The sequence below is a fragment of the Paenirhizobium selenitireducens ATCC BAA-1503 genome, from assembly GCF_000518785.1.
Taxonomy (GTDB): Bacteria; Pseudomonadota; Alphaproteobacteria; order Rhizobiales; family Rhizobiaceae; genus Allorhizobium; species Allorhizobium selenitireducens.
Window position 1 is genome coordinate 735,467 of the sequence record NZ_JAEG01000001.1, and the last position, 165,750, is coordinate 901,216.

The following is a 165,750-nucleotide window of genomic DNA, read 5'->3' on the forward strand; positions in this document are numbered from 1 at the left end:
CCGCGTCACGCCCTCTTGCGACACCGTGACCCGCATCGGACCGCGCGTCACCATGCCGGCATCGACCAGTTGCGGCTTCTCCCGGAGCGCATAGGCAAAGCCGGCGACGATCGCTCCGATCGCGACGGCTCCTATGATACGCTTGATCCACTTTCCCTGCATGGGGCTACTCCCTCGATTTCAGAACCGCGATGAGGTCGAGTTCATCGATACGCCGGCGCACGATCAGCGCCGAGGCAAGCGACGCCCCGAGAACCACAAGGCTCGCAATGGCAAATGTCGATGCGTTGATGAAGAACGGTATGCGGAAGAGATCGCTCTCGATCCCCTCCACCACCAGCCTGGCAAAGCCGTAGCCGAGCAGCCAGCCGAGCGGCTGGGCGGCGAGGATGACCACCGCAAGTTCGGTCATCAACACGCTGGAGACTTCCGCCGGCGTAAAGCCGAGCACCCGCAGGCTCGCAAGCTCGCGCGCGCGCTCCGAGAGCTGGATACGCGCCGAATTGTAGATCAGGCCGAAGGCGACAATGACGGCCAGCGTCGTATAGACGATCTGGATCATCACGATGTTCTCCTCGATGGTCGCCCGGAAGCGCTCGCGCGACAGCCCGATCAGCATGACGAAGGCCAGCGCGGGTGTATTCTTGATTTCGGCAAAGAGGGCACCCTTCTCCAGAGCGTCGAGCGAGACGCGCGCACCGGAGATGCGCCGGCCGTCGCCGACCAGCCGGTGCAGCGCCTCGATATGCATGTAGGCGTCGATGCCGACCAGGCTCTGGCTAATGCCGGTTACCGGAACCCTGATCCTGCGGTGGTCGCGTTCGACCAGCTCGACCTCGACGCTGTCGCCGACCCTGACGCCGAGCGCCTCGGCGACGCGCCCGATCAGCAGGATGCCGCTCGGCGGCGGCGGAATGGGCCGCATGTCGGCATCCATGATGCGTCCGAGATCGGTGTCGCTGCCGACACCGAAGATCGTCAGGTCCTTCTCGTTGTGGCGGTTGCGCAGCGTCACCGAAATGGCGCGAAACGGCTCTGCCCGCATCACGCCCGGCAATTGCCGCACGGAATCGACGGCCGCCATCGGCCTGTCCTGATCGAAATAGAGGCTCGCATCCTGCCGCTCCATGCGGAAGAAAATCTCGTCGACCATGTAGCCGATGGCATCCGCCGAAAACATCGAGACCACCAGCAGCGCGACGGAAAATGACACGCCGAGCGAGGTGAGGAACGAGCGGACCGGGGCTCTGATGATCTGCCTGAAGGCCATGATGGTCAGTTGCGACAGGAAGGACGGCCCGCGCCCGTGCCCTTTGAACAACGCGCGGAAGCGCAGCGGCGCCGGCGGCTGCATGGCAACGGCAGCCGGCAGCACCACGACAGCCCAGATCGCCCGGATCGCGCCGGCAAAGGCGGCCGCGACGCAGATCCCCGCCGAGATCGCATAAAGATCGAAACTCTCGCGGAAGATCAGGAACGGGAATGAGAAGAAGCGCGCATAGAGCCTGGTCATTTCGCGCCCGGTCCAGTTTCCCGCCAGAAAGCCGATCGCCACGCCGATCAGCGCAATGACGATCGTCAGTTTGAGATAGTGCCAGGCCACCTCGGTCTCGCGATAGCCGAGCGCCTTCAACAGGCCGATCTGCTCGCGCTCCAGCGTGATCAGTCGTGTGAGGATCATGTTGACCAGGAAGGCCGCGACGAACAGGAAGATCGGCGGAATGACCGCCGCCATTGCCCTGAGCTCATCGAGTTCGTTGGCGAGGAAGGTGTCGGAGATCTGGTCTTCGCGCCCATAGGCGCCGCGTCCACCATATTGTTCGAGCAGGTCGTCGATGGCGGCCGTGGTGACGTCGAGGTTCGTGCCGCGCAGTGTCGAGAGCACGACATTGTTGAAGGCGTCGCCCATGTCGAAAATGCCTTCGAGGGCCTTGCGCGACATGTAGAAGACGCCGAAGCGCCGCGGATCCGGGACCATGTCGCCAGGGCCGATCGTATAGATGTATTCCGGCGACAGCACGATGCCGGTGACGGTCAGCACCTGCTTGCGACCGTTCATCACGGCGGCAAACCGGCTGCCCTCGCGAAGCCGATGCGCCTTGGCGAAGCTGTCGAGCACCGCCGCTTCGTTGACGCGGCCGGGTTCAGGCAGCCGGCCGCTGCGGATATAGAGGCGATTGACGCCCGGCTGGCCGGCGTCAGGCAGGGACACGGCCACGCCGGTGGCCGGCTCGACCATGCCCTCGATGTCGAGCAGCACATATTTGACGATGCGAAGCTCCAACCCGCCAATCCCCTCGATCGACGCGATCCGGTCGCGCAGGTGCAACGGGGCCCGGTTGGCCTCGGCGAAGAGATTGGCAAAGCGATAACGTTCGTAGAAGACGTCGCGCGTCTCCTCGAGCGACCGGTAGGAGCCGATGGCGATGATGATCGTCGCAACGCCGCAGGCCATGACCAGCGCTACGGCGAGCACCTGGGCCCAGAGCCTCAGCAGGTCGCGGTAGAGCTTGCGGTCGAGCATCGACATGGCGCTACCAGCTCACGGCGGAGGGCGGCAACCGCACCGCATTGGTCGAGGATTCCTCGATCCGGCCGTCGCGGAAGGAGAAGACGCGGTGGGAAATCTGACGGATGGCGGCATTGTGGGTGATGATCGCCATGGTCGTGTTGAACTCGGCATTGACGCGGCACAGCACGTCGAGCACGAGAACGCCGGTCTTGGAATCGAGCGCCCCGGTCGGCTCGTCGCAAAGCAGCACGTCCGGCCGCTTGACGATGGCGCGGGCAATCGCCACGCGCTGCTGCTCGCCGCCGGAAAGTTGCGCCGGGAAATGATCCATACGGTCCTTCAGCCCGACCATTTCCAACGCCTCGCCGGGGTCCATGGGATTACTGGCGATTTCCGTGACGAGTGCGACATTCTCATAGGCCGTGAGGCTCGGGATGAGATTGTAGAACTGGAAGACGAAGCCGATATGGTCGCGGCGGAACTGCGTGAGCTGTCGCTCGCTGAAGGCGGTCAGCTCATGGTCGGCGCAGCGAACGCTTCCCGCCGTCGCCCGGTCGAGCCCGCCCATGATGTTGAGCAGGGTCGACTTGCCGCTGCCCGAGGGGCCGAGCAGCACGGCCATCTCGCCGCGCTCGAGGCTCAGATCGACGCCACGCAGCGCCCAGACCTCGACATCGCCGGTGCGATAGGTCTTTGTCACGCCCTGAACCTGGAAAAGAGGCTCTGCCATCCTGCACCCTTGTTGAACTCGGTCGACGATAGAGTATGGCGCAGGGTCGGGCTTTGACCATTGTCAAAGGGCGCAAGCCCGCAAGCCCTGCTATCCGGGAACGTCGCGGGATATGTCGATGCGGCCGGCGAGGCGGAACGTGAGCCCGCTCGGCTCGAAGCCCATGCGCCCCTCGCCGGAGAAGATCGCCGAGATGATCCGCTCGGTCAGGCGTGAGCCGAAGCCGCGGCGCTCGGGCGCCGTCACCGGCGGACCGCCGCGCTCGACCCAGTCGAAGGAAAACGCTCCGTCTTCGCCCAACGACCAGCTGATCTCGATCTGCCCTTCCGGCTGCGACAGGGCACCGTATTTGGTCGCGTTGGTCGCCAGTTCGTGAATGGCGAGCGAAAGCCCCAGCGCCTGCTGCGCCGTCAGGTAGATCGGCACGCCGGAAATCACGAAACGGTCGTCGCGGTCGCGATGCGGAACGAGCGCCGCCCTGACGATTTCCTCGAAGCCCGCAGCCGTGCGCAGCGAGCCGGTGAGAATATCCTGCGCCTTGGACAGGGCGCCGATGCGCGCGGTCACTGTGGCGATCGCATCAGCGATCGATTCCGCCCCGCGCAAGCTCTGTGTCACGATCGATTGCGTCATCGCCAGGGTGTTCTTCATGCGATGGGCAAGCTCCTGGTTCAGGAGCTTCAGTTCGCTCTCATGGCGCGCGCGCTCACGAATATGCTCCTGCGCCCGCTCGTAGGCCACCTGCAAAGCCTCACGGTCGGCCACCGCCCGGGTGGTTTCGGTCACGATGTTCAGCAGGCCTTCGATGGCGCCGTCATCGCCGTAAAGCGGGCTGTAGGAAAAGGTCCAGTAGGTCTCTTCCGGATAGCCGTTGCGCAGCATGGTGAGCGGCATGTCCTCCATCCAGGTCGCTTCGCCGGACAGCGCGCTGCGGACGAAGGGCAGCATGTCGTCCCACACATCCGCCCAGACCTCCTTGAACGGCCGGCCGAGCGCCTTGCCGGCACGCTGGCCGAGCATCGGCACATAGGCGTCGTTGTAGAACTTCAGCAGCTCGGGGCCCCACCAGAAGCACATCGGCTGTTTGGAGGAAAGCACGAGGCTGACCGTGGTCTTCAGCGAGATGGGCCACCCCTCGATAGGACCGAGGCTGGTCGCGCCCCAGTCGAAGCGGCGGATCTCCTCGCCGCTCGCGCCGCAGCCTTTGAGGAAATCGCCGGACGGAAGCATCCGGGGTGATGTCGGCCAGGCCTCGCTCGCATCCGAATACGCCATACAGCCGAGCTCCAATCCTATTGATGCAATTATTTCAGAACGGGACAGGCGTTGCAATTGGCGCTAGACTGAACCTGCAAGGGAACAATGTTCCTTGCCGAAGCCTTTGGTGGATCTCAGCCTGTTGCCCTCGGAGGGATTATGAAGCCCATTTTGTTTGCCGCCGTCCTGCTTGCCGCCCCGACCCTCGCCCATGCTCAATCGCCCGGTCTCGAAGACACCTGCGCCCTTGTTGCGCGCAACTTCGAGATGGTCAAGTCGGTCAAGGTGGGCATCGTGCAGTCCTTTCCGGAACTGAAGCCGCCGGGCGTTCGCATGACCTATTCGACGAAGATGGACGCCGCGGAGATGGACATCCGCGATACGATCGAATGCCAGTTCGAAACGGCATCCGCCCCCTTCAAGCTCGTCAAGTTCTGCCTGGGCAGCACCTGCTATTCGGCCGACGAGAAGAATGCCGATCGCCTGCGGCGTTTCGAGGAAGCTCAGTCGCTGCTCGCCAAGCCGAACTGAGGCGCAACGGCTGCAAACCGCCATCGGCCTTGCGGCCGGTGGCCATGACGTGATGCTCTAGTCGCGCCAGGCGTTCATTTCCGCCTCGGAAAAGACCTTCTTGCGGCTTCGGTTCCACGTCACGCCGCGCTTGGCGATGCGGGCCGGCACGCCGACGATGACGACCCCTTCCTCGTCGAAGACCCCGTTCACGAAGGCCATGGCGCCGACGATGCTGTCCGCCGCAATGCTCGACCCCTTGTTGATGACGGCGCCGACGCCCACCCACACATGATCGCCGATGGTGATCGATGCAGGCGTGTTGAGACGTTTGCCGGTCTGGCGGTCGATCACCGAATGCGCATCGGTCGTGCGGATCTCGATGTCACGCGAGAGCATGCACCAGCGTCCGATCCTGACGCTGGCTCCCTCCTGGCACAAAATGTAGACGCTGTTGCTGGTCGAATGGTCGCCGAACACCACGGTCTGGCCGTGGTCCTTGACGACGATCTTTCCCCGGAAGTGGCAGTTGTCGCCGATCACCACGGTGTTGCGCGTGCCCTGGATCTCGATCGAACCGTCGAAACGGGTTCCGCTGCCGATCGTGACCGTATTGCCGGTTCCCCGCTTGACGACCACATGCCCCTTGAGCCCGGTGGCACCCTTGTCCTCGAAACTGTTGCCCTCCGGCATGTCGAGCAGGAAGAACCAGCGCGCCCGGATATAGCGAACGACCCACGAGACATACGACAGCTTCATCTATCCCCTCCCCGACGGCCGCTCGTTCGGCCTATTCTTCCCGCATGGCGCGGGCGGCATGGTCGGTAATCGGTTTCAGGAGCCAGGACAGCACGTTGCGTTCGCCGGTGCGCACGAAGGCCTCCGCCGGCATGCCGGGCACCAGTTCCAGGCCGGCATGCCCGGCGACATCCGCCTTGTCGACGGCGATATCAGCCCGGTAGAAGGCCGCGCCGGTGCGTTCGTCGACTTCCAGGTCCGCCGAGATACGGATCAGCTTGCCGTCGAACTCCGGCGTCGTGTTGCGATTGAAGGCCGTGAACCGCACCGTGGCCGGCTGGCCGACGAGCAACTGGTCGACATCGTCCGGCCGCACCTGCGCCTGCACCACCAGGTCGGCCTCGCGCGGCACGATCTCCATCAGCGCCTCGGCCGGCGATACGACGCCGCCGGTGGTGTGGACCATGAGCTTGTGGACGACGCCTGCGACCGGAGCGCGGATGTCGACCCGCTGCAGGTCCTCGATCAGCGCGATTTCCTCGCTGCGCATCTCCCCCTCCCGGGTCTCCAGGTCGCGCAGTTCGGTCGACACCTCGGCCCGCATGGCCTGGTCGATCTGGATCTTCTGCAGGCCGATCTCCTCGATGCGCGCCTTGGTCGCCGCGATTTGCGCCTTGAGCTGGCCGAACTCGCCGTTCAGCCGCACGGCCTCGCGCTTCAGCGCCAGAACCTGGCTGAGCGAGGTCAGGTTCTTGGCGTAGAGCACATCCTGGGCCACAGCCTCCTCGGCAATGAGGGCGATTTCGTCCTCCTTTGCCTTGACCTGCACGGCAAGCCCTGCGACCTGCTCGTCAAGCTGCGTCACCTGGCCATCGAGGCGTTCCTTCTGCCCCTGGCGCTCGGCGAGCCGGTCGGCGAACAGCCGCCGCTCGGCCTGCATGATCGCGTCACGGCCCTCCGGCGGCAGGCGCTCGGCAAGGGCTGATGGAACATCGACCTGGCGCGCATCGCCGAGCTCGGCGAGCAGGCGTGCCTTGCGGGCATAGAGCTGGTCGAGCGCCGCCTTGGTGGCGTCGAGCTTGGCGCGCGTCACCGTGTCGTCGAGCTTGATGAGGATCTGCCCTGCCTCGACCGCGCGCCCCTCGGCCACCAGCAATTCGCCGACCACGCCGCCCTTGGGATGCTGGACTTTCTTCACGCTGCCCTCGACCACCAGGAAACCGGAGGCGATCACCGCGCCGGACAGGCTTGTGGTCATGGCCCACCCGCCGGCTGCGGCGAGGAACAGCACGGTCGCCAAGAGGCCGGCAACGAGGTGACGGTCGAGCGACCGGCCAAGGAACGTCTGGCGCGGGACGGGCATCATACCTGACCCTCGTTCTCGATCACGGTGAGCGCAGGTGCCGACGCTGGCCGCTGGGGCGTCTGGGGCGTCTGGCGCGCCTGCGCCAAGGCCTTGAGGATCTCGTCGCGCGGCCCGAAGGCCTTGACGGCCCCCTGGTCCATGATCAGCAGACGGTCGAGCACGGCAAGCACGCTGTCGCGATGGGCAACGACGACGGCGATGCCGCCGCGGGCCTTGACGCCGCGCAACGCCGCGGCAAGCGCCTGCTCGCCCTCGGCGTCGAGGTTGGAATTGGGCTCGTCGAGCACGACGAGGAACGGGTCACCATAGAGGGCGCGAGCGAGCGCGGCACGCTGGCGCTGGCCGGCGGAAAGGGTCTCGCCACCGGCACCGAGCCGGGTCTCGTAACCTTCGGGCAGGCCGACGATCATCTCATGGGCGCCCGCCGCCTTTGCAGCCGCGACGATCGCCGCATGGTCCGCATCGCGGTCGAGCCGGGCGATATTCTCGGCGATCGTGCCGGTGAAGAAGTCCGACTGCTGCGGCATGTAGCCGACATGCCGGCTGCGCGCTTCGGCCGACCACTGGTCGAGGCTCGCCCCGTCGAGACAGACCTTGCCGCGCAGCACAGGCCAGGCGCCGGTGAGGGCCCGCACCAGCGAGGATTTGCCCGACGCGCTCGGACCGATGATGCCGAGCACCGTTCCCGCCTCCAGGCGGAAGCTGACATTCTGCACCGTGATCCTTTGCGCGCCCCCGGGCGGCCCGACATAGACCCCTTCGATGCTGAGGCTGCGGCTCGGGGCCGGAAGTGCGGTGCGTGCCTCCTCCGCCGGGAACGCGGCAAAGGCCCGGTTGAGGCGCTTCCACGCCTGCTGCGCCGACAACAGCCCGCGCCAGTTGGCGACCAGCTGCTCGACCGGCGCCAGCGCCCGCGCGACGATGATCGACCCGGCGATGATGGCGCCGCCGCTCAGACTTCCCTCGACCACGAGATAGGCGCCGAGCCCGAGCGAGGCCGACTGCACCACCTGGCGGATCGTCTTGGAAAGGCCGGAATAGAGCCCGGCAATGTCGCCCGTGCGGCGCTGTGCTTCCGAGGCGGCGTCGGCCGTTTCGTTCCAGCGGGCGGCGGCCCTCGAATGCATGCCGAGCGCAACCAGGATCTCGGCATTGCGGCTGGCATCCTCGCCGACCGCATTGCGGTTGGAAAGCTGGGCCGCCTGTTCCGAGGTCGGCTTGCGGGTCTGCCAGCTGGCGGCGAAGTTGAGCAGCAGGAGCAGGACGAGCGTGCCCGTCGCCAGCCAGCCGATGGCCGGATGCAGGAAGAAGCAGGCGACCAGATAGACCGGCAGCCACGGCAGGTCGAAGAAGGTGACAGGGCCCGGCCCGGCCAGGAACAGGCGGATCTGGTCGAGATCCTGGGCAGGTTTCAGAATGTCGCCGCCGAGCTTCAGTTTGAGCGGCCCACCGGCGATGACGGCAAAGACCCGCTCGGTCAGGCTCGAATCGACAATGCCGGCGAACCGCGCGAGAATCCGCGTGCGCAGCACGTCGAGCAGGCCGGAAAAGACGAACAGCAAAAGGGCGAACACGGAAAGGACAACGAGAGTCGGCACGCTCTTCGACGGAATGACCCGATCATAGACCTGCAGCATGAAGAACGGGCCCGTCAGACCCAGCACGTTGAGCACCAGGCTGATGATGGCCGTACCGATTAGCGCTCGGCGCATGGAAACTCCGTGGTTCAAGGCGGACCGCCACATCCGACGAACCACCGACCTTAGTCAATCCCATGTTGGTGCGTCAGGCGATTTTTTGCAACATTGGCCGGGTGGGCGGGGATGGCGCAGGTGGCAGGCGCGTTGGGACTCTGGACGCCGACAAAGTAGGTACATGGGATGCCTGTTGCCAAACTCTCTGGAGTGCGGGCATCGACCCTCTGGTGTGAGAGAATTGCCTCCCGACACTGGGCTACCTCAGCCCGGTGGAATTCGAAACAAGGTGGGATTGGCCTAACTCGGTGTCCGCAAAACCGGCAGCAGGCCAGAACGCGATGTCGCGATAGCAAGGCACCGCTCCAACGCTGAGGGCAAACAGAAAGAATATGTTTGCCGATCAGCTCGCGTTTTAGTCCAACGACGGCGACACGATAGATGGCCCAGAAAACCTTCGCTCAACCGTCGAAGCGCGTGATCTCAAGCTCCTTACTGGCCCTTACGGGTTCCAGATCGCCCTAGCCCGAAAGTGCGGATTGGGGCGCACTCCGCGTCGGTTAAACGCTCTTTGTCAGCGACTCCGCCCGTCTTGGCACAATTTCTGTGAATGACGTTGCCAATTTGCACAACCAAAGCCTGATTCGGTTGACGAAACTTCGGGCCTCGCGTGATCTATCGTTCATTCGATCCAAGGAGAAATTTATGGCATCGCATCCGTATATCTCTGGCCCGGGTAACATCACACAGATGATTAGTTTCCTGCGGAAGAATTTCCCTGCAACGGTCTCTTCGGAGACCGTTAAAAAATACCAGATTGCTTCGAACAACGAGAGCTATGTCATCAACGCCCTGCAGTTTCTCGGGATCATAGACGAAGAGGGAAAGCGTACAGACAAGGGACACGAAGTCTTGCTGTTGCCTCAGGGCGAATTCGAAAAGGCGTTCGCATCTCTGGTCCGCGAGGCATATACCGACCTTTTCGAAATTAGGGGTGAAGACGCCTGGACTTTAACCAAAGCCGAACTGACTGCGTATTTCCGCACAAACGACAAAACCAGCGAAGTCATCGGCGGCAGGCAGGCCGGCGTCTTTATGGCGTTCAGCGCATTGGCAGGAAACGAACAGCAGGCAACATCCACCAAACCCCGAGCATCGACATCCAATGGCAACTCGAAAGCGGCGAAAGCGAAACCCGCAAAGGCAAAACAAGCCGACACCGTCGTTGAGCCTGCTACCGCCTCCGTGCCGGTTCAAACGTCATCGAGACGAGACATGGCTTTGACGGTGCGGATAGAAATCAACCTGCCCGCCGAAGGCTCGCAGGAGACCTACGACAACATCTTCAAGAGCATCAAGGCCAACCTGATCGATGTTTAAGAACCTTACCCGGTTCGAGCGGATCGCCAGAGCGTCGCGTAACGTCGGGAAAGCGCGCCCATCGTCAGCACCTGTTGCCCATCCTTTCGACGAACGGAACATCCATCCCGCCATCGCCAAAGTGTCGAAGGCTCTTTTCGACGACGGCCACTATTCGCAGGCGACCTTCGAAGCCTTCAAGTTCCTCGATGCGCTCGTGAAAGAGCTTTCTGGCGTCAACGATAGCGGCCACGGGCTGATGATGAACGCGTTCGGAGATAGAAGCACGAAGATCAAGCTGACGGACATGGTTACTCAAAGCGAGCAGGACGAACAGAGCGGCTACAAGTTCATATTCGCCGGGTCAATGTCAGCAATTCGAAATCCGAGAGGACATGAGATAATTCATGATTCCATTGATCGATGCCTCGACCACCTGTCGATGGCATCGACATTGCTACGGCGGATCGAAGATAGAAAATACCCCTGAGCTCAAAGTTGATCGACGGGGCCCGCACGCCAATATCAACGATGTGAAGTCTTCAATCACGGAGAACCAAGACTTATCTGGCGACGAGTCAGCAATTGCGTGGCGACAGCGCGGGAATATCGCGCAACGAACACATAGACTCCAAAGCGATGCCGGGATCGGCATTGTATTTTATGCAAGAGAATCAACAGTCTTCAGCGCAATCGGATTGACCAAAAAGTCAGTGATGCTGACGAACTAAACGAAATGGTGGGCCCGGAGGGACTCGAACCCCCAACCAAGCGGTTATGAGCCGCCGGCTCTAACCATTGAGCTACAGGCCCAGCCCGGCGTCTGGCGCCGCAGGCGGCGGGCAATGGCACCCGGCACCTTGGCTGACGCTCTAGCCGAATTCGCCACAGGCGACAAGTCTCCGCCGCAATGGCTTCACAATCGCCCGTCATCAAGGCAAGTGTAAGGGACGCCAATTCGAGGAGACCATGATGAACCATCTGAAGACAACGAGGCTCGCGCTTGCCGCCACCCTCTCCTGCGCAATTCTCCTGCCGCTCTCCGCGCTCGCCGCGGAACCGGAAATCCGCGAGGCCACCATCATCGTCTCGGGCGAGGGAGACGCGGCGATCGCGCCCGACATGGCGGTGCTCAGCCTCAGCGTCGTGCGCGAGGCCGAAACGGCGGCTGAAGCGTTGAAGGCCAACAGCCAGGCCATGGCCGAGGTCATTGCCGATCTGAAAGCCAAGTCGATTGCCGATCGCGACATCCAGACCTCGGCCTTCTCCGTCGATCCGCTCTACCGCCAGGACAAGGCCGACGACGACGGCTACGAAGCGCCGGTGATCGTCGGCTACCGGGTCACCAACGGGCTGACGCTGCGCGTCCGCGACCTCACCATGCTCGGCGGGCTGATCGATGCGGCCGTCAAGCTCGGCGTCAACCAGGGCGGCGGGATCACCTTTACCAACGACAATCCGGATGCGGCGATCACCGAGGCCCGCAAGAAGGCCGTGGCCGAAGCCATGGAGAAGGCGAAGGTGCTGACCGAGGCTGCCGGCGTCAAGCTCGGCCGCGTCATCGAGATCAGCGAGAACTTCGCCCGCCCGATGCCGCAGCCGATGTATCGCGCGGCCATGGCCAAGGAGATGGCCGACGCTGCCCCGATCGCCGCCGGCGAGAACGAATATACGGTGACCGTCAACATCACCTATGCCATCGCGCAATAGCCGGGACGTTTCGCCCGCCGGGCATCTGCCGGGCGGGCGGGCGCTCGTCCACATGAGGTGAAACGCGGAAGGCCCGCCAAACGGCGGGCCTTCCTCGTTCCGACGGGCGGAGACGATCAGTAGGTGATGACGGGGCAGCCGCGGACATTGGCGAAGACCATGCGGTCGAACTCGCCGTGGCGGAAGCCGGCAACGACGATCCGGCGCGGCGTTACATTGTGGACGCGGGCGCGGCGCAGGCCGCTCCAGCGGGCCTCTTCCACCGCGCGGCGCGGCGAGCAGCCTTCGGGGCGGTGGCGGCGCGGCTGATAACCCCAGCCCGGGCGGTGACCGTAGCGGTCGTCGCGATCATAGCCGGGTTCGCCGCCGCCGATATAGATGCCCCAGCCGAAGTCGGAGCCGGCCGCGGCGGTCGACACGGTGCCGACGGTGGAAGCGAAGGTGACGAGGGCAACAAGGCCCAATTTTGTGAGCATGCCGGTCATGGGGTTCTCTCCTTTAGCTGTCCGGCCTTGGCCGGGGTGACGCTCCCGCTTTCCTCAGCGATTGGGAAGAGAATGCCTCAGCCGGCCTGAATGCGATCCGAACTGCTTATTCAGCGATCGTTCATGCAAGGATCACTGGCGCCGCGTCAGCCGGCGATGTGCAGGACGACCTCGCGCCGTTGCGGCAGATCCCGATGCTCGAACAGATAGAGCCCCTGCCAGGTGCCGAGCAGCAGGCGCCCGGCGGAAAACGGAATGCCGATCGACACCTGCGTCAGCGCCGCCTTGATATGCGCCGGCATGTCGTCCGGTCCCTCCTGCCGGTGCTCGATCCAGTCCATCGCCGGGTCGGAGGAAGGCGGCACCATGCGGCGGAAGAAGGCCTTGAGATCGCGCTGGACCGACGGATCGGCGTTTTCCTGGACCAGCAGCGAACAGGAGGTATGGCGCACGAAGACCGTCAGCAGCCCCTCCTCCGCTTCCTCGGCCGCGAGGAAAGCCACCGCCTCATGGGTGAACTCGTGGAGCCCCTGCCCTTCGGTCCGAACTATTACCCGCCGCAGGGCCATGCACTCCTCCCTCGTCCTTTGCCGACGCCCTGTCCGGCAGGCTGTAGATGGGTCTGATCCGACCGAGGTCAAGCCAAACCGGGATACGTCAGCCGAGTGCGAGGATCTCGTTGCTTCCCCGCACATCAGAAAATACCAGAAATGCAGACCTATATTGATTTTCGTCATATGAGCACGCGCTCATTGCAGAAATGACCATGCAGCGAAAGTACTGCTTTAACTTTATGGAAAGGCAGCCATGATTGTCTTCCCAGATATACTGAATATTCTCGCACAGGCCATTTCATGCAAGCCGTTTTGGACCAGCTTCGCAACAGCGACAGACTGTGGGACCTCGAAAACTACAACGTATTCGGAACAACCGCCGAAGAAGACTATGACCACATTGTCCGGCTGACGGCCGAGTTGTTCGATGCGCCGATCGCCCTGATCAATTTTGTCGGCGGCGAGGAGGTCTGGGTGAAGGCGCGCGTCGGCCTCGACGTCCAGTCGGTGCCGTGCGATGTCGCCTTCTGCAGCTACACCGTGCTCGACGACAAGCCGCTGGTCGTGCCCGACCTGTCGCGGGATGCCCGCTTCGCCCTCAATCCGCTGGTCACCGGCGAACCCAATTTCCGCTTCTATGCGGGCGCGCCGCTGAGATCGGCCAGCGGCCATGGCATCGGCACGCTCTGTATCATCGACAGTCGGGCGCGGGAAGCGCTCGACGAACGTCAATCCCGTCGGCTGGAGGACCTTGCGCAACTGGTGGCCGACAAGCTTGAACAGCGGCGGCTCTCCCGGCTGGAAGTGATCGCATCCAAACTGATGCAGGCGACCGCCGACGCAGTGGTGATCACCGACAAGGACGGGCACATCGCCGCCTGGAACCAGGCGGCGGAAACGGTGTTCGGCTACAGCGCCGAAGAGGTGCTCGGCAAACCGCTGGCGACGATCTTTCCGATGGGCTTCGACGAGGTCGACCAATCCGGGAATGCGGACGAGCCGGGCCTCAAGCACCGTCGCACCGAAATCACCGCGCTTCACAAGCGCCACCATGAAATCACGCTGGAGGTCTCGGCGATCGCCTGGCACGACGAACGCCTCAATCTGTCCGGTCTCGGCCTGATCATTCGCGACGTGACGGAGAAACGCATTGCCGATCGCCAGATCGCCTTCCTCGCCCATCACGACGAACTGACCGGACTGGCCAACCGCAACAGCCTGCACCAGCGGATGGAGGAGTTGTTGCGGCCGGGCTCGGACGGCGCGCATGGCCTCGCGGTCATCTGCATCGATCTCGACCGCTTCAAGCTGGTCAACGAAACGCTCGGCCACAAGGTCGGCGACGCGCTTCTGCGCCAGGCGGCGGAGCGGCTGCGCTCAATCGCCGGCCAGGACGACATTCTCGCCCGGCTCGCCGGCGACGAATTCGCCATCGTGCGTCGCGGCGCCCAGGACGAAGAGACGCTATCGCTGTTTGCCGAAACCATTCTGGCCGCAATTGCGGAAACCTTCGAGGTGGGCGGCCATCTCGTCTCCACCAGCGCCAGCCTCGGGATCGCCCGCTATCCGCGCGACGGGGAAGACTGCGACACGCTGCTCAACCACGCCGACCTCGCCACCTACCGCACCAAGATCGAGGGCCGCAACGGCTATCATTTCTTCGCGCCGGACATGGATGGCCAGACCCTGGTCAAGCGCGGCCTGGAACGGGATCTGCGCAGCGCGCTGAAGCGGGACGAGTTCGAGATCCACTACCAGCTGCAGTTCGACATCGCCTCCGGCCACCCGGTCGGCGCGGAAGCGCTGTTGCGCTGGAAACATCCGGTACACGGCTATGTCAGCCCGGCCGACTTCATTCCGATCGCCGAGACCACCGGCCTGATGGTGTCGATCGGCCGCTGGGCCTTCCACAAGGCCTGCCACGACTTCGCCGCCGGCGCGCCGGGGCTGAAGCTCGCGGTCAATCTCTCGCCCGTGCAGTTCCGCCGCGACGATATCGTCGCTCTGGTGCGCGAGGCGCTAGCCGCCTCCGGGCTGCCGAGCAACCGGCTGGAGATCGAGGTCACAGAATCCCTGCTGTTGGAAAAGGACGCCGGAACGCTCGATGCGCTCAACGCGCTCAAGGCCATGGGCGTGAGCATTGCCCTCGATGATTTTGGCACCGGCTATTCCTCGCTCAGCTACCTGCACAACTTTCCCTTCGACACGCTCAAGATCGACCGCAGCTTCGTCAAGGAGGCCGAAACCAACAGCGATTGCGCCGCGATCCTGCAGGCGATCGCCGCCCTGGCGGCCGCGCTGAACCTGACGACGGTTGCCGAGGGCATCGAGACCGAACAGCAACTCGCCCGCGTCAAGGCGCTCGGCTATCACGTGTGCCAGGGTTTCCTGCTGGCTCGGCCTCAGCCGATCGCGGCGCTGGCGGAACTCAGCCAGGCGAGCCGCACCGCCGGCTGACACGGTGAAGACCATGTCGCGGCCGAGGCCGGTGCATAACATGGCCGCGGCCTTTGCGTGCCGTGCGCAACGCGTTAGTCTCCTTAGAACCCCGTGAGGAAGAGGAGACACCATGTCGAACGACCGAGACCTGCTCGACACCCTGGCCGGCCAGGAAGACGCCCTGGTCTTCAAGACCTTCAACGAAATCACCGCGATCGAGGTGGGAGAGCACCTGCTGCGTGCCGCGCGCGCCGGCGATCTGCCGGTGGTGATCAACATCCGCACCGCCGACCGCGTGCTGTTTCATGCCGCCTTGCCGGGCTCCTCGCCGGACAATGACGAATGGGCGCGTCGCAAGAGCAATGTCACGCTCCGCTTCCACCGGTCATCGATGCGCGTCGGTGAAAACTACCGGCTGAAGGGCCGCGAAGTGTGCGCCGAACTGGGCCTGGATCCGATCGACTATGCGAGCCACGGCGGCAGCTTTCCGGCGCGCGTCGCCGGCACCGGCGTGGTTGCGGCCATCACCGTTTCTGGGCTCGCTTCCGAGGATGACCACGGGCTGATCGTCAAGGTGCTCGAGGACTATCTGGCGGAGGAACAATAGTCTCCGCGGGGCCGCCGGATTTTCACAGCGCGGTCGACAGGTAGAGGCTGAGCCGGGTCAGGTGATCGTCCTCGCCTTCGAAGACGAACACGCAAGGCAGCGAAAAGCGCCGCCCCACACCGGATGTGCCGTCGCGGTCACTGCCTTCGATCGTGCCGTCATAGGCACCCCGCAGGCCCGCGTCGTCGGCCATGGCGACGCCATTGGCGAAACGCGCGTCGTGACGCAGCAGGTAGGCCGACAGCGTATCGCGCATCGACGCAAAGCCGATCACCCGCTGACCGTCCGGCATGTCGAGCACGGCCTCGGCATCGAAGAGGGTTTCAAGGGCGGCAAAATCGCGCTGATTGAGCGCCTCGATAGCGTGCGACATCTGTTGTCGGATCGGCATGGACAATTCCTCCGCTGGACTGGTCCGCATGCACTTAGGGCAGGAGACACGCCTCGGCAATGGCGGTTCTAGATCCCGACGGCGTGTGGCGGCCGCAGCATGGCTCGCGCCGTTTCGCTCACCGCCTCGTTCAACGGCCTGAGGGCCGAGGCGACCGAACGGCTCCAGTGCCAGTAGAGCGGCACATCATAGGTCGCATTGGCAAGCAGCGGCACGAGCCGCCCTGTGGCGATCGCATCCGAAACCAGCCTCTCCGGATTTAGGCCCCAGCCAAGACCGGCGAGCGTCGCATCGACGAAGGCCTGCGACGAGGGCAGCCAATGGGTCGGCGGCACGATGCCCTCGCCGACATGCGCCTCGATCCAGCGGGCCTGCAGCATGTCCTTGGTGTTGAAGGTCAGCGCTGGCGCGCGCGCCAGGTTCTGCGCCGTCACCCCGTCGGCAAACCAGTGAGCCACAAAGTCTGGGCTGGCCGTCGCGATGTAGCGCAGCGCGCCGAGCGGCCGGCAGTCGCATCCCTGCACGGACGCGTCGGAGCCGCTGACCGCCGCCCGCACCTCGCCGCGGCGCAACCACTCCGCACTGTGTTCCTGGTCGTCGAGCACCAGATCGAACAGGCAATCCGGCGCGGCCGCCATCGCCGCGACGAACCAGGTCGCCAGGCTGTCCGCATTCACGGCAATGCGGATGGTGGGCATCCGGCCGTCGATCGCTTCGCGGCCCATATCTTGGGTCAGCGTCCGCTCGAGCAGCGCGACCTCTTCCGCATGCCGCGCCAGCCGCAGCCCCGCCTCGGTTCCCTTGCACGGCTGCCCGCGGATGACGAGCACGGAACCGACGCGCTCTTCGAGCAGCTTGACGCGCTGCGAGATGGCAGACGGCGTGACGCCGATCTGCCGGGCCGCCCGCTCGAAGCTGCCGGTCCGCACGACCGACGCCAGTGCGTCCAGAAGGGCATAGTCGAGCATGGATAAGCATTCCTAATCCAGATGCAGTATTATTAGTTTCTCTAAGTTTTACGTATTCGCTAGTCAAGGCAACGTCTTATCCGGAGCCTTGTCATGCTGATTGCCGCCACTGCCGGCTTTTTCCTCGGCCTGAGCCTGATCGTAGCGATCGGTGCACAGAACGCCTTCGTCCTGCGCCAGGGGTTGCGGCGCAGCCACGTCTTCGCCATTTGCCTCGCCTGCGCCGCCTCGGACGCGGCGCTGATCGCCGCCGGCGTGGGCGGGCTCGGCAAGGCCATAGCCGCCCTGCCCTGGCTCACACCCCTCATGCGCTATGGCGGGGCCGCCTTTCTCGCCTATTACGGATTTCGAAGCCTGCGAGCGGCGCTGAGCGGCAATGCGGCGCTGAAGCCGGAAGGAGAAGCGCAGGAAAGCCTTGCCGCAGCGCTCTTCACCTGCCTTGCACTGACCTGGCTCAACCCGCATGTCTACCTCGACACCGTGGTCCTGCTCGGCTCGATCTCCACGCAGTATCCGGGCCAAGGTCTGGCCTTCGGCCTGGGCGCGACGACCGCTTCCTTCCTGTTCTTCTTCTCCCTCGGCTTCGGCGCGCGCTATCTGCGCCCGCTTTTTGCCCGCCCCTCCGCATGGCGGGTGCTCGACGGGCTGATCGCCGTGGTCATGGGATCGATCGCCGTCAATCTGGTGTGGAGCAGCTGATCCGCCGGCGATCGGAGATGGGCTATCGCGTGCAACCGGCATAAGGCCCAGGCAGTACCGTCTGCAGCGGACACGCCCGGTGTTCCTCACCAATCACGACATGGTCGATCTGATCGACGTCCGCCACGAACCTCACCGTCATCCGGAAATCTCCGGCGAGGAAGGAGAAACCGCGCGCGGGTCTTCATGAGCGTGGTGCGCGACATGCTGGGCTAGGTTAGCTCGGCCGCCGACTAGAAGTCGGGGAAACCGTAGCGCTTCCACTCGGACTTCGGAATCGACCGGCCGACCTCGAAGGCAAAGGACAGGACCCGCGTGGCGTCGGTGTCGATCTCGCAGCGGAAGCGCAGATCGAACCACTGGCCGGCGGCGCGAAATGCCGCCTTGTTGACCTCCAACACATTGCCGTCCTGCAGGCGGAACGACGGCAGAAGCTCCGGCCGGTAGGCCGGCGTCCCGTGCCGCAGTTGTTCCCGCAGTTCGGTGACGCACAGCTGGTCGGCCCGGTCGGGACGCGGAACGTCGCTCATCGCCGTCATCGCCGCCGCGTCGCCCGAAAGGCTCGTCGAATAGAGGGTCTTCACCTCGTCAAGCTCCATCTTGGCCGGTGCCGCCTCGGTCGTCGGTTTCTCGGCCGCCTTCGGCTCGGCGGCCGGCGGATCGGGTTTCTCGAAAGGAGCCGGGCGGGCAAAGGCGATCGTCGTCTCCTCCGGCTTTTCCGCCGGCTTTACCCCGTCGGCCTCGGCGCCGTCCTGACCGGTGTCGACTTCGGGCAGCGTTATGTCATCCGGCAGCGGCGTGCCCTCCGGCTCGGTCGCTTCGGCGGTCTTCTCTACCTCGGCTGGCGCTGTTTCCGCCTCCTCGGTCGTCGGTTCGCGTTCTTCGGGCGGCGCTTCGGCGGGCTTAGCCGCCTCCTCCACCGCATTGCCGGTCGTATCCTGGCGCGGCCCGGCATCCTTCTCACCGAACTGAATCACGGGACGCAGTACCGGCATCGGCGGCGCCTGCTCTTCGCCCGCGGCCTCCTCGACCGGCGGCTGTTCGGCCGGCCTCTCGGGCGGCGTCGGCACACTCTCCGGCGGCGGCGGTGGTTGCGGCGCCGGTGGCGGGGGTGGTGGCGCGGCGGCCTGCTCCTGCTTCGGCGGCGCAGGCTCAGGTTCTTCCGCCTTTGCCGGCTCCGGCTCTCTTTCCTCCGGCGGCGGCACGATCTCGACCGCGACGCTCTCTTCAGGCTCCGGCTGAGACATCGGCTCGGGCATTTCGACGAACAGGACCGCAAAGGCGAGGAAATGCAGCAGGATGGAGACTATAAGCCCCCCACCCAACTTTCCCCAACGCTTTGACGGTGTCTTTTCCATGCCGGTCAACAGGCCCTTCCGAAGTCCCGGCTGATGTGGCCCCAAAAAGCGGCACCATCAAGGGACAAATGCGTGATGATGGCTCGATGTTGAGCGCGGCCAAAAGAAAACCCGACCGGATTGCTCCGGCCGGGTCGTCATTTCGTCGGACCTGTTTGGCGTCTCAGCTGTCCAAGAACGAGCGCAGCTTGCGGCTCCGGCTCGGGTGCTTGAGCTTGCGCAGCGCCTTCGCCTCGATCTGGCGGATACGTTCGCGGGTGACCGAAAACTGCTGGCCGACTTCTTCCAGCGTGTGGTCGGTGTTCATGCCGATGCCGAAGCGCATGCGCAGCACGCGTTCTTCACGCGGGGTGAGCGAGGCGAGAACGCGGGTCGTCGTTTCGCGCAGGTTCGCCTGGATGGCCGCGTCGATCGGCAGAAGCGCGTTCTTGTCCTCGATGAAGTCGCCGAGATGCGAATCCTCTTCGTCGCCCACGGGGGTTTCGAGCGAGATCGGCTCCTTGGCGATCTTCAGGACCTTGCGGACCTTTTCGAGCGGCATGGCGAGCTTTTCGGCCAGTTCTTCCGGCGTCGGCTCGCGGCCGATCTCGTGCAGCATCTGGCGCGAGGTGCGGACGATCTTGTTGATCGTCTCGATCATGTGCACCGGAATGCGGATCGTGCGGGCCTGATCGGCGATCGAGCGGGTGATCGCCTGACGGATCCACCAGGTGGCATAGGTCGAGAACTTGTAGCCGCGGCGATACTCGAACTTGTCGACCGCCTTCATCAGGCCGATATTGCCTTCCTGAATGAGGTCGAGGAACTGCAGGCCGCGGTTCGTGTACTTCTTGGCGATCGAGATGACGAGACGCAGGTTGGCCTCGACCATTTCCTTCTTGGCGATGCGCGCCTCGCGCTCGCCCTTCTGCACCATGTGCACGATGCGGCGGAATTCCGTGACCGAAATGCCGGTCTCGGTCGCCAGATTCTGGATCTCGCCGCGGATGTCGCGGATCGTCTGGTTTTCCTCGCGGGCAAAATCCTTCCAGCCACGGGCCGAGAGGTTGCCGATCGACTTCATCCAGTTCGGGTCGAGTTCCGCGCCCTGATACTGCTCGAGGAAACTATCGCGCTTGACGCCGTAGGATTCGGCGAGACGCAGCAGCTTGCCCTCGTTCTGAACCAGGCGCTTGTTGATGTCGTAGAGCTGCTCGACCAGGCTGTCGATGCGGTTCTGGTTGAGCGACAGCGACTTGACCGCCGTGATCAGCTGATCCTTGAGCTCCTTGTAGCGCCGCTCCTGGCCGGACGACAGGGTGCCCGCGCAGGCAAGGCGGGCCTCGACCTGCTGGTCCTGCAGCTTGCGGAGCTTCTTGTAGGTGTCGGCGATCGTGTCGAGGGTTTCCATGACCTGCGGGCGAAGTTCCGCTTCCATGGCGGCGAGCGACAGGTTCGATTCGTCCTCGTCCTCTTCCTCCTCTTCCGGCGGAGCACCGTCGCCGCCGACATCGGTGATGTCGTCGTCGCCGCTCGGCGCACGCGCGCGGCGGGTCTTTTCCTTCTCTTCAGCCGCCTTGCGGTCGGCCTCGATCTTTTCCGGGCTCTGGAACTGCGGAGCCGCCTTGGCCTCGGGGCCGGAATAGGTGGTTTCGAGATCGATGATCTCGCGCAGCAGCGTCGTGCCTTCGTTCAGTTCGTCGCGCCAGATGATCAGCGCCTGGAAGGTCAGCGGGCTTTCGCACAGGCCGGAGATCATCGTCTCGCGGCCGGCCTCGATGCGCTTGGCAATGGCGATTTCGCCTTCGCGCGACAGAAGCTCGACCGAACCCATTTCGCGCAGGTACATGCGCACCGGGTCGTCCGTGCGGTCGGTCGGTTCTTTCTTCTTGGCGGTCGCCAGCTGGGTGCCCTGCGACGGTGCGAGTTCGCTGCCTTCGCTCTCACCGTCGCTGTCGTCGTCATTGTCTTCGGCCGGAGCCGCCTCTTCGGCGTCCTCGTCCTCGATGACGTTGATACCCATGTCGGACAACATGGCCATGGTGTCCTCGATCTGCTCGGAGGTGACTTCCTCCGAAGGCAGGACCGAGTTCAGTTCGTCCATGGTGACATAGCCGCGCTTCTTGGCGGCCTTGATCATTTTTTTGACCGCGTCATCCGAAAGGTCGAGAAGCGGACCGTCGGTAGCGCCGTCGCGTTCGCTGTCTGCTTCTTCGTTTTCTTTGACTTTGGATGCCATCTATTTCGTCGCTTTCCTGACGTGTGATCTTGTCCGCACGATGCAAAGCGGAGAGCGGCCCGATGGCCCCTGCCCGCTACGATTTCTGTCAATGACCTAACGGAATGGTGCTTAATTCCCGATTAACTAAGGACTGCATCGCCGCCGCGCAAAGCCCTCGTTCTTCCGAATGACCGGTCATGGTACTAGAGATTCGCCTGGACCCACTTCACCCTTGTGTGCCTGTACTGGTGATTCCCACAATTTTCCCTGCCGTCAAGCTTTTCCGGTACGATTGCCCGGGAAAACGGGAAAATTCTTAACGTGATGCCTGTCTTTGCCGCTGTGGGCAGATGTAGGTCCGAAAGCGCGGGAAACAAGGGGCAAGGCTTTTTGCCGGTCCCCGGTCAGCCTGTCGCGCCGGTCGTGTCCGGCTGGCAGGCTGTGTGCTTACCTCTTGCGGCCATTGAGAAACCAGACGCGCATCGCGCCCTTGCCCTTGACCTCGATCTCTCCGCGCAATTCGAAGTCGAAACGGTGTTCGAGCATGCCTTTCAGATGGTCGCCGACCTGGATCCGCCCGGCCACCCCGTGGGATTCCATCCGCGCCGCCGTATTCACCGTATCGCCCCATACGTCATAGAGCAGCTTGTTGGAGCCAATCACCCCCGCGACCACCGGACCGCTGTGGAGGCCGATGCGCACATCGACCGTCTCGCCGTATTCCGCCGAGATCTGACCGCAGCATTCCAGGATGTCGAGCGCCATCTGCGCCACGCTCTCGGCGTGATCGGCGCATGGCTCTGGAAGACCGCCCGCCACCATGTAGGCGTCGCCGATGGTCTTGATCGTCTCCAGTCCGTGGTTGGCCGCCAGATCGTCGAAACTGCGAAATACCCGACCGAGAAAAGCCACCAGGTCATTGGGCGGCCATTTGGCGGCCCGTGGGGTGAAGTCGACGATATCGGCAAAGAGAATGGTGGCCGAGTCGACGTGATCGGCGACCATGGCCGTTTCGCGGTGCTTGAGGCGGAGGGCCACGGCACGCGGCAGGATGTTTTCCAGCAGGCGTGTCGAAAACCGGTGTTCCTTTTCCAGCGCCACCTCCGCCAGGCTCGCCTCCTGGAAGGCGAAATAGACGGTGGTGAAGATCAGCAGGAAGACCAAAGGAACGGTCAGCAGGAAGAGGATCTCGAGCAGAGCGGGATCGGCAGCAGCAAGCGCCGGGGTGGGAAAGAATATCGCGGTGCCCAGGAACGCCAGGAGAGACAGCACCGTCACCAGGGTCGACAGAAGCACCCGCTCGGCACCGAAGACCAGCATCGCCGCGGCCGCACCCGCCAGGAAATAGAGGGCAAGGCCCGACCCCCGCCCAAAGAGAAAACAGTAGACGACGGCAAAGGCCAGCCAGATGACACTGAAATAGAGCGCGGCGGCGGACGGTCCGAGCCGGTGAAAGCACGGTGTGACCGCGTAAAGCACGATTTGCGGCGACAGAATGACAATCGCCGGCCACAGGCCCTGATAGTCATAGAACACATAGAGAAGGATATAGGGCACGGTCATCAGGCTGCAGAGCAGCGAGACGACATTGGTAACTGCCATCCGTCGCCGCACATGCGGTGGATAACCCGCAGTCCCGCAGCCTGCGAGCAGGCGCGACACCGGCAGAGACTGTCGGGAACCGGTGCGGCGCTCCCGCCGTGATGGCATTTCAAGTTCTTGCGTCGACACGACTTGTTCCGCTTGGTCGTTTGCACTGTTGAATGGAGTATTCACAGCGCAACGGCAACCGATTAAAGCGGAACGTTCTACGAATTGTGACCCGTGGCCGCGCCCTTGACACGCCCGGACATGACACCGAAGCCATCGATGATCGCCTCCTGGTTCTCCATACGGGTAATTTCGAGCTGCACCTGATGCAGCGCCCCGATCACCTGATCGATCCGCCCTCCATCCTCGGCCTCCGTCGCCTCGGCCACTTCGCGCTCGAGCTCGATGCGCTGGCGCCTCAGCGCCTTGGTGCGCTTGTGCAGCGAAAGCGCCTGGCGATAGCCCTCCCCCGCATCTTCGGCGGCTGCGATCTCGGTCGCCGTCCACAGCCGCGCATTGCGGATCTGCTGGTCGAGGCTCTTGATCAGGCCGCCATGCCCCTGTTCTTCGAGGCGGGCGATCAGCGTTTCCCGCGTCAGCTGAGCGCCGGCGCCGGCCGCGATCGTCAGCAGCGAAGACCACAGCTTCTGCAGCTCGCGGTTCTCGTAGTCGATCGACGCGATCTCGTCATACTCGTCCTGCAGCAGTTGCGGGTGATTGACGATGGTCAGCGCCAGCACGCTCTCCCTCAGGGCCGGCTGGTCCTGATGCCCCTTGACGAGACCCGATCTGGCCAACCGGTCGGAGACGCCCGCACTCGTCGCCGAAAAACCGGTGCCCGGCCGCCCCTGTTTGCCCTTGTCGCCGCCGCGCCCGCCGCGATTGCCTCCGTCGAAGCCGCCGCGACGTTCGCCACGATTGGCCGAGGCGGGCTGGAAGAAGGCGTTCAGCCGGTCGCGGACGTCCTGCTGGTAATGCCGGCGCACGTTCTCGTCGGCGATGACCGCAACCACCTGCTTCATCCGGGCTTCGAGTTCGGCACGCTTCTCGGGCGTGTCGAATTGGCCGGCCCCGAGTTCGCGGAGCCACAGCATTTCCGCCAGCGGCCGCGCCTCCGAGAGCACCTTGTCGAACGGTGCGCGCCCGTCCTGCTTGACGAGGTCGTCCGGATCCTTGCCGTCGGGCAACATGGCAAACCGTACGGAGCGGCCGGGCTTGAGATGCGGCAGGGCCAGGTCCACGCCGCGGAATGCCGCGCGCTGGCCGGCGCCGTCGCCGTCGAAGCAGAGCACCGGCACCGGCGTCATCTTCCACATCAAATCGAGCTGGTTTTCCGTCAGCGCGGTTCCGAGCGGCGCAACCACATTCTCGATGCCGGCCTGGTAGAGCGCGATCACGTCCATATAGCCTTCGACGGCAATCAGCGTGTCCGCCCCGTCCGCGCCCTGGAGCGCACGCCGCGCCCGGGAGAAATTGAAGAGCACATTGCCCTTGTGGAAGAGCTCTGTCTCGGGCGAGTTCATGTACTTCGCCATGGCATCCTGCGCCATGGCCCGGCCGCCAAACGCGATCACCTTGTCGCGCGACGACAGGATCGGAAACATGATGCGGTCGCGGAAATAGTCGTAGGAAACCGGAATGTCCGGGCCATGCCGCACCAGTCCGCAGGCCTCGATCTGCTCCTTCGGCACGCCCTTGCCCGCCAGATATTCCTTCAGCGCGTTGCGGCTTTCGGGCGCATAACCGAGCCGGAATGTCTCGATCGTCCGCCCCGACAGCCCGCGCTCGCGCAGATAGGCCCTGGCCCTTGCGCCGCTCGCGGTCTGCAACTGGTCCTGGAAAAACTGCGTCGCCATTTCCATGACGTCCTGCAGCGTGGTGCGTTCCTTCTCGCGACGCTCCGCCTGCGGATCGGCCTTGGGCATGGCGATACCCGCCATGTCGGCGATCTGCTGCACGGCCTCGGGAAAGCTCAGCCCCTCGAGGTCGGTGAGAAAGCGGAAATGGTCGCCCGACACGCCGCAGCCGAAGCAGTGGTAACGGCCCTTGCGGTCCTCACAGTGAAAGCTCGGGCTCTTCTCGCCGTGAAACGGGCAGCAGGCCCAATAGTCCCCGCGCGACACATTGGTCTTCTTGCGATCCCACGCCACGCGTCGACCGACCACCGCCGAAATCGGCACGCGGTCGCGTATCTCGTCGAGAAAGTCGTTGGAAAAGCGCATGTCGGTCCCTTGGTGATTACCCTCATATAGGCGGGTGCCCCGGCAAGCGCCAAGGGTTTTGCGGCTTGCACCCGCTATTCACAGCCTTGACCGGAATGACAGCTGTATATACACTGCAAAAACTAGACATGACCGGACTCGCCCGAATTTAGTCGCCATCGAGAATCGCCAAAGCAATCGGAATTGGCTCGCGTGCTCGCAACCTTCAAATGGACGAGAACAAGCGGCGTGTCGGATCATCTCCGCCAGAGCGGCACGGAAGAATGAGCAAAGAAAATATCGTCAGATATACGATTAAAGAGATCGAGGAGAAGATCGCCCGCGGCGAAAAGAGCAAAACCGACTGGGCCCGCGTCGATGCGCTGACCGACGAGGATATCGAGCGCGCCATGCGCGACGATCCCGATTGGAAGGACCTGATGGACATCGACTGGTCCAAGGCCGAGATCGTCATTCCGCAGAAGAAGAAGGCGATCTCGATCCGACTGGACGAGGATATCATCGATTTCTTCCAGGCGTCCGGAAAGGGATACCAGACCCGCATCAATGCGGTGCTGCGCCATTTCATCACCGAACAGACGCGCTCGAAAGGCTGAACGCAAAACTCCGCCCGTAGGCGGAGTTCCGGTAGTCCATTGCGAAGCGATCCTTACTTCAGCAGATCCTTCACCACGCCGGAGGCCTTGGCGAAGTCGATCTGGCCGGGATAACGCTCCTTCAGCGTGTTCATGCACTTGCCCATGTCGCGCAACCCTTGCGCCCCGGTTTCGGTGATCACCGAAGCGCAAAGCTCGCGCACCTTCTCCTCGGGCAACTGCTCCGGCATGAAGCTCTTGATGATGCTGATTTCCTGCAGCTCTTGCTCGGCAAGCTCCGGCCTGCCGTTGTCGCCGTAGATCTTCGCCGATTCGTCGCGCTGTTTGATCATCTTCATCAAAATCTGCATGATCTCGTCGTCGGTGACCGGGTCCTTGCCGACACCGCGATTGGCGATGTCTCGATCCTTGATCGCCGTCTGGATCAACCGCACGGCCGACGTGCGGCGCACATCCTTCGCCTTCAGCGATTCCTTCATAACGTCGGTAAGTCTGTCGCGCATCATCTCTTCATCTCCACGGAAAAGCCGGTTCGCGGGCTTCGCCAATTGTGGCTTTTCCTTGTCATTTTGGCCGAACTCTTAACCAGACCCGCGGGTCCACGCAAATCAATTAGACAACCCATTGAAATACATGGGTCTAAATTCCACGCTTTCCACAACGGCGAATTGACCTCGCGGATCGATCCGTCTATTTTCCGGCACCTGCACGAAAATTGTCATCAGGGGAAAAGCGCGCGCTTTGCTGCGCGACCTTGATCTGCGATCATAAATGGCGCGTGGGCTCCGGTTCTTCAAGGGATCGGCGGTCCTCGGCCGGACAAGGAACGAACATGACCTCGACAGCCCCATGGACCACCCGCAAGCCGACCGCGCTTCTCGTTCTCGCCGACGGCACCGTCATCGAAGGCCACGGGATCGGCGCCACCGGCAAGGTACAGGCCGAAGTCTGCTTCAACACGGCGCTGACCGGCTACGAGGAAATCCTGACCGACCCCTCCTATCTCGGCCAGATCGTCACCTTCACTTTCCCGCACATCGGCAATGTCGGCACCAATGACGAAGACATCGAAGACCTGACGCCGGCGGCCCGCCACGGCGCGGTCGGCGTGATCTTCAAGGCCGACATCACCGAGCCGTCGAACTATCGCGCGGCAAAGCATCTCGACGCCTGGCTGAAAGCCCGCGGCATCATCGGCCTGTGCGGCGTCGACACGCGCGCACTCACCGCCTGGATCCGCGAGCACGGCGCGCCGAATGCCGTCATCGCCCATGACCCGAACGGCGTCTTCGACATCGACACGCTGAAGGCCGAAGCCAAGGCCTGGAGCGGCCTCGTCGGCCTCGACCTCGCCAAGGTCGCGACATCCGGCCAGTCCTCGACCTGGGACGAAAAGCCCTGGGTGTGGAACGAAGGCTATTCCACGCTCGGCGCGACCGACGCCAAGTATCATGTCGTCTGCGTCGATTTCGGCGTCAAGCGCAACATCCTGCGTCTGTTTGCCGGCCTCGACTGCAAGGTCACCGTCGTTCCGGCCTCGACCAGCGCGGAAGACATCCTGGCCCTCAATCCGGACGGCATCTTCCTGTCCAACGGCCCGGGCGACCCGGCCGCGACCGGCGAATATGCCGTGCCGGTGATCCAGAACCTGATCAAGTCGAACAAGCCGCTGTTCGGCATCTGCCTCGGCCATCAGATGCTGGGCCTGGCGCTCGGCGGGAAGACCGAGAAGATGCACCAGGGCCACCATGGCGCCAACCATCCGGTCAAGGACTTCACCACCGGCAAGGTCGAGATCGTCTCGATGAACCACGGATTCGCGGTCGATTCGAAGTCGCTGCCGGAAGGCGTTGAAGAGACTCACGTTTCGCTGTTCGACGGCTCCAACTGCGGCCTGCGCCTCGCCGGCAAGCCGGTCTTCTCGGTGCAGCACCATCCGGAAGCCTCGCCCGGCCCGCAGGACAGCCACTACCTCTTCCGCCGCTTCATCAACATGGTGCGCGAGACGAAGGGTGAGCCGGCGATGGCAGAGCGCTGATCCGACTCTCACATTAGAAATTGAAGATGCGGCCCGGTCAGACCCGGGCCGTTTTCATTTCGTAGCGCACCTTGTGGAAGAAGCGTAGGCAGAGCAGCAGCGCCGCGCTCATCAGGCCGATCAGGAAGCCGAGCCAGATGCCGATCCCGCCGAAACCGAGCGGAAAGGCCATGACCCAGGCGAGGAAGAATCCGATCGGCCAGTAGGAGATCAGCGCCATCACCATCGGGATGCGGGCATCCTTCAAGCCGCGCAGCAAGCCGCTGGCGATCGCCTGCAGGCCGTCGACCAGCTGGAAGATACCGGCGATCACCACCAGTGGCACGGCGAAGTCGAGCACGGCCGCAGCCTCCGGCGTATTGGCGTCGATGAAGGCGCTGCTGAGCGCCCTCGGCATCAGGTAGAACAGCAGTCCGCCGGCAATCGCCATCGCGCTGGCGATCGCGAGCACGGCGTAGGCCGCCCGCATCAGGTCGAGGTAGTCTCCCCGTCCGTGAGCCACACCGACCCTGACGGTTGCCGCCTGTGCCAGACCGAGCGGGATCATGAAGGCGATCGAGGCGAGCTGGAGCGCGATGCCGTGGGCAGCAAGCTCGATCGTGCCGATCTTGCCCATCATCAGCGAGGCGGCGGTGAACAGGCTGACCTCGGCCAGAACCGTGATGCTGATCGGCAGCCCGAGATGCACCACTTCCCAGAGCGCGTGCCAGTCCGGCCGCCAGAAGCGGACGAACAATTCGTAGCGGCGCGTCTCCGGCCTTGTCTGGATATAGGCGACCATGAACAGGAAACTCGCCCACTGGACGATCACCGCGACGATGGCCGCACCGATCATACCGAGCCGCGGCAGGCCGAAATGGCCAAGCACCAGCGAATAGGCAAGCGCCGCGTTCATCAGAAGCACGGCGAGCGTGACGTAGAGGATGATCCCGGCCCGGCCGATCGCGCTGACGAGGGCGCGAAGAACGGCGAAAAGCAGGGCCGGCAAAAGGCCGAACTGCACGATCATCACATAGTCGGCGGCAAGCGCCGCGACTTCCGGTTTCTGGCCGAGCGCCAGAAGGATCGTCTCGGCATTGAAGAACAGCGGCGCGGTCAGAAGCGTATAGCCGATCGACACCCACATGCCCATGCGAATCGCCCGGCGAACGGAGACGACGTCGCCCCGGCCAAATGCCTGCGCCACCATCGGCACGACCGCGATCGAGAAGCCCGAACCGAAGATGAAGATCGTGAAGAAGAACTGGCCCGACAGCACCATGGCGGCAAGCGACTGCGCGCCGAGCTGCCCGACGATCACCACGTCCGTCGTGTGAATGCCCAGCTGCGCCAGTTGCGCGCCGATCAGCGGAATGCCAAGCGCAAGCGTCGCGCAAATGTGCGACGACCAACTGCTGGCTGCTTTGCCTGTTCCCGCGAATGCATAATGGCTAGACATGACAATATCCAAGACGAAAAAAGCCGCTTCCAGACGATACTGGCGAGCGGCGCGTGTTCACTGGATAGAAGAAACCCGCTGCGGGAGCAAGCCGCAGCGGGATAGTGCAAAAAATATCGTCAATAGTTCACAAAGGCTGATGGACGACCGAAATCGCCTCAGATTGCGCCCGAAAACGTGTCGCAGGCCGTGAACTCGCCGCTTTCGAAGCCGCGCTTGAACCACTTTGCCCGCTGGGCGGAGGTGCCGTGGTTGAAGCTGTCGGGCACAACATAGCCCTGGCTGCGCTTCTGCAGCGTGTCGTCGCCAATCTGATGGGCGGCATTCAGCGCCTCTTCGAGGTCGCCGGCCTCGAGCAGACCCTTCTGCTCGGTATACTTGCCCCAGATCCCGGCGAAGCAGTCGGCCTGCAGCTCGACACGGACCGACATCTGGTTGGCCTCGACTTCGCTCATCGACTGGCGCATCTGGTTGAACTTCGGCAGGACGCCGGTCAGGTTCTGTACGTGATGGCCGATCTCATGGGCGATCACATAGGCCTCGGCGAAATCGCCGGACGCGCCGAACTGATCGCTGAGTTGCTGGAAGAAGGCGGTGTCGAGATAGACCTTGCGATCACCCGGGCAGTAGAACGGCCCCGTCGCCGAGGATGCGAAACCGCAAGCCGAGCTGACCTGCCCGGAGAACAGAACCAGGGTGGGCTCTTCATAGGTCTCGCCTTCCGCCTTGAAGATACCGTTCCAGGTGTCCTCAGTCTCGGCAAGCACGGTGCGCACGAAGGCGGTCATCTCATCGGCTGCGGGAGTGCTCGGGCGCTCGCCCACCGTCTGCTCGTAGCCGGACTGCTGCGTCGAGCCGTCGTCCAGCATCTGCAGCATGTCGATGCCCATCATCTTCAGGACGAAGTAGATCACCACCAGGAAAATGATCGTACCGATGCTCAAGCCGCCGCCGCGGCGACCGCTGCCCATCGGGATCTGGATGCCGGAACGGCCGAACGGATTGCGCCCGCCGCCGGTGGGGCCGGCCGAGGTGCCACGCCGATCCTCGATATTGTCCGACTGGCGTCGACCCTTCCATTCCATGATGTGCTTCCTCTCCGTCACTTATGCCTGCGGCTTGAAACACTTCATAAAGCAAACCGTTCCCGCGGGCCACGCAAATTAGGGAGCAATTGCATAGCCCGCCGATCGGCACCTCAGGTGGTGGCATAGCTGTAGGCGCCGCCGCGCGCCAGGGCGCGCTGGTAGGCCGGTCGAGCGCGGATCGCCTCGAGATAACGACGGACGGCGGACAGGGGCCGCTCCCTCCCCTGCTCCATCCTCGACATGGCGGCCTCCACCGGGAAGCTCATCGCAATGTCGGCGGCCGAGAATTCGCCGCCGGCGAAATAGCCGTCGCGGGCGAGCTCGCTTTCCCAGAACGCGACGTGGTCCTCGAGTTGCGGATCGATGAAGCTCCTGGCCGCCCCCTTGGCGATCAGCGCAGCGATGGGCCGGATGAAAAGCGGCACCTGGCTCGGCAACTTGGCGAAGACCAGTTTCATCACCAGAAGCGGCATGGCCGATCCCTCGGCATAGTGCAGGAAATAGGTGTAGCGCAGCCGCTCGTCCGATCCGGCTACGGGGCGAAAGGCTTCCCCGCCATAGGTGTCGATCAGGTATTCGATGATCGCGCCGCTTTCGGCGATCACCTTGCCGCCATCCTCGATCACCGGAGACTTGCCAAGTGGATGGACCGCCTTGAGGCTTGCCGGCGCCCGCATGTCGGAACCCCGACGATAGACGTTGATGTCATAGGGAACGCCGAGTTCTTCGAGCAGCCAGAGGATGCGGTGGGCGCGGGAATTTTCGAGATAGTGGACGATGATCATCGGCGGCTCCGTGGGCAAGCCCGGCCAAACATCCGGCGGGCGACATGTTACCAATACGCCTCCGCCGCCCGCGCGGTTTCATCGCCCCGGCATTTTCCGCCGCCCCAGGTTTCAGCCCTGCGGCTCGATGACCAGCAGCTCCTCGAAATGGTTCATGTCCTCAAAGCTGCAGAAGGCGGGCGGGCACAGCGCCAGAACTTCGGCCCTTTGACGAATGTCTTCGGCGACCTCGGCCAGCATCTTCTGCCAACGAAAGAGGGCTTCATCGTCGAAGCGTTCGATGACGTAGGCGAAGGTGATGTGGAACTCATAGTCGTCGTGATCGGGATGGCGATAGCCGAACAGATCCGCCAGACGGTCGCGCCAGGTCTTCAGGGCCAGCCGATCCGTCTCCGATGCGCCCGCCAGAACGAGACCGGTAGGCAGCGCCTCGGCGACGCGCATCTGGAAGGCGGGACCGCCGTGAAAGCCGCCGAGACGCTGGTCGAGCACTGCCGTCGTATCGTCGATCGGCGTGTCGAGTGGCAGCTCGGGCGGCCAGTATCCCGGCTCGCGGCGCGTTTCGATCACACCTTGGAACAGGGTCATGTGCAGGCTGGAAATGGGCGTGAAGGCAAGCAATGCCGCTTCCGGCATGGCAAGAAAGCGTGCCCGTGCATCCACCAGGGCCTTTTGCGTCTCCGCCCCCTCGACAAGATGGCAAACCACCGTGTTGCCGCGCTCCGGCAGGAACTGACCGCTCGCATCGTAGCGGCTGCCGAAATGCGGCGGGACGCCCGGATTGCGCACTTGGGAAAAGGGGAAAAGGTTCGGCGAGATCGCAGCCGTGTCCATGGCGTCCATCCTTCGATCGAGGGGAGATGGACGCCGCTTTAGGCCGTCAATGACACCGTCTTGTGACAGGTGCCCATGCTCAGGCCGGCGGGCGCCGGTCCTTCCAGGGCCGTGCCTGTTCCAGCTCTCCGGCCAGGCTGAACAAGGTCTCCTCGTCGGCGAAGCGGCCGACGAAATGCATGCCGATCGGCAGCCCCTCCGGCGACCAGCTGAGCGGCACCGACATGGCCGGCTGGCCAGTGACGTTGAACACGGGCGTCCAGGGGATGAATTCGAAGGTCTGGGCGGCCAGCTGGTTGGCGATGCCGAGCTTCTTCAGCAGCAACCCGCCATGGACATGCCCCATGAAGCGGATCAGCTTCTTCTCGATCGGTTTCGGCTGGAGCGCGCCGATCTTCACCGGCAGGCTGGAGAGAACCGGCGTCATCAGTACGTCGTGGCTCTCGAAGAAACCGAGAACCGACCGTGCCGAAAGCTTCAGGTAGCGCAGCGCCGCAGCCAGTTCGGCGGCCGAGAAAGCCTGGCCGAGCAGGCCGAGGCCGAAGGAGGACGCATCGAAATCCTCCGGCCGCACCCGCACACCGCTCAATTCGGCGATGAACTCGATATCGGCGCGCAGCTCGGCGGCAAGCACCGTGAGGAAGGCGAGCGAGAACCGCTCGCGCTCGACCGGCGGTGCCGCCTCCACAACCTGATGTCCCAGCCCTTCGAGCAGGCGGACCGTTTCGGCAAAGGCCGCGCGAACCTCCGGCGCGACCGCCTTGCCAAGCATCGGTTCGCAGGACACCGCGATCCGCAGGCGCTTCGGGGCGCGCCCGACGGCCTCGAGCCATGATCCGCGAAACTCCGGCAGCGGATGCGGATTGCCGATGTCCGGGCCATGGGTCGCGTCCAGCATGGCGGCGGAATCACGCACCGAACGGGTCAGCACATGCTCGCCGGCAAAGCCCGACCAGGCCTCGCCGATGAAGGGGCCGACCGGCGTTCTGCCGCGCGTCGGCTTCATCCCGAACAGGCCGCAGGCCGAGGCCGGGATGCGGATGGAACCGCCGCCGTCGCCGCCGGAGGCGAGCGGCACCATGCCCGAGGCAACGGCCGCCGCCGAGCCGCCGGACGAGCCGCCCGGCGTGCGCGTCAGGTCCCACGGATTGCGGGTCGGACCAAAGGTCTTTGGCTCGGTATAGGGCGTCAGGCCGAATTCCGGCGTGTTGGTCTTGCCGAGGATGATCAACCCCGCCCGCTTCCAGCGCTTGACGAGCTCGTTGTCGGCGGAGGCCGGGATCTTGGCCCAGAGACGATTGCCCTGCGAGGTCGGGATGCCCGCGACCTGCGACAGCAGGTCCTTGAGCAGGAAAGGCACACCGGCGAACGGGCCGTCACTGAGCGGTCCGGCTGCCGCTTGCCGGGCTTCGTCGAACATCGGCCGGATCACCGCATTGAGCGGCGGGTTCAGCCTTTCGATCGCGGCGATCGCGGTCTCAACCAGCTCTGGCGCACTGACCTCGCCGCGCCGGACCAGGTCGGCAAGCCCCAAACCGTCATGCTCAAAATAGGAAGAATACATCCCATACCCCGCTTTTTGTCCAAACTAGCAGGTCAAACGGCGCCGACAACGCAATAAATCGAGTAAAACGCCAAAACGGCACCGACATTGAACCTCTTTAAACATCTGCTTAACCACGAAAAGTTTAATCTTGCCCCGCTGCGCTGGCTAACCGCGCGGTCACCTACCGGTTCGCCATGTGGACCGAAGGTTCAGAAACCTGCTCGAGAGGGGGCACCCCATGCTTTTCAAATCGGCCACAAGCCGCAACATATTCTCGGCGGTCGCGCTCGGCGTCGTGACGACGATCGGCGTAGCAGCCACGCTCGTGACCATCTCCTACGACAATATCCGCACCGCGAGCCTCAACGAAATGCGCGCAGCCGCGCAGCAGGCCGCAGCCGAGATCAATGCGGGTCTGCGGGATGGACACCGTATGGTCAGCGGTCTGGAGGCGGCGATCACGTCGCTGCGCGAAACCGGTTCGGCAACCCGCGACAATACCGTGGCCCTTCTGCACAAGACGCTCGAAGGCTATCCGGGCGCGATCGGTCTCTCGACCGGGTGGGAACCGAACGCCTTCGACGGCAAGGACGCGGACTATGTCGGCAAACCTTTCCATGACGCGAGCGGCCGCTTCGTGCCTTACGTGTTCCGCGCCGGCAGCGACATCAAGGTCGAGGTCCTGGTCGACTACGACAAGCCGGGCGCCGGAGACTATTATCAACTGCCGGTGAAGACCGGCAAACCGGTCCTCATGGAGCCTTACGTCTATCCGGTGAACGGCAAGGACGTGCTGATGACCACCCTGTCGCTGCCGACCCGCGCCAACGGTGCGGTCGTCGGCTATGTCGGCGCCGACATCGACCTCGACAAGACGGCAGCCGACCTGGCTGCCAAACGCCCGCTGGGTGACGGCTATGTCGCACTGCTCTCCTCCGCCAATGCTTTCGTCAGCCACCCGGACAAGGCGGTGATGGGCAAGGCGCTCAAGGAAAGCGGCGTCGATGCCGCAGCCTGGGAGCGCGCCCTGGCCAAGCCCGGCGAGGCCCAGACCATCGTCCGGCCCGACGGCACCGAAGATCTCGCCGTGGCGTTGCCGATCGTGCCGTTCGAAGGTGCCGTCTGGAACGTCGTCGTCTCGGTGCCCAGCGCGACGGTCTATGCGAGCCTCACCAAGATCGTGTGGAATTCCGCGGCGATCATCGGCCTTGCGGCCGTTCTTCTGGTCGTGGCCGGCTGGCTGCTCGCCCGTGGCTTCATCGGCCGCATCAACCGCGTGATCCACCAGACCACGCAGATCGCCGAAGGCCGCCTCGACGTCGAACTGACCGACCGCGAAAAGTCCGACGAACTCGGCGACCTTTCCCGCTCGCTGCAGATCCTGTTGGAGAACAACCGCCGCAAGGTTCAGCTCGAGAACGAGGCCGAGGCCCACCGCGTCCAGGAAGAAGTCGAGCGGAACGAACGGTCCAAGGGCCACCAGTCCCGCGAGGAAGAAATCCGCTTCGTCGTCACGGAACTCGGTAACGGCCTTGCACGCCTGTCGGACGGCGACATGACGGTGCGCCTCGAAAAGCCGTTCAACGGCACGCTCGATTCTATCCGCGGCAACTTCAACGAGTCGATCGAAAAGCTCCAGGCCGCGATGCTCTCCTTCCGCGAGAACGCCTCGACCATCCAGAACGGTTCGAACGAGATCCGCTCCGCCGCCGACGACCTCGCCCGCCGCACCGAGCAGCAGGCCGCCTCCGTCGAGCAGACGGCCGCGGCACTGGCCGAGATCACCCGCTCGGTCCACGAATCGACCCAGCGCGCCGAGGATGCCGGCCTCCAGGTCAGCCGCACCAAGGAAGGCGCCGAGCGTTCGGGCGAAGTGGTTCGTACCGCCGTCGACGCCATGAGCGCGATCGAGCAGTCGTCGCAGTCGATCTCCAACATCATCGGCGTGATCGACGAGATCGCCTTCCAGACCAACCTGCTGGCCCTGAATGCCGGCGTCGAGGCTGCCCGCGCCGGCGAAGCCGGCAAGGGCTTTGCCGTCGTCGCTCAGGAAGTGCGCGAACTCGCCCAGCGTTCGGCCAATGCGGCCAAGGAGATCAAGGCGCTCATCACCGCCTCGGGCGAGCAGGTGCGCAACGGCGTCTCTCTGGTCGGCCAGACCGGCGAAGCGCTTCAGGCGATCGTCGCCGAAGTCCAGCAGATCAACACCAACGTCCAGGCGATCGTGCTGGCCGCCCGCGACCAGTCGACCGGGCTGAGCGAAATCAACTCGGCCGTCAACATCATGGACCAGGGCACGCAGAAGAACGCGGCCATGGTCGAGGAGACCAACGCCGCCTCGCACACGCTGGTGTCGGAAGTCTCGGCGCTTTCCGCCCGCCTCGACCAGTTCAACCTCGGCAATGGCCGCGGCACCGCGGCTCCGATGCGGACTGCCCCTGCCGCCCCCGCCCGGCCGGTCGCGGCAAGCCCGGCCCGGTCCGCACCGGTCGCCTCCCCGGCCCGCGCCCTTGGCAACCGCCTCGCCGCCGCGATCGGCGCCAAGCCGGCACCGACCACCAGCGACTGGGAAGAGTTCTGAGCCTAAGGGACAGAGCATCGGAAACTGCGAATGGCGGGCCACGAGCCCGCCATTCTTCGTTCCGGCACCATGCGTGAATTGGGGGGAGAAGGCTGACCGATAGAAGAGACGATCTGCCGGGAGCCCGACCTCGACGGGAACAGCCCCTCACAGTCTCGGATCACGGTTCGGACCCGGAACAGACTCAGGCGCCGCGCGCTGCGAGTTGAGACGACAGAGCGCTCCCGGCTCTGCGCGCCTCCAGGGACTTCAACAGCTTGTGGGCGACCAGGACGATGACGACGGAAGCATAGCCGTCGATCGCATAATGCCAGCCGAGATAGACGGAGCTCGCCATGATGAGGAGCGTATAGGCCGCGGCGGGTGCAGCCAGCTTCGGATAGCGGTCGGCAAGGAACAGGGCGTTCATCGAGATCAGCCCGACATGAACGCTCGGAAAGGCCGAGATGCCCGAACCGAAGCCCGCAACGCCGCTCTTGTAGATCTGCCAGAGATATTCCTGGAAGGCCCGGGCCTGGCCATTGGACAAAAAGGCCAACTGCTCCATGAAACGGGCCTCGTCGCCGGTGACCGCGCCATAATAGGCAGGCCCGGCCGAAAGGGAGAGCCCGGCCAGCACATTGCCGCAGAACACCCAGACGAACATGAACATCAGCATGTAGCGGGTACGAACGCCGTTTGCCCGCGGCGAGGTCGCAACAAAGAAGAGCGCCGCGAAACACAGAACGAACCACAGAATGCTGTAGTTCCATTCCACAAGCGCTAGCACCGTCTTGTTGGCCGCGATCGGATAGAGCAACTGCCAGGGATCGTAGCCGAAGTGGATGAAGCGATCGATGTCGGCATGCAGTCTGTCATAACGGAAACCGCCGGCGAGAATAGGCAGCATGTTCTTGAACGACGTGAAGCTGCCCTGGAAAATCATCAGGGCCATCAGCAAGACCATGCCCGACAGCAGACGGCCGAGGCGCTTCGTGCCGAAGAAGCGGCGATAGGCCCGGCCCCGACGCTGGTCGAAACGCAAAATGCCATGCGCAAGATCGAACGCCACGGCCATCATCGGCATGAACCAGAGGAAGGTCAAAGGCCACTGCACGAGATAGTTCGTATGGGACGACTGTTCCCAATGCGCGCTCCCATGGAGTACAGCAAGACAAACCACGGTGTAGGCGGCAACGCAGGAATAGATCAGCGCATCGCGGCGCATCTGCTCCGCAATCTCACGCCGAAGCGCGAAAGCAAGGCTTCGCACAGTACCGGGACCAGGTAGAGATCTCATCCGGATAGATAAGCACTCTATTGCTCAGAAAACCTTAATCCCCCAAGCTGCGACATCTGGCAAACAGCTACGGCGCCGGTCGGCTTCGGCAATGAGATCTGGTCGCCCGTCGTCCCAATTCCGTCGAGACAAGATTTCCTGTCGGAATCGTCAATTTCGGGGTTCCGCTTCGGCCAACATTTCCCTATAAGCCGCTTCTAGCCTTAAAAGACCTCGTTTGCGCCCCGGCCGGTGAATTCACCCTGGCCGGCCTTTCGCGCAACTGAAAATTGGAAGACGCCGATGCCCAAGCGCCAAGATATCAAGTCCATCCTCATCATTGGCGCGGGGCCGATCGTCATCGGTCAGGCTTGCGAATTCGACTATTCCGGAACCCAGGCCGTCAAGGCGCTGAAGGAGGAAGGCTACAGGGTCATCCTCGTCAACTCCAACCCGGCGACCATTATGACCGACCCGGGCCTCGCCGACGCAACCTATGTCGAGCCGATCACGCCCGAGGTCGTCGCCAAGATCATCGCCAAGGAGCGCCCCGACGCGCTTCTGCCGACCATGGGCGGCCAGACGGCGCTCAACACCGCGCTGTCGCTGAAACGCATGGGCGTTCTCGACCGCTACAATGTCGAGATGATCGGCGCCAAGCCGGCCGCCATCGACAAGGCCGAGGACCGTGCGCTGTTCCGCGAGGCCATGGCCAAGATCGGCCTCGAAACGCCGAAGTCGATGCTGGCCAATGCCACCGAGATCAAGGATCTCGACCGCAAGACCCACGAGGTAGCCCGCGCCGAAATCAAGGCCAGGCTCTCCGGCGCCGAACTCGACACCGCGCTCGACGCGCTGGAAAACCAGTGGAACCTCGGAGAGACCGACCGCAAGCAGCGCTACATGAACCATGCCATGGCGGTTGCCGCCCAGGCGCTCGACGTCGTCGGCCTGCCGGCGATCATTCGCCCCTCCTTCACCATGGGCGGCACCGGCGGCGGCATTGCCTACAACCGCTCGGAATTCTTCGAGATCATCGGTTCCGGCCTCGACGCCTCGCCGACCACCGAAGTGCTGATCGAGGAATCGGTGCTCGGCTGGAAGGAATATGAAATGGAAGTCGTCCGCGACAAGGCGGACAACTGCATCATCATCTGCTCGATCGAGAACATCGATCCGATGGGCGTGCACACCGGCGATTCGATCACGGTCGCGCCGGCGCTGACCTTGACCGACAAGGAATACCAGATGATGCGCAACGCCTCGATCGCGGTTCTGCGCGAGATCGGGGTCGAGACCGGCGGCTCGAACGTGCAGTTCGCCGTCAACCCGGCCGACGGGCGTCTCGTCGTCATCGAAATGAACCCGCGCGTGTCGCGCTCCTCGGCGCTTGCATCGAAGGCCACCGGCTTCCCGATCGCCCGGGTCGCCGCCAAGCTCGCCGTGGGCTATACGCTCGACGAACTGGAAAACGACATCACCGGCGGCGCGACCCCGGCCTCGTTCGAACCGTCGATCGACTACGTCGTCACCAAGATCCCGCGTTTCGCCTTCGAGAAGTTCCCCGGCGCCGAGCCGACGCTCACCACCGCAATGAAGTCGGTCGGTGAAGTCATGGCCATTGGCCGCACCTTCGCCGAATCGCTGCAGAAGGCCCTGCGCGGGCTTGAAACGGGTCTGACCGGCCTCGACGAGATCGAAATTCCCGGCCTTGGCCAGAGCGACGACAAGAACGCCATTCGCGCCGCCATCGGCACCCCGACGCCCGACCGCCTGCGCATGGTCGCCCAGGCCCTGCGCCTCGGCATGTCGCCGGAAGAGGTGCATGAAGGCTGCAAGATCGACCCCTGGTTCATCGCCCAGTTGAAGGCAATCGTCGACATGGAAGCCCGCATCCGCGACCACGGCCTGCCGGAAGATGCCGAGAACCTGCGCATGCTGAAAGCCATGGGCTTCTCCGACGCGCGCCTTGCCAGCCTCACCGGCAAGCGCCCGAAGGAAGTGGCCGAGATCCGCAATGCGCTCAACGTCCGTCCGGCGTTCAAGCGTATCGACACCTGCGCCGCCGAATTCGCTTCGCCGACCGCCTACATGTACTCGACCTACGAGACGCCCTTCGTCGGACAGACTCGCTCCGAAGCTGAGGTTTCCGACCGCAAGAAGGTCGTCATTCTCGGCGGCGGTCCCAACCGCATCGGCCAGGGCATCGAGTTCGACTATTGCTGCTGCCATGCCGCCTTCGCGCTGAAGGATGCCGGCTTTGAAGCGATCATGATCAACTGCAATCCGGAAACAGTGTCGACCGACTACGACACCTCGGATCGGCTCTACTTCGAGCCGCTGACGGCCGAGGACGTGATCGAGATCCTGCGCGCCGAGCAGGAAAAGGGCGAACTGGTCGGCGTCATCGTCCAGTTCGGCGGCCAGACGCCGCTGAAGCTCGCCGAGGCGCTGGAAAAGAACGGCATCCCGATCCTCGGCACCGCGCCGGACATGATCGATCTGGCCGAAGACCGCGACCGCTTCCAGAAGCTCCTGATGAAGCTGGACCTCAACCAGCCGAACAACGGCATCGCCTATTCGGTCGAGCAGGCCCGTCTGGTCGCCTCCGAAATCGGCTTCCCGCTGGTCGTGCGCCCGTCCTACGTTCTCGGCGGCCGCGCCATGCAGATCATCCATTCGGAATCGATGCTGCAGTCCTACCTGCTCGACACGGTTCCGGGTCTTGTTCCTGAGGACATCAAGCAACGCTACCCGAACGACAAGACCGGCCAGATCAACACCCTGCTCGGCAAGAACCCGCTTCTGTTCGACAGCTACCTGACCAATGCCATCGAAGTGGATGTCGACGCGCTGTGCGACGGCACCGATGTCTTCGTCTCGGGCATCATGGAGCATATCGAGGAAGCCGGCATCCACTCGGGCGACAGCGCCTGCTCGCTGCCGTCGCGCTCGCTCTCCAAGGAAACCCTCGACGAACTGGAACGCCAGACCAAGGCCATGGCCAAGGCGCTCAACGTCGGCGGCCTGATGAACGTGCAATACGCCATCAAGGACGGCGTGATCTACGTTCTCGAAGTCAACCCGCGCGCCTCGCGCACCGTGCCCTTCGTCGCCAAGACCATCGGCGCGCCGATCGCCAAGATCGCCGCCCGCATCATGACCGGCGAGAAGCTCGATGCGGCGATTGCCGCCTATGGCGCCAAGCCCGACCCGCGCAACCTCAAGCACATTGCCGTCAAGGAAGCCGTCTTCCCGTTTGCCCGCTTCCCCGGCGTCGACACACTGCTCGGCCCGGAAATGCGCTCGACCGGCGAAGTCATCGGCCTCGACACCGATTTTGCCCTCGCCTTCGCCAAGAGCCAGCTCGGTGCCGGCGTCGAACTGCCGCGCGACGGAACGGTCTTCGTCTCGGTCCGCGACGAGGACAAGGTCCGCGTTCTGCCGGCCATCAAGCTTTTGACCGAGATCGGCTTCAAGGTCATGGCGACCGGCGGCACCCAGCGCTTCCTCGCCGAACAGGGCATCGATGCGATCAAGATCAACAAGGTTCTGGAAGGCCGCCCGCATATCGAGGACGCCATCCGCAACCGGCAGGTCCAGCTGGTGGTCAACACGACCGACAGCAACAAGGCGATCTCGGATTCGAAGTCGCTACGCCGCGCCGCCCTGATGCAGAAAGTGCCCTACTACACCACCATGGCCGGCGCGCTCGCCGCGGCCGAAGCCATCCAGGCCCTGAAGAAGGGCCAACTCGAAGTTCGGCCGCTGCAGAGCTATTTCTGAGAGGCACCATGAGCAAGCCGCTCCGTTTCACCGCCCATTCGCAGACGGTAATCTTGGAGCGGCAGTTCGGCACACCGTGACTGATTGGCGATAGGCACAGGGTCCGGTCTTCGGGACAATTTGCCTGGAAACCGAAGACGGAATCCGTATCATCACGGCGTTCCTCGATCGGAAAGCACGGATGCCGCAATGAAGCCGAAGCTCGAATACGATCCAGCGGCAGATGCCGCCTATGTCCGCTTTTCCAGCGAGCCCGTGCTCGAATCCGAGGAAGTATCGCAGGGCATCGTCCTGGATTACGATCGCGACGGACACATCGTCGGCATGGAAGTTCTCAACGCCCGCACCAACCTGCCGCCTGCCGTGCTCGACGACGCGGCCTAAGCCTTTCCATCTCCCTTGAGCAGATATCCATAGGAATCCTGAACGCCAGGCGTTGACAGACTTCTACTCCTCCTTTATTTAACCATTCAGTTAATTAACCGATGAGCTAAGTAATGTCTCTCGACCCTCTCTCCGATACGCTCTCCGCGCTCGCCGACCCCACCCGCCGGGCGATCCTGGCGCGGCTGGCGCGGGGCGAGGCGACGGTGAACGAACTGGCCGAGCCCTTCGCCATGAGCCTTCCGGCCGTCTCCAAGCACCTGAAGGTGCTGGAGCGGGCCAGGCTGATCTCGCGGGGCCGCACCGCCCAGTGGCGCCCCTGCCGGCTGGAGCCGGAGCCGTTGCAGAAGCTGGACAGCTGGCTTGAGGAATATCGCGACCTGTGGGAGCACCGCTTCGACCGGCTGGAAACCTATCTCGAAACCATCAAGCACGACGCTGACAAGAAAGGCGACGATCATGAGTGACAAGCTTGAAATCCTGAACACGCGTCTCTTTGCGGCCAGCCGCCAGGCGGTGTTCGATGCCTTCGCCGAGCCCGACCAACTGAAGCACTGGTGGGGTCCCCACGGCTTCACCAATACCGTCCCCGAATTCGACTTCAGGCCGGGCGGCAAGTGGCGGATCGTCATGACCGCCTCCAACGGCACCGATTTCGACAATCACGCGACATTCGAGGAGATCGTCGAGCCGGAGCGGATCAGCTACGTCCACCACCTGCCCATGCATGTCTTCACCATGACCATGACCTTCGACGAGGAGGCGGACGGCACGCGGCTCACCTGGCGCATGCTGTTCGAACCCACCGAAGAAAACCTGCAGCTCGAGAAATTCCTGGCAGCGGCCAACGAGCAGAATTTCGACCGCCTGGAAGACCACCTTCAAAACCAGACCGGGAAGGCTTGACCATGACAGTCCACGCAGATCCGAACAGAACCCTCTCCGTCTCGCGCCTCGTCGGCGCCCGGCCCGAACTGGTCTTCAGGATGTTCTCCGAGGCCCGGCATCTCGACGCCTGGTGGGGACCGGACGGTTTTACCAACGAAACCCACGAGATGGACTTTTCCGTCGGCGGCCTGTGGCGCTACACGATGCATGGCCCGGACGGCAAGGCATGGCCGAACTGGATCCGCTACCGCGAGATCAGCCCGCCGACACGCCTCTTCTATGATCACGGCGCCGAGATCGGCGAGCCCGCGCATTTCGAAGGCGAGATCCGCTTCGAGGCGGAAGGCGACAGGACCCGCGTGACGCTGACCCTTGTCTTCCCCACGCCCGAGGCGCGCAACGCAACGCTGAAGTTCGGCGCGGTCGACGGCGGCAACCAGACGCTCGCCAAGCTCGACGCCTATGTCAGGACGCAGACCGGCTGAACCACCGGGAGTTGCGGCCGGGCAAAATCGACACTTGCCAAGGCGGAGAATTCGCGAAATTCTCCGCCGGAATTTTCAAGGACACCAGGTCATGACCGAATCTTTGCCCATTGCAGCGCGGGCGACCAGCCGCGAATGGATTGGACTGTTCGTCCTTTCCATCGCCTGTCTGGTCTATTCCATGGACCTCTCCGTCCTGTTTCTCGCCATGCCCGCGATCACCGCCGATCTCGCGCCGTCCGCCGCCGAGCTGCTCTGGATCAACGACATCTACGGCTTCATGGTCGCCGGCTTTCTGGTGACGATGGGCACCCTTGGCGACCGGGTCGGCCGGCGCAGGATCCTGATGATCGGCGCAGCCGCCTTCGGTCTGGCCTCGCTTTTCGCCGCCTTTGCCACGACGGCGTCGATGCTCATCTTTGCCCGCGCACTGCTGGGCATCGCCGGGGCCACGATTGCACCCTCCACGCTCTCGCTGGTCGTCAACCTGTTTTCCGACGAGTCGGAGCGCAACCGCGCCATCGGCATATGGGGCACGGCTTTCGCCCTTGGCGGCCTGATCGGACCGCTGCTCGGCGGCGTCCTGCTGGAATTCTTCCACTGGGGATCGGTGTTCCTGATCAACGTCCCGGTCATGCTGGCGCTCGTCGTCGCCTCCCCCTTCCTGCTGCCGGAGTTCCGCAGCGAACAATCCGGCCGGATCGATGTCGCAAGCGTGCTTCTGTCGCTGGCGAGCGTCCTGCCCGTCATCTACGGCCTCAAGCACATCGCCACGGACGGCTTCGAGTTGGTCCATCTGCCGCCGATCGCGGTAGGTCTCGGTCTGGGCGTCGTGTTTCTCCGCCGCCAGATGCGACTGCAAGACCCGCTGATCGACCTGTCGCTGTTCGCCATCCCCTCCTTTACCGCGTCGCTGCTGGTCAACCTGTTCGGCGTCTTCTTCGTCTTCGGCATCTTCCTCTTCCAGAACCAGTTCCTGCAGCTGGTGCTCGGGCTTTCGCCGCTGCAGGCCGCGCTCTGGTCGATTGCGCCCAGCCTGGTCTTTACCGTCATGTCGCTTCAGGCCTACCGCATCACCAACCGGCTGGGCCCGGTCCGCACCGTGCTGCTTGGGCTTGCCGTCAATGCGATCGGCGCGGCCGTGATGGCGATGGCGGCCTATGGCCAGAGCCTCTATGGGGTGCTGTTCGCCAGCATGCTGATCGGCCTCGGCTTCGTCCCGGTCGTGTTGACCACGACCGGCCTCATCGTCGGCTCCGCCCCGCCGGAGCGCGCCGGCGCGGCCTCGGCGATCTCCGAGACCAGTGCGGAATTTGGCGGCGCGATGGGTGTTGCCCTGCTCGGCAGCCTCGCCAGCATCATCTACCGGCTGGCCATGGCCACCACCGACCTCGGCGCCTTGCCGCCGCCGCTGGCCGAGGCCAGCCGTTCGACGCTTGCCGCCGCCGTCGAGGTCGCGGGCAGCATGAAGGGCGAAGGGACGCCCTGGCTCGAAGTGGCGCGCGACAGTTTCTCGCTCGGCTTTGCCGTCTCCTGCGGCGTAGCGGCAATCACGCTGGTGGCCCTCGCCCTCCTCGCGCGCTGGGTCTACGGCACAAACCCGCCAGCCGCCACAACCGCTGCCCACTGAGGCAGCGGCCGAAGGAAGGCAGCGGACCGCATCGCGAATACGCGGGTGGGCGCGGGGCGAGACGCTATGATGGACGCCTCGCCTCGCCCAGCCCTCAGACGGCGGGACCGGTGATCGTGGCGACCACAGGGGCATGGTCAGACGCGATGCCGCGTTCCGGCCCCTCGCGGAAATGCGCGTCGAACACCTCGATCTTGCTCACCGTGCCGTGGCGCCGCGGATTTTTCGGATTGAGGCCGTTCGACAGGATCACGTAGTCGAGAACCGAGCCATGGCCGAAGCTGCTATGCGTCACCGGCCGGGTATTCATCTGGGTCGGCACGAGATGCCAGGCGTCGTAGAGCTTGAAGACGTGTTTCAGATAGGCGAATTCTTCCGGGATCGCGTCGCCGGCAACACTGCCCCAGGAAAACACCCGCTCGCCCTGCGTCAGGATGCCGAGCGTGTGGGATTCGGGATCCTCGTTCATGTCGCCGAGCAGGATGACCGCCGCCGCCGGATCGACGTCGAGGATACGCCGGAAGGTGCGGTAGAGCGCGCCCGCCTCCGCCGCCCGCTTGGCCACCTGATCGACGCCGGCCACGGCCCTCAGCGCATAGTAGCGCTTGACCTTGTCCGCCCAGTCGCCGACCGCGTCAATCGCGTCCGGATCGACGAAGGCCCCTTGCGATTTCAGGTGGCAGACATAGACCTTGATTTCGCCGATGCTCGGCGCCTGCACGACGGCCTCGACCGGAACGCGGGAGAAGCCGAAGCCCTCGTCGATCACGGTGTCGGCCGGGATGCCGGCGACACCGGCCAGGTCGTTCACCGTGGTGAAAGGCAGCCGCGAGGCAACCGCCACCGTGGCGTTGACATAAATCTCCGGATCGTCCGGATCGAAGATCGCCCGCGCCGCATTGTAGAAGTAGGGATAGCCCGCCGCCTGGGTCAGCACCCTCAAGGCCTCGTCGGACACCACTTCCTGGAAACCGACGACATCGGCGTTCATCTTGGTCAGCATGCCGGAGATCCAGTCGAGCTTCGCCGCCCATTGCTCCGGCGTGTAGGTCGCGCTCGCCTTGCGCTCGTGCCAGTAGATGCCCGGCGCGGCAAAATGGTAGAGATTGAAGGTGGCCACTCTCAGATCAGGCATGTCGTCCTCCCCTTGCCCGCAATCCACTGACAGGATGTCCACAGACTGCGACATCCACTTAAAATTGTAAACATGACACGGTTGTGATAACCTGAGGCCGTTTCGGTAATGGGGTCAGACCATGGGCAAGAACATCGTTCTTCTGTTCGACGGAACCTCGAACGAGATCGCCGCCGACCGCACCAATATCCTGCGCCTGTTCGGCACGCTACGGCGCACCGACCAGCAGATCGTCTACTACGATCCGGGCGTCGGCACTTTTGGCGCAGACAATGCCTGGTCGCGCTGGTGGCGCAAGGCGGTGGAGATCTGGGGCCTGGCCACCGGCTGGGGCATCGACGCCAACGTCAAGCAAGCCTACCGCTTCATCATCGAGAACTATCAGGCAGCCCCGCGCGACAAGGACGGCAAGAAGATCGGCGAGGACGACCGGATCTATCTCTTCGGCTTCAGCCGCGGCGCCTATACGGCGCGGGTTCTGGCCGGCTTCATCCATAGCCTCGGGCTCGTCCGTCCCGAGCAGCTCAACCTGGTCGATTATGCCTACCGGACCTACAAGGGCATTTCCGAACACAAGACGACGGCGGATGGCGAAGACGAAGCCGGCAAGTCCGCCTTTGCCGACATGCGGATCTACGAGCGCACGCTCAAGGGCTACCGCCCGGCGATCGAACTGCTCGGCCTGTTCGACACCGTCGCTTCGGTGATTGAATCCGGCAAAGTCGGCCTGAAGTTCAAGACCCACCCCTTCACCCATCGCAATCCGAGCGTCCGGCGGGTGCGCCATGCCGTCGCCATCGACGAGAAGCGGACCATGTACCGTGCGGAGCCCTGGACCCCGGACCAGCCCTTCTGGGGCAGCCCCTTCCGTCCGCCCAAGGATCGGCCGGTGGTGCCGCAGGACGTCAAGGAGGTCTGGTTCACCGGCGCGCACGGCGATGTCGGCGGCGGCTACCCCGAAAGCGAAAGCGCGCTGATCAAGCTGCCGCTCGCCTGGATGATCGCGGAAACGAAGACGATGGGCCTCGACTATTCGACGCTCACCGTCAACGAGGTTGTGCTCGGCAAGAACCCGAACAAGGCCTATGTCGCGCCCGATCCGATGGCGAGGCCGCACGACTCCATGAACCTCGTCTGGCGGCTGGTCGAATGCCTGCCGCGGCGCATCCCCTCCTCGTCCTGGCGCCACGGCGGCAAGGGCGGCGGCGTCTACCTGCCGCTCTCGGATCCGCGCTTCATTCCGGAAGATGCCCTGATCCATCAGTCCGTGCTCGATCGGCTGAACGGCATGCCGCCCGACGGCCCCTACCGCCCGCGCAACCTGCCGAAGAACTACCGGATTGAGCCGTGACGGACCTCCGTGGGAGGCACGGCCTCCAGAGGTTCCTCCAAAAGGAAAAATTAAATCTCTGGAAATTGCGCGATCCAATCTGCTATAGTTTGTCTATCGTTGATTTGAACTGGTTCCGTGGCTTCGCTTCGGGACCTGTTTTCTTTTATGTCCAGCGCCAAGCGGGCATGAAATGCGAAGGAAAATGACATGGTAGAAAAGGTACCGATGACGCAGTCCGGCTTCACGAAGCTGAACGAGGAACTGCGTTGGCGCCAGCAGGAAGAACGCCCCCGCATCATCGAGGCGATCGCTGAAGCGCGCGCCCATGGCGACCTTTCCGAAAACGCCGAGTATCACGCCGCCAAGGAAGCCCAGAGCCATAACGAAGGCCGTATCGGCGAACTGGAAGACCTGATTGCGCGCGCCGAGGTCATCGACCTGTCGAAGATGTCCGGCTCCACGATCAAGTTCGGCGCGACCGTCAAGCTCATCGACGAGGACACCGAGGAGCACAAGACCTACCAGATCGTCGGCGATCAGGAAGCCGACGTGAAGGCTGGCCGCATCTCGATCTCCTCGCCGATCGCCCGTGCCCTGATCGGCAAGGAAGTCGGCGACAACATCGAAGTCGTCGCTCCGGGCGGCTCCAAGGCCTACGAGATCCTCGCGATCAACTGGGGCTGATCCGGCCCGGAAGGCTTCCCCCTTGCCTCCCCTCGACGACATCACCGTGATCGCGCCGCATTTCAAGCGGCGCCTTTCCGGCGTGACTTCGACCGTCGTCCAGCTCATCCCCGAACAGCGTCGGCTCGGGCGTGGCGTCGTCACGCTCGGCCCCGGCCTGCCGGACGATTTGCCGAAGATATCCTGGGCGCAGCTGCCGGCTCTCTGGCGCCGGCCGAAGTCCGCGAGCAACCGCGTCTGGCACGCCCGCCGCAACAACGAGATGCTGTTCGGCCTGTTGCTGCGCGACGTCCTGCGCATGCCGCTGAAGCTGCTGTTCACCTCGGCCGCCCAGCGTCATCATACCGGCTATACCCGCTGGCTGATCTCGAAGATGGACGCCGTGGTCGCCACCAGCGCCCGCTCCGGCTCGTTCCTCAAGGTGCCCCATACCGTCATCCGTCATGGCATCGATATCGAGCGTTTCCATCCGGGAGATGGCGTCGATGACACGATCGCCGCAACCGGCCTCCCCGGACGATATCTCGTCGGCTGCTTCGGCCGGGTGCGCCACCAGAAGGGTACCGACCTCTTCGTCCGTGCCATGATCGAGCTCCTGCCGCGCTTTCCCGACTGGACCGCAGTGATCAGCGGACGGGTGACCCCGGACAACAAGACTTTCGCCGACCAACTCAAGGCCGACATCGCCGCTGCCGGCCTGTCGTCGCGCATCGTCTTCCTCGGCGAGGTCGACGACATCAGGCCGTGGTACCGGCGCCTCACGCTCTATGTCGCACCTTCGCGCAACGAGGGTTTTGGCCTCACCCCGCTCGAAGCCATGGCATCGTCCACAGCCTCGGTCGCCAGCGATGCCGGCGCCTATGCCGAACTGATCGCCGAAGGCGTAACCGGCAAGGTGGTGCCCGCCGGCGACTACGAGGGGCTGCGCGACGCGATTGCCGGCTATCTCGCCGACCCGACCGAGGCGATCGAAGCCGGCCGGCGCGGACGCGCCCATGTGGTCGAGAATTTCGCCCTCGTGCGGGAGGCGACGGCGCTGGAGATGGTCTATAACCGGCTTCTCGTGCAAGGAAGCTGGGGATCCCAACCATGAGCAAGACGAACTTTGTCGGCCAAATGAAGCATTTACGAGCAATCCGAGCTGCGATGGGCGCAGACATGGTATCAGTACCGGTCGGATTGATGGCGGGACTACGCCATCTCATACGTCTTGAGGGCCTCGGAGCGGCGCTCGTCTCACCCTTTGGCGCAGCCCCCTTCGACCTTAAGCCATACGTCGAGCGCAATCTGCTGCGCCGCCGGATCCGCTTTCCGCGATTGTTCGGCAACTTCGTGGCCGCTGCGTTCTATCGAACCGCTTTACAGATGCGAGCACGGCTCTCGGTCGCTTTGCTAATTGCTGAATTCAAGCGCCACCCGCAGGCTCGTGCCCTTGTCTACAACGGCTTCCTAATGCCTGATTCTCTGACCGGCGCAGTGGCCGATCATCTGGGGCGCGGGAAACTCGTCGTAGAAAAAGGCTTCTTCCCGAAGACACTGCAATGCGACCGGAACGGCATCAATTTCGGCAGCACGCTGCCGCGCGATCCTGGGTTCTACCGGTCCCTGCCGGCCAGCGTCGGCACTCGCCTTCCGGAAGACATCGGCCGCCGCCGCACCAAGCTCCGAGGCAAACAAGTCGATGATCTGCCCGATTCCTATGTCTTCGTGCCGATGCAGGTGCCGAGCGACATGCAGGTGCTCGAACACTCTCCATGGATCAGCGGCATGACGCAACTTTACGGCGTCATCGCCCGGCTGGCCAACAGCATGCCGGAATTGAACTTCGTTGTGAAGGAACATCCGAGCTTTCCACTCTCAATCCGCAAGCACGTACTTCCGCATCCCCGCATCGTCTTCGCCAATCGCAACGACACGCGTGAACTCATTGAGGCGGCCGACGCGGTGATCACCATCAATTCGACCGCCGGGTTGGAAAGCCTGTTACTTGGTAAGCGGGTTGTCACTCTCGGAGACGCACCCTACAATATCAAGGGCATCGTCCGCATGGCCTCCGGCGAGAACGAGCTTCTGCGCGTTATGGGCGAACTGCCCGGCTGGCAACCCGACGAGGCGCTGCGTGAGGCCTTCCTCCGCTATGTCTACAACGTCTTCCTGCTACCGGGCAACATCGACAATCCGAAACCCTTCTTGCTTGAGGCGATACGCCGCCGCGCCGAGGGCAACGACGAGCACGCGGCCTTTATCGCCGCACTCCGGCCCGATCACGAAAGATAGTGCCAACGGCTTGCGTATCGGCGCAACTGCGCTAAGACCACTCGGCGAAAGGGCAGGATGATGGCCAATGTAAACCGCGACGCGGTCAATGTGATTTGTATCAAGTGGGGCAAACTGTACGGCCCCGACTACGTCAACAATCTCTACCATGGTGTCTCGAAGCACCTGAGGCGCGCCCATCGCTTCGTCTGCTTCACCGATGACGCCACCGGTCTGGAGGAAGGCATAGAGACTTTCCCGCTGCCGGAACTCGACCTGCCGTCCGGCCAAGGCGACAAGCGCTGGCGCAAGCTCGGCCTCTTCCGCCGCGATCTCGCCGACCTCCAAGGCCAGACCCTCTTCCTCGACCTCGACCTGGTGGTGATAGACGACCTCGACCCGTTCTTCGATCATCCCGGAACGTTCCTCATCATCCGCGACGACGACCTGTTCCGGGCCAAGCCGCTGCGCAGGATCAATCCGGCCCGCAACCGCTTCCTGCACTCAGTCGGCAACAGCTCGGTGTTCCGCTTCGGTGCGGGAAGGCATGCTTATATCCTCGACGCCTATGTCGCAGATCCGGAAGGCGCCACCGCGCGATATGAGATATCGCAGCAGTTCCAGAGCGCGCAGCTGGAAGCCCACGGCCATCTGCAATACTGGCCCCAGGAATGGTGTGTGAGCTTCAAGAACGCCTGCGTCCCCCCCTTCTTCAATAGCTACTTCAAGGACCCCGTTCCGCCACCTAACGCGAAGATCGTTGTCTTCGCCGGCACCCCCAAGATGAGTGAAGTGCTGGACGGCGGGGGACACAAATGGTACCGCCGCATCGGCAATGTCGACTGGCTTCGCAAGGCCTGGAGAGGATAACAAGATGGCGCGTCCCCTCACCCCGCCTCCCGCCTTCGACAGCGACAGCCCGTGGGGCCGCTATCGTCTGGTGCTGCCTACGGCGCTGGCGCTTTGCCTGTCACACGTCATTCCGGCCTTTCTGGCGCCGCTCACCAAGGCGCTGCGCCGCTCTGTGAAGTACAAGTGCACGCAACCGCTTGATCTCATCATCTGGGGGCTCAAGCTCAGGCTGCTTCCGCGCGGCAACATCTCCGAGGAAAAGCTCTACACCGCGCCGCAATTGTTCGACCGTGCAGAGTTGGCCTTCGTGCGCGAGCGGATAAAGCCCGGAACGATCTTCCTAGACGTCGGCGCTAACGCCGGCGTCTACAGTTTCTGGGCGAGCCGTTATCAGGCCGGTCGCGGCCGCATCCTGGCGGTAGAGCCAGATCCTGAAATGCGCCGCCGCCTGTCGTTCAACGCGGCGACCAACGGACTGCCGATCGAAATCCAGCCGTTCGCGCTCAGCGATCGCGACGGCACGGCCGAATTCCACATCAATCCAAATCAGCGAGGCACCAATTCGCTGGAAACCGGCCTCAACGACAATGACGGCGACGTGGTGCAGAAGGTCCAGGTTCGCACGCTCCAGAGCCTGCTCCACACCGCCGGCGTCACAACCGTAGACCTCATGAAGATCGACATAGAGGGTCACGAAATGCCGGTTTTGCGCCATTTCTTCGCCCATGCACCGAAGAGCCTTTGGCCTAAGGCTGTGATCAGCGAATACAACCGAAAGACCGCCGACGAACTGCGCGCCCTAATGGAAGGCTGCGGCTACAGGGTCGCCCGGCAGACCGGACTAAATTTTATTTTCACCCTGACATGAGACCGACATCGCGGCGGAGGCCAAGAAGGCGCGGTCGCGCGGGAGCTTGAAATGGCACGCAAGAAGAGCAGTTTCGAAAAATTCTTTTCGTTCTCCCGCCACCGCAAGCGCTGGGGCGGTGGCAAGTTCGCCGTGGCGCTGACCGATTACGAACCTCTGAAGACCAGGCTGGTGGAGAACACGGACAAGGACTGGCGGAAAGGCCACCAAGAGGATATCGCCGAGCACATCGCCAATCTGCGCGTGGAATTTGCCGGAAAAGCGGAACTCCTGTTCGAGCACGCCAAGCTGATCGTACTAATACGGCGAGAGTACAAAGCGAAAGAGATGTACGCTCAGTTCCGCGCTATGTGGGATAAGGAAGCAGATTATCTGGCCGAAAATTTGAACATGCGCTGGCTGATATCGGCCGCCGACACGTTCGCTGACCATGACCAACATATCGCCGATCGCTCGATTGCCTTAATGACGTCTGCCTTCGCCACAACGATTAAGATCTACGAAACTGAAAGATATATAACAGCAAGCGAGAATAACACCGTACTGCAGCAAAGAGTGGCAACGCTTCAACCTGATCAACCACAGACACCACTATTTGATGGCATGTGTCTTTTCAGGGTTGGAACCGACGACACACTGCGAAACCTGCACTGGCGACTGAAGCCCTTTTTCAAGCAAGGTGCAGTCGGTAAGATTGCAGCTGCAATCTATGAGAGAATGCAAATCAACGATACCGCGTTCGCGCGCCTAAGAAGACTGCATCACCGCAGTCGTACCATGTGGTGGTAAGGAGCAAATGTCATCTCTGCAGCCTCTCCCCTCTCTAGAACACGTCGACGAGTTATCCAAATGAAGAATCCAGTCGCAATACTCTTCGCCAATCTCAAAGGTAATCTCGGAGACTTTGCCATCCTACAGGCAATATTGGAAGACGTAAGCCTCCGGCTCCCCGGACACCCAATTCATGTTTTTCACCACCCATTTACGGCCGTTAACAATGAAAACCTGGCAGTTTTTCGGGCGTCGGCCCCAGAGTTCGAACTTGCTGGCCCCACTTACTCCATCCGTTTCCCTTTCTACGTCAAGTGGCTCACCCGCTATCGAATGTGGAAACACATTCAAGCCTGGTATATTCTCGCGATGGAAAAGAAGGCACGCTCAGACGCCATTAGATTCGAGCAGTACGAAGCAGTGATTGTCGCCGGAGGGGATCAATGGGGCGGAAGCAACCCGGGCGCTTCAATGTTCGGAACAGTCAAGGCAATTTCGCATCACAATAGCCGCATTTACGCCTACCCATTCTCCGTCTCAGCTCAGGCTTTTCGCTTCAACTCCCCAATGGCCATAAGGGAGTACTTCGCCGAGATTCGTGCTCCAATCATCGCACGCGACATGATGACTCGGAATAACTTGCTGACATGCGGAGTCGATGCGACTTTCGGCAACGATTGTGTATTCGCGCTTGGACATATCGCAGACAAAATACCGCCGATGCCACATCGAGACTTGTGCCGCGTAATTCTGATCGTGACGGGAAGTTCTAATAGGAACCGGCTGCAAATCGTAGCAAGCGGCTTACTGTCTGCGGGGATTCCGATTGAATTTATGACGACGTCCCCCCCTGAGGACGCCGAATGGTTTGAAGAGTTGGCACGCCGGCTCGGCGTGCCGGTCCGCACGCCAGTCAGTTGGCAGGAAGCCGTTGGCGAATTGAAAGCAAGCAGCCTGATCGTGACGAATCGACTTCATGCAATGATTTTCAGCTGTTTTGGCAACACAGCGATTCTTCCAATTTCCGACCGTGCAAAAGCCGGAGCCCTCGCAGAAGACATGGGGCTGATCGACGTTGCTCACAGCATAGAAGAAATATCTCCCGACCGAGTTAGGAAAGCGATTGCCAATCGCGAACTGACGATCAAAATAATGCATGCCTATCGCGCTCAAAGCCAAAACGAGATGCTGGCGCCTGCATTCGACGTCTGACAAGGTTGCTCACATCTAGGCACCCTAGTTTTTGCCGCAATGCCTCAGATCTCCACCAGGCCGACCTTCTTGACCTGGCGGATGGTCAGCATGGTGCGCACCGTGTGGACGTGCTCGTTCGCCGTCAGAACCTCGATGACGAAATCCTGGAACTTGGTCAGGTTCTCCGCCACGCAATGCAGCAGGAAATCGCTGTCGCCCGACACCATCCATGCCTGGCGCACCATCGGCCAGCCGTCGGTGGCGGCGGCAAAGGCCTTGAGATTACTTTCCGACTGATGCTTGAGGCCGATCATGCAGAAGGCGACGAGGTCGAAGCCCAGCTTCGGGGCGTTCAGCATCGCGTGATAGCCTTCGATGATGCCGGCCTCTTCCAGCTTGCGCACGCGCCTGAGACAAGGCGGCGCCGAAATGCCCACGCGCTCGGACAGCTCGACATTGGTCATTCGACCGTCGCGTTGCAGTTCCCGAAGGATCTTCAGATCAATAGCGTCCAGCTCGGCTCTCACCAGGGATCGACCTTTCATGGGATGATGATCCCGATATCTAGCTGAATCGCGCCAATAAGCAAGAATCTGTCCAGACTGAGCACAAAAATTGCCGCGCGCGCCAATGCCTTGTTGGTATTGCAAAGCTGACCTTGAATAAATGCATGGACCAATCATAAATGAGGCTACACACGAGCGGCGCGCGATCTTATATCGCCCCTCCCTTTGCTCCGCTTTGAAAGGACTAGCCATGACTGCCCGCCATACCAAGGTGCTGATCATCGGTTCCGGCCCGGCCGGATATACCGCAGCGATCTACGCCGCCCGCGCAATGCTGAAGCCCGTCCTGATTGCCGGCATGGAACAGGGCGGTCAGCTGATGATCACCACCGACGTGGAGAACTATCCCGGTTTCGGCGATCCGATCCAGGGCCCCTGGCTGATGGAACAGATGCTGAAACAGGCGACGCATGTCGGCGCCGAGATCGTCAACGACCTGGTGACCGAGATCGACCTGTCGCACCGCCCCTTCACCGCCAGGACCGATTCCGGCCAGGTCTGGACTGCCGATACGCTGATCATCGCCACGGGCGCCAAGGCCAAATGGCTCGGGATCGAGAGCGAACAGCACTTCCAGGGCTTCGGCGTCTCGGCCTGCGCCACCTGCGACGGATTCTTCTATCGCAACAAGGATGTCATCGTCGTCGGCGGGGGCAATTCCGCGGTCGAAGAGGCGCTCTATCTGTCGCACATCGCCAAGTCGGTGACCGTCGTGCATCGCCGCGATTCGTTCCGCTCGGAAAAAATCCTGCAGGAGCGCCTGTTCGCCAAGGACAACATCCGCGTCATGTGGAACACCGAAGTCGCCGAGATCACCGGCGCGCCGGCCAAGCCGCCAATGCCGCCGTCGGTCAGCGGCGTCAAGCTGCGCGACACGCAGACCGGCGCGATCACCGACATGCCGATCGACGGCGTCTTCGTCGCCATCGGCCATGCGCCGGCCGTCGAACTGTTCAAGGGCAAGCTCAAGCTCAAGGCCAACGGCTATCTGTGGACCGCGCCGGATTCGACCGCCACGGACATCGAGGGCGTCTTTGCCGCCGGTGACGTGACCGACGACATCTACCGCCAGGCGATCACCGCCGCCGGCATGGGCTGCATGGCGGCCCTCGAGGCCGAACGCTTCCTGTCAGCCGCGCCGGTTCGGGCCGAAGCCGCGGAATAACGATAAAGAGAGGGGGCGTAATGCCTTTGGATTGGGACAAGCTGCGCATTTTTCACGCAGCAGCGGAAGCGGGGTCATTCACCCACGCTGCCGACAGGTTGCATTTGTCCCAGTCGGCCATCAGCCGTCAGGTCAGCGCGCTGGAGCAGGAGATCGGCGTCAAGCTGTTCCATCGCCACGCGCGCGGCCTGATCCTGACCGAACAGGGCGAACTGCTCTATCGCACCGCCCATGACGTGCTGCTGAAGCTCGAAACGGTCAAGATGCAGCTGACCGAGACGACGGAGAAGCCGAGCGGCAAGCTGCGCGTCACCACCACGGTCGGCCTCGGCCAGGGCTGGCTTACCGACAAGATCCAGGAGTTCCTGCAGCTCTATCCCGACATGTCGATCCAGCTGATCCTCGACAACGAGGAACTGGACGTCAACATGCGCCATGCCGACTGCGCCATCCGCCTTCGCCAGCCGCAGCAATCGGACCTCATCCAGCGCAAGCTGTTTACCGTGCACATGCACGTCTACGCCGCCCCGTCCTACATCAACCGGTACGGCGAGCCGCAGTCGATCGAGGATCTCGACAACCACCGCATCATCAGCTTCGGTGAACCGGCACCGGGCTACCTGCTCGACGTGAACTGGCTCGAAGTGGCCGGGCGCACCTCGGACAATCCGCGCATACCGCATCTGCAGATCAACAGCCTGACCTCGATCAAGCGCGCCGCCCTGCTGGGAATCGGCATTGCCATGCTGCCCGACTACATCGTCGGGCGTGATCCGGGGCTGTTGCAGCTGGTGACCAGTGCCGACGTTCCGTCGTTCGACACCTATTTCTGCTATCCGGACGAAATGAAGAACGCAGCCAAGCTGAAGGCTTTCCGCGATTTCATTGTGGCAAAGGCCCGGAATTGGAACTTCTAGAGGTCAAATGCGGAGCAAAAGGTTAAGGCCTGCGGTCAGCGCATGCCTGCAATGCATAAAAAAGCATTGTTCACTGCACAAAAAACCACCATATCGCACTCAGTTGATGCACACGGTGGCTTTTTCCTCCCAGTTCCACCGCATCAGCTGTTCCCCTCTGGAGGTTTTTGACCTTCATAATTAAAGGGCCCTGGAGAAATCCGGCGGCCCTCTTTTTTTTGTGCGAGCGGCGGATGGCGGCTTGTCGCCGAAAACCGCACCGTGAAATTATGCGTGGCAGAGTGTACCAAAAATGGACACTTTTGCATGACCTTTCACGCAAGCGTGAGTTGACCCCCGGTTCTCCTACCATATTTGAAGCGGCATACACCGATACGGACGACTGCTAATGAATCTCGATGAAACCCTCAAAGCGCTTGCACACCCTGCACGCATCGAAATGCTGAACTGGCTCAAGGAACCGGAGCGCCACTTCGCCGCGCAGCTCCAGCCCTTGGCACTCGGCGTGAGTGCCGGCCAGTTCGAACGCTGCGGCCTGTCGCAGTCGACCGTCTCCGCCCATCTCGCGACCCTGCAGCGTGCCGGCCTGATCTCCTCGACCCGTGTTGGCCAGTGGGTTCTATACCGCCGCAACGAAGACACCATCAGCGCCTTCCTCGACGCCTTGAACAAGTTGCTCTGAAGCCCCAGATTCGATGCGCCGGCGCCCCCTCCCGTTCCGCCGGCTTTTCTGGAGATGTTCATGACCAGCCTATTTGATCCGATCGAAATCGGACACATTCCCCTTTCAAATCGTATCGCCATGGCACCGCTGACCCGCAATCGCTCGCCGGGTGCCGTTCCCAATGATCTCAACGTCACCTATTACGAACAGCGCGCCACGGCCGGCCTGCTGATTTCGGAAGGAACGCCGATCAGCCATCAAGGCCAGGGCTATGCCCAGGTGCCCGGCCTATACCTCCCCGAATCGATCGAAGGCTGGAAGCGCGTGACGTCTGCCGTGCATGCTGCCGGTGGCCACATTGCGGCCCAGCTCTGGCATGTCGGCCGTGTGTCGCATACTTCGCTCCAGCCGAACGGCGGCCAGCCTGTCGCCCCGTCGGCCATCCGCGCCAAGTCCAAGACCTATATCGTCAATGAAGACGGCACCGGCGGCTTCGTCGAGACTTCCGAGCCGCGGGCACTGGCGCTCGACGAGATACCGGGCATCCTCGAGGACTATCGCCGCGCCGCCCGCGCCGCGATTGACGCCGGTTTTGATGCCGTGGAGATCCACGCGGCCAACGGCTACCTGATCGACCAGTTCCTCCGCTCGAACGCCAATGCGCGAACCGATGCCTATGGCGGCTCGATCGAGAACCGCACGCGCTTCGCGCTCGAAGTCGTGGACGTGATTGCCAGGGAAATCGGGGCGGAGCGCACCGGCATTCGCCTTTCGCCCGTCACGCCCGCCAACGACGTCTCCGACCCCGACCCGCAGCCCCTGTTCAATCACCTGATCGAAGCGCTTGCCGCCCATGACCTCGCCTTCATCCACGTGATCGAAGGCGCCACCGGCGGGCCACGCGACAACCTTCCCTTCGACTGGGCGGGTTTCAAGGCGGCCTATCGCGCCAGGGGTGGCAAGGCGGCCTGGATGGTCAACAATGGCTACGACCGCGCCATGGCGATGGATGCGGTCGCCTCCGGCCGGGCTGACATGGTGTCCTTCGGCAAGGCCTTCATCGCCAATCCGGACCTGGTGCAGCGCCTGAAGGACGATGCGCCGCTCAACGAAGCGGACCGCGCCACCTTCTACGGCGGCGGCGCCGATGGCTACACGAACTACCCGAGAATGGCCTGAGTTGGATGGCAAGAACCCCGGCCCATCGCCGGGGTTCCTCTTTTCAGTCCCTGCGGTCGCCCTGCCCGCCGAATGCCTCGTTGACCAGTCCGACAGCCGCGCCCATCATGAAGAGCCCGTTGACCGGATGCAGCGCGGAGACAAATGCCAGGCCAAGCTCGCGTCCGAGGACGACCAGCAGGACCTGCAGGCAATAGAGGCAGAACAGCAGAACCGTGCGGCGGCGATGGCGGTACGCCGAAGGGCTCGCCAGCGACAGCGCCAACAGACCGATGACCGGCAGCGACAGGCCGCCGCCGATCGCGCCGTGCAGCGACCAGAGGGCCGCATCGGAGAAGATCGACAGCCCGGCCAGGAAGAACTGCCCGCATATCCCCATCACAAGCGCGGCTGACAGCAGGCGGACGCCGGCGCTGGCGCGGGCCGGGTGGGCGGTCGAAACGGAACTCATGCCGGCCTCCCACGCACGAGGTTCGGTGCAACCTGAGCGACCGACGAGATCGAGGCGGACTTGTCGAGACAACCCAGCGATGAAAGCGTCGCCCGCACAGCCTCGTCGATCGGCGTCTGCGGCTCGCAACCGAGCGTGGCCACCAGCCGGGCGTTGCGCATGCGTATCGGCTGGCGCCACAGATAGCGCATTTCAGCCAGTTCCCGGAACAGCGGCACGAAAGGCGAAGCCAGCCGGACGACCATCCACGGAAAGCGCTTGACCTTCAGATCCGGCTTGCCGGTCACCCGGCGGATCGCCGCCGCCATCTCGGTTCCGTCGGCATCGAAGAATCCGTCCATGTGGAACCGCGCGAGCGGCGGAAGTTCGTCGGCCCGCTCGATCAGCTGCATCATGGTTTCGGCGACATCCGGAAGATAGGCCCATTGATGCCCGACGCCCCGCTTGCCGGGATTGGTGACGAATGCAACCGGCTTGCCCGGCTTGATCAGCCCCTGCGCAAACCAGTTGTTACCGGCGCCAGGGCCGAAGAAATCGCCGGCCCGCACGATCAGCACCGGCGTCCCGCGCCCGGCTGCCGCTTCGAGGCGCTGCTCAAGGGCAACGCGGATCCTGCCCTTGGCGGTCTGCGGGTTCTGCGGGCTGTCCTCGTCGATCAGCGGAAAGGCATCGGGCCCGAAATTGTAGACGGTCCCGGGCATGACGATCCGCGCGCCGACGGCGCCGGCGGCAGCGATCGTATTGTCGATCATCGGCAGGACCAGTTCGCCCCAGTTCCGATAACCCGGCGGATTGACGGCATGGATGATCAGGCTGGCGCCCTGGGCAGCCTTGACGACGTCCTCGCGGCGCATGGCGTCACCCGGTACCCATTCGAACTGCGGGTGGCGCAGCGCCATCTCCCTGGCATTCCTGTGCATGGCGCGCACGCGGTAACCGCGTGTGGCAAGCTTGTGGGCCATGGCGCCACCGATCCCGCCGGTGGCGCCGAGAACGAGGGCAAGCGGCAATTGTATCAATTCCTGTGCCATGACGTGTCTCCTGTGTCCGGCATGTTGCGATGACCGGAGTATCGCCTTCAGCGGATTTATACGGAATTGCCTATTTATCTGGATCCGCTATACATATTCGAATGACCGAGCCGAACGCAAACTGGGATTACTACCGCACCTTCCTTGCCGTGCTGCGCGAGGGGTCGCTGTCGGCCGCCGCGCGGGACTTGGGCCTGACCCAGCCGACCGTCGGTCGTCATATCGATGCGCTGGAAGCGCTCTCCGGCGCTCCGCTCTTCCTGCGCTCGCAGCAGGGCCTGCTGCCGACGGAAACCGCGCAGCAGATGAAACCCTATGCCGAAACCATGGCGGCCACCGCAGCGAGCCTGGCACGTGCCGCAAGCGGCCAGCCCGGCCGCGTCACCGGTACGGTACGCATCAGCGCCAGCGAGGTGATCGGCATTGAAGTCCTGCCGCCGATCATAGCCGACCTTCAGGAACGGCATCCCGCTCTCAATGTGGAACTCTCGGTCTCGGACGCCGTCGAGGATCTGTTGCGCCAGGAGGCCGATATCGCGGTGCGCATGGTGCCGCCATCGCAGGGGGCGCTGGTGAGCCGCCGGATCGGCGCCATTCCTCTTGGACTGCACGCGCACCGCCGCTATCTCGAGCGCCACGGCACGCCGACAGGGCTCGATCAGCTCTCATCCCACCGGCTGATCGGCTTCGACCGGCAGCTCGCCTATATCCGGGCGATTCTCAAGGACAAGCCCAAGCTCGCCGACATCCATTTCACCATGCGCACCGACAGCAACCTTGCCCAGATGGCCATGATTCAGGCAGCCGGCGGTATCGGCATGTGCCAGAACACGCTTGCCCGGCGCGATCCCAACCTGGTTCCGGTCCTGGCCGAGACGATCGACCTGTCGCTGGAAACCTATGTCGTCATGCATGAAAATTTGAAGGCGGCGGCCCGCTGTCGCGTCACCTTCGACGCATTGGTCGCCGGGCTGCTCGACTACATATCCGGATAAGGAGAATCGGATGACCGAACTATCACGCGTCGAACGCGACGCGTCGGCCGGAACCGGCAGCGGCCCCACCGGCGGCTTTGCGCCTCTGGTGCCCGAACTCGACGTCACCAGCATCGAGGCGAGCCTCGCCTTCTGGTGCGGCGCCCTCGGCTTTCGCATCGCCTACGAACGGCGGCAGGCGAAGTTCGCCTACCTCGAGCGGCAGGGCGCGCAGATCATGCTGTGTGAAATCAACGGCAACTGGCAGGTGGCGGGGCTCGAACGGCCGTTCGGACGCGGTATCAATTTCCAGATCGCCACGGACGAACTTGAATCAATACTTGAAGCTCTTCGCAAACTGGATTGGCCGCTCTTCGAAGAGCCGAGCGAAAGCTGGTATCGCATTGGCGAGACTGAGGAAACCGGTTCGCGGGAATTCCTCGTACAGGACCCTGACGGCTATCTGATCCGGTTCGCCCAGTCGATCGGCCGCCGCAACATCGCTTAAGCCGGCGTTTCACCGGACTGGTAGCGATCGACGATCTCGACTTCCGGCCGGTCGCCGCCGTCGCTGACCTCGTAGTGCCACTTGCCCTTCTCGTCCTGATAGCTGATCTTGACGGGCTCGTCCCCGACCTGCTGCTCCTGCATGACGATACGCGCTGCCTCCAGGGCCTCGTCGTGGCTGGCAAAGCTTTCGGAGAAAACGTCGCCGAGCTTGTAGGCCCATCCCCCGTCATGGGGAACGATCTCGTAGGCAACCTTGGTCATTCTGTCCTCCTTTCTTAAGCTTTGGCTTAGTATCGCATCAAGCGCATCAATCCGCAAACCCGAAGCGGGGCGGAACAGTTCCATCCGCTCGTCCGTTCTCGCCAATCGCACCTGAAGGTCTGCACGCAATGCACAGGAGCCGCCCATGCTGAGACAGGAAAAAATCCTTCTCTTTCCAATCCTTATGGCCGTTCTCGGATTCAGTCTGGAACACGAGATCCTCGCCATGGGCACGGCCGTGTCGCTCGTCGGCGCCGCGATCCTGATCGGCGCCATCGTCGCGGCATCGCTGCGCGTCGCCCACCATGCGGAAGTGCTCGCCGTCAAGGTCGGCGATCCCTACGGCACGATGATCCTGACGCTTTCGGCGGTGGCGGTGGAAGTACTCATCCTCGCCACCATGATGAACAACGAAGGCTCGCCGACCCTGGTGCGCGACACGATCTATTCGGCGGTGATGCTCGACATCAACGGCATTCTCGGCCTTGCCGCCCTCCTTGGCGGCCTGAAGCATGGCGAGCAGCCGTATAACGACGATTCGGGCAAGACCTACGGCGTGATGATCCTGACCGCCATGGGCATTTCCATGGTCGTGCCGGAATTCATTCCGCGCGACAAATGGCAGTATTTTTCCTTCTTCACCATCTTCGCCATGGTGGCGCTCTACGGCCTGTTCCTGCGCATGCAGGTCGGCACCCACAGCTATTTCTTCAGCTACAGCTATCCGCGCGGCAAGAGCCGCGATGCCGAAGAGCCCGACCCCGCCGACGCGGGTGAGCCGACGGCCCGCTCGATCGGCGTCATCCTGTTCGGCGTCGTCCTGATCGGCGCGCTCGCCGAGCTCATGTCGACCTTCATGAACATCGGCTTGAAGGAGATCGGCGCGCCGGTCGCGCTCACCGCCATCCTCGTCGCCGGCATTTCCGCCGGGCCTGAGATCCTCACCGCACTTCGCGCAGCCCTTGCCGACCGCATGCAGGCGACGGTCAACATCGCCATGGGCGCCTCGCTGTCGACCGTCATCCTGACCGTGCCGGTGATGGAGGCGATCGCCCTCTATACCGGCCAGCCTTTCATCATGGCGATGACGCCGGTGCAGACCGTGATGGTTGCCATCACGCTGATCGCCGCGGCCATCAACCTCAATGACGGCGAGACGAATGCGATCGAGGGCATGACCCATTTCATCCTCTTCGCCACCTTCATCATGCTGTCCTTCCTCGGCCTCTGACGGCTTTTCCTCACCCGAAAGGGCGGAACTTTTTCCGCCCTAGCCCCGTTCCCCGGACATGGTCCCCAGCGTGATGAACGGCTCGCCCCATTCTCACCAAGATAGCGGACCAGAAACCTCCCGCGGTCACGGGGGGCTAACTCGGGAGCCGAACCTTGAAGAGACTCGACGTTATCGACGGCATGCGCGGCTACTTTCTGGTCTTCATGCTGGTCAACCACCTGGTCTTCACCGGCGGCCTCTGGCTCGTGCAGATCAACCACCGCAACCTGGCCTTCGTCGAGGATGCGCAGGGCTTCGTCTTCCTGTCGGGCCTTTTGACCGGCATGGTCTATGCCCGCAAGATGATGAAGGACGGCTATGCCGTGGCGCGTGACCGGATCTGGTCGCGGGTCTTCGAACTCTACCGCTACGCCATGGGGATCGTGCTGGCGATTCTCGCCCTGAAGCTCATGCTGCCGGGTGCCGCAGAGATCTGGACCAACTGGCTCGGCGCAACCCGTATCGACGATCCGTTGCGTCTCGCAGCCATTGCCGGCTTCCTGTTCCAGCCGACCTTCATGGACATCCTGCCGCAATACATCATCTACATGTTCTTCGCTCCGGCCATCATCTGGCTCTGCGTGCAGGGCCGGTGGAAGACGGTCGCGATCATTTCCGTGCTGACGTGGATGGCCGCACAGCTCGGCCTGCAGCGCATCGTCACCTATCCGGTGAGCGACTGGCTGTCGGGCGGCGCTGACGCCGAGAAGGAAGGCATTCGTGCCTCGTTCAACCTGCTCGGCTGGCAGATCGTCTTCTTCGCCGGCCTGCTTGCCGGAACGCTGACCTCGATGAAGAAGGTCGAGTGGACCCGCATCTTCGATCCGGACAAGGATTTCATCGCCAAGGCGGCGCTGGCCGTCTGCGCCTTCTTCCTGCCGCTGCGCATCCTGACCGCCCACGGCCTGATGCCGGGTATCGTGCTGGAAAAATTCGGCCTGATGGAAGTGCGCGCCGACTTCGGTCCGGTCTATCTCCTGAACTTCGCCGCCGTCGCCTATGGCCTCGCCTGGCTGCTGATCGCCGGCCCGCGCCACGACAACGCGACCATCCGCAAGATCGCCTCGGCGCTCACCGGCCTGTTCTCGCTGAGCTATCTCCAACTGCTCGGCCGCCATTCGCTGCAGATCTATGTCTGGCACGTGCTGATCGTCTACGGGGTCTTCTACATCGACGGCCGGTTCGGCGCTTTCTCCGACGCGACCAAGACCGTAATTACCTTCGGCTCGCTGGCACTGCTTAGCCTGCCCGCCCTCTGGCGCGAGCGCAACCGCACCTCCGCCCCTGCCCCCGTGCCGAGGCCGCTTCCGACGATGAAGCCGGCCACCTGACGGCTGTGACAACATCCAGGAAACGAAAAGGGCGGGACCGCGAGGCCCCGCCCTTTCTCGTTTTGTCTCTTATAGCGCTTACTTGCAGGCGGCGCAGAAACGCTGGATGCGCTTGCAGGCCTCTTCCAGCTGCTCTTCCGACGTCGCATAGGAAATGCGGAAGTTCGGGCCGAGCCCGAAGGCCGAACCGTGGACGACGGCCACGCCTTCCGATTCCAGCAGTTCGCTGACGAAATCCTCGTCCGTTTCCATCACCTTGCCCGACGGAGCGGTCTTGCCCATCAGCCCGGCGCAGGACGGATAGACGTAGAAGGCGCCTTCCGGCGACGGGCAGACGATGCCCTTGGCCTGGTTCAGCATCGAGACGACGAGATCGCGGCGGCCTTCGAAGATCTTCTTGTTGGCCGGGATGAAGTCCTGCGGACCGTTGAGCGCCTCGACGGCGGCCCACTGGGCGATCGAGCAGGCGCCGGACGTCTGCTGGCCCTGGATCATGTCCATCGCCTTGATCAGTTCGATCGGGCCGGCCGCATAACCGATGCGCCAGCCGGTCATGGCATAGGCCTTCGACACGCCGTTCATCGTCAGCGTGCGATCGTAGAGCTTCGGCTCGACCTCGACCGGGGTGGCGAACTTGAAGTCGCCATAGGTCAGGTGCTCGTACATGTCGTCGGTCAGGATCCAGACCTGCGGATGCTTGACCAGAACGTCGGTCAGCGCCTTCAGCTCGTCATGGCTGTAGGCCGCACCCGACGGGTTGGACGGCGAGTTGAAGATGAACCACTTGGTCTTCGGCGTGATGACGCTTTCGAGTTCGGCAGCCGTCAGCTTGAAGTTGTTCTCCTGCTTGGTCGAGACGAACACCGGCGTACCGCCGCACAGCGCCACCATCTCCGGGTAGGATACCCAGTAGGGCGCCGGCACGATGACTTCATCGCCCGGGTTCAGGGTCGCCATGAAGGCGTTGAAGAGAATCTGCTTTCCGCCGGTGCCGACGATCGTCTGCTCCGGCTTGTAGTCGAGGCCGTTCTCGCGCTTGAACTTCTCGGCGATCGCCTTGCGCAGTTCCGGAATGCCCGAAACCGGCGTGTATTTCGTCTCGCCGCGGTTGATCGCGTCGATCGCAGCCTTCTTGATATTGTCCGGGGTATCGAAGTCGGGCTCACCGGCGCCGAGGCCGATCACGTCGCGGCCCTTGGCCTTCAGCTCGCGAGCTTTCTGCGAGACTGCGATGGTTGCGGAGGGCTTTACGCGGGATAGAGCGTCGGCGATGAATGCCATTGTGATTGTCCTGAAGCTGTTGATCGGCGGAACCTCGATCGGCCAAGGCCCCAGGTTCAAGTTCTATGGCGAAATCGCGTCTGCGTTTCAAGCGGAAAGCGGCCGGGCCGCGGCAATCGCCAAAGTTTTCATTTTTAAGTCTTTCTTAATCCGCAGGTAAGTCTTCGGCGATAGACTTGCGTGCGCGACACTCAAGCAGCAATCAAGACGCGAAACCAATGACCACGAACAGCATCTATGCCCAGCTCGTCAATGCCGGAGGTGCCTGGTCGACGGCCTATGGTCCCTTCGTGCTGCGCTCCGCGCTGCAGCCGATCTTCAAGAGAGTGGCGGACGGAGTGTTCGATGTTCACGCCTTCCAGGGACTGGTGCGGGCCGAACGCAACGGAGAGGCCTATCCACCCTCGCAATTCTTCCCGCTGGTTGCGCCGGAGGACCTGCCCGCCGTCGACAGCCTGCTGCGCAGCATCCACATCCTCAACGCCGGCCTGCTGCAGCGGGATCGCACTCTGGTTCTGGTGAGCTTCCAGCCGCAGCTCTTCACCGACGGCGTCGAGCAGCGCCACGAACTCGACCGCATCCGCCTCGCGGCCCACGAGGCCCGACTGGCGCCCGAGCGCATCATCTGCGACGTGTCGGCCGCCAGCGGCAACGGCAAGCTGATCGCTCGCACGATCGAACAACTGCGTGGGGCCGGCCCGCGCATCTCCATGTCGAACTACGAGGCGAGCGAACATGACATCCAGGACGTACTGGCGCTGCGGCCCGACTTCGTCCGCTTCGACGGGGACTGGGTGCGGGACTACCTGCACAATTCCGCCGGTTCCGCCCTGCTGCGCGTCATCGTGCGGCAATTGCAGGACGAAGGCATAGAGCCGATCTTCGAACACCTCGAAGAAACCTGGCAGGTCGATCTCTGCCTCGAACTCGGCGTGACCTTGCTGCAGGGCTATGCGCTGGCCCGGCCGCAGATCGCCCCGACGGGGTTCAACGACGAATATCCGGAAATGCTGCTGCCCCCGGCCGATCCGGCGACCGCTCCCGCGCCACCATCGGAGAGCCAAGCGGAGCCCCCGTCCGTCGCCTCGCCACGCGGCGAGCCCGTGACGCGCCCGATCCGGGTCTTCGGCAAGCGGCGCTAGCACGCCTCGCTTGCAGGCATCCTGCTCATATCAATGGCAGGCATCGATCGCGCCACCATATCGCCACGACAAATGCCGGATGACGCCGCAATTCGGTCCCCGTGAAGCCCTCAAACGGGGTTCTTCTCCCTCGCATTGTACGAATTCAATTGCGAGGATAGACGAATGTTTCTGGAAGACGAGAATTCCGAAGCGCGTCCCTGGTTCCAACGGTTCTTTGAGCGCGGCCGCGTGGCGTTTGTCGGCCTGTTTGCCTGCGCCGCCATGCTGATCGGCCTCGCCGCCACGGCCCGCGCCGAGACCTTGCCGCCGCAGCCGGCAGGCAATGCCGCCATCGTCCTTCCCCTCGCCGCCACCCCGGATGCCGCCGACCGGGTACAGCCGTCCGAGCACACAACCTCCGTCACCGTCGATCCGATGCCGACCGCCTCGACGCCGATCATCGCCCCGCGCCTGGTCGGAACGCCGACCGGCCCGACGCTGCCGCAGGCCGAAACGCTCTCCGACCGGTACATCCTTCTCGGCCTGATGATGGTCTGCTTCGCCGCGATGGCGGCGGGCAGCCTGGCGCTTTGGCGCCGCAGCCTGAAGGAACTGTTCCGTGCAGAATCGGGCCGCCGTCGTGCCTGAACACCCACCTCGCAGGCGCCCGCCGCTGTGGCGCCGTCTCGGCCCGGCCGAACGCGCCATGGCCCTCGGCCTTGTCATCGTCGCGATCGGCGGCCTTCTACTGATCGCCGACGGACTCTACATCAAGGCCAGGGCAGCCGACACCCTCCCGTCCTCGGGCGCAACATCCACCCGATTGTCCATTCCGGCCGCGCCTGACGGCCACCGCCGCGCAAAAGGAACTGCAGACCCAAGCCTCACGTTCTTGCCCTCGCCTCTTGCCAACGCTTCTTCACTCCCCAGATAGAACACTGGATCAAAGGGAGGCCGCCATATGTCCAGGACCGCAGCAAGACAAAGCCCGGCATATCGCATGCGATCAGCGGCATTGGCCTCGCTCGCCCTTGTACTGGCGGCAGCGCCGGCCATGGCCGCGGATCGCTTTCCCTCGAAGAAGGCAGAACTGGAAGTGACCGCGATCGCGACCGGCCTGGAACATCCGTGGTCGGTGGAAGTGCTGCCCGACGGCGCTTACATCGTCACCGAGCGCCCCGGACGGCTGCGGATCGTGCGGGCGATGAAGGTCGGCGAACCGATCACCGGCCTGCCGGAACTCTTCGTCGGCGGCCAGGGCGGCCTGCTCGACGTGGCCCTTTCGCCCGACTTTTCAAAAAGCCGCAAACTCTATTTCACCGCCTCCATACCGGGGGACGGAGGCCAGGGAACGGCGCTCTTCGTCGCCCGCCTGTCCGACGACGAGGCGAAGCTGGAAAACGTCGAAAAGCTATTCGCCATGAACCGCTTCACCGACACCACCCAGCACTTTGGCTCGCGCATCGCGATCGCCAGGGACGGCAGCCTGTTCTTCGGCATTGGCGAGCGTGGCGAGATGGATCGGGCGCAGGACCCGCAGGATCATGCCGGCTCGATCCTGCATGTCGGCACCGACGGCAAGCCTGCCGCGGGCAATCCCTTCGCCGATGGCGGCAAGGGCCTCCCCGAGATCTGGTCGATCGGCCATCGCAATCCGCAAGGCATCGTCATCGACCCCGCAGACGGCACGCTCTTCACCGTCGAGCATGGCGCGCGCGGCGGCGACGAGATCAACGCTCCGAAGGCCGGCAGCAATTACGGCTGGCCGGTCGTTTCCTACGGCAAGCATTATTCCGGCGCGGAAATCGGCATAGGCCAGTCGGCCGAGGGCTACGAATTGCCCGTCCACTATTGGGATCCGTCGATCGCACCCGGCGCCATCGATGTCTATCGCGGCGCCATGTTCCCGGAATGGGATGGCGATTTTCTCGTCGCCGCCCTCAAATACGAACTCCTGGCCCGCATCGAACGCGATGAGAGCGGCGCGATCATCGGCGAGGAACGCCTGCTCGCGGGCGAATACGGGCGCCTGCGCGACGTGAAGGTCGCCCCGGACGGCTCCGTCCTGCTGGTGACCGACGAGGAAGACGGCCGGTTGCTGCGCATCAGCCGCGCCGTCACCCCTTAGTCCCCTGACCGGGCCGAACCCGCCCAGACCGGCGTCCAGTTCTGCGGCCCGCCGAGGTCGTTGCCGTCGCAGGCGCCTTTGACACGCTGGTCCATCAGCACAAGCACATGGTTGCTGCGCGCCAGGTCGACATGCCACCGGTACCACGAACCGCAATCACCGGAGCCCCGACCGCGGTGAAAGGACGTCAGTGTCTTGGTCGAGGGTTCGTAGGTCAGATTGTAGGCGGTCATCAGGATCGACGGCCCCTCCTTTGTCATATCCGGAAACACGATGCGGTGGAGGCTGGCTTCGTCGATGCCGAAATAGAGGGCGTACGGTTCGTTATAGGCGCCGGGCGTGCCGCAGGGCATGAAAACCAGACGATTGCCCTCAGCGTCCTCCAGGTCTGTGCCGGACGCGAACCGGAGCCTCGCCTCCTCCACATGACAGGGCGAGGATTCCTGCGTGAACGCCGGGAGAATGGGTGCCGGTATCGCGTCATAACTGTCGATCGCTTTCGCGACAGGCCGTTCCGCCGCCGGCATCTCGCCGCTTGGTTCGGTGGCACACATCGCACCGGCAGCCGCCGCCGTGACGCTGGCGATCGTCAGCAGTCCCCTCGTCAATGCTCGCGCTGCCGTCATGTTCCTGTTCGCTTCCGGATATCTCTCGCCGAACTTTCGTCCCGACGATCGACCTTGTCGAACACAAAATCAACTGTTACGCCTCGCCTCCCACCATCCATCCGCAATCCGGAATCCCATGTCTCGCATCCAGGCCAATCTCCTCCTCCTTCTCGCCGCCGCGATCTGGGGCGGAGGTTTTGTCGCCCAGTCGGAGGCGATGGAATGGCTCGGGCCCAACTGGTTCAACGCGTTGCGTTTCACGCTGGCGACGCTCGCCGTCTTGCCCTTCGCGCTCCGCGAGGCGAGAGCCGCCGCCCGCCCCTTGACGCTTGGCGACTATGGCTGGTTCCTGCTGGTCGGGCTTTCCCTGCTCGCCGCGCAGACCCTGCAGCAGATCGGCATCCAGTCGACCAGCGTCACCAATGCCAGCTTCCTCACCGGCCTCTATGTCGTTCTCGTGCCGGTGATCGCCGTCGCCGTCCTGCGTCGTCGGCCACACTGGGTCATCTGGCCGGCTGCATTGCTCACCGTGCTCGGCATCCTGCTGCTGAACGGCGGATCACTGTCGGCCCTTGGCGACGGCGACATCCTCGTCATTCTGTGCGCCATCTTCCTTGCCGTTCAGATCACGCTGACGCCGATCGCGGTCAGGATCAGCGAGCGGCCTCTGGCGCTTGCCACCGTGCAGTTTGCCGTCTGCGGCCTAGGCGCGGGTCTCGCCGCCACGGCGCTGGAGCCGATCAGCGGCAACGCCATCGCTTCGGCTCTGCCCGAGATCCTCTATGGCGGACTGCTCTCGTCGGGCCTCGCCTTCGTCCTGCAGATCATCGGCCAGCGCTACACGACCGCCCCGCAGGCGGCGATCTTCCTGTCGTCGGAGGCCCTGTTCGGCGCGCTGTTCGGCGCGGTCCTGCTGGCCGAGACCCTTCCCGGCATCGGGTATGTCGGTTGCGGCCTGATCTTTGCCGCCATGCTGCTGGTAGAACTCGTGCCGGAACTGACCCGGCGGCGGGCCATTGCAGCCTAGCTGCTTATTTCACCCAAAGCGAAAATGCGCCAACTTTTCCTAATGAAGGAAGGTTTTGACCAAAAAATGCATCGCTCACGATGCAGTGCGCGCCAGCCAAGAAAAATATTTCGCCAAACGGGCCTCAAGCCCGCAAAACAGGGGCTTTCGGGGCTCCTGCGCGCGTCGGAGGTTGGAAAACTTTCGCTTGCCAATTTTTAATAAACCAAGCACTCTTCGCGAGTTCGGGCAATTTTGCGAGCGGGAAGACCTTATAATACATGCGCGCCGGAGACGCAAAAAGTTCCGGGCAGGTTATGCACTACAGAAGCGAGTATACTTGCTTTTTTAGCGTTGGCTTGCGGTAACAGGGGCCCTTTCCTCAAATACCGAGAAATGCCTGTCGATCACCCGGTTACGGGTAACATTGCAATGCTGCCCCGCCGACACAGGGCAGAGAGAAAAGGACCTGACGCATGGCCGAGACTGGCATCGTAAAATTCTTCAATACCGACAAGGGCTTTGGCTTCATCAAGCCTGACAATGGCGGCGCGGACATCTTCGTACACATTTCCGCCGTCCAGGCTTCCGGACTGCAGGGACTTTCTGAGAATCAGAAGGTCAGCTACGACACCGAACCTGATCGTCGCGGCAAGGGCCCGAAGGCCGTCAACCTGCAGATCGCCGGCTGACATTCGCATCTTGCTTCGGCATGGCTTTTCCGCCCGGCAGGTTTGCCGGGTTTTTTCGTTCAGGCTGCATTCAGCCGGCCGCCCCTATCCTGACTTCATTGTTCGCTAGATGCGACGAAGACAATTGCAGGTCACAGGAAGGCTGAGCCATGATGAACTTCGCGAAATATTCCCTGTTGTCGGCAGCGATCGCCATCGTGCCGCTGGCCGCATCGTCCGAGGCCAATGCGGGCGACTACTACCGGCGCCACCACAACCAGGACGCACTTGCAGCAGGCGCCATCGGCCTTGCCGCCGGCCTGGTCACCGGTGCCGTGATCGCCAGCCAGCCGCGCACCGTCTATGTCGAGCCGGAGCCGATCTATGACGAGCCGGAACGCGTCTACATCGAGCCGGAACCGGTCTATGTCGACGAATATCCGCCGGCGCCGCGCCCGGTCTATGGCGCAGCGGTCGAGCCGTGGTCGCCGGAATGGTATGACTATTGCTCGGCTCGCTACCGCAGCTTCAATGCCCGCTCGGGCACCTATGTCGGCTATGACGGCCGCTCGCATTTCTGCACCGCCGGCTGAGCCGACGGTCTTCGAAATCCGAAAGAAATGCGCCGCATCGCCGGCGCGTTTTTTCGTTTCGGCCCTTCGTTTACGCGCTCAGATCCCGCGCAGGAAGGGGTTTGTGCGGCGCTCCTCGCCGATCCGGCCGCCCGGCCCATGGCCGCAGATGAAACCGACGTCGTCGCCCAGCGGTAGCACCTTGTCGCGGATCGAGTTGAGAAGCGTCTGATGGTCCCCGCCGGGCAAGTCCGTCCGGCCGATCGAACCGGAAAACAGCACGTCCCCCACATGGGCAAAGTTCTGCGCGCGGTTGAAGAAGATGACGTGGCCCGGCGCATGGCCGGGGCAATGGAAGACCTCGAATTCATGCACGCCGAACGACACCTTGTCGCCCTCTTCCAGCCAGCGATCGGGCACGGTGTTGCGCACCTTCATCGGCACATTGAACATCAGCGCCTGCTGCTCGAGCTTCTGCAACAGCGGCAAGTCGTCCTTGTGTGGACCGACGATCTCGATGCCGAGTGCTTCCTTCAGTTCCTGCGCCCCGCCGGCATGGTCGATATGGCCATGGGTCAGCCAGATCTCCTTCAGAGTAATGCCGTTTTCCTTGAGCGTTTGGAGGATCACATCGACATCACCGCCAGGATCAACGATTACGCCTTCATGCGTATCGCTATCGAACAGGATCGTGCAGTTCTGCTGAAAGGGGGTCACCGGTATGATCCCGGCCTGCATTTGTCCCATGGGGCAGTTCCTTCTTTTTACGCGGGCTGCGCATAACACGTCCTCGGCAAAACTTAAATCCGCGAAGCCTTGCCGGTAAACTGTGCGATCCCGGTAATTTCGTTGGAGTTTTTCCCCGTCTGCGCTTAGTTTTGCCGCAAAACGGGTGCCGGCCTGACGGTTGTGTCGCACGCATCGGGAATGACCGGCAGCCATTGCCGCGGCAGGTATGCGACCGCCGCCCAACAGGCGCCGCAAGAACAAGGAAGTACAAAGTGGCTCGACAGTCTACCGGTAAGGCTGCCAGGAAAGAACTGCCGGAAATGCCGGTCGTCGACGACAAGACCATCGATTTCGAGACGATCGAACTCCTGTTCTTCGCCTATCGCGATTTCGTCTCGGATCCCGACGCGATCCTCGCCAAGATCGGCTATGGCCGCGCGCATCACCGCGTCGTCTATTTCGTCAGCCGCCGGCCGGGCATGACGGTCGCCGACCTGCTCAACATCCTGCAGATCACCAAGCAGAGCCTCGCCCGCGTGCTGAAGGAACTGATCGATTCGGGCTATATCCGCCAGATGGCCGGCCCGGCCGACCGCCGCCAGCGCCGCCTCTACCCGACGCTGGCCGGTCGCGAGCTGGCGCTTGCCCTGTCCGAACCGCAGTCGCGCCGCATCGCCAAGGCGTTGGAGGGCTTCACCCCCGCCATGCGCGAAGGCGTGCACAGGTTCCTGGAAGGCATGAGCCGCTCGGACACGTTGCAGCCTGCGGACACAGCCGGAGCCGAATGACATGGCGCGCAAGATCTTCATTGCCGATGATGCGCCCCATCTCCTCGTCGTCGACGACGACACGCGCATTCGCGACCTGCTGCAACGCTACCTCTCGGAACAGGGCTTCCGTATCACGGTCGCCGCCGATGCCGGAGAGGCAAGGCGCAAGCTCGAAGGCCTGCACTTCGACCTTCTGGTGCTCGACGTGATGATGCCGGGCGAATCCGGGCTGTCGCTGACCCGCAGCATCGCCGCCGACAAGCAGATCCCGGTCATCCTGCTGACTGCCCGCTCGGAGGCGGAATCGCGCATCGCCGGTCTCGAGGCCGGCGCCGACGACTATCTCGCCAAGCCGTTCGATCCGCGCGAACTGGTGCTGCGCATCAACAATATCCTGAAGCGCAACCTGAACGCCGACCAGCCGAAGATCGAGCAGGTCATGTTCGGGCCGTATAGTTTCTCCATCCTGCGCAAGGAGCTGAAGCGTGGCCCGGAAGTGATCAAGCTCACCGACCGCGAGCAGGACATCATGCTCCTGTTCGCCACCCGCGCCGGCGACACCATTCCGCGCCACGAACTGATCGGCAACGATACCGAAGTCGGTGAACGCACGATCGACGTGCAGATCAATCGGCTGCGCCGCAAGATCGAGGACGATCCGGCCAATCCGGTCTGGCTGCAGACCGTGCGCGGCATCGGCTACCGGCTGAGCATGGACTAGCGCCGGCAGGCGCACCAACGGAAGCGAAGGCAAGATGACGCTGTTCGACAGCATCCGCAGGGACAATGATCGCTCGCCCGGCGGGCTAAAAGGCCTGTCGCGCTGGCTGAGGCACCAGTTGCCGACCGGCCTTTATGCCCGCTCGCTGCTGATCATCATCCTGCCCATGCTGATCCTTCAGACGGTCCTGGCCGCCGTCTTCATGGAGCGCCACTGGCAGATGGTGACGGAGCGCATGTCGAGCGCCGTCACGCGCGACATCGCCGCCATCATTGCCCTGATCGAGGCTTATCCCGACGAGGCCGATTTCAAGAACGTGGTGCGCATCGCCCGCGACAAGCTGAACATGACGGTGTCGATGGAAGCGGGCGGACAACTGCCGGCGACACGGCCAAAACCGTTCTTCTCGATCCTCGACCAGATCCTCTCCGACCAGATCGAGAACCAGATCGCCCGGCCCTTCTGGATCGACACGGTCGGGGATTCGCGCCTGGTCGAGATCCGCATCGCCCTCGACCAGGGCGTGCTTCGCATTTTTGCCCGCCGCAACTCCGCCTATGCCTCCAATACCCATATCTTCCTCTTGTGGATGGTTGGCACGTCGCTGGTGCTGATCGTCATCTCCACGCTCTTCCTGCGCGGCCAGATCCGCCCGATCCTGTCGCTCGCCAAGGCGGCCGAGAGCTTCGGCAAGGGCCAGCGGCCGCCGGAGGACTTCAGCCCCCGCGGCGCCGACGAAGTGCGCCGCGCCGGCCTCGCCTTCATCCTGATGCGCGAGCGCATCGAACGGCAGATGGAACAGCGCACCGCCATGCTGACCGGCGTCAGCCACGACCTGCGCACCATCCTCACCCGCTTCAAGCTGCAGCTGGCGCTCGCCGGCGACAATCCCGACCTTCAGGGCCTCAACCAGGACGTCGACGACATGCAGACCATGCTCGAAGGCTACATGGCCTTCGCCCGCGGTGAAGCGGAAGAGGATGTCGGCAAGCTGAGGCTCGGAGAACTGTTCGACAAGCTGAAGGCCGATTTCGAGCTGCACGGCAAGACGCTGACCTATCAGATCGAAGGCGACGAGGAGGTCGCGGTGCGGCCGACCGCCTTTACCCGGCTGGTCGCCAACCTCGCGTCCAACAGCCGCCGCTATGCCGATCGCGTGGAGATCGATGCGAAGCATAGCGCCAAATGGCTGACGATCATGATCGACGACGACGGCCCGGGCATTCCCGCCGACTATCGCGACGACGTGTTCAAGCCTTTCTTCCGCCTGGATGAAGCGCGCAATCTCGATGCGTCGGGCACCGGGCTCGGCCTGGCGATCGCCCGCGACATCGCCCGCAGCCATGGCGGCAACGTGACGCTGAGCGACAGCCCGCTCGGCGGCCTGCGCGCCACGATCCGCGTGCCGGCCTGATTTCCGATCGAGGAGAATGATCCAATGTCGACCGACTGGAATGCCATGACCTGGCTGAACCCGCCCCCGCGCACGCAGGTGGGGCCTGACGGATTGCAGGTCGTGACCGGCAACGAAACCGATTTCTGGCAGAAGACCTATTACGGCTTCCACCACGACACCGGGCATTTCTTCCACCTGCCCCGGACGGGCGATTTCACCATCGGCACGCGTTTCACCGGCCGCTACGAAGCGCTCTACGATCAGGCCGGGCTGATGGTCCGGCACGATGAGCGCCACTGGCTGAAATGCGGCATCGAATTCACCGACGGCCTTTGCCACTTGAGCACGGTGGTAACCGTTGATGGCCGCTCCGACTGGTCAGCCTTTGTGCTTGCGGATTTCTCCGGTGCGCTCGAGCTTCGCCTGAGCCGGCTCGGCGATGCCATGTTCGTGCAATACCGCGTGCAGCCCGAAGGGCTCTGGCGGATGGCGCGGCTGGCCTATTTTCCGCCCGGTCTGGAAAGTCTGGATGTCGGGGTGATGGCCTGCTCGCCGCAACGCGCCGGCTTCGAGGTGGTGTTCCACCATTTCCGGGTGAGCGATCCGGTCAGCCGCGACATTCACTGACGCGGCTGACTGGCCTCACATCATCTTCATGCCGTTCGGCACCCGCTGCTCGACCGCGGCAAGCACGATCGCGCCGTTTTCGTCGGCAAAGCCGAGCGTCAGCACTTCCGAGCGGAACGGACCGATCTGGCGCGGCGGGAAATTGACGACGCCGAGCACCTGCCGGCCGATCAGGCTCTCCGGCGTGTAGTGCACGGTGATCTGCGCCGACGATTTCTTGATGCCGATCTCGGGCCCGAAATCGATCCTGATCTTGATCGCCGGCTTGCGCGCTTCGGGAAAAGGTTCAGCCTCGACGATGGTGCCGACGCGAATGTCCACCTTCTCGAAATCGGCATAGCCGATCTCGGCCTGAACCTTGGACGTCCCGCTCATCCGGCCAGTTCCTCGGCACGCTTGCGTGCCGCCTCGATGGCTTGGTCGAACAACGGCTGCATGCCGCCTTCGGCCATCAGCACCGAAAGGGCCGCAGCGGTCGTTCCACCCGGCGATGTCACGTTCTGCCGCAGTTTCGCGGCGGCGTCGGGGGACTGGTGAAGCAGTTCACCAGCCCCCGCGACCGTTTCCCGTGCGAGGCGCATGGCCAGGTCCGCCGGCAGGCCGGTTTTGCGGCCAGCCTCAGCCATGCACTCGACGAGATAAAACACATAGGCCGGGCCGCTGCCCGACACGGCCGTCACCGCATTGATCTGCTCCTCGCCGTCCAGCCATTCGACCGGGCCGGAGACCTTGAGAAGGCGGTGAACCATATCGCGCTGCTCGGCGCTGACGGCATCATTGGCGAAGGCACCGGTCACGCCGCGACCGATCATCGCCGGCGTGTTCGGCATGGCGCGCACCATGGCGGCAGCACCCAGATGCTCTTCCATGAAGGCCAGCGTCTTGCCGGCAGCGACCGAGACCACGACGGTCTGCGGTCCGACGAGCGCCTTGAGGGGCGGCAGCACTGCTTCCATCACCTGCGGCTTGAGCGCGAGAAAGAGAATACCGGCCTTGAGACCGGCGGGCACGTCCCTGGTGTAGGTCGCTCCTGCGTCGGCGATCTGCTTCAGCATGGACTCCGACGGACCCGGATCGATCACCGTGACGGAAGAGCCCGGCACGCCGCTCTTCAGCCAGCCGGACAGCATGGCACCGCCCATATTGCCGGCGCCGACGAGTACGACAGACCCCATCGTCGAATAGGTCATGCTCAGGCTTCTCCGGCCGTTTCGAAAAGAACCGCTTCCATGGCGCTCTTGGCGTCCATGCCGGACCAGACCACGAACTGGAAGGCCTGGAAATAGGCTTCGCACGCATCGACCGCGCTCGACAGCAGGACTTCCACCTGGCGATTGGTCGGCTCGGCACCGCCGGCGAGCAGCAGCGACTGGCGAAAGATCACCACGTCCTCGTGCCGCCAGATGTCGAAGTGACCCATCAGCACCTGGCCGTTGATGTGCGACAGGAGCCGGATGACCTCGTTGACGCGCGCTTCCGGAATCTTCAGGTCGAAGGCGGATGCGAGATGCAGCGCCTCGAACTCTTCCATCCACGAGAAGGACACGTGGTAGTCAGCCCAGCGACCCGCGACCGTCATGGCGAGTTCGTCCTCGCCGGAGCGCTCGAACGACCAGTCGTTGTTCGAAGCGACGAATTCGATCATGTCGACCGGGTTGGACTGTCGTTCGAATTCAAATTCCATCAGGCTCATGCGGCACCTTCTTGACCGGGATGAATGCGATATCTCGAGTGGTGACACCGAAGGACACAGACAAATTAACCGGATACAACACTAGGAATGATTACCTATGGACCCCAGGGTACAACACCCACCCTGTCCGAAACTTGCGCAGGTCCGTTTCGAATCATCATTTAAAATCAGTGTATAATGGCGAAGACCAAGTACCAGCCCCGAAACGGCGTTTTGCCCAACGGGTCTGTGGACAGCACTTGCCGCACAACCTGTGCAGTCGCCCTTAAACGACTCTGCCCATTGGCTTTTTTCCAGCCGCGAGCATGTGGAAAAATAACCTGTATGAACTCGTAGTCGGCAGCGGAGCAAGAAACCCGGCGGAAAAAGAAAAAGCCTGGCGCGAGGCTTCGCGACAGGCTGCAGGAACAGTGGATTCTGACCGGAAAGGCCCTCGGACACGGGGCCTCCCGGATACCCAAAAAGCGCGCCTACTTGGCTTTGGCGGCGAGCTTTGCCTCAAGCGCCTCGATGCGCTTCAGCAGGGCGTCGTTCTCGTCGCGTGCCTTGACCGCCATCTCGCGAACGGCCTCGAACTCCTCGCGCTTGACGACGTCCATGCCGTTCAGCCAGCGCTCGGCCTGTGAATGGAAGGCTGTTTCCATCTCCTTGCGCACGCCCTGGGCGGCGCCGGCGGCATCGGTCATAAGCTTGGCGAATTCGTCCATAATACGGTTCGGGCCCGTCGACATGGCAGTGACTCCTCTAGCGTTCGATCCCTGGACGGCGTCCTCGGTAACAGCCGTTGAGGTAGGCATTCGACAGCGCCGTTGCAAGCAAATTTCGCGCCCGCGCCCGCGTGCGTTCACTACGCGGCAAGATTCCATCTTGACCGTGCCATATCGGAACGCCATTTTCCGGCAACATTAGAGAAAGAGCACCCTTGTCGTCAGCCGCCGAACTTATGTCCATCCTGACCTTCCCGGCGATCGATCCGGTGGCCTTCTCCCTCGGCCCGCTCGCGATCCACTGGTACGGTCTAGCCTATGTCGCCGGCATCATGCTGGGATGGGTCGTCGCACGCGGCATGTTGCGCAATGAGAAACTGTGGCCGAACGGCACCCCACCCTGCACCGCCGCCCATCTCGACGATTTCCTCGTCTGGGTGGCTCTCGGCATCGTGCTCGGCGGGCGCATCGGCTATATCCTGTTCTACGATTTTGCCGCGATCGTCGCTGACCCGGTCCGTGCGATCGAGATCTGGAACGGCGGCATGTCCTTCCACGGCGGCTTCCTCGGCGCAACGCTGGCCATGGTCTTCTTCGCCAGGCGCAACGCGATCCCGCTGTGGAGCCTGTTCGACATCGTCGCGAGCGTCGCACCGCTCGGCATCCTGTTCGGCCGCATCGCCAATTTCGTCAACGGCGAACTCTGGGGACGCCCTACGGACGTACCCTGGGCCATGGCCTTCCCGACCGGTGGCCCATTCCCGCGCCACCCGAGCCAGCTTTATGAAGCCCTGCTTGAAGGCCTGTTGACCTTCCTCGTGCTGCAGGTCATCGGCCGCCTGCTCGGCGGCTTCCGTTCACCCGGCCTGGTGACCGGCTGTTTCGTCATTCTTTACGCCTTGTCGCGTATCACCGTCGAATTCTTCCGCGAACCGGATCCGCAACTCGGCTATCTCGCCGGCGGCTGGCTGACCATGGGCATGCTCCTGTCCTTGCCGATGCTTGCGGTCGGCGCCTGGGCGCTCCTGAGAGCCCGCCGCGCCGCCGGCCCGCGGTCGTGACGCGAACATGAGGCGCCCCGCATGACCACTGCCCTCGCCCAGAAGATCAAGTCCCTGATACTCGCCAGCGGCCCGATCAGCGTGACGGACTATTTCGCCCTCTGCCTCGCCGATCCGGAGCATGGCTACTACAAGACCCGCAACCCCTTCGGCCGGGCCGGCGACTTTGTCACCGCGCCCGAGATCAGCCAGCTGTTCGGCGAGATGGTCGGCATTTTCCTGGTCGTTGCCTGGCAGCGCCACGGCGAACCGCTCGATGCCCGGATCGTCGAGATCGGCCCCGGCCGCGGCACGATGATGGCCGACATGCTGCGCGTGGTCGCAAGGCTCGCGCCCCGCCTCTACGAGACCGCGAGCATCCATCTGGTCGAGACCAGCCCGGCGCTCCAGGCCGTGCAGCGCGAGACGCTGTCTGCCCATGGCGACAGGATCGCCTGGCACACGAGCTTCGACGAAGTGCCGGAAGGCTTCTCGCTGATCGCGGCCAACGAGCTGTTCGACGCCATTCCGATCCGCCAGTTCGTCAAGACCCCGACCGGTTTTCGCGAGCGTATGGTCGGCGTCGATGCGCAGGGCGAGCTGTGTTTCGCCGCGGGCGTCGCCACGCTCGATCCGGCCCTCCTGCCGCCGCGCCAGATTGCCCCGCCGGACGGCGAGATCTTCGAGATAGCGCCGGCCCGCCAGGCGGTGCTGACCACGCTCTGCGACCGCCTGCTGAAGTGCCACGGCACGGCACTGGTGATCGACTACGGCCACATGGTCAGCGGCTTCGGCGATACGCTCCAGGCCGTTCTGGCACACGAATACGACCCGCCGCTCGCCCATCCCGGCATGGCGGACCTCACCAGCCATGTCGACTTCGAGAATCTCGCCCGCACGGCGCTCAGCGCCGGCGTCCACGTCAACGGCTGCATGTATCAGGGCGACTTCCTGATCGGCCTCGGCATCGAGGACCGCGCAGCCTCCCTCGGGCGTGGCAAGGATGCCCAGACTCAGGCCGAAATCGTCAAGGCGGTCGAGCGTCTGGCTGGCGCCGGTGAGGGTCGCATGGGCGAACTTTTCAAGGTCATGGCGATCTCCAGCCCGACCGTGGCCCTGCCCCCCTTCAAGGGAGCCAATTGACAGGGGCGGCGGCGATAAGCCAACATCGCGCCGACTGAAACTGCGGCCGGACCCTTGTTTCCCTATTGTTTTCAGGGACAAGGCGTTCGAATCGATCGCCCGCGCGCCGCTTCGGAGGCTGCTTATGCAGAACCACCCTTTGCCCGACCCGATCACCAGCCGCCTTTTTGCCGATGCCGAGAGCAAGGGCATCCGCCATGGCTATTTCACCCGCAAGGGCGGCGTTTCGGAAGGCATATATCGGGGCCTGAATGTCGGCCTCGGCTCCCGCGACGAGAGGGAAAAGGTCGAGGAAAACCGCCGCCGCGTCAGCGGCTGGTTCGGCCTTTCCCCCGAGAAACTCGCGACCGTGCACCAGGTCCACTCGCCGGACGTGGTCGTCGTTGACCGCACCTATGGTGGCGACCGACCGACGGCCGATGCGCTCGTTACCGCATCTCCCGGCGTCATCCTCGGCGTGCTTTCGGCCGATTGCGGCCCGGTGCTGTTTGCCGATGCCGAAGCGGGGGTCATCGGGGCCGCCCATGCCGGCTGGAAGGGCGCGCTCGGCGGGGTGCTGGAGAACACCATCCTCGCCATGCAATCGCTCGGTGCGCGACGCGAGGCGATCACCGCCTGCCTCGGCCCATCGATCAGCGGCGCCAATTACGAGGTCGGACCGGAATTCGTCGACCGCTTCATCGCCGAGAACCCGGCCTTCGCCCAGTTCTTCAGCCCTTCGGCAAAGCCCGGCCATGCCATGTTCGACCTGCAGGGTTTGACGGTGAAGCGGCTGACCGATGCCGGGATACGGGCCGAAAGCCTCGGCATCTGCACCTATGCCGATCCCGACGCCTTCTATTCCTATCGCCGCACCACCCATGCCGGCGAGCCGGACTATGGACGACAGATATCCGCGATTGCCATAAGGGAGGACTGACATGGCCCTGCACTTCGACGCGAGCGAATATGCCGTCCGGCTGGAGCGGCTGACCGCCAGCATGGCCGAGCAGAAACTCGACACCATCCTGCTCTTCGCCCAGGAAAGCATGTACTGGCTGACCGGCTACGACACGTTCGGCTATTGCTTCTTCCAGACGCTGATCGTCAAGGCCGACGGCACGATGACGCTGTTGACCCGCTCGGCCGACCTGCGCCAGGCGAAACAAACCTCCAATATCGAAAACATCGTCATCTGGGTCGACCGGGTGAATGCCGACCCCACCATGGACCTGCGCAATCTCCTGAGCGAGATGGACCTGCTCGGCGCGAGAATCGGTATCGAATACGACACCCACGGCATGACCGGCCGCGTCGCCCGCCTTCTCGACAACCAGCTCACCAATTTCTGCGAGATCATCGACGCCTCCTATCTCGTCAGCGAACTCAGACTGGTGAAGAGTGCGGCGGAAATCGCCCATGTCGAGCGGGCGGCCGCACTCACCGACGATGCGCTCGACGCCGCCCTGCCGCTGATCAGGGCCGGCGGTGACGAAGCCGCGATCCTCGCCGCCATGCAAGGGGCGATCCTGGCCGGCGGAGGCGACTATCCGGCCAACGAATTCATCATCGGTTCCGGCTCGGATGCGCTGCTTTGCCGCTACAAGTCCGGACGCCGCGCGCTCTCCGCCAAGGACCAACTGACGCTCGAATGGGCCGGTGTCAGCGCGCACTATCATGCCGCCATGATGCGCACGATCGCGATCGGCGAGCCGAGCGCCCGCCATCGCGAGCTCTATGCCGCCTGTCAGGAAACCATCAAGGCAGTCGAGGAGGTTCTCCGCCCGGGCTTTACCTTCGGCGACGTGTTCGACACCCATGCGCGGATCATGGACGAACGCGGCCTTGCCCGCCATCGGCTCAACGCCTGCGGCTATTCGCTCGGCGCCCGTTTCTCGCCCTCCTGGATGGAGCACCAGATGTTCCATACCGGCAACGCCCAGCCGATCCTAGCCGACATGTCGCTCTTCGTGCACATGATCATCATGGACAGTGAGCGGGAGACCGCGATGACCCTCGGCCACACCTATCTGACCACCGCCGAAGCGCCGCGGGCGCTCTCGCGCCATCCTCTCGAACTGCTCGTGCGGTAGCCGACGGCAACCCTGAGGCGATAATCCGCCCTCTTCGCCAGCACTCTAAGGAATTGATAGGATTTTAACGTTATCCTCTTCAAATCCACATGGAGGTGGCACGAGGACGGCAGCGACGATGAAACTCTCTCGAACGGCTACGGCCGGCCTGATCGCGGCGGCAGCACTCACAGCCTGCAACACGCCCGATGCCTTGGTGCCGCCGATGGAAATCGGCGACGGCGGGCAGCCCGTGAGCGAGAGCGAACTGTCGCCAGGTCCGCAGTCGGCCTATTCGGAGCCGTCCTACACCCAGAGCCCGTCGCTTGCCGAACAGGGCTATACTCAGCAGCCGCAGAACTCGCTGGAAGCCCAGGCCGCGGCGCTCGCCACCGGCCAGAACAACCCGGTTGCCTCTCCGCCACTTTCCGGCGGACAAGTGAGCGAAGACAGCTATCCGCAAGCCCCGGCCCCCGCTGCCCAGCCGCTCGCGCCCGCCGAAGGACCGCTGCAGCCGCCCGCGCAGCCGGCGGAATTCGCCCAGGCACCCCAGCAAACCGCCCAGCAACAGCCGGCACCCGCCCAGCAAAACGTCGCTGCCCTCGCCCCGGCCGGCGCTGCCGGCACCATCCGCTTCCTGCCGATCATCGGCGCCCCGGTCCAGTCGATCACGCCGCTGTCGCGCCAGCTCGGCGCCGAGGCGCGCGGCAAGGGCCTGACGATCAAGAGCGCCAGCGATCCGGCCAGCGAACATATCCTGAAGGGCTATTTCTCCGCCTTCGGCGACGGCGGCACGGTCACGGTCGTCTATGTCTGGGACGTGCTGGACAGCGGCGGCAACCGCCTGCATCGCATCCAGGGCGAGGAGAAGGTGCCGTCAGCAGCGACCGATCCCTGGGCCGGTGTACCGGCCTCGCTGATGCAGCAGATCGGCACAAAGACCATCGCCGAATACACGTCATGGCGGCAGGCGCGCGGCGGCTGAACGCCACCGCTTGGAATCTTTTCACGAAAAAGGAAGGCATTTCCGGCAAACCACTTGCATTCGGGGGGAAGGGCGCTAAAAAGCGCCCATCTCAGCATGACAACAGGCGGACCAACATGAAGGTTTTCGCAGGTAATTCGAACCGGCAACTCGCCGAGGCAATCTGCAATTATCTCAACGTACCACTCGGAAAAGCCAGTGTCAGGCGGTTCGCAGACCAGGAAATTTTCGTAGAAATTCAGGAAAATGTGCGCGGTGAGGACGTCTTCGTCGTCCAGTCGACATCATTTCCCACCAACGATCACCTGATGGAACTGCTGATCATGATCGATGCCTTCCGCCGCTCGTCGGCCAAGCGCATCACGGCAGTCCTTCCCTATTTCGGCTATGCCCGCCAGGACCGCAAACCCGGTCCCCGCACCCCGATCTCGGCCAAGCTCGTCGCCAATCTGATCACCGAGGCCGGCGCAGATCGCGTGCTGACCCTCGACCTGCATGCAGGCCAGATCCAGGGCTTCTTCGACATCCCGACCGACAACCTCTACGCCGTGCCGCTGCTCGCCCGCGACGTGAAGGAACGCTACGACACCAAGAACGTCACGGTCGTTTCGCCTGACGTCGGCGGCGTCGTCCGCGCCCGCTCGCTCGCCAAGCGCCTCGACTGTCTGCTGGCCATCGTCGACAAGCGTCGCGACCGGCCGGGTGAATCGGAAGTCATGAACGTCATCGGCGACGTGTCCGGCAAGGATTGCATCCTGATCGACGACATCGTGGACAGCGGCGGAACGCTGTGCAATGCGGCAGAAGCGCTGTTGAAGAACGGTGCCACCAGCGTCACCGCCTATATCACCCATGGCGTGCTGTCCGGCGGCGCGGTTGCCCGCGTGACCTCCTCCAAGCTGCGCGAACTGGTCATCACCGATTCGATCCAGCCGACCACGGCGGTACAGTCCGCCCACAACATCCGCGTGCTGACAACGGCCAACCTGCTCGGCGAAGCGATCAACCGCACCAGCGCCGAAGAATCGGTATCGAGCCTGTTCGACTGAACCGGCCGCCCGAGGGCTGAAATTTCAAATCCCGCGGAGCTCGCGCTTCGCGGGATTTCCTATTTCGAGTCTAAACGGAAGTCTTCGATGCGACGGCCGGAATGGCGCAGGCCTCGCCGCCGGCAAACAGCCGCGAGCGCGTCAGGAAACGCCGTTCGCGCCCGTTGTCGAGCGAGAACATGCCCCCTCGCCCCGGCACCACGTCGATGATCAGCTGCGTGTGTTTCCACACCGCGTACTGCGAGCCGCTGATATAGACCGGCACGCCGCCAATCTCTCCGAGCTTCACATCGGTCTCGCCGACCCGGTACTCGGCAGTCGGGTAGCACATCGGCGACGAGCCGTCGCAGCAGCCGCCGGACTGGTGAAACAGAATGTCGGGATGATCCGCCTGGATCTCCCGGATGAAGTCCAGTGCTGCCTGCGTGGCTGTCACGCGCGGCTGCGCCGCGTTAGTCTCGTCGATCATGAGGTCTTCCTCCTTCCCGAAACGGCAATCCCTCCCCCTGCCAGGGCAGGGAGAGGGACGGCAAGAGGCTGAAGCGGGGGCAACAAACCTCCTGCCTGTGGAGATGGTTGGATCAGAAGAAGCCCAGCGCCTTCGGGCTGTAGCTGACCAGCATGTTCTTGGTCTGCTGGTAGTGGTCGAGCATCATCTTGTGGGTTTCACGGCCGATGCCCGACTGCTTGTAGCCACCGAACGCGGCATGCGCCGGATAAGCGTGGTAGCAGTTGGTCCACACACGGCCGGCCTGGATGTCGCGGCCAAAATTGTAGCAGCGGTTGGCATCGCGGCTCCACACGCCCGAGCCGAGGCCGTAGAGCGTGTCATTGGCGATCTCGAGCGCTTCGGCGTCGTCCTTGAAGGTCGTGACCGACACCACCGGTCCGAAGATCTCCTCCTGGAAGACACGCATCTTGTTGTGGCCCTTGAACACCGTCGGCTTGACATAGTAGCCGCCGGCGAGATCGCCGGACAGGTTGTTGCGCTCGCCGCCGATCAGCACCTCGGCGCCTTCCTGGCGGCCGATATCCATGTAGGACAGGATCTTTTCCAGCTGCTCGCTCGACGCCTGGGCGCCAATCATCGTCGACATGTCGAGCGGATCGCCCTGCTTGATGGCGGCAACGCGCGCAAGCGCCTTCTCCATGAAGCGGTCATAGATCTTTTCATGCACCAGCGCGCGGCTCGGGCAGGTGCAGACCTCGCCCTGGTTGAGCGCGAACATGGCAAAGCCTTCGAGCGCCTTGTCGAGATAGTCGTCGTCCTCGCGCATGACGTCTTCGAAGAAGATGTTCGGCGACTTGCCGCCGAGTTCGAGCGTGACCGGGATGAGGTTCTGGCTGGCATACTGCATGATCAGCCGGCCGGTCGAGGTCTCGCCGGTGAAGGCGATCTTGGCGATGCGCGGGCTGGTGGCGAGCGGCTTGCCGGCTTCGAGACCGAAACCGTTGACGATGTTCAAGACACCCGGCGGCAGAAGGTCGGCGATCAGTTCGGCCAGCACCAGGATCGAGGCCGGGGTCTGCTCGGCCGGCTTCAGGACGACGCAATTGCCGGCGGCGAGCGCCGGTGCGACCTTCCAGGCCGCCATCAGGATCGGGAAGTTCCACGGAATGATCTGGCCGACGACGCCGAGCGGCTCATGGAAGTGATAGGCGATCGTGTCGTGGTCGACTTCGCCGATCGTGCCTTCCTGGGCGCGAATGCAGGCGGCGAAATAGCGGAAATGGTCGATGGCGAGCGGAATGTCGGCTGCCATTGTTTCGCGCAACGGCTTGCCGTTGTCCCAGGTCTCGGCGCGCGCCAGGAGTTCGAGATTGTCCTCCATCCGCTGCGCTACCTTCATCAGGATGTTGGAGCGGTCGGTGGTCGACATGCGGCCCCACTTGTCCTTGGCGGCGTGGGCTGCATCGAGCGCCAGATTGACGTCCTGCTCGTCGGAACGGGCAACCTCGCAGAGCTTGCCGCCAGTCACCGGCGTGGTGTTGTCGAAGTAGCGGCCATTGACCGGCTCGACCCACTGGCCGCCGATGAAATTGCCGTAGCGGAGCTTGAACGGCGTCTTGCTCGCGGTCTGTACCTGAATGTTCATGCTGTCATCCTCCCTGGGAAAGGTCCCTCCAGCGGACCTGTGCGAGGATGATTGCGGGGAAAGATCGCCGGCGATAGGGAGCCAAAATCATACCGCAGCGCACACTGTTTCAGGAATGCGACAGATACGGCAAGGCGGCCTATTGCAGCGAAAAGCGCTTGATTTTCCGATGCAGGGTCGCGCGGCTGATGCCGAGAATCTGCGCGGCTTGCGACACATTGCCGTTGCAGCGGGTCAAAGCCCGCCGCAGCGCCGCGCGCTCCGCGTCGTCGAGATCGGAGCTCGCGTCGCCCCTGCTCTCGAGCAAGGCGTCGGCTGCCGGAAGCCCCTGCGCGATCCGCAGGTCGTCAAGCTTGAGGGCGGCACGCGCGGCTTTCGTCGCCCCGAGGATCAGGTCGTCATAGTCCACGGCGATAAGGGCCGCGGTGGCGGCATGGGCCGTCGGCACCATGATGATGCGTGCACCCGGAAAGGCCTGGCGGAAAAGTGTTGCCTCGACCCGCGAGGCAACGTCGCGCACCGCCTGCGACAGGATCGCCAGCGTCATGTCGGTGACGTCGCTCCGGCAGGTGGAAATGTCGAGAGCAGCAGCCACCCGGCCCATGTGATCGCGGATCGGCGCGGTCGCGCAGCTCAGCTCGATGTTGGAGCTAAGGAAGTGCTGTTCCCGATGGATGATGACGGACCGCTCGTCGGCAAGCGCCGTGCCGATGCCGTTGGTGCCGACACTCGCCTCGCTCCAGACATTCTGCTGCCACAGGCCGAGTTCGCGGAAGTCGGCGTCGTCGCCGGCAGATCCGCGCCGATCAAGCACGATCCCGTCGCGGTCGGACAGCACGATGCAGCAGCCGGAGCGTCCGACAGTCTGATGGAGACGGTCCACCTCATCGCTGCAGGCAAGCACAAGATGCTCCATCCGCTCGCGCGCGGAACGAAACACGGAATCCTCGACCTGCACCGGCTTTCGCCCTTCTTCGGGCGCCAACTGGTGGAGGTTGAGGCAGCGCCGCCACGAAGCGGCAATCGGCGAACTCGCCGCCGCGGAGTTCTGCGACGCGGTCGCGTAGACCAAGTCAGAATGGCTGGATGGCTGGCGCATCGGCTCCTCCCAAAGCGATAATGCCTACATCGCGGGATTCTTTCAATGACGACTAACTAAAACAAGGCGTGCGGTATCGTCATGGCGCAAACTGTCGCAGATATGCGACACCTACGCTGGCCACCGACCGGCTGGTGCCGATAAAGTCTCGGGCCGGGCGAGCGGAAAGCCCTTCGCATGCGTCCTTGTGACGAAACCTCCCGGCAAAGCTTGCCTTTCCGGCACTTCTGTTCTATAGCGCGCCCGTCCGTGTAGACACCCTTGGAGGCAACGCGGATGAGGTTCTCTATGAGGCCTCCGGTTTCAGCAGGCGACGATATGGTACGCCGGCGAGACTCTCCAAACAACCTCGAAAGGTAAAACCATGAGCCACTCTTCTTACGAGCTCAAGGCCGAGGCGCGCGAACGGGTAGGTAAGGGGTCCTCCCGTGAACTTCGCCGCAACGGTTTGATTCCCGCTGTCATCTACGGTGACAAGCAGGCCCCCATCGCGATCTCGCTCAACAGCAACGAAGTGACGAAGCGTATCCACGCCGGCGGTTTCATGACCACCGTCGCCACGATCGAAGTCAACGGCGAGAAGATCAGCGTCCTGCCGAAGGACTACCAGCTCGATCCGGTCCGCGACTTCACCATGCACGTCGACTTCCTGCGCGTCTCCGCTGACAGCAAGGTCACCGTGGAAGTTCCGGTTCACTTCATCAACGAAGACAAGTCGGCCATCAAGATCGGTGGCGTTCTGAACGTCGTTCGTCACGAAGTCGAGCTGCACTGCCCGGCCAACAACATTCCGGAATTCATCACCGTCGATCTCACCGGTGCGAAGATCGGCGACAGCCTGCACATCTCGCATGTCAAGCTGCCGGCTGGCGTGACCCCGGTCATCACCGACCGCGACTTCACGATTGCCACGATCGTCGCTCCGGCTGGTGGCCTTGCCGAAGAAGGCGAAGCAGAAGCCTGATAAATACGGCAGCATCGTTGCCGCATGAAGATCCCGCCTCCCCTCGGAGGCGGGATTTTTTTATGGCCGGGACACGCGGATAAATACAACTTGCGCGAAATCTGGGGCGTCTGCTTTAGCGAGATTTAATCAATTCGTGAAACCGTTCGGGTTCGATTCACGGGGCATCGGGGAGCATATCGTCTTGGCTTTGATCAAGGACCGTCACATGTTTGATGGGACCGCCGCGGCATGACCCGGTCGATCGAAAGCCGATTCCTCGCCATCGTCGCGATTACCGTCTTCATTCTGGTGGTACCGCTGTTCGCGCTGTTCCTGGCGCTGTCGTCCGACCGAGCCGCCAAGGAACTCCAGGATCACGTCGAAATCCTGCTGGCCACCAATTCCCAGGCCCTGGCCAAGCCGATGTGGGATTTCGACCGCGAAGGCGTCGAGCAGATCGCCGCAACCATCATCTCCGCCAATTCGGTGAGCAAGGTCCAGGTCCGGGACCTGTCGGGCGGCATCAACATCTCCATGCCCCCCCTGCCCAGATGGCCGAAGAGCGGCGTGGAATCGCAGTCGCGCGAGATCTTCTACGAGGGCGTGGAAGGTCGCAAGCCGGTCGGAACGATCACCATCTACTACGGCCGGTTCGACGCGATCTCCTCATTGCGCGATGCGGAAGCGATCCTGATCGGCATCTTCGTCGTTGCCGTCCTCGGCGTCGTCCTCGCCGCGATCTTCGGCAACCGCCTGATGATCATCCAGCCGCTGATGAAGCTGACGGCGGCGATCGAGGCGACCCGCCAGCTCGGTTCGCGCCATCACGTCGACTGGCAGTCCAACGACGAGATCGGCCGGCTGGCGAAGAGCTTCAACGCCATGCAAAGCCAGCTCGAGCAGGAAGAGCGCGAACTGAAGATTGCCCACCGCCGTGCCACTGACATCTACAACCTGACCCCCGCCATGCTGTTCTCGCTCGACGAACAGGACCGCATCACCGGCGTGAGCGACTACTGGCTGCTGGCCACCGGCTACCAGCGCAGCGAGGTGCTGGGCAAGCGTTTCGCCGATCTCGTGCACGAGGATGCCCGCGAGGGCTATCTCGAACGCAAGCGGCAGAAGCACCGTGAGAATGCCGTGGTCGAGAGCACGACCAAATTCGTCTGCGCCGGCGGCAATCTGATGGATGTGCTGATCGTCGAGGCGAGCAAGGAAGGCAAGACGGGCGAAAACGGGCTGTCGCTCAGCGTCATGACCGACGTGACCGCGCTCAAGCAGTCCGAGGCCCGCAACCACCGCCAGGCGATCACCGACCACCTGACCGGCCTGATGAACCGCCAGGGCTTCGAGAACGCACTGGATGCCGAGATCCGCCAGACCGACGCGATGGGCGGCGAACTCGCCTGCATCTTCGTCGACCTCGACCGCTTCAAGTGGATCAACGACAATCTCGGGCACCAGGCGGGCGATACCGTGCTGCGCATGCTGGTCGACCTGATGCGCCCGCTCCTGCCGTCCGGCGCTGTGGCCGCCCGCCTCGGCGGCGACGAGTTCGCCGTCCTGTTGCGCTCCGCCCGGGTCGAGCACGACGCGCTGGAACTCAGCCATCGCCTCTGCGCCATCTTCGACGAGCCTCTGCTGGTGCAGGGCGCCACCGTGCGCCTCAGCGCCAGCGTCGGCGTGGCGCTCTATCCGCGCCATGCCAGCAATGCCGCCGAACTGCTGCAAAAGTCGGACATGGCCATGTACAGCAAGAAGCGCGACGGCAAGAACGGTGCCCTGCTCTACGATCCGCTGATCCAGGACACCACCCGCCAGCGCGCCGCGATCGAACGCGACATCGAGGCGGCCCTCGAGGAAGACTGGTTCGAGGCCTATTTCCAGCCGATCGTCGACCTCGAGAGCGACCGGGTCGTCGGCTACGAGGCGCTGCTGCGGCTGGAGCATCCGACCAAGGGCACGTTACCGCCCAGCGACATCATCAAGGTTGCGGAAGAGACCGGCGCGATCACCCGTATCGGCAACCGCATCCTCGAAAAGGCCCTCGCCAATCTGGTGACAATCTCGAAGGCGACGCAAGATGACGAGGCCTATATCGCCATCAATTTCTCGCCGCTGCAGTTCGACCAGGGCCTGCCGATCCGGCTCGCGGCGCTGAGCTCCCGCTACGGCATCGCGCCGCACCGCCTGGTGATCGAGATCACCGAAGCGACCCTGCTGCACGACAATCCGCAGATCCGCACCATTCTCGACGAATTCAACCGCTTCGGCTGCCGCATCGCGCTCGACGACTTCGGCACCGGCTATTCGTCGCTCAGCTACCTCAACCGCTTCCCCGTCGACATCGTCAAGATCGACCAGTCCTTCATCCGCTCGCTCTCGGTCGAGGAGCCGGAACTGCAGCACAAGAGCCGCATGCTGGTCGAAGGCATCACGGCGATTTCGCACAAGATGGAATGCTCGGTCGTGGCCGAGGGCATCGAAACCGCGGAACAGCGCGACATCCTGCGCCAGTTCGGCGTCGATCGTGGCCAGGGCTATCTGTTCGCCCGGCCTCAGCCGGTCAGTCAGCTGATCAAGACAATGGCAGAAACACGAAACCGCAGGAGCTCGGTCGCCTGAGCATCCCCTGATATCGAGAAGGAAAGTGCCTATGAGGATCGCCGCATTTCTTCTGTCGATGGGACTGGCAAGCGCCGCCGGTGCCGAAACCATCCATTTCACCACCGAGGACTACCCGCCCTACAATTTCCGCGAGGGCGGCGAATACAAGGGCGTAGGCTACGAACAGACGGTCGCCCTGATGAAATACGTCAAGGCCGATCACACGATCGAGATGATGCCCTGGGCCCGGGCGCTGTCGCTCGCCGAGACCGACCGGACGCACTGCGTGTTCACCACCGCCCATATCGCCGAGCGCGACAAACGCTTCAAATGGGTGGAACCGCTCGCCATCGACCGCAACGTGATGATCGCCAACAAGGCGTCCGGCATCAAGCCGCGTTCGATCGAGGAAGCCCGCCAGTACACGGTCGGCACCCAGCGCAACGACTATACCCAGGACCTTCTGGAACGGAACGGTTTCCCGAAGATCGACCTCGCCACCGACCTGAAGCTCACCTTCAAGAAGCTGATGAGCGGGCGCATCGACCTGATGCCGATCTCGGAGAAGTATTTCGAAGACCTGAAGGCCGAGGGCAACGCCATCGAGGCGCTGTTCGTCCTGTCGGAACAGAAGTTCGCCATCGCCTGCAATATCGACTTCCCCGATGCGCTGATCGCCGAGATGCAGGCCGGGCTCGACAAGCTGATCGCCGACGGGACCCAGAAAACGATCTTCGAGAAATACAAGATGCCGCTCGGCAACTGACCGGCAAGCGCCGTCGCAGCCCTTAAACCGGGTTGACAACGCAGCCGTTTCGCGGTGCTGAGAGGTGACCTTTCATCATCGACGGACACGGCTCATGATCATCATAGCGGGGCTCGGCAATCCCGGCGCGAAGTACGGCGACAACCGCCACAATATCGGCTTCATGGCGGTCGACGCCATCCACCGGCGCCATGCCTTCTCGCCCTGGGCGAAGAAGTTCAGGGCCGAGATCGCCGAGGGCGAGATCGGCGGCGAGAAGGTGCTGCTGATGAAGCCGCAGACCTTCATGAACCTGTCGGGCGAATCGGTCGGCGAAGCCATGCGTTTCTACAAGCTCGGACCCGGCGACATCGTCGCCGTGCATGACGAACTCGACCTGCTGCCCGGTAAGGTGCGCATCAAGACCGGCGGCGGCCATGGCGGCCACAACGGGCTGAAATCCCTCGACGCTCATTGCGGCAAGGACTACCGGCGGCTGCGTCTCGGCATCGGCCATCCGGGCGACAAGGACCGGGTACACGGCCATGTGCTCGGCGACTTCGCCAAGATCGACCGCGTCTGGCTGGAACCGCTGCTCGACGCCATCGCCGACAATGCCGACATGCTGGTCAAGGGCGAAGACGGCAAGCTGATGAACAAGCTGGCGCTCGCCACCGGGGCCAAGGAGGAGACCCCCTCGCCGGTCAAGACCGACAAGCCCGTCAAGCCGGCCGGCCAGTCGCATATCCGCCAGGCCCGCAACAACGTCCAGCCGAAAAAGCTGCCGGAAACGGGACCGATGGCGGAAATGCTCAAACGCATGTTCGGCAAGAAGGACGATTGACGCCATGTCGAAGACCATCGAGGTCCGGCCGCTGCAGAAGAGCGATCTGGCAGGCCTGCTCGCGCTCTACGCCCAATTGATCGAAGACGACCTGCCGCTCTCTCCTGCCTTGGCCGAGACACGATTCGATGAAATGCTGAAACGTGACGGCCTCACCGTGTTCGGTGGTTTCGCCGACGGCATTCTCGCCAGCACATGCATCCTGATCGTGGTGCCCAATCTCACCCGTGGCGGCATGTCCTATGCCTTCATCGAGAACGTCGTGACGGACGAAGGCCATCGCCGCACAGGCCTCGGGCGCCGGACGGTCAGAACCGCGATCGATGCGGCATTTGACGCCGGCTGCTATACGGTTCGGCTGCAGACGGGCGACAAGCGGCCCGGCACGCTCGACTTCTACAGGAGCTGCGGCTTCGACTTGACGAAACACGGGCTGGAGGTACGCCGGATCCCACCCCGCTAGGTTCCGCCCGTACATCGGGCGGAACAAGGACGGCCGCTGCTGCATTGACCAGCCCTGGAGGCCCCCTTATGCAACTCGCCCTATCACCGTTACCCCTGCCCGGTCCCTTGAGCCGCAGACTGGATCTCTTCGCCCTCAAGCTGTCCCAGCCCAAGGGCATGACCTTCGACTTCTCCACGCCCCAGGGCGAACCGGCGCTGGTGCCGGCCGACTCTGTCTCCTGGCAGGTATTCAAGAACCCGGTCACCGTCTTCATCGGCGGCATCGCCGCAGTGTTGCTCGAACTGGCCGAGCCGCATGTGCGCGACGGCGTCTGGCAACACAGCAGCTTTCGCACCGACGCGCTCACCCGCATGCAACGCACCGGCCTCGCCGCGATGATCACTGTCTACGGCGCGCGCAGCCGGGCCGAGGCGATGATCGAGGGCGTCAACCGGCGACACGGATCGGTGACCGGCCTGACGGCGGAGGGCAAGCCCTATCGCGCCGACGATCCGATCCTGCTGGACTGGGTTCAGGCGACCGCCGCCTTTGGTTTCATGGAAGCCTATCACCGCTATGCCCACCCCCTGTCCGACGAGGCCCGCAACCGCTTCCTGGCGGAGGGCAAGGCCGCGGCCAAGCTCTACGGCGCAACCAATGCGCCGACTTCCGTCCCCGAGATGAACATGCTCTTCAACGTGATGCGCCCGAGACTGGCGAAAACCGAAATCGTCTTCGAGTTCCTCGACATCGTCGGCAAGGTTCCGGCCCTGCCGGCGGCACTTCGCCCTTTCCAGAAGCTGCTCATCACCGCCGCGGTCGAGCTTCTGCCCGGCTGGGTGCGCGACCGGCTGGGGCTCAGGCAATCCTGGTCGCTGACGCCATGGCAACGCGCCCTGGTCAAGGCCGCGGCCTTCGGCGCCGAGCGCATCATGCTGCCCTCGTCCGCTCCGGTTCAGGCCTGTCGCCGCCTGGGGCTCCCAGACACCTACCTCTACCGCCAGCGCCCCTGATCACGGCGCAGCACGCCTATTCCTCGGGTTCCGTGGTGAACATCAGCGGGAACCCCGCCTCCTTGCCGAGATCCGTCGCCTCCTTGGCCTTGGTCTCGGCAATGTCGCGCGTGCAGACGACGACCACGGCGGAGCCGAACTTGTGCGCCGTCATCATCACCCTGTAGCCGGTCTCCTCGCTCATGCGGAAGACAGCCTTCAGCACCATGGTGACGAACTCGCGCGGCGTGAAGTCGTCGTTGATGAGCAGCACCTTGTAGAGCCTCGGCCTTTCCGGCTTCGGGTTGGTCACCGTCTTCGGCTTGAGGGCGACATCGTCTCCCGTCATCGAAACCTCTCCAGCGATGACTTGAGGCCTTGACCTGCGGCGGTCGGCCCCACACACCTGCATTCTACCGCATAGCGCAGCGACCGTCGACCGTGAGCCCAGAAGGCTCTGGTACGGCTCCAGAGACTTGACCGCACCCTTCCTTTATCCCATAGGCGTGGGCAAAGATCATTCCAAGCTAAACAGGTACTCTGGCCATGGGCTTCAAATGCGGTATCGTCGGCTTGCCCAATGTCGGCAAGTCCACCCTCTTCAACGCGCTGACCAAGACGGCAGCGGCGCAAGCCGCCAACTATCCGTTCTGCACGATCGAGCCGAACACCGGCGAAGTGGCCGTGCCGGACCCGCGCATGCAGAAGCTGGCCGCGGTCGCGGGCTCGAAGGAAATCATCCCGACCCGCATCTCCTTCGTCGACATTGCCGGCCTGGTGCGCGGCGCGTCGAAGGGTGAAGGCCTCGGCAACAAGTTCCTCGCCAACATCCGCGAAGTCGATGCCGTAGTCCACGTGCTGCGCTGCTTCGAGGATGACGACATCACCCATGTCGAAGGCCGTATCAACCCGGTCGGTGACGCCGAGACCATCGAGACCGAGCTGATGCTCGCCGACCTCGAAAGCCTGGAACGCCGCGTCGAGCAGACCCGCAAGCGTGCCGCCTCCAAGGACAAGGAATCGCTCGCCCAACTGCCGGTCATGGAAGCCGTGATCAAGCTGCTGAACGAAGGCAAGCCGGCCCGCCTGCTGCTGAAGACCCTTGCCGCCGACGACATCGAAATCCTCAAGGGCTTGAACCTTCTGACCTCGCATCCGGTGCTTTATGTCTGCAACGTCGCGGAAGCCGATGCGGTGGACGGCAATGCCCATACGAAGGCCGTCGCCAAGATGGCAGACGAACAGGGCGCGGAATGCGTCATCATCTCCGCGGCGATCGAATCCGAAGTGGCCCAGCTGCCGGAAGAGGAAGCCAAGGAATTCCTCTCGGCGCTCGGCCTCCACGAAGCGGGCCTCGACCGCCTGATCCGCGCCGGCTACCACCTGCTGGACCTCATCACCTATTTCACGGTCGGCCCAAAGGAGTGCCGTGCCTGGACCATCGTTCGCGGCACCAAGGCTCCGGCCGCTGCCGGCGTCATCCATACCGACTTCGAACGCGGCTTCATCCGCGCCTTCACCATCGGCTATGACGACTACATCAACTACAAGGGCGAAGTCGGCGCCAAGGAAGCCGGCAAGGGCCGCGACGAAGGCAAGGAATATGTCGTCCACGACGGCGACGTGATCCACTTCCGTTTCAACACCTGAGACGGACCGCGCCCGACATTGCAGTCGAACTTTTGCGCTGCCGCCCTTATCAACGAAGGGGCGGCAGTTTTGCCTGGAGCGAAAGCGGAAGGGTCGAGACCACGCCGCGGCGGAACCACGGCCAGCCGACGCCGATGGTCAGCACCACAAGCCCGACGATCAGCAGGGTCACGAAGACATAGAAGCCGAGCTCCATCTGCGCCTTCTCGAACAGCTTGTAGATGGCAAAGCCGAGCGACAGCAGGCCTGAGGTGACGAAGGCGCGTCGGTCGATCACCAGTCCGACGCCCATGAACATCGCGACGATCACGACCACCAGGAAGGCCTCGAGACTGCCGGCATTCTCTGAAAACACGGCGAAACCGCCGACATCCCCCATGAAGACGAAGGACAGCATGGCGTAGAGCAAGGCCGGCGCCGCACCGAGATGCATCCAGAACGCCACGTCGGAATTGCGCGTCGTCCTCGCCGGATCCTTGAGGTCGAAGCTGAGCGCCAGGGCAAACAGCGCCAGCGCCGTCGCCAGCAGGATGACCGAGGTCGCCGTGCGATGGTTGAGGATGAAGCCCGGATCGCCGGTCGCCGCGATGATGCCGTTGAAGAGGGCCACCAGCCCCAGTCCGCAGGTCGTCATCAACAGCAATGCCAGCGACAGCGGCACCCGGTAGCGCCAGTAGAAGGGCGCGAGCAGGATCGGAAAAGGCAGGACAAAGAGCAGCGCATAGACGGCCGGGCTGATCGCCTCCCCGTCCGTGTCGAGAGCGAGAGCCGCGACGACGGCGATCCATTGGACGAAGGCAACGGTCAGCGCGACGGCAGGCAGGGCCAGCCGCTGGCGACGCACCAGCACTTCGGCAAGGATCAGGATCGCCGGCAATGCGCCATAGACCGTGCTCACGCCCCAGATCCCGGCGAGCACGATGACGATGCCGATGGTGATCAGCACATCGTGGAAGCCGCGCACGAAACGCGGCGTCTCGGTGTCGCCCACCGGGCTTTCCGCATCGGCCACGTCCATGTCCGGCAGGATCGCCGCGCTGGTCTTGCGCGTTATGTAGGACTGCAACTGCTCGGCCTGGAGGCCGCTGATGATGCCCTCCTCGGCCGCACCAGCCAGAATGGCCTTCATATTGGGAACCACGAAACCGTCCTTCGGTGAATTCAGTGACGCCCCTAGATACAGATCCGCCGACCGGCAGGCCAGAGCCGTGCGGTCAAATTTCCGAATTGGTCGCGACCGACCCTCCCATGGGATCGCCCCGAATCTGCCATCGCCAGATCGAGAAGGACCCGCCGGCAGCCGACCGGCGGGTCCTTTGATGGCAATTCGGGTAATCCCGAGATCAGACCTTCTTCATCGGGCAGGTCGACATGCCGAAGATCGAATAGAGCGGGCAGGTCGAGAGAAGCCCGGTCAGCAGCGGCACGATGCCGATCAGCGTGAAATAGCGCCAGGAGGCATCGGGATAGATGAAGAACAGCGACAGCACGACGAGACCGACGACGATGCGCAGGATACGATCGATCGATCCGACATTCTTGGCGAACATGGCAATTTCCTTTCGGGGCTGGGCATCTTGCACAGTGTCGCCAATATAGCGCCTGCCGAAGACCAGTCAGTGACTAAGTCACGCTTTCGAAGACTTGGCCATGCGGCCAAGCTCGGCTGCGTCCAGCACACGGATCAGGCCGCGCTCGTTGGCGATGACGCCCTTCGAGCCCAGCGCTTCGAGCCGGCGCGACACGACCTCGCGGGCCGATCCGATCATCACCGCCAGTTCCTGATGCGTCACCTCGATCACGTCATGGCCAGCCGCCCGTTCGACCAGCGCGTGGGCGAGCCGCTGCTCGACCTTGACGAAGGCGACCTGCTCCAGCACGAACATCAGGTCGTTCAGGCGCGCCGCAAAGGCGCGGAACACGAAAGTGCGAAAGGCCGCCGACGTCGCCATCAGCGTCTCGAACACCGACTGCGGAACCATCACCGCGACAAGATCCGTTTCGGCGATCGCCTCCCCCGTATAGACCGCACCACCCAGCACGCCGAGCGTGGTCTGCACGCAGGTCTCGCCGGGCGTCACCGCGTAGAGCAGAAGTTCACGCCCGCTCCGCCCCGTCAGGTAGACGCCGATGCGCCCGGAAATGAGGATGACGAAGGCCTCGGCCTGGTCGCCCGGGCGAAACAGCGTGGTGCGGTCGGCAATGAGTTGCGGCCGCAATCCCTCGAGATGACCCAGCGCCGCGCGGTCGAGTTCCGAAAGGAACGGCGCCTGTTCGATCCATCCCGCCATCGGCACTCCTTGTAATTGCAGTCCGAGCCGGCCATTCTGCACAGAAACGCCCACAAGGAAACGTCGCATGCCATCCCCGAAACTGCATTTCGAAGACTTCCATATCGGAAGGGTGTTCGAGCTTGGACCGAAGACCGTCGATGCCGCTGAAATTATTGAATTCGCAACGGAATTCGATCCGCAACCAATGCATCTCTCGGAACAGGCCGGCAAGGCCAGTATCCTCGGCGGGCTCAGCGCATCCGGTTGGCACACCAGCAGCATGTTCATGCGGATGATGATTGATTCCTACCTGCTCTCGTCCGTTTCGGAGGGCGCACCCGGCATTGACGTGATGGAGTGGAAGAAGCCGGTTCTCGCCGGCGACACCCTGAAGGGTCGCTCAACGGTCACGGCTGCGCGCACCATGCGCTCGCGCCCGCATATCGGCATCGTCACCTTCAGCCATGAACTGGAGAATCAGCGCGGCGAGACGGTCCTGCACTCCGAAAACGCCATCATGTTCCGCAGCCGCGGCGAGGAGAATGCCGCGTGAAGATGACCGAACTCTACCCCGCCGGCCACAAGGTCGAGACCGGATCGAAGCTCTTCACGGCAGAAGACATCATCCGCTTCGCGGAAAAATTCGACCCGCAACCCTTCCACACCGATGCCGAGGCGGCGAAGTCCTACGTCTTTGGCGCGCTCTGCGCCTCGGGCTGGCACACCTGCGCCGGCTGGATGCGCTGCTTCATCGACTTCTGGGGTACCGAGATCCGGCGGCTGAAGACCGAAGGCATCGCACCGCCCAAGCTTGGTCCCTCGCCGGGCTTCGAACAGTTGCAATGGCTGAAGCCGGTCTATGCCGGCGACACGATTACCTATAGCCTGACCAGCCTGGAAAGCCGGCCCCTCGCCTCCCGCCCCGGCCTGATGCTCAACATCGGCCTTGGCGAAGGGGTCAACCAGAACGGGGAAACGGTCCTGCGATTCAGGACCAAGATCCTCGAATTCGAATAGGAGAAGAGCCCCATGAACCTTCATGATTTCCACGCCGTCGACATCGACGGCAAGGACCGTCCGCTTTCGGACTTTGCCGGCAAGCTGGTTCTGGTCGTCAACACGGCAAGCGCCTGCGGCCATACCCCGCAATATGCCGGCCTGCAGCACCTGCAGGAGACCTTCGCCGACGACCTCGTCGTCCTCGGCTTTCCCTGCAACCAGTTCGGCGGTCAGGAGCCGGGCAGCGAAGCGGAGATCAAGGCCTTCTGCGACATCAACTACAAGGTCGGCTTCCCGCTGTTCGCCAAGGTCGAGGTCAATGGCGAAGGCGCCCATCCGCTGTTCAAGTATCTGACGCATGAAGTGCCCGGCATCCTCGGCACGGAGGCGATCAAGTGGAACTTCACCAAGTTCCTGGTTGGTCGTGACGGCGAGCCGATTGCCCGCTACGCTCCGGGCACCAAGCCGGAAGACATCGCCGGCGACATCCGCAAGGCGATCGGGGGCTGATGCGATGCGGTCGCGCGCCAGCGAGTTTCGGCTGTTCCCGACCGCACATCCGGGGCTTGCCGCCGTCGTCGCCCGCTCGGCCCACAGCTTCCCCCGCCACACCCATGACGAGTTCGGCATCGGCCTGATCGCCCGGGGCGGCCAGATGTCCGCCTCCGGGCGCGGACAGGTCACCGCCGGCGCCGGTGACATCATCACCGTCAATCCCGGCGAGGTGCATGACGGCGAGCCCCTGCGCGGCGAGGCCCGCGAGTGGCACATGCTCTATCTTTCGCCGGAACGCATGCAATCTGTGTCCCTCGGCTTCGAAGCGGCGGGGGAGTTCGAGTTCACCGCCCCTGTCTACCGGAACGGCGAACTGGCTCGGACCTTCGCGGCCGCCTTCAGGCGGCTGGCGCAGGCCGATGTCGCACAGCCGGAACTCGCCACCGACGAGGCGCTGCTGAACCTGTTCGCACCGCTGGTGAGAAAGACGGATCGCCAGGCACCGGATCGCCTTCACGCCGGCCTGCGGCGCGCGCGGGTGCGGCTCGATGACGACCCGGCAAGCAACCATTCGCTCGAGGGCCTCGCCGCCGAAGCAGGCCTCAGCCGCTTCCAGCTGCTCCGTGCCTTCGTCTCCTGGACCGGGCTCACGCCGCATGCCTATCTGATGCAGAAACGGGCAAACCTCGCGAAACAGCTGATTGCGGCCGGCCACGGGCTTGCCGCCGCCGCGCTCGAAGCCGGCTACGCCGACCAGAGCCACATGACTCGTGACTTCCGCCGCCGCTATGGCCTCACCCCGGCCGCCTTCGCCGGCAGCCGATAGTTGGGCTGCAATTCCGTTCAAGACCGGTCCCGGCGACGGCACTAGGCTGTGCCGGAACCCAATCCGAACGGAAGAGATCATGCTGCTGGAATTCACCCTCACCTCCCTTATCGTCATCGCCACGCCGGGCACGGGCGCGCTCTACACGATCGCCATGGGGCTCTCGCACGGCCGCGCCACCGCCCTCGTCGCGGCGCTCGGCTGCACCCTCGGCATCGTGCCGCACATGGCGGCCGCCATGCTCGGCCTGGCAGCAGTCCTGGCAACCAACGAGACAGCCTTCAACCTGCTGAAATTCGCCGGAGCGCTCTACCTGATCTGGATGGCGATCAGTGTCTGGCGCGATACCAGCCTGCTCACGCCATCGACCGACGACAGGCCGCGGTCCGGCCACGAGATCGTCCGCCATGCGGTCCTGATCAATCTGCTCAATCCGAAACTGTCGATCTTCTTCCTGGCGCTGCTGCCGCAGTTCGTGCACCCCGACCAGCCGCACGCGCTTCTGGCCATGAGCGGCTACAGCATCGCCTTCATGGCAATGACGCTCGTGGTCTTTGCCCTCTACGGCTGGTTTGCCGCCCTTGCCCGCGATCGCGTGCTGTCGAGCCGCGCGCTCACCAACGCCATCCGCCGGGTCTTCGCCGCGGGCTTCCTGATGCTCGGCGTGAGGCTCGCCCTCGCCGAGCGTTGACCGTTGGGCCTCAGTGGCCCGAAAACTCGACCAGAGTACGCACCTCGACGCCCAGCGCCTCGAGCTTCTGGCGACCGCCAAGATCGGGAAGGTCGATGACGAAGCAGGCCGAAACCACATCCGCGCCGAGCTTGCGCAGCAGCTGCACCGCACCGACCGCCGTGCCGCCGGTGGCGATCAGGTCGTCACACAGGATCACCTTCTCGCCCGGCTCGACGGCGTCGATATGCATCTCCATCTCGTCGACCCCGTATTCGAGGCTGTAGGCGATGCTGACCGTTTCGTGCGGCAACTTACCCTTCTTGCGGATCGGTACGAAACCGGCCGAGAGCTGATGGGCGAGCGCGCCCCCGAGAATGAAGCCTCGCGCTTCCATGCCCGCCACCTTGCCGACCTTCAGACCGGCATAGGGCTGCACCAGTTCATCGACGGCGCGGCGGAATGCGCGCGGATTGCCGAGCAGCGTGGTGATGTCGCGGAAGATGATGCCCGGCTTGGGATAGTCGGGAATGGAGCGGATCGAGGAAGCGAGCTCCAGCGCAAAGTTGCTCATATTGGGTCCATTGTCTGGTCGGTGGGAGGATGACGCCGGACACTATCAAGTCGGCCAATCCAGACCAACAAAAAAGGCGACCCGAAGGCCGCCTTTTCCGTTCAAACTCTGTCGCCCGAAAGGCTCAGTGTTCCTTGCTGGCATAGACCGACTTCTTCGTCAGGTAGACGAGCGCGGTGAAGATCACCAGGAACACCATGACCATGAAGCCGGTGCGCTTGCGCTCCTCGAGATGCGGCTCGGCGGCCCACATCAGGAAGGCGGAAATGTCCTTGGAATACTGGTCAAGCGTCTGCGGGGTGCCGTCGTCATAGGTGACCTGATCGTCGGCGATCGGCGGTGCCATGGCGAGCGCGGCAGCGCCGGCGAAGTACGGGTTGAAATACGTACCTTCGGCGACGGTGACGCCTTCCGGAGGCTCCTGGTAACCGGTCAGCAGCGAGTAGATATAATCCGGGCCGCCTTCCTGATACTGCGTGAAGATGTCGAACACGAAGGTCGGGAAGCCACGCTCGACGCCGCGAGCCTTGGCGAGCAGCGACATGTCCGGCGGAGCCGCACCACCGTTGGCGGCCGCAGCGGCTTCGTCGTTCGGGAACGGCGACGGGAAGTAGTCGGACGGAACGGCCTTGCGGGTGAACATCTCACCGTCGCCGTTCGGGCCGTCCTGCACTTCATACTCGGCGGCGAATGCCTTGACCTGCTCCTCGGAGTAGCCAAGCTCTTCCAGGGTGCGGAAGGGCACCAGCTTCATCGAGTGACAGGCCGAGCAGACTTCCTTGTAGATCTTCAGGCCGCGCTGCAACTGGGCCTTGTCGTACTTGCCGAACGGGCCGGCAAACGACCAGCCGAGATTGTGCGGCTTGAGGATCGGATAGTGGCTGGCAGCCGCGGCATGTTCGACGGCAGCCGCCAGGTCATGGCCTTCTTCCGCAGCCGCGAGGCTGGAACCGAAACCGGCCATGGCGGCGATCAGCGCGATGCTTGTAACAAGCTTTTTCATGTTGTTGATCCCTCTCTCGCGCACTCAGGCCTGGGTTGCGGCAGATTTGCCGCTTTTTTCGAGAACCGCCTCGGTGATCGAGTTCGGAATGCGGCGCGGGGTTTCGAAGAGACCCAGCAGCGGCATGATCACCAGGAAGAAGCCGAAGTAGTAGGCCGTGCCGATCTGCGACAGGATGACGTACAGGCCTTCAGCCGGACGCGAGCCGAGCCAGCCAAGCATGATGGCATTGGCGACGAAGATCCAGAAGAACAGCTTGTACCACGGACGGTAGACGGCCGAGCGAACCTTCGACGTGTCGAGCCAGGGCAGGAAGAACAGCACGAGGATCGCGCCGAACATGACGAGCACGCCGCCGAGCTTGGAGTCGATGAACAGCACGTTGAAGGTGATGGCGCGCAGCATCGCGTAGAACGGCAGGTAATACCATTCCGGAACGATGTGGGCCGGCGTCTTCAGCGGATTGGCCATCGTGTAGTTGTCGGGGTGGCCGAGATAGTTCGGCATGTAGAAGATGAACCAGGCGAAGACGATCAGGAAGACCGATACGCCGAAGGCATCCTTGAGCGTGGCGTAAGGCGTGAACGGAACGGTATCCGTCTTCGACTTCACTTCGACGCCGGTCGGGTTGGTCTGACCGGTGACGTGCAGCGCCCAGACGTGCAGGATGACGACGCCGGCGATCATGAACGGCAGCAGGTAGTGCAGTGCGAAGAAGCGGTTCAGCGTCGGCTGGTCAACGGCGAAGCCGCCGAGCAGGAACTGCTGGATCCATTCGCCGACCAGCGGGAAGGCGGTGAAGAAGCCGGTGATGACGGTCGCGCCCCAGAAGGACATCTGACCCCAGGGCAGAACATAGCCCATGAAGCCGGTTGCCATCATCAGGAGGTAGATGACCACGCCGAGGATCCAGAGGATTTCGCGCGGTGCCTTGTACGAGCCGTAATAGAGGCCGCGGGCGATGTGCAGGTAGACGGCGATGAAGAAGAAGGATGCGCCGTTGGCATGCATGTAGCGCAGCAGCCAGCCGTGGTTCACGTCGCGCATGATCTTCTCGACCGAGAAGAATGCGATGCTGGTGTCGGCGGCATAGTGCATGGCCAGAACGACGCCGGTCAGGATCTGTACGATCAGCATCACCGACAGCATGGCGCCGAAGGTGTAGGCATAGTTCAGGTTGCGGGGAACCGGATAGGCGACGAAGCTGTCGTAGATCATGCGCGGCAGCGGAAGCCGTGCGTCGATCCACTTCTCGAGGCCGCTCGACGGCTGGTAACTGGAATGATCACTCATATTTCTGAATCCCCTCAGCCGATCTTGATCACAGTATCGGAAACGAATGCAAATGTCGGAACGGGCAGGTTCTGCGGTGCCGGGCCTTTGCGAATACGGCCCGCGGTATCGTAGTGCGAGCCGTGGCAGGGACAGAACCAGCCACCGAAATCACCGGCCTGACCGAGCGGTACGCAGCCGAGATGGGTGCAGACGCCGATCATCACCAGCCAGTTTTCCTTGCCTTCGCCGGCAGAGCGGGCGAGGTCCGTTGCTTCAGCGGCGGCATCGCCATTGGCATTGCGGGCGACCGGATCCTTGAGGTCGGCGAGCGCGACGGCCTTGGCCTCTTCGACTTCCTTCTCGGTGCGGTTGCGGATGAACACCGGCTTGCCGCGCCACTTGACGGTCAGCGACATGCCGGGCTCGAGTGCCGCAACATCCACTTCGATCGCACCGAGTGCGAGTGTGGAGGCGTCCGGGCGCATCTGGTCGATGAACGGCCAGGCAACCGCAACGGCGCCGACCGCACCGGCCATGCCCGTGGTCAGGTAAAGGAAGTCGCGGCGAGTAGGCTCGCCCAAGGTTTCGCTATTCATCTCGTGCTCGCTCACGGTCAAACCATCCTCTTCGCAAATTCTGCGACACACCGCATTGCCGGGCGACGGCGAATCCGCGCGCGGACACGATTGCGCCACAGATTCCCCGCCAATTTGGCGCGTTCTAAGCTTGATATCGGATTATGTCCAGTCTTCACAGGGGGATGGGGGCACAATGTCGCGGATTTATTCACGCCTCTCTGCGCGTGGTTCGGACCGTCGGCGGGCATGTTGCAATGCGGTGTAAATTACGGCATGGTCGCGCCTTTCAGACCCCGTCCGGGCCCACGGATTTGCACCTTTGACAAGAGATCGATTTTCCTCCGCCCTGGGCGTGCTCATCTCTTTCGGCCTCCTTGTCGTCAGCCTGCGCTATGTCACCGACTTCTGGCTGTTGGCCTTCTTCTTTAGTCTACAGCCGCAGTTGGGGGTGGTCGCGGCACTCGGCGCCCTCGCCTGCCTCGCACTCCACCGCAGCCCCTTCGGCTACGGCCTGCTGGTCGTGTCACTGCTGCTCTGCGGCCACGCCTTCTGGATGAAGCGTGAATTCCTGCCGGCATCCAACATTGCCGTTCCGGCCGACGCGACGCGTTTCCGGCTGCTGTCGTTCAACATGCTGGGTGACAACTACGAAAATGTCGGCCGCATCATCGACATGGTCAAGGCCTCGGGCGCCGACGTCGCCTATGTGCTCGAATCCGGGCCTCTGCTGCATCACCTTTCGGACCTGTCGGCCACCTATCCCTACCGCATCGGCTGCGGTGTCCAGATCGAAAACTGCGACCTGATGATCCTGTCGAAATACCCGATCGAGGCTCCAAGCGTCGTCAGCCTGAGCGACATCCGCAGGAACCGCTTCGCCGTGGCGACGATCCGCGTCGGCGGCCAGGCCATCGAATTCGCCGCGATCCACCTGACCAAGCCGTATTTCGACGATTACCATACCACCGAACTGCGCCGCGCCGGCGCCATCCTGCGCAAGCGCGGCGGGACGCTGATCATCGGCGGCGACTTCAATTCCGATACGATCGCCCCGGACATGCAGCAGTTTCTGCGACGCGGCGACTTGCAGACAGCCGGAATGGAGCCGGCCACCTGGCCCGTCGCAGCAGGCATTTTCGGCATTCCGATCGATCACATCTACATGTCGAAGACCCTCATCCCGATTTCGCTCACGCGGATCGCGGACGACTACGGCTCCAACCACTATGGCCTGATTGCCGATCTGGCGATTGCGCCGCAGCGCTGAGCCGGGCGAAAGAGATCCCCCTCAAGCTGTCGCGGAAGAACCGGCGTCCCTCTCGTCGTCACCATCATGCGTATGCAGGAAGCCGCCGGATTGCCGCGCCCAGAGGTCGGCATAGAGACCGCCCTTCTCGACGAGCTCGGCATGGGTCCCCTGCTCGATGATCCGGCCCTTGTCCATGACCACGAGACGGTCGAGGGCGGCGATGGTCGACAGGCGGTGGGCGATGGCCAGCACCGTCTTGCCCTGCATCAGCTTGTCGAGATTGGACTGGATCGCCGCCTCGACCTCCGAATCGAGCGCCGAGGTCGCCTCGTCGAGCACCAGGATCGGCGCGTCCTTGAGCATGACGCGGGCGATTGCGATACGCTGCCGCTGGCCGCCCGAAAGCTTCACGCCGCGCTCGCCGACATGCGCGTCGAAGCCCTTGCGGCCACGCTGGTCTTCCAGCCGTTCGATGAACTCGAGCGCCTCGGCGCGATCCGCAGCCTTGCTCAGCATGTCTTCCGTCGCATCCTCGCGGCCGAAGACGATATTGTCGCGGATCGAGCGATGCAGCAGCGCGGTGTCCTGGGTCACCATGCCGATCTGCGACCGCAGGCTCTCCTGGGTGACGGTCGAAATATCCTGCCCGTCGATCAGGATCCGCCCGCCCTCGACGTCGTAGAAGCGCAGAAGCAGGTTGACCAGCGTCGACTTGCCCGCGCCCGAACGTCCGACGATGCCGACCTTCTCGCCGGGGCGGATGGTGAGCGTCAGGTGATCGATCGCCCCCTTCTTGCGGCCGTAGTGGAAGGACACGTCCTCGTAGCGGATTTCCGGGCTCCGGACCTCGAGTTCGGCAGCGTCCGGCCTGTCGGTCAGTTCGATCGGCTTCGAGATCAATTCCGCCGAGTTCTGGATCGTGCCGATATTGCGCATGATGCCGTTGAGCTGCGTCATCATCCGGCCGAGCAGCATGTTGAGCCTGAGCACCAGGCCAAGCGTGAAGGCAACGCCGCCGGCCGTGATCGCCCCGGAAAACCAGAGATCGACGGACAAGGTGGCGATCATCAGGATCATCGCACCCGACAGCATGGCAAGCGACGAACGCACCCCGGTCAGGAGCCGGGCGAACGGCGTCAGCGTCGCCTGGAAACGGTCGAAGCCGGCGCGGATATAGTGGTCGTTTTGCTGCTCGCGCCCGAACAGCTTGAGCGTCTGGATGTTGGAATAGGAATCGACCATCCGGCCGTTCAGCATCGAGGCGGCCTCCGCGGTATCCTTGGCATGGCGGCGGATGCGCGGCACGAAGATACGCGCCAAAACGAGGAAAACGGCGATCCACAGCGCAATGATGCCGGCGAGCCGCCAGTCGAGCTGCGCCACCAGCGCCATGGTCGAGGCCGTATAGATCACCATGAACCACACGACCTGCAGCAGCGAGGTCAGGAGGTCGCCGGTGGACTGCCCCGCCGACCAGACCTTGGTGACGATGCGGCCGGAAAAATCGTTCTGGAAGAAGGACAGCGACTGGCGCGCAACATGGGCATAGGCCTGCCAGCGCACCAGATTGAAGAAGTTGAGAACGATCACCTGCTCCTCGACCAGCGCACCGATCGTGACGACGATGAACCGGCCGGCGAGCACGATCAGCGCCATGACGAGCAGTTCGCTGCCATGCGCGGCAAGCAGGCCGTCCCAGCCCGCTTCCTTCGGCACGGTGTCGAGCAGGTCGACGAGCCGGCCGACGAACCAGAACAGCGCCGCCTCGAGCATGGCGACCGCGCCGCCGAACAGCGCCATCATGACGAAGGGCAGCTTCGCCTGACGGACATAGAACCAGACAAAGGCCCAGGTTCCGGACGGCGGCCTGAGGTCGTCGGCGCGGGCAAAGGGTGAGATCCAGTTTTCGAACAGGCGGGCGACGGAGCGGAAGATCATGCCAAGCGATATAGGCGGATTCCGCTGCGGGGCAAAGAAAATGCGGACGGCAAGGGATTACATTTGCGTCATGCCCGGAATTTCTCCGACGGCGTTTTTCGTGCCCTCACTTCGAAAAGCGCGTGAGATAGATGCCGAACAGAATGAGCGCCACGCCGGCTGGCTGGCCGACATGGAAAGTGGCGGTGCCGCGCAGGTAGTCGATCGCCAGCCCGGCGATCATCTGCCCGCCGATGATCAGCAGGGCCGAGCGGGCAGCGCCGATGCGCGGGAAGACATAGGACGAGATTGCGACGAACACGGCACCGATCATGCCGCCGGTGAAGGCCCAGCCCGGCACCTGTCCGAGCAGCGCCAGTCCTTGCCGCTCGAAGACGACGACGAAGACGGTGAGCAGGGCGAAACCGATGAAATGGTTCCAGAACGAGGCGCGAAACGCCCCGCGGTCCATGGTGAGACGCCCGTTGATCGAGCGGCTCATGCCGACGGCAGCCCCGCCGGCCAAGGCGATCAGAACAGAGGTCAGCATCACGCGCCTCCCGAATAGATGATGAGCGCGCTGCCGGCGATCACGCAGAGAGCAGCCAGCAGGTCGAAGCGGTTGAGCAGGCGCTTCGGAGTGCCGAACAGCCCCCAGAGGTCGGAAATCAGGCCGAACAGGATCTGGCCCACGAGCAGCAGCGAAAGGCCGCCGGCGAGCGCCAGCTCGGAATTGACCGCAATGGACGAAAGCGCCACGGCAAAGGCGCCCGGCGCGCCGCCGAGATAGGACCAGAGCGGCGGCTTCGACACCCCCGGCTCCGCGCCTGCCCGTTTGGACACGAGCAGCAGATTGACACGCAAGAGAAAGAAGGCGGCGACCGCCCCCACCCCATGCACAACCCATGAGGCGACGAACGGCGTCGAATGCGCGGCCAGCCCGCTATTGATGGTAATCATGACGGCCAGCAAGCCGCCGGCCAGCCCTGCCCAGACCCAATCCAGATAGTGTCGCATGGAGAAATCCCGGCCAACCGCGCCTGCCCGCTTCGTGCGGAACGAACAGCTGCATAACCTCGCCCCGGCGGAGCGGCAATCGAATTATCGGCAAGGCGCCTTCAGTAAAACTGTAGACTCCGGGATCGAGGAAGGCCCACCCCATGCCGAGCCTCTGGGACATTGCGGCGAAATGCGAAACGGGGCCCTCGGCCCCGTCTCTGGATGTGCGTGCGTTTCGCTTGGACGAGGATCAGAATTCCGTCCAGCTCTCCTTGACGACGGCCGCATTGCCGCGAAAGGCGCCGGCGAGCTTCTGGCCGAGCGCGCGGGCCGGCGAAGGCGCCGGACGCGAGGCGGGCGTTGCCGCCTTGACCGGTTGCTGCGTGCCATAAGTCTGGCCGTCGCCGAGCTTGAACTGGCCAAGCAGGGCGGTCAGTGCCGATGCCTGTTGGGCAAGCCCGTGGCTCGCGGCGGTCGACTGCTCAACCATCGCGGCATTCTGCTGCGTCCCCTGGTCCATGGTGTTGACCGCCGTGTTGATCTCCAGGAGGCCGGTCGACTGTTCCCGGGCCGAGGTGACGATCTGGCCGACATTGCGGTTGATCTCCTGCACCTCAGAGACGATCTTCTCCAGTGCCTTGCCGGTCTCGTCGACGAGAGCCACGCCGTTGCGCACCTGCTCGCCCGAGGTGGTGATGAGCGCCTTGATCTCCTTGGCGGCATTGGCCGAGCGCTGGGCAAGCTCGCGCACCTCCTGGGCGACGACGGCAAAACCCTTGCCGGCTTCCCCGGCGCGGGCGGCTTCGACGCCGGCATTGAGCGCCAGGAGGTTGGTCTGGAAGGCGATGTCGTCGATCACCCCTATGATGTTGCCGATCTCGCCCGAGGACTTCTCGATGGCCTGCATCGCGCTGACGGCACGGCGGACGATCTCGCCGGATGTTTCGGCCCCCTCCCGGGTCCGGGCAACCAGTTGGCCGGCCTCCTCGGCACGGATCGAGGAATCCTTGACGGCGGTCGTCACTTCCTCAAGCGCGGCAGCCGTCTCCTCCACAGAGGCTGCCTGCTGTTCGGTACGCTTGGACAGGTCATCGGCAGCCGAGAGGATTTCGCGGGCGCCGGCATCGATGGCACGGGCATTCTCGCCGACGGCACGCATCGCATCCTGCAACTTGCTGACGGACTGGTTGAAGTTGACGCGCAATCCGTCGAGATGATCGGCGAAGGCGGCGTCGATCTTGACGGCAAGGTCGCCGTCGGAGAGGCGCTGAAGACCGCCTGCCAGCTGGTCGACGGCAAACTGCACCTCGGCCGCTTCGCGGGCCTTCTGCTCTTCGCGGGCAATGCGCTCCTGTTCGGTCACGCTGCGGTTCTGCTCGGCCTGACGCTCGAGGTTTGCGCGTTCGATCGCATTGTGCCGGAAGACACCGACTGCCGCAGCCATCTCGCCGATCTCGTCCTTGCGGGTTTCGAACGGAATGGGGTGCGCCGTGTCGCCCCCGGCCAGGTTGTTCATCGCATGCGTGATTTCGGTGATAGGCCGTGCGATCCTGAGAAAGCTGAGGATTGCCGCAGCCGCGGCGATGAGAGCCGTGATCAGGACGGACGCGATCGTCGCGACGATCGAGAAGGCCGACACGGAATCCGCATGGGCGACCGCGGCGTCCGTCGTGGATATGTTCAGCTCGACGATGTCGTTCATCCGGGCGGACGCCGCCTTGGCGACCTCCGTCATCTCGCCGGTGAACAGCGCCTTGGCCGCGGCAGTATCTGCGGCAGCCTTGTGTGCGAGCAGCTCCGCGCCCAACTTGTCGTAATCGACCAGCGCGGCCTTCAGGCGATCGAACAGCTCGACCGCGACGTTGCTGGTGATCATCGCGCCGAAGGCATCGAAGGCTGCGTCGCGAGCGGTGACTGCCTGATTGAGTGACTCGGTCTGTCTTGCCAATTCTGCGGCATCGTCAGCGCTGAGAATGATCGCGTAGTTGCGGCGGACCTCGGCAAATTGCGCGTTCATTTTCGCGACCGCCAGCGTGCGCGGCATCCGCTCGCGACCGATGACCTCAACTTCACCTTTGACGTCTTCGATAAACTTGACCGCCATCGCACCCTGGATGATGCCGAGCAAAACGATGACGGCAAAGAGCAGCGGCAACATGACTTTGATTTTAATATTGAACATTGGACTTGTTCCGGGAGGGGAAAGGCATCCCAACAACGAAGGCAAAACGCCCGGAAAAATCATTTTTCACAGAATACGTCGGGTACTTATTAAGCTAAATTGAAACAATTAAACGAAACCTTGCAGGGGCGCCGTTTTGACATGTGGATTCTTGTGGGTAACCTTTCGCAGTTGCGAAGGGCGGAACTTGATGTCGTTCCGCCCTTGCGCGCATTCTTGCACAACTAAAGTCTTATTCAGCTGCTTCTTCAGTGGGTTGGTCAACTTGATCGGGCAGGAAGCCGCCCGATTGCCGGTTCCACAGGTCGGCATAGACGCCGCCCTGCGCCGCCAGTTCGCCATGCGTCCCCGTCTCGATGATCCGGCCCTTGTCGAGCACGACCAGCCGGTCCATCTGGGTCAGCGTCGACAGGCGGTGGGCAATCGCGATCACCGTCTTGCCCTCCATCAGCGAGAACAGGCTTTCCTGGATCGCCGCCTCGACTTCGGAATCGAGCGCCGAGGTCGCCTCGTCGAGGACGAGGATCGGCGCGTTCTTGAGGAACACCCGGGCAATCGCGATGCGCTGGCGCTGGCCGCCCGAAAGCTTCACGCCGCGCTCGCCGACCTGCGCGTCGAGCCCCTTGCGGCCCTGCATGTCGACCAGGCCCTCGATGAATTCGAGCGCATTGGCGCGCTTGGCCGCTTCCAGCACCTCCGCATCGCTCGCCTCCGGTCGCCCGTAGGCAATGTTGTCGCGGATCGAGCGGTGCAGGAGCGAGGTGTCCTGGGTGACGACGCCGACCAGCGCCCGCAGGCTGTCCTGCGACACCTTGGAAATGTCCTGGCCGTCGATCAGGACGTGCCCCTTCTCCAGATCGTAGAAACGCAGCAGAAGGTTCATCAGCGTGGTCTTGCCGGCGCCGGAGCGCCCGACCAGGCCCACCTTCTCACCGGCCTTGATGGTCAGGGAGAAGTCCTCAATCACGCCCTTGTCCTTGCCATAGTGGAAACGGACATGGTCGTAGACGATCTCGCCCTTCGGCACCTGGAGGGCCTTGGCACCGTCGGCATCGACGATGTCGTGCGGCTTCGTCATCATGCCCATGCCGTCATAGACCGTGCCGATGTTTTCGAAGAGCGCCGAGACCTCCCACATAATCCACTGCGACATGCCGTTGATGCGCATGGCCAGGCCGATGGCGACCGCGATCGCGCCGACCGAAACCGTGCCGCCCAGCCAGAACCAGATGCTGAGCCCGGATATGGCGAAGAGCACGATCGCATTGTTGATGTCGACGAAAACATTGAGCAACGTGATTTGCCGCATCTGCCGATGGACGGTGTCGAGAAAGGCGTTCATGCCGTCCTTGGCATAGGCTTCCTCGCGCCCGGCATGGGAGAACAGCTTCACGGTGGCGATGTTGGTGTAGCTGTCGACGATTCGACCCGTCATCATCGAGCGCGCATCGGCCTGCTCGCTGGAGAGCCGGCGCAGGCGCGGGACGAAGAAGGTGAGGATCAGCGTATAGACGACGATCCAGATGATCAGCGGCGCCACCAGCCGCCAGTCGGCGGCAAACACCAGCGCCAGCATCGAGACGAAGAAGCTGATCGCATAGACGAACACGTCGATGATCTTCATCACCGCTTCGCGCACGGCAAGCGAGGTCTGCATCACCTTCGTCGACACCCGGCCGGCGAACTCGTTGGCGAAGAAGGTCATCGAATGGCGCAACAGGAAGCGGTGCATCTGCCAGCGGGCGATCATCGGGAAATTGCCGGCCAGCACCTGGTGCATGGTCAGGGTGTGGATGAAGCCGACGATCGGCAGGCCGACCAGAAGCAGCGCCGCCATCCAGATCAGCCGGCCCTTCTCCGTTTGAAGGAAGGTGGCGCGGTCGGCAACCGACAGCCAGTCGACGATATTGCCGAGGAACTGGTAGAGCAGGACCTCACCGACGGCGATCAGCATCGAGCACAGCCCGAGCAGCAGCAGCCAGGGGCCGGCCGGCTTGGTGTAATGCCAGCAGAATGCCACGAGCCCCTTCGGCGGCAGCACGGGCGCTTCCGGCGGATAGGGATTGAGGCGGTTCTCGAACCACGAAAACATGCGGAATTCTCCAGAAAATCAGTGCCCGGTTTAAAACCGGAATCCGCTTGGCGGAACCGGAAGGGCTAAAAAATCAGACAATGAGGCCGCAACCGGCCGCAAGGTGATTCAAATGGAAAAGTCTTGGAAGATGGGCGACCGGGTCGCCGTCACGCAGCCTGCAAGTAGTGCGGCACCGGAAGGCGCGTCATACCATGTGATATCATTGAGGCCTCCCTGTTGCGTGTTGAAGAGGAGTGCTTTCTACCTTTCCTCTGCAGAATTGAAAAGCATCAAACCTGCGGTCGATGTTCGATCCCGCCGACCTGTTGCCTGAAGACAACAGACAATTCGGCCCCACCACCCCTTGAGCGAAAAACCCGTCTCGCGATAGGAAGGGCCATGACCGGACTTCGCATCGCCCTCTACCAGCCCGACATTCCCGGCAATACCGGCACGATCCTCAGGCTTGCCGCCTGCCTGGGCCTCGGCGTCGACATCATCGAGCCCGCCGGCTTCGACATTTCCGACCGCAACCTGAAGCGCGCCGGCATGGATTATCTGGCAAACGTGTCGCTTGCCCGACACGTCAATTTCGAACGCTTCGAGGAGTGGCGACGGGAAAGCGGGCGGCGCCTGGTCCTTGCATCGACGAAGGCCGCCGAGCACTACACCGATTTCGCTTACCGTCCCGACGACATCCTGCTGTTCGGCCGCGAAAGTGCCGGCGTTCCCGAAACCGTCCACGACACAGCCGACGCCCGCGTCATCATTCCCATGGTCGAGGGACAGCGCTCGATCAATGTCGCGATGTCCGCGGCGATGATCGCCGGCGAAGCGCTGCGCCAGACCCGCTGAGGTTGGGGTTCCACAGCCGGCCGCCCGCGCACGCTCTGCACGCCCATCAATCAACCGTCGTGAATCCGCGCTAGACTGGTTGCGCCCGCCGACGTGCGGCGCGCATCGGTTACATTCGCAACTGCGGCATGATGGCTCGCGACCCTCGCAGAGTTTGCTAATTCTACCAATGGATGATATATTGCAACGCAGCATAAACCGGGAGACGATCGATGTTCGAGACCGCATTCGCCCTGAGTTTGACCCAGTTTGCCAGAAGTCTGAGCTTTCCGGAGCGGATTCAGCATCGCCCTGCCCGCAATGCCGCGCTTGAGCCCTGGCGCCTGCGCAATACCGGGCTCGATGCCATCTTCTACGACGTAAAGTCGCTGACGGCCGAGGAAACCTTCTACATCAGCGATTCCATCGCTTCCGAAGGCCTGATCATGATCGTCCCGCCGAGCGGCGGGGCCATGCTGACCATCTGCGACAGCGTGGCGGAATACAAGCTTCGCGGCGGGCGCGACGTGCACTCCCTGACGGTCGCCGGCATCGGCGGCTCGGCGATCGGGGCTGCGGCTTTTGCCCGAAACGTCGCCGACGCAATCGGCGAACCGGTCGCTGCGGTCGTGTCGGGCTATGGCCTTGGCGACATCATCAACGAGACGATCGGCGGCTCGTTCTTCTTCGGCTGGCTCGGCCACATGCGCAACGATCTCGAAGTGATCGACGACGTCGTCGGCCGCCCGCATCTCGGCGCCTATGAGGATCGCCACAAGCTGGCGCTGAAACCGCATCCGAGCGCGCTTGACACCGACACGGTCGAAACGCTGCTCGTCGACCCCGCCCTCTCCTTCCACCTGCTCGCCGGCCATTCCCGCGGCAACCGTGTTCTGTCCGAGGCCCTCTACGCCATCCGGGAAGAGGAACCCGACCGTCTGCGCAAGATGGCCAGCGGCCTGCGTATCGTCACCTTCGGCGGGCGCATCACCATGCCGCCGGACTGCCGTGACGTCATCGATGTGATCGGCGAACTCGACTGGTTCGGCGAGATCAACTCCCGTCCGCTGATCCCCAGCGACATTCGCGTGCCGCTGACGGGCCATTCGACCAATACCGATTTCGCCGGCGCCTTGCAGGTCACCAAGGTCCTGAAGGACATCATTGCCCGCAGTCTGCCGGCCGTCGTCGAGCCGGAACAGTCGGCCGCGACTGAGGCGGTCAGCGCCGAGGCGCCAGCCCTTTCACCGAGCCCCGCAATCGAGGCCGAAGCGGCCATCGAGACTGCAACCGCCGAACCCGAACAGGTCGTCGAATCGGAACAGATCGACGAAGCCGTACAGGTTACCGAGCCCGAACCGGTGGCGGATGCCGATCTGGCTGCGGAAGCCGGACCGATCGCGGATGCCGTGATCGAACCGGTCGAGGCGCTGGCGTCGGAGAAAGCGGAAGAGCCCGCCGCCGTCATGGCAGAGCGGGATGAAACGGATGAGGCGATCGTCGAAGAAGCCCCCCAGGCCGTCGCCGGCGATGACGAGGAAATGCCTGCCGCCCCGATCGAGGCGATCGCCGAGGAGCAGCCCGTCGAAGCCGAAGCATCGCCGATCGTGCCCGCTCCTGAACCGGTCTCGGCCGCCGTCCCGCAGCGCCACGCACCGAGCAAGGCGACCCGTGCCACGCACAGGACCCCGAAATCGAAGGGTCCGACCCGCCGTTGACGGGCGTCAGGACCCGACCTTCACCAAGACAAGTGAGCCCGGCACTTCAGGACGATGTGCCGGGCTCTTCATGTAAAGGATGGGCGAAACCCTCGCCGGCCCTGATGTTCTGTTGGGTCACGCTCAGGCGAACAGCTTGAGCGAGGCCCCCATCGAATTGTTGGCAATGTTGAGGCCGATGGTCTGCAACTGCTGCTGGACCTTCTGCGCCGAAAGCTTGGCCGATTCCTCTTCCATGTCGGCATCGACCAGACGGCCGATGCCGATCTCGGTGATGTCCTGGAGGTCCTGCAGGAACTCCGTGCTGGAAGCGATCCGGCTGCGGGTGGCGCCGAGATTGGCGCTGGCGTCGATCATGTTGGTCATCATCGAATTCATCGCCGAGATCATGCCGTCGAACTCGGCGCTCGTCGTCGCGTCGGACACCGAGATCTCCTTCGACGTGGCAGCGACCGGAACGGACGAATTGGCGTCGAGCAGATGGTAGTCATAGGCCACGCCGCTCTTCGTCGTGCCCGAATAGGATTGGGTGAGCAATCCATCCTGCGCGTCCTGGCCGCTGATCAGCGTCGACTTCGCCGTGTCGAAGTCGATCACATTGACCGACACGTCGCCGTCGCCATTGCTGGTGACGGAGGCGACCATGGACTGCACCTTGGGCTGCTGCCCGGCATCGAGGTTGAGCCAGTTCTGGCCGTTGAACGAACTCGACTGGGCGATCGTGCCGAGTTGCTCCTTGAGCTGGGTGATCTCCGCATTGACCGCCGAGCGGTTTGTGCCGACCGCCTGGGCGAGGATCAGCTTCGACTGGATCTCGGCAACGATCGAGGTCGCCGCCTCCATGCCGAGCGCGGCTGTATCCGTGATTGCGGCGGAAAGCCCGGTCGCGTCCTCGGCACTGGACAGCGACATGGCGTCGGCGCTCATCGTCGTGGCGATCGACCAGTAGGCGGCGTTGTCAGACGCCTCCTCGACCCGCTTGCCGGAGGCAACCCGTGTCTGTGTCGCTTCGAGCGCCCTGCTCGAACCGGTCAGCAACGACAGTGCCGAGGCAGCCGTGGAATTGAAGGAAACACTTGTCATCAGTCGTCCTTGCTGTGAACCACGAAAAATGCCGGGCGATGGCCGTGGCTTTGACGATGGGCTTCATGCCGGGTCCGCACAGACGAGCGCAGACCGTCAACTATGGCAAACATGCCAGAGGCGACTTGATATGCGCTTTAAGAAATCGTTAGAATTTTAGCGATGGCCGGCAAAACCTGCGAAATGCGGGGCGCGACCCGGATGGGGCCCCCACACGTCAGTCCGCCGAGGGCAGCCGGCGCATGGTGAACTCGATCTGGTCGCCGTCGAGCTGGCGCCAGCTCTCCACTTCCGTCCAGTAGGCTGCTTTGGGGAAGCTGTCGAACCATTCCCGTGCCTTGGCCCGCGCCTCGTCGCGCGTCAGGCAGAAGGTTTCGCGCACGAATTGTCCGCCGTCGCGGCCGGCCTTGGCCAACCGGTGGCTGGCAATGCGCTTTTTCAGGCCGTCGAGCGGCGGAGGACCGGGTATTCTCGTCATGAAACACCTCGCTAGCCTGCAAAATAATGCCTCCTTTCCGGTTTTGCGAGTCGATTTTCGGGGACGTGGCCGCCGCGCCGCTGTTCGAGACCGGGCCGTCCTGATAATTCCAAATCTGCGATGGGCGACGAGTCGCCACGCATGGGCTGATGCCCAGGGGGAAGCCATGCAAAGACCTGACCTGCCGAAAGGCCTGCCAGACGACATCGAAGACAAGAAGCAGGCGGCAAGGTCCTGGTTCGAGAGCCTGCGCGACACGATCTGTGCATCCTTCGAAGCGCTCGAGGACGAGCTTTCCGGCCCTCTGGCCGACCAGCCGCCCGGCCGTTTCACGGCCAAGGACTGGCAGCGCGACGGCGGCGCCGGTGGCGGCGGCCGCATGTCGATGATGGAAGGCCGCGTCTTTGAGAAGGTCGGCGTGCATACCTCGACGGTCCACGGCGAATTCTCCCCGGAATTTCGCAAGACCATGCCGGGTGCCGAGGAAGATCCGCGCTTCTGGGCCTCGGGCATCTCGCTGATCGCCCATCCGGTCAATCCGAACGTGCCGGCCGTGCACATGAACACCCGCATGGTGGTGACCACCAGCCAGTGGTTCGGCGGCGGCGCGGACCTGACCCCGGTGCTCGATCGGCGCCGCACCCAGGAGGACCAGGACAGCCGCCTGTTCCACCGTGCCATGGAGATCACCTGCGGCCGCCACGCCGCCGTCGCCGACTATGCGGCCTACAAGGCCTGGTGCGACGAGTATTTCTTCCTGCCCCATCGCAACGAAGCCCGCGGCATCGGCGGCATCTTCTTCGACTGGCTGCACTCGCCGGAGGAGCGGGGCGGATGGGCCGCGGACTTCGCCTTCGTCCAGGACGTCGGCCGCGCCTTCAATCTCGTCTATCCGAAGATCGTCCGGTCGAACTTCAACCAGCCCTGGACCGAAGAGGACCGCGACGAGCAACTGGTCCGCCGCGGCCGCTACGTCGAATTCAACCTGCTCTACGACCGCGGCACGATCTTCGGCCTGAAGACCGGCGGCAATGTCGAATCAATCCTGTCCTCCATGCCGCCGGTGGTGCGCTGGCCCTGAACTGAGGGGCCGGAACGCCATCCAGCAAGCACGCAAGGCCCGCCAAAGGCGGTTTTCCGGCATGATTTTGGCTACCCGGGCCTGCGACACTAAATTGCATTTGGAATGCACTGCCACCGTGTTATTCTTCTCATGGGAATATGGAGGAGAAGCGCGATGGCCTACCCGAGCAGCATTCCACCCCAGCAATCCGCAGCCACCGACCGGGCGCTCGACGCGCCCGAACTGATCGATCGCCTCGCCGAGCAATTGCGTGCGACGAGCGGCGTCGATCTTCCGCACGCCTATTTCGTCGAGCAGGTTCAATTGGGCCTCGGCGGTCGCGACCTGACCGATCTCGCCGCCGCCAACGACATCGAGGGTGCCTCCCGCCGCCGTCACCCGCAGGCCAACGGCTCGGTGTTCCGCGCCTGGGCCATGCCGGAATAGGCAGTCCGGCCGCATCTTTGCAAAGCGGCAGAGGGCGCTCGTCGGCGCCCCTGATGCCCGCTGGGCGTGTCCCGTCTTTGCCTGATTAGCGTTTCATGATATGCTCCGACGCATTGAACCCAGTCGAAGAGGAGATGCGACATGAGGCAGTTTGAATGCGGTTCACTGGTTCCGGGCTGCCCCTGGCACACCCGCGCCGAGGAGGAAGCGGAAGTCGTTCGCCGCTCCGTCGAGCACATGCGGACCGCGCACGGCGAAACGGTCATCCGCGAAACCATGGTCGGAAATATCAAGGCCCGGATCACCGATCAGGCAAAAGCCGCCTGAAAGGCCAGGGGCCGCAGCGGCTCCCGGGCGCGCTTGATTCAACATCTGAGGTCCGCCGCGAAACCGTTTAAGTTTCAGGCATTTGGCCGGCCTGACGGAATCGTTTCCGCAACGACTTGAATCAGTTCCTGACGAGGTCATCTACCCGGGCGAGCAGCTTCGCCCGGTCGAAGGAGAAGTTGGACGAGATCCATTCCTGCTCCAGCGCTTTCAGCGTTTCACCCACCTTGGGTCCCGGGGAAGCCCCGGCCGCCAGCACGTCGGCGCCGCTCAAGGGAAAGACCGGCCGTTCGAATTTTTCCGCCCGTTTCAGCAGCACCGACAGCCGGCCGGTCTTCGCCATGGCCTTCGGGTCGACGGCGGCATTGCTGCGCGCGGTGGCGAGATCGATCTTCAAGGCCGCGACCACGCCGTCTTTGCCGAGGTGGTAGAGTTCGCGGTCGAAGGCTGCATCCGTCACCTCGCCGTTCGGCTTTGGCGCCCGGGCAAACCGGTCGAGGAAGACGGCCTCGGCATTCGACAGGCGCAGACGTTGCGCAAGGGCCGCCAGCCGCTCGGCATCCTTGGGCACGATCGCGGCAAGCCGCAGCATCGGATCCGGCTCCCATCCGAGCGCCTGCTCGGCGGCAACCAGCGCGGGGATCGCGTCGATGCCCCATTTTTCCGTTTCGGGCAGGATCGCCCCGAGCACGCCGGACTGACGCATCCACAACAGCGCGCGGCCCGGATCGCGGGCCGACAGCAGCTTCTTTGTCTCCGCCCAGACCCGCTCCGCCGAAAGGGTCGAAAGCTTGTCCTTGGCCCGCGAACAGGCCTTGAGGCCCGCCGGATCCGGCCGCCCACCACCGTAATGGGCGAAGAAGCGGAAGAAGCGCAGGATACGCAGATAATCCTCGGCGATCCGTGTGTCCGCGTCACCGATGAAGCGCACGGTCTTGGTCTCGACATCCGGCAGACCGCCGATGAGGTCGATCACCTCGCCATCGGCTCCGACATAGAGCGCGTTGATCGTCAGGTCGCGCCGTTCGGCGTCCTCCTGCCAATCCTCGCCGAAAGCCACCTTGGCGCGGCGGCCGTCGGTCTCGACGTCGCGGCGAAGCGTCGTCACCTCGAAGCCCATGCCGTCGAGCACCAGCGTCACCGTGCCGTGGTCGATCCCGGTCGGCACCGCCTTGATCCCGGCCGCCTTGGCGCGCTCCATCACCGTCTCGGGCGGAAGCGTGGTTGCAAGGTCGATGTCGGCGACCGGCAGGCCCATCAGGCTGTTGCGCACCGCCCCGCCCGCCACCCGCGCCTCGCCGCCGTCGGCATTGAGAAGCGCGAACAGCCGCTGCAGCGCCGGATCGGTGAACCAGGTCTCGTTCGACAGGTTGGTCATGCATAGAGCCTTTCATAAAGAGTCCGGATGATGCCGGCGGTAATGCCCCAGATATGGCGCTCGCCATAGGGCATCACGTAGAAATGCCGGACGATCCCCTGCCAGGTGCGGCTGTCGCGCTGGTGATTGTCCGGGTTCATCAGGAAGGACAGCGGCACTTCGAACACCGCGTCCACCTCGTCGGGATTGGGCTCGATGACGAAGCCGCGCCGGACCACCGAGAGCACAGGCACGATGCGAAAGCCTGTACCGGACAGATATTGCGGCAGCCGGCCGACCGTCTCGACGAAGGACGGATCGAGCCCGATCTCCTCCTCAGCCTCGCGCAGCGCCGCGACCTCAGGCGACAGGTCGCCCTCGTCGACGCCGCCGCCGGGAAAGGCGACCTGGCCGGAATGCTTGCGCAGCGTCGCCGTGCGCTGGGTGAGGATCACCTTCGCCCCGTCCGGATCGTCGACCACCGGAACCAGAACGGCCGCATCCTTGAGCTTCAGCCCCTCGATCTCGATCAGCCCTTCGGGATTGAGGATGTGGTCGCCGTGGTCGCGCCAGGCATGCTCGATCGGCGCGCCGATCTGGTTGAGCGCCCGGTGGCGGAAGTCGGCGGCGGAATAGATGTCGAAGCTCATTTCGACAGCCGCTCGAGTTCTGCCGCCGGCATCACCGGAAAGAGTGCCCCGCCCGAGCGGACCGCGAACATCTCGACCCCGTCGATCTCGACCGTCTCGCCCTGCTCCACCAGGTCATACATGACGGCGCGCGACACCAGCGCCTCCAGCCGCCCCCGCACATGCAGGTAAGGCTTGAGCTCATGGTTCTCGCCATGCACGACGAAGCGCAGCGCATGGTCCGGCCCGGCCTCGACCACGTCGCCGACATTGGTGCGGAAGGTCAGCAGCTTGTTCCCGTCCCGCTCGCTCTCGCTCATCTCGACGGCGAGAAAGGGCGCGTCCTCGATGCGGATGCCGACTTTCTCCACAGGTGTTACGAGATAGGTCTTGCCGTCCTCGTCCTTGCGCAGCACCGTCGAAAACAGCCGCACCAGCGGCGCACGGCCGATCGGCGTGCCCATGTAGAACCAGGTGCCGTCGGCGCGGATTTCCATGTCGATATCGCCGCAGAATGGCGGTTCCCAGCGCTCCACGGGCGGCAGGCTCGGCTTGCCGCCGGCCGTCTGCGCCGCCGCGCGCGAAATCATCGCCGCCAGTCCGGCCGCATCCGTCGTCGCCTTCAGCGTGTCGCCTGCCATCTTTGGGTCCCGGTTGGTGCCTAATCAGTGTTATGTCACGAGATAGTCATTCGAAACGCGCTTGTCAGCCGCCCGTTGGGGAATAAGTTAGTTTCATGTGCCGCTGTCGGGAAGACCGTCCCGATTCGGCCGCGACGGCAAAACCAGATGGAGAAGACCATGGGCCTGATGCCAACCCCGGATGCCGCCCTCGACGAAAAGGCTATCATCGCGGCCGCCGAAAAGGCCCTCGCAGACATTGCCGCCGTGCGTCTGGCCGTCTCGAAGGTCATCTTCGGTCAGGAAAAGGTGGTGGAGAATACCCTGCTCGCCATCCTGTCGGGCGGCCATGCGCTACTGGTCGGCGTGCCGGGCCTTGCCAAGACCAAGCTCGTCACCACGCTCGGCACCGTGCTCGGCCTCGATGCCAACCGCATCCAGTTCACCCCCGACCTGATGCCCTCCGACATTCTCGGCACCGAGGTCATGGACCAGGACGAGAACGGCAGGCGCTCCTTCCGCTTCATCAAGGGTCCGGTCTTCGCCCAGTTGCTGATGGCCGACGAGATCAACCGCGCAAGCCCCCGCACCCAGTCGGCGCTGCTGCAGTCGATGCAGGAGTATCAGGTGACGATCGCCGGCCGGCCCTACGACCTGCCCGCCCCCTTCCATGTGCTCGCCACCCAGAACCCGCTGGAGCAGGAAGGCACCTATCCGCTGCCGGAAGCCCAGCTCGACCGCTTCCTGCTGCAGGTCGACGTAGGCTATCCGGAACTGGCCGCCGAACGGCAGATCCTCTTGGAAACCACCGGCGTCAGCGACCAGAAGGCGGCCGGCGTCCTGACCGCCCCCCGCCTGATCGAGATCCAGAAACTGATCCGCCAGATGCCGGTCTCCGACAGCGTCGTCGACGGCATCCTGTCGCTCGTCCGCTCCGCCCGCCCCGGCCACGGCAATGCCGAGACGGACAAGGCGGTCGCCTGGGGTCCCGGCCCCCGCGCCGGGCAGGCGCTGATGCTCTGTGCCCGCGCCCGCGCGCTCTATGAAGGCCGTCTGGCCCCCTCGCTCGACGACGTCCATGCGCTGGCCGAACCCGTTCTCGAACACCGCATGGCGCTCACCTTCGCCGCCCGCGCCGAGGGCATGTCGGTGCGCGACGTGATCGCCGGACTGGTGAAGCAGGCACGCAGCTAGAAACCGGGAAGGATCGCGGACACGTGGCAGCCATCGGCCAGATCGTCGAGCAGACCCCCGCCGGGGACGCGCTGACCCGCGCCCGCCAGCGCGCCAGCCTCGTGCCCGACTGCATGGTCGAGGCCCGCCGCATCGCCAATACGGTGATCGCCGGCTGGCACGGACGGCGCAAGCGCGGCATCGGCGAGAACTTCTGGCAGTTCCGCCCCTATGCCGAAGGCGAAAGCTTCGCCCGCATCGACTGGCGCCGCTCGGCCCGCGACGACCACACCTATATCCGCGACCGCGAATGGGAGGCCGCCCATACCGTCTGGCTCTGGGCCGATCTCTCGCCGTCGATGATGTACAAGTCGACGCTCGCCTCCGTTTCCAAGGAAAGCCGTGCGCTGGTGCTGATGCTGGCGCTCGCCGAAATCCTCGCCCGCTCCGGCGAACGCATCGGCTGCCCGGGCGTGATGGAGCCCGCCTCGGCCCGCAACGCCGCCGAACGGCTGGCGACCGCGATCATTCATACCCCCCTTTCGGGCGGCCTGCCGGATACGGCGATGATCCGCGGCGCGAGCGACATCGTGCTGATCGGCGATTTTCTCGACGACGCCGACGCGATCATGGAGAAGATCGCGCCGCTCGCCCGCCGTGGACTGCGCGGCCATGTGGTCGAGATCGCCGATCCGGCCGAGGAAAGCTTCCCCTATACCGGCCGTACCGAATTCACCGATCCGGAAACCGGCCAGAAGCTCGTCTCCGGCCGCGCCGAGGGGCTGCGCGACGACTATCGCCGCGCCTATCTCGCCCGGCGCGAAAACCTCGGTGAACAGCTCCGCCGGCTCGGTTGGAGCTTCGTCCACCATTCGACGGACCGCCTCGCCTCCGAGGCACTGGTCGCGGTCCACATGTATCTCTCCGGCACGCCGCCGCTCACCGGCCGGAGCACAGCACCATGAACGCTTTGCCGCTCGCCTTCGCCACCCCCGCCGTGCTGATTGCGCTGGCCGCCCTGCCGCTGATCTGGTGGCTGCTGAAGCTCACCCCGCCGCGCCCGAAGACCGAAGTCTTCCCGCCGCTGCGCATCCTCGCCGGGGTCTTGAAACGCGACGAGACGCCGTCGAAGAGCCCGTGGTGGCTGACGCTGCTGCGGATGATGCTCGCCGCCCTGGTAGTCTTCGCGCTGGCCGACCCGGTGCTCAACCCGCGCAACGCCTCGCTTTCGACCGACGGCCCGCTGGTGCTCGTCGTCGACAATGGCTGGGCGACCGTCGCCGACTGGGACCGCCGCGTCGCGACCGCCGAAGCCCTGATCGGCGATGCAAGCGACCGCGACCTGCCGGTTTCGATCGTCTTTACCGCCGATGCCAGCCACGACGCGGTGCCGGCCGGCGCTGCAGCCGCCCTGGAACGACTGCGCGCCGCAAGTCCGAAGCCGCTGCGCCCCGACCGCGTCCGCGCTCTCGACGCCCTTCGCGCAGCGCTTGATGGCACGAGGCCCGGCACGCTGGCCGTCCTCTCCGATGGCATCGCCGCCGACGACAAGGAAGACCTGATGGCCGGCCTGGCCGACCTTTCGCCGGCACAACTCCGCCTGGTCGAGGGCGACAACGCCGCCGCAACCGCCATTACCGGCGCATCGAACGGCGCCGACGCGCTGACCGTCACCTTGTCGCGCCTAGACGGCAGCGCCGCCCGGAGCCTGATCGTCGATGCCCAGGACCGCCAGGGCCGCGTCATCGCCTCCGGCAATGTTGACTTTACCGCCGGAGCAACCGTGGCCAGCGGCCAGATCGCCGCTCCGTTCGAATTGCGCAACGACTTTGCCCGCCTGTCGATTGCCGGCCTTGCCACGGCCGGGGCGACGCACCTGCTCGACGACGGTTTCCGCCGCCGCCGCGTCGCGCTGATTTCCGGCGATGCCGGCGACAATTTCCAGCCGCTCTTGTCGCCGCTCTACTATATCGAGCGGGCGCTGGCGCCCTATGCCGACCTGATCAAGCCCGGCGTCGCCGATCTCGCCGTCTCCGTGCCGGAAATCCTGGCGCAGAAGCCCTCGGCCATCGTGCTGGCCGACATCGGCCGCCTGCCGGAATCGGTCTACGAGCCGCTGCAGGCCTGGATCGCGGGAGGCGGCACACTCATCCGTTTTGCCGGACCCCGCCTCGCCGCCGCACCTGTCGGCGATCCGCTGGTGCCGGTCATCCTGCGCCAGGGCGAACGCGAACTCGGCGGTGCGCTCTCCTGGGCCGAGCCGCAGCCGCTCGCCGATTTTCCGAAATTCGGCCCCTTTGCCGGCATGCCGAGGCCGGACGGCGTGCTGATCAAGCGTCAGGTGCTGGCCGAGCCGACCCCGGATCTGGCTGAGCGCACCTGGGCGAGCCTTGCCGACGGCACGCCGCTCGTCACCGTCCGCGAAACCGGCGCAGGGCGCACCGTGCTATTCCATGTCAGCGCCGAGGCCACCTGGTCCGACCTGCCGATCTCCGGCGAATTCGTCGAAATGCTGCGCCGGGTGGTGCAGATGTCGCGCGCCGGCACCGCCGCGGCCAATGCCGATCCGGCAGCCAGAGCAACGCTTGCACCCTTCCGCCTGCTCACCGAGCGCGGCGCGCTCACTGCCGAAACCGGCAATGCCCGCCCGCTCGATCTCGGCGAAGCGCGCCCGGCCTCCGCGACCTTCGACAACCCGCCCGGGCTCTACGGCACCGAGGACGGCTTTGCCGCACTGAACCTCCTGCCCGCCGGCGCCGAGCTGAAGCCGCTGAAAGTCGACACCGCGCTTGCCGTGACCCGCGAACCGCTGGCCGGCACCGCCGCCATGCCGCTGAAGCCGATCCTGCTGTCGCTGGCCTTCGCGCTCCTGATCATCGACAGCCTGGTCGTGCTGTTCATGGGCGGCGCCTTTTCCCGCCTGCCGCGCCGCGCTGCGGCCGCGTCCGTCGTGGCGCTCGCTTCCGTGCTGCTCTTCGCGCCGGGCGACCGCGCGACGGCTGACGACGCAAAGCCCGGCGACGCGGTGATCCTCGAGCGCCTCGACAACACCCATCTGGCCTATGTCGTCACCGGCGAGGCCGAGGTCGACCAGCTGTCGGAGAACGGCCTGCGCGGCCTCACCGACTTCCTCACCTACCGCACGACGCTGGAGCCGGCCCCGCCCGTCGGCCTCGACATCACCAAGGACGAGCTGTCCTTCTACCCGATCATCTTCTGGCCGATCTCGGCAACCGCCCCCATGCCGTCTGCCGCCGCCATCAGCCGGATCGACGCCTATATGCGTGCCGGCGGCACCGTGCTGTTCGACACGCGCGACCAGTTCTCCGCGCTTGGCGACGAAAGCGGCCCGAGCGCCAATGGCGAGCGGCTGCAGGCGATCCTCGCCAATATCGACATCCCGCCGCTGGAGCCGGTGCCCTCCGACCACGTGCTGACGCGGTCCTTCTATCTGCTGACCAATTTTCCCGGCCGCTACACCGGCAGCCCGCTCTGGGTCGAGGCGCGCCAGGAGGCCAAGACCTCCAACAGCGGCGTCGCCTCCACCGGCGACGGCGTCTCGCCGATCCTGATCACCGGCAATGACATGCTCGGCGCTTGGGCGATCGACGCGAACGGCGCCTCGGTCCTGCCGACCGTGCCGCCGGACGAGATGCAGCGCGAAATGTCCTTCCGCTCCGGCGTCAACATCATGATGTACATGCTGACCGGCAACTACAAGGCCGACCAGGTCCATGTGCCGGCCCTCCTCGAACGGCTGGGGCAGTGACATGACACTCCAGTTTGCCCCCTTCGTTCCGTGGTTCGTCCTGCTGGCCCTTGCCGTGCTGGCCCTCATCCTCGCCACGGCGGGCTTTGCCCGCGGCGTGCGCGGCACCGGCATTCGCCTTATCGCCTCCGCCGCAGTCCTCGCTGCGCTCGCTAATCCGCTTCTGATGCAGGAGGACCGCGAGGCGCTTTCCACCGTCGTGCCGGTCATCGTCGACCGCAGCCAGAGCCAGGAAACGCCGGAGCGCACCGCCATGACCGATGCGGCGCTCGAAGGCCTCAAGGACCGGCTATCGCGCTTTACCCGCATCGAGCCGCGCATCGTCGAAGTGCGCGATCCCGCCACCTCCGACGCGCCCTCGACGAGGCTGTTCGAGGCGCTCGCCTCGGCCATCTCCGACGTGCCCCCGGCGCGCATCGGCGCCGCCGTCTTCATCACCGACGGACAGGTGCACGACGCGCCCGCCGCCGGCCAGGCGCTCGGCTTCGACGCGCCCGTCCACGGCCTCGTCACCGGCAAGGCCGACGAGTTCGACCGCCGCATCGAGGTGCTGCGCGCGCCGCGCTTCGGCATCGTCGACGAGGACCAGGAACTGACCTTGCGCGTCTTCGACGATGGCCGCCGCACCGATACGCCCGCCACCGTCACCGTGCGTTTGAACGGCGAGGAGATCGCCACGCTCAACGCCACACCCGGTGTCGAGACGCCCTTCGGTTTCAAGGTGCCGCGCGGCGGCAACAATGTGCTGGAATTCGCCGTCGCCGCCACGCCCGGCGAGGTCACCGAGGTCAACAACAAGGCGATCCACCTGATCGAGGGCATCCGCGAGAACCTGCGCGTGCTGCTCGTCTCCGGCGAGCCCCATGCCGGCGAGCGCGCCTGGCGCAACCTCTTGAAATCCGACGCCGCAGTCGACCTGGTGCACTTCACCATTCTGCGCCCGCCGGAAAAGCAGGACGGCACGCCGATCAACGAATTGTCGCTGATCGCCTTCCCGACGCGCGAGCTCTTCGTCGAGAAGATCAACGATTTCGACCTGATCATCTTCGACCGCTACCAGCACCGCGGCGTGCTGCCGATCCTCTATTACGACTACATCGCCGAATACGTGAAGAAGGGCGGCGCCCTGCTGATCGCCGCAGGCCCCGAACATGCCGGCGAGGATTCGATCGCGATAACCCCGCTCGCCTCCGTGCTTCCCGCCGCCCCGACCGGCAACATGCACGAGGCGGCTTTTTATCCGCGCCTCTCCGACCAGGGCAAGCGCCACCCCGTCACCCGCGGGCTCGACGGATCGGCCATCGAGCCGCCGCAATGGGGCCGCTGGTTCCGCAGCGTCGACGTCGACCCGCCGCGCGGCGAAACCGTGATGACCGCCGCCGACGGCCGTCCGCTTCTGGTGCTCGACCGCGCAGAGGAAGGCCGCGTCGCCATGCTGCTCTCCGACCAGGGTTGGCTCTGGGCCCGCGGCTTCGAAGGCGGCGGCCCGCATGTCTCGCTCTATCGCCGCATCGCCCACTGGCTGATGAAGGAGCCGGAGCTCGAGGAAGAGGCGCTGAAGGCCCGCGCGAGCGGCCGCACGCTGGAAGTGACCCGCCAGACGATCGCCGGCGATCCGGGCGCCGCCACCATCCGCACGCCGTCGGGAAAGACCGAGACGCTGGCACTCACCGAAACCGCCCCCGGCCTCTATCGAGGCGAGAAGCGCATGGACGAGACCGGCCTCTTCACCATCGCCAATGGCGAATTCTCCACCCTCGTCCATGTCGGCGCGGTCGACGCACCCGAGTTCAAGGCCATGGTCTCGACGCTCGACACGCTGAAACCGATCGCCACCGAGACCCGCGGCAGGATCGCCCGCCTCGACGACGGCAAGGGGGGCCTGCGCCTCCCCGACATCCTCCCCGTCCGCGGCGACGTCCGCATCGCCGACGACCGCCGCCTGCTTGTGCGCCTGACCGACGAGACGGTGCTGAAGGGCGTCAATACGCTGCCGCTGTTTGCCGGCTTTGCCGGGCTGGCGGTGCTGCTCTTGGCGATGTCGGCGATGTGGTGGAGGGAGGGAAGGTAGGCGCGCGGGGTCTGGCGTGGCTGGAACGTTGAATGCTGGCACAGTGAGCAATTTTGCGCTATTTTACGGCTATGACGAAGGCAGACCTGAAGCAAGAACGGACGGGAAAATGGGTGGTGCGCGATTCACATAGCGGCCGCTTCATCGAAGTGCGCGGCGCAAACTCGATGAGTTCATCGCCACTGCCTCTGAAAAAGGACGTCGACCTTACCAAGCCGATCGCCGCGCAAGCCCTGAAACAAGATTCCAACAATCTGCAGAAGCCAGTGAAGAAGGACTGATCTTTGGCCGGCGTGCTGCTCGATACGCACACGTTCTACTGGCTGATTACGGCCGCAGGTACACTGTCGGAAGAAGCGCTGATCGCAATCGCCAACAACCAGGCTAGCAGCACACTCTACGTGTCGCCGATCACGGCTTGGGAATTGTCGATCGCGTCGCGCAAACCTCCACACAGGGACCCGCCAAGCCTCGGCACGAAATCACCGTCCCGATGGTTTTCAGAAGCTGTGGCGGCAACAAAGGCACGCATCGTTCCGATCCACCAGAGAATTGCCTGCGAAGCAGCCGCAGTGGTGACCGATACGGGCCACAAGGATCCGGGCGACTGCTATCTGATCGCCACTGCCCGATTGAAGAAACTCGCCGTCGTTACGCGCGATTCTGTCATGCTGAGGATCGCTTCTCCCTCCTATTTGGACGTTATCGTTTGCTGAATACCGTTCCCAACGACGCCAACACTCAAGCGGAAAGCCGCTCTCGCACCGACTGAAGGAGTGATGTTGATGAAAGACCGCAGCCATGACGATGCGATGGCGGATCTCTTCCGAGATGATCCGCAGATGGCGGCTGCCACGCTCGACGCGATCCTGGCAGACGGCGATCAGGGTGAGTTGCTGGTGACGCTTCGCCAGATGACCAAGGCCTTCGGCGGCCTGCCCGCCGTCGCGAAGTCGGCAGAACTGAACCCGACGCAACTCTACCGGATCCTCTCGGAAACAGGGAATCCGGAACTACGCAACCTGAGCGCCCTGCTTCGCAGCATGGGCATGCGCTTGTCCGTGCAACCGCTCGACAAGGTCACCTCGCACACTGCGTCCTAGGCAGAAAACTGGCTGAGCCACGAGCGGGTCAGAATCGCATCTGCACGGTTCGGCGCCCATCCATGCCCCGCTTCAAGCGCATGATGTGTCACTATCGAGCCGGCATCTGAAAGCTGCATGGCCAGCCGGAGCGCAGCGCATGGCTTCCGTCGGTCATCGTTCTTGCCAGACAGGATGAGAACGGGCATCGCAGCCATCGTGGGGAACACGAAATCATCCGCAAGTGGCTCCGGGCGTAGCAATACAGCACCGGCGAACCGTTCAGGTGCGATCGACAGCAGGGCCGAGATAAATATGGCCCCGCTGGAATAGCCAAGCGCCACCAAGCTTCCGCCCATTGCTCCCAGGTCACCCGTCGGGGACAGCGTTTCTCTGGCAAGCGCAACGACCGCACTTGTATCAATACTGCGGTCAGGACGGCGCGTGGTGAATGTGAATCCTTCTCCGGAGGCTATCGGCCCCGTCGGCGCCAGATGCGGCCAGTTTGGCGCAACCTCATGAGCGAATGCAGACAAGGCAGTCTCATCCTGGGCTGAACCATGAAAGGTAACAAGTCTCAAGGTCGCCACTCCATCGACACGGGCTCGAACCCAGCTAGCAGAGTTGACTCAGGCCGACAATGTTCGGCAATCTGCCGTTGATCGTGCCGCCAGCCCCCATCGACACCGGCCCCATTTCCCCCTAACCTCACCCCATGAGCCTCCCCCTCCCCCTCTCCGACACCGTCCCCGACGACGCCCGCGAAACCATCCTCGCCGGGATCAAGGCGCACAACAATGCCCTGCTCGGGCCGACCGACCGGCGCGACCTGTTCATTCCGTTGACCAATGCCGAAGGACAGACCGAGGGCGGCCTTGCCGGTTATACCGGGCGCGGCTGGCTTTATGTGGAAATGCTGTTCGTGCCGGAGCACCGGCGCGGCCAGGGGCTGGCCGGCGCGCTGCGGCAAAGGGCGGAGAACGAGGCGAAGGTCCGCGGCTGCAAGGGCGCCTATATCGACACGATCAATCCCGACGCCCGCCGCGTCTATGAGCGGCAGGGCTATTCGGTCTGCGGCACGCTCGACAATTTCACCGGCGACTTTGCGATCACCTGGCTCAGCAAGCTCTTCTGAGCGCCTCGGCGGCGGCCTCGGCCGTGTCGTCCATTGGCCGCCAGGCGATCAGGCCGTTCAGCCGTTCATGCACGTCCGCGCCGAGCGGCACGACCAACACCCGTGCCGGATCGACCGGACCCGGAAAATCCAGCGCCTTGTACGCCACCTTCTCGAAGCCGAGCGGCATGTAATACGGTGGATCGCCGATCAGGATAACGGCTTCGGAGCCGGCGCGGCGCGCCGCCTCGATGGCGATGCGCACCAGTTCCCGGCCGATCCCCCGGTTCTTGTGCGAGGGACGGACGGCGAGCGGCCCGAGCAGATGGCCCTTGACCGTTCCGGCAATCACCGGCGTCATACGCACCGAGGCGATCGTCTCGCCGTCGTCGGCGCAGATGAAGGACAGGTGCCGGTCATGCGGCCCCTGCTCGCGGATGCGGGCAGCCGCGCGGGTATGCCGGCCGGGGCCAAAAGCTTCTTCGTTGATGTGTTCGATGACAGCGTCATGCGACGCATCCTCGGTGAAGTAGACAAGGTCGTGATTTTTCATGGATGAGCGGACCGTAAGGACAGACGGAGATATGGGTTCTCGTTGACGCCGCAAGGGCGTTCGGGAAGCATCAGCGTCGTCGCAGGGTCCGTGGTGCGGTCATGGAAAAAGGGTCATCCGTTTTTGCGAAATCCCGGATAGCAGCAAATTTTGCAGCCGTCCAATGGAAAAACGCAGTGTTCACCCCTTGGCATCTCCCAATATGCGCGGCGAGGCGTATCTATGGGGCAGGACATGAACAACTGACAGGAGAGCGCCGATGGGCATGCTCGTTGACGGCGTCTGGCACGACGTCTGGTATGACACGAAATCCACCGCCGGCCATTTCGAGCGCTCCAAGGCGCAGTTCCGCAATTGGGTGACTGCCGACGGCTCGGCCGGCCCGACGGGCAGCGCCGGCTTCAAGGCCGAGGCCGGGCGCTACCATCTCTATGTGTCGCTCGCCTGTCCCTGGGCCCACCGCACCCTGATCTTCCGCAAGCTGAAGGGCCTCGAAGGCCTGATCTCGCTGTCGATCGTCGATCCGCTGATGCTGGAGAACGGCTGGGAATTCCACGATCGCGACGGCGCCACCGTCGACCATCTGTTCGGCTCGGATTTCCTCTACCAGATCTACCTGAAGGCCGATCCGGCCTATTCCGGCCGTGTCACCGTGCCGGTGCTGTGGGACAAGCAGACCGGAACGATCGTCTCCAACGAATCGGCCGACATCATCCGCATGTTCAACACCGCCTTCAACGGCCTGACGGGTTCGCAGACCGACTACTGCCCTGACGACCTCCGCGGCGACATCGACGCGCTCAACGCCCGCATCTATGACGCCGTCAACAACGGCGTCTACAAGGCCGGCTTCGCCACGACTCAAGCCGCTTATGAGAGCGCCGTCATCCCGCTCTTTGCCATGCTGGACGAACTGGAAGAGCGCCTCGCCACCGGCCGCTACCTGTTCGGCGCGCGCCTGACCGAATCCGACTGGCGGCTGTTCACCACGCTGGTGCGCTTCGATCCGGTCTATGTCGGCCATTTCAAGTGCAATATCCGCCGGATCGTCGACTATCCGAACCTCTCGGCCTATGTCCGCGACCTCTACCAGACGCCGGGCGTCGCCGAAACGGTCGACATCCGCCACATCAAGCACCACTATTACCGCAGCCACAAGACGATCAATCCGACCGGCGTCGTGCCCGTCGGCCCTGCCCTCGACCTCGATCGCCCGCACGGGCGGGACGCGCTGGCGGAGACGCCGGAACTCACCAGATATCGGCGGGGCTGACCTCGCCGCTCAGTTCCGCGAGCCGCCGGAGCGTGGCGGAGGTTACGTCCTTCGGCAGGTCGCGCGGATCGAAGAAACCGGCTTCGACGATCTCGCGGTCGGCGAGCCGCGGCGCAGTCTGGGTCACTTCGGTGCGATAGAGCAGCACATGGTCGCGCGGGCTGATGCGGCGGTTGAAATAGACATGGAAGAGCTGCGGCGGGGCGGTGAGCTCGAGATTGCCCTCCTCGCGCAGTTCCTTCTCCAGCGCCTCGAAGGCCGTCTCGTGCCGCTCGACCCCGCCGCCCGGCATGTACCAGCCGGGAACATAGGAATGGCGCACGAGAAAAATCTCGCCTTGCGGGTTGAAGCAGGCGGCGCGCACGCCGAGCGTCATGCCGCGCGACATGGCGAAATAGCTGTGCAGCACCTTCAGCAACAGGCGCCGCCGCAGCCCCGTCCCCTCATCCAGGCCCTTTTGCTGGTTCATTCTTCTTGCTCCCGTCGCGCCGCGTCTTTAAGAGTGGCGCCATGTTCAAGCTCGCGCATATATCCGATGTTCACCTGGGCCCGCTCCCGAACCTGACCATCCGCGAATTGGCTTCCAAGCGCATTACCGGCTATGTGAACTGGCACCGCAACCGGCGCAAGCATCTTTTCACCAACGCGCTCGATCTGGTGATGGAGGACCTGCGCCGGCACGAGCCGGACCATCTGGCCATCACCGGCGACATGGTCAACCTCGCCTCCGGCATCGAGATCCGCCTGGTCGCCGAGTGGCTGCGCCAGGCCGGCGCGCCGCTCGACACCTCGGTCGTACCCGGCAATCACGACGCCTATGTGCCCGGCGCTCACGACAAGGCGGTGCAGGCCTGGTACGACTACATGCGCGGCGACGACGACCCGCTGATCTGGCGGGAAGGCTACAAGCTGTTTCCCTATATCCGCCGCCGCGGCCCCGTGGCCCTGATCGGCTGTTCCACCTCGATCGCCACCCCCCCCTTCTCCGCCACCGGCTATTTCAGCGCCCGCCAGGCGCGCGAGACGGTGGCACTGCTGAAGGCAGCCGGCGAGGAAGGCCTGTTTCGCGTGGTGATGATCCATCATCCGCCGATCCGGGGGGCCGCCGCCTCCCACAAGCGCATGATCGGCATCCGCCGCTTCGCCGCGGCGATCGCCATGGGCGGCGCCGAACTCGTGCTGCACGGCCACACCCATCTCAACACGCTCTACTGGCTTGACGCCCACGGCAGGCGCGTGCCCGTCGTAGGCATCGCCTCGGCCTCGCAAGGCCCCGGCGCACCGAAACCGCCGGCCGGATACAATCTCTTCTCGATCAGCGGCGAACCCGGCGCGTGGAAGCTCAAATGGGACCGCTACGGCCTGTTCGACGCCGCCGTCAAACTTCGCCACGAGCATCACCAGATCCTGTTCGGTTAAAGCGTTTCCTGACTCGATTGAAGCATTCTGTTGCGCTCGCGGTGGCGGGCGACGACCGCCCGCAGGTTGTCGGAAAAGACCGCGATGGCCGCCTGCGCCTCGTCGAGCCCGAAACCGGACCAGCCCATACGCTTGACCACGACCGGCTTGCAGATCCGGAAGAACACGGCCTGGCCGATGAGCGAAAACACGGTCAGCGACAGCGCATCGGCATCGCCGGGACGGCCGACGGCAATGGCGAACAACTGGCAGAAACGCTCATGCAGCGGCTGCGCCATCTTCTCGTAGAGCAGGCCGTCGACCTCGCCCGGCACGACCAGTTCCCGGGTCATGAAGGTGGAGATCCGGTCGGCGTCCGGCCGCGTCGAGCCGATCAGGATCAGCGTGCCGATCATGCCGTCGAGAAGATCAAGCGCCTCGTCCGGCGTCAGCATCGGCGGCAATGGCTGCGTCAGCGAAGCGCCGAGCGATTCGAGAACGACCCCGATCACATATTCGATGCATGCCGTCCTCAGGCCCGGCTTTCCGCCGAAATGATAGGCGATGCTGCCGATATTGGCGGCCGCATGGTCGGCGATCTGACGCGTCGATACGGCATCGTAACCGTGATTGCCGAACAGCTCGAGCGCCGCAGAGATCAGCGATGCCCGTGTGGCGGCCGCCCCCGATAGCTGTCTGGCCATGCACTCCTCCCGGCGAGTAATCAGTCGATTGATTAGGAGGGAACGACAGGAATTTCAACTGCCCTCTCGCAACCCGGAGCCGCGCGGACAAAACCCATCCAGCCTGCCAAGGTGGGAGATTGCAGCATTCAATTCTTGATCCAAGTCAATGCTGGCCGGATTGGCAAAGCGCCTAATAGCATTAGTAATGTCTGCTGAAGCCCTACCGGGTCGGCGCAGCATCGGGAGTTCCCAACAAGCGAAAGCCGTGAACGGGGCGACGCATGTCGCTTTGCCACGGCGCGACAACACACAGAGAGGAGAGTCATGGCGCACAAGAACACCCCCAACCTGACCACGAAGAATGACGCGAACGCAGACGGTGGGCTTCCGTCCGTCGTTGAGATCAGCTTGGCCGACGAGCGCAGCGAAGCGGCGCAGGAAGCGGAGCTGTCCGCCATGAAAGAGATCGCCGGCGACGGCGCCGACGGCGTTGAGCTTCAAGCGGGGATCGAGGCGATCATCGCCGGTGCCTCGCCCGACGACGCGAACCGCTTGCGAAAGGGTCTCGGCCTGCCGAAACCCTCGGGCCATCCCCGGATCAGCAGCGACGAACTCGCCGACGACTGGCGGGACGGCGGCTACCCCTTCAAGTACAAGATGCTTCGTCGCGACTACGAGCACGAGAAGTTCGTTCTCCAGACCGAGCTGCTGAAGCTCCAGTCCTGGGTGAAGGAGACCAACCAGCGACTCATCATCCTTTTCGAGGGACGCGACGCGGCCGGTAAGGGCGGCGCCATCAAGCGCTTCATGGAACACCTCAATCCGCGTGGCGCCCGCGTCGTCGCGCTCGAAAAGCCGAGCGACGTCGAACGCGGCCAGTGGTACTTCCAGCGTTATGTGGAGCACCTGCCGACCCGCGGCGAGATCGTGCTTTTCGACCGCAGCTGGTACAATCGGGCCGGCGTCGAGCGGGTCATGGGCTTCTGCAGCGAGGAGGAATATCGCGAGTTCCTGCGCCAAGCGCCGGAGTTCGAGCGCAATCTGGTGCGCAGCGGAATCCACCTGATCAAGTTCTGGTTCTCGGTGAGCCAGGATGAGCAGCGCCGTCGCTTCAAGGAACGCAAGGTCCACCCGCTCAAGCAATGGAAGCTTTCGCCGGTCGATCTCGCCTCCCTCGACAAATGGGAAGACTATACCCGGGCCAAGGAAGCCATGTTCTTCCACACGGACACGGCGGATTCGCCCTGGCTGGTGATCAAGTCGAACGACAAGAAGCGCGCCCGCCTCAACGCCATGCGCTACGTGCTGCATTCCCTGCCCTATACCGGCAAGAACCCGGATAGGATCGGGCGCGTCGACAGCTTGCTGGTCGGCCGGGCCAACACGATCCACGAGCGCGGCGAATATACGTTCGGCGCCAATTAGGCTCAACGCTCACCAACTGGCTCAGAAATGCTGACGGCCCCACCGGGGCCGTCAGATAGACCATGCCCTGCGATCACGGCCAGAAGCCGCGAAGCACCGATAGGTCAGGCTGTCATTTCGCGAAGCACGGCGGCCACCGCCTCCGGGCATTCGTCAATCAGCATATGGCCGGCATTGGCGATCCTGGTCAGCGCTATATTGGCGGGCAGCCGGTCCGCCTGCCATGACGGCAGGATGCAGTCCTCCCCGCCCCAGACCACCCGGATCGGCATGGTCAAGCCGGCCAGAGCCTCGAGCGGCAGCTCGCCTTGCAGCCGTTCGCCGCTCGGCGCCACGAAGGTAATCGCCTCGAAGATGCGCTCGAACGCGGCCTGCGCGCCCGGCTGGTGCCGGATCGCCAGCATGTCATCGACCAGGTCGTCGTCGATCGTCGCATTGAAGCCGGACATACCCTCCAGCGCCCAGATCAGGTCGAGATGGGTCTCGGCCTGGGCATAGTGGGACAGCAGGCGGTGGTTGATCGAGGGTCCGAAGCCGCCGGGCGCCAGAAGCGTCGCGCTCAAGACCCGCTTCTGCTCGCGCAGCGCCAGAAGCGCCGCCGTGGCGCCGCCGAGCGAATGCCCGGCGACATGAAAGGCGGTGACGCCGCGCAGGTCGAGATCGTTGCGGATGGCCTTGGCCATCTTGCCCGCCCCGCCTATCCCGTCGGCTTCGAGCGAGCCCGCATGGCCCGGCATGTCATAGGCAATCACCGGCAGGGCGGGACCAAGCCCCGCCATGACCTTTTTCCAGACGAAAGCCCCACAGCCGAAACCGTGCAACAGCACAAGCGGCGGTGCGCTCCTCACATCTCCGATCACCACCGCGTGGAGCGCCATGGTTCAGCCCTTCGTCGCGCGTTCGTCGAGAACCCGGTTTGCCGCCGAGACGATCGCCTCGAGCGAAGCCGCGACGATATTGGTGTTGATGCCGGCGCCGAACAGCTTGCCGCCCGGATGCACGACCTCGACATAGGCGATGGCCGAGGCGTTGGAGCCGTGCTGCAGCGAATGCTCGGAATAGTCGGCAACCGTCAGCTCGATGCCCAGATAGCTCGACAGCGCGTTGATGAAGCCGTCGATCGGGCCGGTTCCCTGCCCTTCGATCCGCTTCGTCTCTCCACCGTCGGTGATTTCGGCAGCGACGATGCGGCGGCCCTTCTGCGCCGGGTCGGCATAGGTGTGGTGATCGACGTACTTCAGGCGCCCGCCGGGCTGCTCGACATAGCGCTCGATGAATCGCTCGTAGATCCGCTTTGAGGGCAGTTCGACACCTTCCTCGTCGGTGATGCGCTGGATGTCCTCGCGGAACTCCACCTGCAGCGCGCGCGGCAGGTTGATGCCGTAGTCTTCCTGCAGGATGTAGGCGATACCGCCCTTGCCCGACTGCGAGTTGATGCGGATGATCGCCTCGTAGGTCCGGCCGACGTCCTGCGGGTCGATCGGCAGATAGGGCACTTCCCAGACCGGCGAATTGGCCGTGCGCCGCGCCTTCATGCCCTTGTTGATCGCATCCTGGTGCGAGCCGGAGAACGCCGTGTAGACCAGTTCGCCGACGTAAGGGTGGCGCTCCGGAATGGTCATCTGGTTGGAATATTCATAGACCGCCTTGATCCGCTCGATGTCGGAACAATCCAGTTTCGGATCAACGCCTTGCGTGAACATGTTCAAGGCCAGCGTGACGATGTCGACATTGCCGGTACGCTCGCCATTGCCGAACAGCGTGCCCTCGACGCGGTCGGCGCCGGCCATCAGGCCGAGCTCGGTCGCCGCGATCCCGGTGCCGCGGTCGTTATGCGGATGCAGCGAGATGATGACGTTCTCGCGATTGTCGATGTTGCGGCACATCCATTCGATCTGGTCGGCATAGATGTTCGGCGTCGCCATCTCGACGGTCGACGGCAGGTTCAGGATCAGCTTGTTGTCCGGCGTCGGCTTGATGATATCGATGACGGCATTGGAGATCTCCAGCGCCACGTCCAGCTCGGTGCCGGTAAAGCTCTCCGGCGAATATTCGAAGCGGAAGCCGCCATTCTCACCCGTGGCGGCCTTTGCCGCCATGTCGGTGATCATCTTGGCCGCATCGACGGCGATCTGCTTGATGCCGGCGACATCCTTGCCGAACACCACGCGGCGCTGCAATTCACTGGTGGAATTGTAGAAATGGATGATCGGCCGCTTGGCCCCCTGCAGCGCCTCGAAGGTGCGCGTGATCAATTCCGGCCGGCACTGCACCAGCACCTGCAACGACACGTCGTCCGGCACATTGCCTTCCTCGACGCACCAGCGGGCAAAGTCGAAATCGGTCTGCGAGGCCGAAGGAAAGCCGATCTCGATTTCCTTGAAGCCCATTTCGATCAGCAACTGGAACATGCGGGCCTTGCGGTCGTGGCCCATCGGATTGACCAGCGACTGGTTGCCGTCGCGCAAGTCCACCGAGCACCAGATCGGCGCCTTGGTGATGGACCTCGATGGCCAGGTGCGGTCCTTGATGTCGATCTGCGGATAGGGGTGGTACTTGGTCGCCGCTTCGGGCATTCCCACAACGCCGGCACCGGATTTCATGGTCATGTCGTTCATCTCTTCCTCTTCCGCATCTGCCCGGCTCTTAGCGCATCAAGCGCGGTTTTGCGACGGCAAATGCTGGCCTCAAGTCGGCCAAATAGTCTCAGTGTACGGGATTTGCTTCGAGGAGCTGAGCCATGCGGCTATCCGGCCGCCGGGCGCTCCTCAAAGGACCCGGCAACCGCGGATAAGGCTAAGAAGAAGCGAGTTTGGCGCCGACGCGACGAAACCGGCCGCAGCGCGGTCAGCTTTCAGAGTCGCAAACAGGGTCGAGCCGAAATGGGTCATGATGGAAGAGAGATAACGCGCGACGGCAAATCGCGCAAGCCCGTTATTCGGCGGCGGCAACCGAGAGGTCTCCCAACTTTTCTCTCAGCCACACTTCCAGCAGTGCATCGCGTGACAGCCCGAGTTTTTTCGCCCGACGCTCCAACTGGAGCATCGTCCCGCGCGTCACCGTAACCGTCATCGAGACGGGTTCAAGATTGGGGCGGCTCGCCTTGCTCCAGTCCACATATTCGCTGATGTCTTCACCATCATCGAACTTGCGGTCGAATTCCTCAGCGCTGATTTTCTTCATAACGACGCCTTTCCTGAACCCTTGCGCGGCGGACGGAGATAATCCGGATCCGGTCCCCGCGTTGAACGTAGATCCCCGTCCAGCAAACGCCCTCAATGCGACCGATCAGAACCCGTCTGGGCTCCAAAACATATGCAGCATCGGCATCCACACCAAATAAATCATACCACAGTTCCTGCGCCGCCACGAAATCGATTCCGTGTTTCGCTCTGTTTGCCTCGCTCTTGGCCGGATCGAATTCGAACTCCATGCCCGATCAAATCACGGCCGCGTGAGAAAATCGAGACTTTCAACCCTTGCGAGCCAGCCGTAACACGCCCAGCATCAATCCCCCGGCCACCAGCCCCCAGAATGCACCGGAGATCCCGGCAAAGGATATGCCGGACGCGGTGATAAGGAAGGTGACGGCCGCCGCCTCGCGGGTTTCCGGCTCCTTGAAGGCGGCAACGGCCGAGCCGGAAAACGCCCCGATCAGCGCCAGACCCGCCACCGCCTGGATCAGGATCGGCGGCGCGAGCGAGACGAAGGCGGTGACCGCACCGGCGAGAAGGCCGAGAACGATATAGCCGACGCCGCCGATGATCGCCGCCCAGTAGCGCCTCTTCGGGTCGGGATGGGCGTCCTCGCCGGCGCACATCGCCGCAGTGATCGCCGCCAGGTTGACGGCATGGCCGCCGAACGGCGCGGAAAACAGCGAAAACAGCCCGGTCACGGCAAACAGCGGCCCGGGATTGGGATTGTAGTGGTTGACCTTCAGCACGGCGATGCCGGGAATGTTCTGCGAAGCCATGGTGACGATGAACAGCGGCAGCGCGATCGAGATCAGCGCCGGCAAGGTGAAGACCGGGGCAACGAGCTCCATCGGCGGCGCGAGCGACTGCGCCCAGGTCGCCATCGCGCCCTCCGGCAAGTCCACGCCGAACACCATCACGATGACGAAGGCGAGCAATGCCGCCGGCACGGCATAGAGCCGCTTGAAGGCCAGCACCGCCGCCCAGGCGACGAGGATCGGCAGGCCGAGCATCGGATCGAAGGCGATCGCCTTGAACGGGGCAAAGCACAGGCCGAGAATGACGCCCGACAGCATGGCATTGGCGAGCGGCGCCGGGATTGCCGCAACCGCCCGGCCGAGTGGCCGGAACAGCCCGGCAATGACGATCAGCACCCCACAGACCAGGAAGGCGCCGACGGCGGCGGCAAAACCGCCCTCGACCGTGCCGGCGGTCGCCAGCAGCGCCGCCCCCGGCGTCGACCAGGCGATCGACACCGGCAGCTTCGTCCAGGCGCTCAAGACGATCGCGCAGAGCCCCATCGACACGGAAAGCGCCATCAGCCCGGAAGCCGCCTCGAAATCGGTTGCGCCGACGCCTTTGAGACCCTGCAACACCACGGCAAACGAGCTGGCAAAGCCGACGAAGGCCGTCAGGCAGCCCATGAAAAAGCTTTGGAACGAAAGGTCTTTGAACATAGGAAGCCCGGGGGAACGAGAATGACAATCGTTCACCAACAGCAAAGATCGACCCGATTGGCAAGCCGGGCGCGCGGCAAACGGGTACGGCAAGGCGCCGCCGTCAGGCCATCCGCTCCATCCGTCGAGGAGAGGAACAATGCGATCCCGCCCTTTGCCGGGACCTCGCGGAGAGGCCCGGGCCTGCGAGACGCCGGATCAATTGTCGGGCGCAGCCAACCGGAAGCTCATCACCGCGTCCTGAACGCGTTTCTGGCCCTTGCTGTCCCCAAGGAAATGATAGCCCACAATGGTGTAGCCCCGCTTCTTGTAGACCACATAAGCGGCGATGCTCTGCACCGTCGCACCGCTCACCTCGCCCTGATACTGGCGCATAACCACCGGCACCTTGGGCAGCCCGACGCCCGGATGTTCGCCCGCCGGCTTTGCCAGCCGCTCGTTCATGAAGAAGATCTTGTCGGCGAGGTTTTCCTCCCAGGCATCGGCGAAATCCTTGGCTTTGGTGCTCTGGTCGAGATCCAGCGCCCAGACGATCACGCCCTCCACCCGGTCGGGATGGCGCATGTCGAGGGAATAGGGTTCGGAGGCGTCGATCTGGCTCGACCAGATGCGTGGCACGGCGATCCAGAAGCCGCGATCGGAATTGCGCCGCCAGACGATCGTGTCCTCGTTGTCTGCGGGTGCAGGCTTGTCGGTGGTCTCCTCCTCCTCGTTCCCGGGCGGCGGTGTCGGCGTCTGCGGCTCTTCCTCATCGGCTTCCGGCTCGGTCGCTGCCGGCTCGCCGATCGTAAGCGTCGCGGAGCAGTTCTCGAACACCTTCATATACTCGTCGAATACCCCGTCCGGTGCCGAATAGGACATCAGCAGGAACACGCGCGGCGCGGTCACCACCATCTGGATATGATTGAACGTCCGCAGCTTGCCGGCCGTATCGGTGGTCTTGTAGCTGGCGATGACGAAGGGCGCCTGCTGGCTGGCGATCGGAGCTTCGCCCTCCTTCAGGATGCGGCCGTCGCGGATGTCGAGCAATTGCGCCTTGAGCACGCCGAGCTGGGCCTTGGCCGTCTTCTCGCTGGTCTTTGCCCGGTCGATCACCTGGACGATGATGGTGGCGTCGCGGGCGGTGCCGCCCTGCCCGGAAAACACCCGGTCGGTGTTTTCCGCCTGCTGGAAATCCCAGTCCGAGGGAAACTCGCAGGAGAAGCCCGAATTGTCCTTGTAGGTCCGGAACACCGTTTCCTGCGCGCCGGCCGAATGCACGGCTGCAAACGCCAGACACGCGACCAGAAACAGGCGCTGGACCACCCCCTTGGCAAAATTCCCCATCGATCTCCGCCTCCCATTGCATCAATGACCATATTAGCCCGATCGACTGAGTCAAACGATATGCGGCTAGACCTTCGTCGGGCGGAAGACGGCAGAGGGCCAGAGCTTGACGATCGTCAGAAACTGGCCCGAAAGAATGGTGGAGACGCGCTTCGGCGCGTTTCGCGGCACCGCCGCGCGACCGCCGGACACCGTCAAAAGAAAAGCCCCCGCCGGCTCGCACCGGCAGGGGCTTTTCAATTCGATCGACAGCGAAAGCTCAGAGTTCCGACTGCTTCTCGGCAATCTTTCCAACCAGGCCGTATTCCTTGGCCTCTTCGGCCGACAGCCAGTAGTCGCGATCGATGTCCTTGGCGACCTTCTCTTCCGACTGGCCGGTGGCCTTGGCGAAGATCTTGATCAGGCGCTTGTTCATCTTGATGATTTCATTGGCCTGGATCTCGATGTCGGAGGCCATGCCGCGGGTGCCGCCCGAGGGTTGGTGCAGCAGGAAGCGGGTGTTGGGCAGGCAGATGCGCCGTTCCTTCGGCACCGAGACATAGATCAGCGCGCCGGCCGAGGCGACCCAGCCCGTGCCGATGATGATGACCTTCGGCTTGATGAACTTGATCATGTCGTGGATCGAGTCACCCGATTCCACGTGACCGCCCGGCGAGTTCACATAGACGCGGATGTCGTCGTCGGAGGCGGCGGCAAGCGCCACCAGCTGGGTGCAGACCTTCTGCGCCAGTTCCTGGGTGATCCCGCCATAGATGAAGATCGAACGCGACTTGAAGAGGTTCGCTTCCGTTTCCTTGCCGAGCGGCAGTTCCTTGCTCTTGTCGTCTTCGTCTTCATTCATCGGATAGTCTCCACTTGGATTCGGTCACCCGCACATAGTGCGACTCATGTCGTAAAACAATGCGGGAAAAAGGGGAAGCACGGAACCGGTGAACAGCGCGTTAGCGCGGCCTGCCTAGCGCGAGATCCGCGTCGACAGGATGATGGACGACAGCGTGCGCTCGACGCCGGCGATCGCCCCGATCCGGTCGATCAGCCCGTCGAGTTCGGCGATGGAACTCGAGGCCAGGATGGCGATCAGGTCGAACGAGCCGTTGACCGAATGCAGCATGGTCACCTGGCGGATGGCGTCCAGCTCGGCGGAAACCATCGGCAACGACTTCGGCGCGATGGTGATGAGCACATGGGCGCGGATCAGCCCGCTCTGGAAGGCCTCCGACAGCCTGACCCCGTAGCCGGCGATCACCCCTTCGCGCTCCAGCCGCTCCAGCCGCGCCTGCACCGTGGTGCGCGACAGGCCGAGCCGCCTGGCGAGATTGGCCACCGGCATGCGGGCGTTCTCCCCGAGCAGCGCCAGAAGTTCGCGATCCTTGTCGGTAATTTGCATTTCGTCCAATTCCTTTGGCGATCTGCCGAAACAGATACCACGAAACGAACATATCGTCGCTATGAATCGAAAAGCGCAATCGGCATCCTGTCCAAACCTGACGAAATTCAAGAGGGGATATTTCAATGAAGGACGTAGTCATCATCGGCGGCGGCAAGATCGGCAGCGCCATTGCACTCATGCTGGCCGACAGCGGCGCCTACAGGATCACGGTTGCCGACCGCAGCGAGGCGCAGCTTGCCTCGATCGACCGCCATCCGGCGATCGCCACCGCCGCCGTCGACATCACCGATGCGAACGCCCTTGACGCCGTGCTGGCCGGCAAGTTCGCCGTGCTCTCGGCCGCCCCGTTCCACCTCACCGGCGCGATCGCCGAAAGTGCCGCCCGCACCGGCACCCACTATCTCGACCTCACCGAAGACGTCGCCACCACCCGCAAGGTCGAGCAGCTGGCGAAGAACGCCAGGACCGCCTTCATCCCCCAGTGCGGCCTGGCTCCCGGTTTCATCTCGATCGTCGCCAATGACCTGGCCAAGCATTTCGACACGCTCGACAGCGTGCGCATGCGCGTCGGCGCGCTGCCGCAATATCCGTCCAACGCGCTCAACTACAACCTGACCTGGAGCACGGACGGCCTGATCAACGAATATATCGAGCCCTGCGAGGCGATCGTCGAGGGCAAGCTGATCAATGTTCCGGCCATGGAAGAGCGCGAGGAATTCTCGCTCGACGGCGTCACCTACGAGGCCTTCAACACCTCCGGCGGCCTCGGCACGCTGGCGAAGACCCTGGAAGGCAAGGTGCGCACGATGAACTACCGCACCATCCGCTATCCGGGCCACCAGGCGATCGTCAAGGCGCTCTTGAACGACTTCAACCTGAAGAACCGCCGCGACGTCTTGAAGGACCTGTTCGAGAACGCGCTTCCCGCTACCATGCAGGACGTCGTCGTCATCTTCGTCACCGTCTGCGGCGTGAAGGATGGCCGTTTCCTGCAGGAAACCTATGCCAACAAGGTCTATGCCGGACCGATCGGCGGCCGCCTGATGAGCGCCATCCAGATCACCACGGCCGCCGGCATCTGCACCGTGCTCGACCTGCTGGCCGACGGCAAGCTGCCGCAGAAGGGCTTTGTCCGCCAGGAAGAAGTCAGCCTCCCCGCCTTCCTCGCCAACCGCTTTGGCCGGGTCTACTACCCGGAAGTCGCAAGGCTCGCCAAGGCGGGCTGAGCCACTGCGGCGATTCGATCTCCCCCCCTTGTGGGGGAGATGCCCGGCAGGGCAGAGGGGGGCCTGACCGACGAAACGCCGGCGGTTCAATCCCTCTTCTCCCCAGCGGGGAGAAGTGCCGAACGCAGTGAGGCGATGAGGGGCCCGAGTGCGCGGCGCTTCACCGGCTTGAGGGCGCAGCGTGCGCTGTGTCCCGAGCTTCGCTCCCCCTCATCCGGCCCTACCGGGCCACCTTCTCCCCGCCGGGGAGAAGAGACCGCCACCGTCGTGGTCGCCTCTCGGCCAATTTTCGCGAGCACGTTCAACAGCATCGCGACGATCCTGCCTTAGGGCGGACAAAACAGAGCCACCGCCGACGGCCCCGATTCGATCTCCCCCCTCGTGGGGGAGATGCCCGGCAGGGCAGAGGGGGGCCTGACCGACGAAACGCCGGCGGTTCAATCCCTCTTCTCCCCAGTGGGGAGAAGTGCCGAACGCAGTGAGGCGATGAGGGGGCCAAGTGCGCTGGCATCCGCTGGCTTGGGGGACCCGCGTGCGCGGGGCCTGAGCTTCGCTCCCCCTCATCCGGCCCTACCGGGCCACCTTCTCCCCGCTGGGGAGAAGCGACTGCCACCCTCGTGGCCTCACCCTTCGATACACGCCTGCGCCAAGCAACTCAGCGCACGAGGAAACACAGCAGCGCCGCCGCGTGTCGATCTCCCCCCTTGTGGGGGAGATGCCCGGCAGGGCAGAGGGGGGCGTTCCAGGTCGAGACGGCGGCCACCGCCCCTCTCAGCCGAACTTCGCCAGTATCTTCAACAGCATCGACGCAACCTTGCCATAGGGCGGATAAAGCAGCGCCACCGCCGAGAGCCGGGACTGGCGCAGCACCGGCTTTTCCTTGCTCATCGCCACGAAGCCCGCCTCGCCGTGATAGGCGCCATAGCCCGAGGCGCCGACGCCGCCGAAGGGCAGGTTGTCCTGCGCCAGATGCAGGATCGTGTCGTTGATCGTCACGCCGCCGGAAATCGTCCCGTTCAGCACCCGCGCCTCGGCTCCCCTGTCGGTGCCGAACCAGTAGAGCGCCAGCGGCCGGTCGCGGGCGTTGATATGGGCCAGCGCCTCGTCGAGCGTGTCATAGGGGATGACCGGCAGGATCGGCCCGAAAATTTCCTCCCGCATCAGCGCCATCGTGTCATTGACCCCGGTGACGACGACCGGCGCGAGGATGCGCCGCGCCGCATCGGTGCCGGCCACCAGTTCGATCACCTCGGCCCCCTTGGCGCGGGCCTCGTCGATCAGGCCGGCGAGCCGGTCGAAATGGCGCGCGCTGATGATCGACGTATAGTCGGGATTGCCGGCAAGGCTCGGATATTGTTTCGCCGCCGCCGCCTTCGCCGCCGCCACGAAAGCCTCGACGCGGCCGCGCGGCACCAGCGCATAGTCCGGTGCCACGCAGGTCTGGCCGGAATTGAGCAGCTTGCCCCAGATCAGCCGCGGCACGGCGCGCTCCAGATCGGCGGAGGCGTCGATGATCGCCGGAGACTTGCCGCCGAGCTCGAGCGTTACCGGCGTCAGGTTCCGCGCCGCCGCCTCCGCCACCCGCCGGCCGACAGCGGTCGAGCCGGTGAACACCAGGTGATCGAACGGCGCCGCGCTGAAGGCGGCCGCGACCTCCGGCCCACCGGTGATGACCGCAACCTCGTCCTCGGCGAAGAATTCCCTGACTGCCGCATCCAGAACTTCGGAAAACTTCGGTGTCAGCTCGGACGGCTTCAGCATCGCCCGGTTGCCGGCGGCAAGCGCGCCGACCAGCGGCGAGAGCATCAGGTTGAGCGGATAGTTCCACGGCGCGATGATGCCGACGACGCCGAGCGGCTGGCGCAGGATCAGCCCCGCGCCCGGCTGCCCCGTCCAGGCGAGCGACACCCGCCGCGGCCGCATCCAGCCCTTCAGATGACGCCGCGCATGACGGATCGCCGCCCGCGTCGGCACGATGTCGGCGAGCGTGGTGACCACCGCCGAGCGATTGCCGAAATCCTCCGAGATCGCCGCCGCAAGGCGCGCCTGCCAGGTCAGGATCAACCGCTCCAGCCGGTCGAGCCGGTCGAGGCGCAGCGCAGCCGGCGGATTGATGTCCGTGAGATAAGCCGCCCTCTGGCGCGAAAGCACGCTCTCGATCACCGCCTCCGGCGACACCGCCTGCCGGTCGTTCCCGTTCCCGTCCATCATCCGCCTCCCGATGTTCTGACGCTCTACAGATGAGCCGAGATCCGAGATTGTTCAAGTGCGAACAGATGGCAGGCTGGAACTAAACACCGTCGACCCGGGATCGCCCTCAGGCTGAGATGCCCGCGAGAGCGCGCCTCGAAGCATCCGGATGTGTCGTGGATCGAGGCCTCGAACTTCGAGGCCGGGCGTTGCCCGGCACTTCGGCACGAGGGGCATGGAGAGGAACCGCTCGCGCGACGCCCCATCTCCCCCTTGGTGGGGGAGAAAGCGGTTTCGATGAATTAGGTGCGGCGCAAGCCGCGGCTAAACATCAGAAATCGCAAGTGAGGGGGATTGTTCGTCCTGCCCGCAGCACCGATCCCCTTGTTGCAAAGTCCGTTAACAAACATGTAACTTAGAGTTGGGTGGCGACGCAATGACGTGCGATCGGGGGAACAATGACAATAGCGCAAATTGAAATCGAAGTCGGTCGCTTCTTGTCCAGTGATACGCCTGAAGTTCTATGCATCAAAGGAAAATGGGGCGTTGGAAAGACGTTCGGATGGAACAAATTCTTAGATGATAACAATGCAAGGGGATTACTGGCTCTCAAGCAGTATTCTTATGTGTCCCTTTTTGGGTTGAACTCACTTGAAGACCTAAAGTACGCTATATTTGAGAAAACGACCTCTGGAAACGATATAAATACGGGAGCAAATTCGTCAACGTTCCTAAAGCTTCTCGAAAAAAGCAGCACCTTGGGGCGTCGGTTTCGTCCAATCGCAGAAGGAGCCGCTGCGTTATTCAACCGTAAGGGCGTCGCAGATGTATTATTCAAATCGGCCTTCCTTGCTGTCCAAGAACAACTGATCTGCATCGACGACCTTGAACGTTCTGGTGACGCTCTCAAGGTACGCGATGTTCTCGGATTGGCATCTTTTTTAAAGCTGGAGCGCCGATGCAAGGTGGTGCTTTTGCTCAACGACGAGGAACATCCTGAGAAAGATGAATTCCTAAGACAGCTGGAAAAGGTTGCGGATGTAACCCTGACCTTTGATCCGACTTCGCAGGAAGCATGTAAAATCGGTTTATGCACCGATGATCCTCTGACAGCCCTCCTGCAACCACGAATCATAGAGCTTTGCATCACGAACATTCGGGTAATCAAGAAAATAGAGACCCTTGCCAGACGCCTCACCGAAGTGCTCAATGAGTCTAGTAACGGTATAATCGAGCAAGCAGTATCGACAATTGCACTGGCCGGTTGGAGCGTTTATCAGCCGAAGTCGTCTCCGCCGCTTGACTTTATTCGCAACTACAACCGGACCGCTCTTTCACTACGCGCCAAAAAGGACGAAATAGATGCCGATACCGCAAAATGGCGCGCCATTCTCAATGCATATCCATTTCACAGCGCGGATGAACTGGACCTAGTAATCATAGACGGAGTGGCTGCTGGATTCTTTAACAATGAGTCATTGCGCGAAAAGGCCGAGGCAGTGAGCCGACAACGTCGGTTTAATTCTCGCGACACAGCTTTCTCGCGTGCTTGGGACAAGCTTTATCATGGATCCTTGGCCACCTCGGACGACGAATTTCTCGATGCACTGCATCGAAGTGCCGTGGATGAGGCTGATGCCATCAGCGCGCTCAATATCAACAGTGCAATCCGTTTGCTTCGTGAATGTGGGCGCGCGGAACAAGCAGACGAAGTGATACAAAAGTGGTTTTCTGTGCATAGCAACGAGCAGCTTGAGTTTTTCAACATAGCGAACCATCACTTTTCGACAGAGGATCACATCGACGACGGCCTCAGAGCTGCATTCGAAGATCGCCGCCGCAATTACCAAGACTATCGAGACCCATTTCAGGTCCTTCAAAAAATTGCCCGACAGCAAAGTTGGAGGGAGGCCGATGTTGCTCTATTGGCAAAGTGTTCAGCATCGGATTTCGAGAGGATGTTCGAAGAACTGCGCGGCAACGACGTGCGCATGGCGATCGATATAATATGTCGGCTCGGACAGAGTGGCAAAGAGGGCAGCGAAACGATTGGAGCTGCCTCTCTTGAGGCGTTGCGCCGTATTGCAGGAAAATCAACGCTTCGCGCTCGAAAAATTGGTCGTTTCGGCATCGAGCTTTGACGTAGAGCAATGTAATCAGTTTAGTGATCTTGCGCCCTTATGGTGTTTCGCTTTTACAGAAAAACCCGCCGGCCTCGCGGCCGACGGGTCCATCATCCTCTGAGCAAAAGCCGCCCCTAGCCCCTCAGCTCCGCGGCTTCAGATTCTCCGGATCGTACAGCGGCTTGTACCCCACAGCGACGACCTCGACCGGATAGGTCTCGGCAAAATACTCGACGTTCAGCTTGCGCCCCACCTGGCAATACTCGTGCGGCAGATAGGCCAGCGCGATGTTCTTGCCGATGGTCGGGCCGAAGGCGATCGAGGTGGTGTAGGAGCGGCGGCCGAGGCTGTCGACGAGGGTTTCGCCGGTTTCCGGGTCCATGACCGGCAGCGAGCCGACCGGATAGCGGGCAATGCCCTTGGCGTCGACATTGTCGGTCATCACCAGCGTGCAGAGCATGGCCGGCTGGTGGTCGCGCGCCTTGTATTCGAGGTGCTTGGCCTTGCCGCGGAAATCGGCTTCCTTGACCTTCGGACGCGCCAGATCCGCCTCGATCAGGTTGTACTGGGTGATGAGATCGGCGTTCTGCAGGCGCAGGCTCTTTTCCATGCGGCGCGAATTGGCATAGGTCTCGACGCCAAACGCCATGACGCCGGTCAAGCGCAGCGCGTCCCAGACTGCCAGCGCATCGTCATATTTCATGTGCAGTTCCCAGCCCTGCTCACCGACATAGGAAATGCGGAAGGCGGTGACCGGTTTGCCGGCGATCTCGATCGGCTTGATCGCGGCAAAGGCGAAGTTTTCGGGGTCGAGCCCGGCCGGATCGGCGACGACCTTCTTCAGGGTGTCGCGGGCGTTCGGGCCCCAGATGCCGATCGTCACGTACTTTTCCGTGACGTCGGTGATGGTGACGTCGAAACCCTTATCCTGGGCGACGCGCTTCATGTAGTGGAAGTCGCGCGGGCCGGCGTCGGCCCCGTCGATCAGGCGGCAGCGGTCGGCCATGCGGATGACGGTAAAGTCGGCGCGCACCATGCCCTCGTCGTCGAGGAAGTGGGTGTAGATGCCCTTGCCGATATTGCCGTCGCCGCCGATCTTGGCAGCGCACAGCCACTCCAAGAGCGCCACATGGTCCGGCCCCTCGATGTCGTACATGGCGAAGTGGCTGAGGTTGACGATGCCGCAATCCTCGCTCATCGCCAGATGCTCGGCATTCGAGACGCGCCAGAAATGGCGGTTGTCCCATTCATTGGCGCGCACCGGAACTTGGGAACCGTATTTCTCCAAGAGGTGCTCGTTGGCGGCATAGCCATGGGCGCGCTCCCAGCCACCCAGCTCCATGAAATAGCCGCCCATTTCCTTCTCGCGCTCGTAGAACGGCGAGTGGCGGACATTGCGGCCGTTGCCATAGGGCTCGCGCGGATGGACGGCCGGGAAATAGACTTTTTGCGCGGCCTCGAAGGATCGACCCTCGATGAACTTTTCTTCCAGTTGGTGCGGGTAGAAGCGGGAATAGTCGATGCGGTTGTGGTCGATCTCGGTGCGGCCGTCGGTCATCCAGTCGGCGATCAGCTTGCCATAGCCCGGGCCGTCCTTGACCCAGATGGCGACGCAGTACCAAAGCCCGCGCACCTTCTGGCTCTCGCCGCAGGACGGGCCGCCGTCGGAGGTCACCTGCAGCAGGCCGTTGAAGCTGTGGCCCTCATTGTAGCCGAGCTCGCCGAGGATCGGGGTGAGCTCCATGGCGCGTTCGAGCGGCTCGAGGATCTGCTCCATCTCGAGGTCGCGCTGCGACGGGGACAGGCGCGCCTCGTGCTTTTCGAGCAGCTCGCGCGGATGGCAGAGGCGCGGATTGGTCGTCTCGTAATAGCCCCATTCGATCTGACCGCCCTCGGCCGTCTTCGGGTCGCCGGTGTCGCGCATATAGGCCGAATTGCCCTGGTCGCGCAAAAGCGGCCAGCCGATTTCCTTGCCCGTGCCCTCGAACTCGTTATAGGGGCCGAAGAAGGTCAGCGGATGGTCGATCGGCATGACCGGCAGGTCCTCGCCGACCATCTCGGCGATCAGCCGGCCCCAGATGCCGGCGCAGACGATGACGTGATCGGCCATGATCGTGCCGCGATGGGTAACGACGCCCTTGATGCGGCCGCCCTCGACGATCAGCGACTGGGCCGGCGTATTGGCGAAGGCCAGGAGCTTGCCTGTCTGTTCCGCCTGGTCGACCAGCTTGCCGGCCACCGTTTGGCTGCGCGGGATGACGAGACCGGCATCGGGGTCGAACAGGCCGCCCTGCACCATGTCCTCCTCGATCAGCGGGAATTTCTGCTTGATCTCGGCAGGGCTGACATAATGGGCGCGGGTGCCGAAGGCCTTGGCGGACGACAGCTTGCGCTTGATCTCCTCCATCCAGGCGTCGTCGCCGGTGCGCGCCACTTCCAGGCCGCCGATGCGGGCGTAGTGGCCCATCTTCTCGTAGAAATCGATCGAGTACTGCGTCGTCCAGACCGACAGGAAGTCGTGGCTGGTGGTGTAGCAGAAGTCGGAGGCGTGGGCCGTCGAGCCGATGTCGGTCGGGATGCCCGACTTGTCGATGCCGACGATGTCGTCCCAGCCGCGCTCGATCAGGTGATGGGCGATCGATGCGCCCACGATGCCACCCAGCCCGATGATGACGACCTTCGCCTTTTGCGGAAACTCTGCCATAGCCTCAAAATCCTGTTTGCTGTTTGACGCGGATTTTAGGGCGGCCGGACGCGTCACCACATTCTCAATGCGACATTATCGAAATGCTGCACGACCCGTTTCCGGTGGACCTTCGATCCGCGACCGCCGAGTTTGCGACATCCGCGATACGGACACAAGAAGCTTCGCCCGACCGGGCGCAACGTCGCCCGGCCAGGACAAGGCGCGAGCCGACATCGCGCCTCACGCCGCCGCGGCTCAGATCATGTAGCCGCCGGACACTTCGATCGACTGCGCATTGACCCAGCCCGTCTCGTCCGACAGAAGGCCGGCGATCACGCGCCCGACATCGTCCGGTTCGCCGATCCGCCCCAGCGCCGTCTGCGACGCCAGCAGCGCCTCGAAGGCGTCGTCCAGCCCGCCGCCGAGCTCGGTGCGGATCGCACCCGGCGAGACGGCATTGGCGCGGATGCGCCGTTCCCCGAACTCCTTCGCCATGTAGCGGGTGAGCACCTCCAGCCCGCCCTTGAAGGCGGCGTAGGGTGCGACGCCCGCCGTCGCGACGCGGGTCGTGGCGCTGGTCACGTTGACGATCTGCCCGCCGTCGCGGATCAGCGGCAACAGCGCCTGCATCAGGAAGAACGGGCCCTTGAGGTGGATGTTGAACAGCCCGTCGAACTGTTCTTCCGTCACGGTCGCGATCGGGTTGAACAGGCCATAGCCGGCGTTGTTGACCAGGCCGTCGAAATCCGCCCGGCCCCAGACGGTTTGCAGAGCGGCACTGACTGCCGCCCGGAAGGCAGGAAAGGACGTGCTGTCCGTCACGTCGAGCTTCAGCGCCACGGCCTTGCCGCCCTCGAACTCGATGTCGCGGACCACGGTTTTGGCCGCTTCGGGCTGGCTGTTATAGGTGAGAATGACGCCCATGCCGCGCTTGGCGCATTGGGCGGCAGTGCTGGCGCCGATGCCGCGGCTTCCGCCGGTGATGATGACGATTTTCATGGAAATGGCTCCGTTCTGTTGACGGCGCAGGTCTAGCCGGCAAGGACCTTCGCCCGCGCGCCCGATCCTCTTCAAGGATTGCCTATTCGTGCTTTTTGCCAACGATTACCACAAGTCTCTGCAAGATCCGGGTCCATGGAAGAACAGCTGCAGGAACTGCGAAGACTGGCATCGCGCGCCGAGAACCGGCGGAGGGAAACCGGCATTCCACGCGTCGCCATGGTCCAGGGCGCCATTCCGGAACACGAGCTGACGGCGGTCTACGAGCCAATGGTCAACCTCGTCCTGCAGGGCGGCAAGACGATCACGGTGGGCCGCAGCTTCCACTACGCCCCCGCCACTTACTGTGTCATGTCGGTCGATCTGCCGGCGGCCGGCGCGGTCCATGCCTCGGCCTCGGCGCACCTTATCTTTCGGTGGCGCTGACGCTTGATCCCGCCCTCGTCGCCACGCTTCTGGCGGATCTGCCCAAACCTGCCGCAGGCGGCGTACAGGACGGCGCCTTCTCGGTAGCCCCGGTCACGGGAGAGCTTCTCGATGCCTGACTTCGCATGCTGCGCCTGATGGATCGCCCTGAGGACATCGCCGCCCCGCCCCGGCCTATGAGCGTGAAATCCTCTACCGCGTGCTGCAGGGACCGCACGGCTGGATGCTGCGCGACATGGCCAGCCCCGGCACGGCGCTCGCGCGGATCGCTGTCACGATCCACTGGCTTCGCCGGCATTTCGCCGAGCCGCTCAAGGTCGGGACGCTGGAGAACATGGCGGCCCTCAGCGTTTCCGCCTTCCACCGCCATTTCAAGGCCGTCACGGCGCTGAGCCCCCTGCAATACCAGAAGCGCCTCAGGCTCTTGAAGGCACGCTCCCTGCCCGCGACCTAGCCCGGATTTCAGCCGAGCTCAGGCCCCGCTATAGCGCGGACGCGCCCTGAGGGCCGGACGCGCCGTCACGTTCCGCAGAAGGTTCTCTCTACCCGTTCCTCGACCGCCGGCTTTTCCTGGTAGGCGGCAAATTCGGGGATCTCCGCGTAGGGGCTCTGCAGCGCCGCATGCAGCCGCTCGAACACGGTGAAGTCGCCGGCAAGGCCGGCCTGGATCGCTTCCTCGATGCGGTGATTGCGCGGAATGACGGCCGGGTTGACCGCCTCCATCGCCACCTGCCGCTCTTCAGGCGTCCGAAGATCGTCCTCGATACGCAGACGCCAGCGCCGGAGCCAGTCGCCGGCGCCGATGGGATCGGCAAATTCGGCCTCAAGGACGGGATCGCCCGCACCGCCGGCCACCTTTCCGAGCGCGCGGAACGTCCGGGTGAAGTCCGCCTCGCTGTCCTGCATCGACTTCAGCAGGCTGTTGATGAGGTCGAGATCGGCCTCCTCCTCGCCGACAAGTCCGAGCTTGGTCCGGAACAGGTCGAGCCAGCGCGCCTGGAACAGCCGGCCGAATTCCGTCAGCGCGGCATTGGCAGCCTCAACGCTCTCCTCCTCGCGCGCCGCCATCAACGGCAGCAGCGTCTCGGCGAAACGCGCGAGGTTCCATTGGGCGATCCCTGGCTGGTTGGCATAGGCATAGCGCCCGCGCTGGTCGATCGAGGAAAACACCTTGCGCGGATCGTATTCGTCGAGGAAGGCGCAAGGGCCGAAATCGATCGTCTCGCCGGAGACCGCCATGTTGTCGGTATTCATCACGCCGTGGATGAAACCGACCGACAGCCAGCGGGCCACGAGATCCGCCTGGCGCGCCGCCACCGCGTTGACCAGCGCCAGATAGGGCTGTTCCAAGCCTTCCAGCTCCGGATAGTGGCGGGCGATCACGTGGTCGGCGAGCGCCTTGATCGCCTCGTCATCGCCGCGCGCCGCAAAGAACTGGAATGTGCCGATGCGGATATGGCTCGACGCCACGCGTGTCAGCACCGCGCCGGGCAGCTTGGTCTCACGATGCACCGCCTCGCCGGTCAGCACCGCCGCAAGCGCACGCGTGGTCGGGATGCCAAGCGCCTGCATGGCTTCCGAAACGAGATATTCGCGCAAGACCGGCCCGAGCGCCGCGCGCCCGTCGCCATTGCGCGAAAAGGGTGTGACACCGGCTCCCTTGAGCTGGATGTCGCGGCGCTGGCCGTCCCGGTCGACCACTTCGCCCATCAGGATCGCCCGCCCGTCGCCGAGCTGCGGCACGAAATTGCCGAACTGATGGCCGGCATAGGCCATGGCGATCGCCGCCGCCCCTTCGGGCAGGCTGTTGCCGGAAAAGATCGCCGCCAATTCCTCATCGCTCGCCCGGGCGAAATCGAGGTTGAGTTCCTCGGCAAGCGCCGCGTTGAAACGGATCAGCCGAGGCGCCCTGGCGGCGGCCGGACTGGCGGGGCGGTAGAATCGCTCCGGCAGCCGCTGGTAACTGTTGTCGAATGCAAACACGGCCATCGCTCCGGATTGTCGTTCGCCCGCCCAAAGAGCGGGTCTCCTGCCATTCAATATGGGGCCGGGCACGGCGCGAGCAAGCGCAAACCCCGCCGGAACCTGCCGCCGCGAAACGCCGATGGGGAAAACCGGACCAAATTTGGGTGCATACCCGCCGCGCTATTGTCTCGGGGAATGCAGCCCTCCTAACGTGCCGACCGATCGGGATGTGCGCTTCGGGGTCACGGGGCGGCAGAGCCGCATTTAATTCGCCGCGGTTCCTGGCTCTCCCGAACGGGGCGGCGCAAGGACGGGCTGCTGATTTCGAGGGGAAGATCAGACATGAAGATTCGTTTTGCCGCCGTCGCGGCCCTGGCCGCCGCGCTGCTTGCCGGCTGCACCACCACCGAGGAAGCCAACACCGTCATCCAGTCGCGCTGGATCGGCCAGCCGGCCGAGCTGTTCTTCACCCAGTACGGCCCGCCGATCTCGGAGTTTCCGATGGGCAGCGGCAATATCCTCTACACCTGGCGCGGCGGCGACAAGACCCGCTACATCCCGCCGCAATACTCGACGCCGGAGCCGGTGCAGACCACGACGCGCACCGTCACCCGCGAGCCGAAACCCGGCGTGACGGTCACCAAGACCACCACGATCGGCGGCGGCTATGCACCCGAGCCGCAGATGATCGCCCCGCCGCGCTACGAGGAGCTGTTCTGCGAGCTGCAGATCACCGCCGACCCCTCGGACCGCATCGTCGCCATCCGCGCGACCAACGACACCGATGGCGAAGGCCTGAGCTTCTCGCGTTGCGCCGAAGTGCTGAACGCCCATCCGCAGAAGTAATATCGGCCGGAAGGCTCCGTAAACCACCCTCCGCGCCGCAGCGCGCGGAGGGTTTTCTTTTGTCCGCCACTGCCGCGTTTCCGGCGGTGCGGACGCCGCTGTCGGGACAGCTTCGGCCACGGCATTGCCGTAAACAGCGACAAATCGCTTACGATAGTCTTCGCAGTGCGATATAGCCGAAGGCCGGCGCGACTGATTTCCGGGCGCCGTGTCGACCAAAAAGAGGGACAACCATGTTCAAACGCCTTTCGATTACCGCAGCAATTTTCGCCGCCGCCACCGCCCCCGCCTTTGCCCATCTCGATCCGGCAGAGCATGGCTCGCTGATGGCGGGGCTTTCCCATCCGCTCTCGGGCGCCGACCATATCCTGGCCATGGTGGCCGTCGGTCTCTGGGCCTCTCAGATAGGCGGACGCGCGCTTTTCGCCGTCCCGGCCGCCTTCGTCGGCACCATGGCGCTGGGCTTCCTGCTGGCCGTCTCCGGCACTGAAATCCCGTTCGTCGAGCCTGCGATCCTCGCCTCCGTCATCGGCCTCGGCCTGCTGGTCGCAACCGCCGCGCGCCTGCCCGTTGCCGCATCTGCCGCCGTTGTCGGTCTCTTTGCCCTGTTCCACGGCCATGCCCATGGCGGCGAACTTGGTGCTGCCGGTGCAGTGCAGTTCGGCCTCGGCTTCCTCGCCGCCACCGCTGCCCTTCATGCCGCCGGTGTCGGCCTCGGCATCGCGCTTGGCCGCTTGGGTCCGCTCGTCACACGCCTGCTCGGCGTGGCAACCGCAGTCGGCGGTGCGGCCCTCGTGCTCGGCTGATCCGACACAATTCAAACCCTGTGGAAATGCCATCGGCGGGTCTTCACCCGCCGATTTTTTATGTCTGTTCGATTGGGGGTAGGCCTAAACAACCGAGAGCCGCGGCGCCATCCGGGCCCGCCCGGACAGAAGCACGCCGACATCCTGCTCTGTCATCGGCATGGCGAACAGGAAGCCCTGCAGCTCGTCGCAGCCGATGCGGGTCAGGAATTCGTTCTGCTCCTTGGTCTCGACGCCTTCGGCCGTGGTCTTCAGGCCCTTGGCCCGCGCCAGCTCGACGATCGCCTGAATGATCGCCTCGTCGCCGCGATCCTTGCCCAGGCCGTCGATGAACATCTTGTCGATCTTGATATGGTCGACCTCGGTTTCGTGCAGGCGGCCGAAGGTCGAGAAACCGGTGCCGAAATCGTCGAGCGCGATATGGATGCCGGCGGCCCGCAGAGCGCGGATATTGGCGGCGCAGCTTTCGGAACTGTCCATCCACGCCGTCTCCGTCACTTCGAGCTCCAGCTTGTGCGGAGAAAGCCCGGTGGCGGCGAGAATGGCCATGACCTCGATGGCAAAGGCGCCGTCGCGCAGCTGCACGGCCGAGACATTGACGGCGATATTGTCGATCGGCCAGAGCGCGGCTGCCCGGCAAGATACTTCCAGCACCAGTCGTCCGAGCTCGCGGATGAGCCCGCACTCCTCGGCGATCGGCACGAAATAGACGGGCGAGATCAGGCCGCGGGTCGGATGCTGCCAGCGCACCAGCGCCTCGACGCTTCCCACCTGGCCGGTCCCGGCGAAGTATTTCGGCTGGTAGAGCACCTGGAACTGGCCGGGGTCGGCCAGCGCCTGGCGCAAGTCCTGCTCGATCTCCGCCCGCTCGCGGACCAAGGCATCCATGTGCTGGCCGAAGATCGAATAGCATCCCCGCCCGCTCGCCTTGGCGCTGTAGAGCGCGACGTCGGCCTTGCGGGTCAGTTCGGCGCGTTCGGTCCCGTGCAACGGAGAGAGCGCCACGCCGATCGATATGCCGACGAACACGCTCTGGCCATCGATGTCGATCGGCTCGCCGACCGAATGCACGATGGCCGCGCAGAGCGCCTCGATCGCATCGACATGGTCATAGGCCACCAGAATGTTGAATTCGTCGCCCCCGACCCGGCACAGCGAGGCGCTGGGCGGCAGGAGCCTGCTGATGCGCGACCCGACCTCGCGGATGACGCTGTCACCGGCGGGGTGGCCGAGCGTGTCGTTGATCGGCTTGAAGCGATCGAGATCAAGATAGAGGATCGCGACCTGCGGGAGGGTGTCGTCGACCGCCGAAAGCGCAGCATCCAGCCGCACTTCGAAGGCGGCGCGATTGAGCAGGCCGGTCAGCGAATCGTGGCTGGCCAGGTAGCGAATGCGCTCCTCCTGCTCGCGATTGGCCATGGCGCGCCGATAGAGCATGCCGATGAAGATGCCGACGACGGTGACCAGGCACAAAAGGATGATGACCAGAGCCGGCGCGATCGACTGCAGGAAGGCCAGCCCCGGCCGGTACGGCTGCCAGACGACATAGCCGATGATCCCGCCACCGCTGTTCGTCACCAGCGGCAGGCTGGTCTTGTTGATCGCCGCCTCGTCCGAAAGCGAGAAATGCATGTTGGCGAAATCGTACTTTGTCTCGAGTTCCTTGAGGAACGGACCGTCGAGATAGCGGATGGCGATATGGACGAATTCCTCGCCCGGGACCTGTTCGATCTCGCCGCTGTCGCTGACGATCGGCTTGAGGCTGACGACGGCCGGCCGGCCGTTGAGGAAGCGGAAATCGGTGACGCCGGGGCTGTCGATCCCCTCCTCTATGCCGATCGGCTCCCCCTTGCGCAGCGCCGCGTTCAGTTGTCCGAGCATCGGCGCCGTGGTCGTCTCGATCGAGGCGTAGCTGTTCGTGTCCTTGGTCTCGCCGTCTGCGAAGGCATAGACGGGCTTGCCGTCCGGCGTGACGACATAGGCCACGTCGTGGCCGAAATAGGAGTGCATCCACGCGCCCAGATTGGCGTTTATCCACTCCAGGCTTTCGGGTGACGCATAGCCGCGGGCATTGACCACGGCGTCGTCCCATACGGTGGCGCTCTCCTGGTCATGGGCGAGCTGATAGCGGAAGCGGCCGATCACATGGCGCGCCATCTGGGTCTGCCGCGCGGTCGCCACGGCGTCGATCTTCCAGGTCGACCAGACGAGGAAGGAGACGGTTCCAACCGCCAGGACCACCAGCCCCAGTACGGCGAGCGCGACGACCTTCAGGATGGAAATATCGGCCGCGCGACGGAGTCCGGGAATCGCCATGATATGTGAGCCTCTGTTCATGTGCTCAATAAATGGCACATCCGCCTTAACGGCGCGCTTCGCGGTAAGGTTTGCAGTCCGTTAACGCAGTAACGCAGGTCGGCGGCCCGTCAGGAATAGTCCTTCGGGCGTCCCTCAGCCACGACCGCGATAGGTGGCTACACCCTGTTCGGGCAGCCAGACACCCTCCGGCGGCTGACCGGTCTGCCAGAACACGTCGATCGGAATGCCGCCGCGCGGATACCAGTAGGCCCCGATTCTCAGCCATTTTGGGTCGAGCAGCTCGACCAGCCGCTTGGCGATGTAGATCGAGCAGTCCTCGTGGAAGGCGCCGTGGTTTCGGAAGGAAAACAGGAAGAGCTTCAGCGACTTGGACTCGACCAGGAATTCACCGGGAATGTAGTCGATGACGATGTGGGCGAAATCCGGCTGCCCGGTCATCGGGCAGAGAGACGTGAATTCCGGCGCGGTGAAGCGCACGACATAGTCGGTGCCGGCATTGCCGTTCGGCACGCGCTCCAGCGCGGCGGCCTCCGGGCTGGTCGGGGCTTCGACGGTCTGGCCGAGCTGCGACAGCCCGCTGACATCGGTCATGCTCATGAGTTCTGCTCCTTGGCTCTTGCCCCGACACCGACCCTGACGCCATGCGCCCTCTCGCTCTCGGGTTCGACATGAATGGTCACGCGTCCGCCCGGAAGCACGGCCTTGACGGCAGCCTCCAGCCGGTCGCAGATCTTGTGCGCCTCGCGAACCGGCATGTCGCCGGGGACCACGAGATCGAAGGCGACGAAGGTGACGGCGCCGCCGCGGCGCGTGCGCAGATAATGGACATCGAGCGAGCCGGCCGAATTCTCCGCAATCGCCGCCTTGATCGCCGCCTCTTCCTCCGGCTCGACCGCCTTGTCCATCAGGCCTGCCACGGAATGCGAGATGACCTTCCAGCCCTGGTAGATGATGTTGATGGCAACGAGGATGGCGAGCACCGGATCGAGGATCGCATAGCCGGTGGAGACCACCAGCACCAACCCGATGAAGACACCCGCCGACGTCACCACGTCCGACATGATATGATGGCCGTCGGCGGCGAGTGCAGGAGAGCGGTGCGTCTTGCCGATGCGGATCAGGGCCCGGGCCCAGATCAGGTTGATGAGCCCCGCCAGACCGTTGATCGCAAGCCCGAGCAGCGGCGCCTCCAGCACCTGCGGATCGGCAAGCGCTCCCACCGCCTCGCGAATGATCAGCAAGGCCGCGACGACGATCAGCACGCCTTCCAGAACGGCGGAGAGATATTCAGCCTTGTGGTGGCCATAGGGGTGGTCGTCATCGGCCGGCTTCTGCGCATAGCGGATGACGAAATAGGCGACGAAGGCGGCGACCACGTTGACCGTCGATTCCAGCCCGTCGGACAGAAGCGCCACCGAGCCTGTCACCCACCAGGCGACGAGCTTCAGGCCCATCACGCCGAATGCCAGCGGAATGCCCCAGAAGGCGAGGCGCGCGACGATGCCGTTGCCCTGTTCCGTCATCACTTCTTGTCCTTGCAGATGCGAACGAATTGCAGAAATTCGCCCGTAGAAAACGCAAAACCGCCCGCGTTCGATGCGCGGACGGTCGTTGGCATCGGTATGGTCGAAGTCGATCGTCTTGTCAAAGGCCATGACGCCCGGCGGCCCCGGCGACGGCACGGAAAGACTGTTCTAGCGTCCTTGGCCAAGCTCCAGAGAACTGCGGAACAGCGAGACGAGGAAGGAAATGCGGGCCTCGGCCATCTCCGGTGCCTGCGAGACCTGCACCACGAGATCGACGCCGAGCGCGATCATCGTCTCGGCCATCAATGCGGCATCGTGAGGCCGGATGCGGCCGAGCGCCGTCCAGTCCAGCAGGTCTTTCTCCAGGTCCTTCTGGATGTCGGTCTTGCTGTCGGCAAGGTAGAATATCCGCCGGAAAATGGTCTGGTTGCGCGCGATCAGCAGCGCATTGTCCGGATCCTTGAGCGCCACTTCGGCCGCGAGCGCAAAGGGCGCGCGCAGGAAGGCCTCGACCGTTTCAGCCTCGCGCCGGCTGCGGCGCAGGTTCTCGGCCAGCGGCTGCATGATCTCGGCGACCAGCGCCTCGAACACCGCCTCCTTGTCGTGGAAATAATTGTAGAAGGATCCGGGCGCCAGGCCACTGCCCCGCACAATGTCCCTGACGGTGGCCGCCCCGTAGCCGAGTTGCGACAGCACGGCCCTCGCCGACGCCAGCAGGGCATCGCGGTTGGCCTTCTTGTTTTGCTCTCGCTTCGATTCGCTCACATGCGATTTCTCTCACAAAGACCCGCTCTCGGGAAGAGAAGGTGCAATGCCACAATGCCGCGAAAAAGAAAATGACGCCTGTGTCATTTTGTATTTGACACATGCGTCATTTTTATCGAACGTCAGTTCCAGGGAACACTTTGGGAGGAGCAACCCATGTCATCGAAACGCGTCGCCGTCATCGGCGCCGGCCCGGCCGGCATTGCGGCCATCAAGAATTTCACCGATCTCGGCTTCGAGGTCGTCGGCTTCGACCGCTGCCAGGGCGTCGGCGGCAACTGGCGGTTCGATGATCCGACCGGCCATTCGAGCGTCTTCGAGACGACCCACATCATCAGTTCGAAATACACCTCGTCCTATGAGGATTTTCCGCTGCCGGACAATGCCGCCGACTATCCCTCGCACCGCGTTCTGGCGAAATATTTCGAGGACTATGCGCACACCTTCGGAGTCGACCAGCGCGTGCGGTTCGAGACCGAAGTCGTCAAGTGCGAGCCGGCGCCCGGTGACCGCTGGTCGGTGAGCTGGCGCCGCTCCGGCGAAGAGGCGGTCACGACCGAAGTCTTCGACGCGCTGTGCGTCTGCAATGGCCATCACCACACGCCGCGCATGCCCGACTATCCCGGAACCTTCACCGGCAAGATGATGCATTCGCACGAATACAAGCGCGCCGCCCCCTTCGCCGGCCAGCGGGTCCTGGTCATCGGCGGCGGCAATTCGGCCTGCGACGTGGCGGTCGAAACCTCGCGCGTGTCGGCCAGGACCGCCATCAGCTGGCGCCGCGGCTACTATCTCATTCCGAAATTTATGCTCGGCCAGCCGGTCGACAAGCTGTTCTACCGCTTCACCTGGCTGCCCAAGCGCCTTCAGCTGATGGGGCTCGAATTCCTGCTCAACCTGCTGCAGGGCCGGAACCGCGACATCGGCCTGCCGGATCCGGATCACCGCATCATGGCGACCCACCCGACCCTCAATTCCGACCTCTATCTCGCCATCCGCCACGGCAAGGTCGAGCCGAAACGCGACATCCAGCGCCTCGACGGCAATCGTGTGCATTTCGTCGACGGCACGTCGGAGGAGTTCGACGTCATCGTCGCCTGCACCGGCTACCAGATCACCCACCCCTTCCTCGACAAGGCGGTGGTCGACCTGTCGAAGGCACCGGTACGGCTGTACCAGAAGATGCTGCCGGAAAAGCTGAAAAACATCTACTTCATCGGCCTGTTCCAGCCGCTCGGCTGCATCTGGCCGGGCGCTGAACTCCAGGCCAAGCTCGCCGCCCGCCATCTCGCCGGCCTGTGGCGCCCGAGCGCGCCCTTGCCGCAACTGATCGACCACGAGCTCGCCCATCCGGATGTCGACCAGGTGAATTCGCCGCGCCATACCGTCACCGTCAACGACATGGCCTTCCGCAAGCGGCTGAAAGCCGACCTTGCCCGCTCGGCCCCGGTGCCGGCGCGGCTGGGGCTGGTCACGCCGCGGCTTGCGGCCGCTGAATGAGCCCCCTCAGCGCCGGGACCATAGCCGGTCCCGCCGGCCGCCTCGGTGTCCGGCGCATGGATGCCGAGGGGAAAAAGCGCGGCGAACTTCTCTTCGTCCATGGGGCATGGTCCTCGAGCTGGTATTGGGAGGAGCATTTCATGCCCTTCTTCGCCGCCGCCGGCTTCGACGTCGTGGCCCTGAACCTGCGCGGGCACGGCGACAGCGAGGGCCGGCTGCGGCGGGCGACGATCAACGGCTATGTCGAGGATGTCGCCGCAGTCGCCGCCACGTTGGCGAACCCCGTCATCGTCGGCCATTCGATGGGCGGGCTGATCGCCCAGCACTATGCCGCGCGCCATCCGGTGCGCGGCCTGGCTCTTCTCGCCTCCGTGCCGCCCTGGGGCGCCTGGTCGGCGCTGTGGAGCGTTATCCGCGAAAGCCCGGCCAAGCTCCTGGCCTGCACGCTTGCCTTCGACCTCAAGCCGATCGTCGCCGACCGCGATCTTGCCCGTCGCCTGCTGTTCTCCCGCGAGCCCTCTGCGCGCGACATGGACCATCTGCTCCACCATCTCGGATCGGAATCCTATCTCGCCTTCCTCGGCATGCTGTTCCAGCGCGTCACCCGCAGCCTTCCCGATCATGTGCCGCGCTTCGTGCTCGGCGCCGACCGCGATGCGCTCTTCCCGGCAGCCACCGTCCGCGCCACCGCGCGGGCGCTGAAGACCGAAGCCCACCTGATCCCGGAAACCTCGCACATGTTGACCGTCGAGCACCGCTGGCGGGACGCGGCGGAAGCCATGCTGGCCTGGCTGGACCGTTGCACTCCCGCGCGGCCGACGGCCGACACTAATCTCAACGCCGGATAGGGAGCCGCCAATGCGACAGAAATCGATCCTCATCACCGGCGCCGGCTCCGGCATCGGTCTGAAGACCGCCCTGCTCTTCGCGTCACGCGGCTGGCTGGTCGGGGCGGCCGACATCGATGCCGCGAGCCTGGAACGCCTGGCCGCCATGGCCCCGGCCGGCAGCATCGTGCCGATCGTCGGCGACGTCACCGATCGCCAGGCGGCGATCCGCATGGCCGAAGCCTTCACCGCGCAGACACTCGGTTATCTCGACGTCGCCTTCCTTTCGGCCGGCATCCTGCGCATGGGGGCCTATATCGACATCGCGCCCGAGGACCACGCCCTGATCAACCGGGTCAACATCGAGGGCATCCTGAACATGGTCAGCGCCACCTTCCTGGCGCTGAAGAAAACGCCCGGCGCCCACCTCATCAGCATGAGCTCGGCCTCGGCCGAATATGGCGTGCCCGAGCTTGCCGTCTACGCCGCCTCCAAGGCCTTCGTTCGCAGCCTGACCGAAGCGCTCAGCATCGAATTTTCCGAGCACGGCATCACGGTGAGCGCCATCACTGTGGCCTATGTCGCAACCCCGATGGTCACCGATGCCAAGGTCAAGGCCCGCTCGATCGAGAAACTCGGCGTCAAGATCACGCCCGAACGCGTCGCCGAAACCGTCTGGCGCGCCGCCCACGGCCGAAAGCTCATGTGGCGCATCGGCTTCGACGCCAAGCTGCTCCACATGGTGGTACGCCTGTTTGGGGACCGGTTCAGCTGGATTGGAAAAAGGCTGGCCGGGTACGACTAGCGGCCAAGCCGCAAGGCGAACACAGCGCCGATATTGGAAACCCTCTTCTCCCCAGCGGGGAGAAGTGCCGAGCGCATGCGAGGCGATGAGGGGGCCAAGTGCGCCGCCATCAATTGGCTTCGCCCCCCTCATCCGGCGCTACGCGCCACCTTTGTAACTTCCCAAACACAGCATTTGGCGGTGTATTGCCAGGTGCGGTGGCGGATGGGAGACCGACCTACCTTTGGGACACCAAGCCCGTGGGAGAGCAAGGGTCTCCGTCCGCCGTTCCATCGAACCCGAACAGTCGCCAGGGCCGCTTGCGCAGGCAAAGTCCGTTTAGGCAAGGATGGGATAAGATGGATATTGTTGTTGGCATCGATGTATCGAAGGATCGCCTGGATGTGGCCGTGGCGCCGTCCGGTCTGGTCTTCCAGGTGGCGAACACGCAAGCCGGCATCGACGATCTGGTGTCGCGGCTTGAGCCGATCGGGGCCGAGGTGGTCGCACTTGAAGCCACCGGCGGCTTCGAGACGGCCGCGGTGGCGGGACTGTCCGCAGCCGGGCTTGCCGTCGTTGTGGTCAACCCGGCCCAGGTCCGCGCCTATGCCCATGCGATCGGTCGCCGGGCCAAGACCGACCCGATCGATGCGGCGGTGATCGCAGCCTTCGTGGCCGCGACAAAGCCCGAGCTTCGGCCGCTCAAGGATGCCGAAACCCAGGCGCTTTCGGCGCTCGTGGCGCGCCGGCGACAGATCGTCCAGATGATCGTGGCCGAGGAGAACCGGGCGAAGATGGTCCTGGCGAAAGAGGCGCAGAAGAGCATCAAGCGCCTGCTTGCGGCGCTTCGGCGCGAGCTGGAAAGCCTCGACAAGGACCTCGACGCCCACATCCGCAAGTCGCCCGTCTGGCGGGTGCGCGAGACCCTGCTGACGTCGGTGCCGGGGGTGGGACCGGCGACCGCCCGCACGCTTCTCGCCGAAATGCCGGAACTGGGCAGCCTCGACAGGCGGCAGATCGCGTCTCTTGCGGGTCTCGCCCCCTGGACCCGGCAATCGGGTACGTGGAAAGGCAAGAGCTTCATCGGCGGAGGCCGTGGCAAGGTGCGGGCTGTGCTCTTTATGGCGGCCCTCGTCGCCAGCCGGCACAACCCGGTCCTCAAGGCCTTCCGCGACCGTCTCGTGGCGGCAGGCAAGCCCAAGATCGTCGCCGTCGTCGCTACCATGCGCAAGCTGCTGACCATCCTCAACGCCATCATCAGGGACGCAAAACCATGGCAAAACGCTTGATTGCCAAGACAGTCGCTCTCCCCGCT

At 63.7% G+C, this 165,750-nt stretch carries 163 protein-coding genes and 1 tRNA gene (1 of these 164 running past the window's edge); 88 read left to right on the top strand and 76 right to left on the bottom strand.

The annotated features are described in order from the left end of the window. The 4 genes from L867_RS0103585 to L867_RS0103600 form a co-directional block, all read right to left on the bottom strand. Positions 1 to 162 carry the 5' end (the start) of an efflux RND transporter periplasmic adaptor subunit gene (locus tag L867_RS0103585; RefSeq protein WP_028735611.1) on the bottom strand. It extends 1,041 nt beyond the left edge of the window, so only the first 162 of its 1,203 coding nucleotides appear in the window; it begins with the start codon at positions 160 to 162; the stop codon falls past the left edge of the window. A 4-nt stretch (positions 163 to 166) separates the two neighbouring features. Beyond that, positions 167 to 2,530: an ABC transporter permease gene (locus tag L867_RS0103590; protein ID WP_028735612.1), complete on the bottom strand. Its 2,364-nt coding sequence runs from the start codon at positions 2,528 to 2,530 to the stop codon at positions 167 to 169. Positions 2,531 to 2,534: 4 nt separating this feature from the next. Continuing rightward, positions 2,535 to 3,242 (bottom strand): ABC transporter ATP-binding protein, encoded by a 708-nt coding sequence (locus tag L867_RS0103595; RefSeq protein WP_028735613.1) that lies wholly within the window; start codon positions 3,240 to 3,242, stop codon positions 2,535 to 2,537. 90 nt (positions 3,243 to 3,332) lie between these two features. Further along, positions 3,333 to 4,517 carry a PAS domain-containing sensor histidine kinase gene (locus L867_RS0103600; RefSeq protein WP_232363869.1) on the bottom strand — a complete coding sequence of 395 codons (1,185 nt, stop codon included), beginning with the start codon at positions 4,515 to 4,517 and terminating at the stop codon, positions 3,333 to 3,335. 141 nt (positions 4,518 to 4,658) lie between these two features. Here L867_RS0103600 and L867_RS0103605 point away from each other — a divergent pair, with 141 nt between their 5' ends. Then, the gene (locus tag L867_RS0103605) at positions 4,659 to 5,030 is read left to right on the top strand and encodes a hypothetical protein (protein WP_028735615.1); all 372 of its coding nucleotides are present in this window, start codon (positions 4,659 to 4,661) and stop codon (positions 5,028 to 5,030) included. Between the two features lie 57 nt (positions 5,031 to 5,087). Here the strand turns inward: L867_RS0103605 and L867_RS26305 are convergent, their stop codons facing one another. Genes L867_RS26305 through L867_RS0103620 form a run of 3 tightly spaced genes read right to left on the bottom strand, consistent with a single transcriptional unit; the run spans position 5,088 to position 8,825 of the window. Beyond that, a complete protein-coding gene (locus L867_RS26305; RefSeq protein ID WP_051438790.1) occupies positions 5,088 to 5,768 on the bottom strand; it encodes an acyltransferase in 681 nt (226 codons plus the stop codon). Between the two features lie 31 nt (positions 5,769 to 5,799). Beyond that, positions 5,800 to 7,113, bottom strand: a complete 1,314-nt coding sequence (locus L867_RS0103615; protein WP_210163629.1) for an HlyD family type I secretion periplasmic adaptor subunit — start codon at positions 7,111 to 7,113, stop codon at positions 5,800 to 5,802. Beyond that, positions 7,110 to 8,825 (bottom strand): type I secretion system permease/ATPase, encoded by a 1,716-nt coding sequence (locus tag L867_RS0103620; RefSeq protein ID WP_104368012.1) that lies wholly within the window; start codon positions 8,823 to 8,825, stop codon positions 7,110 to 7,112. Before L867_RS0103620 ends, L867_RS0103615 begins: the two co-directional genes overlap by 4 nt. Positions 8,826 to 9,512: 687 nt before the next feature. On the opposite strand from L867_RS0103620, the gene L867_RS0103625 reads away from it, so the two are divergent. Continuing rightward, complete coding sequence (locus L867_RS0103625) at positions 9,513 to 10,187, top strand: DUF5343 domain-containing protein (RefSeq protein ID WP_028735618.1); 675 nt, start codon at positions 9,513 to 9,515, stop codon at positions 10,185 to 10,187. Then, entirely contained in the window at positions 10,180 to 10,656 is a 477-nt protein-coding gene (locus L867_RS0103630) for a TIGR02391 family protein (RefSeq protein WP_028735619.1), read from the top strand. Before L867_RS0103625 ends, L867_RS0103630 begins: the two co-directional genes overlap by 8 nt. Positions 10,657 to 10,903: 247 nt before the next feature. On the opposite strand, the gene L867_RS0103635 is transcribed toward L867_RS0103630, so the two are convergent. Next, positions 10,904 to 10,979: transfer RNA gene (locus L867_RS0103635), tRNA-Ile, on the bottom strand. Positions 10,980 to 11,135: 156 nt separating this feature from the next. On the opposite strand from L867_RS0103635, the gene L867_RS0103640 reads away from it, so the two are divergent. After that, positions 11,136 to 11,876, top strand: coding sequence for an SIMPL domain-containing protein (locus tag L867_RS0103640; RefSeq protein WP_037172383.1), 741 nt, complete (start codon positions 11,136 to 11,138; stop codon positions 11,874 to 11,876). Between the two features lie 116 nt (positions 11,877 to 11,992). Here the strand turns inward: L867_RS0103640 and L867_RS0103645 are convergent, their stop codons facing one another. Together L867_RS0103645 and L867_RS0103650 are read right to left on the bottom strand one after the other, a co-directional pair. Next, complete coding sequence (locus tag L867_RS0103645; RefSeq protein ID WP_028735621.1) at positions 11,993 to 12,361, bottom strand: hypothetical protein; 369 nt, start codon at positions 12,359 to 12,361, stop codon at positions 11,993 to 11,995. Positions 12,362 to 12,507: 146 nt separating this feature from the next. Beyond that, a complete protein-coding gene (locus L867_RS0103650) occupies positions 12,508 to 12,930 on the bottom strand; it encodes a secondary thiamine-phosphate synthase enzyme YjbQ (protein WP_028735622.1) in 423 nt (140 codons plus the stop codon). A gap of 285 nt (positions 12,931 to 13,215) precedes the next feature. On the opposite strand from L867_RS0103650, the gene L867_RS24500 reads away from it, so the two are divergent. Both L867_RS24500 and L867_RS0103660 read left to right on the top strand, forming a co-directional pair. After that, complete coding sequence (locus tag L867_RS24500; RefSeq protein WP_051438791.1) at positions 13,216 to 15,372, top strand: putative bifunctional diguanylate cyclase/phosphodiesterase; 2,157 nt, start codon at positions 13,216 to 13,218, stop codon at positions 15,370 to 15,372. A 112-nt stretch (positions 15,373 to 15,484) separates the two neighbouring features. Beyond that, positions 15,485 to 15,961 carry a heme-degrading domain-containing protein gene (locus L867_RS0103660; protein ID WP_028735623.1) on the top strand — a complete coding sequence of 159 codons (477 nt, stop codon included), beginning with the start codon at positions 15,485 to 15,487 and terminating at the stop codon, positions 15,959 to 15,961. 22 nt (positions 15,962 to 15,983) lie between these two features. Here the strand turns inward: L867_RS0103660 and L867_RS0103665 are convergent, their stop codons facing one another. After that, entirely contained in the window at positions 15,984 to 16,352 is a 369-nt protein-coding gene (locus L867_RS0103665; protein WP_028735624.1) for a nuclear transport factor 2 family protein, read from the bottom strand. A gap of 68 nt (positions 16,353 to 16,420) precedes the next feature. Continuing rightward, positions 16,421 to 17,320, bottom strand: coding sequence for a LysR family transcriptional regulator ArgP (locus L867_RS0103670; RefSeq protein WP_028735625.1), 900 nt, complete (start codon positions 17,318 to 17,320; stop codon positions 16,421 to 16,423). 93 nt (positions 17,321 to 17,413) lie between these two features. On the opposite strand from L867_RS0103670, the gene L867_RS0103675 reads away from it, so the two are divergent. Next, positions 17,414 to 18,019, top strand: coding sequence for a LysE/ArgO family amino acid transporter (locus L867_RS0103675; protein WP_028735626.1), 606 nt, complete (start codon positions 17,414 to 17,416; stop codon positions 18,017 to 18,019). 233 nt (positions 18,020 to 18,252) lie between these two features. Here the strand turns inward: L867_RS0103675 and L867_RS0103680 are convergent, their stop codons facing one another. The 4 genes from L867_RS0103680 to dnaG form a co-directional block, all read right to left on the bottom strand. Continuing rightward, entirely contained in the window at positions 18,253 to 19,377 is a 1,125-nt protein-coding gene (locus tag L867_RS0103680; RefSeq protein WP_028735627.1) for a DUF930 domain-containing protein, read from the bottom strand. Between the two features lie 163 nt (positions 19,378 to 19,540). Next, complete coding sequence (rpoD, locus tag L867_RS0103685; protein ID WP_028735628.1) at positions 19,541 to 21,595, bottom strand: RNA polymerase sigma factor RpoD; 2,055 nt, start codon at positions 21,593 to 21,595, stop codon at positions 19,541 to 19,543. A gap of 429 nt (positions 21,596 to 22,024) precedes the next feature. After that, positions 22,025 to 23,287 (bottom strand): adenylate/guanylate cyclase domain-containing protein, encoded by a 1,263-nt coding sequence (locus L867_RS0103690; protein WP_084638434.1) that lies wholly within the window; start codon positions 23,285 to 23,287, stop codon positions 22,025 to 22,027. 98 nt (positions 23,288 to 23,385) lie between these two features. Further along, positions 23,386 to 25,389, bottom strand: a complete 2,004-nt coding sequence (gene dnaG, locus L867_RS0103695; protein WP_028735630.1) for a DNA primase — start codon at positions 25,387 to 25,389, stop codon at positions 23,386 to 23,388. A 263-nt stretch (positions 25,390 to 25,652) separates the two neighbouring features. On the opposite strand from dnaG, the gene L867_RS0103700 reads away from it, so the two are divergent. Then, a complete protein-coding gene (locus tag L867_RS0103700) occupies positions 25,653 to 25,985 on the top strand; it encodes a BrnA antitoxin family protein (RefSeq protein WP_028735631.1) in 333 nt (110 codons plus the stop codon). Between the two features lie 53 nt (positions 25,986 to 26,038). On the opposite strand, the gene L867_RS0103705 is transcribed toward L867_RS0103700, so the two are convergent. Continuing rightward, on the bottom strand, positions 26,039 to 26,491 hold the full coding sequence (locus L867_RS0103705; RefSeq protein ID WP_037172540.1) for a GatB/YqeY domain-containing protein: 453 nt from the start codon (positions 26,489 to 26,491) through the stop codon (positions 26,039 to 26,041). Between the two features lie 326 nt (positions 26,492 to 26,817). Between L867_RS0103705 and carA the strand changes: the two genes are divergently transcribed. After that, the gene (gene carA, locus L867_RS0103710; protein ID WP_028735633.1) at positions 26,818 to 28,023 is read left to right on the top strand and encodes a glutamine-hydrolyzing carbamoyl-phosphate synthase small subunit; all 1,206 of its coding nucleotides are present in this window, start codon (positions 26,818 to 26,820) and stop codon (positions 28,021 to 28,023) included. Positions 28,024 to 28,060: 37 nt separating this feature from the next. Here the strand turns inward: carA and L867_RS0103715 are convergent, their stop codons facing one another. The 5 genes from L867_RS0103715 to L867_RS0103735 all read right to left on the bottom strand — a co-directional run bounded on the left by L867_RS0103715 (position 28,061) and on the right by L867_RS0103735 (position 33,732). Continuing rightward, entirely contained in the window at positions 28,061 to 29,461 is a 1,401-nt protein-coding gene (locus L867_RS0103715; protein ID WP_051438793.1) for an MATE family efflux transporter, read from the bottom strand. A gap of 158 nt (positions 29,462 to 29,619) precedes the next feature. Then, complete coding sequence (gene ypfJ, locus L867_RS0103720) at positions 29,620 to 30,546, bottom strand: KPN_02809 family neutral zinc metallopeptidase (RefSeq protein WP_028735635.1); 927 nt, start codon at positions 30,544 to 30,546, stop codon at positions 29,620 to 29,622. A 113-nt stretch (positions 30,547 to 30,659) separates the two neighbouring features. Further along, the gene (locus tag L867_RS0103725; protein WP_028735636.1) at positions 30,660 to 31,334 is read right to left on the bottom strand and encodes a glutathione S-transferase family protein; all 675 of its coding nucleotides are present in this window, start codon (positions 31,332 to 31,334) and stop codon (positions 30,660 to 30,662) included. Between the two features lie 111 nt (positions 31,335 to 31,445). Continuing rightward, a complete protein-coding gene (locus tag L867_RS0103730; RefSeq protein WP_028735637.1) occupies positions 31,446 to 32,168 on the bottom strand; it encodes a DUF1868 domain-containing protein in 723 nt (240 codons plus the stop codon). Between the two features lie 79 nt (positions 32,169 to 32,247). Continuing rightward, positions 32,248 to 33,732, bottom strand: coding sequence for an amidase (locus tag L867_RS0103735; RefSeq protein ID WP_028735638.1), 1,485 nt, complete (start codon positions 33,730 to 33,732; stop codon positions 32,248 to 32,250). Between the two features lie 220 nt (positions 33,733 to 33,952). Here L867_RS0103735 and L867_RS0103740 point away from each other — a divergent pair, with 220 nt between their 5' ends. Then, positions 33,953 to 36,295, top strand: coding sequence for a methyl-accepting chemotaxis protein (locus L867_RS0103740; protein WP_028735639.1), 2,343 nt, complete (start codon positions 33,953 to 33,955; stop codon positions 36,293 to 36,295). A gap of 184 nt (positions 36,296 to 36,479) precedes the next feature. Here L867_RS0103740 and L867_RS24505 read toward each other — a convergent pair whose 3' ends face one another. After that, the gene (locus L867_RS24505; RefSeq protein WP_051438794.1) at positions 36,480 to 37,502 is read right to left on the bottom strand and encodes a phosphatase PAP2 family protein; all 1,023 of its coding nucleotides are present in this window, start codon (positions 37,500 to 37,502) and stop codon (positions 36,480 to 36,482) included. 354 nt (positions 37,503 to 37,856) lie between these two features. Here L867_RS24505 and carB point away from each other — a divergent pair, with 354 nt between their 5' ends. The 6 genes from carB (at position 37,857) to L867_RS0103780 (ending at position 44,726) form a co-directional block, all read left to right on the top strand. After that, positions 37,857 to 41,339, top strand: a complete 3,483-nt coding sequence (gene carB / locus L867_RS0103755) for a carbamoyl-phosphate synthase large subunit (protein WP_028735640.1) — start codon at positions 37,857 to 37,859, stop codon at positions 41,337 to 41,339. Positions 41,340 to 41,528: 189 nt separating this feature from the next. Further along, positions 41,529 to 41,723 (top strand): DUF2283 domain-containing protein, encoded by a 195-nt coding sequence (locus tag L867_RS0103760; RefSeq protein ID WP_028735641.1) that lies wholly within the window; start codon positions 41,529 to 41,531, stop codon positions 41,721 to 41,723. A gap of 113 nt (positions 41,724 to 41,836) precedes the next feature. Next, on the top strand, positions 41,837 to 42,190 hold the full coding sequence (locus L867_RS0103765) for an ArsR/SmtB family transcription factor (RefSeq protein ID WP_028735642.1): 354 nt from the start codon (positions 41,837 to 41,839) through the stop codon (positions 42,188 to 42,190). Continuing rightward, positions 42,183 to 42,629, top strand: coding sequence for an SRPBCC family protein (locus L867_RS0103770; protein WP_028735643.1), 447 nt, complete (start codon positions 42,183 to 42,185; stop codon positions 42,627 to 42,629). The genes L867_RS0103765 and L867_RS0103770 overlap by 8 nt, the downstream gene beginning before the upstream one ends. A gap of 2 nt (positions 42,630 to 42,631) precedes the next feature. Then, a complete protein-coding gene (locus L867_RS0103775; protein ID WP_028735644.1) occupies positions 42,632 to 43,096 on the top strand; it encodes an SRPBCC family protein in 465 nt (154 codons plus the stop codon). 91 nt (positions 43,097 to 43,187) lie between these two features. Continuing rightward, entirely contained in the window at positions 43,188 to 44,726 is a 1,539-nt protein-coding gene (locus tag L867_RS0103780; protein ID WP_028735645.1) for an MFS transporter, read from the top strand. A 94-nt stretch (positions 44,727 to 44,820) separates the two neighbouring features. On the opposite strand, the gene L867_RS0103785 is transcribed toward L867_RS0103780, so the two are convergent. Beyond that, positions 44,821 to 45,861 carry an endonuclease/exonuclease/phosphatase family protein gene (locus L867_RS0103785; protein ID WP_028735646.1) on the bottom strand — a complete coding sequence of 347 codons (1,041 nt, stop codon included), beginning with the start codon at positions 45,859 to 45,861 and terminating at the stop codon, positions 44,821 to 44,823. Positions 45,862 to 45,982: 121 nt separating this feature from the next. On the opposite strand from L867_RS0103785, the gene L867_RS0103790 reads away from it, so the two are divergent. From L867_RS0103790 to L867_RS0103825, 8 genes are all read left to right on the top strand, one after another. Next, positions 45,983 to 47,212 carry a T6SS phospholipase effector Tle1-like catalytic domain-containing protein gene (locus L867_RS0103790; protein ID WP_028735647.1) on the top strand — a complete coding sequence of 410 codons (1,230 nt, stop codon included), beginning with the start codon at positions 45,983 to 45,985 and terminating at the stop codon, positions 47,210 to 47,212. 189 nt (positions 47,213 to 47,401) lie between these two features. Next, positions 47,402 to 47,878: a transcription elongation factor GreA gene (greA, locus tag L867_RS0103795; RefSeq protein WP_028735648.1), complete on the top strand. Its 477-nt coding sequence runs from the start codon at positions 47,402 to 47,404 to the stop codon at positions 47,876 to 47,878. 22 nt (positions 47,879 to 47,900) lie between these two features. Further along, positions 47,901 to 48,971 (top strand): glycosyltransferase family 4 protein, encoded by a 1,071-nt coding sequence (locus tag L867_RS0103800; protein WP_028735649.1) that lies wholly within the window; start codon positions 47,901 to 47,903, stop codon positions 48,969 to 48,971. Next, a complete protein-coding gene (locus tag L867_RS24510) occupies positions 48,968 to 50,155 on the top strand; it encodes a capsular polysaccharide export protein, LipB/KpsS family (RefSeq protein WP_084638436.1) in 1,188 nt (395 codons plus the stop codon). Before L867_RS0103800 ends, L867_RS24510 begins: the two co-directional genes overlap by 4 nt. A 60-nt stretch (positions 50,156 to 50,215) precedes the next feature. Next, a complete protein-coding gene (locus L867_RS0103810; RefSeq protein WP_028735650.1) occupies positions 50,216 to 51,004 on the top strand; it encodes a hypothetical protein in 789 nt (262 codons plus the stop codon). Between the two features lie 4 nt (positions 51,005 to 51,008). Then, a complete protein-coding gene (locus tag L867_RS24515; protein WP_051438796.1) occupies positions 51,009 to 51,854 on the top strand; it encodes an FkbM family methyltransferase in 846 nt (281 codons plus the stop codon). Positions 51,855 to 51,905: 51 nt separating this feature from the next. After that, on the top strand, positions 51,906 to 52,643 hold the full coding sequence (locus L867_RS0103820; RefSeq protein WP_028735651.1) for a hypothetical protein: 738 nt from the start codon (positions 51,906 to 51,908) through the stop codon (positions 52,641 to 52,643). Between the two features lie 60 nt (positions 52,644 to 52,703). Beyond that, positions 52,704 to 53,837 carry a polysaccharide pyruvyl transferase family protein gene (locus L867_RS0103825; RefSeq protein WP_028735652.1) on the top strand — a complete coding sequence of 378 codons (1,134 nt, stop codon included), beginning with the start codon at positions 52,704 to 52,706 and terminating at the stop codon, positions 53,835 to 53,837. 44 nt (positions 53,838 to 53,881) lie between these two features. Here the strand turns inward: L867_RS0103825 and L867_RS0103830 are convergent, their stop codons facing one another. Beyond that, complete coding sequence (locus tag L867_RS0103830) at positions 53,882 to 54,349, bottom strand: Lrp/AsnC family transcriptional regulator (protein ID WP_028735653.1); 468 nt, start codon at positions 54,347 to 54,349, stop codon at positions 53,882 to 53,884. A gap of 226 nt (positions 54,350 to 54,575) precedes the next feature. On the opposite strand from L867_RS0103830, the gene trxB reads away from it, so the two are divergent. The 4 genes from trxB to L867_RS0103850 all read left to right on the top strand — a co-directional run bounded on the left by trxB (position 54,576) and on the right by L867_RS0103850 (position 58,310). Then, positions 54,576 to 55,550, top strand: coding sequence for a thioredoxin-disulfide reductase (gene trxB, locus L867_RS0103835; protein ID WP_028735654.1), 975 nt, complete (start codon positions 54,576 to 54,578; stop codon positions 55,548 to 55,550). 20 nt (positions 55,551 to 55,570) lie between these two features. Next, entirely contained in the window at positions 55,571 to 56,467 is an 897-nt protein-coding gene (locus tag L867_RS0103840; RefSeq protein ID WP_028735655.1) for a LysR family transcriptional regulator VtlR, read from the top strand. 388 nt (positions 56,468 to 56,855) lie between these two features. After that, complete coding sequence (locus L867_RS0103845) at positions 56,856 to 57,149, top strand: ArsR/SmtB family transcription factor (protein ID WP_028735656.1); 294 nt, start codon at positions 56,856 to 56,858, stop codon at positions 57,147 to 57,149. 60 nt (positions 57,150 to 57,209) lie between these two features. Continuing rightward, positions 57,210 to 58,310 (top strand): alkene reductase, encoded by a 1,101-nt coding sequence (locus L867_RS0103850; protein ID WP_028735657.1) that lies wholly within the window; start codon positions 57,210 to 57,212, stop codon positions 58,308 to 58,310. A gap of 43 nt (positions 58,311 to 58,353) precedes the next feature. Here L867_RS0103850 and L867_RS24520 read toward each other — a convergent pair whose 3' ends face one another. Then, complete coding sequence (locus tag L867_RS24520) at positions 58,354 to 58,761, bottom strand: DUF6220 domain-containing protein (RefSeq protein WP_051438797.1); 408 nt, start codon at positions 58,759 to 58,761, stop codon at positions 58,354 to 58,356. Beyond that, complete coding sequence (locus L867_RS0103860) at positions 58,758 to 59,792, bottom strand: NAD-dependent epimerase/dehydratase family protein (protein ID WP_028735658.1); 1,035 nt, start codon at positions 59,790 to 59,792, stop codon at positions 58,758 to 58,760. The genes L867_RS24520 and L867_RS0103860 overlap by 4 nt, the downstream gene beginning before the upstream one ends. Positions 59,793 to 59,893: 101 nt before the next feature. On the opposite strand from L867_RS0103860, the gene L867_RS0103865 reads away from it, so the two are divergent. Both L867_RS0103865 and L867_RS0103870 read left to right on the top strand, forming a co-directional pair. After that, positions 59,894 to 60,787 (top strand): LysR family transcriptional regulator, encoded by an 894-nt coding sequence (locus L867_RS0103865; RefSeq protein WP_028735659.1) that lies wholly within the window; start codon positions 59,894 to 59,896, stop codon positions 60,785 to 60,787. 10 nt (positions 60,788 to 60,797) lie between these two features. Further along, on the top strand, positions 60,798 to 61,274 hold the full coding sequence (locus L867_RS0103870; protein WP_084638438.1) for a bleomycin resistance protein: 477 nt from the start codon (positions 60,798 to 60,800) through the stop codon (positions 61,272 to 61,274). Here the strand turns inward: L867_RS0103870 and L867_RS0103875 are convergent. Next, positions 61,271 to 61,537 (bottom strand): DUF2188 domain-containing protein, encoded by a 267-nt coding sequence (locus L867_RS0103875; protein ID WP_028735661.1) that lies wholly within the window; start codon positions 61,535 to 61,537, stop codon positions 61,271 to 61,273. The genes L867_RS0103870 and L867_RS0103875 overlap by 4 nt on opposite strands. 145 nt (positions 61,538 to 61,682) lie before the next feature. Between L867_RS0103875 and L867_RS0103880 the strand changes: the two genes are divergently transcribed. Together L867_RS0103880 and L867_RS0103885 are read left to right on the top strand one after the other, a co-directional pair. Continuing rightward, positions 61,683 to 62,768 carry a calcium:proton antiporter gene (locus L867_RS0103880; RefSeq protein WP_028735662.1) on the top strand — a complete coding sequence of 362 codons (1,086 nt, stop codon included), beginning with the start codon at positions 61,683 to 61,685 and terminating at the stop codon, positions 62,766 to 62,768. 155 nt (positions 62,769 to 62,923) lie between these two features. Continuing rightward, positions 62,924 to 64,141 (top strand): OpgC family protein, encoded by a 1,218-nt coding sequence (locus L867_RS0103885; RefSeq protein WP_028735663.1) that lies wholly within the window; start codon positions 62,924 to 62,926, stop codon positions 64,139 to 64,141. A gap of 78 nt (positions 64,142 to 64,219) precedes the next feature. Here L867_RS0103885 and L867_RS0103890 read toward each other — a convergent pair whose 3' ends face one another. After that, on the bottom strand, positions 64,220 to 65,422 hold the full coding sequence (locus tag L867_RS0103890) for a pyridoxal phosphate-dependent aminotransferase (RefSeq protein ID WP_028735664.1): 1,203 nt from the start codon (positions 65,420 to 65,422) through the stop codon (positions 64,220 to 64,222). A gap of 218 nt (positions 65,423 to 65,640) precedes the next feature. On the opposite strand from L867_RS0103890, the gene L867_RS0103900 reads away from it, so the two are divergent. The 3 genes from L867_RS0103900 (at position 65,641) to L867_RS0103910 (ending at position 68,674) form a co-directional block, all read left to right on the top strand. Beyond that, on the top strand, positions 65,641 to 66,564 hold the full coding sequence (locus L867_RS0103900) for an EAL domain-containing protein (protein WP_028735665.1): 924 nt from the start codon (positions 65,641 to 65,643) through the stop codon (positions 66,562 to 66,564). A 165-nt stretch (positions 66,565 to 66,729) separates the two neighbouring features. Then, positions 66,730 to 67,194: a hypothetical protein gene (locus L867_RS0103905; RefSeq protein ID WP_028735666.1), complete on the top strand. Its 465-nt coding sequence runs from the start codon at positions 66,730 to 66,732 to the stop codon at positions 67,192 to 67,194. Between the two features lie 352 nt (positions 67,195 to 67,546). Next, positions 67,547 to 68,674, top strand: a complete 1,128-nt coding sequence (locus L867_RS0103910) for a PQQ-dependent sugar dehydrogenase (protein ID WP_028735667.1) — start codon at positions 67,547 to 67,549, stop codon at positions 68,672 to 68,674. Here L867_RS0103910 and L867_RS26310 read toward each other — a convergent pair. Beyond that, positions 68,671 to 69,300, bottom strand: coding sequence for a DUF1176 domain-containing protein (locus tag L867_RS26310; protein WP_084638439.1), 630 nt, complete (start codon positions 69,298 to 69,300; stop codon positions 68,671 to 68,673). The two genes, L867_RS0103910 and L867_RS26310, sit on opposite strands and share 4 nt — an antisense overlap. A gap of 118 nt (positions 69,301 to 69,418) precedes the next feature. Here L867_RS26310 and L867_RS0103920 point away from each other — a divergent pair, with 118 nt between their 5' ends. The 3 genes from L867_RS0103920 (at position 69,419) to L867_RS0103930 (ending at position 71,552) form a co-directional block, all read left to right on the top strand. Next, positions 69,419 to 70,309, top strand: coding sequence for a DMT family transporter (locus L867_RS0103920; RefSeq protein WP_028735669.1), 891 nt, complete (start codon positions 69,419 to 69,421; stop codon positions 70,307 to 70,309). Between the two features lie 455 nt (positions 70,310 to 70,764). Then, positions 70,765 to 70,980 carry a cold-shock protein gene (locus tag L867_RS0103925; RefSeq protein ID WP_028735670.1) on the top strand — a complete coding sequence of 72 codons (216 nt, stop codon included), beginning with the start codon at positions 70,765 to 70,767 and terminating at the stop codon, positions 70,978 to 70,980. 149 nt (positions 70,981 to 71,129) lie between these two features. Further along, positions 71,130 to 71,552, top strand: a complete 423-nt coding sequence (locus L867_RS0103930) for a BA14K family protein (RefSeq protein WP_028735671.1) — start codon at positions 71,130 to 71,132, stop codon at positions 71,550 to 71,552. 78 nt (positions 71,553 to 71,630) lie between these two features. Here the strand turns inward: L867_RS0103930 and L867_RS0103935 are convergent, their stop codons facing one another. After that, positions 71,631 to 72,278, bottom strand: coding sequence for an MBL fold metallo-hydrolase (locus L867_RS0103935; RefSeq protein ID WP_028735672.1), 648 nt, complete (start codon positions 72,276 to 72,278; stop codon positions 71,631 to 71,633). 254 nt (positions 72,279 to 72,532) lie between these two features. Between L867_RS0103935 and L867_RS0103940 the strand changes: the two genes are divergently transcribed. The 4 genes from L867_RS0103940 to L867_RS0103955 are packed head-to-tail and all read left to right on the top strand — an operon-like array spanning position 72,533 to position 75,774. After that, positions 72,533 to 73,048, top strand: a complete 516-nt coding sequence (locus tag L867_RS0103940; RefSeq protein WP_028735673.1) for a MarR family winged helix-turn-helix transcriptional regulator — start codon at positions 72,533 to 72,535, stop codon at positions 73,046 to 73,048. Between the two features lies 1 nt (position 73,049). Beyond that, positions 73,050 to 73,751, top strand: coding sequence for a response regulator (locus L867_RS0103945; protein ID WP_028735674.1), 702 nt, complete (start codon positions 73,050 to 73,052; stop codon positions 73,749 to 73,751). Between the two features lie 34 nt (positions 73,752 to 73,785). Further along, the gene (locus tag L867_RS0103950) at positions 73,786 to 75,165 is read left to right on the top strand and encodes an ATP-binding protein (protein WP_028735675.1); all 1,380 of its coding nucleotides are present in this window, start codon (positions 73,786 to 73,788) and stop codon (positions 75,163 to 75,165) included. Between the two features lie 24 nt (positions 75,166 to 75,189). After that, on the top strand, positions 75,190 to 75,774 hold the full coding sequence (locus L867_RS0103955; RefSeq protein ID WP_028735676.1) for a DUF1349 domain-containing protein: 585 nt from the start codon (positions 75,190 to 75,192) through the stop codon (positions 75,772 to 75,774). A 15-nt stretch (positions 75,775 to 75,789) separates the two neighbouring features. On the opposite strand, the gene L867_RS0103960 is transcribed toward L867_RS0103955, so the two are convergent. The 4 genes from L867_RS0103960 to L867_RS0103975 all read right to left on the bottom strand — a co-directional run bounded on the left by L867_RS0103960 (position 75,790) and on the right by L867_RS0103975 (position 78,198). Next, positions 75,790 to 76,149, bottom strand: a complete 360-nt coding sequence (locus tag L867_RS0103960; protein WP_028735677.1) for a tRNA-binding protein — start codon at positions 76,147 to 76,149, stop codon at positions 75,790 to 75,792. Next, positions 76,146 to 76,964 (bottom strand): pyrroline-5-carboxylate reductase, encoded by an 819-nt coding sequence (proC, locus tag L867_RS0103965; RefSeq protein ID WP_028735678.1) that lies wholly within the window; start codon positions 76,962 to 76,964, stop codon positions 76,146 to 76,148. The genes L867_RS0103960 and proC overlap by 4 nt, the downstream gene beginning before the upstream one ends. A 2-nt stretch (positions 76,965 to 76,966) precedes the next feature. Beyond that, positions 76,967 to 77,467, bottom strand: a complete 501-nt coding sequence (locus L867_RS0103970; RefSeq protein WP_028735679.1) for a type III secretion system chaperone family protein — start codon at positions 77,465 to 77,467, stop codon at positions 76,967 to 76,969. Positions 77,468 to 77,937: 470 nt separating this feature from the next. After that, complete coding sequence (locus tag L867_RS0103975; protein WP_028735680.1) at positions 77,938 to 78,198, bottom strand: accessory factor UbiK family protein; 261 nt, start codon at positions 78,196 to 78,198, stop codon at positions 77,938 to 77,940. A 191-nt stretch (positions 78,199 to 78,389) separates the two neighbouring features. Between L867_RS0103975 and lgt the strand changes: the two genes are divergently transcribed. The 6 genes from lgt (at position 78,390) to L867_RS0104005 (ending at position 84,442) form a co-directional block, all read left to right on the top strand. Further along, positions 78,390 to 79,235 (top strand): prolipoprotein diacylglyceryl transferase, encoded by an 846-nt coding sequence (lgt, locus tag L867_RS0103980; protein WP_028735681.1) that lies wholly within the window; start codon positions 78,390 to 78,392, stop codon positions 79,233 to 79,235. A 21-nt stretch (positions 79,236 to 79,256) separates the two neighbouring features. After that, positions 79,257 to 80,357: a class I SAM-dependent methyltransferase gene (locus L867_RS0103985; RefSeq protein ID WP_028735682.1), complete on the top strand. Its 1,101-nt coding sequence runs from the start codon at positions 79,257 to 79,259 to the stop codon at positions 80,355 to 80,357. Positions 80,358 to 80,481: 124 nt separating this feature from the next. Continuing rightward, on the top strand, positions 80,482 to 81,276 hold the full coding sequence (gene pgeF / locus L867_RS0103990) for a peptidoglycan editing factor PgeF (RefSeq protein ID WP_028735683.1): 795 nt from the start codon (positions 80,482 to 80,484) through the stop codon (positions 81,274 to 81,276). Position 81,277: 1 nt separating this feature from the next. Further along, on the top strand, positions 81,278 to 82,429 hold the full coding sequence (locus L867_RS0103995) for a M24 family metallopeptidase (protein WP_028735684.1): 1,152 nt from the start codon (positions 81,278 to 81,280) through the stop codon (positions 82,427 to 82,429). A 118-nt stretch (positions 82,430 to 82,547) separates the two neighbouring features. Then, positions 82,548 to 83,393 carry a hypothetical protein gene (locus tag L867_RS0104000; protein ID WP_037172387.1) on the top strand — a complete coding sequence of 282 codons (846 nt, stop codon included), beginning with the start codon at positions 82,548 to 82,550 and terminating at the stop codon, positions 83,391 to 83,393. Between the two features lie 116 nt (positions 83,394 to 83,509). Further along, the gene (locus tag L867_RS0104005) at positions 83,510 to 84,442 is read left to right on the top strand and encodes a ribose-phosphate pyrophosphokinase (RefSeq protein ID WP_028735686.1); all 933 of its coding nucleotides are present in this window, start codon (positions 83,510 to 83,512) and stop codon (positions 84,440 to 84,442) included. A gap of 70 nt (positions 84,443 to 84,512) precedes the next feature. On the opposite strand, the gene L867_RS0104010 is transcribed toward L867_RS0104005, so the two are convergent. From L867_RS0104010 to L867_RS0104020, 3 genes are all read right to left on the bottom strand, one after another. After that, entirely contained in the window at positions 84,513 to 84,911 is a 399-nt protein-coding gene (locus L867_RS0104010; protein ID WP_104368010.1) for a DUF779 domain-containing protein, read from the bottom strand. Between the two features lie 112 nt (positions 84,912 to 85,023). Then, the gene (adh, locus tag L867_RS0104015; protein ID WP_028735688.1) at positions 85,024 to 86,538 is read right to left on the bottom strand and encodes an aldehyde dehydrogenase; all 1,515 of its coding nucleotides are present in this window, start codon (positions 86,536 to 86,538) and stop codon (positions 85,024 to 85,026) included. 139 nt (positions 86,539 to 86,677) lie between these two features. Then, positions 86,678 to 87,637 (bottom strand): helix-turn-helix domain-containing protein, encoded by a 960-nt coding sequence (locus L867_RS0104020; protein ID WP_028735689.1) that lies wholly within the window; start codon positions 87,635 to 87,637, stop codon positions 86,678 to 86,680. A gap of 364 nt (positions 87,638 to 88,001) precedes the next feature. Here L867_RS0104020 and L867_RS0104025 point away from each other — a divergent pair, with 364 nt between their 5' ends. From L867_RS0104025 to L867_RS0104050, 6 genes are all read left to right on the top strand, one after another. Next, positions 88,002 to 88,601 carry a 50S ribosomal protein L25/general stress protein Ctc gene (locus L867_RS0104025; RefSeq protein WP_028735690.1) on the top strand — a complete coding sequence of 200 codons (600 nt, stop codon included), beginning with the start codon at positions 88,002 to 88,004 and terminating at the stop codon, positions 88,599 to 88,601. Between the two features lie 231 nt (positions 88,602 to 88,832). Then, positions 88,833 to 91,208 (top strand): EAL domain-containing protein, encoded by a 2,376-nt coding sequence (locus tag L867_RS0104030; RefSeq protein ID WP_028735691.1) that lies wholly within the window; start codon positions 88,833 to 88,835, stop codon positions 91,206 to 91,208. Positions 91,209 to 91,239: 31 nt separating this feature from the next. Then, entirely contained in the window at positions 91,240 to 91,956 is a 717-nt protein-coding gene (locus L867_RS0104035; RefSeq protein ID WP_028735692.1) for a substrate-binding periplasmic protein, read from the top strand. Positions 91,957 to 92,050: 94 nt separating this feature from the next. Then, entirely contained in the window at positions 92,051 to 92,779 is a 729-nt protein-coding gene (pth, locus tag L867_RS0104040) for an aminoacyl-tRNA hydrolase (protein WP_028735693.1), read from the top strand. A gap of 4 nt (positions 92,780 to 92,783) precedes the next feature. Next, positions 92,784 to 93,242, top strand: coding sequence for a GNAT family N-acetyltransferase (locus L867_RS0104045; protein WP_037172389.1), 459 nt, complete (start codon positions 92,784 to 92,786; stop codon positions 93,240 to 93,242). Between the two features lie 68 nt (positions 93,243 to 93,310). Further along, complete coding sequence (locus tag L867_RS0104050; protein ID WP_028735695.1) at positions 93,311 to 94,237, top strand: oxygenase MpaB family protein; 927 nt, start codon at positions 93,311 to 93,313, stop codon at positions 94,235 to 94,237. A gap of 16 nt (positions 94,238 to 94,253) precedes the next feature. On the opposite strand, the gene clpS is transcribed toward L867_RS0104050, so the two are convergent. Continuing rightward, complete coding sequence (clpS, locus tag L867_RS0104055) at positions 94,254 to 94,565, bottom strand: ATP-dependent Clp protease adapter ClpS (protein ID WP_028735696.1); 312 nt, start codon at positions 94,563 to 94,565, stop codon at positions 94,254 to 94,256. 197 nt (positions 94,566 to 94,762) lie between these two features. On the opposite strand from clpS, the gene ychF reads away from it, so the two are divergent. Then, a complete protein-coding gene (gene ychF, locus L867_RS0104060) occupies positions 94,763 to 95,866 on the top strand; it encodes a redox-regulated ATPase YchF (protein WP_028735697.1) in 1,104 nt (367 codons plus the stop codon). Between the two features lie 49 nt (positions 95,867 to 95,915). Here ychF and L867_RS0104065 read toward each other — a convergent pair whose 3' ends face one another. The 3 genes from L867_RS0104065 to L867_RS0104075 form a co-directional block, all read right to left on the bottom strand. Then, positions 95,916 to 97,007, bottom strand: coding sequence for a hypothetical protein (locus tag L867_RS0104065; protein WP_028735698.1), 1,092 nt, complete (start codon positions 97,005 to 97,007; stop codon positions 95,916 to 95,918). A 202-nt stretch (positions 97,008 to 97,209) separates the two neighbouring features. Then, complete coding sequence (locus L867_RS0104070) at positions 97,210 to 97,416, bottom strand: YgaP family membrane protein (protein WP_028735699.1); 207 nt, start codon at positions 97,414 to 97,416, stop codon at positions 97,210 to 97,212. A 78-nt stretch (positions 97,417 to 97,494) separates the two neighbouring features. Continuing rightward, positions 97,495 to 98,157 (bottom strand): Crp/Fnr family transcriptional regulator, encoded by a 663-nt coding sequence (locus L867_RS0104075; protein WP_028735700.1) that lies wholly within the window; start codon positions 98,155 to 98,157, stop codon positions 97,495 to 97,497. Between the two features lie 67 nt (positions 98,158 to 98,224). Between L867_RS0104075 and L867_RS0104080 the strand changes: the two genes are divergently transcribed. The 5 genes from L867_RS0104080 (at position 98,225) to L867_RS0104100 (ending at position 101,150) form a co-directional block, all read left to right on the top strand. After that, a complete protein-coding gene (locus L867_RS0104080; protein WP_028735701.1) occupies positions 98,225 to 98,692 on the top strand; it encodes a MaoC family dehydratase in 468 nt (155 codons plus the stop codon). Positions 98,693 to 98,694: 2 nt separating this feature from the next. Then, positions 98,695 to 99,156, top strand: coding sequence for a MaoC family dehydratase (locus tag L867_RS0104085; protein ID WP_181141541.1), 462 nt, complete (start codon positions 98,695 to 98,697; stop codon positions 99,154 to 99,156). A gap of 12 nt (positions 99,157 to 99,168) precedes the next feature. Then, entirely contained in the window at positions 99,169 to 99,648 is a 480-nt protein-coding gene (locus L867_RS0104090) for a glutathione peroxidase (protein WP_028735703.1), read from the top strand. A gap of 4 nt (positions 99,649 to 99,652) precedes the next feature. Further along, positions 99,653 to 100,459 carry an AraC family transcriptional regulator gene (locus tag L867_RS0104095; protein WP_037172395.1) on the top strand — a complete coding sequence of 269 codons (807 nt, stop codon included), beginning with the start codon at positions 99,653 to 99,655 and terminating at the stop codon, positions 100,457 to 100,459. A gap of 79 nt (positions 100,460 to 100,538) precedes the next feature. After that, the gene (locus L867_RS0104100; protein WP_028735705.1) at positions 100,539 to 101,150 is read left to right on the top strand and encodes a LysE family translocator; all 612 of its coding nucleotides are present in this window, start codon (positions 100,539 to 100,541) and stop codon (positions 101,148 to 101,150) included. Between the two features lie 10 nt (positions 101,151 to 101,160). Here the strand turns inward: L867_RS0104100 and L867_RS0104105 are convergent, their stop codons facing one another. The 4 genes from L867_RS0104105 to petA all read right to left on the bottom strand — a co-directional run bounded on the left by L867_RS0104105 (position 101,161) and on the right by petA (position 104,592). Then, positions 101,161 to 101,703 (bottom strand): adenine phosphoribosyltransferase, encoded by a 543-nt coding sequence (locus L867_RS0104105; protein ID WP_028735706.1) that lies wholly within the window; start codon positions 101,701 to 101,703, stop codon positions 101,161 to 101,163. 124 nt (positions 101,704 to 101,827) lie between these two features. Next, positions 101,828 to 102,706 (bottom strand): cytochrome c1, encoded by an 879-nt coding sequence (locus tag L867_RS0104110; protein ID WP_028735707.1) that lies wholly within the window; start codon positions 102,704 to 102,706, stop codon positions 101,828 to 101,830. A 24-nt stretch (positions 102,707 to 102,730) separates the two neighbouring features. Beyond that, positions 102,731 to 103,999 (bottom strand): cytochrome b, encoded by a 1,269-nt coding sequence (locus tag L867_RS0104115; protein WP_028735708.1) that lies wholly within the window; start codon positions 103,997 to 103,999, stop codon positions 102,731 to 102,733. A gap of 14 nt (positions 104,000 to 104,013) precedes the next feature. Further along, positions 104,014 to 104,592 (bottom strand): ubiquinol-cytochrome c reductase iron-sulfur subunit, encoded by a 579-nt coding sequence (gene petA, locus L867_RS0104120; RefSeq protein WP_028735709.1) that lies wholly within the window; start codon positions 104,590 to 104,592, stop codon positions 104,014 to 104,016. Between the two features lie 286 nt (positions 104,593 to 104,878). Between petA and L867_RS0104125 the strand changes: the two genes are divergently transcribed. Next, positions 104,879 to 105,826: an endonuclease/exonuclease/phosphatase family protein gene (locus tag L867_RS0104125; RefSeq protein ID WP_146086571.1), complete on the top strand. Its 948-nt coding sequence runs from the start codon at positions 104,879 to 104,881 to the stop codon at positions 105,824 to 105,826. Between the two features lie 21 nt (positions 105,827 to 105,847). Here the strand turns inward: L867_RS0104125 and L867_RS24530 are convergent, their stop codons facing one another. The 5 genes from L867_RS24530 to L867_RS0104150 form a co-directional block, all read right to left on the bottom strand. After that, entirely contained in the window at positions 105,848 to 107,746 is a 1,899-nt protein-coding gene (locus L867_RS24530) for an ABC transporter ATP-binding protein (RefSeq protein WP_037172397.1), read from the bottom strand. A 106-nt stretch (positions 107,747 to 107,852) separates the two neighbouring features. Beyond that, positions 107,853 to 108,275 (bottom strand): DMT family transporter, encoded by a 423-nt coding sequence (locus L867_RS0104135; RefSeq protein WP_028735711.1) that lies wholly within the window; start codon positions 108,273 to 108,275, stop codon positions 107,853 to 107,855. After that, positions 108,275 to 108,742 (bottom strand): DMT family transporter, encoded by a 468-nt coding sequence (locus L867_RS0104140; RefSeq protein ID WP_028735712.1) that lies wholly within the window; start codon positions 108,740 to 108,742, stop codon positions 108,275 to 108,277. Before L867_RS0104140 ends, L867_RS0104135 begins: the two co-directional genes overlap by 1 nt. A gap of 232 nt (positions 108,743 to 108,974) precedes the next feature. After that, on the bottom strand, positions 108,975 to 110,906 hold the full coding sequence (locus tag L867_RS0104145; RefSeq protein ID WP_028735713.1) for a HAMP domain-containing methyl-accepting chemotaxis protein: 1,932 nt from the start codon (positions 110,904 to 110,906) through the stop codon (positions 108,975 to 108,977). Between the two features lie 232 nt (positions 110,907 to 111,138). Then, the gene (locus L867_RS0104150) at positions 111,139 to 112,998 is read right to left on the bottom strand and encodes an ABC transporter ATP-binding protein (RefSeq protein WP_028735714.1); all 1,860 of its coding nucleotides are present in this window, start codon (positions 112,996 to 112,998) and stop codon (positions 111,139 to 111,141) included. Positions 112,999 to 113,379: 381 nt separating this feature from the next. Here L867_RS0104150 and L867_RS0104155 point away from each other — a divergent pair, with 381 nt between their 5' ends. Further along, positions 113,380 to 113,835, top strand: coding sequence for a tRNA (cytidine(34)-2'-O)-methyltransferase (locus L867_RS0104155; protein ID WP_028735715.1), 456 nt, complete (start codon positions 113,380 to 113,382; stop codon positions 113,833 to 113,835). A 212-nt stretch (positions 113,836 to 114,047) separates the two neighbouring features. Continuing rightward, positions 114,048 to 115,532 (top strand): cell envelope biogenesis protein OmpA, encoded by a 1,485-nt coding sequence (locus tag L867_RS24535; protein ID WP_051438800.1) that lies wholly within the window; start codon positions 114,048 to 114,050, stop codon positions 115,530 to 115,532. Between the two features lie 123 nt (positions 115,533 to 115,655). Here the strand turns inward: L867_RS24535 and L867_RS0104165 are convergent, their stop codons facing one another. Beyond that, positions 115,656 to 116,615 carry a flagellin N-terminal helical domain-containing protein gene (locus L867_RS0104165; protein WP_028735716.1) on the bottom strand — a complete coding sequence of 320 codons (960 nt, stop codon included), beginning with the start codon at positions 116,613 to 116,615 and terminating at the stop codon, positions 115,656 to 115,658. Between the two features lie 217 nt (positions 116,616 to 116,832). Beyond that, positions 116,833 to 117,093, bottom strand: coding sequence for a hypothetical protein (locus L867_RS0104170; protein ID WP_028735717.1), 261 nt, complete (start codon positions 117,091 to 117,093; stop codon positions 116,833 to 116,835). Positions 117,094 to 117,259: 166 nt separating this feature from the next. On the opposite strand from L867_RS0104170, the gene hemF reads away from it, so the two are divergent. From hemF to L867_RS0104185, 3 genes are all read left to right on the top strand, one after another. Then, complete coding sequence (hemF, locus tag L867_RS0104175) at positions 117,260 to 118,174, top strand: oxygen-dependent coproporphyrinogen oxidase (protein ID WP_028735718.1); 915 nt, start codon at positions 117,260 to 117,262, stop codon at positions 118,172 to 118,174. Positions 118,175 to 118,330: 156 nt separating this feature from the next. After that, entirely contained in the window at positions 118,331 to 118,603 is a 273-nt protein-coding gene (locus L867_RS0104180) for a hypothetical protein (protein ID WP_028735719.1), read from the top strand. 141 nt (positions 118,604 to 118,744) lie between these two features. After that, entirely contained in the window at positions 118,745 to 118,930 is a 186-nt protein-coding gene (locus L867_RS0104185) for a DUF1059 domain-containing protein (protein ID WP_028735720.1), read from the top strand. Between the two features lie 121 nt (positions 118,931 to 119,051). On the opposite strand, the gene L867_RS0104190 is transcribed toward L867_RS0104185, so the two are convergent. Genes L867_RS0104190 through L867_RS0104200 form a run of 3 tightly spaced genes read right to left on the bottom strand, consistent with a single transcriptional unit; the run spans position 119,052 to position 121,557 of the window. Next, entirely contained in the window at positions 119,052 to 120,308 is a 1,257-nt protein-coding gene (locus L867_RS0104190) for a CCA tRNA nucleotidyltransferase (protein WP_028735721.1), read from the bottom strand. Continuing rightward, entirely contained in the window at positions 120,305 to 120,937 is a 633-nt protein-coding gene (locus L867_RS0104195; protein ID WP_028735722.1) for a CoA pyrophosphatase, read from the bottom strand. The genes L867_RS0104190 and L867_RS0104195 overlap by 4 nt, the downstream gene beginning before the upstream one ends. After that, positions 120,934 to 121,557, bottom strand: coding sequence for a DUF1285 domain-containing protein (locus tag L867_RS0104200; RefSeq protein ID WP_028735723.1), 624 nt, complete (start codon positions 121,555 to 121,557; stop codon positions 120,934 to 120,936). Before L867_RS0104200 ends, L867_RS0104195 begins: the two co-directional genes overlap by 4 nt. 159 nt (positions 121,558 to 121,716) lie before the next feature. On the opposite strand from L867_RS0104200, the gene L867_RS0104205 reads away from it, so the two are divergent. The 7 genes from L867_RS0104205 (at position 121,717) to L867_RS0104235 (ending at position 129,652) form a co-directional block, all read left to right on the top strand. Beyond that, positions 121,717 to 122,730: an AAA family ATPase gene (locus L867_RS0104205; RefSeq protein WP_028735724.1), complete on the top strand. Its 1,014-nt coding sequence runs from the start codon at positions 121,717 to 121,719 to the stop codon at positions 122,728 to 122,730. 23 nt (positions 122,731 to 122,753) lie between these two features. Further along, positions 122,754 to 123,674, top strand: a complete 921-nt coding sequence (locus L867_RS0104210) for a DUF58 domain-containing protein (RefSeq protein ID WP_028735725.1) — start codon at positions 122,754 to 122,756, stop codon at positions 123,672 to 123,674. Continuing rightward, the gene (locus L867_RS0104215; RefSeq protein WP_028735726.1) at positions 123,671 to 126,478 is read left to right on the top strand and encodes a DUF4159 domain-containing protein; all 2,808 of its coding nucleotides are present in this window, start codon (positions 123,671 to 123,673) and stop codon (positions 126,476 to 126,478) included. The genes L867_RS0104210 and L867_RS0104215 overlap by 4 nt, the downstream gene beginning before the upstream one ends. 1 nt (position 126,479) lies before the next feature. Next, the gene (locus tag L867_RS0104220; protein WP_028735727.1) at positions 126,480 to 128,549 is read left to right on the top strand and encodes a membrane protein; all 2,070 of its coding nucleotides are present in this window, start codon (positions 126,480 to 126,482) and stop codon (positions 128,547 to 128,549) included. A 71-nt stretch (positions 128,550 to 128,620) separates the two neighbouring features. Continuing rightward, positions 128,621 to 128,830 (top strand): hypothetical protein, encoded by a 210-nt coding sequence (locus L867_RS0104225; RefSeq protein WP_028735728.1) that lies wholly within the window; start codon positions 128,621 to 128,623, stop codon positions 128,828 to 128,830. A 12-nt stretch (positions 128,831 to 128,842) separates the two neighbouring features. Next, on the top strand, positions 128,843 to 129,265 hold the full coding sequence (locus L867_RS0104230; RefSeq protein ID WP_232363886.1) for a type II toxin-antitoxin system VapC family toxin: 423 nt from the start codon (positions 128,843 to 128,845) through the stop codon (positions 129,263 to 129,265). Positions 129,266 to 129,334: 69 nt separating this feature from the next. Beyond that, positions 129,335 to 129,652 (top strand): helix-turn-helix domain-containing transcriptional regulator, encoded by a 318-nt coding sequence (locus tag L867_RS0104235; RefSeq protein ID WP_028735730.1) that lies wholly within the window; start codon positions 129,335 to 129,337, stop codon positions 129,650 to 129,652. Here the strand turns inward: L867_RS0104235 and L867_RS27270 are convergent. After that, on the bottom strand, positions 129,649 to 130,212 hold the full coding sequence (locus L867_RS27270; protein WP_037172402.1) for an alpha/beta hydrolase: 564 nt from the start codon (positions 130,210 to 130,212) through the stop codon (positions 129,649 to 129,651). The genes L867_RS0104235 and L867_RS27270 overlap by 4 nt on opposite strands. A 134-nt stretch (positions 130,213 to 130,346) precedes the next feature. On the opposite strand from L867_RS27270, the gene L867_RS0104245 reads away from it, so the two are divergent. After that, positions 130,347 to 130,766: a GNAT family N-acetyltransferase gene (locus L867_RS0104245; RefSeq protein ID WP_028735732.1), complete on the top strand. Its 420-nt coding sequence runs from the start codon at positions 130,347 to 130,349 to the stop codon at positions 130,764 to 130,766. Here the strand turns inward: L867_RS0104245 and L867_RS0104250 are convergent. Next, the gene (locus tag L867_RS0104250; RefSeq protein ID WP_028735733.1) at positions 130,750 to 131,298 is read right to left on the bottom strand and encodes a GNAT family N-acetyltransferase; all 549 of its coding nucleotides are present in this window, start codon (positions 131,296 to 131,298) and stop codon (positions 130,750 to 130,752) included. The two genes, L867_RS0104245 and L867_RS0104250, sit on opposite strands and share 17 nt — an antisense overlap. 259 nt (positions 131,299 to 131,557) lie before the next feature. On the opposite strand from L867_RS0104250, the gene L867_RS0104255 reads away from it, so the two are divergent. After that, positions 131,558 to 132,571: a glutathione S-transferase family protein gene (locus L867_RS0104255; protein ID WP_028735734.1), complete on the top strand. Its 1,014-nt coding sequence runs from the start codon at positions 131,558 to 131,560 to the stop codon at positions 132,569 to 132,571. Here the strand turns inward: L867_RS0104255 and L867_RS0104260 are convergent. Then, positions 132,549 to 133,040: an NUDIX domain-containing protein gene (locus L867_RS0104260; RefSeq protein WP_028735735.1), complete on the bottom strand. Its 492-nt coding sequence runs from the start codon at positions 133,038 to 133,040 to the stop codon at positions 132,549 to 132,551. The genes L867_RS0104255 and L867_RS0104260 overlap by 23 nt on opposite strands. 41 nt (positions 133,041 to 133,081) lie before the next feature. On the opposite strand from L867_RS0104260, the gene L867_RS0104265 reads away from it, so the two are divergent. After that, positions 133,082 to 133,990, top strand: coding sequence for a metallophosphoesterase family protein (locus L867_RS0104265; RefSeq protein WP_028735736.1), 909 nt, complete (start codon positions 133,082 to 133,084; stop codon positions 133,988 to 133,990). Here the strand turns inward: L867_RS0104265 and L867_RS0104270 are convergent. After that, positions 133,987 to 134,673: a CerR family C-terminal domain-containing protein gene (locus L867_RS0104270; RefSeq protein WP_028735737.1), complete on the bottom strand. Its 687-nt coding sequence runs from the start codon at positions 134,671 to 134,673 to the stop codon at positions 133,987 to 133,989. The genes L867_RS0104265 and L867_RS0104270 overlap by 4 nt on opposite strands. Before the next feature lie 306 nt (positions 134,674 to 134,979). On the opposite strand from L867_RS0104270, the gene ppk2 reads away from it, so the two are divergent. After that, positions 134,980 to 136,080 carry a polyphosphate kinase 2 gene (ppk2, locus tag L867_RS0104275; protein WP_028735738.1) on the top strand — a complete coding sequence of 367 codons (1,101 nt, stop codon included), beginning with the start codon at positions 134,980 to 134,982 and terminating at the stop codon, positions 136,078 to 136,080. 104 nt (positions 136,081 to 136,184) lie between these two features. Here the strand turns inward: ppk2 and L867_RS0104280 are convergent, their stop codons facing one another. From L867_RS0104280 to L867_RS0104315, 8 genes are all read right to left on the bottom strand, one after another. Further along, a complete protein-coding gene (locus tag L867_RS0104280; RefSeq protein ID WP_051438802.1) occupies positions 136,185 to 136,958 on the bottom strand; it encodes an alpha/beta fold hydrolase in 774 nt (257 codons plus the stop codon). Between the two features lie 3 nt (positions 136,959 to 136,961). Further along, positions 136,962 to 138,698 (bottom strand): 2-isopropylmalate synthase, encoded by a 1,737-nt coding sequence (gene leuA, locus L867_RS0104285; RefSeq protein ID WP_408605950.1) that lies wholly within the window; start codon positions 138,696 to 138,698, stop codon positions 136,962 to 136,964. Between the two features lie 316 nt (positions 138,699 to 139,014). Next, positions 139,015 to 139,263, bottom strand: coding sequence for a type II toxin-antitoxin system BrnA family antitoxin (brnA, locus tag L867_RS0104290; RefSeq protein WP_051438803.1), 249 nt, complete (start codon positions 139,261 to 139,263; stop codon positions 139,015 to 139,017). Further along, complete coding sequence (locus L867_RS24540) at positions 139,244 to 139,513, bottom strand: BrnT family toxin (RefSeq protein ID WP_037172405.1); 270 nt, start codon at positions 139,511 to 139,513, stop codon at positions 139,244 to 139,246. Before L867_RS24540 ends, brnA begins: the two co-directional genes overlap by 20 nt. A gap of 39 nt (positions 139,514 to 139,552) precedes the next feature. Next, the gene (locus tag L867_RS0104295) at positions 139,553 to 140,731 is read right to left on the bottom strand and encodes a benzoate/H(+) symporter BenE family transporter (RefSeq protein ID WP_028735742.1); all 1,179 of its coding nucleotides are present in this window, start codon (positions 140,729 to 140,731) and stop codon (positions 139,553 to 139,555) included. A 198-nt stretch (positions 140,732 to 140,929) separates the two neighbouring features. Beyond that, a complete protein-coding gene (locus L867_RS0104300; RefSeq protein WP_028735743.1) occupies positions 140,930 to 142,057 on the bottom strand; it encodes a hypothetical protein in 1,128 nt (375 codons plus the stop codon). Positions 142,058 to 142,316: 259 nt separating this feature from the next. Continuing rightward, positions 142,317 to 142,898: an ATP-dependent Clp protease proteolytic subunit gene (locus L867_RS0104310; protein ID WP_028735744.1), complete on the bottom strand. Its 582-nt coding sequence runs from the start codon at positions 142,896 to 142,898 to the stop codon at positions 142,317 to 142,319. Between the two features lie 114 nt (positions 142,899 to 143,012). Beyond that, positions 143,013 to 143,444 (bottom strand): Lrp/AsnC family transcriptional regulator, encoded by a 432-nt coding sequence (locus L867_RS0104315; protein WP_028735745.1) that lies wholly within the window; start codon positions 143,442 to 143,444, stop codon positions 143,013 to 143,015. 125 nt (positions 143,445 to 143,569) lie between these two features. Between L867_RS0104315 and L867_RS0104320 the strand changes: the two genes are divergently transcribed. After that, a complete protein-coding gene (locus L867_RS0104320) occupies positions 143,570 to 144,673 on the top strand; it encodes a saccharopine dehydrogenase family protein (RefSeq protein ID WP_028735746.1) in 1,104 nt (367 codons plus the stop codon). A 771-nt stretch (positions 144,674 to 145,444) separates the two neighbouring features. Here L867_RS0104320 and L867_RS0104325 read toward each other — a convergent pair. Then, positions 145,445 to 146,881 carry a coniferyl aldehyde dehydrogenase gene (locus L867_RS0104325; RefSeq protein WP_084638440.1) on the bottom strand — a complete coding sequence of 479 codons (1,437 nt, stop codon included), beginning with the start codon at positions 146,879 to 146,881 and terminating at the stop codon, positions 145,445 to 145,447. Between the two features lie 440 nt (positions 146,882 to 147,321). On the opposite strand from L867_RS0104325, the gene L867_RS0104330 reads away from it, so the two are divergent. After that, positions 147,322 to 149,004 carry a hypothetical protein gene (locus L867_RS0104330; protein ID WP_028735748.1) on the top strand — a complete coding sequence of 561 codons (1,683 nt, stop codon included), beginning with the start codon at positions 147,322 to 147,324 and terminating at the stop codon, positions 149,002 to 149,004. Positions 149,005 to 149,128: 124 nt separating this feature from the next. Here the strand turns inward: L867_RS0104330 and L867_RS0104335 are convergent, their stop codons facing one another. Both L867_RS0104335 and L867_RS0104340 read right to left on the bottom strand, forming a co-directional pair. Continuing rightward, the gene (locus tag L867_RS0104335) at positions 149,129 to 151,690 is read right to left on the bottom strand and encodes a GcvT family protein (protein WP_028735749.1); all 2,562 of its coding nucleotides are present in this window, start codon (positions 151,688 to 151,690) and stop codon (positions 149,129 to 149,131) included. Positions 151,691 to 151,927: 237 nt separating this feature from the next. Then, positions 151,928 to 152,671 carry an SDR family NAD(P)-dependent oxidoreductase gene (locus L867_RS0104340; protein WP_028735750.1) on the bottom strand — a complete coding sequence of 248 codons (744 nt, stop codon included), beginning with the start codon at positions 152,669 to 152,671 and terminating at the stop codon, positions 151,928 to 151,930. Positions 152,672 to 152,806: 135 nt separating this feature from the next. On the opposite strand from L867_RS0104340, the gene L867_RS27900 reads away from it, so the two are divergent. The 3 genes from L867_RS27900 to L867_RS27910 all read left to right on the top strand — a co-directional run bounded on the left by L867_RS27900 (position 152,807) and on the right by L867_RS27910 (position 153,551). After that, positions 152,807 to 153,097, top strand: coding sequence for an AraC family transcriptional regulator N-terminal domain-containing protein (locus L867_RS27900; RefSeq protein ID WP_028735751.1), 291 nt, complete (start codon positions 152,807 to 152,809; stop codon positions 153,095 to 153,097). Next, positions 153,088 to 153,216 (top strand): AraC family transcriptional regulator, encoded by a 129-nt coding sequence (locus L867_RS27905; protein WP_232363871.1) that lies wholly within the window; start codon positions 153,088 to 153,090, stop codon positions 153,214 to 153,216. The genes L867_RS27900 and L867_RS27905 overlap by 10 nt, the downstream gene beginning before the upstream one ends. An 80-nt stretch (positions 153,217 to 153,296) precedes the next feature. Continuing rightward, the gene (locus L867_RS27910; protein WP_232363872.1) at positions 153,297 to 153,551 is read left to right on the top strand and encodes an AraC family transcriptional regulator; all 255 of its coding nucleotides are present in this window, start codon (positions 153,297 to 153,299) and stop codon (positions 153,549 to 153,551) included. Between the two features lie 65 nt (positions 153,552 to 153,616). Here the strand turns inward: L867_RS27910 and L867_RS0104355 are convergent, their stop codons facing one another. After that, positions 153,617 to 155,086 (bottom strand): protein adenylyltransferase SelO, encoded by a 1,470-nt coding sequence (locus L867_RS0104355; RefSeq protein ID WP_037172409.1) that lies wholly within the window; start codon positions 155,084 to 155,086, stop codon positions 153,617 to 153,619. Between the two features lie 318 nt (positions 155,087 to 155,404). Between L867_RS0104355 and L867_RS26320 the strand changes: the two genes are divergently transcribed. Both L867_RS26320 and L867_RS0104365 read left to right on the top strand, forming a co-directional pair. Beyond that, the gene (locus L867_RS26320; RefSeq protein ID WP_051438804.1) at positions 155,405 to 155,908 is read left to right on the top strand and encodes a hypothetical protein; all 504 of its coding nucleotides are present in this window, start codon (positions 155,405 to 155,407) and stop codon (positions 155,906 to 155,908) included. A gap of 233 nt (positions 155,909 to 156,141) precedes the next feature. Next, positions 156,142 to 156,714 carry a HupE/UreJ family protein gene (locus L867_RS0104365; RefSeq protein ID WP_028735754.1) on the top strand — a complete coding sequence of 191 codons (573 nt, stop codon included), beginning with the start codon at positions 156,142 to 156,144 and terminating at the stop codon, positions 156,712 to 156,714. Positions 156,715 to 156,798: 84 nt separating this feature from the next. Here L867_RS0104365 and L867_RS24555 read toward each other — a convergent pair whose 3' ends face one another. The 4 genes from L867_RS24555 to L867_RS26325 form a co-directional block, all read right to left on the bottom strand. After that, positions 156,799 to 159,030, bottom strand: a complete 2,232-nt coding sequence (locus L867_RS24555) for a bifunctional diguanylate cyclase/phosphodiesterase (RefSeq protein WP_051438805.1) — start codon at positions 159,028 to 159,030, stop codon at positions 156,799 to 156,801. A 135-nt stretch (positions 159,031 to 159,165) separates the two neighbouring features. After that, positions 159,166 to 159,630 (bottom strand): preQ(1) synthase, encoded by a 465-nt coding sequence (gene queF, locus L867_RS0104375; protein WP_028735755.1) that lies wholly within the window; start codon positions 159,628 to 159,630, stop codon positions 159,166 to 159,168. Beyond that, positions 159,627 to 160,556, bottom strand: coding sequence for a cation diffusion facilitator family transporter (locus L867_RS0104380; protein WP_028735756.1), 930 nt, complete (start codon positions 160,554 to 160,556; stop codon positions 159,627 to 159,629). The genes queF and L867_RS0104380 overlap by 4 nt, the downstream gene beginning before the upstream one ends. Positions 160,557 to 160,727: 171 nt before the next feature. Then, complete coding sequence (locus L867_RS26325) at positions 160,728 to 161,324, bottom strand: TetR/AcrR family transcriptional regulator (protein WP_051438806.1); 597 nt, start codon at positions 161,322 to 161,324, stop codon at positions 160,728 to 160,730. 156 nt (positions 161,325 to 161,480) lie between these two features. On the opposite strand from L867_RS26325, the gene L867_RS24565 reads away from it, so the two are divergent. From L867_RS24565 to L867_RS0104405, 4 genes are all read left to right on the top strand, one after another. Beyond that, complete coding sequence (locus L867_RS24565) at positions 161,481 to 162,824, top strand: flavin-containing monooxygenase (RefSeq protein ID WP_037172411.1); 1,344 nt, start codon at positions 161,481 to 161,483, stop codon at positions 162,822 to 162,824. After that, entirely contained in the window at positions 162,821 to 163,672 is an 852-nt protein-coding gene (locus tag L867_RS24570; RefSeq protein WP_084638442.1) for an alpha/beta hydrolase, read from the top strand. The genes L867_RS24565 and L867_RS24570 overlap by 4 nt, the downstream gene beginning before the upstream one ends. A 10-nt stretch (positions 163,673 to 163,682) precedes the next feature. Then, a complete protein-coding gene (locus tag L867_RS24575; protein WP_037172413.1) occupies positions 163,683 to 164,456 on the top strand; it encodes an SDR family NAD(P)-dependent oxidoreductase in 774 nt (257 codons plus the stop codon). Between the two features lie 338 nt (positions 164,457 to 164,794). Further along, the gene (locus tag L867_RS0104405; protein WP_028735757.1) at positions 164,795 to 165,724 is read left to right on the top strand and encodes an IS110 family RNA-guided transposase; all 930 of its coding nucleotides are present in this window, start codon (positions 164,795 to 164,797) and stop codon (positions 165,722 to 165,724) included. Positions 165,725 to 165,750: the final 26 nt, after the last annotated feature.

Bases quoted from the DNA above. Each gene is read 5' to 3' on its own strand.
- L867_RS0104295 (WP_028735742.1), bottom strand. From the start codon at position 140,731: ATGTTCAAAGACCTTTCGTTCCAAAGCTTTTTCATGGGCTGCCTGACG.
- rpoD (WP_028735628.1), bottom strand. From the start codon at position 21,595: ATGGCATCCAAAGTCAAAGAAAACGAAGAAGCAGACAGCGAACGCGAC.
- L867_RS0104205 (WP_028735724.1), top strand. From the start codon at position 121,717: ATGGGCCTGATGCCAACCCCGGATGCCGCCCTCGACGAAAAGGCTATC.
- L867_RS0103825 (WP_028735652.1), top strand. From the start codon at position 52,704: ATGAAGAATCCAGTCGCAATACTCTTCGCCAATCTCAAAGGTAATCTC.
- adh (WP_028735688.1), bottom strand. From the start codon at position 86,538: ATGAACATTCAGGTACAGACCGCGAGCAAGACGCCGTTCAAGCTCCGC.
- L867_RS0104000 (WP_037172387.1), top strand. From the start codon at position 82,548: ATGAAACTCTCTCGAACGGCTACGGCCGGCCTGATCGCGGCGGCAGCA.
- L867_RS24505 (WP_051438794.1), bottom strand. From the start codon at position 37,502: ATGCGCCGCGATGCGCTGATCTATTCCTGCGTTGCCGCCTACACCGTG.
- ppk2 (WP_028735738.1), top strand. From the start codon at position 134,980: ATGGCGCACAAGAACACCCCCAACCTGACCACGAAGAATGACGCGAAC.
- queF (WP_028735755.1), bottom strand. From the start codon at position 159,630: ATGAGCATGACCGATGTCAGCGGGCTGTCGCAGCTCGGCCAGACCGTC.
- L867_RS24535 (WP_051438800.1), top strand. From the start codon at position 114,048: ATGTTCGAGACCGCATTCGCCCTGAGTTTGACCCAGTTTGCCAGAAGT.
- L867_RS0104365 (WP_028735754.1), top strand. From the start codon at position 156,142: ATGTTCAAACGCCTTTCGATTACCGCAGCAATTTTCGCCGCCGCCACC.
- L867_RS0104020 (WP_028735689.1), bottom strand. From the start codon at position 87,637: ATGCGCCAGCCATCCAGCCATTCTGACTTGGTCTACGCGACCGCGTCG.
- L867_RS0103740 (WP_028735639.1), top strand. From the start codon at position 33,953: ATGCTTTTCAAATCGGCCACAAGCCGCAACATATTCTCGGCGGTCGCG.
- L867_RS0104075 (WP_028735700.1), bottom strand. From the start codon at position 98,157: ATGGCGGGATGGATCGAACAGGCGCCGTTCCTTTCGGAACTCGACCGC.
- L867_RS0103630 (WP_028735619.1), top strand. From the start codon at position 10,180: ATGTTTAAGAACCTTACCCGGTTCGAGCGGATCGCCAGAGCGTCGCGT.
- L867_RS0103865 (WP_028735659.1), top strand. From the start codon at position 59,894: ATGACCGAGCCGAACGCAAACTGGGATTACTACCGCACCTTCCTTGCC.
- L867_RS0104220 (WP_028735727.1), top strand. From the start codon at position 126,480: ATGACACTCCAGTTTGCCCCCTTCGTTCCGTGGTTCGTCCTGCTGGCC.
- L867_RS0104105 (WP_028735706.1), bottom strand. From the start codon at position 101,703: ATGAGCAACTTTGCGCTGGAGCTCGCTTCCTCGATCCGCTCCATTCCC.
- L867_RS0104045 (WP_037172389.1), top strand. From the start codon at position 92,784: ATGTCGAAGACCATCGAGGTCCGGCCGCTGCAGAAGAGCGATCTGGCA.
- pgeF (WP_028735683.1), top strand. From the start codon at position 80,482: ATGCAGAACCACCCTTTGCCCGACCCGATCACCAGCCGCCTTTTTGCC.
- L867_RS0104100 (WP_028735705.1), top strand. From the start codon at position 100,539: ATGCTGCTGGAATTCACCCTCACCTCCCTTATCGTCATCGCCACGCCG.
- L867_RS0103670 (WP_028735625.1), bottom strand. From the start codon at position 17,320: ATGCTCGACTATGCCCTTCTGGACGCACTGGCGTCGGTCGTGCGGACC.
- L867_RS0104135 (WP_028735711.1), bottom strand. From the start codon at position 108,275: ATGCTGACCTCTGTTCTGATCGCCTTGGCCGGCGGGGCTGCCGTCGGC.
- L867_RS0103780 (WP_028735645.1), top strand. From the start codon at position 43,188: ATGACCGAATCTTTGCCCATTGCAGCGCGGGCGACCAGCCGCGAATGG.
- L867_RS0103860 (WP_028735658.1), bottom strand. From the start codon at position 59,792: ATGGCACAGGAATTGATACAATTGCCGCTTGCCCTCGTTCTCGGCGCC.
- L867_RS0103775 (WP_028735644.1), top strand. From the start codon at position 42,632: ATGACAGTCCACGCAGATCCGAACAGAACCCTCTCCGTCTCGCGCCTC.
- leuA (WP_408605950.1), bottom strand. From the start codon at position 138,698: ATGAACGACATGACCATGAAATCCGGTGCCGGCGTTGTGGGAATGCCC.
- L867_RS24520 (WP_051438797.1), bottom strand. From the start codon at position 58,761: ATGAGTTCCGTTTCGACCGCCCACCCGGCCCGCGCCAGCGCCGGCGTC.
- L867_RS0104080 (WP_028735701.1), top strand. From the start codon at position 98,225: ATGCCATCCCCGAAACTGCATTTCGAAGACTTCCATATCGGAAGGGTG.
- L867_RS0103600 (WP_232363869.1), bottom strand. From the start codon at position 4,517: ATGGCGTATTCGGATGCGAGCGAGGCCTGGCCGACATCACCCCGGATG.
- L867_RS0103810 (WP_028735650.1), top strand. From the start codon at position 50,216: ATGGCCAATGTAAACCGCGACGCGGTCAATGTGATTTGTATCAAGTGG.
- L867_RS26305 (WP_051438790.1), bottom strand. From the start codon at position 5,768: ATGAAGCTGTCGTATGTCTCGTGGGTCGTTCGCTATATCCGGGCGCGC.
- L867_RS0103845 (WP_028735656.1), top strand. From the start codon at position 56,856: ATGAATCTCGATGAAACCCTCAAAGCGCTTGCACACCCTGCACGCATC.
- L867_RS0104310 (WP_028735744.1), bottom strand. From the start codon at position 142,898: ATGAATGAAGACGAAGACGACAAGAGCAAGGAACTGCCGCTCGGCAAG.
- L867_RS24515 (WP_051438796.1), top strand. From the start codon at position 51,009: ATGGCGCGTCCCCTCACCCCGCCTCCCGCCTTCGACAGCGACAGCCCG.
- L867_RS0103820 (WP_028735651.1), top strand. From the start codon at position 51,906: ATGGCACGCAAGAAGAGCAGTTTCGAAAAATTCTTTTCGTTCTCCCGC.
- L867_RS0104070 (WP_028735699.1), bottom strand. From the start codon at position 97,416: ATGTTCGCCAAGAATGTCGGATCGATCGATCGTATCCTGCGCATCGTC.
- L867_RS0103910 (WP_028735667.1), top strand. From the start codon at position 67,547: ATGCGATCAGCGGCATTGGCCTCGCTCGCCCTTGTACTGGCGGCAGCG.
- L867_RS0103595 (WP_028735613.1), bottom strand. From the start codon at position 3,242: ATGGCAGAGCCTCTTTTCCAGGTTCAGGGCGTGACAAAGACCTATCGC.
- L867_RS0103730 (WP_028735637.1), bottom strand. From the start codon at position 32,168: ATGGACACGGCTGCGATCTCGCCGAACCTTTTCCCCTTTTCCCAAGTG.
- L867_RS24540 (WP_037172405.1), bottom strand. From the start codon at position 139,513: ATGGAGTTCGAATTCGATCCGGCCAAGAGCGAGGCAAACAGAGCGAAA.
- L867_RS0104355 (WP_037172409.1), bottom strand. From the start codon at position 155,086: ATGGCCGTGTTTGCATTCGACAACAGTTACCAGCGGCTGCCGGAGCGA.
- L867_RS0103675 (WP_028735626.1), top strand. From the start codon at position 17,414: ATGCTGATTGCCGCCACTGCCGGCTTTTTCCTCGGCCTGAGCCTGATC.
- L867_RS0104090 (WP_028735703.1), top strand. From the start codon at position 99,169: ATGAACCTTCATGATTTCCACGCCGTCGACATCGACGGCAAGGACCGT.
- L867_RS24565 (WP_037172411.1), top strand. From the start codon at position 161,481: ATGTCATCGAAACGCGTCGCCGTCATCGGCGCCGGCCCGGCCGGCATT.
- L867_RS0103935 (WP_028735672.1), bottom strand. From the start codon at position 72,278: ATGGGACAAATGCAGGCCGGGATCATACCGGTGACCCCCTTTCAGCAG.
- L867_RS0103960 (WP_028735677.1), bottom strand. From the start codon at position 76,149: ATGAGCGGGACGTCCAAGGTTCAGGCCGAGATCGGCTATGCCGATTTC.
- L867_RS0104010 (WP_104368010.1), bottom strand. From the start codon at position 84,911: ATGATCGACGAGACTAACGCGGCGCAGCCGCGCGTGACAGCCACGCAG.
- L867_RS0103970 (WP_028735679.1), bottom strand. From the start codon at position 77,467: ATGAGCCTGATGGAATTTGAATTCGAACGACAGTCCAACCCGGTCGAC.
- L867_RS24510 (WP_084638436.1), top strand. From the start codon at position 48,968: ATGAGCAAGACGAACTTTGTCGGCCAAATGAAGCATTTACGAGCAATC.
- carA (WP_028735633.1), top strand. From the start codon at position 26,818: ATGACCTCGACAGCCCCATGGACCACCCGCAAGCCGACCGCGCTTCTC.
- L867_RS0103870 (WP_084638438.1), top strand. From the start codon at position 60,798: ATGACCGAACTATCACGCGTCGAACGCGACGCGTCGGCCGGAACCGGC.
- L867_RS0104325 (WP_084638440.1), bottom strand. From the start codon at position 146,881: ATGGACGGGAACGGGAACGACCGGCAGGCGGTGTCGCCGGAGGCGGTG.
- L867_RS0104215 (WP_028735726.1), top strand. From the start codon at position 123,671: ATGAACGCTTTGCCGCTCGCCTTCGCCACCCCCGCCGTGCTGATTGCG.
- L867_RS0104250 (WP_028735733.1), bottom strand. From the start codon at position 131,298: ATGAAAAATCACGACCTTGTCTACTTCACCGAGGATGCGTCGCATGAC.
- L867_RS0104185 (WP_028735720.1), top strand. From the start codon at position 118,745: ATGAGGCAGTTTGAATGCGGTTCACTGGTTCCGGGCTGCCCCTGGCAC.
- L867_RS0103955 (WP_028735676.1), top strand. From the start codon at position 75,190: ATGTCGACCGACTGGAATGCCATGACCTGGCTGAACCCGCCCCCGCGC.
- L867_RS0103975 (WP_028735680.1), bottom strand. From the start codon at position 78,198: ATGTCGACGGGCCCGAACCGTATTATGGACGAATTCGCCAAGCTTATG.
- L867_RS0104260 (WP_028735735.1), bottom strand. From the start codon at position 133,040: ATGAACCAGCAAAAGGGCCTGGATGAGGGGACGGGGCTGCGGCGGCGC.
- L867_RS27900 (WP_028735751.1), top strand. From the start codon at position 152,807: ATGGAAGAACAGCTGCAGGAACTGCGAAGACTGGCATCGCGCGCCGAG.
- L867_RS0103840 (WP_028735655.1), top strand. From the start codon at position 55,571: ATGCCTTTGGATTGGGACAAGCTGCGCATTTTTCACGCAGCAGCGGAA.
- L867_RS0104265 (WP_028735736.1), top strand. From the start codon at position 133,082: ATGTTCAAGCTCGCGCATATATCCGATGTTCACCTGGGCCCGCTCCCG.
- L867_RS0103665 (WP_028735624.1), bottom strand. From the start codon at position 16,352: ATGCCGATCCGACAACAGATGTCGCACGCTATCGAGGCGCTCAATCAG.
- pth (WP_028735693.1), top strand. From the start codon at position 92,051: ATGATCATCATAGCGGGGCTCGGCAATCCCGGCGCGAAGTACGGCGAC.
- L867_RS0103985 (WP_028735682.1), top strand. From the start codon at position 79,257: ATGACCACTGCCCTCGCCCAGAAGATCAAGTCCCTGATACTCGCCAGC.
- L867_RS0104170 (WP_028735717.1), bottom strand. From the start codon at position 117,093: ATGACGAGAATACCCGGTCCTCCGCCGCTCGACGGCCTGAAAAAGCGC.
- L867_RS0103765 (WP_028735642.1), top strand. From the start codon at position 41,837: ATGTCTCTCGACCCTCTCTCCGATACGCTCTCCGCGCTCGCCGACCCC.
- proC (WP_028735678.1), bottom strand. From the start codon at position 76,964: ATGACCTATTCGACGATGGGGTCTGTCGTACTCGTCGGCGCCGGCAAT.
- L867_RS0104085 (WP_181141541.1), top strand. From the start codon at position 98,695: ATGACCGAACTCTACCCCGCCGGCCACAAGGTCGAGACCGGATCGAAG.
- L867_RS0104340 (WP_028735750.1), bottom strand. From the start codon at position 152,671: ATGAAAATCGTCATCATCACCGGCGGAAGCCGCGGCATCGGCGCCAGC.
- L867_RS0103680 (WP_028735627.1), bottom strand. From the start codon at position 19,377: ATGGAAAAGACACCGTCAAAGCGTTGGGGAAAGTTGGGTGGGGGGCTT.
- L867_RS0103645 (WP_028735621.1), bottom strand. From the start codon at position 12,361: ATGACCGGCATGCTCACAAAATTGGGCCTTGTTGCCCTCGTCACCTTC.
- clpS (WP_028735696.1), bottom strand. From the start codon at position 94,565: ATGACGGGAGACGATGTCGCCCTCAAGCCGAAGACGGTGACCAACCCG.
- L867_RS0103785 (WP_028735646.1), bottom strand. From the start codon at position 45,861: ATGCCTGATCTGAGAGTGGCCACCTTCAATCTCTACCATTTTGCCGCG.
- L867_RS0103615 (WP_210163629.1), bottom strand. From the start codon at position 7,113: ATGATGCCCGTCCCGCGCCAGACGTTCCTTGGCCGGTCGCTCGACCGT.
- L867_RS0104315 (WP_028735745.1), bottom strand. From the start codon at position 143,444: ATGCAAATTACCGACAAGGATCGCGAACTTCTGGCGCTGCTCGGGGAG.
- L867_RS0104165 (WP_028735716.1), bottom strand. From the start codon at position 116,615: ATGACAAGTGTTTCCTTCAATTCCACGGCTGCCTCGGCACTGTCGTTG.
- L867_RS0104155 (WP_028735715.1), top strand. From the start codon at position 113,380: ATGACCGGACTTCGCATCGCCCTCTACCAGCCCGACATTCCCGGCAAT.
- L867_RS0104200 (WP_028735723.1), bottom strand. From the start codon at position 121,557: ATGGCAGGCGACACGCTGAAGGCGACGACGGATGCGGCCGGACTGGCG.
- L867_RS0104320 (WP_028735746.1), top strand. From the start codon at position 143,570: ATGAAGGACGTAGTCATCATCGGCGGCGGCAAGATCGGCAGCGCCATT.
- L867_RS0103715 (WP_051438793.1), bottom strand. From the start codon at position 29,461: ATGTCTAGCCATTATGCATTCGCGGGAACAGGCAAAGCAGCCAGCAGT.
- L867_RS0104195 (WP_028735722.1), bottom strand. From the start codon at position 120,937: ATGAGCTTCGACATCTATTCCGCCGCCGACTTCCGCCACCGGGCGCTC.
- L867_RS0104405 (WP_028735757.1), top strand. From the start codon at position 164,795: ATGGATATTGTTGTTGGCATCGATGTATCGAAGGATCGCCTGGATGTG.
- L867_RS0103660 (WP_028735623.1), top strand. From the start codon at position 15,485: ATGTCGAACGACCGAGACCTGCTCGACACCCTGGCCGGCCAGGAAGAC.
- L867_RS0103890 (WP_028735664.1), bottom strand. From the start codon at position 65,422: ATGGCATTCATCGCCGACGCTCTATCCCGCGTAAAGCCCTCCGCAACC.
- L867_RS0104255 (WP_028735734.1), top strand. From the start codon at position 131,558: ATGGGCATGCTCGTTGACGGCGTCTGGCACGACGTCTGGTATGACACG.
- L867_RS24530 (WP_037172397.1), bottom strand. From the start codon at position 107,746: ATGATCTTCCGCTCCGTCGCCCGCCTGTTCGAAAACTGGATCTCACCC.
- L867_RS0104140 (WP_028735712.1), bottom strand. From the start codon at position 108,742: ATGCGACACTATCTGGATTGGGTCTGGGCAGGGCTGGCCGGCGGCTTG.
- L867_RS26310 (WP_084638439.1), bottom strand. From the start codon at position 69,300: ATGACGGCAGCGCGAGCATTGACGAGGGGACTGCTGACGATCGCCAGC.
- L867_RS0104380 (WP_028735756.1), bottom strand. From the start codon at position 160,556: ATGACGGAACAGGGCAACGGCATCGTCGCGCGCCTCGCCTTCTGGGGC.
- L867_RS0103945 (WP_028735674.1), top strand. From the start codon at position 73,050: ATGGCGCGCAAGATCTTCATTGCCGATGATGCGCCCCATCTCCTCGTC.
- L867_RS0104150 (WP_028735714.1), bottom strand. From the start codon at position 112,998: ATGTTTTCGTGGTTCGAGAACCGCCTCAATCCCTATCCGCCGGAAGCG.
- L867_RS0103880 (WP_028735662.1), top strand. From the start codon at position 61,683: ATGCTGAGACAGGAAAAAATCCTTCTCTTTCCAATCCTTATGGCCGTT.
- ychF (WP_028735697.1), top strand. From the start codon at position 94,763: ATGGGCTTCAAATGCGGTATCGTCGGCTTGCCCAATGTCGGCAAGTCC.
- L867_RS0103760 (WP_028735641.1), top strand. From the start codon at position 41,529: ATGAAGCCGAAGCTCGAATACGATCCAGCGGCAGATGCCGCCTATGTC.
- L867_RS0104190 (WP_028735721.1), bottom strand. From the start codon at position 120,308: ATGACCAACCTGTCGAACGAGACCTGGTTCACCGATCCGGCGCTGCAG.
- L867_RS24575 (WP_037172413.1), top strand. From the start codon at position 163,683: ATGCGACAGAAATCGATCCTCATCACCGGCGCCGGCTCCGGCATCGGT.
- L867_RS0103900 (WP_028735665.1), top strand. From the start codon at position 65,641: ATGACCACGAACAGCATCTATGCCCAGCTCGTCAATGCCGGAGGTGCC.
- L867_RS0103920 (WP_028735669.1), top strand. From the start codon at position 69,419: ATGTCTCGCATCCAGGCCAATCTCCTCCTCCTTCTCGCCGCCGCGATC.
- L867_RS0104005 (WP_028735686.1), top strand. From the start codon at position 83,510: ATGAAGGTTTTCGCAGGTAATTCGAACCGGCAACTCGCCGAGGCAATC.
- L867_RS0104110 (WP_028735707.1), bottom strand. From the start codon at position 102,706: ATGAAAAAGCTTGTTACAAGCATCGCGCTGATCGCCGCCATGGCCGGT.
- L867_RS24500 (WP_051438791.1), top strand. From the start codon at position 13,216: ATGCAAGCCGTTTTGGACCAGCTTCGCAACAGCGACAGACTGTGGGAC.
- L867_RS0104035 (WP_028735692.1), top strand. From the start codon at position 91,240: ATGAGGATCGCCGCATTTCTTCTGTCGATGGGACTGGCAAGCGCCGCC.
- L867_RS26320 (WP_051438804.1), top strand. From the start codon at position 155,405: ATGAAGATTCGTTTTGCCGCCGTCGCGGCCCTGGCCGCCGCGCTGCTT.
- L867_RS0103735 (WP_028735638.1), bottom strand. From the start codon at position 33,732: ATGTATTCTTCCTATTTTGAGCATGACGGTTTGGGGCTTGCCGACCTG.
- L867_RS0104245 (WP_028735732.1), top strand. From the start codon at position 130,347: ATGAGCCTCCCCCTCCCCCTCTCCGACACCGTCCCCGACGACGCCCGC.
- L867_RS0103705 (WP_037172540.1), bottom strand. From the start codon at position 26,491: ATGATGCGCGACAGACTTACCGACGTTATGAAGGAATCGCTGAAGGCG.
- L867_RS0103790 (WP_028735647.1), top strand. From the start codon at position 45,983: ATGGGCAAGAACATCGTTCTTCTGTTCGACGGAACCTCGAACGAGATC.
- L867_RS0103875 (WP_028735661.1), bottom strand. From the start codon at position 61,537: ATGACCAAGGTTGCCTACGAGATCGTTCCCCATGACGGGGGATGGGCC.
- brnA (WP_051438803.1), bottom strand. From the start codon at position 139,263: ATGAAGAAAATCAGCGCTGAGGAATTCGACCGCAAGTTCGATGATGGT.
- trxB (WP_028735654.1), top strand. From the start codon at position 54,576: ATGACTGCCCGCCATACCAAGGTGCTGATCATCGGTTCCGGCCCGGCC.
- L867_RS0104180 (WP_028735719.1), top strand. From the start codon at position 118,331: ATGGCCTACCCGAGCAGCATTCCACCCCAGCAATCCGCAGCCACCGAC.
- L867_RS0103995 (WP_028735684.1), top strand. From the start codon at position 81,278: ATGGCCCTGCACTTCGACGCGAGCGAATATGCCGTCCGGCTGGAGCGG.
- L867_RS0104145 (WP_028735713.1), bottom strand. From the start codon at position 110,906: ATGTTCAATATTAAAATCAAAGTCATGTTGCCGCTGCTCTTTGCCGTC.
- L867_RS0103700 (WP_028735631.1), top strand. From the start codon at position 25,653: ATGAGCAAAGAAAATATCGTCAGATATACGATTAAAGAGATCGAGGAG.
- L867_RS0103650 (WP_028735622.1), bottom strand. From the start codon at position 12,930: ATGGCCCTGCGGCGGGTAATAGTTCGGACCGAAGGGCAGGGGCTCCAC.
- L867_RS0103905 (WP_028735666.1), top strand. From the start codon at position 66,730: ATGTTTCTGGAAGACGAGAATTCCGAAGCGCGTCCCTGGTTCCAACGG.
- L867_RS0104225 (WP_028735728.1), top strand. From the start codon at position 128,621: ATGACGAAGGCAGACCTGAAGCAAGAACGGACGGGAAAATGGGTGGTG.
- L867_RS0104030 (WP_028735691.1), top strand. From the start codon at position 88,833: ATGACCCGGTCGATCGAAAGCCGATTCCTCGCCATCGTCGCGATTACC.
- L867_RS0104335 (WP_028735749.1), bottom strand. From the start codon at position 151,690: ATGGCAGAGTTTCCGCAAAAGGCGAAGGTCGTCATCATCGGGCTGGGT.
- L867_RS0104235 (WP_028735730.1), top strand. From the start codon at position 129,335: ATGAAAGACCGCAGCCATGACGATGCGATGGCGGATCTCTTCCGAGAT.
- L867_RS0103625 (WP_028735618.1), top strand. From the start codon at position 9,513: ATGGCATCGCATCCGTATATCTCTGGCCCGGGTAACATCACACAGATG.
- L867_RS24555 (WP_051438805.1), bottom strand. From the start codon at position 159,030: ATGGCGATTCCCGGACTCCGTCGCGCGGCCGATATTTCCATCCTGAAG.
- L867_RS0103605 (WP_028735615.1), top strand. From the start codon at position 4,659: ATGAAGCCCATTTTGTTTGCCGCCGTCCTGCTTGCCGCCCCGACCCTC.
- ypfJ (WP_028735635.1), bottom strand. From the start codon at position 30,546: ATGGAATGGAAGGGTCGACGCCAGTCGGACAATATCGAGGATCGGCGT.
- greA (WP_028735648.1), top strand. From the start codon at position 47,402: ATGGTAGAAAAGGTACCGATGACGCAGTCCGGCTTCACGAAGCTGAAC.
- L867_RS0104050 (WP_028735695.1), top strand. From the start codon at position 93,311: ATGCAACTCGCCCTATCACCGTTACCCCTGCCCGGTCCCTTGAGCCGC.
- L867_RS0103690 (WP_084638434.1), bottom strand. From the start codon at position 23,287: ATGCCATCACGGCGGGAGCGCCGCACCGGTTCCCGACAGTCTCTGCCG.
- L867_RS0104280 (WP_051438802.1), bottom strand. From the start codon at position 136,958: ATGGCGCTCCACGCGGTGGTGATCGGAGATGTGAGGAGCGCACCGCCG.
- L867_RS0103925 (WP_028735670.1), top strand. From the start codon at position 70,765: ATGGCCGAGACTGGCATCGTAAAATTCTTCAATACCGACAAGGGCTTT.
- L867_RS0103930 (WP_028735671.1), top strand. From the start codon at position 71,130: ATGATGAACTTCGCGAAATATTCCCTGTTGTCGGCAGCGATCGCCATC.
- L867_RS0103620 (WP_104368012.1), bottom strand. From the start codon at position 8,825: ATGCGCCGAGCGCTAATCGGTACGGCCATCATCAGCCTGGTGCTCAAC.
- L867_RS0103770 (WP_028735643.1), top strand. From the start codon at position 42,183: ATGAGTGACAAGCTTGAAATCCTGAACACGCGTCTCTTTGCGGCCAGC.
- L867_RS0104300 (WP_028735743.1), bottom strand. From the start codon at position 142,057: ATGGGGAATTTTGCCAAGGGGGTGGTCCAGCGCCTGTTTCTGGTCGCG.
- carB (WP_028735640.1), top strand. From the start codon at position 37,857: ATGCCCAAGCGCCAAGATATCAAGTCCATCCTCATCATTGGCGCGGGG.
- L867_RS0104330 (WP_028735748.1), top strand. From the start codon at position 147,322: ATGACAATAGCGCAAATTGAAATCGAAGTCGGTCGCTTCTTGTCCAGT.
- hemF (WP_028735718.1), top strand. From the start codon at position 117,260: ATGCAAAGACCTGACCTGCCGAAAGGCCTGCCAGACGACATCGAAGAC.
- dnaG (WP_028735630.1), bottom strand. From the start codon at position 25,389: ATGCGCTTTTCCAACGACTTTCTCGACGAGATACGCGACCGCGTGCCG.
- L867_RS0104025 (WP_028735690.1), top strand. From the start codon at position 88,002: ATGAGCCACTCTTCTTACGAGCTCAAGGCCGAGGCGCGCGAACGGGTA.
- L867_RS0104270 (WP_028735737.1), bottom strand. From the start codon at position 134,673: ATGGCCAGACAGCTATCGGGGGCGGCCGCCACACGGGCATCGCTGATC.
- L867_RS24570 (WP_084638442.1), top strand. From the start codon at position 162,821: ATGAGCCCCCTCAGCGCCGGGACCATAGCCGGTCCCGCCGGCCGCCTC.
- L867_RS0103640 (WP_037172383.1), top strand. From the start codon at position 11,136: ATGATGAACCATCTGAAGACAACGAGGCTCGCGCTTGCCGCCACCCTC.
- L867_RS0103725 (WP_028735636.1), bottom strand. From the start codon at position 31,334: ATGATCATCGTCCACTATCTCGAAAATTCCCGCGCCCACCGCATCCTC.
- L867_RS0104115 (WP_028735708.1), bottom strand. From the start codon at position 103,999: ATGAGTGATCATTCCAGTTACCAGCCGTCGAGCGGCCTCGAGAAGTGG.
- L867_RS0103950 (WP_028735675.1), top strand. From the start codon at position 73,786: ATGACGCTGTTCGACAGCATCCGCAGGGACAATGATCGCTCGCCCGGC.
- L867_RS0103590 (WP_028735612.1), bottom strand. From the start codon at position 2,530: ATGTCGATGCTCGACCGCAAGCTCTACCGCGACCTGCTGAGGCTCTGG.
- L867_RS0104095 (WP_037172395.1), top strand. From the start codon at position 99,653: ATGCGGTCGCGCGCCAGCGAGTTTCGGCTGTTCCCGACCGCACATCCG.
- L867_RS0103850 (WP_028735657.1), top strand. From the start codon at position 57,210: ATGACCAGCCTATTTGATCCGATCGAAATCGGACACATTCCCCTTTCA.